The organism is Rhodococcus sp. SJ-2, from assembly GCF_053750035.1.
Map to the genome: position 1 here is coordinate 3942246 of NZ_CM132340.1, position 230686 is coordinate 4172931.

Below are 230686 nucleotides of genomic sequence, written 5' to 3' on the forward strand. Positions count from 1 at the left end.
GGTCCCGAACTTCGGCGGCGGCGACCTTCAGTAGCTGCTGTGACGGCGCCACCGCTGTCTTCATGAGCGTGTCGCCAGCGGTATGTCCGGTGCTTGGAGCAAGTCGTGTTCGGAGGAAGTCGACCATGTCGCCACGGTCGGTGGCAGTGAACAGACGACCGGTCATTCCTGTCGGGTAGTTCCGCAGGTCAGCCACGGCCGACGGGTCTGTGGCGTTGTGCAGGTACGCGATGCCAGCCAGTGCATCGGGCTGATCCGCGACTGCTCGGGCGAAATCACCCAGATAGTCGCAGTACCCCTTCACCTGAGCGACGGGATGGAGTTTCGGGCCGCCCGGCATTCCCGGCACCTCGACGAGTTCCGGGTTGTCCTCGAAACGCCGCGCGGCGGACCACTGCTTCAGTTCCACGACAACGTACGAGACAGCGCCGGTCGCAGGATGCATGCCAGCAAGTACGACGTCGGCACGCTGGGAGGTTAGCGGTAGGTGGTACTCGAGCAGCATCTCGACCTCGCCGAGGCCTGCATCGACAAGATCCTGTGCGAGGATCGGGAGGCTTCGGCTCCAGGATTTCTGCTCGGCCTCGCTCGGGCGTCGGCCGGTATGAAATATCATCTGCTCCAACAACTGCTCTGCCAGAGAATCTGGGCGTTCGAGATCGACAATCCGGCGAGCAGAAGTACGAAGCAGTGTCACAGTCAGGTCCCCAAGGCAGCACGAATCCAGTCGTGCGGGTGGGGGCATGTCCGTGGCTGCTCATCGCAGCGGAAGTCCGTCGGGCCGCAGCAGTGAGATTATCGGAAGGGGCTCACAGGGAGGGAACCGCCAGGCCGGTAGATCCTGACTAGGAATCACTCCATGGATGCATCCTCTGATGCGCAATCCTCGGGACGCTCCTGCGACGCAGGACCCAGTGGTGCGGTCTGCCCGAGCCACGCACATTTACGCACCGAATGTCGAGCCGATCAACCGGGTGGTGGAGCAAATCGGGAAAAACCGGCGCTGAGCGAATTGCCCGCAGATGTCGCAGAGAATGCCTACTGTGCCCTACGTGACCAGAGAAGGGGTGATGCGCCGATGTCGCTTACGTTCGGTCCGATCATGCACAGCGCCGGCATCGATCCGGCTGAGGCTCATGTCCTCCGCCACGCTTACGTGCGCGAGCACATCGACAGCGGTCTGCAGGGCATCCACGCGGATTCCACCGACACGGAGATCTTGAAGTACACGAGCCAGCAGTCCGCGAAACCTCGCGTGTTCCCGATCGTTCCGCCGCGGATCTGGCTCATCTTCATCAAGGAAGGCGGCGACAGGGCCAGGCTGTGGTCGGTGCTGGAGAACAACGGCGAGACGTCGAACGACGGAAAGCTGCGCACCTTCGACCTCGCTCCTTCCGGACAGCTTGCCGACCTCAGAAACCGATTGGTGATCGGGTGGAGGTCACCGCGTGCTTGGCGGATCAACGCCACAACGGCAGCCGCCTATCCGGTCGTGGAGATCGCCGACGCTGAGCCGATTCCGTTCCCCGGATTTGACCAGCTCGTCTTGGACTATGCCCGGCTTCAGGCCGTGATGCGCGAGCATCGCTATGCCTCGTGGCGCACCGCGCTGGCATCGGTGGCCGGCGTCTACCTGATCACCGACACCCGCGATGGACGCCAGTATGTGGGCAAGGCCGACGGCGCGGAGAGCATCCGTCAGCGCTGGAACGCCTACGCGACCAACGGCCACGGCGGCAACGTCGAACTTCGCAACGTCAGCCCAGCGAGCTTCAGATTCTCCTTGCTGCGCGTGTTCGACCCTGCGACTCCCACCCGCGAGATCGACGCAGCAGAGCGCCACTTCAAGATCGCCCTCGACACACGCAGGCACGGTCTGAACGGCAATTGATTTGCCCCGCGAGTGGGACGGGTGGGCGTGGAGTCGAGGGAGAACGATCCTGAACTGAGGGATCGCGTGCAACCCCTGCTCACCCTTCTCGAACCTACACTCGACCCGCAGGCTCCTGAAGGTGCTTGGACGGCTTCGACACCTGGTTCGGAGAATGGCGGGTGTGGGCGGCCGTCGACCGCGAACGACGACCCGCGTCACAGCTCTATACGTACTTGCAGCGCGCGATGCTTGAGCTCGAAGCCCAGCCGGAATCGCTTGAGCTGTCCTCGCGTCGGGACTGCTGCACCTCTCCAAAAATGTGGCGGGGGAGAAGGTGCACACGCACCTGATCACGCAGTTCACTCTCATCGAGCGCGACAGGCAGTCCGGCTACCTGCTGGTCCGGTTGGATCCCGAGGCCCGTCCGTCGCTCGAACACAGCCAGATCCTCACCGGGCTGAAGGTGTTCGACCACTCCAGCACCCGCGCTCTGCGCGAATCCCTCGTCACTCAGGTCGCTACGCCCGTCGGCCCCGCAGCCCGGGGGATTCCTCAAGGAATGGGCCGACCGCGCCCTCACCGTGCGCGTCGACGTCGTCGGCCACAAGGGCGAAGCATCGTCGCCGCACGCGTTCCTGACGCCGCCGCCGACTCTGGTGCTCCGTAAACGCGGCGCCTATGCCCTCGTCGAGTACTACAACCGAATGATCGACGCTGTCGCAGACGAGTCGAAGCCGGTGCCGCTCGGGCTGGCCCAGCTCGTCGACGCGATCGAACCGGCCGCCCGCGTCGCATGGCTCGACCACATCGGCACGCCGTCAGCTCTGATTACCGACGATCCGCTGTTCCCGCTGCCCGTGAACGGGGAGCAGCGCGACATCATCGACCGGCTCACCGGCGACAGCGGCGTCGTGGTCGAAGGCCCGCCGGGTACCGGCAAGACCCACACCATCGCCAACCTCGTGTCTGCCCTGCTTGCGCGTGGCCAGCGCGTCTTGGTCACGAGTGAGAAGGCGCAGGCGCTGCGTGTCCTCCGCGACAAGCTTCCGCCCGAACTACAGGACTTGTGCGTGTCGGTGACCGACGTGGCGCGCGGAGGGTCCGCGGAACTCACCCGCAGCGTCGACGAGATCGCCACCCGCAAAGCACAATTCAATGAACGGCGTGCAGCCGAGTGCATTGACGACCTCGTAGCGCAACGAAACGACGCGCTGAACCGCCGGGCGACGCTGATGGAACAGATCCGGCAAACCCGCGCGGAGGAGGCGGCTGTCCACCCCGAGGTCGTCACCGGTTATGAGGGGACGGCAGCGTCGATCGTCCGGCAGGTCCGTGCACAGGAAACCCGACACGAGTGGTTGCCCGCGCCGCTCCTCACCGCCACGCCCCCGCTGACCGTCGAGGAACTCGTCACCCTCCATTCGCTTCACCAGCGGTCGAGCGTCGAGCGCGCGCGGCGCCGACACCAGGTCTTCCCCGAACTGTCTCTTCCTTCCCAGCGGGAGGTGCAGTACGCGTGCAACGCGGTCGCGCAGGCACCTCCAGAGGCGTCGAGCAGCGAGACTCAGGGATTGCTGGCGATACTCGAGGGCGCGTCACTCGAGACGCTCGCCCGGGTCCGCGACCTCTGCGAACAACTGCAGGGCGCCCTGCACGACGCGGAACGACTCGACCCGCGATTCCAACGCGTGGCCGACGACGTTCTGTCGGGGCGATCCCACCACCTCTGGGGAAAGACCGCTGAATTCGCAAACCTCGTTCAAGCAGCGCAAGACGCAGATCGCGTCGTCGGTGTCAGTGTGGTGGAAACACCGGTGGCAGACCGGAGCGCGTTCGAGGCGTACGACGCACTGGCCCGCAAGCTGGATGCGGGGGATACCTGGCGCAGTGGCTTCTCCCGGTTCCGCAGGAGCGACGGGCAATCGGCGGTCGAGGCGCTCGGCGAGCCCGCAACCGTCGACGGTGTCGCGGCAACCACCGCCCACACGGCGCGCATCGTGGCCGAGCACCTCCGTGCCCTCGACGCGGTTCGGGTGGTGGGGATCGTCCTCCGCGATCTCGGCATCGACATCGCACTCGACGAATCGAGAAGCCGTGCCGTCGGCACCCTGGCGTTCATCAACCGCGACTGCGGCATCGTCGACAGTCTCATCGCTCGGGTGCGAGACGTCGAGTCGGCGTTACGCGAGGTCAACCCGGGTGCGCCGCGGATCGCGAACGTCGACCAAGCGCGCTCCGTGGCGAAATCGGCGCGGGTCATCGCCGCGACCGGCACTGCGGATGCAAGCAAGACCTGGCTCGAATCCGTCGGCATGTATGTGCGGGGCGAGATCGCCGGGGGAGCGTCGCCCGAAGGACGCGCGCTGGCACGGGCCTTCCACGACGCCGACTTCGCCGGCATCAACGCAGCGTTGGACGCGTGGGACCGTGCTGCAGGCGAACAGCGTGAAGAGTTGGACCTCGTCTCCCTGCACGCGCGATTGACCGACGCCGCACCGGCGCTCGCTCAGGCCATCGCAGAGGATCCGTCGAGAGCGGAATGGCCGGCCCGCCTCGCCCGTATCGAGAGCGCGTGGGCGTGGCGTCGTGCAGATGAGTGGGTGCGGCGCTACCACGAGCACCGCGACGACGGACAGTTCGCACGCGATCTCGACGCCGCCGAGAAGGACATCGCGCGGCTCACCACGCAGCTCGCTGCGGAGAAGGCGTGGAGCGCGTGTCTCGACCGCGCGACCGCCGAGCAGGTTCAGGCCCTCCATTCCTACCGCGACCATGTCGCGAGTATCGGCAAGGGCACCGGCAGGTATGCGGAGCGTTATCGTGCTGCGGCCCGCGAGGCCATGCAGGTCGCGCAGGGTGCGGTGCCGGCGTGGGTGATGCCGCTGCAGCAGGTGTTGGCTTCGATTCCGCCCGAGCAGAATTCGTTCGACGTCGTCATCATCGACGAAGCGAGCCAGGCCGACATCAGCAGCTTGTTCCTGTTGTGGCTCGCTCCGCGGGTGATCGTGGTGGGCGACGACAACCAGTGCGCGCCGAGTGCAGTGTCTCTCGGTGCACTCGAAGGAGTGTTCAGTCGCCTCGACTCGTACCTGCCCGACATCCCGAAGTATATGCGCGACAGTCTTACTCCGCGGTCGAGTCTGTTCTCGTTGCTGCGGTCGCGGTTCGGGAGCGTCATCCGGTTGCGGGAGCATTTCCGGTCGATGCCGGAGATCATCGAGTGGTCCAGTAACCAGTTCTATGCGGATGCGCCGCTGGTTCCGGTGCGGCAGTTCGGTTCCGACAGGTTGCCGCCGCTGCGCACCACCTTTGTCGAAGATGGTGCCGTCACCGGACAGAACTCCTCGCTGACGAATCACGTCGAGGCACGTGCCCTCGCCGACACTCTCGTCCAGTGTCTCGCCGACGAGGCGTATGCCGGGAAGACGTTCGGTGTGGTGGTTCTGCAGGGGCAGTCGCAGGTCGACGCGATCCAGAACGAACTACTCGACAGGGTGACTCCGGAGCAGTGGGAGGAGCGCAGGCTCCGCGTCGGCACGCCCCCGGATTTTCAGGGCGACGAGCGGCACGTGGTCTTCCTGTCGATGGTGGTCGCGCCCGAACAGAACATTGCGGCGATGACGAGGACCGAATACCAGCGACGGTTCAATGTTGCTGCGTCGCGGGCGCAGGACCAGTTGTGGTTGTTTCATTCGCGGACGGCCGACACGTTGCGCCCGACGGACCTGCGGCATTCTCTGCTCACATACATGCAGTCGACGTCCCAAGCGCCTGCCGCGCCGATGCCGGACGGTGTCACCCGCAACGAGCGGCACGAGGAGTTCGGCAGTCTCTTCGCGCAGGAGGTGTTCCTCGACATCGCTGCTCGCGGGTATCACGTGAACCCGCAGGTGGAGGTGAACGGTCACTTCATCGACCTGGTCGTCACCGGTGTGGCGGGGAAGCTGGCTGTCGCGTGCGATGGCGATCAGTGGTACTCGAGTTCTGATCAGCAGCGTGCCGATCTCGACCGCGAGCGTGAGCTGCAGAGATCCGGATGGAGGTTCTGGAGGGTTCGTGAATCGGAGTACTACTTCGATCCGCTTGCGGCGATGGCGGGGCTGTGGGGTGAGCTGGAGCGGCGTGGCATCACTCCCAGTGTTGCTGTGTCCGGTGGTGTTTCGGGGAACTACGTCGAATCTGCGATCGCCGAGCGCATATCGGTGTTCCAATTGCCGGTTGAGAAGTCCGGATCCACTGAAGCATCGGTGCCCTCGCACCTTGCGGATGCGATCGTGGATGCACTCGGAAACGAGTCGCATCCGGTGGTTGAGATCGCCGGCCGGTTGGGCATGGACTGGACGGTCGTGCTCCCTGCGCTGGAACGGCTCGTCGCAGCAGGGATCGTCGACGGGATCGCTGCGCCGGGGGAGCGGACGGAGTATCGCGTTGCGGGTGCTGTGGAGTCGTCCGTCGATGCTGCTCGATAACAGAGCCGCCGCTGGAGAGCTTGTAGTGGAGAGGCGCCATCTCACCTCCTGAGGAAGGTTCGGTGTCGTCTGCCATGAACGTTGCGCGGTCCGCCGGCGAGGGGTGTACTGGCAACGAGACGTATTGCAGTGAGACGAGTTGCCGTTGAGATCTGCTCCTGATCCGCGGTGGTTCGGACGGGTGTCAGGGCGAACCGATGGTCAGGTCGATTGTGCATCGTCGATAGCTGCGATGTATTCGGCGTAGCCGGCCGACGAGGCAGCAGCGTGCCGTTCGATCGTGGCCGGGTGATAGCCCAGGGTCTCGGCGATGATCGCCACGGGTGCGAGTCTGCTGAGTTGCTCGAGGGTACCGAGCCGGGCAGCACGCGCACTGAAGGTTCTTCTGAGTCGGTCTCGTGCAGTCGCGGAATCGAGGTGCCGACCGGGAGTGTAACCGCGAAATACCCAGTTGCTGTGGGGATGTGCGGCCGTCTGGTCGTGACGGGGATTGACGGTGAGATCACGCCACGGTTGGTCGAGCGGTGTGGGCAACGCAATCTCGAGGTCGGCGAGTCGAATGGTGACCTGCTCCTCGGTGATGGTGACATCGTCCCAGCGGAGCTGGACGATGTTCTCGATCTGTTGGGCGAAGACGAGGACCAGGATGGCCAGAGCACGATCGCGGGACGACAGTTCGTCGGTGTGGACCGCCACCTGTAGTGCATGATCCTGTTCGGCGGCGCTGAGACGTCGGCTGGTGCCGCGGCGATGCTTGGGCACGGTCAACTCCGGTGTGGCCAGTCGGCTCGCGATGGCCCAACCGAGAAAACGGTCGACGATCAGCCGGGTCGTGGAGCCGGTAGCGATCCAGTGATCGAGATGGCCTTGCCGCAGGTCGCCAAGTCCGAGGCCTTCGTTACTGAGCCAGTTGACGAAGTCGATCGCGACGGTCACGGTCTGCTTACTGCGCAAGAAGGCACCGTGTGAGACCGTCTCGCTCTGGTTCATGCGGCGCAGCACATGCCACCGGACATAACGGTCGATGATCTCGCGCATCGCCGGCTGGTGGACGCGGTTGAGAGCTTCGGTCGTCCACTGTCGGTATCGGATCCGGATCTCGTCACGCGGGGGCAGGACACCGTACTCGACGAGCAGTGCCCGAACGTAGTCACGTGTGCGTGAGGCAGGCAGCGCATCGAGGCTGCCGTGGGTGATCGTCGGTGCGGTCGACAGACCCTCGAGGAACGCGGTGACGTGGCGTTGCCGGATCCAGGTGATCCCACTGTTGGGTCGCGCCATGGCCTTCAACGCCACTGCGACCGGTGCCAGCTCCGCGACGATCGTTCCGGATTGCGGGTCGGTGAGCAGGTCATCGACCAGGCTGGCGAGTTCGCAGCGTTGGCAGCGGCCGCCGCGGTAGAGTTCGTCCTCGACGCCACAAACCCGGCAATCGAGGTTCAGAGCGATCCCGGAGCACCGGCGACACACCGGATGGCCGTCGAGAACCCCGGGGAGCACCCCGGTGTGGCCGCAGCCGCAGGTGCCGCGGGTGCGTTTGGCCTGCTGGTAGCAGTAGTTGCAGATCGGGCCGTCGGGCCAGTTCGCGGCGATCGGGTAATGCCCGCGACACCGGGTGCACGGGATCGGCCACGCGTCGGGGTCGCTGGGTTTGCGTGGTCTAACCATCGTCGTCCGGGGCGATCACGCGGATGCGCCGGGCGATCCGCGGCTCCGTTGTGACACCGAAGTTTTCGGGCCTCCGGGGTGCGTCGGCGGTCTTCGCGGCCCGCATTTCGACGAACGGTTCGAACAGATCGTTCGGTGTGCAGTCGAGAATGTCGCACAAGGCGGCGAAGGTGCGGGCCGGGATCCGTTCCGGGGTCGCGGTCACCAACCGGTGGACCTGTGCGTTGGATAGGTTGATACCCCGCGATTTGAGCAGGGGGATCAGCTCGGTGGTCTTCCACAAATTGCGTTGGGCCATGAGCTGACGCAGATTCCACCTGTAGCCGATTCGGCGCTGCTCACTCATGAGCCGGTCCCATCCTCTGTTCCGATGCCACGGAGTCGAGTGGCGATAATCCGCTGCACGGTCTTCTGCTTGAAGTCCGTGGACACCGAGGTATACAGCGCGGTGGTCGACGAATACCCGTGGCCGACCTGCTGCTGGACGAACAACGGGTCATAGCCGGCCTCGATCAGATGCGTGACGTAGGAATGGCGCAGCGCGTGCAAGGTGAGCTCGCCGGGCAGGCCGGCACGGTCGCGGGCGTGGCGGAACGCCCGATCGAAGTTGCGCACCCCCGACCCGTCGGCGCGTTCGGACGGCCACAGCAGCCTGGAGCGATCCGCGGTGGGGAACCGCTCCCGGCCCTGCGGCGACAACCAGAATTCGAGCAACGGCACCACCCACTCGAACTCGGGCACCGTCAGCACGGTGCGCCGACGCGGGCCGGAACCACTCGTACCCTTGGCCCACCGCACCTGCACGGCGCCGAACCTGCGGTAGTGCGCTACATGCGGGTTGGGACCGAAATCGACGTACTCGAGCATCGCCAACTCACGTCGTCGGAGCCCGTAGGCGTAGGCCACCTTGAACGCAATCGAGTCCCGCAGTGCTGGCAGCCACCGTTTCGATCGCTTGGCGAACTCATCGTCGACGAAGTCGTCCACCACATCGAAAAACCGCTGCAGCTCCGTTCGGGTGAGGCTGCGACGGCCGGGTGTGACCGCGTCGTCGGTCGCGTGACGGGGCGCATTCCATTCGAAGACAACCTGCGCCGGAATCTGACCGAATACCTTCTCGCAGAACGGTATCCATCCGTATCGAGGTTCGGTCACATAGCAACAGAACGTCCGGATCGACCCGGCGTTCGACCGCAATGTCGACAGCGCCAGTCGACGTTGTCCACTGCGCCGGTCGGCCATGAACTCGTCGAAGTGGTGGGGGGACCACGTCCAGGGATATTCGTTCGTATGCTGCTGGAAACGCCCGACCAGCCGACATGACGCCTCGATGTGCGCCACTGTCAACCCGCGGGCCAGCTGTTGCGCTCGCCAGCCGTCCAGCATCGCCTCGAAGGCACGATCCTCGGCGCGCAGCAAGCCGACGGTCTGATCACTCAAGAAGGCGGGAATTCTCCCCGGGACCACGTCCACACCCTGGGACCCTACGCGAGAATCTCTCATCAAATGAGAGAAACGGCCTCGGACCTGCACACCAACCACCCGGCCGCCATCCCGACACGTCAAGCACGCCTCAGCGGAACCCCGTCATCACTTGCAGGAACGGTTGTCATGGCATGGTGGGATGAGTAGTTGCATCTGTTTGAACTCGTCCTGGTTGGATGCCGATAAGCACTCTTATGTCAGGTGATGTCTGCATACTGCGTCGGGTATGTGAGTCGCTGTTACTGCCCCAGCGCGCCGACTTTATGCCGTCGACAGCCCGCCAAGTAGCTCCGAGTCCTGGCGCACCGCCGACTGGCGCCAGGCCTGAAGGGCAGCTATAACCATGGATCGCCGCCAACTGACCGGCACATAGAGTGAGTTGACTCGGGAAGGGAAAGCTGGAACCGGCACGATCAACGTTGGAACTTGTAACAACAGAGCGGGACCAGCCGATGATTGCGAACAAGGAGGATCGTTGACAGAGTTGGTTACCATCGGCAGTCCACAATTACCAGAACATGGCCAAGTCGTCGAGGTGCGCGGTTCGACGTGGGCGGTCGCCAACGTTCATGCGCAGGGCCTTCCGCGAAGCCCAGCAGACGACGCGACCGCCCAGCTCAATCACGTTGTGGATCTCCAATCGCTCGACGAAGACCGACTCGGCGAGCAACTGAGCGTGGTGTGGGAGCTGGAGGTCGGTCACACCGTCACGCCCGCGCAGGGGCTACCGGACCGCATCTACGCTGAGTCATTCGACGATCCGACCACCCTCGCGGGGTTTGTCGATGCCATGCGTTGGGGTGCGGTGACCTCCGCGGATCCGAACCGCTATCAGGCGCCGTTCTGGTCGGGGGTCAACGTCGAGGCGTACCAGCTTGAACCGCTGCGGCGCGCACTCGGCGCGCCCCGCACGAATCTCTTGCTTGCCGACGACGTGGGCTTGGGCAAGACGATTGAGGCTGGTCTGGTCATTCAGGAGCTGCTCCTGCGCCACCGGGCACGAACGGCGGTGATCGTGTGCCCACCGAGCCTGTCGTTGAAATGGCAGGACGAGATGCGTGACAAATTTGGCCTGGACTTCACGATCGTCAACAGCGATCTGATGGCTCAGGTCCGCCGTACTCACGGGTTGCACGCCAACCCGTTCCTGATGTTCCCGCGGGTGATCGTGAGCATGGCCTGGCTGCCCCAGGTCCGTGCGCAGCGCCTACTTCGTGATGTCTACGCACAGGCCGGCAACCCGAAGTCGGGCATACGTTTCGCTTTCGACCTCCTCGTGGTGGACGAAGCGCATCACGTTGCCCCGTCGGGCCCCCTAGCAATCGCAGGCGGCCGCGGGTATGCCGTGGACACCCAGCGGACCGTTGCGGTGCGTCAGCTGGCCGACAAATGTGAGCACCGACTTTTCCTCAGCGCCACCCCGCACAACGGGCACCCGGAGTCCTTCACAGCCTTGTTGGAAATGATCGACCCGCGGCGGTTCTCTCGCGGAGCGCTGCTGGATTCGAAAGCGCTCGCGGACGTCACCGTTCGTCGACTCAAGCGCGACCTGGTGGGTAAGGGCTTCAAGAACCGCAAGGTTCGCACCTTGCCCTTCACACCGTCCGCCTCCGAACAGGAGATGTTCGCCCTGCTCGACCAGATCGTCACCAAGAGTGCAAAGCTCAACGGAACCAGGCCCAGTGGTGACATCGTCACGATGCTGCTGAAGAAGCGGTTCCTGTCCAGCCCCTTCGCGTTCGGCATGACGTTGAGCAACTACCTCAGTTCCGACGCCGGTCGCGGTCTGTCCGACGACGCCTACGACGACGTCTTCGGCGAGGGCCAGTCCGACGAAGAAGAGGGCCTATGGGAGCAGGACGAGGCCGAACGGCTACGCGAGTCGAAGGGCTCCGATCCACTGTGCGCCGCCGAGCCCGGTCAACTGGAGCTCCTGGTGGACTGGGGTCTGGGTTATGAGAGCCGCGCCGACTCCCGCCTCGACGAGCTACTCACATTCCTTGATGCAGTGTGCCGCCCGGACGGCAAGTCCTGGACGAACGAGCGCGTTGTCATCTTCACCGAGTATGCCCACACCGTCGATTGGCTCACTCGGGTGTTGACGCAGCGCGGTTACGCTGACGTGCTCGCTGTTATCCAGGGCGCCACCGATCCTGAAGAGCGTGAGTACATCCGCTCCCAGTTCACCGAGGACCCCTCGAAGGAACCGGTGCGCGTGCTACTTGCGACGGATGCAGCGGGCGAGGGCATCGACCTCCAGACGCATTGCCACCGGCTGGTGAACTTCGACATCCCGTTCAACCCCTCCCGTCTGGAACAGCGGATCGGTCGCATCGACCGATATGGGCAGATCGAGGAGCCGCAGGTATTCCACTTCCTACCCGATACTGAATCGTCGACCTACGCCGCCGACGCGGGCTTTATGGCGCGCATCGCGAAGAAGGTGGCGAACGTCGAGCAGGACTTGGGCTCGGTCAACCAGGTAATCGGCGGGGAGATCCAGAACCACTTCACCCGCCGAGCGCCGGCGCGAGCGAAGGCCAAGGGTGTCGACCCGAACGTAGTCATCAACACCGCACTTGCCGGCGGCATGGAACTCAACGCTCGGTTGACCCAACTGGAGCAGGGCTACGACGCTTCGCGCACCGAGATGCACCTGGACCCGGCGAACCTGCGCCGCGTGGTCGACACCGCACTGCGGATCAACCACCAGTCGCCACTCGTTCCCAACCATGTCTTCGCCGAGGACACCGATGCCGAGGTGTTCGAGGTGCCCACGCTCTCACCGGGCTGGCACGGCACCTTGAGGGGACTCGACACCCGATTGAACCCAGGTGTGTTGCGTCCCATCACGTTCGACCCCGAGGCCGCCAAGGGGCGCAACGACCTGGTGTACGTCCACCTCGGTCACCCGATCGTGCAGAAGGCCCAACGTCTCCTCCGCCGGTCATTGTGGAGCGTCGACTCACCGTTGAACCGCGTCACCGCGGTGGTGGTCGACGATCTGCCCGAGTCGTTCGTCGCGGCGGTCACCCGCATGGTCCTCGTCGGTCGGGGCGGCCTGCGCCTGCATGAGGAGGTCTTCCTCGCGGGCGTGCGGTTGAAAGGGCGCCGCGCGATGGCCGAGGAGAAGGCCGAGGCGGCACTCGACAAGGCGCTCGACGGTGAAAACCTCATTCTCGCGGACGCACGGGTACGCGACCAGCTGTGCGACATCTGGAACGTCCCGGACGCGCCGCTGCGCGTGCGCCTGGAGGAATCGATGCGAGCCCGCGCCGGTCGTCGCCACGAACTCGTGATGGAGCAGCTTGCCAAGCGGCAGGAGACGGATGTGCAGCGCGCCAAAGAGATCTTCGCGGCCTTCCGCACCAATCTGCGCGACTCACTCAAGGTACTCAGGGCTGCCCAGGAAGAGTCGCAAATGATGCTCTTGCCCGATGACCAGCAGCGCCAACGCCGCCGCGACATCGAGGCGATGAGCCGCCGCCTCGAGGAACTGGACGACGAGGAGACGCGCGAGATCGCCGCGATCACCGATCGCTACGCCGGCGTCAAGCCCCACACCACCGCTGCCGCCGTGGTGTTCGCGTTGACCCGCTCCGACGCCGAAGGATGGGTGAACTGATGGCACGCCCGGCACGGCGCCGCACGCCGCCGACCAACGCCGCCGAGCTACATCGCGGATGGCTAGAACTAGTCGACATCGAGGGACCCTTCCTCGCCATCCCGCCGCTCAAGCGGGTCTGGCCGAACGGAATCCCAGACTTCAGAAAGACGCACCCGGATCGCTTCGACGTGCTCGTCGACGCCCGCAAGGACTTCGAGTCGGCCTGGGAGGCACTCGACCGCAACACCGACAGCGAGACCACGCTCGACGCCTACCGGGCCGCCCGCGACGTGTGGGTCAAGTCCGTCCTGCGTGATGTCGCCGGGTGGACCGAGTCCCTGTCGTGGGGTGAGGTTCCCGGCGTGCAGGCACAGTCACCGAACCGCGTTGTCACCGTTACCGCGCAGGCGGCGCTCCAGGGTGCGCAGGGCATCGGCGCTCTGGTACACGTGGTGGACCCGGTCGACTCCTTGCGGCAGACACCGAGCGATCTGTGGGCCGCGACCCCCGTGGACCGGCTCGAGGCGCTGCTGCGGGAGAACAAGGTAGAGATCGGTATCGTCACCGATGGACGCTGGTGGGCCCTGGTCTGCGCTCGTGAGGGCAGCATGGCCGCGTCGGGTATCGTCGATGCCCTCACCTGGATCGAGGAGCCGCGCACCCGTGACGCGTTCCTGACCCTGATCGGCCGGCAGCACATAATTGGTGGCGACCCTGCTGAACGCCTTCCGGTGCTGTTCGAAGAATCCGTGGCGGCGGCCGAGGAGATCACCGAGGCGCTCGGCGCGCAGGTACGCCGTGCGGTCGAGTTGCTCATCCAGTCGTTCTCGGAGTCCGCTGCCGACGCTCACCGGCGTGGCTTACCTGATCCGCTCCCGGCCCGCACCCACGACACGTACGAGGCCGCCGTCACCGTGATGATGCGCGTCGTGTTCCTGCTGTTCGCGGAGGAGCGCGGCCTGCTCCCGACTGGCGAGTTATTCGAGCAGGGTTACGGAATCTCCCGCGAGCTGGCCCGCCTCGTCACCCGCGAGAGTGAGGAGAGCGAAGAGGCGCTCGACGCCACTTCTCTGACGTGGCACCGCCTGCTCGCAACCAGCCAGGCCCTGTATAGCGGCGCGTCCTTCGAGGGCCTGCGCATGCCTGCATACGGCGGCTCGCTCTTCGATCCGACCAGGTTTTCGTTCCTGACTGCCACCAATGAACACGGGACCCTCGCAGTCACCGTGTCCGACCGCGTCATGCTCCACGTTCTGCGGTCGGTGCAACTCGCCATCCTCAAAAACGGCGAGGCCCGTCAAATCTCCTTCAGAGACATCGACGTCGAGCAAATCGGCTACATCTACGAGGGTCTCCTCGGATACACGTGCGTGACTGTCGACGAGCCCTACCTCGGCCTCCTCGGTAAAACTGGCGAGGAGCCAGAGATTCCGTTGTCGACGCTCGAGGACTTGGCTACCGCCAACCCTGAGGCGAAGAAACTGGCGGCCGTGATCCGTGTTTGGATCGAGGATGACCAGCCTTCAGCGACGCCGCCCTCCGCGTCCGCCATCGTCAAGGCGATCAACGCGGACGTCGACCCGAGCGTGGTCAGCTCTCTGACCCAGGCAGTCGGCGACGACAACGAACTGCGGGAGCGCGTCCGCCCCTGGCTGGGGATCGTCCGCCAGGATCTGCGGACGCACCCGTTCGTCGTGCTCGACGGTGGTCTGCTCGTGAAGGAGACGCCGTCGCGGAAGAATGCCGGGGCTCACTACACTCCCAAGTCGCTCGCCGAAGAGGTCGTTCTTCACGCGCTCCAGCCGCTGTGTTACTCGCCCGGGCCGCATCAGACAACGGCAGAGTCCGCCTGGAAACTCAAGTCCTCCGATGAACTCCTTGACCTCAAGGTAGCCGATATCGCCTGCGGCTCGGGCGCGTTCCTCGTTGCCGCCGCCCGTTATCTGGCCGACCGCCTCGTTGAGGCGTGGATCAGCGAGGACCCTTCGAACGAGCTTCGCAAGGATCTGTACCGGCGCGCGATCCGTCAGGTCGTCGCGAATTGTCTGTACGGTGCGGACATCAACGAGATGGCCGTGGAGATGTGCAAGCTCTCGTTGTGGCTGGTCTCGCTTGACCGTGACCTGCCGTTCTCCTTCGTGGATGACAAGGTCTTCGTGGGCAACTCACTGCTCGGTCTCACTAGCCTCGACCAGCTCCGTAAGTTGCATATCGATCCGTCTCGCGTCTCAAAGCAGCACGTGTTTGACATCTTCGACGTGGACATCGACGCTATCATCCGCAAGGCCGTTGACCTCCGCCAACGCCTCGCAACAGAGATCGCCGAAGACGATCCTGCCCGGACGAGCGCGGCCAAGCGGCGGCAGCTCGCACAATTGCACGACGTCACCGCGTCGCTGCGGCAGATCGCTGACGGTGTGATCGGCGCTGGTCTGCCCCTCGGCGGCAAGCCCGGCAAGGCGCTCGATGAGGCGTATGTGAATCTGCGAGAGGCGGTGAAGGAAGCTCACCCGGGGCCGAAGGGTAGGGCCGCCGACAGCACCTGGCTCGACAAGATCGTTAACCACGGGCTGACGCCCACTGCGAAGACTGACTATGAGCGCTGGCAGCCGCTGCACTGGGTGATCGAGACGCCGGACGTGGTTTTAGAGCGCGGTGGATTCGATGCCGTAATCGGCAATCCTCCGTTTCTCGGCGGATCGAAGATTTCAGGATCGTCCGGGACAGATATTCGCGAATGGCTGGTGCACCAAATCGCGCGAGGAATCAAAGGAAATGCAGATCTTGTTGGCTACTTTTTCTTGAGAGCTGCGCTGTTACTTGCGAATCGCGGAAATTTGGGACTAATCGCAACTAGTACGATTGCTCAAGGCGATACTCGTTCGGTGAGTCTTGATCAGATGGCGGAGCATGGATTTACAATTACAAATTCTATTCAGAGCCGGAGATGGCCGTCGGTAAGCGCAAATCTTGAGTATGCTGCGGTCTGGGGAACTCTGCGAGAGTTGAAAGTTGGCGCACTTCGCACCTGCGATGGCATTCCAGTCGATCGAATTTCTACTTTGCTTGAACCGGAAGGTCGGATTGTTGGCGCTCCGAATCCACTCGGCGAAAATTCGGGAATTGCTTTTGTGGGATGCTACGTTCACGGAGATGGGTTCGTAGTTGAACCAGGTGTGGCGCGAGAGTGGATCGAAGCTGATCCTAGTAATGCGCAGGTCGTGCTTCCCTATCTCGTCGGTGACGACGTTAACAATTCGCCCAATTTCTCCGCCTCCAGATGGGTCATCGACTTTACGGGGCTCTCCGAGTTGGAAGCGTCTCGCTACAAACTCCCCTACGATCACGCGCATGAGAGAGTGCGTCCATTCAGAATGAAGGCAACCGGGGCCCTTCGCGAGAAATGGTGGCTCTATAAGCGATCCGCTCCAGCCATGCGGTCGGCGATCGCTCTCCTGCCGCGTGCCCTTGTTGTGTCCCAGGTTGGCAAGCATATTATGCCCGCCCGAGTTGACACCAAACAAATTTTCGACCAGCGTCTCATTGTTTTCGCTTCGGGCGAGTTAGCCATGCTTGGCTTGCTCAGTTCGTCAATCCATTTCATCTGGGGAGTTAAGTATTCTTCAACACTAGGTACGAATATCACGTACACACCATCTGGTGCCTGGGCGACGTTGCCGCTCCCCGAATTTACCCGAGAGCTCCAAGATATTTCACGTGTTCTTGATGATGAGCGGTCTGCAATGATGTCTGAGCGAAATCTCGGCCTTACTAAGACGTACAACCTTGTTGATGACCGGACCTTAGAATTTGGAATCGACGAGAACATCGATAGGTTGCGAGCCATACATGTTGAAATCGACAAAGCTGTCATGGACGCCTACGGCTGGTCCGATATCCCACTGAACCATGGCTTCCATACTTATCGCCAGATGGAGCGCTGGACGGTGAACCCTGCTGCGCGGGTGGAGATTCTCGATCGCCTGCTGGAAGAGAACCACCGTCGTGCCAAGGCTGAGGCGGCCAGCGGCAACAAGACCAGCGCAAAGAGCCGCAGGTCCAAGCGCGTGTCAGAGGGGCAAGAGGGACTGTTCGCATGAGTGACGTGACAACCCGCCCTGGACCGGAAGCGTCCTACGAGCTAAATCATGAGCCTGACGGGACATCTTTCACAGTGCGGGAGAACCTCGTCGACATCCTGGAGCGCGAGCTACTCGGACCGATCCACGGCCCGGAGGAAGAGTTGCCATTCAGCCCTCGGTCGCAGTATCTCCTGGGGCACATTGCGCCGGTCAAGCTGAACGGTGCCTCGCTCAAAAACGATGATTCCGACGGCGCGGCCGAACGGGGTCATCTGGTCGAGGCGCGGATGGACGACGACGCCGCTCGTGAGCAGCGTGGAGTCCCTGCCCACTCAGCCGATGGGACCGAGGCCGACGCCGAGGACGACGATGTCGAGGACCGTACGCCCAAGCAGGGGTTGATGATCCCCGCATCGATGGGGTTGCGGTTCCAGGTGCCCGCTGAGCTGGAATCTTTCACCGTCACCGCGTCCTGGGGTACCTACGAGACAGTCGAAACCGACCAGATGACCAAGACAGGACGGCCGGTGCGTCATTACCAACGCACGCCAGTCCAGGAGCCGCGCACGATTCGGCTCGCCGACCTCAGGTCCGGCCAAACCGCCACAATCCCACTGCGCGAATCGATCTGTCTGCGCGTGGACCGCTACGACGACCCTGCATTCGGGCGTGTGCTGGTCGAGATCGCACTGTGCAACGACCGGGAGACTCCCATGCCGATCCCGGTGAGTATGTGGATGTTTCAGACCAAGCTGCGGATCGACGCGGGCGGAGCCGAAGTGTTCCTACCCGTTCGCGACGTTCTGGAACAAGACTGGCCGGAGCACGACGAGGAGGTTCGTCGGCTCAACCTCCAGTACCTCAACCGCCTGGAGTTCGCGATCGGTCGCACCTGCTCGGTCGACTGGATTGTCAAGAAGGACGCCCGGCGAGCGACCGAGGTATCCACCACGTGGCTGCCCGTCGCGGAGACACCGCAGACGCGAGCACGGTCGGTGAAGGACGCACTCCTGTCGATGGACGCGCTGTCGACTGTCACCCCAGACGAGCTGCGCGCGGGGCTCGACCCCCTGGTCACGGGTTATGGCACTTGGATCGACCAGCAGGAGGTAACCGCAAAAGAGCTGCCCCCGCACCTGCAGGACATAGCCGAGATGGTGTTGTGGGAAGCCCGGCAGGCGCACGGCCGGTTGGTGACGGGCCTGGAGCACGTGGCGACCGACCCTGAGGCGCTGCGGTGCTTCCAGTTCATGAACCGGGTAATGCGTGATCAACGGGTGGCCTCGCAGGTCGCGGCAGCGCGCGCGTCCGATGCCGCGATGACGATCGAGCAGGCGCAGGCGGACGTTGCGGCTAGAGGTGAGGGTGCGGCGTCGTGGCGACCGTTCCAGCTGGCGTTCATCTTGATGCAGCTGGGGGCGCTGACCGATCCGACCGAGCCACTACGCAGTGCCCAGCATTTGGCGCGGGTCGAACTACTGTTCTTCCCCACCGGTGGTGGCAAGACCGAGGCCTACCTCGGCCTGGCGGCGTACACGTTCGCGATCCGCCGCCGGCAAGGCATCGTCGACTCCGCTGATGGGCCCCTCGACGGTCGCGACGGCGTCGCAGTCTTGATGCGATACACACTTCGGCTCCTGACCGCTCAGCAGTTCCAGCGCGCGACCACGTTGATGTGCGCGGCAGAGGTCGCCCGTCGGGAAGATGAGACGACGTGGGGCGTCGAGCCGTTCCGAATCGGTCTGTGGGTCGGAACCGATGTGAGCCCCAAGCGGTTCGAGGAAGCCGACGAGCAGCTCACCAAGGCCAACGAGTACGGCTCGCATCGGCTCACGGTGCTGCAGATTCAGCGGTGCCCGTGGTGCGGCACGCCGATCACGGCCGCGCAGGTGAAGGCGGATGCCACCGTGCGGCGGGTGTTCGTGTACTGCGGGGACGAGCTGGCGCGGTGCCCATTCGCCAAGGGTGGCACGGTCTCCGAGGGCCTACCGGTGCTCACGGTAGACGAAGAGATCTATCGGCTGACCCCGGCGTTCGTTATCGCCACCGTCGACAAGTTCGCCCGGCTCGCCCGCGAGGGCGAAGCCGCAGCGCTGTTCGGATATGTCAGCCGCCGGTGCGGCCGGCACGGCTACGTGCATTCTGACTACGCCAAGTGCGACATCACCACCACGCACCCGGCCAGCAAGGGCGGGCACCCCGCCGCGACCGTGCGGCCGGTCGGGCGGCTCCGCCCACCGGATCTCATCATCCAGGACGAGCTGCACCTGATCACCGGTGCGTTGGGAACATCGGTCGGCCTGTTCGAGGTCGTGGTCGAGACCCTCTCGTCGTGGGAGGCCACCGACGGTAAACCGGTCAAGCCGCTGATCGTGGCGTCGACCGCGACCGTGCGCAACGCCCAGGAACAAGTGCGCGGGCTGTACGGCCGGCAGGTCGAGATCTTCCCACCGCAGGTGCTCGACGTGGCAGACACGTACTTCTCTCAAGAGGTCCCGATCGACCGAGACAACCCCGGACGCCGCTACGTCGGGGTGAGCGCCCAGGGGGTGCGCCTGTCGAGTGCCGAGATCCGCGTCGCCGAGGTCCTGCTGTCCTCGGGACAGTTGCTGTTCGACCGCGCAGGCACCGCAGCGGACCCGTACATGACCCTCGTCGGCTACTTCAACGCCACTCGCGAGCTGGCGGGCATGGCCAGATATACGGCCGATGACGTGCAGAACCGGGTCAAACGCCCCCGCAAGGACTCCGGGTTCCCGTCCCGGCTCGGGGCATCATTCGGGTTGCTCAACGTGGGCGAGCTGACCTCGCGTATCGCGTCGGCCGAGATCGGCCGCACCCTCGACCGGCTCGGCCTTGAGTTCGACCCGGGTTATGACACCACCGACGCCTTCCGGGCGCGACTCGCCGCGCAGGACGCGGGCAAAAAGATGCCGGCACGTACCGAGATGCCCTTCGACGTCGTGCTCGCGACTTCCATGCTCCAGGTCGGTGTCGACGTCCAAAGACTCGGTCTGATGCTCGTGGTCGGGCAGCCGAAGAACACCGCGGAATACATCCAGGCATCCTCTCGCGTCGGCCGTGACCCCTCGGATCGGCCCGGACTTGTCGTCTCGCTCGGCAACTGGGCCAGACCGCGCGACCTGGCGCACTTCGAACAGTTCAGGCACTATCACGAAACCTTTTACGCTCAGGTCGAGGCACTGTCGGTCACGCCCTACTCACCGACCTCGCTCGCCCGCGGGATCGACGGTCTGCTGGTGAGCGTCGCCCGCGTCGTCCAGGCCGCCCACGCGGACGGGCTCTCGCCCGAGCGTGATGCGTGGCGGATCAAGGACCAGCGTGCCGCCGTCGAGACAGTGGTAGAACGGCTCAAGGTGCGCATCACTGCTGCTGCTCAGAGTGATGACGCGACCAAGCGGGCCAGCGATCTCCTGGTCAACCGCATCGACCGGTGGGCCGAGCGAGCCAAGCGCGCGGCCGAGATGGGCAAGACTCTCGTGTACGAGCGCACCGGTGAGGGCGATAAGTACCTGCCGCTCATTATTAGCCCGGAGAACGCGAAGGCATCCGTGGGCGGATCCATGGAGGCGCCGTTCGTGATCGCGAACTCGATGCGTGAGGTGCAGCCGGAGATCAATGTGTTGGTTAGCCCGATTGCGGAGCGCCTGTTCGCGCGGGCACCCGAGGATGCACCGGCATGGTCTTTGCCGTCGGGGGAGGATGACTGATGACCGATATTGATTCTGCACAGGCGGAGTTTCCTGCCGAGATGCTCCACGATGCGTCGGACACGCTCGATCCGCTCGCCGATGCTGAGGAGGGGGTGGTCAAGAACCGCGCCAAGGTCGGTTCGGCGCGTCCCTCGTCGCTGCTCTACACCTACGGCCCCGGCGCGATCATGGACCTGCCCGGCTTCGCTGTCATGCCCGCGGGGCTCGACGACTGGGCGCCCATCTGGAAGCGGCGCGAGCATATTCCGAGCATCCTCGAACCGCGGCTGCTCAATGTGGTCCGGCTCCACCTCGGTCCTCAGGTGGATGCGCTGCGGCCGTACCCGTGGCAGCCGAAGCTGGGGGCAAGGTCGAAGGAGGGTGCCGATCTCGGTATTCCGGCTCGGGTGTTTCCGCAGTGGTTCCGCTGCACCGGGTGCGACTATCTCGGTCCGCTGCCGCGATTCAGCTATACCAATACCCACCCATTCCGGCCTGACCTCGCACAGTTCACGCACAAGGGTTGTCCGGGCCGCGGACGGCAGCGTCCCGGTACGGCCAGCCGCAAGCGTGAGAGTCCCGCGGTCCCAGCGCAGCACCTGTTGACATGTACGAACGGGCATTTGGATGAGTTCCCCTACACCCTGTGGGTGCATCGGGGTGGCAGATGCCCGAAGGCGGAATTGCCCGACCTGAAGATGCGCGACGCCAACGTCGGCAAGAGCGTCGGCTCGACCATCCTCTGCGCCACCTGCGGCGCCACCCGCGGCATGGCCGAGGCCCAGGGAGCTGTGGGGCGCGACAAGCTTCCCCAGAAGTGCCGCGGACGCCACCCGCACCTCGGCGCCTTCGACAGCGAATGCGGTGCGCGCCCCACGCTCATCATGATGGGCGCCTCCAATCTGTGGTTCGCGTCCACGCAGTCGATCATCGTCATGCCCCGCACCGACGCCGAGGAGAAGGAAGCTCTCGCCGCCCGATTCCGCGTTGAACTCGGCGTTGACCAGGTCAAGCAGTTCGGGAACCAGGTCGAGGTGATCCGCGCCTTGGCCACGGCCAAGAACATCGACATGTCCGGCGTCACCGACGACGACCTCATCACGGCCATCGCCGACGTGCTGGTACCCGCGGACTCCGAGGAAGTACGCCAGGAGAAGCTGGCGGCGTGGGATCCGGTCGAGCTGCTCGTGCCGGAATGGCGGTATCTGCAAAAGCCTGCGCTGTTCCCGCAGCAACAGAATTCCAGTGGCCTCATGGTCACTGAAATGCAGCGGGGTTCAGAGTTGCACCCCAACGTCAGTCGGGTCGTCGCGGTCAACCAGATGAAGAAGGTCAACGCTGTCCTCGGCTTCACCCGGCTCGACGAAATGGACCGGGTCAACGACCTGACGAGCCGCCTGGTCAAGCTCACTCGCAACGGCAAACCCTCCTGGGTTCCGGCCACCGAAGACCGTGGCGAGGGGGTGTTCCTTCAGCTCGACCTCGATGCGGTCGCCACATGGGAAAACACCATCCTCGGCACGAGCCTGTGGGAAGCCCACCGGGCCGCGCATCGGAACAACTTCCGGCGCCGATTCTCCGAGACCGCCAAACAGGTCGACCCTGACACGCGGCTGCCCGCCCCGCGCTATTGGCTGCTCCACACCTTCTCGCACATTCTCATCCGCGAGATGGCGATGTCGTGTGGCTACGGCGCGGCAAGTCTCAGCGAGCGGATCTACGGATGGACCTCGACCCTGCAGCGTGAGGCAGCGGCGGGATTGCTCATCTGTACGACCGCCTCCGACAGCGAAGGAACGCTTGGCGGCCTGGTCGCGCTCTCCGAGCCGGCGCGGCTTCAGGGTTTGGTCGTGTCAGCCTTACGCCGAGCCGCGCGCTGCTCGTCAGACCCGGTGTGCGCCATGCGAACACCAAGCGATCCCGAGGACTTCCTGCACGGCGCCGCATGTCACTGTTGCTCGTTCGCATCCGAGACCTCATGTGAGAAGGCCAACCGCTTCCTCGATCGACGTTTCCTGCTGGACCTCCCGACGGTCACGGGCGATTCCGTGCCCGGGTTCTTCGGGAATGTCGATGCCCTCTGACCCGTTTGGCGCGCTCGGTGAGTACCTCACCGCCAACGAAGCCGTGGGGCTCGCAGTGCTACTGGAGTCCGGTGAGCACACCGCGCACGCACTGCGATCCATCAACGCCGCACGACGTGAGCGTGTCGCAAGCCTGCTGTCAGGAGCCGGGCTCGGCCACGCGGAACCCGCACTATCCGCCGCGGTGCTGCGAGCGGTCGCGGGAGCCAAAGCGGTCCACCGCCAACTCGTCCCGGTGTGGACGATGCCCGGTAACGAAGCCACTGACGGGCACCTCACCGGCGAATTTCATCGTCTCGTAACCGGAGCGCGGCTCTCCGTGACGTGCGCGACGTACAACTTCACGAGGAACTCCAACATGTGGCACGCGCTTAGGCTCGCCTCCGAGCAACCAGGTGTCACCGTCTGCGTGTACGTCGACTCTGAAAAGGGCGATGCGGACAAAGTGAAAGCCCGACTGCCCCTGGCTACGGTCTATAGATCGTCGCAGCTCAGTGACGGACGTTCGATCGTAAGTCACGCCAAGTTCGTTGTCATAGACCACGAGATCGTCTTGCTGACCAGCGCAAACTTTTCTTATAACGCAGAAAACCGCAACGTCGAATTCGGGCTCCTCATACAAGACAACCGGCTCGCCGCCTCGATCGAATCCACAATGTCCAGCAAGCGTGGCTCGTTGTACATGCTCGTCGATAGCTGAGAAGTCGATCTACGGTTCTGGTCAGCTTCAAAACGATAACTCACCCGGCTCCCGAACCCACCCTTCCGCTTGGGCGCACCTCCAACGCCAGGACACGTGTATGGTTAGTTTCGCAGGAATAGTATTCGTAGCGCGACCACGGTCAATGTTTATCCATTCGTGGACGTATCTTAGTCGGATATTTGGGAATGGAGTATTTCTCTGAACTTGACTACAAACGCCGCTGCGCTGCGATACTGAGTCAGCAGATCAAGTGCTGATTTATCCAAAATGAAAGAGCCATAATCGCCGTGCACCAGTTGATTTCGTAGGAAGCCAACTTCCAGGAAGTCCCGAATCGATTGATTGAAAACCAAATCAGTCTTAAGTTCTTCCTTCATGACATCCTTGAAATTTTCCCCAAAAAGGCCGAAGAAGCTATTTGCGTTGATGCCGTCCCAATTGAAGTAGCTGTGATATTGGCGCTTTATTGCCTTGTTCCTAACGAAGCTGACAGCGACCTCTGTATTTCGGGTGACTTCACCGTAAAAGCTATCGAGAATTTCTTGAATTTTATGCTCTAGGTTGCTAGCGGCCGCAAGGAGCATGACCTTTGGAAAAGTACGTTCCAGGGTTGCAAGATGTGAGATCTCTCCCAAATCTCGTAAATACTCAACAACTTCGAGATGGTCCTTGTAGACAATCTCGACGAGATCTGTACCAAGGTCCGTCATGATATTTGCACCAGACTATACGCCGCATCGAATCTTCCTTTCACGTTGTCGGTATCTGTCGTCCGCTCCTGGGCGTGGCGTTGATAGTCGTGAGATTCTTTAACTGCAGAGACACCCTCTGTCGTCAGGGTAAATTTCGGATCTTGACCATGGAGTTTAGCAGCCGCGGCGAAGACGCTCTCGAATAGGTTCACGCTGAACTTTGATTGCCGCGTAAGCCAAACATGACGGTCTATATCGGCAGCTTGTTCAAGGAACCAATCAAGTAAACTGTGCAATTCTTGAATGTCAGACGAATTATATTTTCGGGTCTCCTGCGAAAACTTGTTCAAGAACTTCACCATGGACGGTGCATAGTCTCCAATGTTTTTTGCCATCGCAAAAGCGCGAAGCATGATTTCTATATCACGCATATGTAAGTCTGACTCTACACGACCTAGCAGAGCCCGCCACCTCGGATCCATGTTCCATTTAAAAAGTTCATCGTAGAACTTGGAATGAAATAGGCTTGACCTGATTTCTTGCGGAGTCAGCAAGACGCCGCCGGTGTTGAGCCTGTTGAACATTTCGTAAATGGACGAGGTATCGCTTGAAGGCCGGACCTGTTTAACGATCATGTTTCGGATAGTGCGTAGGTCAAACTGCATGCGGTAGTCACCGAGGGTTTTGTAGTTCATTCTATTGAACTTATTCTTGACCCCTGGTCGAACCTCGGGGAGTCGTAACGAGAACGCGTCGAAGTAGTCATCATCGTGCAGTATCTCATCAGGTATGTGCCCGTGTTCATCGAATATATTTCGTATTTCAGAGCGACGTTCACGACGTGGGAATTTTCCAAGGACGAAATAGTAAACCGTCATAAGCCGCTGTTGGCCATCTATTACCAGGAACCTATTGCGGTCTTCTTCGTACAAGAAGACCTGCGGAACAGGGAGCCCAATAATTAAAGACTCGATCAGACGAGATGCTCGCTTAATGTCCCATACGTAGTTTCTTTGGAATCCAGGTATCCGAACAGAACCGGATTCGATGAAGTTGAATATGGTAGAAATATTGAAATCATTTGGCGAAGTGGTTAAGTCATACTCTTCAACCTGGATGCTTTCCGGGTCCTCGATATCCCCACGCCACTCCGTGGAGTCCGACGCCCCGTCCATGTCATCGATGTTTTCGTCGCTATCGAGCATTTCGACTCCTTAAATGGGAATTGTCTCTCAAGACTACGCGGTTGGCCGGGCGCTCAAGGGGTTGGCCTGTCCCCCGGTAATTCGGTCCAGATGGTATTAGAATCCTGATTGCCCAGGTAGAGGCCAAGGAAGGACGGTAGAACCGAACCATGGGGAGGACGCAAACGGCACTCTGCGGAGGACATCATGCGCAGCCTGCGACGGGCAGATGAGCTCGCCGCAGCCGGCAAGAACGGCGAGGAGATCGCACGCCGAACTCGTGTCGCCGACCACGCCGTACAACTGGCGGCGTCAGTACGGCGGGATGAACACCGACACGGCGAAGGAACTCAAGGAGCTGCGCGAGCAGAACAACCGCCTCAAGCGATTGCTCGCCGAAGTCGAACTCGAGAAGGACGCAATGCGGGAGGTCGCGAAGGGCGCTCCTATAGATGTCAAGTGCTCAGAGCTCGGTAGTCCGCCCGTAGCGCGGTGAACACTTCGCGGGCGAGATAGCGCTTCTGGCATCTGATGATCTCAGGCATCGATTTACTCCCTGACGTGCGGCGTTCCGCGTAGCTGCGGGCACGGTCGCTGTACCGGAGGCGGACGACGACAGCGGTGTGCAGGGCCTGGTTGGCGCGACGATCACCACCGCGGTGCAGTCGATGCCGATTCGTCTTCCCCGATGATGCCGGGATGGGAGCGACGCCGCAAAGGTGAGCGAAGGACGACTCCGACCGTAGCCGCTGTGGGTTGTCGCCGACGGTGATGAGCAGTGCCGCCGCGGTGTCCGGGCCGAGCCCGAACACGCTCGCGGTTCGTGGGGCAACTTCCTTGACAAGTGCGGCCAGGTTCTTCTTGAGTTCTTTTGCTTCCCTGTGTAGTTCGTGTGTTCGTTTCGCGAGTAACCGCAGCGCGACGATCGTGGCGTTGACGGGATCGGTCATGGCGGCGGTGTCGGATTCGAGTGCGATGCACGCGTCGAGCGGTGCCGTGGTGCTGCGCCCGCGTAGCTGTGTGCGCAGTACTTTGGGAGCGGTGACGAGCATCGAGCGGATCGTGTTCATCGAGGCGGTTGCGGCCTTCACGGCGCCGGCTCGAGCGACCCGTAGCGCCCGGATCGCTTCGATGGGTCCGTCGCCGTGTTTGGGCTCGGAAAGTTGGTGGCGGGCCAGGACGGCGCGGGCCGCGGCTTCGGCGTCGATGGGGTCGCTCTTGCCTTCGCTTCTGCGGAGCTTGCGGTTGGGGCGGGGCACTTCCCGCTACCGCAATGTGGTGTTGTCGTAGGTGCCGAGCGATGCCGGCGCCGTAGGAGCTCGTGCCTTCGATGCCGCCGGTGATCGGGTCACCGTGATGATGGATCCATTCGACCAGGGCGTCATATCCTGCTGTGGTGGTGTTGAATTGATGGTGCGCGAGCAGGATTCCGGTGTCGGTGATGACCGCTGCGTGATGGGTGTCGGCGTGGGTGTCTATGCCGCAGTAGATGTGCTGTGGGGCTCGGACCGGCGTCACGTGATGGCCTTCCTCTGATGTGGGGACGTGAGGTTCGGATGGGCCAGTGACGGGCCGAGTGGGGCGGCAGGCTCTTATCAGGTCACGAACATCGCGTGCTCCCACGTTTCTGTTGTGGTGGCACGCTGGCAATCGGGTCGACGGGTCCTGCGAAAGGCACTTCGGTGGCCAGGAAAATTCCGGGTCAGGCCGTCTCGCCAGCGGGTTGTTCTCATTACCCACTGGAAAATGCTGAACCCAACATCCAAAACGGAACGCCATCGACATGCTCAAAGACCACCTGAAGATCTCGGAGCGATTGGCACGCAGGGTAGTTGAGCTCTCCCGATCGACGTACCGACGGCTCCCGCAGGCACAGACTCCCACCGACCCGGACGCCACACTGCGTGAGCAGTTGCGGACCTACGCACGTGAGCATCCCCGTTATGGGTTCCGCCGGGCATGGGCGCACCTACGGTTCGACGAGGCCATGGAGATCAACAAGAAGAAGGTGCATCGATTGTGGAAGGAAGAAGGACTGCAGGTCCGCACACATCCCCGTCGTAATCGCGCTGGTTTGTCGTCGACTTCGATCATCGAGGCCGATGCACCGAATATCGTGTGGACATTGGATTTCCAGTTCGACTCGACCGTCGATGGACAGGCCGTCAAGATCGCGTCGATGGTCGACGAACACACTCGCATGTCGCTGCTGAACATCGTCGACCGCTCCATCGATTCCGACCGGTTGATAGAGGAGCTCGGCAGGCGTTCGCTCTCTGGGGTGGGCCGCCGATGGTGCTGCGGATGGACAACGGACCGGAGTTCATCTCCGAGGCGCTCCGTGGGTTCTGCAAAGACCTGGTCGGTATCAGCTACATTCCGCCCGGCGCACCCTGGAACAATGGGTTCATTGAGTCGTTCAACAACCGATTGCGCGACGAGTGCCTGAACCGCAACTGCTTGACGTCGTTGATCGAGGCATGGGTGGTCATCGAAGATTTCAAAGACGACCACAATCATCGGCATCGGCATTCGTCGCTGGGGTAGCGGACGCCGGTCGAGTACGCTGCTGAATGCACCCAGACTCACCACCCGATCGGGTGCGAGATCGACTGACAGACGGTCGGGAAGACTGTAGGTTCTGGCTCTAACATCGCCTGGACCGACTATCGGGGACCTGCCACTTGGGGTCGGTCGAACCGTTACGCTGCGACAGTTGCGCGACAACTGCATCGGACAGCGCGCCCGTACTCGTCGTCGGGAAGCCACCCATACTCGTCGCACCTCCCGCACTTGTCCGGCACCATCCGCGGCACCGCCAACCCCTGCCAGAGCGGTACCCACGCCTGCGCGAACCTCATGGGATTGCCGGGGCGATGTACCGATTTTGCCGCCGCAACCAAGCTTGACACCCCATGCACCTCGATGAGCTCGTCGATCGCCGCAGCTGCTTCGGGTTTGAGATATGCGAACGTCGCGCTCAATCCTGCATGCCGACACGCTGCAGCCAGACCGGCGATGTCGGGACTGAGCGGGACGTTCAAAGCCCGTGACGGGCGGTTGGTTTCAGTCCTTGGTGAATCAGTACTGATAAGAGCGCCTGGCTCTCCGTCGTCCGCGTCGCCGCCGGTCGGTTTTTCAGGCCCCGGGATGATGGCAGGCTCTTCGTAGATGGTCTGGACGGTGCACCACTGGCCGAGCTCGTTCTGAAACTTCTCGCGCACGAGGTAGCCGAGTTCGGCGAGCTCGCGAAGCGCTGAGCGGATGGCGTCGCGGCCCTCCGTCGGCGACTGCGCGGCGATCGAGTCTGATCGGGTGCGCCAATCGTCTGGCTTCGACAGGAGCCAGATCAATACGCCGCGAGCGCGGAAGGAGAGGCGGTCGTCGTTGAGGACAGCGTTACTGAGGATGGTGAAGTTGCTGGCCAGGCGCGGTCCGCGACGCACCCCACCAGCCAAGGTATTCTTGGCCACGTTCGACTCCCAATTAGTCGGACATCCGGCCCGTCGGGAGCTGCAACTCCTGGCGGGCCTTCTTCACTTGTGACGCCGCTCGGATTGTCGGCGATCTTGGAATCTTGGCACCGTTCGTACAGTGAACGCAAGGGCTTAGGCGAAATCGCTAGGATGCAGGTGATTACGGGAGCCATTCGAGTATTCATGGTTGACAGTGGCAGCTCTCGCTGAACGCGGCTTGAGGACTAACTCGAGACGATGGTGTTCTGCCGCCTCCAGACGAGCCAGCGACCGTCCCGCTTCACGAAGACATACAGCGCGTTCATCTCCGGAGGATTACCGTCGTCGGCGTCCTGCTTCGTCGACCAGGCGTCCTTCCGAGCGACGATGACGTCGGGGGAGGGGGCGGCGACGTCGCTCAGTTCGTAATGGGCCGTCGACTCGTTCAAGTAGCCGACGGCGAGCGCGTCCTCCGACACCTTCTGGATTGCTGCGCGTCCGGCGAGAACCGCACCTCGTGCATTCACGACGACCGCATCGTCGGCGAGATGAGAGTTCATCAGTGATGCGTCGTTGGTGTTGAAGCCCTCCTGCACGTCGCGAACGATCGCTTGGATCTGCTCGAGGTCATGGGGGTCTGGAGTAGTTGTCATGTAGGCGACAGTAGAACCTCGAGTGAAGTCGAGGTCAAGGGTTGGGTGGGAATCCGTGGGTGCGCCGGATCTTCGTCTGCGCACCCCACGGCACCGTCAACACCAGCCAGCACGCGACGGCCGGGCCTCAACCCGCAACGAACGCTGGATCGCGAAGGCCGATGCCGCACTCTTGTGCCCTTGCCGAGTGGCTGTTCGGTGAGGTTCGAGGACTGCACCGCCCGCGGTCAGCTGAGATTTATTCAGGTCGGAATACGTGACGGACCTTCACTTTAACCCGGGGCGCTTCCTTCAGTACTCGCTGACAGGCCGTATTAATAATCTTGGAATGTGAACTGTCTTCTAACCTCGATCTTTCGTGCGGTTCGCGTGCCGGCCTAGCGGTTTCGGATTGGTCGTGGTGACCGTGGATCCGGTGTGCGTCCACGGGCGACTGCCCGACACGGTCGGGTGACGCCGGGGTCCACGGCCCCGAAGATCGTTCCTCTCGTCTCGATCGGGCAGATACGTGCAGGTCACACAGGCGCAGGAAGTGCTGCGAGTCGGTTCAGGCCCGCGACGAGCACATCGACGTCGGGAGCCGAGGCGGCCAGACGCAGCCGAACACGGCGGGCATGCCGGGCGCTCCGCCCGGCGATCGACAACAGTCGCAGCCGCAGCCGTTTCGGTTCCCACCGCCGGGCCTGGGTATCGGTCAGCGCGAGCATCTGCATCCACGCCACCAGCTCACACGCGAGCTGCACAAGCGCCAACCAGATCCGATTCTGATCGAAACCGTGCAGCGGAAGATTCTGTAAACCGGTAACTTTCGCCGTTCGGATCCGGTCCTCGCACCGAGCCCGACGCCGGTGCCGTAACTCCAGATCGGGCAGTTGACCACGGCGGGTGTTGGTGACGAACGCGGTCAACCGCAGGCCGTCGCGGTCGGTGAACCGCAACTGTGCCCCGGGGTGCGGGCGCTCCTTCCTGATGATCACCCGCATTCCTTTCGGCCAACTCGACAGATCCAGCAGGTCGGTGATCTCGGTGACCCACGCACCGTCGCGGACCTGCCCGTCGGCGTCGTAGGCCGGGGTCCACGCCTGCTCCGGGACCAGATCGATCGCCTCGGCATGGGCGTCGGTCAAGGAGAACCCGACCGAGTACGACAGGCGTCGCTTGGTCAGATACTCGATCAACGCGTGGGTGCCGCCGGCACCGTCGATCCGCACCAGCACCTTCTTCCCGACCCGATAACCCGGGTCGAACGGCAACTGCGCGAGTGCGTCCTGCACGACCGCGACGTGGTCGGCGGCGGTATTCGATCCCGAGTTGCCCGGGCGTAGCAGCATCGCGACGGGTTCACCGGTGCCGCCGGTGCCGTGGTCGACGAACGCGCACAGCGGATGGAATCCGAAGCCTCGCTTGAATGTCGGAGCAGCGGATTCCTTCTCCGAGTGCGCGGTGACCAGGGTGGCATCGACGTCGATCACCAACGGATGCTGCTCGTCGATGGCATGGTCCGGTGCCGACTCGCCGGCGGCAGTCCAGGCACGGGAGCGGGCGGTGGCGCGGACACGTCCGATCGCAGTCAGCGCGGTGTCGGCATCGGCGGCCAACACGCTGATCAGGCGGGAGACAGTTGGGTCGGATGCCACCGCGCCGAAGATCTCCGGGTGGGCTCGTAGTTGTGCGATGTCGGCGAGGCAGTCCCCGCCGATCGTCAGAGACACGGCGAGGTCGAGGAGAATCTTGCCGGGATCGTGTCGGGCCAGTGGTTTTCGATACGGTGCGAGCTCGGTCGTCAACGCCGAAGCGAGGCCGGTCTTCTCCGCGGTGCGCAGCAGCAGGACCGCGCCGGCATGCGACACGACACCGGTTCCGGTGGCTGATGCGGACACGGATGGGTAGGGGGACGTAGACTTGCTCACCTGAATGGTGCTCCTCGAACTGGTTGAAACTCGACCCTCAGCAAGTCGAATTATCCCAGTTCAGGGCACCATTCTTCGTTCTCGACACGGGTGTCCGCTCGATCAGCGCGAAAGCGCGAGGCTAATGTCTGGTGGGCGGTGAGTGGAGTGAATCACTGAACCCGCGTGAGACTGTCGACGATCGCATCGGCCAAGGATTCGATCTCGTCGTCAACTTCTTGGGCGGGCCCTGTCAGGTCTATGGATCGAAGTACCAACCTCTTACCGGAATTCTTCACCGTCACGGGCCGGTGGCCTGGCTCTCCGTGGCGTCGGCAGTAGACCAGTACTCCTTCGGGTAGGTCCATCGCGGTCGTATACGCCAAGAGCTGGTAATAGTCGCTACTGCGCCCCCGTGCATCGAGGGCGAGCTTGTATTTGATGTCACCGACGTAGCGTGCGCTACCGTCGAGATTGCGGAACACCAGGTCGGGCCGCATGGAGACCTGCCGATCGAGCCCGAGGTGCACGGTCGGCTCAGCGACGACCTCGAGGCGACCCTGCAGAGCCCGGCGGAGCCGTTCGGTGACGAACCGCTGGAAAAGATCGTTCATGTCGACCATGAACGAGGGTGCAGACGTCGCCCCGTGAGCATCAGTGAGCGTGAGGTTGGCGAGAATGAGACGGGCCAGCCCCAGCGCCGGAGCATAATGCCGATTCAGCCGTGTGAGGTGGATGGCATCGATCGACTCGGTGCTTACGGAAACGTCGGCAACAGATTCGAGGGCGACGAGTTGGCGCATAAGACGTTGTCGGTCGTCGGGCGCAACCCTCGGGACGCGAAGAGCTAATCGGATGGCTGCTCGGAGCGCTCTGTTCTCAACGACGTCTTCGGAGAACTCGTCATAGGTGCAGGCCAGAGGTGTGAGTACACCGGCTTGTCTGAACTGTCCGGCCACGTCCAGCCGTCCGCGGAGCGCGACTAATTGTTCGGCACGAGCCTCATACGAGCGTAGGACGCCTCGCCCAAGCGCGGTCTCCACCGTTCTGGCGAAGAATCCGATCACGGAAGAGATCAGGGATGTGGAACTGTCGTAATCGAAGTTCTCGGGAAGCCAAGAGTTCGCCGGTAGGCCAGGTTCGAGCAGCAAGAACAGGTTCTCGGGATTGATCTTCGGACGGATCAACAGCTCGATCCCCTCGACCGCGAGTGACCCCACGTACGAGGACGCCGTCACCAGCCACCGATCGTCGGTGACCGGCGAGACGGTGACGAACCCCGTCCGCTGCAAAGCAGCGGCTTGGTTTCGAGTCAGGTCGAGCTCGTACGTTTCGTACTCGAGCATGGTCGGCACAGCCGTTAGGACGCTGACTCGTCGTCGGCGTCCGCGGCCTCGATCGATTCGCCAGCCAGATCGCTGAAACGGCTCCACACTTGCCCGAACCGGAAGTAGTCGATCCTTGCACTGTCGCCGAAGAATTGATCTTCGATGAAGGGCTCGATGTCGTATTCCCAGATGCGGCGGAGAGATTCACGATCCAGTCCGGGTTTCATGAAATGGCTGGCTCCGAGTTGCAGGTGCGGGCCTCCGAGTGCATCGGTGAGCTCGTCGTTTACCTGGGCGACCAGCTCGCCGACCCAAGCAGGTTCCCCTTCGCGTGCTAGCCACCGATCCAACAGGTTCTTCATCGGGCCGTGGTTCGGGAAAAACGGGATGAAGTGGAACCGTCGGCGCAACGCGGCGTCTATCAGCGCGATGGAACGGTCGGCGGTGTTCATCGTGCCGATGAACCAGATGTTCTTCGGTAGCTCGAACGGATCGTCCGGTCGGTAGAGGGTCCGGATCGGGGTATCGCGGTATTCGAAGAGGAACAGCAACTCTCCGAGTACCTTCGGCAGGTTCGCCCGGTTGATCTCGTCGATGATCATCACGTGGCGACGCCCCGGTGCCTCACCGGCGCGAGCCGACAATTGTGCAAGTGGCCCTTTCTGCAGGCGATAGGTCATGGTACCGTCGGCATCGGTTTCCGGCCGGTACCCTTCGAAGAAGTCCTCGTAGGACGTCGATGGATGGAACTGCACGATGGGGCGCCGCTCCGCTCCGGGCGCCAGTGCCTCCGCCAACTTCCGAGCAAAGAAGGTCTTTCCCGTGCCAGGTGGTCCGTAGAAAATCACCTGTCGCTTCTGTTCGAGCAGTTCCGTGATGTCGTCGATAAAGGAGCGGTCGACTAGTAAATCGTCGGCAAGCTCGTCGAGGGGATCGGATACCTGGTTCTCTTCCGGTTCCGCATCTCGCTCGGCATACCAGTAGAGAAATGATCCCATTCCGAGTGGGTCGCCTGGGAAATGGTGATCCAGACGTCGACGAAGAGCATCGTTCGATGTGACCTGCGCCTTGCCGCGGGACCCGCCGGCCGGCGAGTCGATTTCGAGGAGTTTGAGCATCCGCAGCTTCCCCTTGGGGCCCGTGTACGGATACACGGTGATAAACCGGTCGGGATGGCAGATTGCCAGCATCTTCATCATCGCCGACTCCCCAAATCCCTTGACTCGGAGGGCGGGGTCCTCCAAGGCTTGGTCGATCCGAGTCTCAGGGGGATCCTCACCCCAACACAGGTAAGAAAATGTATCGAGAATCCGTTGGTACTCAGCCTCGTTCGCGTCGCGGACACTGGTATTGAGCGCCGACATCGGGCCGGTGCTGCCGTAACGGCCGGTGTTCCAGATCCGGCGCAGGTCGACCGTATCCGCGATGGGGAGGTTCTCTGGATCGAGGAGCTTCACGAAGTCGCGGCGATCGGCTTTGTCCTGATCATGTCTCGGGGTGGGGTACCCGGTTTCGGTTTTGAATTCTGCTACGAGCGCCCTTAGATCATCATCGTCATGGGCGGCGGGCTCTTCGCCGAGCAGTCCGGCGATGGAGCCGGACAACTCGGCAGCGGTGTTGAGCACTTCAGCCTTCAGATCCAGTGACGAGAACGATTCGCGACCGAACCACCGCCCGTAGATCACCTCTCCGGTGCCGCCACCGACGAAGCCGACGTCCTCGCCGGTACGTGACCTGCGGCCCGAGAGCACCCTGTACCCGGAGACCGGGTGTTCATCGAGGTATGCGATCGCTTTCTCAGTGGCACCGGTATCTGCGTCCGGGTACGGACGCAGTCCGATCGCCAGTCCGTGGCTGTTGAGCCACACCCGAACGGCCAGGCCGTAGGTGTGGGGGACCCGCCAGTCGACCCAGAGGTCGCCGCGTGGTCGGTCCCGGTTCCAGAACACGTTCGGCTTACGCTCCTTGAGCGTGCGGCCGGCGGCCTCGGACACTTCGTCGTTGAGGGCGGTGCCAATATGCTGTGCGACGGCGACCAGTGCCCGAGCGTTGGGCAGATACTTCTCAGCGTCTGCGTCAGGGTCCGGCGCTTGCTCCCGGTACGCAGCCCGGTCGCAAAGGATCTCGTCGATGACCACCGGCTGTTTGTCGGCCCACCAGGCGGCAACCCGCTCGAACCGGAGCGGGTCGCTGTCAATTTCCATTCCGAAACGATAGAGCTCGGTGTATCGGTCGCCTTCGTCATCGTATTCTGTTGCACCGGTGCAGTACTCGACGTATCTAACAGATTTGGGCCAGGCTACTGGCCACGCCCGGGGGTCTTCCAGCCCCCAGTAGTAGGAGGCCACGAATGGTGCGCGTTTGGGGCTGGGATGTGCTCCGACCCGGATTTCCTGAAGGTGGTTCGCCAGCAACCGGATCTTTCGGACAGCATCGTCAAGGTCCGTCGGTACCGCCAATGCGTCGAGCAGGACGGTGACGGCGGTGTCCGGATCGGGTGACCTCTTATTGATCTGGTTGATGATCATCTGCCCGCCGGTGCCGCTGAACCCCGAATCGAAGTTGCGTACCCAACGGTCAGTAGCGGACTGGAAAGTGGCTAGATCGCGGGTCCGCCGCAGTGTCTCCAGGAAGGGGTGTGCTTCGTGCGCATGAGGAGTGATATTCCGCTCGCGCCAGTTCTGTGCGTCGTCCTCGCTGCCGGTCTCGAACCGTTCTATGTGGGCTCGGTGCCAGCGCTGGCGGAAATCTCGTTCACGAACATCACTATCCTCGACACCGGGCACTTACGACCTCCTCGTCATTTCGGCCATCTTAACTTTGGAGTAGCACAGGCGTTTGAGGGCGGTGTCCAGGCCAAGGGAATATGGGCGGCGAACGTCGTCCCCTGGCGGCTCGCTACAGGGCCTGCGCGGACGATCTGGTCGGCGATGCCGGACGAAGCGTCGCCGGTGGAACAAATTCGATCCGTCGCGTTCCCGCTACATTTCCATTCATACGCGCGGGTTACAGCCGGTGTGTATGCCTGAGAATGTAGCGGGAGCAGCCGGGCAGCAGTCTCTTTCGTTGCGGCTTACGTTCGGCCGGTGCTATGTGTCAGCTGTGGGCTAGTGCGGGTTCGCGGATGTCGATCCCGCGTTCCTGCGCGTTGCCGAGTCGCTGTTCGGTGAGGTTCGAGTACACGTGAACATGGCTGCGTTCGCACCATGCGGTCAAATGCTCACCGATCGCGGGCACGTTCTCACTACCCACCAGGATGGCGAAGGACTCGACCGAGTCTCCGCACTGCACGTGCACGATGCGTTCGCGGCCGGTCGGCTCGATCAGGACGACCCTGCCGTCCACCCGCCAGATCTCCGACGAGTGCAGAGCACCTTCGCCCAGGTGGAACCGTTCGGGCCGCACACCCAGCGTGATGGCGTCGTCGCCACCGAGAAGAGGACCGAAGCGCGACACGCGGGTTTCGGGGTCGACGCGGAAGAGATTCATCGGGGGAGTTCCCACGAAACCTGCGACGAACAACGTCTGCGGCTGTCGGTACAGCTCATCGGGGGTGCCGAGCTGTTCGATGCGCCCCTTGTTGATGACGGCGATACGGGACGCCATTGCCATCGCGTCGGCTTGGTCGTGGGTGACGTTGATGCCAGTGGCGCCCACCGACTGCAGCAGTCCCGCGATCTCCACGCGGAGTGCTGCGTGGAGCTGAGCGTCGAGTCCGGAGAGCGGTTCGTCGAGCAGCACGATGTTGCTGCGCCGAGCGAGCGCCCTGGCCAGCGCGATGCGCTGACGCTGCCCACCCGACATCTGCCGAGGCTTGCGATCGAGGAGGTGCTCGACCTGCATCCGGGTTGCGATGTCGGTGGCGCGGGCGTCGGCGTCGGTGCGGCTGAGCTTCTTTCCGTGCCGTAGGCCCAAGGTGATGTTCTCGCGACTGCTCAGGTGCGGATAGAGAGCGTAGCTCTGGAAAACGATTGCCACATCGCGCTTCTCGGGCGGGATCCCGTTCTGCGACACACCTCCGAACCGGATCTCGCCTGTGTCGACAGCCTCGAGGCCCGCGATGATCCGCAAGAGGGTGGATTTGCCGGAACCGGACGGTCCGAGGATGGCGATGTTCTCACCGGACTCGACGTCGAAATCGATATCTGCGAGGGCCGTGACGTCGCCGAAGGTCTTGGTGACACCGGAGATCTGGACGGCGGTCACGATACGGCTCCTACGATTGCGTTGATGGACTCGACTGCGCTCTGCACGGTGCTTTCAGCGTCGGCGCCGGTCTGGAGCTGCTGGTTCATCACTTCGATGATGTCGTAGATCTCGGCGGTGTGCGCGCCCGGGAACCCACCCCACTGGGTGAGTTCGTTGTCGAAGGTCCACGCGAACGTCATCTGAGGGGTTGCCTGATCGGATGCCAGCAACTCGTCGCGAGCAGTGGTGTCCACGGGGATGTAGCTGCGCTGAGTGCCCGACGCCTGCAGCACGCTCTCCGGGGTCAGGATCTGCCCAATGAGCTCATTGGCGAATGCTGCGCGGCAGGGATCTTCCGAGAGGACCATGTAGCCGTTGCCGCCTGCGGGCAACGCGCGATCCTGGTTGCCGTCGACGGTCGGCAGTTTGATGGGCATCCAGTCGAACTTGTCGCCGACACCCTGGCTGATCGCCGCGATGTTGGAGGTGGTGACCATCGAGATGGGCAGGGTGCCCGAGGTGAAGATGTCCATGGCCTGGGTGGCGTCGGGAATGTCGGCCTCCCACCCGTTGCTGCCGAGGTCGGACGAGATGCGCAGTGCGTCGACACCGGCCACGTCACCGAATGCGGCGGCGCCGTCGGAATCGACGAGGGTTCCGCCGGAAGCCTGGATGAGTCCTTGCGCAAACCACTCGGGTAGGCCCGTAGGAGCGATGGAGACGGAGGGTGTCCCGGTGTGGGCGGTGACCTTCTCCGCGACGCGCAGAAGATCGTCGTAGGTCTTGATGTCTTCGGCGGTCCCCGCGTCGGCTTCGTTGAGCAGGTCCTGGTTGACGACCATGACCGGAGCCGAGATCTGCGCGGGCGCCACGTAGGTGACACCGTCGCGAGCGGTGCCGGCGCCGAAGAACTGCTTCTGGTAGGTGTCGGCCAGAACCGAGGAGTCGAAGGGGACGGGGTCGTAGGCGTCGACCCAGAACTGCATCTGTCCGAGTCCGGTCATGATGAGGTCGGGGCGGTTGCCCACGGCGATGTCGGCGACGATTTGCTGGGTGAGATCGTCGTAGGACGTCGACGGCGCAGCCTGGGCGTCGAATTTCAGTCCGGGGTAGCGCTTTTCCATTGCTTCGACTGCGGCTGCCATGGATTCGGTTGCCACCGAGTTGAAGGCGACGTCGATGACGGTTCCTTCGGCGGTGCACTGGTCGACGTCGACGGCAGCGGCCACCGACGCTCCGTCTGCAGGCTGATCTGTCGTGGTGGTGCCGGCGCCACCGCACGCGGCGAGACCGAAGGTGAGGGCTGTTGCGGTGGTGCCGACGAGGACACGTGTACGGGAACGCATGAGTCTGTTGCTCCTGTTGTGGGGTGTGGAGGTTGTTATCCGGTGATTTCGGTACCGCTCATGCCCCGCACGAAATGCTTCTGGGCGACGAGGAAGATGACGACGATCGGCACAGTGACGATCGCGGCACCGGCGGCAAGTGCGGGATAGTCGAATCCGGTGCTGGCGTCCTGGAAGATGGACAATGCCAGTGGGGGAGTCTGGATCTCGGGGCTGCGTGCCACGAGAAGGGGCCACATGTAGTCGTTCCAGTGAACGAAGATCGAGTACACGCTGAAGGCGGCGATACCGGGCATCGCGATGGGCGTGACGATGCTGATCATCGTGCGGATCGGCCCCAGTCCATCCATCTCGCATGCCTCGAACAGCGCCGCGGGGATGGATATCATCTGGTTGCGGATCATGAAGGTACCGAGCACCGATGTGGCGAACGGCAGGATCAGCGCGGCCAAGGTGTCGCCGAGCCCGACCTGGTTGAGGCCGATGAACAACGGGATCATCGTGACCTGCGCCGGTATGAGCAGGCAGAGCATGACGAACCCGAACACTTTGCCGGTCCACCGCGCGCGGTGGACTGTCAGCACGTACGCGGCAGGGATGCAGGTCAACAGCTGGAGGGCCAGGATTCCGAAGGTGACGAGCAACCCCACCACCATGGCGTTGCCCAGCGACGCATCGTTCCACGCGCGGGCGTAGCCGTCGAAGGTGATGCCGTCCGGCAGCAGGGAGAATCCGGTGCCGAATACCTGGTCGTGGTCTGCAACCGAGGTGCGAAGCATCCAATAGAAGGGGAACAGCGAGATCAGGAGTGCGACGGTGAGGAGTACCCACCTGCCGGTCTTTCGAGCAGTGTTCATCGGTCGGCCTTTCCGGAGAGCATGCGTCGCTGCCAGATGCCGACTGCGAGCAGCGCCACGACCATCAAGAAGGACAACGCCGACGCCGCGCCCAAATCGAAGTACTGGAAGCCCATCCGCCATGCCATGGTCAGGATCAGTTCGGACGAATGCTGTGGTCCGCCGTCCGTCATCACCCGAACCGTGTCGAATGCCTGCACGGATTGGAGGACGGCCATGACCACGGCGAACACCACGGACGGCTTCATGACGGGCAGCGTGATCTTCATCAACCGGGTCCACCCGTTGATGCCTTCCATGCGCGCGGCCTCGTGCATGGTGTCCGGGATGGTCGACAGGCCGGCAAAGAAGATCATCATGGTGAACGACGCGGTCCGCCAGATTCCGACGAGTGCGACGGTGAGCAGCGAGTAATCGGTGCTGCCGAGCCAGTTGATCGGTGCGATGCCGATCATGCCCAGCAGGGAATTCGCGACGCCGCTACGGAAGTCGAGCATGAACGTGAAGACCACAGCCATGGCGACCAGGTTTGCGGTCATGGGCAGGAAAAGCAGCGTGCGAACCAGTGCTCTTCCGCGAGTGAGGGAATCGGCGAGCAGCGCAAGCAACAAGCCGATCGCCAGGCTCGGGATGATCGTGCCCAGCGAGTACAGGACGGTATTGGTGATCGCCTGCCATACCCGAGAATCGCCGAAGATCTTCTGGTAGTTGGCGAATCCGACGAAGCCCCATTCACCGCCGGCCAGCGGAATGGAGAACCAGCTCCCGATGAACGTGAGAACCGCGGGGAGGAAGATGAACAGCGACGCCAGGATCGCCATCGGCGACACCATGACCACGGGAGCCCACCGCCGCCACGTTGACGGGCGGAACTGCGAGTCGGGCGCGCTCGAGGGCGACTGCTTCTCGTCGGCGCGGGAGGGAAGGGTGGCGGTCACAGCAGCGCCGCCCTGTCCAGCGCGAAGACCCCGCCGTCCACCCCGACTCCCACGACGACATCTCCTGAGTTCACCAGCGGCGCTGCCACCGGCACACCGACGGACACCGCAGTGACGAGCTCACCGTCGAGCGAGTACGTCCGGATCACACCGTCGACGCACGGCAGGACCACACGATCGTCGAGCACCAGCGGGGGCGCGACGACGGCGCCGCTCTGCTTCGAATACGGCTGCATCGGGAACGGGGCTTCCGGCTCGACCCGCACGTCCCAGAGCCGGCTCCCGTCGTTTCTGTCGAGCATCGTGATGCCGGAGCCGACGACAGTTACGAGGATTCCTCGATCGGTGACCACCGGTGAGGTGGCGCTGTAGTTGCCTGTGTGCTCGGCGGTCCACTTCAGTACCCCGGTCGACGCATCGACGGCGACGGTCGTCGAGTAGCAGGGGAACACCACCGAGTGGGTCTGCTCGTCGTATGCGGCGGCGCCCATGACCAGCAGACGTTTGGTCTCGCGGAAATCCGCGGACGAGTCCACAGCGGCCTTCGTCCACGCGTTCGCGCCGGTGTCGAGATTCAATCCGATGGGATGGTCGGGACTGGGCCAGAATCCCGCGATCACCAGATCGCCGACGATCAGCGGAGCCGTGTGGCTCACCAGGTTGTGGTGCGGGGCCAGATCGGTGCGACGCCAGAGCACCCGCCCGTCGGTGGTGTCGATGCGTCGCAAGTCGGCCTGGTCGCCGACGACGACACTGCCTGCAGCCGCCGACGGCGCACCCCAAGCAAAGCGGCGCAGCGGATCCGGTGACGGGCACGTCCACAACAACGTCCCGTCGGCCCGGTCGTATCCGGACACGTCGCCGGTGACCTCGACGGCCACGACGACGTCGCCGACCACGGCAGGCGCGACCTTCACCGACGACGCGGTGCGCGCAGTCCACAGGACTCGGCCCGTGTCGAGGTCGAGTGCTTCCACCGCGCCGCCGGGTGCGTCCTCGAACTGGGATCCGACGAAGACGCGGTCGCCGCTGATCGACACACCCTGCCGATGACCGGCGCCCGCGAGGAAGGTCCGCCACCGCGCACCCGCGGAATCCTCGTCGTGCGACACAGGCGCGATGGTGGATTTGCTCAGCACCGGTGCGAGCGCGAGGTTGTCGGACGAGTGGAGGGCGGCGGTGTCGAGGGTGAAACCCTCACCGTCCCACGTCACCTTCCGCAGCGACGGCGGGCTGTAGTCGAGACCGGCGAAGAATGTCGGTGCGGTGTTGACATGCAGGGTTCCGTCGACCTTCACCACACGCGAGGTGTGCCAGTGTCCGGAGAACGTCGCGATGGGTAGACGCGGAACGTTCGCCAGCAGCGACTCGTTCGGCTGGTCGTGGAACAGCAATGCCCACGGCACTTCCGGTGAGACGAGGGCGAGGTCGTTGCGGAGCCACTCCTCCTGCACCTCGTTGTCCAGACCCAGCTCGTGTGTGTGCCAATCCATCGCGACGACATGCAGACCGGGCACGTCGAAGCTGTACCAGCGGGGACCCATGAAGTGCTCGTAGGCAGTCGAATCCGCAGAATTCGTGAGGTAGTTGTTCGGCGACACGACGGAGGTGCTGTTGCCGTTCATGTGATCGTGATTGCCAGGGATCGCGTGAATCGGCACCGGGCTCGTGGCGAGCGCGCCGACGAGGGCTTCGTACTCGTCGGCGATGCCGTTGTCGACGAGGTCGCCGGTGAGGAAGATCGCCTGTGCGTCGGGGGCGGTCGTGGGAAGTGCGCTCAGCAACGACGTGAACTGTTCGGCACGGCCGCCCTCCGGGTACATGGCGTGCTTGTTGCGTTCGATGTCCGTGACCATTCCGCCGGGCACACTCAGGTGCGTATCGGTCAGGTGGACGAACTCGAAGGGGAGGGTCTGGGGCTGTTCGACGAGATCGAAATCGATCGGACCCGGCGCCACAGCGGCCCACCAGCGATTCGCCGAGAAGTTCTCGGTCCGCGAGACGAAGACGAATCGTCCCCGGTCGGGAAGTGTGTACGCGCCGTCGTCGTCGGTTCTCACGGTGTCGTGGCCGTTGGAGACGACGATGCCGGCAAGACCTGTTCGGTCGGGAGCGCGGACTGTTCCATACATGTTCGTTCAACCTTGCATTGAGGGGGGATGCGTCAGAAGCGGTGTTCGGCGAGAACGTCGGCAGTGGCCTGCAGATACTTCGCAGCGTCGGGAACTTGTCGCTTGAGTAGGACGTGGAGCGCGTCGAGGACCGCGAGATGCACCAATCTGCTGGTGACGGCCTCGACGCGGATCCGGGTTTCGGCGCTTCCCGCGATGATCGTGTGATCGCACAGCTCTGTCAGGGGAGAGCGGGTGAAGCTTGTCAGTGCCGCCACGGTGGCGCCCGCAGCCTTGGCGGCGCGTGCCGCGGCCAGCGTCTCGAACGTCGAGCCCGTGTGGCTGATCGCGAACAGTAGATCGTTCTCGTCGAGCATCCGCGCCTGGATGTGTTGTGCGTGGACGTCGGCGACGTAGATGGCGTGGAGCCCGAGTGTGCTGAGTCGGTAGGCGCAGTCCATCGCGAGCACCGCAGACGTTCCTACCGCGGCCAGCTGGATCCGTTGGGCACCCAGTAGCGCTAAGCCTCAATGCACCGATTGGCTGATGCTTTCGTCGTGACTTCCATTGCGCCGCTTGGAACCAGGTGTGGACATGGATGATCGTCGGACCACTCGTGTCGGGTTGTTCCACTGCATCTTTCGTGTGGTGAGCGGTCAGGTGAGCCGCTGTTAGCCGATGACCGGCTTGTTCTGTCCGAACACGGTGTCGAACAGGGTGTTCCACGCCTCTTCCCACGGTCATCGCTGCGGTAGGTGCATTGTCAACCGGCGAGCCGACGACGCGATCCGGGCGGGAACCGACACCATGGTCCGCCGGACGGTGCCGGTAGTCGCCTTGACCAGCTTCAGGTCGCGGGTGAGGGTAGCGGCGGCGAGGGTGAGATTGAAGGCCATCACCGCGCAGACCAGGCAGTGGGAAAATCAGCGAGTCCACCGAGGATCGGGTCGCCGCAGACGACGGTGGTGCACAATGTTGGGGCGGGCATGGCGTTCCTTGCAGGTGTGAGCGTCAGAACTTCCATATTCACGGGCGTGCCATGCCCGCACCCACATCGATGTTCGTCGGCGTGTCCCGCTGCGAAACTCGAGCTCATTCACATGCTGGATGACTTTGACGGAACCCTGGTCTTGAGACCGCCTTCCTGTCTCGTTGCGTTTCATGATGGCTTCTATTCGATTGCATCGAGGCTGTGAGGTTTCGGTGGTTTGTGTAACGTCTGCGGGTCTTGAACGAGTGTGGATATTGTGACGATGAGTGGTGTGTAGTGGTCTCGAGGCGACGAAAGGTGCACCGATGGGAAGTCAGTTCGACGAACTTGGGAATCTGTATGAGGGTATGGCTGAATGGCCATTTCGTCAGTTTCTGGAAGTACCCAATGTGCTTGGCATACTTGGTGATCTGTCCGGTCGGAAGGTGCTTGATTTCGGTTGCGGTAATGGGATGTACTCCCGCTGGATGAAGGAGCAAGGGGCAGAGCAAGTGATCGGATACGACGTATCGGACGGCATGCTCGAATATGCCCGAGCGTGGGAAGCGAAGTCCGGTCGCGGAATTACCTTCACGTCGGATCTGTCATCCGACCTGGATGGGCAGTTCGATATCGTCCTAGCGGTGTATGTGCTGCCTTACGCGACGACACGAGACGAACTGTTGAGGATGTGTGCGGAAATGGCCCGCCCACTGCGTTCCGGTGGACGCCTGGTCACGCTTCCGATACATCCGGACTATGTGCGGGATCCGTCGTACTACGAGCGCTACGGTTTCCGTCTTACGCCGCTCGGCGCGGATATCGACGGTGGACAAGTGCAGTTGGACCTTTTCGATCCGGCAGATCCGGATGAGGAAGATACTGTCACGGCATATGTATGGAGCCGCGAAAGTATTGATGCAGCAATGCATGCCGGAGGATTTTCTTTGTCTCAGTGGGTTGGGTACGGTCAGGTGCGCTCGCCTGAGTCGGACGTGTATGCCAAGCATCTCCACGATTATTGGACGCGGCCTCACGCGGCGATCCTCAACTGTCGGCGAGCGTAGTCGAACGACTCAACGATGTGATGTCGCGCTGGACGATCCACACCGCCGGCGAGATCGAGCACGGCCCGTTGATCGACCACGTCGCGTCGGACCTGGAGTGCGTTGCGGTGCGCACATGGCTAGGTAGCGACGAGGCCGGACGGCTGAGTGATCATTCAGGAGCGGTGTGCACCTTGCGTGCCGTCGGTGTGCCCTGAAGTTCAGGCGATGTCGCTAAGGCCTTCGACGACCGACTGTCCGTCAGGATCTGGCCTGCGCAGTTCGGGGTACGCCATCTGGACGAGTTGGGGGCAGTGATTACGCGTGTAGATGCAGAAGTGCTTTCGCATCACGTCGAGGACAAGCTGTGCTGCAGCGGTGGTTACCTCTACATAGGCCAACAACTGCTCGAGAGACGGTAGATCGGTTGCAACCAAGCTGATGAGATCGTCGCCGGCGTCGACGTACTCACGCGTGCACAGACGTACTCGCGGATGGCGACGTGTGAAACGTCGCTGTGCTCGGCGGTCGGGGAGGAGCTGCCGGCGTCGCACATTGATGAACCCGCGGACAGCGTCCGGTGAGGACTTTGCACCGTGCACGACGAACACTTCCATTCGCCCGACGCTGACGCAGAAATGGCGAGGGAACTGGCTGTGCCGGTAGGTGCCGGCGCTCACCGACCAGTACTGGAACTCGGTCGCGCGCGGAGCGGGTACGCAACGATCCAAGAAGTGCCGGAGCAGCGAGGTGATCTGTGGCTCGGATGGATGCTCACGGTACCGACGAGCAGCGGTCGAATAGCGCACCTCTTGCTCGGCGAGGTACTTGAGAGGAGTGTTGTCCAGTGAGTTGAAGCGGTGAGGATCGACGATCCATTTCTGCTGGTTTTCGCTGCTCAGCAGCTCCTCCAGCGCGTCGCGTCCTACAGTGATGTTCGCGTGAGTCACGTTGCGCACGTAGGCGGAGTGCTGTCCCAGCTCCCTGATCAGCTTCCGCTCGAACCCCTGGAGTTTCTGCTTGGACGCGGCCTTCGGTAGCAGTCGAACCGAGCTGATCTCGGTGCCCCACCTCACGGCATGTCCGCCCATCCGAGCGCGAAGATCCACAGACTCGCCGATGTAGAAGGAGTCATCCGTGAAATGCAGCAGGTACCAACCGCTCTGCCTGGGTCCGTGTGCAGGCAGTGAAGTCCGACGGACCTCAGCGAACTCTACCGGGGCCCGAAATCGATGACTGTCCGCCCAGGAGTGGACCTCACTGCTGCTCACCCGCGTTCGGACCTTTCGTAGGTGGGGAGACAAGACTCAAGCAAAGAATCCGGAGACTCCGTCGATCGTGAATTGGTCGCGCAGTTTGCATGCAGAGTTCTGGTTGGCGAACAACCCCGGGATGCGCAGCGCCTGGGGACGATCAACGGTGCTTGTCCACGTGACCGGCAGAATCCACTCTCGGTAGTCCTCGTCCGGATCCGGATCGGATACTTCGCGTCCGTACGGGCCGACGAGATCGAGGCTGCGAAACGCCACGGAATGTCCGTCGATAACCAGGCGGGCATGGTCCGCGGGCGTAGCAGGCGCAGTCACCGTGCCGATGCCGACGTAGCCGACCTTGGGGATGTAGGCGAAGACTTGACCTCCGACGGGAACCTTCTGCAGGCTGTCGGAGTACCATTTCCGACCACCGGCGGAGACGAAGCCGTAACGTCGGGCATCATCCCAACTTCGCGATCCGTTCGCTTCCCCGAAGCTGACGTACCAGTCTCTGCCGTTCCACACCGGTTGCTCGGATGCCGCGTCCGTTGTCATTCCTACTGATCCCTATCTCGCTCGAGCGCTCGCGGCCGTAGCTCCAGGAACTGGCCGCACCTTTGGGAACTTATCGACCAAAGTGGACGGATGTTACAAACCACACAGCCCACGCCCCGGGCTCGGACGGTCAGGTGTTCCCGCTACGTTCCCATTCATACGCGCGTGCAGTAGCCGGTGTGGATAGCTGAGAATGTAGCGGGAACTGCAGGGGCGGCGACGTCAATGAGACTGACCTACGCTTTCGCCTTCTGGGCGCGTGCCGAGCGGAAGCGTTCGCGCAGGGGAGTAGGTCTCAGGAGTTCGGTTGCACTCGGTTCGCTGATGAGCTTTCGGTCGTGCGGGTTTTCGTGAAGACGTTTCAACAAGGCGAAGAGTGTGTTCGGCTCCGAGACCAACGTGTGAGCCATGATCGCGACCGAGTAATCGGTGTCATGGTGAGTCCTGAAAGCTTGAGGTACAAGTGATGTGGTGGTTAGAGCGATAACCGGGTGAGGCGCGGATCCGACGCGTACGCCTAAGTCTCCCGGTGAGATTTGCGCGATTTCGTCCCAGCGGAGGAACAGATCGGATTCACGGATTGAAAACACAATTCTTCGCCGCGCGTACCGCCTGATGCCATTCGGGTAGATGTGCAGGACCGTAGTGAATCGGACCGAAGCCAATAGTAAGGCGCCGGCGCCGGTCACGGCGGCGCCAGTTGCGGAGATGATCGCGACTTCTTGTGTGGCACGCCCGAATGGCACGAGGCTTTCGCTGACGCCGGCCACCCACCCGATCGAAATAGTGAGGCCGTAGGCGGTGATACCCAGGAGGATTGCGGTCATCACCGGAATCAACGATCTGCTCGTGGGCACCGTCACACCTGGCCCGTGTTCACCATTGGTGTGGCGCGAGATTCGTCGGGGTAGCGCAATATGTCGGAAGCCGGATTCCCGCAAGAGGCCAATGCTGATGAGCAGTGCAGCCAGGCTTACTCCGGTGAATCCGAGGGCAGTGAGCGATTCACCGCTGCGTGCCCCGTTCCAGGCAGTGGCAGCGCTGAGTGCAGCGGAAAGCGCTACTGCCACCGATGCGGCGAGCTGGCTGGGGCGGAGGGCTTGCGGCCAAGGTTGAAAACTGGACGGAGAACTGGCATCTGCGGCGTGTTCGGCGGCCATCTTGCGGTTCGATTTGTACAAGTTCGATTCCTGGTGGGTGCTGAGGCGTCGGGGTGTGAGGGCGTTAGTTCCAAGCAGCTTGAGATCCTTTGGAAACGCCCCATGTGAAAAAGCCGCCAACGGCAGCACCTATGAGTAGCCCCGCCGCCGTTCCGACACCGGGGGCAACGGCAGTGCCGATGAGCCCGCCCAGCTTGGTCCCCGCGTAGGTTCCCGCCGCGAAACCTACGGCAGCACCGGCGCTTTCCGTGACCACTGCCTTGGTGGGGTCCATTCCACCCTCGATATCGTTGTTGATGGCCGGTACGGTCCCGAGGATCGCAGCGTACGGGCCGAGTCCTCTGGCGATACCGCGTCCGAGATCGTCACCCGTCGACAGAGCTGCGCTTTTCAAGCCTTCCTTGGTTGCGTCGGACATGAGCCCGATCGTGGACGCGGCAACCGTGGCGGGCACGTCCGGAACCCAGGAGAATTTTCCGTTCGCGGATTTGATGACCTTTCCTGGCGTCGCCGCTTCGGCGGCGTCCTCTAGCGCGACGATCGCAGCGTGGGTACGGGCTGTCGCGTCGTCGGCAGCTGCCGCCGCCTGCTGGAGAGAGTCGACGAGCGCGACGCTCAGTTCGGCAGCCTGGCGTTCGAGTTGGAGGGACGCGGTGTCGTAGGTTGCGCCGGGCGGTAGTAGAGCACGCAGAAGTGAGATCTGGTCCGCGGCGTCGACGATTCCGTTGTCGTGCACAGTGAACGATTGATGCTCAGCAGCCCGGACCAGTGTGAGAACGTGCATTTGTGCGCCTTCGACGACCCCTGCGGTTGTGCGATAGGCGTCGGCAATCTGCAGGAGTGCGCCGGCGATGGCGCTTCCGAGCGAGCGTTCCTGGACGACGCGGAGAGCGGCGGCGTTTGCGGCGTCGCCTTTCCATCGCTCCGCAAGGGCGTCTTGATCGTTGAGCAGTCCTTTCATGCGGTCATCGAGTCTGTCGACGAGGTCGTCGAGTTCGACGGCGGTCGCCCGCAATGCGTGGGGGTTCCATGCGGTGACGGACGTGACATTCGGGCTCACCCGAGCAGGCCCATGGTCGTCAGGATCGCGGCGAACGCGCGATGCGTGCGCGGCTCTACATGCAACGTCACTACTGTCCCCCCGACAGAATCCCCCGATATGTCTTGCCGAGACGATAACAGAGCGACTACGGGGCTCTGCTGTGACAGCGACTCAGGGATTACCCGAGACGATGGTGTTCTGCCGCCTCCAGATGAGCCAGCGACGTCGCTCAGTTCGTAATGGGCCGTCGACTCGTCCAGGTAGCCGGCGGCGAGCGCGTCTCCGGCATCTTCTGGATTGCTGCACGTCCGGAGCGGGCAGCACCTCGTGCATTCATGACGATCGCGTCGTCGGCGAGGTGAGCGTTCATCAGGGATGTGTCGATGGTGTTGGAGCATCCTGGACGTCGCGGACGATCGCCTGGATCTGCTTGAGGTTGTGGGGGTCTTTCGAACGGCTACGCCGTGCCGGGTACGCGGGAGCCGCACCTCGCAGCTCGTCCGTGCTCGTCGTCAGGCAACCACCCGTGGTCGTCGCACTGCCGCTGCACCCGATCGGCCGTCTGGGGAGTCTCGGCGCCGTCACTGTGCATGGTCTTCCGACCCTTCAGCCGGGGGGTTCCCTGTAAGTCCACGGTTCTCGTCAAATCGTTCCACGGTTGTACTGGCGCGATCGCGACTTCCGTCTCTACGGCGGGGCGCAACCGTCCAGGTTCATCGAGCAGCTGCTCGCGGAGATCGACCGGAATCCGACGGTGATCTTCGGGGTTGACGTACTTGCCGGTGGTGGAGTCTGTAGATCTGTAACACTCTGTGTATCAGCGTCGATACGGGACTCGAACGGTTCATCGAGACGAGGAGGACACGTACGTGATTCGCAAGTTGTTAGTGGTGGCCGCTGCAACCACAGCGATCGGATTCGCCGGCCCGGCGACCGCAATTGCCGCGCCGCTCGAAGGACCGTGGCCGATCGCCCCTTGTTCGGCCAACCCCTTCACGTTGGACTGCCTGGCTGGGGCGCTTTCTGATTTTCTGAGGGTAGGATCATCCGATTCCGGTTCGGCTGGTTCGATTTCGGCCGACTGACTTCGATTTCGTGAAGAAGGGCGCCCGACCTCGTGCTGAGGCGGGCGCCTTGGTCTCCGTATGGAACATGCCGTCCTCCGCGTCGCGACGCATCCGACCCGCCGCGTCCTCGGCGGAGGCGAGTCAGCGCTGTTTGCCGGCCTCGGCGGCCAGGTTCGCGACGTTGCGTGAATGACCCAGCAGGAAAGGGTATTTGAAGTCGACGAAATCGGCCATAGCCCGCAGCAGGTCGTCGAGGTTGGTCGGGGCTCAGGGTGCGGTCGCGATCCGGCGTTTGTGCGAGAGCGGCCGACCACGCGTCCTCGTCGAGAACGCCGTCGGTGATCTCCGTGCAGTTGTCGTCGAATGTCTGCACCACCATCGGGCACAACTGGGTGCCGCTGCGCGTGCGCGCCACCGCCACGGTGTGTTCGAGTCCGCCGGAGCGCAGGTGCACGTCGGCGACGTCGGCCAGGTGCACGGGTCGCATCTCCACGGGAATCTCGTTATCGCGCGCACCCGTCGGCAACCCTACGCAGTCCCATCGCTCGAACGTGAACGCCAGCATCTCGCCGACCCGGGGGTCCAGGCCGAGGAGGTCGGCAAGGATACCTGCGGACCCGCAGTGCAACCGGATGAGTTCTGTCATGTCAACGGAGTAGGTGTCGGCGCGGAAGACGATGTCGTCGCCGAACAGATCGGCCAGCTCGTGCGAATCCGTGTGGTACCCGATCCAGACGACCAGGTTCGAGTAGTAGACGACGGCACGCTGCTCGTCGTTCAGGCCCATCCTGTCCACGATGCGTGTCGCGATCAGCGCCGACCGCAGGATGTGGTCCATCGGCTGACCCAGACCGAGATCGATTGCCAGGGAAAACGCGGCCACCACTTCGGCTCGCCGCGGAAAGGCACCCGCGAGAACTGGCGGCGCCGTCGCGGGGATGATGTGCGGGCCCATCGCCGTCGCGATGGTCAGCAAGACGACGGGGCCGCTCGAGCCGAGCCAGATCATCACGATCATCATCACGGGCTGCCGTGTTGGTCCGATATCGACTGGCTGCAGGTTCCTACGGATCCAGCCGTGTGGTGCTCCGTCGATACTTGCGGGCTCTCGACGAGTAGCGTCTCGGGCCTGACTCGAGACGATGGTGTTCTGCCAGGCGTCGCTTGGCCTCGACGCTGCGCCACGCGCGAAGGTTCGATGGGTACGAAATTCTGCCTTCGAATCGTGAGAGTTGATTACTTCTCCCGCTGGTGGCCCACGCGACTCGGCGACTGGACTTGGAGGCCAACCCGTACGGTGCGGCGAGCTGGTGGCTGATTCCGGTGGACATTCTCAATGGCCGCAGCCCAGCAGGGTTTCGCTGAAACCCGAGTCAACTCGTGGGCAAATAGCACACAATAGATTCTGTAAACGAAACATCAAGGGGGAAAGGTAGTTCAAGGTCAAATACTCTCCCGCTCCGGTCTGGTTTGCGGGAACGTCGGCATTTGCGGGATGCGTGATGATCGAAGCAGTCTTGGGAGTTCATACGACGGACTACAAGAACAACGAGGCTCGATCCGGACCGCCCGTATGTATCGACGGCGACACGGGTGGTGTGGCGCTCGGAAGGCTGCTTGCAATTGCGACATTGACCCCCGCGCAGGCCGCATTGCTCGTCACCGATGTGGTCGATCAACTCGAACTCGCGAATGGCCGGGGCTGTCCCCCGATCCGATTCCGAGACGGCGACGTGATGGTGTCCGACGCCGGACAGCTCGTGATCCGGTCCACCGGCGATGCCGGGTCCTGGGACGAGGTGCGCGATGTGGCGGCGCGTCTGCTTCACCGGATCGTGACGAACTGCCGCAGTGAGGCACTTGCAGACCGTGTGGAGATAGCGCTCGCGGAATCGTCGGATCTCGTCGGTTTGGCGAGGCGGGTTCGTTACGCTGCCGCAACCGAATTCGACGACGTCGAGATCGGAAGGAAACGGTCACAGCTCGCCGCACTCGTCACGGCTGTGAAGGGGCGCGCTCAGACGGGGGACGCTGCGGCCGAACGGACGGATGTGCCGATCCCGGCGACCGGCCGGAACCGTCGGCACCCGTTCGCGAGGAAGGTATGGCATCGCAAGAGGAGGCGGCTGTCGAGGCGCCGGGGGATATTCGCGTTGCTCGCCGTCCTGATACTCGTCGGGATGGTGTGGGCGGCGCCTGCTGCGTGGTCGGAGCTGAACCGGTCCTGGCACACACTCCTCGACCCGGTGGAGTCGTCGATGGACGATCGGATCAGCCCGGTCTCGCCGCCGGCCGAGCCGGAAACCGGACCCGGGCCCGTCGATACCGCTCTTCCGGCCGCCGCCGGCCCGATCACTCAGGTGGCCGCGACCTTCGCGAACGGCCCGTGCGAGGCAGGACGGTCGTGCACCGTGCGGGTCGATGTGGGACTCGACCCCGCAACGAGCGTCGGCGCGGTGACCTGGAATCCGACCGTCTACGACCGATGTACGGGCGCGACGCTGCCCGGCGGGGAGGTCACGATTCCGGTGCCACCGGGCGCGCGGGAGGCATACGGCATCGGCAGCGTCGACCTGCCGCAGGGGTCGGCGCTTGCCGTCGCCGCGGTCACCACCGTCCCCGCCGCGACCGCGTCCGAACCGATGTACGTTCCCAGCGAGAACGCAACCTGCTCGCCCGGGAGCCCCAGTGACGGCGGGTAGGCGACCCTCCGATCCGTGGCTCGTCACGGCGGCCGTCGCGCTGGTCGTCCTCGGCATGCTCAACATGATCTCGACGGGCATGTCGTCGCTCGCCGTGCGTCACGCGGTACTCGCCGCCGTGGGGCTCGGCGCGATGTGGGTGGCCTCGCGCACGCGGATCGCTGCCCTGAGTCGTTTCGGGTGGGTGTCGTTCGCCGCTGCGGTGGTGCTGCTCGTGGCGGTGCCGTTGATCGGGATCGCGACGAAGGGCGCTCAGCGTTGGCTGAACCTCGGCGTGTTCACCCTCCAGCCCTCCGAGATCGCCAAGCTCGCGCTCGTTCTGGTGCCCGCTTCGATCCTGGCGGTCGGGTACACGTTCGGCAGGTTAGTCCAGGTCCTGGCTGTGTCGTCGGTGCCGATCGTGTTGGTTGCGGTGCAGCCCGACCTGTCGACCGCCGTGGTGCTCGTGGCCACCGTGCTGCTCATGCTGATTCTGGCGCGGGTGCCGCTGCGGACGCTGGGCCCACTGTTCGCGCTCGGGCTTGTCTCCCTGCCGCTGGCTGTGGTGTTCCTGCGTCCGTATCAGCTCGAGCGGATCCACGTGTTCCTGTCGAACGACGCCGACCCGCAGGGGTCGGGGTGGGCGGCGTGGCAGGCGGACATCGCGATCGGCAGCGCGGGATGGTGGGGGCTCGGACGGGAACCGGACTACGACCTGCGAGCCCAGTACCTGCCCGAATCGGAACACGACCTGGCCTTCGCGAGCCTGGTGTACGGGTGGGGCCTCGTTGCCGGCATGGCCGTCGTGGTCGCCGTAGTGATCATCGTGTGGCGTTCTGTGATCGCCGCCCGGCTCGCACGGACCCGGGAGGGGGCACTCGTCGCGGCCGGTGTCGGCGGGGTGTTCGGTCTGCATACGGCGGTCTCAGTTGCCCAAAGCCTGTCGCTGCTGCCGCACACCGGCATGCCGATTCCGGTGTTCAGCTACGGCGGCACCGCCTCGATCATCGGGTTCGTGTCCATCGGACTCGTGCTCGCGGTACGCCGTGACGGTGTGACGCGACCCCTGTGGGTGACCGAGCCCCACCGGAGGCGGCTGCCGCGTGCCGTGCCGGCGGGCGCGGTGACGTTGACGGCGTCGCTGGTTGCGATGTCGGTGTTCGCGTGGCAGTTGCAGACCGACCACGGCACGGAACTGCGGGCGACGAGCGACACGCAGATGCTGCGCTGCATCCGTCTGCCCGCCGAGCGCGGCCACATCGTCGATCGGGCCGGTGTTCCGGTCGCGGCCAATGCCGACGAGTACACCGTCGCGGTGGTCGCGCGGATGTTCGAAGAGGGAGACCCGGCGGTGCGTGACGAGCTCGCGGCTCTGCTCGGTATCACCCCGGCACAGCTGGGGGAGGAGCTCCGGGGCAGCGACGGAGAGCTGCAGGTCACGCTCGGACGGGTCGGACCCGAGCAGGCCCGGGCCATCGTGGACGCCCAACTGCCTTGGGTGCTCGTCTACCCGACGGGCCGCAGACACTACCCGCACGGGGAGGTGCTGGCGTCGGTCCTCGGGTACGTCGGGATCGCGGATTCGCAGGACATGCAGGTCTGGCCGAATCTCGCCCTCGGATCACGGGTGGGGAAGGCCGGGCTGGAGAGGCAGTACGACGCGCTATTGCGCGGCGTCGACGGCCGGCAGTGCATGTACGTCGATCCATCCGGGCGTCCCGTCGGCACCGGGGAGCGGGTGGATCCGATCCGGGGCCACGACCTGCGGCTTCACCTCGATCTCGGCATGCAACAAGCCGCGACCGATGCGCTCACCCAGGCCGTGCGCGGCAGCGGAGGAGACCTCGGCGCAGCAGTCGTGATGGACGCCCGCACGGGGGCCGTGCTGGCACTGGCCAGCGTGCCCGGCTACGACAACAACGTCTACGGGCCACCGGTCGATCCGGTCGCGCTCGCGGCACAGACGGACGGTGACGGACCGGGCCGCATGCTCAATCACGCCGTCCAGACGGCCGTACCTCCCGGCTCGACCTTCAAGATCGTGACCGCCTCGGCGAACGCGGCGTTCCAGGTGCTGTCGCCGGACGCAGCCCTCGCCGGCGGGGCAGCCTATACCTACGGAGGGCACACGTTCGCGAACTGGCAACCGATGGGACCGAACAGCCTGATCGGGGCGATCCAGTGGTCGGACAACGTGTACTTCTACCAGCTCGCCGACCTCCTCGGACCCGAGCGCATCGCGACCACCGCCACCGAACTCGGGGTGGGCTCACGCTCGGGAATCGATCTGCCCAGCGAATCCGAGGGTTTCCTCGGCACACCCGAGAACGTCGGGACTATCGGCGGAACCTGGTATCCGGGCTCGACGCTGTTGATGGGAATCGGTCAGGGGACCGTCACTGCCACCCCGCTGCAGGTGGCGCGCTGGACGTCGGGCATCGCCTCGGGCGCGACGGTGACCCCGCAGCTCGCGGCAGCATACGGACCCGCGGGCACTGTGCCTATCCCCACCGCTGAACCGCGTCGGTTGTCCTTCGCGGACGAACTCGAACCTGTGCGAGCGGGGATGCGGGCGTCGGCGTCGGCCGGTACTGCCGGCCAACTCGCGAGCCTGCCGGTGCCGGCCGCCGCCAAGACCGGCACGGCGGAGGATCCGTCGGCGCCCGGAAAAGGCCTCAATGCCTGGTTCTCGGCGGTGGTACCTGCCGACGCACCGGAGGTCGTGGTGACGGCGCTGGTGCGGGGTGGCGGATTCGGGTCGGCGACGGCCGGGCCGGTCGTCAAGGGGCTGCTCGAGCATTACCTCGCGCAGATCCGTACACCGAACCCCTGAGTGGTCAGGCGGCGTACGCGGCAATCACCTCTCGCTGCGCCATGCACGCGGTTGCGCCTTCGGCAACGCAGGTGAGTGGTCGCTCGGCCGTCTTCACCGGCAGGCCGAAAGCCTCTTCGAGCAGTTGCGGCACGCCGCGCAACATCGACCCTCCGCCGATCGCCAGAATGCCTTCGGACATGACGTCGCTGATTGCGCGCGGTGGCAGGTCGTCCAGGCAGGTCGACAGCGTCTGCACGATGCTCGTCGTGGTGGGCCGGATGGCGTCCATGACCTCTTCGGTCTCCAACGTGACGAGACGCGCTCGTCCGGTCGCGGCGTCGCGGCCCTCCACGACCAGCGACCGTTCGTCGGCGGTGTCGGGCGCGCCCAGCTTGGCGCGCTCGGCGGTGAGTTCGCCGACGACGATCTTGTGTTCCGCGCGCAGGTACCGGAGTATCGCGCTGGTCAGATCATCTCCGGCGATCCGACAACTGCGGTGGGAGAGGATGCCGCCGTAGCAGAGGGCGGTGACTTCCGAAGTGCCACCGCCGATGTCGACGACCAGGTGCGCTCGCGGTTCGAGCGGGTCGATCCCGCAGCCGAGGGCACCCGCAACCGGTCCGGGTATCAACCCGACCTTCCGGAGACCGGCCTCATGTCCGACCTCGAGCAGTGCCTGACGCTCGAGTGGCGTGGCGCTCACAGGAGCCGCGATGACGGCCGTCGGACGAATGCCGTAGCGGTGGCGCGGGGCGACCTGGGCGAGGACGGCCGTGACGAATGTCCGTGCAGTCTCCAGGTCGACGATCACCCCGTCGCATATCGGACGGACCGGCTCGATCCCGGGCGGCGTGCGGTCGAGGAGGTTGCTCGCGTCCCGCCCGATCGCGAGCGCTCGGCGTCGTTCCTTCGCCCGGACCATCATCAGCGACGGCTCGTTCAGGACAATGCCTTCGTCGGGGATTCCGACGACGGTGTTGGCTGTTCCGAGATCGATACCGAATCCACGCACGTCGGGCCTCCGGGGAAGATTCCAGCAGGGGTGTTTCAGATGATGTGTACAGAGGCGTTGGGGAATTGTGGTGTAACAAAGCTACCGCTGTCGATTGGCTTCAGAGCGATGTTTGCCGGAATGATATTCACGTTGCTCTCCGAGTGCTCGGAAGGTGACCGGGTCGTGACCTTCGCTCACGGCCCGGGGGACGGCGAATTGTCGTCTCAGGCATGAATTGTATTGCCCTGCAATGCGAACAAACAATGTTCGATCATATCGACGCGGCGCTTCGGCGTGGGTGTAATGATCCTCGCGTTCCGACCGACAGAACAATCAGCGCGAATGCGCTTCTCGCAGTTTCGATCTTGAAGTAGGACGGCGGCGCATCACGGCCGAGAGCATCACACCTTCAGAAGTCAAGGCCATCGCGGAACGACATCTGAAGTCGCTCGGCTTCGTCCTCACCCCCGGCTCGGGGCCGGGTCGCATGCTTATCCGGGCGCCCGGAGTCGTCGCGAAGGTGACTCTCCGCGCCGCTCCCGTCAGCCGGTCGGAGCTGGTGAAGTTCTACGGCGATCCAAGTTCGAGCCGGTCCGGCACGCGGATCTATTACGCCATCAACGGCTATGGTCCGACGGCCATCGACTATGCGAACGCTCACCGAATCCAGTTGGTCGATATCGATCCTGCCGGACGAGTCAATCTGCGCAACGACGTCGGGCTCCGAGCTTCCGGATCCACAGTGCCGGTTCAGCCACCGGCGTTCGAGAAGAGCGCCGATACGAAGACCGAATGGTCGTCGGACCCGGTCGGTAAGGCAACGGAGATCTGGAAGAGTCCACAGGCCGTGGAGACGCGGAAGCTTCTCCGGGCGGCGGGCAGGTCGTTGCGCTCCCGATTTTCCTCGACAGGGACAGGGGCCGCTGACGTCGTAGCCGAACGTAAATTGCCGTCAACGCCTGCGAACCGGCGCGCAAACCGAGGACTAGTGCTTGCCGGCGTTGCGATGGCCGCTGTCGTCGGTGGTGGTGTAGTGGTCTCGGCGCTCGGTTCGGATCATGAACCTGGGGTCGCGCCGGTGACCGTGGTCTCCACGACACCAGCACATACAGTGTCGAGGGCAACGAGTGAGAATCCGACAACTCGTGAGATTGTGCAACCTCCGTCGGAGACCAGTTCGTCGAGCGTCCCGACAACCACGGAGTAGACGCCACCGCCTCCCGTATACACCCCACCGCCTCCCGTATACACCCCACCGCCGCCAGAGACGACGTACGAACCGCCGCCGCCCGTGTACACCACTGAGTACACCCCGCCACCTGCACCTCAGGAGCGGCCGAGCGCCTACTACAAGAACTGTGAGGCGGCGCGCGCTGCCGGCGCGGCGCCGCTCAATCGAGAATCGCCGGGATATCGATCCGAATTGGATCGCGACGACGACGGCATCGCATGCGAGTGGAGCTGATGGCCGCTGCTGGGAACTGCGGTGTGACCGCTCTGGACGCGGTCGTCCGGTGATCTACTGGTCGGCATGACGGCAGACGCACTGTTGACAGGCCCTCGCGGCCGTAGGTTGTTCTTGGAATTTGCGCGGGAAGCCGACCGTGCCGCGCAGCAGAATTACGACCGGAGTTCTTTCAACTCCGCAGTCTTCTACGCCGCACATAACCTCGACCCCAACCCGGGAACCATCTTCGGGCCCGGCGCGGACGAACCGCTACCCGATGTCTCGCCGGAGGAGGTTGCCCACCGGCTCGCGACAGTGCGTCTGCCTGACGTGACCGCAGCTGCCTTGCGGTCGGCGCTCGGGATGGCGGTGGACCACGCCCGCTACTGGCAGGAACCCGACGGGGAGGACGTCCTCGCCGCTGCAGCTCCCATGCGACGAGAACTGCGACGCGTCGCCGACCACATTGTGCAGTCGCGTTACGTCGACTGGTGGCCGGACGAGGTCGCTCGCAACGACCAGTGGTCGGTGGGCTGGGCCGACACTGCTGAATCGACGCCGCAGGAGCCCCGCGAACAAGCGCCGCTTACCGAGCGCCTGGCGAAGTGCCGCGACCGCGTCGTCGAGCAGGAAGCGAAAGCGGAGCGTGATCGCCCGCGAGACCCGAAGGCGAACTTCTCGGGTGAGTGGTGGTCTTTTCCATGGGAGGCGCGGTGTTCGGCGCGGTCGCTCGACGATGGGCTGCCGGCAGGCATCCTGTTCGTCGAAGACAGCATGGGATGGAAGCAGGCTTTCGCTCGACGCATGCGAGTGTCCGCGGGCATAGAGGTGCTCGAAATCGACGGCGCCGATGCGTGGGCCGATCTGTGCCGTCGATACCCCTTGGAGGTGACGGCGCAGAAACGTCACGACTGGTATCGGACCACCGGGCGCGACGGACGTTGGGTGATGCCCGATTGGAGTCGCGTCGCCGAGGCGTACGGGGGAGTGCACCTCACGGTGAGAGGATATCTCGCCGCGGCGGGAACAGCGATCTGCGTCGACGACGACACCGCGAGCGTGATCGCCGGGTGGGCACCCGACGAGACCCACTGGCTCACCGATTCCGTTCGCCCCGACGACGACGTGGTCGAGTGGGTGCTCGCCGACGACCGCGAGCACTGGCGGCGAAAGACCACTCGTGCAGGGGATGCCGGACCGTAGTGGAGAACTGGCTCATGGGACGGGGTGACTTCCCCTCGGGGGCGGGACGCCACGGGCGTACCACCCGATTTCCGTTGGGTACTACCGCAACGTTCGGTGGGTACAAAGATCTCAATACTTCCGCTGAAGGGCCCATCTGCCGACGTCGGAGAGTCAGCGGTGCCCGAGCGCTGTGAGTTGTCTGCTTACTGCTGGTAACCCCGCGAAATGCGCAGAAACCCCCGTCACCAGGGGCGGAACAGCCGACCATGCCCTGTCGACGCGATCGTCGACAATGTGTACGAACGTGCCGAAATTGCCTCTCACCAGCACAAACCTGGCGTTCTGCCTGGGTGGACCCGGTCGCGTGTGTGATGTAGAACTAGCTCGTGGGTAAACGGTTGTGATACTTCGCAATAAAAACCGTTGGCGATAGACATACCGCCGCACCTCACACCCACAGCTCCCAGGAGGAGCCGGACAACCACCGATCCGGCTGGAGTTTCGAAAGGGCCGAGGAACATGCCGCTGCCGATGTCGCCGACCGACTCGATGTATCCGCATGGGGAACCGCGGCGCCTCGGCAAAGGGGCTCAAAGTCCTGTGATGCCCGAGTCTCGGATGGATTCCCGCACGAACGACTCCGAGCTGTCGGAGTCCCGATTCCGGTCGCACACGGCCATCGCGCTCGGTTCCGGGGTGCCTGCCGGCGCACCTGTGCTGGCGCTGACCGGCTCCCTTGCCTTGGGTGCGTTGGTCGCTGTGCTCGCCGTTGTCTGTGTCGGTGTCGCCGCCCTCGTCATCTGAGCGGCGCGCGCAAGGATACTCCTTCGCGGCGCCGTGAAGACCTGCCCGCACGCTTGCCGTGCTGGCCACCGGACTCGCCGGGACCGTAGCGCTGCAGGGGGCGCCACGGTCCCGGCGTCATTACCTGCGCCGCAGCCACTTTCGTATGAGGCGGGAGGCGAGGGCGTTCTCCGATATCGAGGTCTCCTGAGCTGTGCCTGACCGGCGGATATTCTGACCGCGTGGACACAGGCGATTACGAGGCCGCGGTGCGGCGGATTCTCACGACGGCCTCGAGCGAGGTTGCCGACCGGCTCATCGGGTTCCTCGCCGCGGCGCGCGCAGACGGTGCCGACATCGAGGGCATCACCATCGAGGTTTTTGTCGACCAGGACGGCGAGGGGCCGTTCGACGTCTGGGCCCGCTTCGACGGGCGTGATGCCTTCCTGCTCGATCGCCGCTTCGACGAGGAGCGTCGGCTCTTCGGTGTGGAATGGGGCGAGCTCGGGTGGGAGCCTGCGGTGCCGTCGCGGCCATTCGGTTGGACGCGCGACGATCTCGAGGCCGTGGTCGTGGAGGTCGTGACGCGGTGGATCGAACCGCTGATTCCCGCCGAATCGCCCGACGGGTTCTGGTCGGTCGGGTCTCCCGAGGGGGCCTGTGGGTGAACGTGCCGCGGTCAGAGGGCCTGCCCGCATGATGCAGCCTGAGTTCGTGATCTACGACGGGCTCCCTGTTGCCTCGGGAGGTGCGCACGCATTGCCTAGCGCGTCGTACCCCGTGGCGAATCTGTCCGGGCTCGAACTGAAGTCTGTCCCGGTCACCCCGGGGGCGAGCTCCGTGGCCGTCATGGGCGTACCGCTCAATTCAGGGATGCCCGACGGGTCAGACATGGATGCAATGCTCCAGGTATGGCAGAGCTCGAACCCACGGACTACGCCGCGACGCTCGAGGAACTCAAGCGCCGCATACACCAGGCGCGGTACCAGGCACAGCGGAAGGTCAATACCGAACTGATCCGCCTCTACTGGCAGATCGGCCACACGATCTTGGAACGCCAGCAGACCGAGCGTTGGGGAACCAAGGTGCTGTCCCGGCTCGCCGCGGACCTACGCGCAGAGTTCCCCACCATGAAGGGCTTCTCGCGAGCGAACCTGTTCTACATGCGGCGTTTTGCCGAGGCATGGCCCGACGAAGACGCAATTGTCCAACGACCCGTTGGACAATTGCCGTGGGGTCACATCGCCGAACTTCTCGACAAGCTCGACGACCAGGATCTGCGTGAGTGGTACGCCGCTCAGGACGCCGATCACGGGTGGTCGCGTTCCGTGCTCGCTCATCAGATCACCACGCGTCTCCACGGCCGGCAGGGTGCTGCACCTTCGAACTTCGGTGCCGCGCTCGAGCAGCGGGACTCCGAGCTGGCGCAGCAGCTCACCAAGGATCCGTTCACGCTGGAATTCCTTGCGATCGACAGCGATGCGAGCGAGCGGGAGCTCGAGGACCGTCTGGTTGTGCGGATCATCGACACGCTGCGCGATACGATCTGACGGCATCCGCCCAAGCTGCTCTCCCAGCAGAAGAAGCCCTTACCCGTGTCGCTCTCGAAGTCGCCTCCCGGCCTCGCCAATGAGGTTGCCAAGGGCAGGGTGCCGCACGCCGAGCCGATCAGGATCCCGTCTCCACTGACCGGTGCGGCCGAGCACCGACGGCGTCCCGGTACTGTGCACCTATGCCGGAAGCTCGCCCACACTGGTCCGATGACGTCGTGGACTTGTCTACGGGGCACATAGATTTCGCCGCGTTCGAATCGTTTCTGTTCGCCGACGGCGGGGGATACCCGCCGTCCTATCGAGACTTCATCCGGCGGTACGGCTGGGCGCGGACCTTCGGTCTCTGGCTGATCTATCCGCCGGTGTTTCCGGGCTACGCGGACGGACGTGGGCGCGCAGAGGTACTCACCGAGCGGTTTCGTGACAGTTACAGGGTCGGTCGCGTCGAGGAGTTCGACTGGATGATCGAACCGGACGGCGACTGGGCACTTATCGAGGCGCTGCATGTATTCGGATGGAGCGAGAACGGCGACGCACTGCTCTGGGACACGTCAGCTCGTCGCGCGGACGGCGAGTTCCCAGTGTGGGAATCGCGCGGGTTAAATTCGCTGCACCTGCTCGGGCCGACTCTTTCGGACGCGCTGTCGGCGATCCGGGATACGCGATTCGGCTCAGAGTCGCGAGCCGACATCGAACCACTGCCTCCGGTGCGTTTGTAAGCGAATCCCGCGGTCGCCGCGGCCTCTGCCAGGATGGGTCGTATGGGCGTCATCAACACGTACTTCACCGCACCGGACGACGAGACTGCGGCTGCCACTGTCGACGACGGGCCCGCCCTGTCGCACGCGCCCGTACTCGATGCGGTCGAGGCGACTGTTCAGGCAGGCACGTTGATGGCTCTGCTCTCCGGTGAACCCTCCGACCGGATCATTGGGGATCGGACCTGGGCCCGGCTGATCAGCGATCCGGATCATGAAGCGGCGTGGATTGTTTCGATGCCGGACGCTTTCACCATCGCGCTTGCGGCGGCGACCGATGAGCGCCTCGCGGAGGTTGTCGGACCGTGGTCGGAGACCGAGGAGTTCTGGGGCGCGGGGGATCCCGCTCAGTTGCTGCCGATGCTCCGCGACTGGCGCGCGCTCGCGCAGACTGCGCGTCAGCGGGGTGAGGGCATGTACTGCTGGATGGCCCTTTGACCACTACGCCGACTCGTGGGTCTGCAACGGGTCGTCGTGCGCATTGTCCCGGCCTTCCAGATGGAAGAGCCGTAGTCTCCGAAACCATGGCGTGGTTGGTGCTGTGCGTTCTTGGAGCTGTGGGTTTGACGGCGGGCATCGTCGTGCCGCGGCGAGCTCAGCTGGGGCCCGCTTCAGGGGTTCCCTGGTTCTGGGTGGCATTTCCCGCGACGTGCATTCTCGTCGCGGCCGCGATAGCCGTCTTCGCATGGCCTCAGGTGCTGACCGGCTCGGGGAGTTACTGGTGGGAACCTCCCACTGTGAATCGGCCGGGCTTGCAGTTCTTGTCGAGCGAGCAGTACCAGCGATTCGTGATGCTGAGCCGGTGGAGATGGGTCCTATCGGTGGCGTCACTCGCGGGAATCGGTTTGTGTGTATGGGCGTGGCGTCGGCGTCGTGTCTGACCGCACTATCTTCGGCGCAAGCCCGTTCGTTCACGGCCGGGACAGCCGATCTGTCGAGCGGTGTGTGTCGGTGGTCGCTTGTATGGTGCGGGCGTGCAACTCCGATACCGCTATCGCGTGTATCCGACGCCCGGCCAGCAGACCATGCTGGCCCGGTCGTTCGGATGCGCACGGGTGGTGTTCAACGATGCGTTGCGCGCCCGGCAGGACGCGCACGCGGCCGGGGTGAAGATCTCTGACACCGCTGTACAGAAACGGGTCATCACCGAAGCGAAGAAGACTCCGCAGCGGGTGTGGCTTTCCGAGGTGTCGTCGGTGGTGTTGGTCCAGGCCTGTCAGGACGCGGCGGGCCGATACTTCGCCTCGTTCGTAGTCGAGACCACCGACGAGCCACTGCCGGAACTCGACACCGAGATCGGCATCGACCTGGGACTCGACACGTTCGCGGTCGCCTCGGACGGCACGGTCATCGCTTCCCCGAAATTCTTCCGCCGCGCCGAACGACGCCTCCGCAAAGCGCAGCAGAACCTGTCCCGCACACAGAAAGGCGGCAACAACCGGGCCAAGGCCCGCATCAAGGTCGCCAAGGCACACGCGAAAGTCGCCGACACCCGCAAAGACTGGGTACACAAACACTCCACGACGCTGATCCGCGAGAACCAAGCGATCTACGTCGAGGACCTGTGTATCACCGGGCTGGCGCGGACCCGGCTGGCGAAATCGGTGCACGACGCCGGGTGGGGCATGTTCACCCGGATGCTCGAAGAGAAAGCCGCCCGGTACGGGCGCACCTTCCACAAGATCGACCGATGGTTCCCCTCGAGCCAGATGTGCTCGACGTGTGGACGGGTCGACGGGAAGAAACTGTTGTCGGTGCGGGAATGGACTTGCCCCTGTGGGGCTGTCCTCAACCGCGACCTCAACGCCGCCGTCAACATCCTCGCCGCCGGACGGGTGGAGAGGCAAAACGCCTGCGGAGAGACGGTAAGCCTCCCCGCCTAGAGGGGAGCACGACTCGATGAAACAGGAACCCACCGGAGCGGTACACCGTGCCGCAGGAGGAATTCTGGTCGTTCACGGCCGGGAGGACTTCAACCTGCCATCGTTGTCGGAGCTGGATAGGCTCCCAGAGAGCGTGCGAAACGGAGGCGCGATGTCCACGGACCGCTGGCCAGGTGTGCGGGTAGCGGCGACCTTGATCGTCGCGGTCGCGTTGACCGGAGGTTGTGCGAGCGACTCGTCACCACCGTACTCGCAGCAGGAACGAGCAGCCGACGGCAGCGTCTTCTACTACGAAGACGAGGGGACACCCGCCGGGTCCGGCTACACCTACGCTCAGACCCACGGTGTGTACACCTATCACGTCAAGCTCGACTGGGACCGCGAGGTCGACTTCGTGCACATGTTCGATTCACGGGTCGAAACCTGGATTCCCGATCGCTATTCCGATCAGTGGCTTCATCGCAACACCGTCAGCGGCCCCACCGAGTGGATCCTGGGTACGCCCGAACAGATGGCAGCACAGGGCATCGAGCCGCAATCTGCAGACTTCCGCGAGCTACGTGCTCGATGTGGCGACATGGCCGCAGAAACGGATCGGCGAGAGCAATGCACCGCGCCACCTGATTGGGTCCGTCCTTCGCGCTTGTTCCTCGCCTCTCTGCCCACTGATCCACACTCGCTGCACGAGCGTCTCGTCGCCGACAGCAGCTACGCCCCGAACCGGGCCAGTGACATCCTCGCGCAGGTGGCAGCCGTGTTGAGAACCGGTGTAGTGCCCGACGAGGTGCGCGCCAATCTGCTCGCTGCTCTACAGGTCGATCCCGGGATCACCGTCACCGATGGGGTGCCGAACTTCGATGGTGTTCCAGGTCGCGCGTACACCGCGACCGACGACTACGGGTATGTCAATGATCTGATAACCGATCCCGTTACCAGCGAACTTATCGGGGAGCGCGGCACCATCACGACGGGAATGCGACGACCCGACGGTGTGGTCAACATGCTCGCGCCGGGCACTCTGCTCAGTCACACGGCGACGAGCTACGGATGGGCTGAGCATCTCGGGGACGTGCCTGCGTGATCAGAACCGGACGTGAGAACCGTCTTGGATGATGCTCAGGTCCTCGACCGGGCGATGTCATCTCGGCGAGGATGGGGTCGTTGCTACCCAATGGTGAGTGACGAGGCGTGCACACATCATTCGGAATGTTGTGCGCAAGTCAGTCCAATGGCCCCACAGTGCAACGAGTTGCCGTCAGAGACAACGAAGGTGTCCTGAGTCGTACGGTTCGAGCACTTGGAACAGCTGAACAGTCGAACGCGCGCCCCGGAGCGTCTCGCTCATGCGTCGATACTGCCCCCACTCTGGCGGGCAGCAAGAACCCAACTGAGTTCGACGACGGTATCAGTCGAGTCGAGAGAACATGAGGTCAGCTCTTCGAAGCGAGCGAGCCGGTGACGCAGTGTGTTCTGGTGGATGACGAGTGCCTCGGCCGTCGCGCGCACGACTCGGTCGTGTTCGAGGTGGGCCTGCACGGTGTCGAGCAGGATCGCGCCGAAATCACCCTCTCCTGCAAGAGGTTCGACGTAGCGCTGTCGGAGCAACTGCGTGGCCAGCGGAGCTCCGGGGATGCCCAGTCGCCACGACATCGTGCTGGGGTCGTGCAGGCCCGGTATTCCACCGGGTACGAGCGTGAGGATCTGTTCTGCCACGGCGGCGGATGCACCGACCTCATGCAGTGGGGCAGAGGGTCCCACGGCAAGCACCCCGCGGTCCGCGATCTCGCGTGGCACGCGGGTGACCAAGGCGGCGGTGCGTCCGGATACCTCCGCCACCAGGGCTGCGCCGCCGGGTGTCGATCCGTACCTGCTCATGTCTGCGGTCCACCGCTCCCGGCTGCTCGATGTCGGGTGCCCGAAGACGACGTAGTGCTCGCGGCTGGGATCCATGCCGAGGGCGCGTACCCGGGGGAGCAGAGCAGGGTCGAGGGTTGATCCGGACAAGAGGGACCGGAGCACGTCGGCTTCTTCCACAGATCGACGGACCGCTTCCGAGACGGCGTGCGCCCGGTATTCCTTGACGGCGTCGGCGACGAACCAGTCGCCGACGTCCCACAGGAGCGTCGAGCCGCGCAGTGTCGACTCGGCCGTCAACGAGAGTTCCCGTGCGACTTCGATGAAGCGGTTGTGGATGGCGTTGAGGCTGAGTCGATATGCCCGGATGATGTCTTCGATGGTCATGCCCTGGCTGATCCGCCGACGGGTCGTGTGCCGTGCTTCGCCATCGGGGATATCGCGCGGTGCTCGCCCTTCTTCGAGAGTGAGCATGCCGCGCGCCACATTCAGCCGGGCCGAAGCGATGAGCTCGTTGCGGTCGATGCTCAGGTAGTCGGGGAGTTCGCGGTGGATGTCGTCGGCCGCTTTCTGCGCGATCTGTTCGGCTTCGGCGCGGAGCATCGCGGCGACCGACTCGAGTGTCACCGTCATCGTCGGGTCTCCTTATCTATCCACCGAGGGGCCCTGATTGGAGTTTTCTCCAATCACCTTACAGTCGGGTTGGCCTGTGGACCGTAGCAAAATGTCGGTTCACCACTGAATATGTAGAGCATGACGTGGATCACAAGCGCTGGATCGGCAGCGGCGGTAGTAGTCCGGGATGACGATGCGGGCACACCACTCGGTGGATTGCCGGGTACTTTCGATTCGTTGTGGGCGGCTGCGGTTCGCGGGCACGGCGCCGGAACGTTCCTCGTGTTCCAGGACGAGGACGGCACCGTCACACGCTGGACGTATACCGAGTTCGACGACGTCGTCGCGCGCACTGCGGCTGGTCTGCGTCGTCGTGGCGTCGTCGCCGGCGACGGCATTCACCTGTGCCTTCGTAACTGCCCGGCTTTCGTGGCGCTGTGGCTTGCAGCTGCGCGGGTGGGCGCATGGATCGTTCCGGCCGACCCGAGCGCCTCCGCTAGAGACCTGGACCAGCAGATCGGCCGGACGTCGCCGAAGCTGGGACTCCACTCGTCGGCACGCCGCGACGCCTACCTCGAAGGCGCCGCTGTTCACGGGCTGCCCACGGCGGAGTTGACCGAGACGGCCCGCGACGTCCTGGACTCGGCCGTGGGACTCGTCGACGACGAGGTCGCCACGGGGGAGTGGACTGCACCCGGACCTGCCGACCGACTCGCCATCATGTTCACCTCCGGCACGACATCCCAGCCCAAGGGAGTGGTGTTGACCCAGGCCAACTACTTCCGGGTGGCGACGGCAATGGCCGCCGCGGCCGACCTGCGGGCCGGTGACCGCTGGCTGGTGACTCTGCCGCTCTTCCACGGCAACGCCCAGTACTACTGCTTCGCGTCGGCGATCGCGGTCGGCGCCGGGGTCGGGTTGACTGCCACCTTCTCGGCGAGCGGATGGGTGCGCGACGCGATTGCGCTCGGCGCGACACACGCGAGCCTGTTCGCCGCTCCGATGCGCATGGTCCTGGCCCGTACCCCGGCCGACCAGCTGCCCGCACAACTGCGGCATGTGTGGTTCGCGCAGAGCCTCGGCGCCGAACACCATGAGGAATTCGGCCGACTCGCCGGATGCCTGCCCCGTCAGCTCTACGGCATGACGGAGACGGTGCCGGTAGTGACCTACGACCGCAGCATCCCGCCGGTGTCCGACCTGATCGGCACGCCGCTCGACGGACGAGTCGCCCAGTTGGTGACGCCCGGAACCCTCGATCCGGTTGCAGTCGGTGAGGTCGGGATGATCGCGGTCGCCGGGGTCCGAGGCGACACGCTCTTCGAGGAGTATCTCGACGACCCGGCAACGACGGAACGGACGTTCCGCACCGATGAGAACGGTACGGATTGGATGCTGACCGGCGACCTCGCCGTCGAGACCCCGAACGGCTGGCGTTTCGTCGGACGAGCCGACGACGTCATCAAGGTTGCCGGCGAGAACGTCTCCTTGACCGAGGTCGAGGCGACCGTGGCGCAGGCGCCCGGTGTCCTCGAAGCTGCGGTGCTGGCTCGCCCGGACGAGATCCGGGACCAGGTGCCGGTGGCCTACGTGGTCGCCCGCGACGCGCAGGATCCTCCGAGCGCCGATGAGCTTTCAGCGTGGGCTGCACTCAATCTCACCAGAGCTGCCCGTCCACACGAGTGGACCGTTGTACCCGAACTGCCGCGCACCAGCGTGGGCAAGATCCGCCGCTTCAAGCTGGCCGACACCGAAGGAGCTGTCACACGATGACAACCGCGACTCCCGTCTCAGCGACTCGACGGCGACGTGCCTTCGTCGGCGCCGTCTCCGGTCACCTCATCGAATGGTTCGACTACGGTGTCTACGGATTCCTTGCCGTGACCATGGGGCAACTGTTCTTCGCTTCGCAATCTCCGGCGGTCGCTCTGCTCAGCAGCTTCGCGGTATTCGCCTTGAGCTTCTTCATCCGGCCGCTGGGTGGGATCTTCTTCGGGCCGATGGCCGACCGGATCGGGCGGAAGCAGACACTCATGATCGTCATGGTCCTGATGTCGGGATCGACGTGCCTGATCGGTGTGCTGCCCACATACGCATCGATCGGTATCGCCGCACCGATCCTGTTGATCCTGTTGCGCTGCGTCCAGGGCTTCTCGGCAGGCGGTGAGATTGGCACCGTGACCAGCTTCGTCGCTGAGTACGCCGGTCCGGGACGTCGGGGTTTCTCGACGAGCTGGCTCATGGTGACCGCCGTGCTCGGCCTGATGCTGGGCAGCCTCGTCGCGAACGGTCTGACGGCACTGCTCGGCGAGGACGGCATGGCGGCGTGGGGATGGCGCATCCCGTTCCTCATCGCCGGCCCGCTGGGCCTGATCGCCGCCTACATCCGCCTCAAGCTGGAGGACAGCCCGGAGTTCATGGCACTGCAGGCCGCAGGGGAGCACGAGAAGGCTCCGCTGCGTGAATCGATGCGGTGGAAGCGTTCCCTCGCACTCGTGTTCTGCATCATCGTGTTGCACTCGTCGATCTTCTACCTGGTGCTCACGTTCGCCTCGACCTTCATGACCAACACTCTCGGCTTCAGCAACTCGACCCGATTCTGGTACGTCCTGCTGGCCTGTGCGCTGGCCGCGGCGGTCATGCCGATCGGTGGTGCGTTCACGGATCGCTACGGCCGCAAGCCGTTCCTGCTCGTGGTCGGTGTGCTCGGTACCGCGTCGATGTTCTGGTTCTTCCAGGCTGCACCCGGAGCGACACCCGAATCGTTCCTCCTTCCGCTGCTCGCCACCGCCGTGACGTTCGGTCTGTACGTGTCGTCGACCTACGCGACCATGACCGAGCTGATCCCCACGCGGATCCGGTCCACCGGCATCTCGATCGCCTACAACGTTCCCGTTGCGGTCTTCGGTGGGTGCGCCCCCTTCGTGGCCGCCTGGCTCATCACGAAGACCGACGACATCACCGCGCCGTGGTACTTCTTCGTCGCAACCGGACTGGTGTCGATCGTGGCGCTGCTCGTGCTGCAGCCCAGTGATTTTCGACGCGCTGAAGCCGCCTCGGTCCCCACCGGGCCGGCCTCTGCGGCGAGCGAATCGCAGTCGGTCTCCGCAGTGGAGGTGGCGTCATGATGTCGAGTCGGCTCGGAGCTCGTGAGCAGGAGGTCGTGCTGGCCGGATGGGCACACACGCCGTTCGGCAAACAGGACGCCACGCTCGAACAACTCATCACCACCGTTGCGAACGATGCGATCGCGAGCGCCGGAATCACCGCGGCCGACGTCGACGAGATCGTGCTGGGCACCTTCAATGCGGGCATGCAGCCCCTGGCCTTCGCCTCGTCGCTGGCGCTACAAGCCGACGACAGACTGTGGGGAAAGCCCGTGACGCGCGTCGAGAATGCGTGTGCGTCGGGTGCTGCGGCTGTCCGGACCGGAGTTCACTCGATTCTCGCCGGCGAGGCACGCACCGTGCTGGTCATCGGCGCGGAGAAGATGACCGACGCAGGCGCCGACGTGGTCGGGCGTGCGCTCGTGGGCGCCGACTACGACAGTGCCGGCCAGCCATCGAGCGTCGGCTTCGCGGGATTGTTCGCCGAAGTGGCGCGGGCTTATGGCACGCGGTACGGAGATCCCAGTGATGCGATGGCGCGCATCGCGGCGAAGAACCACGCAAACGGGCTCGCGAACCCGTGGGCGCATCTGCACCGCGACTTCTCGTACGATTTCTGCCGGACCGTGGGGCCCGACAACCCGATGGTCGCGGACCCGCTGCGTCGCACAGACTGTTCACCGGTGTCCGACGGGGCGGCTGCCGTGGTCGTCACCACCGCGGATCGAACGTCGTCGTCCGCCGATACTGCAGGGGTTCGGCTGGCGGGGATGGGACAGGCCAACGACTTTCACCCCGCGAGTAGACGCGACCCCTTGTCCATGCGCGGCTCACACGTCGCATGGCGGACCGCGTTGGAGAGGGCAGGTGTGGCTGCGTCGGACCTGTCCTTCGTAGAACTGCACGACTGCTTCACCATCGCCGAACTCGTCCTCTACGAGGTGCTCGGACTGTCCGAGCCCGGTAAGGGCGGGTGGCAGCTGGCGGAAGGAGCATTCGATCGAGACGGGGCTCTGCCCGTCAACGTGTCGGGTGGCCTGAAGTCCAAGGGTCACCCGGTGGGTGCGACGGGGGTGTCCCAGCTGGTCCTCAGTGCGATGCAACTGACCGGCACGGCAGGAGCCATGCAGCTCCCGGTGGCAGATGTTGCCGCAGTGCACAACATGGGTGGGCTTGCCGTCGCCAACTACGTCCACGTTCTCCGAGCGCGCGACTGACTGAGTTCATTCTGCTCACTCGCTCTACGCGGCGGGAGAGCGACGAGTGCGGCAATGACGGTTGGCCGGAGGTCGTGCGGTGTATGCGTGACATAAGCGTCGACCTGCATGTGTTCCCCCGCTCCGCTCCCGCTACGTTTCCATTCATCCGCGCGCGTCACAGTCGGTGTGTATGGCTGGAAGTTCAGCGGGAACAGCCGGGCAGCGACGTACTCGTCAAAGGACGGTACGTGATCGCTGCCCGGCAGCATCGAGAACAGTTCCGACGCGGCTGAGACTCTTTTCGTACCCCGGTCCGAGCGTGATCTTCTTGCCGGAAGCGGTGTCGAGTTCGACGCCGGAGACAGCGGAGACATAGCCGAATGTCTTCCACGCCGGCTACGAGACGCACGCGTTGCACGAAAATCCGGTGCCACAGTCACAGCGCAACTTGACATGCCTTGGTGCGCAGACCGCGTGTCGTGGTGGGCAGCTGCCATGTCCTCACGCCTCGGTCTGGCCGATGTCGCGTGGGCGACCACCGGCCGTCCCAGCAAAGCTGTTGATCGCTTCGATGAACTCGCTGGTGAAACTGCCGCCGCCATGACCGGCATCGTCGACGACTACGAGACGGCTGCCTTTCCATCGGCGCGACAGTTCCCACGCGGTGTCGAGGGGACCGGAGACGTCATATCGACCGTGGACGAGAGTCGCCGGTATCCCCTCGAGTCGGCCCATGCCGTCCAGAAGTTGGTTCTCGGCGAGGAAGTGGTCATTGCACCAATAGTGAGTGACCAGGCGCACAAACATCATTCGGAAGGTGGGGTCCTGGTAGCGAGGGGAGGGCGTCCACCCGGGAACGAGTGAAGTATGGGTGTCCTCCCACTGGCACCAGCGCAACGCGGCATTCTCACGAACATCGGCATCGGGGTGGGCGAGTAGTTGTGCGTAGGCAGCCGCGAGATTGCCGTCGCGATCGGCCTCCGGAACCGGCTCGACGAACCGTTCCCACTCACGAGGGAAAATGCGCCGCATATCGCGGGTGATCCACTCGACTTCCTTGCGGCTACCGGAGGTGATCGCGCCCAATGCCATCCCGATCACTCGCGCGGGGTGTGTCTGCGCGTATGCCAGTCCGAGGCAGACGCCCCACGATGCCCCGGCCACGACCCATCTCTCGATTCCGAGGTGTTCACGGAGTTTCTCGAGGTCGGCGACGAGGTGGGCGGTGGTGTTCGTGGAGAGATCCGTGTCGGGATCGTCGGCACGGGGCGTGCTGCGCCCGCAGCCACGTTGATCGAGCAGCACCGCGCGGAACACGTCCGGGTCGAAGAATCTACGCATGCCCAGAGTACAGCCGGATCCAGGGCCTCCGTGAAGATAGACGACGGGGACGCCCGACGGAACGCCGATGGTCTCCCAGTACAACGAGTTGCCATCAGAGACAACGAGGTGTCCCGAGTCGTACGGTTCGATCATCGGGAACAGCTCCACATCGGCGAGTCTGTCACGGTCCGGTGTATCCCGAGAACCGGATCGCGCAGCTACCTGTGTTCGGCAGCTTTTGCGGCGGCGAGGGTCTGCTCGAGGAGAACCGCGATCGTCATCGGACCCACCCCGCCGGGTACCGGCGTGATGAGCCGCGCCCGCTCGGCTGCGCCGGCGTAGTCGACGTCGCCGATGTTGCCCGGGTTGTAGCCCGCGTCGATGACCACGGCGCCGTCCTTGATCCAGTCGCCGCGGATCAGTTCAGGGTGGCCTACGGCGGCGACGACGATATCGGCACGCCGTACCTGATCAGCCAGGTCCCGGGTTCGGGAATGGCAATAGGTGACGGTCGCGTCCCGGGCGAGGAGCAGCATCCCGACGGGTTTTCCGAGGATCGGGCTGCGGCCGATCACCACTGCGTGCCTGCCGGCCAGCGGGACGTCGTAGGCGTCGAGTAGGCGAAGGATCCCGCCAGGGGTGCAGGAGTGGAAGCCATTCTCGTCGAAGGCCATTGCAGCGAAACTGTGCATGGTGACGCCGTCGACGTCCTTGTCAGGGGCGATCGCCTCGAACGCTGCGCGTTCGTCGATGTGGTCGGGAACCGGGTGCTGCAGCAGGATTCCGTCGACGGTCGGATCCGCGGATAGGGCAGTGATCTCTTCGATGAGGGTGGTTGTGGTGGTGTCGATCGGGAGTTCCACGTAGCGCGACTCGATGCCCACTGACCCACACCGGTTGCGCTTCATACGGACATAGGTGTGGGAGGCAGGATCGTCGCCGACAATCACAGTCGCCAGGCATGGGCGGCGGCCGTGCTGGTGGACGAACTGGGCCGTCTCGTGGGTAACGGTGTCGAGGAGTTCTGCCGCTACGGTGCGGCCATCGACGATCTGGGCTGTCACGATTGGTCCTCTCGATCGAAATCGAGAGACACCCAGGCGGTCGATGTCGGCTCTACGTGCACTCCCCGGTGGTTGCCCACCCTCGCCAGTCGTGCGGTCTCAGCATAACTACTGTGCGCTGAGCTGGGAGAGGTGACGTCGTCCGTGAGTTTCCTGTTGTGGCCTGACCTCTACTGTTGTCCTGATACATCGAATTTCAGTTGGGGATTAGTGCCATGTGGACGAAGGTAGAGAAAGCCTCACTGTCGACGACCGGCCCCGCCGCGACCGCTCCCGCACAGACGCATCGCGTCTGTTTCGACAACGATTCCCGTCATACGCGTGGCCTGTAGCCCTTGCGTATGACGGGAATCGTGGCGGAAGTCGTTGTGGATCAGTGGTCTTTCGCGGTCGCGAGGTCGACGTTCTTCGTCTCGGGGCCTACCAGTGCACCGATCAGGACGAGCAGCGCACCGCCGGCGAGGAGAACGGCTCCGGTGTCGTTGAACGCCATGAAGTTACCGAGTCCGGCCTGATAGAACGCGTAGAACGAGGGGAGTACCACGGCGAGGCTGTAGGCGAGCCCGTAACCCGAAGCGCGCACCGATGTCGGGAACCGCTCGTTGATGTAGGCGGGGAGCACCGCCCAGGGGCAGATCACGATCACGACGAGCAGGATGGTCGCGGTGACGACCCACACGATGTTGTCGGATCCGGTCCGTACCAGCGACAGGAACAATGCTGTGCCGACCACCGCCATGACGAGGGCCGATCCGATCAGGAACCGCCGCCGCCCGATTCGTTGGCTGAACACAGCGGCGCCGACGTCGACGGCCGCGAGGATCACGTACGCGACGACGAGTGTGAGGGTGACACTTCGGCTGGTCATTCCCACGCCCTGCGCTCCGAGGAGCGCCGGGAGTAGAGCCGCGACCGGCTGCAGCGACAACCAGAAGCCGTTCATCAGGATGAACACCTGGAGGAAGCGTTTGAAGTTGTCGCGCTCCAGCAGTTGGCGTAGCGGGGATCCCTTTTGCTCGGACTTGGTGAACACCTCGGATTCGCTGACCGAGCGGTGGAAGTAGTACACGGAACCGAACGACAGGAGAGCGCCGATGATGAACGGAACGCGCCAACCCCATTGGGCGTAGGCGGAATCGGGTCCGTTGGAGGGCAATGCCAGGAGCAACATCAGCGTGATGAGGGAGACCGCGGCGTACGCGAGGGGGAAGCCGGTGTTGATGATGCCGCTGTAGAGTCCGCGCTTGTGTGGGGGAGCGGCCTCCATCGCAAGTGGGTTCGCGCCGGTGTACTCGCCGCCGAGGAATACCCCGGCGAGAAGGCGTAGGAAGACGAACAGAACGACGCTGGCCATGCCGATCTGCTGGTAACCGGGCAGTAGGGCGATCAGGAAGGTCACCGTGCCCGCACCGGTCATCGCGATCATGGTCGTGCGTTTGCGTCCGACGGTGTCGGCGATCCATCCGAAGATGGCCGCACCCACGGGGCGGCCGATGAGGGTGGCGGCGAACATTGCGCCGCTGACGATCGCGATGTTGGCGGTTCCGAGATCTTGAGACACGAAGTAGGCCATGGCCGGAGCCAGGACGACGATCGGCAGATAGATGTCGAACAGGTCGACGAAGAAGCCCAGCCACGCTCCGATGAGGGCTTTGCGTGCTTTCTTCGGGTCGTGCTGGTCGGCCGGCGGTGTAGTCGGGTCCGGCGGGGCCGATTCAGGCTGGGCCGTGGCTACGGTGTGGTACTCGGGAGTTGGCATGTGCGGAACCCTCGTTGTCGTAGGCGGGGAAATTCTGCAGCGGAATGTTCAGGGTGGCAGGCTCGCGATCGTCGGTTGCGACGGTGTCGTCGAATGGTCCATGTCGTCGTGGGGACCGCGGTGCCGCGCCTGTACTCATCGTGTGACCTACCCCACTCAATGTCAAGAGAGTGACGTCGCTTTTTCTCTGCAATCCGCCGCTGACCTCGGTCGGGTGTATGAAAAGACCCCGCGACCGGTCCTGATCGCGGGGCCGCAGGCAGTGTGGCGGGTCAATCGACGGGCAGGGGAGTGGCGCGATCTGGAGCGGGGAACGCGGCGGCGTACCACGTGCGCGCGACAGTGCGAGCGGCGTCGTCGAGGTCCACCTCGTTGTCGCGCATCCGGTGCTCGGCGAACCATACGTACGCGGATTGTTCGACCATGCATGCCATCGACTCGGCCACGATCCGCGCGTCGACACCGTCGATCCGGGTGATGCCGTGTACGCGCTCGAGGGCGGATGTGAAGCGATCGATGTGCCGGTTGCGCATCTGCCACCAGAAATCGGAGAAACGCTTCTCGACGTGGGCGGCCTGGATGAACGCGCGCATGACGTCGCGGTTGTCGCTGTACAGCTGCAGGTAGCCGCGGTTCGATTCGACCAGTGCGGCATACGGATCGGTGCGGAAGTCGTGGTCGTGTGAGGTGCTTGCCTCGTAGAGCTGTTCGTGGAGGTCGGCGATGACCTGGGCGAAGAGGTCTTCCTTGTTCTTGAAGTAGCGGTACAGGCCGCCCATGGAGATCTCGGCGACGGTGGCGACGTCGCTCATTCGGGCGTTGACGTATCCGTCACGGGCGAAGACCGTCCGGCCGGCATTCAGCAGGTGATCGCGTGTGCGACGTCCCTTGATCGTGGTCGGCTCCGCTGACACAGGGTTTGTCCTTTGCTCCCGGGGTGGATCGTTGTTGCACGTCAGCGGGCATGTGACGTGCGTCTCGGCGATCATATTACCGAGTTCGCGAAACTGTAACGAAAAAAAGCGACGTCACCTTCTTGACTGGGTCGGTCGCAACGCGCACACTCGGGGTGTGACCAACGCAACTCCCATCGAAATGTGTGACAGCACGACGGGCGATCCTGCGCGCGTCGCCGAGTACCGTCGCCGGGGCTGGTGGACGGGCGAACGACTGACCGACAGATTTCGGCGTTTCGTCGAGGAGGACCCCAAGCGCCTCTCCGTCGTCGACGACAACGGAACGGCGCTCAGTAGATCCGAGTTATGGAGCCGGGCAACAGAAACCGCGGATCTTCTCGCTGCGCGAGGAGTCGGTGCCGGCGAAGTGGTCCTCGTCTACATGCCGAACTCCGTCGACTGGCAGGTTGTGTTCCTTGCGATCCTTCAGCTCGGAGCAATACCCGCGACGATCCCGGTCTCGACCGACAGCGAGACACTGACGAATGTCTACCACCGCATCGGTGCTCGCGCGATCGTCGCGGCCGATGCCTACCGCGGTCACCCGACGGGGGAGTGGGCGCTCCGCGCGGCCGCAACGTCCGGCAACGCCGGTGTGTTGGTGGTCTACGGCGCCGGCGGCACGGTGACGTACACCGAGATCGTGGGAGAGGCCGCGGGGCCTATCGTTCCCGCAGGTATCGACCACCTGATGTTCACGTCGAGCACCACGGGTATGCCCAAGGCGGTGATGCACACCTCCGATACTCTCGCCGCCGTCAACATCGACTTCGCCGAACGTTTCGGGATCGACGAAGACACCCCGATCTTCATGCCCTCCCCGATGGGTCACAGCGTCGGAGCGTGGCACGGTGCCCGATTCTCCCTGTTCACCGGTGCCCCGCTGGTCGTGCAGAATACGTGGGATCCGGTGCGAGCCTTGGAGCTCGTCGACGAACACCACTGTGTCTTCACCGCGGCGGCCACCCCTTTCCTCAAGGACCTCGTCGATGCTCCGTGGCCGGACGGCCGGACGAAGCTCGCATCGATGCGCAGCTTCTTGTGTGGTGGTGCGCCCGTGCCACCGAGCCTGCTCGAAGCGGCACAGGACCAGGCCCCCGACACCTTTGTCACCGTCCTGTGGGGGATGACCGAGGGAACCGGCACCACCTGCGTTCCCGACAGCACCGACGAGCAGTTGACCGGCACGGCAGGTAAGCCGGTACCGAATCTGGAACTCGATATTGTCGACACCGACTCCTCCGGGGTGGGCGAACTGGTGATGCGGGGAGCCGGCGCGTTCGTCGGCTATCTCGGCCAGGAGGACCTCTACCGGAGCCTGCTCATCGAAGGTGGCTGGTTCCGCACCGGCGACCTCGCCCGCATCGACGACGAGGGATATCTCCATCTCACCGGGCGGCTCAAAGACCTCATCATCCGCGGCGGAGTGAACATCTCGCCGCTGCCCATCGAGGATCTGATCGCCGCACACCCCGCTGTGCGTCGTGTCGCGGTCATCGGCCGCACCGACGACCGCCTCGGGGAACGGATCTGTGCGGTCATCGTGCCGGCCGGGGCTCCACCGACGCTCGACGAGCTGTCGGAATGGCTGAAAATCCAAGGGCTTTCGGCGAGGCAACTTCCCGAATCCCTGGAGGTGGTCGATGAGATGCCGGTCACCGCCGCAGGCAAGATCCGCAAGGTCGAACTACGACGACTCATCGAGGAGACCGCATGAGCACCGTGCAGATCGGCGACATCACAGTCGCCTACCGAGAATCCGGTAGCGGCGGTACCCCGGTGGTACTCGTCCACGGCCTCGCCGAGGACAAGACCAGTTGGGCGCCCACCCAATCCGACCTGACCGACCTCCATACATTCGCCTACGACCTCCGCGGACACGGCGACACCACGCTCGGCGACGCCGACGCAAGCCTGCCCCAGCTCGGCGGCGACCTGATCGGCTTCCTCGAGACGATTACCGGACCGGCCGTGGTCGTGGGATTCTCCCTCGGCGGCACCATCGCACTGTGGGCGGCAGCGGAGCGACCGGATCTCGTCACACACCTCGTCGTACTCGGCACCTCGTCGGTCGTCGGGCGCGGCGCCGCACAGTTCTACGCACACCGTATCGAGCAGGCCGCCGACACCTCGACCGCTGAGTTCCGGGCGGCGCTGCGCGACGACACCGCCGCTGCGATCACCACGGCACACGACCGCGTCGACGAGATCACCGCCGCACGACTCACCGCCATCGGCGACGGTGGCGGATATGCCAATGCTGCTCGCGCCATGGCAGCACTGAACGGCGCACCCCTGACCCCCCGCCTCGCGGATGTGAAGGCCCACGTGGACGTCGTCGGAGCCGACGGTGACACGTTCTGCCCGGCGAAGGCCGCGTCGATTGTTGTCGATGCGCTCGCCGACGTGACGTATCGGGAGGTCCCGAACGCCGGACACCTCATGAACGTCGACAATCCGGACGCCGTCTCGGCCGTCCTGCGCGATTCCATCATCGGAAGGAAATGACATGGACCGTTGGGGACTCTCGATGGGCGTAAGCCCGCGCGAACCGCTCACGAACGTCACCGAGCTCGCGAAGACCGCTGAGGCCAAGGGGTTCGAGGCGATGTGGTTCATCGATTTCCAGCTCGGCATGAAAGATGTGTACGCGGCCATGAACATCGCCGCACTCGCCACGGAGAACATGTACATCGGGTCCGCCGTCACGAACCTGCTCACCCGTCACCCCACGGTCACGGCCAACGCGACCGCGGCGCTCGACGAACTGAGCAACGGGCACGCCATGCTCGGTCTCGGGGCCGGATGGTCCGCCGTTTATGGCGCGGGCGGTGTCCCGTCGAAAGTCGGCGACCTCTCCGCCGGCATCGACGAGTTCCGCAGACTGTTCACCGGCGAGGAACAGGAGCTCTACGGAACCAAGGTGCGTCTCGCGACGGCAGAGCGCCAGATCCCGATCTACATGGCCGTCTCGCAGCCTCGTCTCCTGCAGTTGTCGGGCGAGAAATGCGACGGCGCGATCCTCATGGGCGGCGCCGACCCCGACTTCGTCAACTGGCAGCTCGAGTACATCTACAAGGGGCTCGAGAAATCGGGGCGCGACCGCTCCGATCTCCTGATCGACCTCGTCGTCACCATGAGCGCCGATGACGACGAAGAGAAGGCACTCTCCGACGTCCGCGCGTGGGCCACCAGCCAGGCGGCGACCTTCGACGTGTGGAAGAAGATGCCTCCGGCGTGGGAGCGGTTCCGTCCGGAGTTCGCTGCCGCCAACTCCGGGTACCATCTCGTCGATCATCTCTCGCGGCACGCGGACCACAAGCAGGTGGTCAGTGACGAATTCGTCAAATCCGTTGCACTCGCAGGCACCGTCGACCACTGCGTTGCGCGGCTGAAGGAACTGTGCGCTCTCGATCTGGATCGCATCACGTTCGCTCTGCTGTCCGGTGGGCGTCTCAAGCGCATGGACCAGATCGCCACCCAGATCATCCCGGCCGTCACGGCCTGACCCCGGAGACACACATGACAGATCCCAAGGTTGCCCTTGTCACCGCCGCGGCCGGTGCCGGTATCGGAAAGGCCATCGCCGAGCAACTCGCCACGGACGGATTCGACGTCGTCGTCACCGATGCGCACGAACGTCGCTGCAAGGAATTCGCCGATGCACTGTCGGAGCGGCATGGACGCTCCTTCCTCGCCGTACCGCTCGACGTCACCGACGAGAACGCCGTGGTGACGGCCATCGACACCGTCATCGAGCAGCGTGGACGGCTCGACGTGCTCGTCAACAATGCCGGCTGGTCGAAGATCGAGCCGGTCGCGGAAATGTCGCTGGAAACATGGCGGCGCTGCCTCGACGTCGACCTCACCGGCACCTTCCTGTGCATGCGGCACGCGCTGCCGCACATGATCCGGGCAGGTGGTGGCTCGATCGTCAACATCAGTTCGATTGCGGCGTACGAGACTTCGGTGGAACATGGTGCCGCGTACTCCGCTGCCAAGGCAGGCGTGCTCGCACTCACCCGTGTCGCGGCGGCCGAGAACGGTCGGCACGGCGTGCGGGTCAACGCGGTCACCCCCGGCCTGATCTACAACGATTTCCTGCGCAAGATCTACCCCGACGAGTTCTTCGACGGCTACGCAGAGAACCGGTCGCTCGTGGGTCGGGTGGGTCAGCCGGAGGACGTTGCGAACCTCGTCGGGTTCCTTGCCTCGGACAAGGCCGGTTACGTCACCGGCGAAGTGTACGGAGTGAGTGGAGGTGTGTTCCCCCATGGCTGACGACCCGACCACGCTGACCATCGCAGAACTGCAGAGCGCCTATCGGGACCGCACCCTGAGTCCGGTGGAGGTGACCCGCGCCTACCTGGACAGGATCAAGTGGGCTGACGGCGATCTTCATGCATTCGTGGCGGTCACTGCAGACCTCGCACTCGAACAGGCTACGGATGCGGAACGGCGCTACGCCGCAGGAGAATCTGTCGACGCGCTCGCTGGCGTGCCGGTGTCCGTCAAGGATGCCTTTCATCTTTCCGGGTTCCCGACCACGCTCGGATCTCTTGTCCACCGCGACCAGCTGTCCAAACACGACTCCGGGGTGGTGCGCCGATTGCGTTCTGCGGGAGCAGTGTTCACCGGGAAGACGAACACCGCCGAATTCGGCCAGTCTGCCACCAGCGAGAACCTCCTCGGGCCCGACACAGGGAACCCGTGGGACGTCACACGAACCCCGGGCGGATCCAGCGGTGGTGCAGCCGCTTCGGTGGCAGCTCGATTGTCTGCCGCGGCGGTCGGTTCCGACGGTGGCGGCTCCATCCGTATTCCCGCTGCCTTCTGCGGGGTCTATGGGATGAAACCATCATCCGGACTGTGCCCGGACGAGAAGGGATTCCGGGCGATGACCGATTTCGTCAGCGCCGGGCCCATGACCACCACTGTCGCAGACGCCCGCATCCTACTCGGGGTGCTGGCCGATCGCGAGTACTCCCGGTCACCGGTGCTGCCGTTGCGCGTCGCCTACTGCGGACATCCCGAAGGACGTCCCGTCGACCCCGGAGTCGACAAGAGCGTGCGGCAGGTTGCGCACCTGCTGGCCGATCTCGGCCATGAAGTCACCGAAGTCGATCTGCCGCTGAGCGGATGGAACGAGGTGTTCGGACCCCTCGTCCTCGAGGACGAGCACCGCGAACGCGGACACCTGCTCGACCACGCCGCCGATCGCCTCACCGGATACGAACGCTCGTCGCTCAAGGCAGCGCGAGCCCTCGATCCTGATCTCGTGCAGCGTGCCCACCGACTGCTGCCGGAGTACCGCCGCCGCATTGCCGCACTGTTCGGCGAGTACGACGTGCTCCTGACCCCTACCGTTGCAGTTCCTGCCTTCGAACTGGGAGACAGGCCGAAGTCGATCGATGGCGTCGACGTCGACCAACTGTGGGGTGCATTCCCGTTCGCGGTGCCGTTCAACGTGGCCGGTGTCGCGGCTGCGTCCCTTCCATGCGGGATGGCCGACGGGCTGCCCGTCGGGGCGCAACTCGTAGTCGCGAGCGGTGCCGAGCAACTCCTGCTCGACATCTCCGAAGATCTCGAAGCTGTGGTCGGGTTCGACCACCGTGAGGTGGCCGCACTGTGGTCGCGGGACCAACCGATCGCATCATGAGGGCACCGTTGCGAAACTACCGCAGCGGCAGCGTGGTGCATCTCGTCCTCGACGCCCCGCAGCGCCGCAACGCGTTGTCGAGGACGATGCTCGACGCACTGGAAGCCGCTCTGAGTTCCCTCGACGACGACGTGACGGGCGTCGTCCTGGCCGGTAGCGATGGAACATTCAGTGCGGGGGCAGATTTCGCAGATATTACCGGTACCGTGGCCGACGTCGACTACGACGATGCCGTCGCGCGGGTCGCCGCAGCTGTCACTACGGCTGCGGTGCCCGTCGTCGCAGCCCTCGAAGGACCGTGCATGGGCGCCGCTGCACATCTCGCACTGGTATGCGACATGCGAATCGGTGGCGAAGGTGCATACCTGCACGTCCCGTCAGTACGACTCGGATTGCTGTACAACCCGGTCGCGATCCGAGAGCTCTCCCGAGCCTATTCACGCGACACCGTGCGGCGCCTACTGCTGATAGGTGAACGGTTCGATACCGAATCGGCCTATCAGGCCGGGCTGCTGTCGCGCACGGTCCCCACCGGCGACGCTGTACGTGTCGCGACGGACATGCTGGCGACGTTGCCGCAGGAGCACCGGCAGGCCACCCGCGCCACGAAAGAACTCCTAGGAGAGCTCGACTCGGGACTGTTCGACGAGAACCGGTGGCAGCGCCGCCGCCGTGAGCTGCTCGGGTCGCCGGCACGCGCGGCAGCGGTCCGCGACGCCAGAGCACGCCACACTCCACATATGGGTGAGCAGAAAGGTGAAGAACGATGAGCACCCTTGCCGATCTTGCCGGCACTGATCTCGGAAAACACACCGTGATCTTCGACGACACCGCGAGCTTGCTCTATGCCCTGGCCGTCGGCGCGTCGGCCGGCGACCTCGACCTCGTCTACGAACGGGACCAGCGCACCCTGCCGACGTATGCGTGCGCGCTCGGGTTGTGGGCTGTCGAAGCTGCGGGCAGGCTCGGAGCGTACGACTCCGCCAGATCACTGCACGCTTCTCAGCGCCTCGTAGTGCACGAGCCGTTGCCGACGCGAGGCGAGGTAGTGATGGGCGGTCGGATCGCGAACGTGTACGACAAGGGCAAAGCATCGCTGGTGGAGATCGAGGTCACGGCGTCGAGTTTCTCCGCCACGTACAACATCTTCCTGCCCGGGACAGGCGGATGGGGAGGCGAGCGCGGCCCATCGGCCGCGAAGGCGGAACTGCCTGCGTTCAGCGCCACCGACTCATTCATGACCGGCCCCGACCTGGCTGCGCTGTATCGACTCACCGGAGATCGGCATCCCGTCCACATCGACCCGGCCGTCGCTCGCGCGAACGGTTTCGACCGTCCGATCCTGCACGGTCTGTGCACCGTGGGTATTGCAGCCCGGATCGTCGCGGGACAGGTGGGTGCCCACCCCGCCGACCTGACCGAACTCGACGTGCGTCTGGCAGCACCGGTACTCCCCGGTGACACGCTCGACGTGTCGTCGGTGACCGACGGGTCGGGGGTCCACTTCGAGGCTGCCGTCGGCGAGACGACGGTGTTGGCCGGAGGTCGTGCGGTGTTTGCGTGACATAGGTCGACGTCTGTCGATCCCACCAAGGTGTGCTCGCGAGATAGCCCTACATCGCGTCGAGTTCGCCCGCGCGACGATGCAGCGCGTGCCGGTCGAGCTTGCCGACGTGGTTACGCGGCAGATCCGTGACGAACGTCCAGCGATCGGGCACCTTGTAGGCCGCGAGCCGCTCGGCGGCGAAGGCCCGCAGGTCTGCTTCGGTGGGCGGTTTGGCGAGGCTGTGGTGCAGCTGCACGAACGCGTGCACGAGTGCTCCGAGTCGCGCGTCGGGTGTGCCGACTACTCCGCACAGCTCGACGGCGGGAGACGCCTCGAGCACGTCCTCCACTTCACCGGGGGCGATATTGGAGCCGCCCTTGATGATGATCTCTTTGATGCGGCCCTGGAAGTGCAGGTAGCCGTCGGCGTCGCGGCTGCCGAGGTCTCCGGTGCGCAGCCAGTCGCCGACGAAGGCAGCTGCCGTGTGTTCGGGGTCGTCCCAGTACCCGGTCATCACCGAGTCGCTGCGCACCCAGATCTCGCCGGTTTCGCCGGGCGCGGCATCCGGCACGTCCGAACCAGCGGTGTTATCAGCGACGATGCGGACCTCGACACCGGCGCGGGGGAGACCGAACGAGCCACGCTCGATCAGCCCGAACGGCGGGTTCATGCTCACGGCTTCGCACTCGGTAAGGCCGTACAGCTGGTTGAGCTGCAGATCGGTGACCTTCGCGAACTCGTCGTAGAGGTCATTCGACATTTGGTCGCCGCCGCACGCGACCTCGCGGAAGCACCCGAAGTCCACGTCTTTCGCGCGTGGGTCGACCACCGCGTCGAGCAGCTGCGCGGGCAGCAACACGGTGCGCGTGGGCCGGTGGGTGTTCACCGCGTCGAGGAACAACCCCGGATCGCTCTCGGCGAGGATCACCACGGTGCCCCCTGCAAGCAGGGTCGGAAAGGTCACTCCGATCGCGGCTCCGGCATGACAGATCGCCGTGGCTGCCAGCGAGATGTCGTCGGCGTCCAGCTGCTGTGTGGTAACCCGGCTCGCGGCGGTCGCGCTGATCGAGCGATGCGTGTGCGTGACGCCCTTCGGTTTGCCTGTGCTGCCCGAGGTGTAGAGGATCATCGCGGGATCGTCGTCGTAGACCTCGGGCCAGACCGAATCGGTTGCCGCAGCCACGACGTCGCTCCACCGGTTCGGTGCGTCGGGTGCTACGTCACCGCCGTAGACGTACATCCCGATGAGGCTTCCCACCTGCGCGGGAACGTCCTGCACTACCGGCAGCAGTGCTTGGTCGGCGATCAGCAACTTCGCCGTGCAGTGCGTGATGGCGAAGACGACCTCGTCGGTCTGGAACCGGTGGTTCAGCGGTACCGCGATCGCGCCGATGCGAAAGCATGCGAAGTACAGCTCGACGTACTCCCACCGGTTGCGCATGAAGATCGCCACCCGATCGCCGCGGCCGATCCCGAGCGACAGTAGTGCCTGGGCCGAACGTTCGATCGCATCGTGCAGCTCGCGATACGACAGCACGTCATCCTCGAATATGAGGGCGGGTTTGTCGGGTGTGGCGGCAAGCGCGTCCTGCATCAGGTGGCTGAGCAGCATCATGTCAATGTATCAGCGGGCGGCGCCTGGACGTGCCGAGTCATCGGGAGATGTTCGAGCACAGAACAATTCACGTTGGAATCAGAGCTCGCAGGTGATGTAACTGCTCGATTGGTCGGTGACGTGTAGGCGTGGCGATCGCCGAACCCAGTGCGGTCGTTGCCCCCAATGAGACCTTTCTCAGGCGTCGATGTCTCGAATCTTCTTGGCGGGCGCCCCCGCCGACGATGGTGCGCGCAGCGACATCTTTGGTGACGACAGCTCCGGCTGCAACGACGGCTCCGTCTCCGATCGTGACGCCGGGCGACGCGGTCATGAGTGGTCGACCTTCTCGGAGGTGCCGCCGCGGGAGGTGCGCTTTCTGGTGCGCTGCAACGACCACACCGCCGCACCGAGCACCGCGATAACTGCAGACACACCGAGAACGACGACGTTCGATACATTTCTTCCCACATCCGCCACGCCCGTCTCGAGCCGGTACTGGGCGGCGATGGGAAGCAGACCGCCCATCTCAGGGTCACGAGCAACGAGAACCAGCAGTCCGCCGAGGATGACGGACAATGCCCCGGCGACGATCGCGTGCCAGCTGTTGCTCCAACGTCCGATGGTGAGTTCACGTGGCGTGAGGAGAACGCGGAGCCTGCCCGACCATCGCTTCCAGACGAGCGCGAGCAGAAGCAACGGCAGTGCCATGCCTGCCGCGTAGATCGTAAGCAGAATGCCGCCGTAGACGGGGTTCGCTCCCACAGCGGCAATCATCAGGACCGAGCCGAGGATCGGGCCCGTGCACACCCCCGCCACCCCGTACCCGGTGCCCAGTAGGAAAACGGTCCAGGTGCGGCCCGCATCCCCGCTGTGGCTGCTGCGCGACAAACCCGGAATCGGGATGCCCGCCAGTTGAATGATCCCGAAGACGATCACCACACCGGCGACGATGGTCAGCAGCAGCCCTCGATTCTGATTGAAGAAGGCCCCCGCCGTCCCGGCGAACACGCCCAGCGGGACGAGTGTGGTGATCAGGCCGAGGTAGAACACGCCTGTCCGTCCGACCAGAGTCGCCGGATGCGAGAACGCGTAGGCGAAGAACGCGGGAAGGAGCATCACCGAGCACGGTGACAACAAGCTCAGCACGCCACCGAGAAACGCTCCCAGGTATCCGACATCCATCAGTTGTCTTCTCCGAGTTGCTCGTTGAGGATCTGTTCGAACACGTAGATGGGCTGCGCTCCCTGAAGTACCTCGTTGCCGACGATGAAAGTCGGCACCGCTGTCACTCCGAGCGATTGGGATTCGGCCCCTTCCCGTCTCACCGCGTCGGCCAGCGCGGGGGCGTCCAGCGATGCGGTGAACTCATCGATGTCCATGCCGTTCACCTTGCCCGCGACTCCGATCAGAGTGTCGCGACTGTAGTCCTTCGATCCGGCAAGTGTGTGTTCGAACATCCGGTGATAGAACTCCCAGAACAAGTCTTGTTCGGCTGCCGCACGTCCGGCTATCGCGGTGTTCTCGGAATGCTCGGTGAGGATGGGGGTGTCGCGCCATTCGAGACGGACGTGGCCGGGTTCGATGTATTTCTCGAACAGAGTCGGGAATGTCTCGACAGCGAAAGCGCTGCAGTACGGGCAGGTGAAGTCCGCGTACTCGATGATCACGATGGGCGCGTCGACGTCGCCGATGGCGAACGGGTCGTTGTCGTCGCGGCGGGTGAGGTCTGCGAGCTGCTGTGCTCCGTCGGCCGACCGGGAGTTCGTCGCGGAGTTGCTGTCGCTGTCGTTCCGTGCGCCGATTGCCGCGCCGATGGCGAGCAGGGCAACAACGATCGCGCCGATGGCAATGGCCGTCCACCGCCGTGAACGCATGGATGTGGTGTGTTCGGAGATCTTCCTGCTCCTGACGAATCGAGGACCTGGGCGAGTTCTACTATGCAAGATAGTCGACTACGTAAGGTAGTCGACTATCGGGCATAGTAGAAGCATGAGTCGCATCACGAACTGGACCGGCAGACAGCGCTCGTCTCTCGGTCTCGCTGCACGTGCGCTGGGCATGTGGGGTTCGAGGCAAGCGATCACCGCGGCAGTGGCTGCGGTGGTTGTCGGCATGCTCGTCGGGATTGCCACCGTCTTGATTCCGAACCCGGTGTTCACACGTGAGATCCCGCCGGTGCCATGGAATTACCCGGTGTGGGTTATCACCTCGATCCTGACCGGAATTCTCATCGCCACGTATATCCGCCCTTCCGTGGGTGCTGCCGGCGCGGACACGCCGGAGCGTGGGACAGGTACTGGCGGTTCGGATCGCACCGGTGCCCGCATCGGCGGAGCAGCCGGAGTGTTGGCCTGGTTCGCAGTCGGCTGCCCGGTCTGCAACAAGATCGCCCTTCTCGCCCTCGGGTACACAGGCGCCCTGACCTGGTTTGCGCCGCTCCAGCCGGTTCTGGCGGTTGCCGCGCTCGCGTTGTCCGCACTGGCGGTCATCTGGCGGTTGCAGGGACAAGTCTCATGTCCCCTCCCCGCCGGCCAGATGGTAGTGACGTCATGACTTCCCAAAAGCAGCCGGACCGATCGTCCGAGCCGGTGCGGCTGGGCGCGCTGGAACAGCAAGTGATGGACGTGCTGTGGGACCGGGGAACATCCACCATCCGGCAGGTGATCGTTCATCTGGGAGATCACCTGGCCTACACCACGATCGCCACCGTCATGACCAACCTCGAACGCAAGCGCCTCGTACTCCCGGAAAAACAGGGACGGTCGACGGTCTACACGCCCCGTCATACGCGAGAGGTGCATGCCGCACGGCTCATGGAGCAGGCGCTGTCCACCAGCAACGATCGCGCCGCGTCGATCGTGCATTTCATCGACGCGATCGATCCCGATGATGTGCAGCGGTTGCGCGACTACCTCGCACAGCGCGGAGACGACAGATGACCGTACTCATTCCAGTTCTCGTCGCAGGCGTCGTCATCGTGGCCGCCGTGGGCGGGCCGACTCTTGTGCGATCCGCTTCGCCGCTACTGATGCGCATACCGCGCACAGCGATACTCGTTCTGATCGGCAGCCTGCTGCTGTGGTTGCTGGCGCTGGTATCACTGAGCCTGATGGCGGCCTGGACCGTGACCGGCCCGAGCCTTCTTCCCGCGCCTTTCGCTGATGTATGCCAGCAGTGCCTCGACGCAGCCAACCCATTCGCTTCGAACACCGTGGACACCGCGATCCCGGTCCTACTGCTTCTCATCCTTCCGGTGCTCGGCCTGCTGACTCTCATCGGTGTGGGAGTGCCTCGGTGGGTGCGCCGCGCACGCTCCACACGGTCTGCCTCGCAAGGTATTTCCGGCCGGGCGCGCAGCACTTCTATCGACGGGCACCGCGTCCTGTTGCTCGACGACTCGCGGCCGATCGCATTCTCCCTGCCGAAACGGTCCGGCGGGATCGTCATTTCCGACGGTCTCTGCGCAGCCCTCGAGCCGGACGAGCTCGCGGCCGTTCTCTCACACGAGCAGGCGCATCTGCGTCAACACCACCACCTGGTCCTGACTCTCCTCGACACCGTGGCCTGGCCGTTGCGGCGGGTTCCTCTGGTGTCGGCGATCGTCGACGTCATCCCGCACTATCTGGAGATCGCGGCAGACAACGCCGCGCGCAGTCGCGCAGGCACACCCGCTCTCGCGAGCGCGCTGCTCAAACTCGGCGCTCCCGCCGGCCCTCCGCCGTCCGCGCCGGGAGGTGCACTGCTCGGTATGAAGTTGCGCGCTGCCGGCCCTGATCGAATCGGGCACATCGTGGCTCCGTCCGGGGTCGGATCTGCTGTACTCCCGGCCTCGGTATTGGGCATCCAACTGGCCGTCTTCGTGGTCGTCGCGGCGGCTATCCACGGGCCGTATCTCCGTGCCGTGGTCGCCGGCTGTGGTCTCGTCCCGTAAACGTTCAGCACTGTCTGCAACAAGCGGGCCGATCGTCCAGCGGGATCCGATGAGGCATTCGTTGCGGCTTCGCTCTCGCAGAGTGGAACTTTCGACCTGACGGAGGTCGCGGCCCGTAACGTCCCCGGCGTGTACATGCGGGCGCACGGTGATCCGACGAGGCCGGAGGTGCGGCAGGAAGTTGCCTCGGCGATCGGCCTGACTGCAAACGAAGACATGCCGTGGGTGACCCCGGGCAACTTCGATGTACGTCGCGTGGGCATGACCAAGTAGAAGTCATTCGAACGCAGCTACAGAACAGGAACACTATGCAGGTCGGACTGAACATCCTCGGAGCCGAGAACCTCTACGGCGGTGCCATCCGCCCGGTACTCGACTTGGCAGCGGGCGCGGACCGCGCCGGAATCGATGTGATATCCACCGGCGACCATCTCGGTTTCAACGCACGCGCTCACGCGGAGCGCAGGCAGACGCACAACTTCCCGTTCCCTCTGGAACACGATTGGTACGAGCCTCTTTCGCTTCTTTCGTCGGTGGCAGCGGTAACCGAGCGGGTACTGCTGAACGTATCGGTGCTGATCGCGACGGTGCGTCCACCGGTGCTGCTGGCAAAGCAGATCGCAACACTCGACGCAATCTCCGGGGGCCGTACCGCAATCGGCATGGGCGTCGGCTGGCAGGAAGCCGAGTACACGGCCACCAACATGCCGTTCGACGCCCGCTTCGGCCGGATGGAAGATACCGTTCGAGCATGCCGCGAGCTCTGGACGAAGGCGCCCGCATCCTTCCAGGGGCGCGACTTCGCTTTCGAGGACTTCCATTCGCTGCCCTTCCCCGCCCAGGTGCGTGTGCCGGTGATCTTCGGATTCGGCCCCAGCAAGCGCAACTTCGACCGGATCGCCCGGGTTGCCGACGGCTGGACCGTGAACCCTGCAGACATGCCGTCGTTCTCGGCCAGCGTGGCACTGCTCCGCGACACGTTCGAAGAGCACGGACGCGATCCGCTTTCGCCGATCGTGCAGGTGTCTGTCTCGCCGCAACGTCGGGATGACGGGACCGTCGACTACGACGCCACCGAAGAGAGGGCCCACGCATTGTGCGACGCCGGTGCCACCCTCGTGGTCGTCCGGCCGACGAGCTTCTGCAGAGAGGCCGACGAAGTATCGCAACTGATCGACTGGGCGGTAGGGCTCAAGACTGAGCGCGCCGACGTCGCAGGGAGCGTCGACAGGCCTGCGGTGGCGACGCACTGACGATGAGTCGCCTGGACTTCGTCCACCGGATTGTGGCTCCGGTCGAACTATCCACCGATGCTGTCGAGCTCGGCTACATCGAGCTCCGAAAGCTCGATGGAAGCGCCGGCCACGTTGTCCCGCAGGTGTTCCACGGACGAGGTCCCCGCTATCAACAGGATGTTCGGTGACCGCTGCAGCAGCCACGCGAGAGCGATACCCATCGGTGAAGCACCTCGACGCGATGCGACGGCCGAAAGGCGGTCGGACTGCAGTGGCGTGAACCCGCCGAGCGGGAAGTACGGCACATAGGCAATACCCTCCTCGGCCAACCGGTCGATGAGTTCGTCGTCGTGTCGATGAGCAAGGTTGTACATGTTCTGCACGCCGACAATCGGCCCGAGTGCCTGCGCCTCCCGGATTTGGGCCGACGTCGCGTTGCTGACGCCGAGGTGACGGATGAGTCCCTGGTCTCTGAGTTCCAGCAGTGTCGAGAACGCCTCCGTGATGGGTTCCTCGACCGGGCCGGAGAAGTCGCCCAGGCGCAGATTCACCAAGTCGAGGGCGGGCACTCCGAGGCCCTCGAGGTTGGCATCGATCTGCCTGCGCAACGCGTCCGGGGTGCGCGCCGGTGGCCAGCCGCCGTCGTCGTCTCGGAGCGCGCCGACCTTCGTTGCAATGAGAAGTGATTCCGGGTACGGATGCAACGCTTCGTGGATGAGGTCATTGGTGACTCTCGGACCGTAGGCGTCGGCGGTGTCGATGTGGGTGATGCCCAGCGAGACCGCCTCACGCAGAACGGCGAGCGCTCCCTCGCGGTCCGCCGGCGGACCCATCACACCCGGGCCGGCCAATTGCATTGCTCCGTAGCCGAACCGGGAGACTGCGTGGTCGCCCAGGTTCCAGGTACCGCCGAGAAGGGAAGAAGTGATACTCATGCGCATTCGCCTTTCGTGAAGTTCTCGTGTCCGGATCGGACTCGTGCAACTATGCTGAAGCCGCTACCCATTGGGAAGTAGTTACCTGAAGGTGCGTAACTACCGAGTGGACGGGAGTCCTGCGATGGTCACCATGACAGCGGCGCAGAAGCGCGAGCGCGCCAAACAGGACTACAACGCGTTCCTCGCGGTGTGCCCCAGTCAGCAACTACTGAGTCGTATTTCCGACAAGTGGGTGACGCTGGTGCTGTCGGCGCTCGGCAGTGGTCCGGACTGCGCGGGTGAGCCCGCCGCGATGCGCTACTCGGAACTCTCCCGGACACTGGCCGGGGTGAGCCCGAAGATGCTGTCGCAGACCTTGCGCAACCTCGAGCAGGACGGGCTGATCTCCCGCACGGCCGTCGCAACCGTGCCGGTGACGGTGTCGTACGAGTTGACGGCTCTCGGCCTGTCGCTTCACGAGACGGTACGGCAGTTGAAATTCTGGGCCGAAGACCACATGGGGGAGATCCTCGAGCATCGCGCCGCAGGCGAGGACGCCGCGAGTATGTAGGTGAACCCGGGTTGCTACCTCAGGATCCGAGTGAATGAAGGGAGGAGATCGCCTGGTGCATGTCGGCCAGGAAGCTACCGATCGTCTGCAATTGCTCGGGGCTGTACGTACCGATGGCGGTTGTTGCGTTCGCGATTACCGGGCCGAAGAACGATTGGCCCAGTTGCATGGCTTCGGGTGTGACGTGGAGGAGGACTTTTCTGCGGTCTCGATCATCTCGCTCGCGGCGCACATGCCCGGACCTTTCCATGCGGTCGATCAACGCGGTCACCGACGCCGAGTTGAGGTGAAGCTGTTCTCGCAACCACGTGGGCGTCGCCTCGAGGTTGTTACGTTCTGCGTCGAGAAGGCAGATCAGTGCCCGAAGATCGGTGGCGTGCAGTCCGTGCGTACGAGCGAATTCCGCCCCGAGCAGATGTAGATCGACAACCAATGCGCGTAGTCGATGCACGGTCTCCAGTGCGTCCTCGGCAGGCTTGCGCTCGGGGTTCATCGCAGTACCTCGTGATCGACAACGTTTCTCCGACAATCTACTATCTCGATTACCAAAGTATCTCGATGCATCGAGTTAATTTTGAGGAGTTCGGATGCAACCGCTGTCGACCGCCGATTTCGCCTCCACAACCCGAGGTGACGCCTTCTACCGCGCCTACGATCGTGTTCTCGGGAAGTGGCCGGTCGAGGTCACCAGCGTCGATCTCGTGTCGGAATACGGGACCACCCGGGTGAACACGTGCGGACCCCCCGACGCGCCACCGATCGTACTTCTGCCAGGAGCGGGGGCGACGTCCACCGTGTGGTTCGCGAACGTCGCCGCCCTGGCAGATCACTACCGGGTCTACGCGGTGGATCTGCTCGGTGATCCCGGACGAAGCGTCGCCGATGGCAAACCCGTTCGGTGTGTCGACGACCTGATGTCCTGGTTCGGTACTGTCACCGCGGCCGCGGGACTGAGCGACTTCGGTCTTGTCGGCCACTCGTACGGCGCGATGATCGCCCTCGCCTACGCACTACGCGAACCGGGGAGAGTGCGGCACCTGGCGTTGCTCGATCCCAATTCGTGCTTCGCCGGCATGCGGGCCCCTTACCTTGCCCACGCTGTACCGGTGTTGTTACGTCCCAGCGACAAACGCGAACGTGACTTCATCCGTTGGGAGACTCGAGGACACGACCTCGACGACGACTGGCTCGACCTCCTCGCCAAGGGAGCCGCGGACTTCCCGTCGTCGAAGACCGTTGTTCCCAAGCGGCCCAAGGTAAGAGCGCTCGAGGAACTGGCCGTAGAGACGACGGTGATCCTTGCGGCCGACAGCAGAGTCCACGACAGTCGGCGGTTGGCCACGCGGATCGGCGCGTTTCGACGGATGCGTTCGATCCTCATCGAGGGAGCGACCCATCACACCGTGCCGATGAGCCCCGCAGCACAGGTGAACGATGCACTGATCGAGGCGCTGTCTGTGCGGTAACCGTGGCGGATGCCCCTCACAGGCTGCAGCGGGAGTCTTCCGGCGGGGACTTCAGATCGACCAGGTAGTCGGCGACGATGGCATCGACACAGTCGTTGGTGCCGTCGAATGCAATGGTGTGCTGTTTTCCGTCGACGGTGAGAAGGCTCCCGCCCAGGGTGTCGGCGAGGCTCGCCCCCGCGTCGTACGGTGTGGCCGGGTCGCCGGTGATCGAAATGGTCAGCGTGTCGGCCAGCCCGTCGATGTCGGTGGCATACGGGTAGCTCAATGTGGGCTCTGCAGGCCAGGATTCACAGGGATCGCGCGCGCCGTCGGTGCCCAGCCCGGCGTCGGTGAACGGTGCGATCTCCTGGATCCGGCGCTTGAGCTCAATTTCCTGCTCCGGAGTGTTGCGTTGTTCGTCCATGCAGTTGATCGCGAAGTTCGCTTCGGAGTAGTTCGGGTACACACCGTCCTCACCGCGGCTTCCGAATGCGTCGGTGATGCGCACGAGTGTCTCGGGTTTTCCCGCGCGCAGTTCGCCGATTCCCTTGGTGATGGCCGGCCACGCCCGCGAGTCGTACAGCCCGGCAATCACAGCGCTGTAGGCGGCGTCGAAATCCATCCGGCGCCCTTCGGCGGTGATGATCGGATTCTCGATGAGGGGGCGTGTGATGCTGTGGAACACGTCGACGGCACGGCCCGGATCGGTGCCCAGCGGGCAGTCCGGAGCTTTGGCGCAGTCCGTTGCCATAGCGTCGAAAGACTGCTGGAACGCCGCGAATTGAGTGAGGCGGCGTTCGGCAGTTCCCAGGTGCGGATCGGCGGCACCGTCGAGGACCATCGCCCGCACGTTGGTGGGGTACATCTCGGCATACACCGCGCCGAGCCTCGTGCCGTAGCTGCGTCCGAGGTAGCTGAGCTTGTCGTCGCCGAGTGCGGCGCGCAGGATGTCCATGTCGCGTGCCGCGTCGCGGGTGCCCACAGCGGACAGCACTTCGTCGCCGCCGGATCGTTGCGAGCATTGTTCCACGAGCGCTCGGGTGTCGCTTTCGGTCCACGAACCGGAGCCGGTAAGCACGGTCGTCACGGCTTCGCCCGCGTCGATCTCGGCGTCGGTGAAGCAGTCGATGTCCGGTGTCGAGGCTCCGACGCCGCGCGGGTCGAACCCGATCAGGTCGAAGTTCGCGGTGAGCGGGCTCTCGCCCAGTGTGGTGGCGCCAACCGCGGCCATGCTCATGCCTGCCCCTCCAGGACCGCCGGGGTTGAGCACCAGCGACCCCATCGGTTCGCCTCGCGCAGGTGATTGGAGCAGGGCGATCTGCGCTGTGTCTCCGCCGGGATTGTAGTAGTCGAGCGGCACTTCGAGGCGCGCGCAGCGGAACTCGGGGTCGCTGGTGAAAGTGGCCTGGTCGGCGGCGGTCGTGGCGTAACCATCGCACGAGCCGAATGTCAGGTCCTGGTCGTAGAAGCGTTGCAACTCTGCCGATGGCTCCGGCTCGGGTTGCTGGGCCTGCGGTGTCGTTGACGCGGAACTACACGCGCCGAGAGCGATGAGGATCGACCCCGCAACGGCTGTCGCAGCGGTGTGTCGCGGCAGGGACAGCGCGCCACGATATCGAGGTCCGAACATGGGAAACCGAACTCCTCTCGGGAGGGTGTCGCATCAGTCGTGAGTGCTCTCGTCTGTGTGGAGGGCCAGTGCCACTGTGCGCAGGACGTCGAGCTGTGCAGGGTTGTAGAGCTCTGACATCACGGCCCCGACCTTGCGCGCAGTTGCTTGATCCTCTGCAGCTGCGATGTCGAAGGCGTCGGGATACTTCTCGGTCAGAGCTTCGACTTCCGGGAGCATTCGTCGGGCCAGGTCTGCTCGTGTTTGCTCGTCGGTGTCGGCTGGCAAGGCGTCGAATTCTGCGGACGTCGGTGTGGCGGGGCTACGCAACAGCTCGCCGTACGCATCGAGGGCGGACGGGCTGAGCACTCTTGTCAGGTAGGTCGCGAATGACCGGTCGGCGTCGGAAAGATCGTCGGCATTGGCTGCGAGGGCCAGTTCAGGTGGTAGATCAGGTCTTGCGGAGTGCCGCAGGATGAGCCTCAACTCCAACCGTGCCCGCTGGAGCCGATCGATGGTGGCTGCCAGTTCGGCATCCAATGCCTGCAACGACTGCTCGGGATGCGCGATGTCCTCACCCATGGCGGCAACCTGCGCGAGCGAGAAGCCGAGTGCGGTAAGGCGTTTGATCTGCAACAGGCGCACGAGATGTGCGACGCCGTACTGCTTGTAGCCGTTGGATGCCCGCGGGGGCTGATCGAGCAGGCCGATGTCGTGATAGTGACGTACCGACTTCACCGTCGTACCCGCGAGCTCGGAGAGTTCGCGAGTGCTCCAGCCCATGTCGTCTCCTGCGTCTCGGTGTCTGTTGTGAACAGTGTCAACCCTGCCCCAGGGGCATGGTCAAGAGCGTCGGTCTTGCAATTTCTGTTGCGGTCGCCGCGGTGTCACTGTGACGTGCCGCGTCGGCCACCGAGGTGCTCGGCGAAGTGACGTTCCACGGCGTGGTAGAGCCGGAGTCGGTTCTCGGGGTTCGCGAAGCCGTGTCCCTCATCCGCGGCCAGGAGGTACTCGACCGAGATACCGCGATCGCGCAGGGACTCGACGATGTTGTCGGATTCGGCTTGGACGACGCGGGCGTCGTTCGCGCCCTGAGCTACCAACAAAGGGGTGCAGATTTTTTCGATCATGTTGATGGGCGACCGTGCGGCCATGTCTGCGGCTTGGGTGGGGTCGTCGGGATTGCCGACGTAGCGGTACCAGTTGTTGGCGGCACGGGCCCGTGCAAATGGGGGCACCGAGCGCAGGAAGTTCGCGAGATCGGAGATTCCCACGTAATCGACGGCCGCGGCGAAATGGCCGGGAGTGACCGTGACACCGACGAGCGCTGCATAGCCGCCGTAGGAGCCGCCGAAGATGCCGAGGCGGTTCGGGTCGGCGTAACCCTGGGCGACGGCCCAGTCGGTGGCGTCGATGAGATCGTGGTGCATCGCTCCGGCGAATTCGCCGATGGCGCTCGTGACGTGTCGGCGCCCATAGCCTGTCGAACCCCGGAAGTTGACCTGCAGGACGGCGTAGCCCCGGTTGGCCAGTAGTTGCGCCTCCGGGCTGTATCCCCAGCTGTCGTGCGCCCACGGCCCGCCGTGGACCAACAAGACGGTCGGTAGATTCCGTGACTCCATCCCGACCGGAAGTGTCAGGAATGCGTGCAGAGGCAACCCATCTCGGGCGGGGAACTCGACAGCGTCCATCGGGGCCAGTGTGGCCGGGTCCAGGTGCGGAAAAGGCCGGAACAGCTCTCGGCTCTCCCCGCTGCTGTGGTCGTAGAGCCAGGTGACCGCCGGCTCCCGGTCGTGGACGAACGTTGCGACCCAGCGCTGCTCGGCTTCATCCGACGACAGCGTTCCCAATACGCCGTCGGAGAGTGAGTCCAGCCGGGCAAAGACCTCGGCATAGCGGGGATCGACGATCTCGATACGGGGTCTGTCCCCGACGAACCGGGCGGCGATCACCTCACCGGTGCGGCGGCTGGTGAACACTGTCGGCGGTAGTACGCCGGGGGCGTGCAATTCCATGGTGCACAGACTGTGCCCATCCACTGCGCAGACCACGGTCTCCTCACCGGTGTCGCGGTCGATGCGCACGAGCCGCAGGTCATCGGAGTCCTGGTAGCTGCCGATCACCAGTCCCGACCCGTCCGGTGTGACGATCTGCGGGTAGATGCCCAGCGGATACTCGCCTCCGCCGAGACGGCGTAGGAGACGCCGGTCGCCGGTGTTCGGATCCACGCTGGAGATCTCGAGGGTGCCGTCCTCGGTCTCGAACGTCTGGAAGGCTGCGGACCCGTTGCGGTCGAGCAGGACGGCACTGCCTGGGTCGGATTGTTCTTGGTGCAAGTCGACTTCGCCGGTAGCGACGTCGACACGGAAGGTGTCCACGAACATCGGCCGCTCGTTCATCCACACCAGCACACTGCCCGGTGAGGCTCGCATCGGTTCGACACCGAACACCCGCGAGCCGGGCGCCATCGGGGTCAGATCGACCGCCGGTGTATCCGGGGCGTCCAGGTCCACGCGGTACAGGTGCCAGTCCTCGTTACCGTCGGTGTCCTGCAGGTAGAGCAACCAACGGGAGTCTTCGGTCCAGTGGAACATCGAGATGCCGCGCCTGCTGTCGTGCGTGACGCAGACCGCGTCGTCGTGATTCTCGTGAATGCCGCGCACCCACACGTTGCGCCGCCCGTACTTCGGCGCCAAGTAGGCCAGCCTGGTTCCGTCGGGCGAAATGGAGGGGCTGGAGAAGTGTGGATCGGCGAAGAAGTCTTCGATTTCGATCAGTGCGGGCAGAGAACTGTTGGTCATTGCGATAGGCATTCGCACTCCAATCGGTGGGGTCACTCCTCACTACGAAACACCGTGCCCCTGCGGCATGGTCAACCCGCGGGGCAGGCAGTGTCCTGTTCTGGCAACATGCCCTCGACCAGAAAGTCGGTGATGATGCTCTGAGCGCAGGGATTGTTGCCGAGGGCGTAGACACCGTGTCCGCTTCCGTCGACGGTCAGCAGCCGTGACCGCTCGCCGAACTTGTCGTCGAGCAACTCACCTCCCCGCAGTGGCGTCACGGGGTCGCGCCGGTTCTGCGCGATCAGGACATTGGTCGGGCCGTCGTCGTCGATCGCCACGGGAGGCTCGGCCGGTGTGTCCTGCCAGAACGCGCACGGCATGATGTTCGCGGCGGCAGCACCGAAGAGCGGATACGTCTCGCGGTCGTCGTCCACTGCCCGCCGGTAGGTATCGGCATCGTCGGGCCATTCGACGTCGTTGCACGTCACCGCGAGGAATACCGACCAGCTGTTGTCTGCGGGCGACGGCCCACTGCCGGCCGCCGGCTCGTCTGCGGGTGCTGCATTGCCGGAGTTCAGGAGTATCTTCCAGGTTTGTGCTGCCGTCTCGTAGGAGGCCGGGTTGTACAGCGTCACGAAAGTCGCCAATCGAAACGCGCGACCGTTGATTCCGTCCATCGGAGTTCGGTCGAGACGTTCCGCGATCGTGAAGTAGGTGCTATGCACCTGCTGTGCTGTCTCACCCAGGCCGTACTGACCGTGCCGTTCGGCAAGCCATTTCGCGAAGTCCGGGAAGGTCTCCTCCATGCCGCGCGCGTATCTGCGCAATCCGTCGTGATCGAGATGGGTGTCGCCGATGTTGCTGTCGAGAACAACTCGATCCGAAGTGTCCGGGAACATCGAGGCATATGCGGCACCGAGTGCGGATCCGTAGGAGTATCCGAGGAAGCTTGCCTTCTCCTCGCCGAGTGCTTCCCGGATCCGATCCAGGTCGCGGGCCATGTTCGCCGTGGTGATGTGGGGTAGTCGCCCGTCGTCGTTGGCGTCGCATCGGCGGGCGACTTCCTCTGCGGTGGTGGCTTGTTCGGTGAACGCTGCCTCGTCGAAGGCGTAGGGCGGGACCGCACCGTAGTACTCCAGGTCGTCGGTGAATCCGCAACTCACGGGCGACGAGTGCCCGACACCGCGGGTGTCCATGCCGATCAGGTCGTAGGTATCCAGGACGCTCGGCGGTATACCCTGCGATACAAGGAAGTTGGGCTGATCCAGACCGGTCCCGCCTGGGCCGCCCGGGTTCAGCAGCAACACACCGTGTCGGGTGTCCGGGTTATCTGCAGACAGCCGAGAGATCGTAATATCGATCTGTGTTCCCTCTGGGTCGCCGTAGTCCAGTGGCACGGGCACGGTGGCGCACTGCAATTGGGGCGGACCGTCTTCGGGCTTCTCCACTCCGTCGGGGCACGGACTCCATTGCAGTTCGGTTTCCGGCGCGGCGTTCGTCTGTGCCGGTGTGTGTGCGCAGCCGGCGACGAGCAGACCCATCAGTGCAATTGCGATGGTCGGGGCGCGAGACTTCATGTTTTCCTTCCAGAACGCACAGGTCGAATCGTCTTCTCCACCCGGATGGCGGCAACCAGCACGCTGTACTATCTACGGGATGGTTCGACACTAGCACAGTGTGCTAGTGCGGCGTGCTAGTAGCGGAAGGGCGGAGGAGATGGAACGCAAGCAGAGCGGTCTCGACACGAAAGCCAGGATCATCATCGCGGCGTGCGAGATGATCGACGAGGATCCGGCGTCGACGCTGAGTGTGCGGGCGGTGGCGGCACGGGCCCGGGTGAGCATGGGGTCGCTGCGTCATCACTTTCCGACGCAGCGTGCGTTACGTGACGCAGTGCTGGAAACGATCTACGACGTGGTCACACCCGACAACGAGATCATCCACGACCGGTCGATACCGGCCCGCGACCGGTTGGTGCAGTGTCTGCGGCAGGTGCTCGCGGTGGAAGTCGGCGAACAGGCGAGGCAGGCCTGGATCAAACTCTTCGATGCATTCGTCGTCCCCGAACCTACCGACGACATCCGAACTGCATACCTGGCAATGACAAGTGAAGGCCAGCGCAGGGTGGAGCATTGGCTCACGCTTCTCGCCAAAGAAGGCGCACTGCCCGAAGGCGACATCGTTGCGCATTCAAGATTTCTCAACACCGTGCTCAACGGACTCTCGATCGAGCGAGCATTGCCCGCCGACCACTCCGTTGTCGAACGAGAAATCGAGATCCTCTACATCGCCGTCGACTCGATCCTCGGCACCTCCGCCTGATTTTCCGGGACTTTCCCGCATGTCCACCGGGCGGTGGTTCAAGAGTCGGCCTCAGCGGGTAGCCCCACCGCAACGACAGTCATGCGCGGTAGACCCGCGCGCGGGCGGCAGAGTGGATGGAGACCCCTGTGAGAATCGGATACAAGCTCTTCGCGGAGGCATACTCACCGAACGAACTGGTTCGCCAGGCGGTGCGCGCCGAGGAAGCGGGCTTCGATTTCGTCGAGATCAGCGACCACTACCATCCTTGGTTGCACGATCAGGGCCATTCGGCCTTCGCCTGGTCCGTACTCGCCGCAATCGCCGCGAAAACAACGAACCTCGTCCTCGCCACCGGCGTGACCTGCCCGTTCATTCGCTACCATCCGGCCATCATCGCGCAAGCCGCAGCTACGACGGCCCTGCTCTCCGACAACAGATTCGTGCTCGGTCTCGGCACCGGCGAGCGTCTCAACGAACACGTCGTGGGCCGCGGATGGCCTCCCGCCTCCACCCGCACAGAGATGCTCCGCGAGTCGATCGAGGTCATTCGATTGCTGTGGAGCGGTGGCTACCACAGCTACAACGGGCAGCACATCCAACTCGAAGACGCACGGGTGTTCGACCTGCCCGACGAGTTGCCGCCGATCGTGGTCGCGGGGTCGGGTGGCCCGGCTGTACGAATGGCAGCCGAACTGGGCGATGGGCTGTTCACCACCGACGCAGACCCCGATCTGATCGCCAAGTACGAAGAAGCAGGCGGCACCGGACCGCGTTACGCAGAGGTGTCGTTGTCGTGGGCGCCGACGGAAGCGGCGGCGCTGACGTCCGCGCACACACTCTTCCGCTTCTCGGCAACAGGATGGAAGGTCCAGGCAGAGCTACCGAATCCGGTCAACTTCGAGGCAGCCGCATCCGTCGTCCGTGAATCGGACATTGCCGAGAGCTTTGCGTACGGCCCCGACGCGGGACGTCACCTGGAGCAGATCCGCAAGTATGCGGATGCCGGGTTCGACCACTTGGCGCTCGTCAATGCCGGGCCGGACGTCGACGGATTCTTCCGCTTCTATGCGGAGGAGCTCAAATCGTCGCTGGATGCCGACATCACGTAGCGAAGCTGCGCCGTACCCGCTGAAAACTCGCCGTCGACGGTGGCGTGACCATGCATGCCGACGTCTACCTGTCCAGGGGCGGTGAGAAGTCCTGCGGTCGCCTCATTCGCGGTGTACATCACCGAATTCCATGCCGCGGGGACTGCCGACCGGATCGAACGAATCAGCTCGTCCCCGGTGTTCACCGACCGCCTCTGACCGATCACAGATCGGGTTGGTTCAACAGCGGTATGCGCGGTCGAACCAACCAAGTCTGCGTCTCGAGGGCTGGGGGGTCTACCAGCGGAGTTCTCCGTCTCCGTCCTGAAGCGTTCCCGTCCACCGCTGCGTCCAATGGTCGACGTCATATCGGTACTTGTGATGCCGGGTTTCAGCGCGCTGAACTGAGGGTCGGCTCGGCCTTGGTGTACTTGACCATGAGCATTGTCGCGGCCGACTTGTATGTGCAGGCGACATCCTTGTAACCGGGATAGAGGGTGGCAGGGCCGGAGGTGCGACATGATCTTCGCGTCGGCTTCGAGCGCCGCGAAGCGGTCAGGTTCCGGTGGAAGCGGTGGAGCGGTCTCGGGGGCACACGCCCCCATGACCGCGGCAAGTGTTGCGATGCCAGCGACCCAGATGAGCATCTGGGTCGAATTATTCACTGCGAGAGACGGTCCGGAGATGATCATGCTACTCGCTGTCGTCGACGACAGTAGGCCACCCGGGGTAGAACGGTTCGACGACGGGTGCTGTGGCGAGTTGTTCTGTTATAGGGGTGTCCCGGTTGTATCCCGGCATGCTTGTTCTGCAGATGCGCCACGGATCGTTCTCGCCAATCCGTTTGTCGGTGAAGCGTTCGACTTCCCAGCCGTCGAAGATGTTCCAGGTGGGATACGGCAGGCGATGCTCGTAATCGAGAGTGGGGCGACTTTCAATCGCCTCATCACTCTGCTGGATCCGCAGGGATGAGGAGAAGCGCGTTTCCATGCGTATCCAGCCGATGTCGGTCGGCATGGCAGTTCGCATGTAGACGTCGCAGACGTGGACTTCTGTGGCTGGTCGGCCTAAGTGGCTAGTGGATTCTATTTGAAGGATGTGGTGGTCGATTGTGCCGGTTCGTGGTGTCGGCGGTGATTCTTGGACATGATCGACGTGGTTGAAGCCAGGGTAGAGGGTGGCTGGGTCGGCGGTGCGGTCGTAGTTGTTTTCGCTTTCGATGTAGCCTCGGGCCACTTGGATCTCCGGTGAGTCAAGGTCGATGCCCTCGGGTGCCGTCCAGCGGTGCGACATGACTTGTGCGTCGGCTTCGAGCGCGGCAAACGGGTCAGGCTCAAGCGGAGGTAGCGGAGTCGCTGCCGGTGCGCACGCCGCGATGGCGGCGGTCAGCGTCGCGGGCGCGACGAGCCGGATTGCGATTCGCATCGCATGTTTCACCGTAGTGGCTGTATCGGGTGTGCTCCTGTCCTTACTCATTGTCGTCGGGGAGGGTGGGCCAGCCGGGGTAGAACGGTTCGACGATGGGAGCGGCGGGAAGCGTTTCCTCAAGCGGGGCATCGTAATCGAATCCAGGCGGTCGCGTCATACACACACGCCACGGGTCGTTCTCGCCCATCCGCTTGTCCGTGAACCGTTCGACTTTCCAGCCGTCGAACACGTTCCAGTCCGGATATGAAAGCCTGCGCTCGCTGCCAACCGGAGCAATGGTGTCTTCCGCCGTTCCGGATGGCTGGATACGAAGCGACGAGTAGGACAGTGATTCCAAGCGTGCCCACCCCGTGTCGGTGGGCATGGCAGTTTGCATGTAGACGTCGCAGACATGGACTTCGGTGGCAGGTAGTCCCAGGTGGGTGGTCGATTCAACTTGGAGTATGTGGTGGTCCATGGTGCCGGTTCGTGGTCTCGGGGGCGATTTTTGGGCGTCGGCGATGTCGTTGAATCCCGGGTAGAGGGTGGCGGGGTCGGCGGTGCGGTCGTAATTGCTCTCGCTCTCGATGTAGCCTCGGGCCACTTGTATCTCTGCAGAGTCGAGGTCGATGCCGTTTGGTGCGGTCCAGCGATGGGCCATGATCTTTGCGTCGGCATCGAGTGCGGCGAAGCGGTCAGGTTTCGGTGGAAGCGGTGGAGCGGTCTCGGGGGCACACGCCCCCATGACCGCGGCAAGTGTTGCGATGCCGGCGACCCGGATGAGGATCTGGGTCGAATTCTTCACTGCGAGAAACGGTACGGAGATGATCATGCTACTTGCTGTCCTCGACGACAGTAGGCCACCCGGGGTAGAACGGTTCGACGACGGGGGCGGCGGGAAGGTTCTCTTCTTGGGGTGTTTCCGGGGTATAACCCGGCATATTCTCATCACAATCGGTCCGCGGACCGCTCTCACCGATGCGGCCGTCGATGAATCGTTCAATTTCGAGGCCTTCGAAGACATTCCACGTCGGATATGGAAGTCGATGTCCGTAGTCGAGTATTGGAGTGGCGGTCGGGGTGTCGGTGGATAGTCGTACTCGAAGGGGTGTGTACCGCTTTGTCGCCACACGGATCCACCCGTGTCTTGTGGATATTGCGGTGTGCATGTAGTCGCTGCACACGAATATCTCGGTTACGGGTTCGCCCATGTGGATGGCGGGTTCGACCAGGAGTATGTGGTGGTAGATCGTCCCGTACTGTGGCGTCGCAACGCCTTCCGGCGGAGTTTGGACGTCCCAATATCCGGGATGGACAGCGGCCGGATCAGCGGTGTGTTCGTAGGTGCTTTCGCTTTCGATGTAGGAACGGACCGCTCGTAGTTCTCGTGAGTCAAGAGAAAAACTGTCGGGCGCAATCCAGCGATGCGACATCAACTTTGCATCCGCATCGAGTGCAGCGAAGGAGACAGGCTCAGGAGGCGGTGACGCTGGCAGCGGGTCTGAACCTGCGCATGCTCCTAAGGCGATGGCTAGCGTCGCGGTGACGATCAAGTTGATGAGCTTCCGAACGGATGGGGTCTTCATCGTGGAGTGCTCGTCTCCCTTGTCGTGGGTGCGAGTCCTCATCGGTGAGGTGTCGATCTCGCAGAGCTCTTCGGCGTGCAGATCGAACTGGCGTGAGACCGACCTGATTTGTGGCAGGTCGGCTTCGAGCGTATCGGTCATCCCCGTGATCCCCCATCGATCGGTCCCCTCGTCCGATCGGCTCACAGGTTAGCGCCTCGGCTGGTGTCCGCCAATTTGACGGTAGGTGGCGTTGGTTGTCGGCACCCTGCGCTAGGCCGATGCTGGTCTGCCAATCCGACGGCAGCACCGTGCGGGATGCGCAGAAAACTGTGTGGCGTCCGGCGGATCGATGAGCTCCGCCGAAATATTCGTTCACTATTGTTGGCAACAGCAGGTGCTGTATCGGACGACCGACCAGTTCGATCGCCCGAGCACGACGGTCCTGCGTCCGCTGCTGCCCGGTCCGGCAAAGCTGATTTCGTATCACATGGCGTACGACGCGCTCGGGTCCGAATGCGATCCGTCGTACACCCTCACCGGGAGCGACACCTACAGTCAGGCGGGCACGTTGGAACAGGCCGTGATCATGGGCTACCGGGCTACCGGGCTACCGGGCTTCCGGGCTTCCGGGCTTCCGGATTCACGGTCGTCGTCCCGGACTACGAGGGTCCCGACCTCGAGTGGGCCATCGGACGGCAGTCTGCGTATGCGGCACTCGACGGTGTGCGTGCCGCGGAGTCGGTGTGAACCGTCTTGGGACGGTCATATAGCCCATGTTCCTATTCCTCGTCGTCGGCGAGGGTCGGCCAGCCAGGGTAGAACGGTTCGACGACCGGCGAATCCAGGAGCTCTTCGTGTCGGGGCGTGTCCTGGTTGACGCCGGGGATGCCCCACATGCAGGTGTTCCAGGGGGCATCGTTGCCCTTCCACTCAGGAAGAATCGTTTCAACCTCCCAGCCGCTGAAGACATCCCAGGTAGGGTACGGAAGGTAGTGTTCATAGTCGAACAGCCCAGTGTCGTCACGTGGTGGTTCGGTGCGTCGGATCTGGAGTGCTCGGTACGCCAGCGATTTCGTACGCACCCACCCGGTATCGGAGGGCTTGGCAGTCCGCATGAAATCCTGACATACGTGCACAACGTCGACATTGTTGCCACGGTCATCGGTGGAGGGAGTGATGCTGAGGACGTGTATGTAGGTGGTCCCGGTGAGAGGTAGCGACTGTGAGGTCTCCTCGATCAACCTGGCGAAACCCGGATAGGTGACATCAAGATCAGCCGTACGAATGTAGTTCTCGCGGCTTTCGAAATAAGCACGTGCTACCCGCATCTCGGGAGAGCCAAGATCGATGTCGGGTGGGGCAATCCAGTGGTACGTCATGATCGTGGCATCGGCGTTCAGCTTCGCGAATTGGTCGGATTCAGCCGGATAGGGAGGGGAGGACTGAGGTGCGCATGCGAAGGTGACAACTGCGCAGATCGACACTGCAAATAGTCGGACAAATGCGTGGGGTTGGGTAAGTCTCATCGTGGAGACTCCAGGTATGTACTGTCTCTGACAGGGCGCGCAATGTAGCCGTATCCGTCGATGTAGTAACTGCGGAACTTGTTGTAATCGATGTCATATGTGTCGAGTGCTTGGTCGATTGCGTCTGTGGCATCGAGGAGTGACGCGCTGCTGGGCGGATAGCGCAGGCCGCCGTCAATCCCGATTATCCCCTCCGCCCGGAGATTTTCCAGGATCCTGGGATCTTGGGGCATCCCGTGCTGCGCGACCGCCTGCTCGAGCAGGTGGTAGGAATTCGCCGCGCCGTACTGACTGAAATCACCCGTGAACGGAGAGCGTTCAGTGGACTCGAAGGCCGGAACAAATGCACCGTGCATCGCAGAACTGTTGATATCCATCAGTAGCCCAACGGTTCCGCTGAGACGAGGGTCCAGTGCGACGAGATTCCGTACGATAGTGTAGTTCGTGTTGTAGGTATCGCTGCGACGTTGCTGTGCATACTCTTCGATACTCTCTCGGTCGTTGAACTTTTCGCCTGCCGCGTTGTAGATGCCAGTATCGACCAGTGCTTGTAGCCGGCCTGCGTATGCGGCAGGACTATTCGACGTACCTTCTATGAATTCACTGGCGAAGTGTCGCCCAAATGTTGTGGAGGCACTACCGAACGTGGTACTGGAATCCGAATCTGTGGCCATGAGCGTGAAAATCCTCTGAGCATGGCCGAACGAGTTGACGGGTTCGAGGCTATCGGCCCTCCAGACGCCAGTATCGTCGGCCCCGACCAACTCCGGGATATACCCGTGCAAGCCATCGGCGAATGCTCGCACCAAGTCGGGATTCACCTCACCGATGCTCGAGGTGTTCTCGCCGTGGACATCCATCAATCGGTCGAAGTTCTCTTCGTGCGAAAGATACTGCGACAGATGGAGTGCGGCGAGTTCCGCGCGGTCGACACGTGCGGTGTCGCCGGCCGCGTGGGCCTCGCCCATCTCGTGGGTCATCCAGTTGGTGAGGCGCCCTGCGGATTCGCCGTCGTCGTCCCAGTCGTGAGTGAACAGCGGTGTGAGAATGTCATCGCGTCGAATATCGCTGCGCCCGTCCCCATTCATGTCTCCGGCAAGCACGCGGGCACTGACGTCGTGGTTGCTGGTGGCGACGTCGAGCATCGATTCTCCGGCGTGGCCGACCGTGATCGGGATAGTGTCGTACGGCCCGGTGCCGGAACCTGTCGCATTGATCACGGATGCTTGTGACGCGGCAGATTCGACGAGTTTCGTGCCGAGTTCGGCGCCGGGAGTGCCGTTCCCCGTGCCGACGAACTCCCAGAATTCGCGACCGCGGATCACCGAGTCGATGTACGCGGCGTCACCCGGATTGGCGAGTGCATTGCGGTGTGCGGCGGCTGCGGCGCCAGGCTCGGACTCGAGCTCGTTGCGGATGTCAGGCGGCAGGGTGTCCATGAATGCGGACAGGGTGGGCGGAACCTGGTAGCCGTCGAGCTGGACCGCGCCCGGTCGGGTTTCGACGAGGTCGCGGACGTCCTGCGGTAGGCGATCCCACCCGCCGCGCTCGTCGTTGACGTCGCGTACGTGTTCGTTCGACAGCGCGAGAATCCCGCTTGCGAGACTGTCGCGGGCGTCGAGCGCTGACGCACTCCCGTCGGCGAGGAGTTGCTGCTGCAGCTCCATGACGCCGGCTGCTCCCGCTTCGCCGTACAGGTTCTCGAGGTAGTCGAACGCGCCTGCGGGAAGAGCGGTGACGACCTTCCCTGCCGAAAGCTCGTCGAGAGAGTGCGGATCGAGTCCGGCTGCGGCGAGGTTCGTTGTGAATCGTGCCAGGTCCTCTGACGTGACCGTGCCGTCGTTGAGCATGGCCCAGTCGTGGGTGGCTTCGTCGGGAGAGAAGGTCGCCGGTGGTGGGGTGACGTCGATGAGGTTCGAGACGATGCCGCCGATGCGGCGCGCAGGGTCGTCATCCAGCTCGCCGATCACACGCAATGCGTCCTGGATCATGCTCCAGTGAGCGGCAGCGTCGGGCTCTCCGTCGTAGACCCCGGTGAAGTCGGGCCCGGCAGCGACACCCCCGTCGCTGACCGTGAAGCCGGCTCGTTCAGCAGCGGCGATTCTGTCGAGAGCCACGCGGGCCGCATGTGCGAGATCCTCGTCGGCTCTGCGGGTGGCGGCAGCGATCTCCCGCAGTTCGTAGGCGATTGTGGTGTCGGACTTGCGTTCGCAGTCCAGGTGATCTGCCGCGGCATCGGCAGCGGTACCGGTCCATGCGGACCAGAGGTCGTTGGTGGATGTGTGGATCGAGTCGCGGGCGTCTTCGAGACGGGTGGCGACCGACTCTGTCGAGATCACCTGCTCGGAAAGCGCGGACCAATTCCATTGACGGACATCGGATACCGACGGAATCATGCGGAGACTGCCCTCGCGAGCTCGTCCCTGAAGTAATTCTCGGTTTGCGAGTAGTCCTCACACACGCGGTTCATGGTGTCGTGCAGCGCCCATGCACGATCGGCGAGAATCAACAGGGCACGTCGGGTGGTTGCCTCGGCGTTGCCGAGCGCGGCGGCGACGGACGAGACCTGCAGGAATCCGCTCGCCGATCGAGCCCTCATCGGTGAGGTGTCGATCTCGCAGAGCCCTTCGGCGTGCAGATCGAGCTGGCGTGAGACCGACCTGATTTGTGGCAGGTCGGCTTCGAGCGTATCGGTCATCCCCGTGATCCCCCATCGATCGGTCCCCTCGTCCGATCGGCCACAGACTAGCGTCTCGGGTGGTGTCCGCCAATTCCTCGGTTGGATCGTCTCGGTGTCGGCACCCTTCGCTAGGGTTCGCAACCGATCTTGAATGCGCAGCGAGGGGGAGCGGTGGACACGGAATATCGTCGGCAGGGCGACGTCATCGAGTTCTGGCGAGCGGTGGAGTTGTTCAGCCCTCAGCAGGTACCGAAGGTCGACAGGTTCGACGCTCTATCGCCAGTCGAGAAGGTGACGCACCGCGATCTCCTGCCGTGGGAACACGGCCACAGGTTGCGCCTACCGCCGGGCCGCGCCGGTTACGAGCGGCAGCACATCGTCTACTTCGGCGTGTATCGCGTCGACCAGGTGTGGTCCGCTGTCGACGAGATCCTCACACCGGGTGACGAGAATTATGATCCGCGCCCCTCGGGGGAGTGCGCGCTGGCCGCCGTCGTCGTCGACAGATACGGCTGTGCCGTTCCCGGATCCGAAGTGCTGTCCGGGCTGGCATGGGCAGCCGGACGTACCCGCGACCCAGGCCCGAGTTCGAGGTCCTGGCTGCACGGGCTGGGCGAAGCCCAGAAACTCCTGGCCGAACTTCTCGACGACGAACAGCACATCAACCCGCGTTGCGGATGCCGACTGCCGCTGGACGCCGAACGGCTCGCCGCGATTCGCCGACGCATCGCCGCGCTGGCGGGAGTGGAAGGCATGATCGACTGTGCCGAGATCCGTGTCCGTTCGGTGGAGATCAAACAGTCCGAGGGTGTCGACGGCACCGACTTTCTCAACAGTTTCATCGCCGCCGATCTGGAGATGGTGGCCGGTCGAGTCGCCGTCGGAGACGTCGGTTCCGGACTTGCGCACTACCTCACCGAGGATGCGGCTCTCGACACGGCGCGGCGCGTCGACGTCAGTGCCGCACCGGCGGCGTCGTTCCTGGCATGCCGACCCGAGGCAATTCCGCCCGGCCGGTGGCCCGGTAAACCCGAGCATCCTTTGGCGCTCGGGCAGCAATTCGCCGTAAACACGATCATGGACGAGCTGCGCAGCAGCGCGGGGATTTTCGCGGTGAACGGCCCGCCGGGGACGGGGAAGTCGACGCTGTTGCGTGATCTCGTCGCCGCGGTCGTCGTCGAACGCGCCGATCGTCTTGCGCATCTCGCGAGCCCGTCCGCTGCGTTCGCCGCGACGCCACACCGCTGGAAAGCCGGAGACTACACGCGGGTGGTGCAACGGTGGACCGACGCATTCCACGGCTTCGAGATCGTGGTGGCATCATCCAACAACGGCGCCGTCGAGAACATCAGCTTCGAGATGCCTGCGACAGACGCCATCGATTCCGACCGGTTCGCGAACGACTACTTCTCAGACATCGCAACGGCGCTGCTGAGCAACGCCGGCAAGGATTCGAAGGCCTGGGGATTGACGGCAGCGCGGCTCGGACGTAAGAGCTACCGCACCGGATTTACGAACACGCTGTGGTTCGACGACAAGGCCACCGGAAGGAAGCCTCCTCGACCAGGGCTTCAGTCGATTATCAAGGAGCTCGAATCGACCGGACCGACCAAATCGTGGCACAACGCCGTCACCGAGTATCGCAGCGCGCGAGACGCTGTCGCCGCGATGATCGATGAACGTCAGTGCGGCTACGAGCAGTATCGTGAACGAGCACACCGCGAGAGCGAACTGCGAGCAGTCCTCGACCAGGTGGCGGCCCATGAGGAAGCACTTCGGTCCGCGGAAGATATCGAGGTGGTGCAACGCGGTGCAGTCGAACGCCTTCGGCAGGGCCGGGCCTCCGTAGAAAACGAACTCGCCGCGCACAACGAGCAGCGTGTCGCGTGGTGGCGGATGGGCCGCAATGTTCGCGAGCAACGTCGGCGCTGGCAGTCTCACCGCATCGGCTTGACGGACGCGCTCGCGTTGTGGGATGCGAAATACACCGACGCGTTCGCGGCCCATCAGCGGACCCTCCAGAACCTGGTCGGTCTGCAGGGCACCCACGATCAACTTGTCCAGCGATCCGACGCTGTTCGGTGCCGTCGAGACGAGCTGGACCGTTCTCTCGACGAGTTGCGCCAGCGATGGGGCCGTGCGATGCCTGGGCCCGAGTGGACCGGCGATCCGGCCCGGGGACTGGCGGCGCCGTGGTCGGACGAGGCACTGAACGAGGCACGGTCGCGACTGTTCGTGGCCGCACTGGACCTGCACAAGGACTTCCTCGCGCAGGTGCCCAAGCAGATGCGCCAGAGCTTGCACGGGGCGATGGACGTCGTCGCCGGAAACGCGCCACCCAACCTGGATCCGGCTGCCGTCGCCGATGCGTGGCGTGCATTGTTCTTCGTCGTACCGCTCGTGTCGACGACGTTCGCTTCCTTCGACCGGGTGTTTCGCGGACTCGGACGTGAAGCCCTCGGCTGGTTGCTCATCGACGAAGCCGGGCAGGCGACACCGCAGAACCCCGTCGGTGCGATCTGGAGGACGCGGCGGACCGTCGTCGTGGGCGATCCGCTGCAACTCGAACCCGTGGTGACCCTGCCGTTCCGCGCGCAGCAGGCGGTGCGGGGTGCGTTCGGTGTGGACGAACGGTGGTTGCCCGGACGGTCGTCGACACAGTCGATCGCCGACCGACTCACTCGCTGGGGAACCACCCTGCCGGGCGACGACGAACCGATCTGGGTGGGGGCGCCGCTGCGGGTGCACCGGCGCTGCGCCGAGCCGATGTTCTCCGTCGTCAACACCATCGCATACGGCGGCACGATGATCCACGGTGGTAATCCCTCCCCGGGCGGTGAACTGCCGCCATCGCAGTGGTACGACGTGACCGGGACGTCGAACGGTCACTTCGTGCAAGCCGAATACGAGCGCCTCGTCGAACTCCTCGAGGATCTGATGCGCAGGAAACTTCCGATGAACGACGTGATCGTGCTCAGTCCGTTCAAGGACGTCGCGCGGCGTCTTGCGGGGCTGCGCTCCCAGTACGACGGGATCACCGCCGGAACCGTGCACACCGCACAGGGACGGGAGGCGAAGGTTGTCGTCCTCATGTTGGGAGGCGACCCGGCTCGTGAAGGCGCGAAACGGTGGGCGTCGTCGAAGCCGAACCTTGCAAACGTTGCCGTGAGCAGGGCGAAGCAGCGCCTCTATGTGATCGGGGATCGTGCGGCGTGGTCGCGGCACCCGCGATTCGATGTGCTTGCACGGGAATTGGGCGGCTCCCCAGCGCGTAGCCGGTGAACCCCCACCAGAACCGAACACACCGCGCGAAGGTGTGGGCCGCGATCCGGGTCCGACATGTCAGGACCAACCTCGCTTCCGCTGAACGGAAACCTGTATGTAATTGCTTCGCATGGTTCGAAAGGATCGCAGTTGTGACGTGAGTCATGACACGACTAGTGATTCGGAGTGATGAATGAACCCACGGTTGCCGGCGTCGGTCGAAGGGCCGCACTCGTCTCGTGACGCCGAGGCGGTGGTCGATCGATCACAACTGCGTAAGGTCACGTTGTCGAGCCTGCTGGGCACGACCATCGAGTACTACGACTTCTTGCTCTACAGCACGATGGCTGCCTTGGTGCTGGGCGATCTGTTCTTCCCCGCGTCGAACTCGGCGGTCTCGACCATCGCGGCCTTCGGAACCCTTGCTGCCGGCTATGTCGCGAGGCCGATCGGTGGTCTGATCTTCGGGCACTTCGGCGACAAACTGGGCCGCAAGTCGATGCTCGTCATCACGATGGTCATGATGGGTATCGCGAGCTTCGCAATCGGCGTGCTACCGACATACGAGCAGATCGGAGTGCTGGCGCCCATCCTCCTCGTGACGATGCGCGTGGTGCAGGGCGTCGCGGTGGGCGGCGAGTGGGGTGGTGCCGCGTTGATGGTCGCCGAGCACGCCGACCCCCGTCGCCGCGGATTCTGGACCGGGCTCATGCAGCTCGGCTCGCCTGTCGGCTTTCTGCTGTCCACACTGGCAGTGATGATAGCGACGCTGCTGCCCGAGGAGTCGTTCAACTCGTGGGGGTGGCGTCTTCCGTTCCTCGCGAGCGCACTGTTGCTCGTGATCGGCCTCTACATCCGGATGAGCGTGGTGGAGAGCCCTGTGTTCGAGGACGCCGCGGAGAAGGCGAAGGCAGCCACTGCGGCGAAACCTCCTGTGCTGCAACTCTTGCGCACTCCGCGGCCGCTGATCCTCGCCTGCGCGGTGGGAATCGGCCCGTTCGCACTGACTGCGCTGATCACCTCGCACATCATCTCGTATACGAAGACCATCGGGTACGACACGTCGACGGTCATGCGCGTCCTCGTTGTGATGTCGATGGTGTCGATCATCGCGATCCCGGGCTTCTCGACCTTGTCGGACCGGATCGGCAGGCGGGCTGTGAGTCTCACCGGCGCAGCCGCGGCGGTGCTGTATGCCTTCCCGCTGTACGCGCTGATCAACTCGGGCGACACCACGTTACTGGTGATCGGCCTGCTGCTCGGGCAGGTCATCCAGTCGGCGATGTATGCGCCGCTCGCTCCGCTACTGTCGGAACTCTTCGGCACAGGAGTCCGCTACACAGGGGTGTCGCTCGGCTACCAGCTCTCGAGCCTGATCGGTGCCGGCTTCACTCCACTGATCGCTGCGAGTCTGCTGGCGACTTCGGACGGGTCGAGCCTGCCGCTCAGCCTGTTGCTTGCGATCACGGCAGGCATCACGATCGTCGCTGCATGGGTGGCGTCGGAGACGAGTGGGAAGGATCTTACGACCGCCGAGCACGTCGGCTGAGCGTCAGGTGGGCACGGAGGTCACCGCGATGGCATGCTCGTGAAGACTGCCGAGAATCAAGGTGCCTTCGTGTTCGACGACTCCCGTCACCATTGCGTAGTCGTCGCCGTCCCGCTGCAGATCGTGGATGATCGTGCCGTCCGGGCCGACGCCGAGGACCCACGCGGTGCGGGCAGGAGAGGGCAAGAGCCGATCAGGTAGCGACCACATCGCTCGACGGAGGATTCCCGGCAACGGGAGCAGTGCGTCGAGTACCGGGTTTCGCGGCGATGCGAGTGTCACCCAGATGAGTCCGTCGCTGCCGAGCGCGATGTTGTCGGGAAAGCCAGGCAGGTTGTCGACCAGGGTTTCTCTGGTGCCGGACCGGGGCCCGCGCAACCAGTAGCGGTTGAGGCGATAGGCAGCGGTCTCCGCGACGATCAGCGCCGAGCGGTCGGGTGTGAACGCCACACCGTTGGCGAATTGCAGAGTGTCGAGCAAGGTCTCGACCGAGCCGTCGGGAGACCGGCGGAACAGCCGGCCGGTCCCGGAGTGCTCGACGAGGTCTGCCATCCACTGCTCCAGTGGCCAGCGACGCGAGGATGCGGTGAAGTAGATCGTTCCGTCGCTCGGGTCGGCCACCACATTGCTCGCGAAGCTCAGCGGTTCGTCGTCGATCGTGTCGACCAGCACTTCGACGGGCTGTCCCGGGCCCGGCCAGCGCAATAGTCCGCGCTCGGCGTCGCAAATGAGCAGTGCGCCGTCGGTCTCGGCGTGGAGCCCCAGTGGCCGGCCGCCGGTGTCAGCTGCCGCGGTGACATCTCCGGTGTCGATGTCGACTCGCAGTATCTCTCCGGTCTCGATTCCGGTGTAGGCGAACCCATCGGCACCCAGGACGACATCCTCGGGGCCCGCACCGGGCAGCGTGATTCGCCGAACTGGTGGCAGAGGCGGTGTGCTGGCGCCGTGCTTCGCTCGCTCCGGTGAGGAAGGCGGTGACCACCGACGCGGCCGCAGGCGCATGTCGGGCCGGTCCTGTGCATTCATGCGGGGTCGAGTTTCAGGGTGACCTCGACGCGACCGCGGTCGTCGCGGTGCGCAACAGCGTGTCCGGTACGTTCTTCCTCCAATTGGATTCGCATGGGGGCGCCATTTCCGAGGAAGTTGCGCCACCATGATTTCTCGTGGGGCATTGCGACGCGGATCGTCACGGTATCGCCCGAGATTCGGTAGCCGACCGGCAGCGTGTACGGCCGACCGGATCTACGGCCTGTATAGCTGATCGGCGCGATGACGCTGCGGATTCGAGGTCCGATGACAAGCAGCCCGGACGCTGCGACGACGATGGCATCGACGGGGCGCGCTAGCCTCGCGCTTTCGCGCTGATCGAGCGGACACCCGTGTCGAGAACGAAGAATGGTGCCCTGAACTGGGATAATTCGACTTGCTGAGGGTCGAGTTTCAACCAGTTCGAGGAGCACCATTCAGGTGAGCAAGTCTACGTCCCCCTACCCATCCGTGTCCGCATCAGCCACCGGAACCGGTGTCGTGTCGCATGCCGGCGCGGTCCTGCTGCTGCGCACCGCGGAGAAGACCGGCCTCGCTTCGGCGTTGACGACCGAGCTCGCACCGTATCGAAAACCACTGGCCCGACACGATCCCGGCAAGATTCTCCTCGACCTCGCCGTGTCTCTGACGATCGGCGGGGACTGCCTCGCCGACATCGCACAACTACGAGCCCACCCGGAGATCTTCGGCGCGGTGGCATCCGACCCAACTGTCTCCCGCCTGATCAGCGTGTTGGCCGCCGATGCCGACACCGCGCTGACTGCGATCGGACGTGTCCGCGCCACCGCCCGCTCCCGTGCCTGGACTGCCGCCGGCGAGTCGGCACCGGACCATGCCATCGACGAGCAGCATCCGTTGGTGATCGACGTCGATGCCACCCTGGTCACCGCGCACTCGGAGAAGGAATCCGCTGCTCCGACATTCAAGCGAGGCTTCGGATTCCATCCGCTGTGCGCGTTCGTCGACCACGGCACCGGCGGCACCGGTGAACCCGTCGCGATGCTGCTACGCCCGGGCAACTCGGGATCGAATACCGCCGCCGACCACGTCGCGGTCGTGCAGGACGCACTCGCGCAGTTGCCGTTCGACCCGGGTTATCGGGTCGGGAAGAAGGTGCTGGTGCGGATCGACGGTGCCGGCGGCACCCACGCGTTGATCGAGTATCTGACCAAGCGACGCCTGTCGTACTCGGTCGGGTTCTCCTTGACCGACGCCCATGCCGAGGCGATCGATCTGGTCCCGGAGCAGGCGTGGACCCCGGCCTACGACGCCGACGGGCAGGTCCGCGACGGTGCGTGGGTCACCGAGATCACCGACCTGCTGGATCTGTCGAGTTGGCCGAAAGGAATGCGGGTGATCATCAGGAAGGAGCGCCCGCACCCCGGGGCACAGTTGCGGTTCACCGACCGCGACGGCCTGCGGTTGACCGCGTTCGTCACCAACACCCGCCGTGGTCAACTGCCCGATCTGGAGTTACGGCACCGGCGTCGGGCTCGGTGCGAGGACCGGATCCGAACGGCGAAAGTTACCGGTTTACAGAATCTTCCGCTGCACGGTTTCGATCAGAATCGGATCTGGTTGGCGCTTGTGCAGCTCGCGTGTGAGCTGGTGGCGTGGATGCAGATGCTCGCGCTGACCGATACCCAGGCCCGGCGGTGGGAACCGAAACGGCTGCGGCTGCGACTGTTGTCGATCGCCGGGCGGAGCGCCCGGCATGCCCGCCGTGTTCGGCTGCGTCTGGCCGCCTCGGCTCCCGACGTCGATGTGCTCGTCGCGGGCCTGAACCGACTCGCAGCACTTCCTGCGCCTGTGTGACCTGCACGTATCTGCCCGATCGAGACGAGAGGAACGATCTTCGGGGCCGTGGACCCCGGCGTCACCCGACCGTGTCGGGCAGTCGCCCGTGGACGCACACCGGATCCACGGTCACCACGACCAATCCGAAACCGCTAGGCCGGCACGCGAACCGCACGAAAGATCGAGGCTAGGCGCAGAATCGAGCTACCGAGTGTCATTTTTCCTCCGTGTTCACAGTACGGCGCGATTATGCGCCGTCGAGCCGGTCAAATCTGGCTCGGCCTTCTCTTCACGCGGGTTATATGCTCACTCCGGATCGGACCCGGAGATGTTGCAGGAGTGTGTATGAAAGTCGTCCTACCGCTCGCCTCCAGGGACGGCGCACTCGCCGACGTCGCCGACATGGCGATCCAAGCCGAGGAGAGCGGATTCGACGCCGTGTCGTTCAGCGAACTCACCTCTGATCCGATCCTCCACTTGACGATTGCCGCTGGGGTGACCACCCGCGTCGACCTGCTGACCAACATCGTGGTGGCGTTCGCGCGGTCGCCGATGACGCTTGCGGTGCAGGGACGGGCCCTGCAGGACTACAGCGGCGGACGGCTTTCGCTCGGCCTCGGCAGCCAGATCAAACCACACATCGAAAAGCGCTTCTCGATGCCGTGGAGTTCGCCGGCACCGCGGATGGCCGAGTTCGTCTCGGCGATGCGGGCGATCTGGGAGTCATGGGCCACCGGCTCAAAGCTGGATTTCCGCGGCGACTTCTACACGCACACCCTCATGACTCCCATGTTCAGGCCGCCGAGTGAGCAGCCCGCACCCGAGGTACTCCTTGCCGCCGTTGGTGCCAGGATGACCGAGACTGCAGGCCGCGTTGCCGACGGTATCCTGTTGCACCCCTTCACTACCGAGCGATACATGCGGGAAGTGACGTTGCCTGCCCTTGCTCGCGGGCGGCGGGCGCCGGGCGCGCCGGAGCGCGACCCCGAAATCATCGCATCCGGATTCATCGCCACCGGACACACGGAGGAAGAACTCGCTGCCTCGAAGGCCGCGGTACGGCGACAGATCTCCTTCTACGGCTCGACTCCCGCCTATCGGCCTGTTCTTGACCTGCACGGACTGAGCGATCTCGGCGATGAACTCAACCGGCTCTCCAAGACCGCCGACGACGGCAAGTGGGACACCATGGCGGGCTTGATCGACGACGGGATTCTCGGCCTGTTCGCTGTAGAGGGCGCTCCCGCCGAGGCAGCGCGAGCGCTGGTCGATCGCTCCGGTGACGTCGCGACCCGCTACACGATCAACAGTGTCGGTGTGCCCACTCCGCAACTGCAGCGCGAAGTTGCGGCACTTCTACAGGATGCTGCGAAACGCTAGGAGTTCAACGAACGTAGACCCAATGCCCACCCGAGCACTGTTGCTTTCTCATGTCGGGGGTGTGCGTTATCAATCCCTCTTCGTCGGGATGGCACGGACCTGCCACGGCTCCGCCGCCGCCCATCGTTCCCGGAGGATTGGGGGGATTGTTGACGGCATCGAACTCGTCGGCGCACTGCTGTGACCACGGCGTCCAGGTCCCGTCGTCGTACACCGTCGCCCCGCGATTATGGACATTCTTGTCGGTTCCACACCACGAGATCTGCGGGTTCTGCGGATCTGCGTTCGGGTCCGGGGGCGGTGCATCCGAGTAGGGATTGGGGCAGATATCGCCGACGCAGTCGTACGGATTGGGGTCGAGGCTTCTTCTCGGGCCTTCGCTGGCATCCGCTTGCCCGGCGACCGGTTCCCCACTGGCAACGTCCGGGTCGTTCGCCTGCTCGGAAGCGGGTGGTTCACTGACAACCTCCCCGGCGGCAGGTACGGCAACACCGCTGTGGGGTTCCGTTGACGGCGCGGCGGTCGCGGACGGCAATGTGGCTGTTTGTGACGTGGACGCGGTACCGGTCGAGGCATCCACCGTGACGGTAGTCGTCGCAGTCGAAGCCTCTGCCTCGCCGTTCGATGCGCTACCACCCCCGCAGCCTGCAATCACAAGCCCCAGAGCGACCAAGCATACTGCTGCAGATCTTCTCATGTCCCCTCCACATCAAGACTGCTCCGAATCCGGCACGTGGAAATCCCACGTTCGTGACCAGGATCGTGGGCCTCCGAACCGGTGTTACAGGCCGTGAGTCATGGAAACAATTCGTGGACAAAATCTTCGGGTTGTAACGTCCTGCCCGGCGTCAATCCTCGGTGGGACGCCGGATGCTGGACGAGCGATATCGCACCGAGAACATGCCGATCAGTCCGGCAGCGACAATGGCCTGGCCCAGCATCAGCGCTGACGGCAGGACGATCAGTTCCCAGCCGGTCGACGCGAAGCCCAGCGCCCACACGATGATTGCGGCGGCCAGCGCGATCGTTGCCATCTGACCGACCCCCATGAGGGTCATCGCCCATCCGCGCAGGCGACGCTGAACGATGCAGACGGCACCGGCAATGGCTCCGGCGAACGAGATGGGTAGCCCGAGCAGGGTCGGAAGAACCACCATGGCCTCGATGCCGCCCCCGACTTCGACCACCCCCGCGAACACCAACTGCGGGACGACGAACAACCAGATCGGTACTGTGCACAGAACCGAGATGATCGACACGGTGCGGAGCATCTGCATCAGGTGAACGTATCCGAAGCCTGCCGGTGGTGGCGGGACCCCTCGATTCGCTTCGGTTCGTCGAAGGTCCATTGTGTGAACGGCCTGTCGGCGTCCCACTCGATCCTCACGCCGGGGGTGTGTGCTGCGGAGCCGGTTTCGTCGTGCGCGCGGTTGTGAGGCCGTCGCCGGACAGCGGACCGAGATCGACGTCTCGACCGGCGAGGAGTAGAAGGAGGGTCAGCATCGGGCCTCGGATCTCAGGCCCGGTGCCTGTCGACCAGGCGACGTCGGTCGCGCAGAGATGCGATGCGCTGAATCGGTTCTTCTGGAACACCTTCGACTTCCATCCTGTGCCGTAGGACGCGATGTGTGTCGCGGCGTCTGCGGCCACCTCCGGTGAGGCGCTCAGCGTGCGGCCGAGTGGGATCGCGATGTCCTGTCCGTGGACGAGAATATCGACGAGAGGTTCGCGAGGGGAGAGTCCGAGGTTGTGCTTCCGTGAGCCGATCATTGCTCGAATTTCTTCGATGAGCCGCTCGGTCGGCACAGCTGCCTTCTGTATGGCGGAGTGATGGATCAGCGAGTTCGTGCCTCCGGGGTGCCGGAGTGCGAGTGGGAGCATGGCGATCGCCTCGCGTGCGCGGATCTGTTGCAGAGTCAGATGTGCTGCCACGTCACGTACCGTCCATCCGTGACATAGCGAAGGATGCTGCCACTCAGCATCATCGAGAGTCTCGAGTAGATCTGCTGTACGTCCGCGATGGTCGTCGATGGCTGCCCAGACTTCGTCGATGTTCATGATCGGTTCCGATCGAATTGATTCGAAGTTAGGACTAATATTAGTCTCAACTTCGAATCGATGACAAGGGGTGTCATGGCGGACGACCCGCATATCGCCGTACTGATGTTCACCGCGCACCGCAATGCGGAGAGCCGTGTCTTCGGTGCGCTTCGCGGAGCCGGCTTCGAGATCACTCTCGCTCAGGCCCGTATCGTTGCCCGGATCGGACCCGACGGGACGAGGCTGTCCGGACTCGCCGAGCAAGCTCTGGTCTCCAAGCAGACCACCACGCATCTTGTGGACCAGCTCGAACGAGCCGGATACGTCGAACGAGTAGTCGACCCAACCGATGCCCGCGCTCGCCTCGTCCGCATCTCGCCGCGCGGCGAGGAACTGATTGCCGTTGCCCGCGCCGAGGAAGCCGAAATCGACAAGGACTGGACGGAGCACCTCGGAGCCCGGCGCATGCACGACCTACGCGAGACACTCACGCTGTTGCGCGGCATCACCGATCCGTCGGCATGATCCGAGTTCTTCCCGATGGCCGCTCCGGTAGGAGCGAAGTGAAGCTATACATTCCATGCACGTTGTAGGTAGTCTCCCGAACGGCCGTCCAGGTTCGGGAAGGGACAACTCGATGAAGCTCCTCAGATGCGCTGGTGCCGTCGCGGTGGCAACGACGATGACGTTGTCGGGGACACTCGCTCACGCCGACCCGGCGCCCCCGGTCGCCGAGCCGTACACCCTGCAGGAGCTTGTCGGTCCGTACCCGTCCGACTTTCCCGCGCGCGGCACCTTCATCCCGGTACTGGACGGATTCACCGGGATCCGCGACACCCGACCTGACCTGATGCAACGCAACCTCGACCGGACTGTGGAGATCAACAACGGTGCCTCGGCCATCGCGCAGCAGCGGGCACTGTTCGACAGCAACCACGAACGACTGGTGTCGTTGTCGGACGGTTTCGGCGAGGGGCTCGGCGCGGCGTTCCGTACCGCGCTCCACGAGGGGCGGCTACCCAAGACGCAAGCGCTCCTCGGAGGTGAGCTCGGGCGCGCCATCGGTATCGCGAACCTCTCCCTCGTGGAGAAACAGCACTGGAGCAATCCGCGGCCGTTCGAGGTGGCGCCCGACCGGATCCACTACTACTTCGGTGACGGAGTCAGCGGCGCCGCCGATCCGTACGCCGAGGTCGGTGGGACGAGTTCGTACCCGTCGGGCCATACATCGAGTTCGTATCTGACCGGCATCCTGTTGGCGGACATGCTTCCGGAATTGGCACCGCAGATCCTCACCAGAGCATCGGAGGTGGGCAACAGCCGGATCGTGCTCGGTGTGCACTACCCCCTCGACGTCATGGGCGGGCGCATCATGGGCCACGCTGCGGCTGCGGACCGGTTGAGTGATCCGGCATTCGAACGCGTGGTGGATGAAGCCGCGGCCGAGCTGCGAGCAACGCTCGAGTGGTCGGTGGGGGAGCCGCTCGACGGATACATCTCGTCCGACACGCCGTATCGCCCGATCGATACCGCGCTCGCCGAGTACAACGAGCGGATGACGTACGGATTCGATCGGATCGATCCATCGATGACGAACGACATTCCGGCCGAAGCCGCAGTACTGCTGCGTGGTGTCGCCCCCGACCTCACCGACGAAGAGCGACTCGACATCCTGCGGCGCACCGCGATCCCCGCAGGCTATCCGCTGGATCAGGCGGGGCCGAACGGCGGGTGGTTGCGTATCGATCTCGCCGCAGCGTACGAAGCCGTCTAGCGCGGAGCAGTTTTCCCATTCGGATACGCGGGCTTGTCGACCGATTCTTCGATTGTTGCGACAACCGAGGCAGGATCGGCAAGTATGTAGGGCAGGACAGCGCTCCACCTGGGACCCAGGTCGCGGGTCGTGTCCGAGACAGGCGCCGATCATGCCCCGAGCCCGCTCGTTCTTCTGCGCAGCACGCAATAGTGCTGTCGCCGTGTTCACCGCCGCTGTCCTGTTTTCCACCGCAGTGGCGACCGGTGCGGGTACCGCGACCGCGCAGCCCTCGGCCCCGATGGTGGTTCCGTTGCCGTCGGCCGACCCGTTCTACACGTACGACGGATCGTTGGACGGCGTGGCACCGGGCACGGTGCTCGACACCCGGACGATGCCGTACGGGTTCCATGATCAGGCCACGCCGATCACGAGTACACAGGTGCTGTACCGCACCACCGACCAGTTCGACCGACCGACCACGACGGTCGCGACGGTCCTACGACCCTTGGGGCCCGGACCGGCACGAATGATTTCGTACCACATGGCATACGACGCGCTCGGTTCCGAGTGCGATCCCTCGTACACCCTCACCGGGAACGGCACCTACAGTCAGGCAGGCACGTTCGAACAGGGCGTGATCACCGGCTACCTCGCGTCCGGGTACACCGTCGTCGTGCCTGACTACGAGGGCCCGGACCTCGAGTGGACCATCGGACGTCAGTCCGCGTACGCGGCACTCGACGGAGTGCGTGCTGCGGAATCGGTACTGGGGCTTCCCGCATCGACACCGGTGGGATTGGCCGGCTACTCCGGCGGCTCGGTGCCCACCCAGTGGGGTGCCGAGGTTGCACCGACGTATGCGCCCGAACTGAACATCGTCGGCGCGGCGGCGGGTGGCCTTCCGGTGAACCTGGCCCACAACCTGCCCTACGTCAGTGGCAGCGCGAGCTGGGCCGGGGTCATCCCCGCACTGATCGTCGCGTATCAGCGCACCTACGGTCTCGACACCGCGGCATTTCTCAACCCGTACGGGCAGCAGATCGTCGACACGGTCAGTTCACAGTGCATCAACGCATTCGCATCGAAATACCCGGGATTGACCGACACCGAGATGCTCCGGGCTCCCTACACTTCGCTGCTCGACGTCCCCGGTGTGGTCCGTGCCATCAACGACAACATCATGGGCACGGCAGGTACCCCGCGGGTGCCGATGCTGCTGGCGGTCGGGGATGTCGACGGCACCGGGGATTCCGTGATGATCACCGCCGATGTCGAAGGGTTGGCGCACCAGTACTGCGAACGCGGTGTTGCCGTCACCTACGCGCGGTACGACCGGCTCTCGCACAGTGAGGCATTCATGCCGTTCCAAGCGCAGACGGCCCAATTTTTCACCGACCGCTTCGCAGGCGCACTACCGGCCGGGAACTGCGGCATGGTGGGGCCCGGAAACGACCTCGCCCCCACTCCGGTTCCGTGACCGTCAGATCCCCGCACACCTCGGCCTTACCCACCACTCGACTGGGAAGCACGCAGTGCCATGTCATTGCGCAGCTCACGGCGTCCGCCGAGCCGGCACTCGAGTGTGGGTGCATATGCTGCCCTGGCATCATGCGAAGGTGACGCAAATTCGGCTTCTCGCGACGGACCTCGACGGCACCCTGCTGCGGTCGGACCGCACGATCTCTTCCCGCACCGCGAAATCCATGGAAGACGCGCGACGGTCGGGAGTCGAGGTGGTGTGGGCGACGGCTCGCGCTCGGCATTCGGTGCACGACCTGGCGCAGTCGTGCGGATTCCGCGGCAAGGCGATCTGCGCGAACGGCGCTGTGGTTCTCGACCTGGCCGATGGAACCCCGGTGATCACCGCGACGACGCCGATTACGGTGGCGTCGGCCGCAGCGGCGATGGACCGGGTGAGGACGCTGTTGCCCGGAGTCGTATTCGCGAACGTCGGCCCTACCCGCTTCGTTGCCGAGCGGGCGTACGCGGCGTTGTGTGACTTCGCCGACCACCACCGGCATCCGCACGAGATGGCGCTGTCGGAAGTGCTGCCCGACATCGACGAGCCGATGGTGAAAATCGTCGCCCGACATCCGGAGGTTCCCAGTGCCGAGCTGTACCGGGCGGCAGTGGCGGCTGGGATCGACGGCGTCGAGCTGACACACTCCGGCGCGCCGTACATCGAGATGGCGGCGTCCGGTGTGTCAAAAGCGAGTGCGCTCGCCGAGCTCTGCGCGGTCGACGGGATCACTGCGGAGGAGGTTGCTGTCGCTGGCGACGCCATCAACGACATCCCGATGCTGATGTGGGCGGGGACGGCACTCTGTCCGTCCAACGCGCTGCCGGAAGTCCTCGCACTGGCCGACCACGTCCTGCCGAGCAATGACGAAGACTGTGTCGCCGGCTACCTGGAGGAGCTCGTCGGTGCCACACTGGTTCCCGCTGCATTACAGGATGATCGGTGAGTTCCTCAGCGAGCCGTAGCCGTCGACCCGCGCTACGCTGCGGCGCGAAGATGCAGAGCGTGCCGGCGAGGCTTGAGACCCTTCTCGACACGTCGAGTCGAGGACAACAGGGCCTCCAGATTTCAGGTTCTACATCGGATGAACTCGAACCGGTGCTGACGAGGATATCCGCGGATGACGTCCTCACCGGGGCTTAGCATTGAACTACCGGTCGTCTCGGGACCGGCAGTTCTCCCGCCGAGAGGATGTCCGCCATGAAAGTTCTGGTGATCTTCGAATCGATGTACGGGAACACCCGTCACGTCGCGGAAGCGATTGCGCAGGGGATCGGAGAAGCTGCTGCGGTGACCACTGTCGCCGCAGCAGACGCGAAGGACGAAGATCTCACCGCGTACGACCTGGTAGTGGTCGGCGGCCCTACCCACGTGCACGGGATGAGTAGGCCCACCACCCGCCACGGTGCAGTGGAAGCGGCCGAGAAACCGGACAATTCGCTCACCCTTGAATCCGACGCGGAGAGCGACGGCGTGCGCGAATGGCTCGCTTCCCTCGGACAGGCCACCGGGAAGGCCGCCGCGTTCGATACGAGACTCGACGCCAACCCGTTGTTGACCGGCCGAGCATCGAGGTCGATCGGTAAGAAACTGCGTAAGGCCGGTTTCACTCTCGTCACAGAGCCGGAGAGTTTCCTTGTCGACAAGCGGACGATCCTCGCACCTGGCGAAACGGAACGTGCGAGTCGGTGGGGGCGCGCACTGATCGGCACGGATAGCAGGTGACGGTCCTGCACGAGCCGGAACCGCCACGAGGACGGCAGTGCCTGTAGTGGAATCGGATGGAACGCAGCCGAATCAGAAGGAGATTCCCGACATGCGCCCCACCGGTCTCACCGCAAACCTGAACGTCCCGAGTATCGAAGAAGCCCGTAGCTTCTACGCCGACTATCTCGGGCTTACCGTCGAGGAGATGAATCTGGGATGGGTCGCTCGGTTCAGTACTCCGGACGGGCGTGCAAGTGTGCAGCTCGTCAGCGGGGACGAAACAGCACCGGTGGACTCGGCATTGTCCGTGCATGTCGGCGACGACGTGGAGGTTGCCTACGAGGAGGCGAAACGGCGTGGGCTCGAGATAGTCCATCCGCTGACGACCGAGCCGTGGGGTGTGCGGCGATTCTTCGTCCGCGCGCCGGACGGCACCGTGGTCAACATCGTGAGTCATTCGGACGACGAACAGTAGCTCTCGGCAGCATCGATCCACCGCGGCGCGAAATCCCCGTTCGGATCTCGTATGTCATCGGGCTGCGGAGCATCGAGGTGCCTCCCTCCGGGGCGACAGCGTGTATGTCATTGACCCAGAACGGTATTTCGGCGAAACTGACCCGCCATGGGGATCGTAGGGGTGGGTATCGATGGTGTGAGCACACTACGTCAACGTCTCGGTCGTTGGATTCAGGCCAAGACCATCGCAGGGCTCGAGCCCGGACCGTACGACATCGAAGTCCGTAAGAATCTCCGTGTTCCGATGGACGACGGTGTCGTTCTTCTCGCCGACCTCATCACCCCACTCGGCGATACCGATCCGCGCCTGCCCACCGTGGTGATTCGCGGACCCTACGGGCGCAGCGGCGGGGTGGCGGGTTCGGCGCGGGCTCTTGCCCGCGAGGGTTTCAGGGTCTTGTTCCAGAGTTGCCGAGGCACGTGGGGGTCCGGGGGAGAGTTCATCCCGCAGATCGACGAACAGCGCGACGGCATGGCCACGCATCGCTGGGTTCGCGCCCAGCCATGGCACACCGGTCCGATCGCGACCTACGGCGCAAGCTACATGGGATTCACCCAGTGGGCGGTGGCGGCAGAACTCGAACACACCGACCCCGACAACGCCCCGGACGCGCTCTGCCTGCTCGTCACCATGCCCGACTTCGGTGCCATCACCTGGGACAACGGCGCTTTCTCCATGCGCAATGCGCTGGGCTGGACGCAGATGATGGACCGCATGAACCACCGGGAGCTGCTGCCCCTGCTGCTGGGGCTACGCGGCCCGGATTCCAAACTGCGGAAGGCGTTCGATGTGCTGCCGCTGACTGCCGGCGACGTCGCAGCGAACGGACGGCAGGTGGGCTGGTACCAGGACTGGGTCGCCCGCGAGGACCTCGCCGACCAGTACTGGACGCAGCAGTCACATACCGCTTCCGTTCCCGAGGTCGCCGCGCCGATCTTCATGGTCACCGGCTGGTACGACATCTTCCTGCCCTGGCAACTCCGCAACTACGCCCAGCTCGTCGAGGCCGGAAGGCCGCCGCGCCTGACCGTGGGGCCGTGGGCTCACCAGTCCCGCGGGATGGCCGCGCCGACGATCACGGGGACGGTCGAGTTCCTGAAGGAGCAGTTCGCCGACGCGACCACCACACGCGTCGCACCGGTTCGTGCGTTCCGCACCGGCGCCGACGAATGGCACGATCTGGCCACGTGGCCACCCCGGGACGTCTCCACCGAATCGCTGTTCCTCCAGCCCAGCGGCGGGCTCGGATCCGACGCACCCGCTGGTGGCAACACCACCTATGTCTACGACCCCTCCGATCCCACTCCTGCCCTCGGCGGCCCGAGTCTGGATCCGAAATCGGATCCGGTGGACAACACCGAACACGAACGCCGGGCCGATGTCGTGGTGTTCCGCGGAGGCGTCCTCGCCGAACCGCTGACCGTCGCCGGGGAACCTGTCGCCCGTATCCGATTCCGCTCCTCGCAGCCCAGCGCCGACCTGTTCGTCCGCATCTGCGATGTGCATCCGGACGGTCGTGCGATGACGGTCTGCGACGGTATCCGCCGGATCGGCTCCGTCGGAACGAAAGACACCGATCCCGAACCGGATTCGGAAGGATTCCGCATCGTCGAGGTCCGCCTGTGGCCGACCTTCCATGAGTTCGCCGCCGGCCACCGCATCGGGATCCAGATCAGCTCCGGCGCGCACCCCCGCTACGCCCGCAACCCCGGGACGGGTGAACCCGCCGCGACCGCGACCGCGCTGCACCGGGCAGAACAGGAGATCTCCCACGAATCGGCCACGCCGTCGTATATCGATCTCCCGATGTGGTCGCGCTGAGCGCACAGTCTTCGTTCGTGCGGGGTGGGCCGCACCGATCGGCAGTGATCGCATGCTGTCGAGTCAACGGTGTGTGGATTCCCGGACAACGGGGAACCCTCCTCCTGTCTGTCCTGCGACGCGACGAGCACGGAGGTGCCATGCCAGCGGAAAGCTCCCACCTTGACCCTCACGCAGCAGAACCGGAGCACACCGCGGACGGGCACATCGTCGAGACCCGTTCCGAGGATTTCGCGCACGCGCGCAGTCTTCCCGTCGACCCGGATTGGTTCAAGACCGCGGTGTTCTACGAGGTGCTCGTCCGCGCGTTCAACGACTCGAATCACGACGGCACCGGTGACCTGCGGGGGCTGGCGGAAAAGCTCGACTACATCGAATGGCTCGGTGCCGACTGCATCTGGTTGCCTCCGTTCTACGACTCGCCGTTGCGCGACGGCGGCTACGACATCCGCGATTTCCGAGCGATCCTGCCCGAATTCGGTACCGTCGAGGACTTCGTGACGTTTCTCGACGAGGCACACAAGCGAGGTATCCGTGTGGTCACCGACCTCGTGATGAACCACACGTCCGACACCCATGCATGGTTTCAGGACTCGCGCGCAGAGCCGGACGGCCCCTACGGTGATTTCTACGTGTGGTCGGACTCCGATGCCGGATACCAGGATGCGCGCATCATCTTCGTCGACACGGAGACATCGAACTGGACGTGGGACCCGGTCCGCAAGCAGTACTTCTGGCACCGCTTTTTCTCACATCAACCGGATCTGAACTACGACAACCCTGATGTGCAGGACGCGATGCTCGACGTCCTGCGGTTCTGGCTCGATCTCGGCATCGACGGATTCCGCCTCGACGCGGTGCCATATTTGTTCGAGCGCGAGGGCACCAACTGCGAGAACCTGCCCGAGACGCACGCCTTCCTCAAGAAATGCCGGGCGGTGATGGACGCCGAGTATCCGGGCCGGGTCATGCTGGCGGAGGCGAATCAGTGGCCGACCGACGTGGTCGAGTATTTCGGTGAGTCCGAGATCGGCGACGAATGCCACATGGCTTTCCATTTCCCGCTGATGCCGCGGATCTTCATGGCTGTGCGACGACAGAGTCGGTTCCCCATCTCGGAGATCCTTGCCCAGACGCCGCCGATACCGCGGACCGCTCAGTGGGGAATCTTTCTGCGCAACCACGACGAACTGACCCTCGAGATGGTGACCGACGAGGAACGCGACTATATGTATGCCGAGTACGTCACCGATCCACGCATGCGGGCGAACATCGGGATCCGTCGACGTCTCGCTCCGCTGCTCGAGAACGACCGTAACCAACTGGAATTGTTCACGGCGCTGCTGCTGAGCCTGCCCGGATCCCCGGTGCTGTACTACGGTGACGAAATCGGCATGGGCGACAACATCTGGCTCGGCGATCGCGACTCGGTACGCACCCCCATGCAGTGGACGCCCGACCGCAACGCGGGTTTCTCCCGCGCCGACCCAGCACGGCTGTATCTGCCGACGATCATGGACCAGACCTACGGGTACCAGGCGGTCAATGTCGAGTCGCAACTCAATTCGACGAACTCTCTTCTGCACTGGACACGGCGGATGATCCAGGTGCGAAGACAACATCCTGCGTTCGGCAAGGCCGCGTTCACCGAACTCGGTAGCGCCAATCCCGCGGTGCTGTCCTACCTGCGGGAAATGGAGCAAGGACCGGGCCGCAACTACAGCGACGTGATCCTCTGCGTGAACAACCTGTCGCGGTATCCGCAGGCCGTGGTCCTGGATCTGTCGAGGTTTGCCGGGTGGATCCCGGTGGAGCTCACGGGCTCTGTGCCTTTCCCGGCGATCACGGAGGATGGATATATGCTCACTCTGCCCGGGCACGGGTTCTTCTGGTTCGCATTGCAGCCGGATCCCGCGAGTGAAGGTCCCGGAGTGCATCCGGTGAGCAGCGAGGCCGAAGCGGCGGTGCAGCCATGATCGAGCAGAACGACCGGTTGTATCCGAATTCGGACCTCGAAGCCGGCTTGGCGGAGTGGCTACCGCATCAGCGCTGGTTTGCCGCGAAGGGGCACGCGATCACCGGTGTGAGAGTCGTACTGCGGCAGCCGCTGATCGAGGAGGCTGGGTTCGGCGCGGACCATCTGCTCGTGGCAATCACGTTCGACGCTGCGTCGGAGCATGTCTACCAGGTGCCGCTCGGTTATCGATCTCATCTGCCGGACGAGCTGACGCCGTGGACGATCGCAGCACCGGACGACTCGACGGGCCGCGCTGTGTTCGTCTACGACGGGCTACGTGACCAGGAGATCATCGGTTTGTACGCGCAGAGCCTGGCGCGTGGTGGAAATCGCGGCTCCATCGAACTGCACACCGTGCCCGGCGCGGAGATCACACCGGAGATGCGGGGGCGAGCCCTGAGCGTGGAACAGTCGAATACGTCGGTGGTACTCGGGGAACGGTTGCTGCTCAAGATGTTCCGCCGCGTCACGCTGGGGATCAACCCCGATGTCGAACTCCACCTCGCGTTGGCCGCGGGGCAGTGCCGGTCGGTGGCGCCGATCCGCGCATGGATCGAGGCGGATATCGACGGTGTGCGTACCACTCTCGCGATGGTTCAGGACTTTGCGGCGAACTCCGCCGACGGTTGGTCGATGGCACTCGGAAGCGTCCGCGACCTGCTCCTCGAAGGTGATTTGCGCGCCGACGAGGTCGGCACCGACTTCGCAGGTGAGGCGCACCGGATCGGTGTCGCGGTCGCTGAGGTCCACGCTCATCTCGCAGAGGGTCTCGGCGTCTCGGAGCGCCCGGCATCGGATCTGGCTGCGGGTATGGTGCGTCGGCTCGATGCCGCAGCCGCTGAAGTGGACGAACTCGCGGTTTTCGTGCCCGGCGCGCGGGCGCTGTTCGAGGAGGTGGCGGCACTGGATCCGATTTCGGTGCAACGCATCCACGGCGACCTGCACCTGGGTCAGGTGCTGCGGACACCCGAGCGGTGGCTGCTCATCGACTTCGAGGGAGAGCCGGCGAAGCCGCTGGCCGAACGGAGGAAGCCGGACACGGTGCTGCGTGATGTGGCCGGAATGTTGCGGTCGTTCGACTACGCGGCGCATCATTCGGTGCGCGAAAGTGAAACCGAGGGCGTCGCGTCCCAGCGGGAGTTCCGGGCAGGGGAGTGGGCGCAACGCAATTCAGCCGCGTTCTGCGACGGCTACGCCGCTACCGCCGGATCCGATCCGCGAGAGGCCGGTGTCCTGCTCCGCGCATACGAGGTGGACAAAGCGGTCTACGAGGTGGTGTACGAGGCGCGGAACCGGCCGACGTGGTTGAGGCTGCCGCTCAATGCCATTCGACGACTGACTCAGCTGTGACCGCGGTGCCCTTCCCCGCCCGGCCCGCATCGTGATCCACTTCATCCAGTAGATTGCGCACCGTTCTATTGCGCACAATATAACGGTGCGCTACTTTTATTCACGTGTCCGATCACTTCGCGCTTGACCAGCAGGTGTGCTTCGCGCTCTACCGGGCGTCGCGCGCCACCACAGCCGTGTACCGGCCGCACCTCGAGCGGCTGGGCGTCACGTACCCGCAATACCTCGTGCTCCTTGCACTCTGGGAACGCGACGTACGAGGCGTACACGACCTGTGCAACGCGCTCGACCTCGACACCGGCACTCTCTCGCCGCTGCTCAAACGCCTCGAAGCCGCGGGCCTCGTCGAACGCAGGCGACAACGCGACGACGAGCGCAGAGTCGTCGTGCACCTCACCGATGCCGGACGCGCATTGCGTGAGGACGCAGAGGACATTCCCGGTTGCGTCGCCCGCGCAAGCGGGCTCGAGGTCGACGAGCTGGTCGCGTTTCGGGACACGCTCCACCGACTGACCGCCGCGTTGCAGGACGCAACCGGCGGAACCTCCGAGAAAGGGTAGACCCGAAATGAACATCATCTACACCGCAGAAGCCCTGGCCACCGGCGCAGGACGCAACGGTCACGCACGCACCGGTGACGGAAAGCTCGACCTCGACCTCTCGATCCCCACCGAAATGGGCGGCGATGGCGTGGGTACCAACCCCGAGCAGCTGTTCGCAGCGGGATACGCGGCATGCTTCCACTCAGCCCTGCAGATGGTCGCGCGCCAGGAAGGCGCCGACGCAACCGACTCGGCAGTCGGCGCGCGCGTCGGCATCGGCCCCACCGATGCGGGCGGTTTCGCGCTCGCCGTGACCCTCGAGGTCACACTGCCGAACCTCACGCACGACAAGGCACTCGAACTCACCGAGAAGGCCCACCAGGTCTGCCCGTACTCCAACGCGACACGTGGCAACATCGACGTCGTACTCGACGTGACCGAAGACTGATCCCGGCGCCGGCCGTCGTGGCGGACGTGCGTGACGGTGATGTTTCCCCGCCTCGTTGCCGGGGCACCCGGTGGGCATGTCCGTCCTCATCGCAACCGAAAACACTCGAGGCACTGCGTGGCAGGCCGCGTCGGTCATCGCCGAGTCGCTGACCCAACGGGGATTCGAGGTGACGCTGGGTACCCTGTCCGACCTCGAACGGGCCACAGAGTTCGAGGCCGTCGTCATCGGGAGCGAAGTGGAAGGTGGTGAATGGTCTGCCGGTGCGCGGGACGCGTGCAGACGTCATGCCCCCGATCTGACACAACGGCTCGTCTGGCTGTTCTCCGGGGGATCGGGTGAAGGCGAACCGGGCAAACCCGCAGACGTCTCCGAACTTGCGGAGGCGGTAGCCGCGCGCGACTACATGTCGTTCCCGCAATTCGATACCGAGAGGGTTCTGTCGTGGGCTGCCTTCATCGCCGATGAACTCGACGGTCACAGCTGACGGGCAACACGCTCGCGCCGGGCCAGTGCCTCTACCACCACCGGGGAGGCGAGCTCCACCGCGAGTAACAGATCGTGGAACCGGTGCGGCCGGCCCAGCGTGGAGCGGGTCGCGAGCCGGCCGACACCCCCGAGAGCCATGAGTCCAGCGAGGATCCGCATCCGGTCGAGGTTCGGTTCGGGGGTGGCCGCGGCATCGAGCCACCCCAAGCCGTAACCCGCGAAGACAGGGCCCATGAAACGCACGTGTGAGTCCACCGTCGCATCCCCGGTCATGCCGGGCTCCCCGGATACTCCGCCGACGAGCTGGAGTCCTCCGATCGCTATGCAGGCCCAGCCGGTCACGCGTCCCAGAATCTTCAGGCCTGACATGCACCCATAGTGGCAGATGTAGCCCGGCAACAGGCCGAATCGTCGCACAACCGGCGTGAGAACTGCGTCGGCCACTATGTTCGCGGAGGTGTGTGCACAGCTGAAGCGGAGTCTTTGGAGGGCCGACTGTGATCACCGAATGGGGTGAAAGCCTCGATGCGGATAGTGTCCTGCCCGAGTATCCGCGTCCCCAGCTCGTCCGCGACTCGTATGTGAATGTCAACGGCCGCTGGGACTACGTCATCACCGCTGCCTCGGTGACCGAGCGACCACGCGAATGGGGCGGGGAGATTGTGGTGCCGTTCTCGCCGGAAGCACCGTTGTCGGGAGTGAATCGGACACTGCGGCCCGATGAAGCACTCTGGTACCGCCGAACCGTCACGCTGCCCGTCGGTTTCGTGCGGGATCGTGTACTGCTCCATTTCGGGGCGGTCGACCAGGACTGCGAGGTGTGGGTCGACGGCACACTCGTCGGCGGGCATCGAGGCGGGTACCTGCCGTTCGTCCTCGACATCACCGATGCGTTGCGCGGTGAGTGTCACGAACTCGTCGTCAGAGTCCGAGACGTCACCGACAGCTCCTGGCGCAGCCGGGGAAAGCAGAAGCTCGAGCACGGAGGGATTTGGTACACACCGCAATCCGGGATCTGGCAAACCGTCTGGCTCGAATCGGTACCGCAGCGCTGGATCACGGCGCTCGATCTCGTGCCGGATCCGGTCTCCGGTGAAGTCGAGGTCCGTATGGCGGCAGGCGGTGACGGCGGCGACACTGCCGAGGTCACCATCCGAGCAGACGGCAACGACGTCGTGTCCGGCAGCGTGAGGGTGGGCGTGCCGACGCAGTTGCGGCTCGGCGACGACGTGCGGCTCTGGTCGCCGGACGACCCGTTCCTGTACGACGTGGAGGTCACACTCGGCTCCGACCGAGTCTCCAGCTATGTCGGGATGCGTTCGTTCGGTGTCGGACCCGACGCGACCGGGAGAACCCGGCTGCTGCTCAACGGCAAACCGTATCTGCACGCAGGCCTCCTCGACCAGGGATACTGGCCCGACGGCCTCTACACGGCACCCTCGGACGCAGCGCTCATCCACGACATCGCCACGGCCAAGGACCTCGGCTTCACAATGTTGCGTAAGCACATCAAGATCGAGCCGCTGCGCTGGTACCACCACTGCGACCGGTTGGGCGTCCTGGTCTGGCAGGACATGGTCAACGGTGGCCGCAGTTACTGGCAGGCCGTGGTCACCGCGCCGGTCGCACTTCCGGTGACGTTGGACGACTCCCACTACACCTGGTTCGGACGGCAGGACGCCGAAGGGCGTGCCGAATTCCTCGAGGAGCTCGACGCGACTGTCGCGCTGCTGCGTTCGACTCCGAGCATTGCCGCGTGGGTGCCGTTCAACGAAGCCTGGGGCCAATTCGACGCCGTCACCGCAACGTCGCGGATCAAGGACCTCGACCCCACCCGGCCGGTCGACCACGCCAGTGGCTGGCACGATCAAGGCGGCGGCGACATGGTCGGTCGCCACGTGTATTTCCGGCCGTACCGGCTGTCGCGAGCGGACGCTGCAGATGAACGCGCTGCAGTGTTGTCGGAGTACGGAGGGTACTCCTATCGGGTTCCGGGGCACGTGTGGAGCAACAAGGAGTTCGGCTACCGCAAGTTCACCGACCGGTGGAGGTACGAGCGTGCGTTCTTGCGCCTGCAGCACACCCAGCTCGGCCCGGCGGTCGAGAACGGGCTGGCAGCTTTCGTCTACACCCAGCTCGCCGACGTCGAAGAAGAGACGAACGGTCTGATGACCTACGACCGTCGGGTACTGAAGGTCGACCCCGCCGCGGTTCGTGCATCGAACATGCGGCTGCGCGGCAGGCACGACCACGCCGCCGGGGGAGCACCGTCACCTCTGGCCGTGCCGGAACGGGAAATCACCGAACCCGTCAGCTTGACCCGGTCCGACGGGCGCCTGAACCCCGGCGCGGTGGGGTGGACGCGCACACAGTTGATCACGACCGACGGCATCGGTCACGGCGGCAGGAAGGGGCGCAACAAGCGGTGGGAACACTGGGCGGTGACCACGCCGACCCATGTGATCACGCTGGTGGTGTCCGACATCGGTTACGCTGCCGTGCATGGTATTTGGATTCTGAGTCTCCAGAGCGGAGACGTGATCTCGTATGACGCCATCGGTTTACCCCGCACCGCGACACTGCCGCGCAATCTCGGTGACGGACCGGTCCGGTCCCGCACCGGGAAGCTGCAGATCGACATCGACGAGGTCGACGGCGGGACTCGGCTGCGGGCGCGCGGCGCGCGGGTGGAGATCGATGTCCTCGCGCACCGGCCCGAGGGGCACGAGTGCCTCGGCGTGGTCGTCCCCTGGACCGACCGGCGCTTCCACTACACCGTCAAGGACGTTGCCAGGCCTGCGACCGGGACGATCCGCATCGACGGTGTTGTCTCGGAGGTGCCCGCTGGGCAGTCGTGGGCGACGCTCGATCACGGCCGCGGCCGCTGGCCGTACGCGGTGCATTGGAACTGGGGTGCCGGCTCGGGCCGCATCGACGGCAAGGTGATCGGAATCCAGGCCGGCGGGAAGTGGACGGACGGAACAGGATCGGTGGAGAACGCGCTGGTCGTCGACGGGCATCTGTCGAAGATCAGTGAAGAACTGGTGTGGACATATGATCCGGGTGACTGGATGTCGCAGTGGAGGGTCACCGGTGACACCGTAGACCTCACTTTCACGCCGTTGCATCTGAAGAGATCCGTCACCGCCCTGTTGGTGTTCGCGTCCCGCACCCATCAGTGTTTCGGTCACTGGTCCGGCGCGGTTGCGGACGACACCGGAGCTCGGGTGCGAATCGACGGCATCGTGGGCTGGGCCGAGGATGTGCGCAACCGCTGGTGAACTCCTCGTGAGCGGGAATGGCTGGGATCCTCGCGGATACGCGTCACAGCCCGGTGCCGAGCATCGCGATCACTCCGCGCGCGGTCGCGCGCATCGACCACGTGAATGTCTCACGAGGTGTGAGGTGTGCAAGCTTCCGTGCTCCGGAGTTGATCGTGTCGAACCCGTCGGCCCTCGAGGGGCGCACGTCATCTCTGTCGGCGCGGTGTGAGACCGGGTTGATCTCCGCGAGTGCCACCGCGTGTTCGGCAACGACGGACAATGCGATGCTTGCGTCCGCCGGATCCCAGCCGTAGCGGTCTGCGAACTGCCTCTGATTGCGGTCGATCGCGCCCAAGGCGCCTTCGGAGCGCGGTGTGAGCGCGGTGAGATATCTGCCGATCCCCGGGTTTGCGACCACGAAATCGCGCAGAGCCAATGCAAGGTCGACGAGCGCATCCTCCGGATCGTCGGCAGTCGGCATCGGTAGCGGGGCGCGCGCGACGATTCCATCGGCGACGATGCGGTGCAGTCCGTCGAGGTCGCCGACATGGCGATACACGGACATTTCGCTCACTCCCAGATCTGTGGCAATCGCTCGGATGCTCAACTTGGGCAGCGTGATACGCATCCCGGCATCGACGAGACGTTCGGGAGTGACGAGCCGAGGTCGTCCAGGTGAGGACATGCCGAGCATTCTCCCATGGAGCAGTTGTTAGGTTAGACTCACTCACATTATCTGACGGATCCATACGACGAAGAACGAGGTTGCTATGCCGGACGAGGCGCCGTTCACGGCCGACCGGATCGCCGATCTGATGGAAGTGCTGCGCACACCGGAACACCGAGCCGGGCTAGAGGAGGCGACGTTCACTGTCGTCTCCGTCGGCGATCGCGCGGCCGGACTGCTCCGAGTGAGCGGCACGATCTCCGGAACGCATTCACTTCGGGAATGGGCTGGACCCAACATTGCCGTTCGACTGTCGGTTCCGGAGCAGTCGGTGGAGTTCGCGGGGATCGACGGAGCGCCCGAGACCACCGCCCGGGTCTACACCGTCGCGGGCGTGGACATCGAGAGCAGGACGGTCGCGCTCGACATCGTCCGTCACCGTGAACCGTCGCCGGCGATGAGGTGGCTCGGCCGGGTGCGCACGGGAGATGTCGTACCGATCGCCGGTCCGCGCCCACACCGGGTTCCGGGGCCGGGGTTGCCGCGCATCCTGCTGGCAGACTCTTCGGCACTACCCGCGGCGATCCGGATCCTCACTCGCCTTCCGATCGAGGCTCCGACAGTGCTTGTCGCTGCCGCCCCCGACGACGAGATCGATCTCGCCGAGGGGGAACTCGGGGATCGGAGGGATTACGTCACCGTGCAGCGCGCTGAACCTGGCATCGATCGGCCTCTCGCAACCGCGTTCGCCGGGATGAAAGTGCCGGCCGGGGCGTCGGTATGGGCGGCGGGGGAGCGCGAGGGTGTGCGAGAGATCCGTCGCCGCTGTCGTGACGACCTCGTGCTGCCTGCCGGCAGCATCCGGGTCTTCGGCTACTGGAAGCGCGGAACATCGAACACGAGAATCGATGTCGCTCGGCTCGAAGCGGCGCGGGCGTCGATGGAGGCAGGGCGCGGCGTCTTTGCGACCGACGACCTCGACATCGAGATCTGACATCTGGCAACTCCGGGGTGTGTGCACCCCGGAGTGTCGCGTGTCAGTTGTGCGAGGCAATGCTCGGTGCGATCTGTCCCTCGATCAATTCGCTGATCGTGTAGTCGATCGACAGTGGCGAGGCATTGCGCAGCGCTGTGAGGGATGCGGCCTCGACGTCGATGTACCGGCCGTCGGCGACGGCCGGAATCGACGTGAAGACCGGATCCGACAATGCCTGCTGTGACCCGCCCACTGCGAAGAAACTCAACAGCAGGATGTCGCTGTCGAGTTGGTGCGCATTCTCGGGAGAGAGCGTCGCCGATCCGGAACCGTCGCCGGTATCGGGTAGGGCGCTGATGGTGTCGGTGAGTGTCATTCCGAACTCGCCGAGGATGACGCTGCTGAAATCGTCGGGATCGTTGACTGCCTTGTAGCCGACGGGTGTGGCGATGCCGAGTGTGTAGGTCACGCCGACGAGTTCGGGGTTGCGTGCGACGGCATCGTCGATGTGGGTCTGGACGTCGTCGATGAGGGTTTCGGTGGCGTCCTCGCGGCCGAGTGCGCGACCGACCTGGCGAGCTTGGTCCTGCCACGGGATCGTCAGGTACGTGGCGCTTTCCGGGCCGACCACGGGTGCGATCTCGCTCAATCGGCCGTGGTAGGTCTCGAGGTCTGCGAATGTCGTCGCAACGATGAGGTCGGGCTGCAACGCCGCGATGGATTCGAGGTCGAGATCGACCACATCGAAGCCGGCTCGGGTGGTATCGACCTGCGTCGGTTCACCTTCGATCAGATCGGTCTGCCACGGTACCTGCCCGTCGGGGGAGAGCGGGAACGATGCGGTGCCGACGGGTTGCACGCCGAGAGCGAGTACGGTGTCTGCCTCCTGCCAGCCGAGAGCGACGACGCGCTGCGGATCGGCGGGCACCTCGACGTCACCGAATCGGTCGGTGACGGTTCGGGTTTCTTCGTTCATCGGAGTCTCGCTACTGGTACATGCGGCAGTGAGTGCGGTCAGTAGTGCGAGTGCAAGAAGTGCGGGTGCTGTGTGTGCGACACGGCGTGGGTGCACGGTGTGCTCCTGTCGGGAAAGATGGTCCGATGATTAGGTTAGACTAACTCACATAATTGCATCCGGCGGAGCCGAGTGACGGAGGGGATCCGGGAGTGGACATCGATTGCGGTGGCGAGGTCGGTGACAACCTCGGCGAGACGTGGGCCGACTCCCAGCCCCTGGCAGGTGCGTGTGCCTGCACGGCGCGACCACGAGCGCGGGCGGAGGTTATTCGTGGTCGGGCACCAGGACGGCGGCGCCGCGGACTCGGTCGTCGGCGAGATCCGTCAATGCTCGCTCCGCTTCCGGCAGCCGGTAGCGCACCGTGCTCACCCGAATCCGATGCTCGCCGGCGAAACGCAGGAAGGTGTGCGCGTCGTCGCGTGTATTGGCTGTCACCGACCGGATCTCCCGCTCGCAGAACAAGTGCCGCTGGTAATTCAGCCGAGGAACGTCGGTCATATGGATGCCGGCCAGGGAGAGGATTCCACCGCGGTCGAGTGCTTCGAGTGCGGTGGGGACCAGATCTCCTACCGGTGCGAACACGATGGCGGCGTCGAGTGGGACGGGAGGCCTGTCGGCCGAACCCTGCACGGACTCTGCGCCGAGTTCCTCGGCGAGCGCGCGGGCATCGGCGCTCCTGGTCATGACATGAACCGACACGCCTCGATGCATCGCCACCTGCGCCGCAATATGGGCGCTACCACCGAAACCGTAGATGCCCAGGCGCCCGCCCTCCGGAACGGCCGCGCGCTCCAATGCACGGAACCCGATGATTCCTGCGCACAACAAGGGCGCGAGTTCGACATCGTCGTAGCCCTCCGGGAGTGGAAGTGCGAACTTTGCAGGGACCGTGACGTATTCGGCGTATCCGCCGTCGTCGTCCCATCCGGTGTATCGCGAATAGGGACAGAGGTTCTCGCGCCCGCGCAGGCAATACCGGCATTGTCCGCAGGTGTACCGGAGCCAGGCGACACCGACTCGGTCGCCCGGTGAAAAGCCGCTGACCGCCTCGCCGGTCCGGTGCACGGTACCTACCACCTCGTGCCCGGGCACCACGTGACGCCGGTGGACGGGCAGGTCGCCTTCCGAGACGTGCAGGTCGGTCCTGCAGACTCCACAGGCCTGAATTTCGATGAGCAACTCGTCCGGACCCACGGTGGGAATCGGGCCGGATTCGAAGACCAGTGGGTGCTCGTGGATCGGTCGCGGATCTGCTACCCGCCACGCCATCATCGTCTCGTTCGAGTTCACGACGACTCCCGGTTTGCTGGTGCCTGCCCAACTGTAGGCCGGACACCTCCCGTTCGAGGCCACCTCGGTGGGATCTCGTCCGCCGGGCGAATACCGACCCGCCAAAGATCACGCGGGGTCGAGCTGGAGGACGACCTCGACCCGACCACGGTCGTCGCGGCGGGCGACTGCATGGCCTGTCCGCTTCTCGTCGAACTGGATGCTGATGGGAGCGCCGTCGCCGAGGAAGTTGCGCCACCATGACTTCTGGTCGGGCATCGCGACACCGATCTTCACGGTGTCGCCCGAGATCCGGTAGCTGACCGGCAAAGTGATCAGCCTGCCGGATCTGCGACCGACGTATGTGATCGGTGCGATGTAGCCACGGATGCGGCTGCCGATGATCGGAAGGTCCGCGGCCGCCATGATGACGGAGTTGAAGGGTCCGGCGAAGCGCAGGATCGAACTGCTGATTGTCATGTCTGCCTCCCACCGACACGGTACGGAATCTCCCGAGTCAGGACGCCTCGAATCGCGCTTCGACGTCGGCGCTGAGCGTGATGCGGTCGGGTTCGAGGACGAATCCGGCGCCGCCCTCCTCGGACGCCGACGCGATGTCGGAACGCATCGCCCGCATCATGGGTGCACCTCCTGCGCCTGGGCTCGGGCCCGGCTGAAGACCCAGCATTCCTGGATCGGCGATGGCGAGAGCACGGAAATCGCTGTAGCCCAAGCTTGTCGTGTAGCCCTTGGCTTTGGCGAGGGCATCGCGGACTGCGAGGTCGCGGACCTTCGCCATCCGCTTCTCGCGGGCCTTGCGGGTGATCCACCAATTCAGGTCGGCGACCGCGACGGCCTCGACCTCGGAGGCGGCGTCGACGAACGCGCCGACCGCGTCGAACTCATGGAACGTCACGGTGAGTGACGCCGACGATGTATATCGCCAAGGGCGGGTCTTGCCGTCCTTGCTGTACGGGCGGTGCCGGCTGTGGCGTACCTGATCGAACGTCCATCGTTCGACAGGGCTGTCGTTGCGTTCGCGCAGCTCGGTGACGAGGTCGGTCAGGGTGGCGATCGCGGAGGTGACCGGGTCGGCGGCGTGCTCGCGCGTCGTGCCGTCGGCGTGCACCCGGAGCACGACCGTGCACCGGTTCGGGGCGAACTCGCGTTCGGCATGGCCGGTGACAGTGATGATGACGGGTCGATCGCTCATGGACGCGAGTGTGCCAGTCCGAAGAGGGCCGGTGGGGGAACGGCGGGCCCCGGACTACTCGAGCGGATCGATCGGACTGTCGGTGATCAGTGCGGTCAGGATCATCGGGGCGTCGCCGTCGCATTGATTGAGCGAGACCGCGACCCAACGGGAATTCGATTCGGTGACCGGACCCCAGACCGCCAGATCACCGAGGCAATCCTTGGCGACGAGGGTGCGGAAGGGTTCGGTGGCGGGCGGCTGCCACAGTGCCGGCCCCATCGTCACGGTGCGGTGAGGGCCCCAGCTGCGGGTCAACTCCGCAACCAACGCCGTGAGATGACCTTCCGCTGCCTCCTCCGCGACGTTCCATTCCGGTTCGTATACGCCGACGAAGTCGTTGCTCTCCCAGAGCGGGAACAGCAGGAAACCGGCACCCCGGGTGATCGTCCATTCGCCGGTGACCGGTTCTCCCTCATCGGCGGTGGGCCCGGAGGTGGGGAGTGAAACAGCGAGGGCGGCTGCGATGTCCGACACGGCGCGATCCGCATCGAATTCCTCACCCGATCGGGCCGTCATCGTGTGTGCCTGTTCATTCGAGCGTCTCTCATGTCGGCGAGGGTGCCAGTAAGGTCCGACAACTGCGACGTGCTCACGTGTTGCCGCATCGGCGAGATCGCGACTCTCGGGCTCGACGCCGACCCGTAATCAGGATTCCCCCGGGGGAGTAGGGATCAACGTGGTTCCGAAGGTGATTCGGACGGCGTTGTCCTTCTCGGTCCGGTAGGAGGCGAGTACTTCGCTGAATTTCGCCTGGATTTCGGCGAGGTCGTCGGTGTCGACGTAGAGCGGTGTCGCGCCGAATCCGAGGTAGTTCCTGAGGGTTCGATCGCCGCTGTCGATGAATTTGTCGAACTCTTTGCCGAGCATGCCGAGGAACGAGACGAAGGCGTTGCGTAGTTCGGCGTCGCTCACGGCGTCGAGATCGTCTTGACCCACGTGCGCCATGCGCTCGCCGAGCGCGAGCGTGCGTTCGATGGTTCCGCGGACGCGTCGTTCGTCCACGACGGTGACGACCTGTGCGTCGATCAACGCGGACACGTGGCGGTAGAGCGTGGCCTGGGTGACGTCGGGTAGTTCCTTGCGGAGCTCTGCGGTGGTCAGACTCCGACCGCCGAGCTGTTGGATGATCCGCAGCCGTACCGGGTGCAGCACGACGTCGGCTATCGACGGTTCGCCGTCCATCTGGCCCTTTCCTCCATTGTTCTCACTCTGATAATGTTCTCATTATCGAGTCCAGGTTACCGCTGACAGAAGGGCCGCCGCCATGGCCGACCTATCGCATTCCGAATCTTCCCTGCACCTCGCCTTCACCGGCTGGGAAGCACTCTTCGTCCGTCGCACCCACCTGTCGATCCCGAGGTCGTCGATGATCCGTGTGGAGGTGCTGCCAGGGTGGACCTCCGAAGTCCTCGGCATCCGGAACGGTCTTGCAATCTCCGGATTCCTCAAGGTCGGCACCTTCACGCATCCCCGCGGCACCAAACGGCTCGTCGTCATGAAGCGAGGTGAGCCATTGCTGCGCATCGTGCTTCGCGGCCGCGTAGCCGGCGACGAGTTCGACGAACTGCTCATCAGCAGCCCTCACTCCGTCGAACTCGCTCGCGGTCTTCACGGAGCTTCGGCGTCATGACCGGCATTGCAGTCGAGCACCTGACCAAAAGATTCGGCATGGTCGATGCTGTTGTCGACGCGAGCTTCACCGCCGAGCCCGGGCGAGTGACCGGATTCCTCGGTCCCAACGGAGCGGGCAAATCCACCACCCTGCGGATGCTCCTCGGCCTGATCCGGCCCGATGCGGGCACCGCACGGTTCGGCGGAATCCCGTACGTGGACCTCCCGTTTCCTACCGGCACGGTCGGTGCTGTGCTCGACATCGCGTCTGCGCACCCCGCGACCACCGCCCGTGCCCACCTGCGCACCTATTGCGCGCTCGGCGGCCACCCGGTGCGGCGAGTCGGCGAGGTGATCGACTCGGTCGAACTCGACCGGTTCGCCGACCGCCGCGTCGGCGCTTACTCGACGGGAATGCGACAGCGGCTCGCTCTGGCCACCGCACTTCTGGGCGAGCCCGAGGTGCTGGTCCTCGATGAACCGTCCAACGGTCTCGATCCCTCGGGAATCGTATGGTTGCGCACATTCCTTCGTGAGTTCGCAGCAAGCGGTGGCACCGTGCTGATCTCGAGCCACGCGCTGTCCGAACTGCAGAACACCATCGACGATGTAGTGCTCATCGACCGCGGGCACATCGCGTGGACGGGCGAACTCTCCGAACTCGTGGCCACGGGGAACACGCTCGAAGAGGCTTTCCTTTCCCTCACCGACAGGGCGGGTGTGAAATGACGAGCGCGGTCCGCGGTGAGTTCGTCCGGCTGTTCTCCACGCGCTTACCGTTGTGGGCGTGTGTCGCGGCCGTTCTGTCCGGTGCCGGACTCACCGGTGTGCTCGGACTGGTAGGGCCGGAGAACGCGTCGCCCCCGATGCCCGGTCTCGATGCGCCGGAGGGGGTGGCGATCGCGGTGGGCTTCACCGGTCTGTTGCTGTTCGTGCCCGCACTGTTCGGAACGATTGCGGTCACAGGGGAGTACCGTCACAAGACCATCGGCACCACTTTCCTGGCGGTTCCGCGGCGAGGCGCGGTACTCGCTGCAAAACTGCTCGTCTACAGCATCTTCGGCCTCGCATTCGGGTTCTTGATGTCGTCGTCGGCGGCGCTTGCTCTGTTGGTGGTCACGGCCTCGAGGGGCATCGACCTCGGCACCACGACGGGAGATCTTGCGGCGGTCCTCGCTCGCGTTGTAGTGGCCGCAGCGATCTACACATTGCTGGGCGTGGGGATCGGCGCGCTCGTGCGCAGCCAACTCGTCGCGACCGGGATCGTGCTCGGGTACTTCTACTTCCTCGAGCCGGTGCTCATGATCCTGCCGGGCCTGAACACTCTCTATCCGTTCATGCCGGGAGGGGCGACATCGGCGTTGACGAACTTCACGTTCCTGAGCGACACCATGGCGGGGGAGATGTCGTCGGGGGCGGCGACCTTGCTCACTCCCGCGCTCGGTGCGCTCGTGCTGCTGATGTATGCGGCAGTGGCATCGGCGGCGGCTGTCGTGGCTCCGCTGCGGCGTGATCTGACGTGACAAACCACCTCGGACCTGCTCGACGGCGCCGCGACGGCCTGCGGGGCCGCACGTGGCTCAGGTCACGGACGTGTAGTTCGAACAATGGATACCGTTAGTCTTGCGAACGGTACAACGTACATGCAGTCGGTTACATCGGCCGACCTTGCGCGGTCGCTTGCCGCGACGAGCTCGACGGTTTGCGTGTGCAGGCCGGTGATCGAAGGACCTTGTGAACAATGGGAAAGACCTCGAACTCTGCGATGCCGAAGATTGCAGCAGCTGTTGTTGTGATCGCCATCGTCGTTGTCGGGATCTTCCTGCTCTCGCAGCAGGGCGAGGGCGACGGCGACTCGGCTACGACTTCGTCCTCGGCTCCTGTCGCGGGTCTGGAAGGTCTGAAAAGTGTGCCGCAGAATGCGACTTCGTGCCCCAGCGCGTTCGACAGCCCTGAGGTGACCAGCGCCGCGGTCGCAGACCCGGTCATGTCCTGTGAATTCGCCGAGGAAGTGCGTCGCTCCTATCTGGATCAGCCTCTGCGATACGGGCTGGTGACAGTAGAGGCGCGCGAGCCTGCCACCGGGCAGAACCAGACCATGAAGTGCTCGGGAAGCCCTGTGGTCACCTGTGTCGGCGGTGACGACGTCGTCGTCTACCTGAACTGATCTGATCCGGGGTGTAGCGAGCACGGTGAGGATTATCGCGATGATGCGGGTCGATCCCACCTGATTGCACATGTCGATCGCCGGATCATGCGATGGTGGCAGGGCGAGATGATCTCCTCGAGGATGTGCAGGTGACTGCCGTGCCCATCGACAACGATGTGTACAACCGTGAAGGTGCAGCGTGGTGGAACGAGGACAATCCCCTCAACATGCTGCACGGGAGCCTGACATCGGGTCGCTTCGCGTATTTCCTCGAGGTGCTCGAGAAGAAGATTGGTTGCGAATACACAGGACTGCGTGCCCTCGACGTCGGGTCGGGTGGTGGGTTTCTTGCCGAAGAGTTCGCGAGGATCGGATTCAGCGTTGTCGGTGTCGACCCGTCGGGGGTTTCCCTGCTTACAGCGGGCAGACACGCGGCCGAGGGGAATCTCGAGATCGACTATCTGCGCGGTAGGGGCGAGATGCTGCCGGTTCGCGATTCCTGGGTCGACGTCGTGTATTGCTGCGATGTGCTCGAGCATGTCACCGATCTGGACGCGGTGATCGGCGAGGTTTTCCGGGTGCTCGAACCGGGAGGATTGTTCTTGTTCGACACCATCAACCGGACCTGGACCAGCCGACTCGTCGCTATCAAGATCATGCAGGAGTGGCGATGGTCCCGGCTGTTCGACACTCCGATCCACGATTGGGCGATGTGTGTGCGGCCGGAGGAGCTCGCGGAGGTCATGACCAGGCACGGACTCCGCGTCGGAGAGATCGTGGGTCTCGGACCACGGTCGAAGAATCCGTTGCGGGTACTGGACATGGTGCGGGGCGCGCGTGGCAGTCTCCCGTGGGGAGAGGTGAGCAGGCGGCTGGACTTCGGACGAACGAGATTCACCGGTATCTCCTACATGGGCTACGCGGTCAAGGAGTGACACGAGCCCCGAGCCCGAACAATGCTCTACTGGATAGGTACCGAGAGCTGAGGAGGACCCGATGAGTGAACCGAAACCGCACACCGTCTCTCCGGAATGGCTGTATGAGCAGCTCGCCGACGAAGACCTGGTCATCGTCGATGCGACCACTCACCTCACGATGCCACCGGACGGGTCGGTGCATATCGAGCCCGGTCTCGCCACGTACCTCGAGGCCCACATCCCGGGTGCGGTGTATGCAGATCTGTTCACCGACTTCTCCGATCACCATGCCGCCCAGCCGTTCACCGCCGCGCCGTCCGAACGCTTCGCAACGGCAGCCGGCGCAGTCGGAATTGGGGACGGCCGCAGGGTGGTGGTGTACGACCAGTCGAGTGGGATCTGGGCTGCCCGTCTCTGGTGGCAGCTGCGGCTGGAGGGGTTCGACGATGCTGCCGTCCTCGACGGTGGGCTGCCCGCCTGGACGGCGTCGGGCTACCCGGTGTCGGACGAGCAGGTCATCCCGCACGCCGCCACTTTCACGTCGCACCGCCGTCCCGAACTGCTGCGTTCCACCGACGAAGTGCGCGGTGCGCTCGACGATCCGCACACCCTGATCATCAACGCTCTCGACCCGGCGACCTATCGAGGTGAGAGCCCGTCGTACCCCCGCCGCGGGCACATTCCGGGCAGCATCAACATTCCGTTCGGTGACCTCGTCGATCCGTCGACCGGGCGTCTGAAGCCGACGGCCGAATTGCGGGCGGTGTTCGAGAAGGCAGGTGCGCTCGATCCGGACGTGCACCCGGTGACATATTGCGGTGGTGGTATCGCCGCGTCGGGTCTTGCACATGCGCTCGCGGTGGCTGGGCGTTCCGACGTTGCGGTGTATGACGGATCGCTCAATGCGTGGACCGCGGATGAGTCGCTGCCATTGGTGGAGGGGCCGGATCCTCGCTGACGCAGATCGGTTCGCGCGCGCTCGGCAGTCTCATCCTGGCAGCAGACGAACAGCACTCGGGGGAGACCGGCAGGCGCGCGCGAACAGCCCTCAGGGGTAGTTCGGGTTGTTGAATTCCGGAATCTCGATGCTGATCGTCTTCAGTTCGGACATGTAGAGCAGCACGAACTGGCGGAGCAGTTCGTCGAAGGTCCAGTACGCTTCCGGCGCCAACGGCAGGGGAAGCAACCCCTCGCGCACCGCGATGAATGGGCCCCATGCCACATTGAGGAGGTTGTCCCACAGCAACTCTCGGGGGATGTTCAGCCAGTTGGCGATTTCGTCGCCGAGTGTGAAGCGCGTCAGGGCGCCCAGGATCGGCCGGCTGAGGAGCGTGAGATCGAGTCCGGCGCCGAGATCGAGGAGCATGTCGGCGAGTTTGAGGCCTTCGGAGGTGGGTGCCAGGACCGGGTCGAGCGACGCTCGAGCTTGGGATTCGGCGTCGTCCCATGTCGCGGGGATGTACTGGTCCTCGATGCCGAGCATGTGGGCGCTGATCTGCCAGGAGTGGAGGAACCCCTCGGACTCATCGCCCGGAATCGGCACTTTCCACTGCTTCAGCACGCGCATGACGGTTGTGGGCAGGCTGTGCCAGGTGACCATCATGTCGTGCTGGCTGATCGGAATGTCTTCGGGTGCGGCCCCCTCCCAGTGCGGCGACTGTGGCAGCAGGTGGCGTACCGCAGCGTGCACGAGCCTGGTTTTCACGGCGGTGACGATCATCTCGCCGTCGTCGAGGTACGCGTTACGGGAGCCGATGTCGTAACCCAGCTTCGCGGTCTTCGAGATACGGCGCTTCATGTTGGCGCCGCCCTTCGAGTAATACACGGCGAGAGCCTCTTTGGGGATCACCGTGCTCATCATGCCGCTCGCGAAGCCGTACAGGACGCCGAGATAGAGGCCGCGTTTCTCGTTGAAACGCACCGCGGTCTCGAGCTTGCCGCGGTCTGCCCACTCCGGCAGTTGACGCGCCCGCTCCATGAAATCCTTCAGGTCGGCGGGAAGTCCGTCGGGCAGGGGCTGCCCGTTCTTCGTCCATGTGCGGAGGAGTTGATTGACCCTGGGTACGTCGCCTCGGTCGAGAAGCGATGCGACCAGCGGGTCGGCTTCGGTGTCCCAGACGGTTCGCGGATCTGCGCCGCTACCGGTGCCCGGGATCGAGCCCGCCGGCGACCACCGCCAGGGTTGTGCGTTGGCAGGCGTCGCGAGCGCGATTGCGCTGAGAGCGCTCAGAGCTCCGCCGGCCTGCAGAATCTTTCGCCTACTGAGATCGGTCATGCCATCTACCCCCGATGAGATGCAGAGAGAAACAGGGTTACAAAATCCGTTACCGCGTATCATTTTGTAGCACGGTGTGACGACGTACGTGTGCAGTTTTGCCGAAATTGCCGCACGGAACGACGTGTAACCTCGGATTCCCAGGAGGTGAGCGTGGATTCTCAACCACACGCCCGAGCAGCGGCTTCGGAATCTCTGCTCGAGCGAGCCTTGCTCGAAGCTGTCGAGAACGCCGATGAGGCCGACACCGTGCGCACGCGCCTGCTGGACGCGGCCCACGAACAGTTCTGCCGTTCCGGGATCCAGCGCTCGTCGATGGAGGAGGTCGCCAGACGGGCGAACCTGTCACGGGTTACGCTCTACCGAAGATTCGAGTCGAAGGATGCGCTCGTCGAACAGGTGCTGCTGCGCGAATTTCGTCGATATTTCGATCGGTTCCTCCTCGATATCAGATCCGCACGCACCGTCGCCGATCGCATCGTCCTCGGATTCGTGAGCTCGCTGACGGCCATCCGTACCAACTCGTTGATCGGTGGTCTTCTCGACGCCGAACCGACACTCCTCGCAGGATCGCTCGTCGATGACGGTCGGATGCTCGCGATCGCACGGCAGTTCGTCGCGGGGCAGCTTCGCCGCGAACAACGGGCAGGCACCATTTCGCGCGAGATGAACGTCGATCTCACAGCGGAGATGATGGTGCGGATCGCAGCATCGTTCCTCATGGCCCCGACCGATCTGGTCGACCTCGACGATCAGGATCAGCTGTCGGAGATCGCCCGAGAATTCATCGTGCCGATGGTGGTGTCCTCGTAGGTCACTCCGCGATATGCAGGACGTTCGCGAGATGTGCGACGAGCGTCGTCATGCTTGCTCCGGGCCCGCGAAATCCCACGTAGCCGTCGGGTCGTATCACGACGATCTCCGGGTGCGCACCGAACCCGTACATCCGTGCTGCGTTGCCCCGCTCGTCGCGGAGCACCCGTCCGTCGGCGGCCTGCGCGAGGTCCGGTGTGAGAACGTACCCGCGCACCAGGCCTCCGAATCTACCCGCGATGTCTTCGGCGAGGTCGGCCGACTCCTTCACGGCGGGCCCGGTGGGGGCCCACAACAGCACAGTGTGTCCCGGGTGGCGCAGCAGGTCGTGCAGTCGCAGTGGTGCGGCCACCGCATCCTGACACAGCTCGCGAGCGTCGGGCGCCCGGTTGCCAGGAGCGAGGCAGCCGCCAGGTGCCGCGCCACCGACGATCGTGCTGTTCCGGTAGTTCAGCAACAGTTGGGCTTCCCGCAGAATGATTGTCTCCACGTCGGTCTCGCCGCTTCCGATACCCTCGCGTGCGTGTCGCACGGTCCGGCCCACTACGTCCTCGCCGATCGGTCGGCGTTCGGCGTCGTAGCTCGCGAGCAGACCGTCGGCAGCATTTCCGGTCACGGCGAGCGCGAGTTTCCAGCCGAGGTTGTACGCGTCCTGAATTCCCGTGTTCATACCCTGTGCGCCCGTGGGTGGATGGATATGCGCGGCGTCGCCCGCAAGGAACACGCGCCCGGCGCCGTAACTACCTACGATCCGGTGGCTTATCCGAAACACCGACGACCACCGCATGTTTCGCGCGCGTGTGGGCTCCGGGGCCAAGCGGTCCAGCACGGCCTGGATGTGGGCGAGAGTCGGCGGGTTCTTTCCCTCGAGGCCATGGGCGACCGCGCCGTCCCCTCTGGTGGTGGCCAGATCGGGTGCGACCAGCGACGATACGCGGTACCGCTGGTCGCCCGGTAGCGGGATGCACACCATCAGATCGGACGTGGAACCATTCTCCTGCGTCATTGCACGTACGGCATATCCGGAGGGCAACGACCAATCCAATTCGACATCGGCGAGCATGTACTCCTCGGGAAACGCGTCGCCCTCGAACGAGGATCCCAATCCCTTGCGCGTCGCGCTGTGGGCCCCATCGCAGCCGACGAGATAGCGTGCCGACACGTGCTCGGTGCCGTCCGTGCTCCGCAGGGCGGCGACGACCCCTCGTGACGACTGCTCGAAACCGGTGAGTTCGACGCCGTACCGCACCTTCGTGCCGTGTTCTGCCAGCGCCCTTCGGAGTACCTCTTCGGTCGCATACTGCGGCATGCACGTGAAGTGATACGGCACATCGTCGGGTAGTTCGAGGTCGACTCGCATTGCCTCGTCGCCGTTGACGAACACGATCTGCCCGTGCATCGGAGTCGATAGATCGAGCGCGGGTCGGGCCACTCCCATCGCGTCCCACAATTCGAGAGTCCGAGGCTGGATCCCCACGGCTTTGGCGTAGTGCGTGGGTGCCTTCAATTTGTCGATGACGACGACGGAGACACCCCGGCGGCGTAGTTCGATTGCGGCTGTCAACCCGACAGGGCCGGCGCCGACGACCAGGACGGAAGTTTCACTGACCTCGGACACGATCGAGCCTTTCGGTCGAAGGGGTTCGGGCAATTGTCTCCCGCACGGCCAGTGTTCGGGTCGGAATCGGTCGTGCCGACCGAGGACGACATAATCGATCCCGAGAGCTGGAAGCGAGGAGGAGTCGTGGAGACGAGGGCACTGCCGGTCTACGCAGCAGGAGAGATCGAGGTGCCGTTCGTGATCGCCGGTATGGACGAACTGATCGGAAGCGACACCCGTTTCGAGCCGCACTCGCATCCCACCCATGAGCTGTTGTGGAACGAGCGTGGCGCATCGAGCGCGACGATCGGCTCTCAGACCTGGACCATCACCCCGACGATCGGACTGTGGATCCCGGCGGGTCTGCTGCACTGGGGCATCATGCCGACGGGGACGTGGTATCGCACTGCGCATTTCGGCATCGACCATGCGCCGTCACTGTCCGATGGCCCGGTGGCCGTCGAGATGACCCCGTTGCTGCGCCTGCTACTCGACCGCCTCGCCGACGATTCGCTCCAGCCTGCATCGCGGTCATTGACGGAGAATATGGTGATCGACGTGCTCGTCCCCGCTGAGCATGAGCTGCTGGTCCGGGTGCCTGTCTCACAGTTGTTGCGACCCATCGTCGAAGCGATCGGCGAGGACCCCAGTGACCCGCGGACCTTGTCGGATTGGGCGACGGAACTCGGGGTCAGCCGCCGCACTGTCACTCGGGCGTTCCGCGCGGAGACGGGGCTCAGCTTCGGGCGTTGGGTGGCGGCAGTGCGAGCGCAGCACGCGGTGATGCTCCTCGGACACGGCGTCGAGCTGGGCGAAGTCGCAGAGCAACTCGGGTATCGCTCGGCGAGCGCATTCGGTGCGGCGTTCAGGCGGGTCACGGGGGCGACACCGGCATCGTTCCGCGCAGGCTGAACGGCGACGAGCCGTGACCCGATCGCGATAACCGGTGGCCCGATCGCGCGATTGCGTCTCGGGACGGCAAAGATTAGATTTAGGCAAACCTCGCCTAATATCCGATCTGTCCGGATGTGGGCACCCCCTGCACGAAAGCGAGTTCGTCCCCATGCGTTCACAGCGCTTCCTGGCAGTGGCCGCGGCCGCGGTCGCTGTCACACTCGGCTTGTCGGCCTGTAGCTCCGACTCGGAGACCACCGAGAGCAACACCGGCACCGCCTCCGGCGAATACCCGATCACCATCGAGCATGCCCTCGGCACCACCACACTCGAGCAGAAGCCGGAGCGCGTAGCCACCGTGCAGTGGGCCAACCACGAAGTGCCCCTCGCACTCGGTGTCGTGCCCGTCGGTATGGCCGCCGCGAACTTCGGCGACGACGACGGCAACGGCATGCTCCCGTGGGTCGAGGAGAAGCTCGAGGAGCTCGGCGGCGAGACCCCCGTACTGTTCGACGAGACGGACGGCATCGATTTCGAAGCCGTGTCCGATACCGACCCCGACGTCATCCTCGCCGGCTACTCCGGACTGACGCAGGAGGACTACGACACCCTCAGCGAGATCGCTCCTGTCATCGCGTATCCCGAAGCCCCCTGGGCGACTGCATGGCGCGACATGATCGCGATCAACAGCGAGGGTATGGGCATGGCCCAAGAAGGCCAGGAGCTCATCGCGAGTCTCGAGAGCGAGATCGCCGACGAAGCCGCCTCTCACCCGGAACTCGAAGGCAAAGCGGCGATGTTCCTCACCCACGTCGACACCGCCGACCTGAGCCAGGTCAGCTTCTACACCGCCAATGACACGCGTGCCGCGTTCTTCGAAGACCTCGGACTTGCCACCCCGAAGAGCGTCGCCGATGCCTCCACCGGCGACGAGTTCTCGCAGAAGGTCAGCGCCGAGCAGGTCGACGTGTTCGATGACGTCCAGATCATCGTCACCTACGGCGACCAATCACTCGTCGACTCGCTGAAGGCAGACCCACTGCTGTCGCAGATGCCCGCGGTCGCCAACGACTCGATCGTCTTCCTCGACGGATCCGGCCCGCTCGGCACCGCCGCGAACCCGACTCCGCTCGCCATCTCGTGGGTGCTCTCGGACTACGTGGACATGCTCGCCGAAGCAGCAAGCAAGACCAACGCGGAGTGACCTCCGTACAACAAGCCCCGACGCCGAGCGCCGCACTTCCGCGGCGCTCGGCTCTCGGCAACTCCGCGTGGCTCCTCGTTCTGCTCGGGGCACTCGCGCTCCTGGTCGTTGCGTCGGTCACCATCGGGTCGCGTGATGTGGAGTGGGCCGACATCATCGCCGCGCTCGGTGGGTCGACCGACAACATCGGGCAAGGCGCCATCGCGAAGAGAATCCCGCGGACGCTACTCGCACTTCTCGTCGGGGCGGCGTTGGGACTCGCAGGTGCGGTGATGCAGGGCGTGACCCGAAACCCGTTGGCCGACCCCGGCATCCTCGGCGTCAACATGGGAGCGTCGCTCGCGGTGGTCGTAGGCATGGCGTGGTTCGGGCTGTGGACGCAGACCGCCATGCTGTGGGTCGCGATCTTCGGTGCAGGCGTGACCGCGGTGTTCGTCTACATGATCGGTTCGCTCGGCCGCGGCGGAGCGACACCGCTCAAACTCGCACTCGCCGGAGCCGCTACTGCGGCCGCCCTTTCGTCGTTCATCACCGCGATAATCCTTCCGCGCAACGACATCGCGGGGAACGTGCGCTCGTGGCAGATCGGCGGTGTGGGGGGTGCGACGTTCGACGTGATCGGGCAAGCGATGCCATTCTTGATCGCAGGATTCGTGATCTGCCTGCTGTCGGCGCGCAGCCTGAACTCCCTGGCCTTGGGTGACGAGATGGCCGCGGGCCTCGGCGAGCGTGTCGCGCTCGCACGTGGGCTCGCCTCGCTCGGAGCGGTGCTGCTGTGCGGCGCCGCGACCGCGATCGCCGGACCCATCGCCTTTGTCGGTCTCGTCGTGCCGCACCTGTGCCGGCTCCTGATCGGCGTCGACAACCGTTGGCTGTTGCCCTTCTCCGCACTGGTGGGTGCCGCGCTGCTCACGGGCGCCGACGTCGTCGGCCGTATCGTCGCGCGACCCAGCGAGATCGACGTCGGCATCATCACTGCGCTCATCGGCGCACCGTTCTTCGTGTACATCGTCCGCCGGCAGAAACTCCGAGAACTGTGACAGCCACACTCACCACCATCCAGTCGGACGTCGACGAGGTCGCCGCAAGCCGAGTGCGTCGCGGGCGACGTCGACGCATCGTGATCGGAATCCTCGGCGCGCTCGTCCTCTCCGCATTCGCGGCGAGCCTGATGTTCGGGAAGACGTTCTATCCGCCGTCCGACATCGTCCGCGTGATCCTCGGCGAGAACGTCTCCGGCGCGACGTTCACCGTCGGCCGACTCCGCCTGCCGCGCACTGTGCTCGCCGTCGTCGCGGGAGTGTGCTTCGGTCTGGGCGGCATCACCTTTCAGACGATGCTGCGCAATCCGCTCGCGAGTCCCGACATCATCGGGATCAGTGCAGGGGCGAGCGCCGCCGCCGCGTTCGGGATCATCGTGCTCGGTCTCGGCAGCACTCAGGTGTCGATCTTCGCGATCGTCGCGGGGCTCGGTGTGGCGCTGTTGATCTACGCGCTGTCGTATCGAGGCGGTGTCGCGGGGACGCGGCTGATCCTCATCGGAATCGGCATCGCAGCCATGCTCGACAGCGTCACCTCGTATCTGCTGAGCACCGCGGCCGCATGGGATCTGCAGGAGACGATGCGCTGGTTGACCGGGAGCCTCAACGGGGCAACGTGGGGCGCGACCGTGCCCGTGATCGTCGCACTCGCGATTCTCGGTCCGGTGCTGTTGGCGCAGACCCGCAACCTGTCGATGATCCAGCTCGGCGACGATGCCGCGCAGGCACTCGGTGTGCGCGTGGAGCGCACTCGCATAGTGGCGATCGTCGCCGCCGTCGGACTCATCGCGTTCGCCACCGCGGCAGCCGGGCCCATAGCGTTCGTCGCATTCCTCGCCGGCCCGATCGCCGCGCGCATCGTGGGGCAGGGCACGTCGCTGTTCGTCCCGGCGGCGCTCGTCGGTGCGTTGCTGGTCCTCGTCGCCGACTTCGTCGGCCAGTACGCGTTCGGCACCCGCTACCCGGTGGGTGTCGTGACCGGTGCCCTCGGAGCTCCGTATCTCGTCTACCTGATCATTCGTTCCAACCGCGCGGGAGGCTCGCTGTGACCGCATCGCACACTCTGACGGTCGAGAACCTCGAACTCGGCTACGGCAACCGGACGGTCGTCGAGAACCTCGATCTCGACGTACCCTCCGGGATGATCACGTGCATCGTCGGCGCGAATGCGTGCGGCAAGTCGACGCTGTTGCGTTCGATGTCGCGGTTGTTGGCACCGCGCGGCGGACATGTCCTGCTCGACGGCAAGGATGTACACAGGCTCCCCGCGAAGAAACTCGCTCGCACCCTGGGCCTGTTGCCGCAGTCGCCGATCGCTCCGGAGGGGATCGTCGTCGCGGACCTCGTCGGCCGCGGCAGGCACCCGCATCAGCGGGTCCTGTCGAGGTGGAGCCGCGAGGACGACGCCGCCGTCGCCGATGCGCTTGCCGCCACGAACACCACCGAACTTGCCGAACGCGCCGTCGACGAACTGTCCGGTGGCCAGCGTCAACGGGTGTGGATCGCGATGGCCCTCGCGCAGCAGACCGACGTGTTGCTGCTCGACGAACCCACTACCTTCCTCGACGTGAGCCATCAGGTGGAGGTACTGGACCTGCTCACCGACCTCAATCGCGACCGCGGCACGACGATCGTCATGGTGTTGCACGATCTGAACCTCGCTGCTCGGTACGCCGACTACCTCGTCGCGATCGCAGACGGTCGGCTGTATGCGGCGGGTGATCCGTCGGACGTGCTCACCAGCGACACGGTCGCGGCGGTGTTCGGGCTCGACAGTCGCGTGATCGACGATCCTGTCTCCGGGAAACCGCTGGTGCTGCCGGTCGGGCGGCATCACGTGAGTATCTGAAAGTGGGGATCCGAGCCCGGATCCCCACTTCTGGTGTCAGCTGTACGCGTTCTTGATCGCGTCGAGTGCTGTGGTGCAGGGGACGTCGGCTTCGCGCAACGCGTCGACGACGTCTGCCTGATCTGCCAGAAGGCTGCTTGCAGCGACCGCCCAAGTCACTTTGCCGGGCTCGAACTTGCGGGTGGGAACCCACCCTCGCTGCGGAGCCAGCTCGCGCAAGGTGCTCCAGTGGGCGACCTCGGTCGCGTCCGGACGTCCGATGAACAGCAACTGCTGGTGTGCCACGATGAACCCCTTTGTTCTACATGCCTCGTCAGGGGTGTCGTTCCCTGTGTTCTTTTCGTTACATTGCGCTCGGATGAAAAGTGTGCCCGGCCCAGGACTGGGAAAACGTCCTACCCGGGCCGATCCGGCCTCCGAGCGTGCCTGGCCCCGGTGCGTCGGCTCGCGCAACCACGAGCTGTATCGGCACGATCACCGAAGCGCTGCTTTCAACTCCTCGACGACGACGGTGACAGGTTCGGTACCGTCGGCCGTCGGAATGTCGCTGTTGACTGCCACGGCGAGGACCGTCCGGGTCTCGGGGAGATATCCCACATAGGTGTTGTATCCGGGCAGTTCCCCGGTGTGTCCCACCCAGCCTTCCTCGATTCCGAGGCCGAGCCCGTAGGCTCGTTCGGGAGTGGCAGGAGGCAGGTTGTACTGAAACGAATCCAGCCGCAACCGTTGGGTTTCCGGGGTCAGGATGCCTTGCCGGTGCCGAGAGCGCGTCCCCATATCTCGAGGTCGTCGATTGTGGATGTGACGGCGCCGGCCGACCAGCCCCACGATGGGTTCCAGTCGGTGGCATCGGCGGTCTGCCCTTCCGCTTGCCCCTGCTCGGTGATGCCCTGCAGACGAGGGGGCGGGAGCGACGCGTCGGTGGGCAGAGTTGTCTGCGTCATGCCGACGGGGTCGAAGAGGTCCTCGCGGAAGTAGTCCTCTAGGGGTCGGCCACTGACCTGCTCGATCACCAGGCCGAGAGCGATCGTGTTCGAATTCGAGTACTTGAATTGCTCGCCCGGCGCGAAGTTGGGTGGGTCGCCCCGCACAAGGTCGAGTAGCTGATCGGGTGTCCACGGCGCCGTCGGGTCGGCGAACACCTGCTGTTGGAACTCATCGTCGAAGGTGTAGCTGGGGATGCCGCTGGTCATGGACGCGAGCTGATCCAGTGTGGCGACGTCGCCGTTCGGCAGTCCGGAATCGGCGAATGCTCGGTCGAGAACGCTCTGGAGTCCGTCCCCGAACCCGGAGTCGGCGGTCGTGGTGGATTCGTCGGTGGAGGGGGCCGTGCCGTCATTGCTGCCGCACGCCCGCCGTGGCGAGTGCGAGGAACACCGTGGTCAGCGCAACGGGGAGTCGGCGCATGAGGGTGCCTCCGGAGCGAGAGTGGGTGTGCCCTCAGTATCTGCTACCCGATACGAAACCTCGGGGGAACGCCGAATCCTATTCCTCGGTACCCAGTTTCATTCGCGACCGCACGCGCCGCACTACGGCCCAGAGGACAGCGACCGCAACAACGGCGATCACGATGTACTGCAACGTTTCCGCGTAGGGTTCGACCCGGTACCAGTTCTCGCCCAGCTGATACCCGGCGATCACGAAGATGCTGTTCCAGATGAGGCTGCCCGCGGTGGTGAACGCAGTGAACTGCCAGATCGGCATGCGTGTCACACCGGCCGGGATGGAAATGAGGCTGCGGAAGATGGGAACCATCCGGCCGAAGAACACGGCTTTGCGGCCGTGCCTCCGGAACCATTCGGTGGTCCGATCCAGATCGTCGACGTCGACGAGGGGGAGACGGTCCACTGCGCGGCGGATCCGTGCCTCGCCGACCCAGCGTCCGAGGCAATAGAGCCCCAGTGCTCCCACGATCGAGCCGAGTGTGGTCCAGAAGAGAGCACCGAACAGGGTGAAGCTGCCGAGGCTCGCCGCGAAGCCCGCGAGCGGGAGGATCACCTCGCTGGGTAGCGGAGGGAAGAAGTTCTCGAGCGCAATGGCGATGCCCGCGCCGATCCCGCCGAGCCGATCCATGAGATCGAGCGCCCATCCGGCGAGTCCGTCTGTGGGGGCCGTTCCGGCATCTTCGATACTCACCTCACCCAGGGTAAGGCGGAGGTGGGAGTCCCACGGGCCACAGGAGACACAGAAGGCGCGGAGTGCGGTGCAAATGTCCGAATCAGGGCGTTGGACCCTTGGCTGCAGGTCACAGTTTCGCGTAAATCTGGTGACAATTCACATCCAGCGCCGGAGCGCTGATGGATAACTTCACGGTCGGGCTGCAGGGGGCCCGCCAACAGCAGGCTCGCGAAAGCGAGCGGAGGTAAACGTGCAAGTTCGACTGCCGATGTTGCCGACCGACTCGATGTTCCTCCTCGGAGAGTCACGCGAACACCCCATGCACGTGGGTGGACTGATACTTTTCACCCCACCGGACGGTGGCGACGCACCCGATATGCGTGCCGCATTCGACAGGGCACTCGGCGAACCCGACGCCGACCCACTGTGGCGGAAACGTCCCGTGCGATCCTTCGCGACGCTCGGACAGTGGGCGTGGGAGGAAGACGAAGACTTCGATCTGGCCTATCACGTGCGCTACGACGCCCTGCCCACGCCCGGGGGCCACGACGAACTGTGGACTCTGGTGTCGAGACTGCACGGCACCCTCCTCAACCGCGACCGGCCACTGTGGGAGATGCACCTGATCGAAGGCCTCGCGGACGGTCGATTCGCGGTCTACACCAAGATCCACCACGCGCTGGCCGATGGCGTCGGCGCAATGAAACTGCTGCGTCGCGCGATGAGCGCCGACTCCGACCGCATCGACATGCCCGCACCGTGGGCTCCCGTGGACGCCCTGGTGCCCGCTCGATCCGAGGAGACGCTGCAGCCGCCGGCCGACTCGGTGATCGGGGCGGCACGGGCCGTGGCTTCCCAAGCACTCGGCCTCGTGCCTGCCTTGAGCGGGACGGTGGACCGGGCGGTGCGCGGCCGGGGCGGATCCTTGTCTCTCAGAGCTCCCAACACCGTCGTCAATGTCCCGATCAGTGGTGCGCGCCGCTGTGCAGGACGGACGTGGCCTCTGAAAAGATTGCGTGCGGTCGCGACGGCAGCAGGGGCCACCGTCAACGACGTCGTGCTCGCGATGTCCTCCGGTGCATTGCGCTCGTTCCTGCTCGACCAGAACGCCTTGCCCGACAGACCGCTCGTGGCGATGGTTCCGGTGAGCCTGCGACCGGACAAGCAGTGTTCCGGGAATCAGGTAGGCGTGCTCATGTGCAACCTTGCCACCGGCACCGCGGACCCTGTCGAGCGACTCGTGACGATCCGCGAATCCACGACCCAGGGCAAGGACGCGATGAGGGGCATGCCGTCGGTGTCGCGGCTGGCTACCAGCGCGCTCGGTGTTGCACCGCTTGCAGTGGGCATGATCACGGGGAACCGCGCGCTGCTGCGACCACCGTTCAACATCATCATCTCGAATGTTTCAGGCCCTGCCCATCCGCTGTACTGGAACGGTGCGCGCGTCGACGCGGTATATCCGCTGTCGGTACCCGTCGACGGGCAAGCCCTGAACATCACATGTACGAGTACCGACGACGACATCGCGTTCGGTCTGACCTCCTGTAGCCGCACCGTGCCGAAACTCGAACGGCTGCTCGATCTCCTCGGCGCCGAACTCGACTCCCTCGAGCGCGCTTTCGAATAGCTCCCGTCGACGCTGGCAGACTGGGCCCAGTGAACGCGGGGACAAGAACCAGAACCAGAGGACCACTGCAGCCGCCGGAGCTCGCAGCTGCGGCAGTGTTCGGAGCACTCACGGCGGTGTTGTCGGTGGTCGCAGGGTTGATCCCGGTCGGGATCGCGCAGGTTCTGGTGGCGCTACCCGTCGCGTTTCTCGCCATCACGGGCCGCGTTCGCACCGTCTTCGCCGCCACCACCGCAGCGGGTGTCGTAGCACTGATCGCAGGCGGACCGTTCGCGGTCGCGGCGGTGGTGCTGCTCGCGGCGATCGGCACCCTCGTGGGGTTTGCGCAACGCCGCTGGGGACGATCGGCGGTATTCGTCATCTTCGCGTGCTCGGTACCGATGGGTCTGACGGTGGCGGCGGCGGTCGTCGGCCTCCTGGTTGTGTTCGAACAGACCCGCGTCCTGCTGCTCGAGGCACTGGTCAACACCATGCGCGGGATGCTTGCCGCGTTCGAGGCCGCTGGGGCGGATACCGAGCTCAGCCGCATAGTGAACGAGACCATCGATTTCCTCGTGACCTACTGGTGGCTGTGGATCGGCAGTGCTGTCGTCCTCGGCGTGGTCGGGACGGCACTGCTGGCGTTCGGGATGTTCGCGTCCGTCGCACAGCGCAGTACCTGGCCGCGGCAACAGGCGGGATGGCCGCAACGGACAACCGAGCGTGAGCCCGGCCCGCTCCCCGTGAAGCTGAACTCGGTCTCGTACCGCTACCCCGGCACAACCGTCGATGCGTTGAGCAACGTGGACCTGACGATCGCCGAAGGCGAGTTCGTAGCAGTCGTCGGCGCCAACGGCTCCGGGAAATCGACACTCGCTCGCATTCTGGCAGGTCTCGACCCCACCTCGGGTTTCGTCGATCGTCCCGGCCCGGTGGGACTCGGCAGTCCGGGCGGAACAGTGCTGGTCTTCCAACATCCGGAAGCTCAGGTGCTCGGCCGTACGGTCGGTGAGGATCTGCGCTGGGGAACGAGCAGCGACATCGACATCGACTCGCTGCTCGGCCGCGTCGGACTCGAAGGCATGGGAAACCGCGCCACCGAAGACCTCTCCGGCGGGCAACAGCAGCGCCTGGCGTTGGCCGCCGCACTCGCGCGTACTCCGAAACTGCTCATCGCCGACGAGATCACCGCGATGGTGGACTCCGACAGCCGCACCGCACTGGTCGGTCTGCTCGCCGAGATCGCTGCCGGTGGCACCACAGTCGTGCTCATCACCCACCTGGACGACGAAACTGCACGCGCCGACCGCGTCGTACATCTGGATCGGGGGCATACAGTCGCGCCGCCGGCGCCCGAACAGCGGCGCGAGGCGATCATGGCCGCACCGCCGGTGCAGTGGCTCCCGGTGCTCGAACTTCGCGAGGTCACCCACACGTATGCGGCGCGCACCCCATGGGCACACACCGCGTTGCACAATGTGTCGCTGACCGTCGGCCGCGGGGAGGGGGTGCTGGTGGTCGGAGCCAACGGGTCCGGCAAGACCACCCTCGCGTGGACCATCGCGGGTCTGCTGCGACCCACGAGTGGCACCTGCACCGTGCATGACACTCCCACCGCACGGGTGCGCGGCGAGGTCGGCCTCGTGTTCCAACAGGCGCGGCTACAGCTGCAGCGCCCCACGGTTGCTCGCGAAATATCCGAAGTCGCGGGCCTCCACCGCACCGACCACCAGTATGTCGCCGCGGTCCTGAAGCGGGTGGGGTTGAGCGCCGGTCTCGCAGTTCGCCCGATCGATCAGCTCAGCGGTGGTGAGATGCGACGAGTCGCGATCGCCGCCCAACTGTCGCGTGCTCCGCGTGTGCTCGTGCTCGACGAGCCCCTTGCCGGTCTCGATGCCGCGGGACGCCGCGAACTGATTTCGATCCTCGTGCATCTGAGAACCGTCGAACACGTCACGATCATCGTCATCTCCCACGACCTGCACGGCATGGAAGAGGTGTGCTCGCGCACCGTGGTCCTCGAGGACGGCACCGTCCTCGACGACGGAACGAAGGCGGCCGCGTGATGAAGAAGCAGCGTCAGCGCCGTCCCCTCATCCTGCTGCGGCCGGTTCCGCGTGAGACACCCCTGCACCGCGTGTGGGCGGGCACGAAAGTGACTGCGGCCGCGGTGCTGTCGGTGGTGGTGAGTTTCCAGCCGTCGTGGGCGGGGCTCGGCGTCATCGTCGGTGTGCTCCTCGCGGGTCTGCTCGTCGCGCGCATTCCGCGCGGTGTGGTGCCGACCATCCCGTGGTGGGTGTTCGCTTGCCTGGTCTTCTTCGGCGTCATCAATGCGGTGGGTGGTGGTATCGACGCGTACATCCGCGGGACGCTGCTCGGTGTCGCGCTGTTGGTTCTTGCGTCGCTGGTGGGGTGGACGACGCGGTTGTCCGACCTCGTCGATGCCCTTCCCGTGCTGCTGGCACCACTGAGGATGTTTCGTGTCCCCGTCGACGAATGGGTGACCACGTGCGCATTGGCGCTGCGCGTACTGCCGACGATCCGCGGGGAACTGCGCATGCTGTTCGCGGCGCGAAGGCTTCGTGGCCGAGCGGGGATCCCGTCACCGCGCGGGTCGTGGAATGAGGTCATCGATGCGGTCGGTGCGGTGGCGTCGGTGTCGATGCGGCAGGTGCGAGACCTCGGGGACGCTCTGTCGGTGCGCGGACCGCGCCCTGTTGCGCGGACCTGGCCCCGACTCGGGACGGGTGATCTGGTGGTGGCGCTCGTCGTGGTCGCCGCGTGTATTGCAGTGCGGATTCTGGGGTGATCTGTTATGGACAGCGCGCGCGGAGTATGTCGGCACCGGGCCCGGTGAGGTCGTCGCAGTAGGTGCTGCGACCGGCGAGTGCCATCGTCAACGACAGTGTCGGTCCGCTGACTTCGAGCCCTGAACCCGCGGTGAAATCGCTGTCTGTAGCGGTGAGACGCAGTCCCTCGGCCGCGGTTCTGCTGTTCACCGCGAAGTCTTTTCGCGCATAGAAGCGTGCAACTTCTGTGGTTACCGCGATTGCCGGTGTGCGGGAGATGCCGAGCGGGCGACGAATGTCCTGTGCATGCACCACCACCTCACCCAGCCATGCCGCGGTCGGGCCGAGCGGAGCCGTGGTACTGGTGAGCACGCGTCGAAAGTTCGCGAGCGTGTCATCGGGTGTGGTGCCGAGGTGCTCTGCGAGTCGTCGTGCGTTGTGGAGGTCGGTATCGAAGCGGGCGCCCAGGACACTTCCGAACCACCGCACAGGTCCCACACTTGCGACCGCGGTGAGATGCGCGACGACCTGCTCGACCGTCCACTGTCCGCACAGCGACCGACATGCCCACTGGGCAGAATCGAGTTCCGCAAGGTCTTCCGCAAGCACCGTCCGTTCGGCGTGCACAAGACTCCAGAGTTGATCGTGGTCGGTCACGGTGGTGACAATATCGGGTTCGGGCCTCCGACTCCGACGGTAGCGTGTGCGATGTGCATTGGGTGCTGCACGTCGACCTCGACGAGTTCCTTGCCGCCGTCGAAGTTCTCCGTCACCCCGACCTTGCCGGAAAACCGGTGGTGGTCGGGGGTCGCGGCGACCCCACCGAACGTGGCGTGGTGTCGACCGCGTCGTACGCGGCCCGCAGGTTCGGGGTGCGGTCGGGAATGCCGCTGCGTGTCGCGGTCCGCAAGATACCCGACGCGGTGTTCCTGCCTGTCGACGCAGATGCCTACAACGAAATGTCGCAACGGGTGATGGATGCTCTGCGCGAGCTGGGCATCACAGTCGAGGTCCTGGGGTGGGACGAAGCATTCCTCGGAGTGGAGAGCGACGATCCCGAAACGTTCGCGACGGTGGTGCGACGGTCGGTGCTCGACGCGACCGGTCTGCACTGCTCGGTGGGGATCGGCGACAACAAGCTGCGCGCGAAGATCGCCACCGGATTCGGTAAACCTCGGGGCCAATTCACCTTGACCCGCGTCAATTGGTTCGCGGTGATGGGAGATCTGGGCACGAGCGCGTTGTGGGGGATCGGTTCGAAGACCGCGAAGAAGTTGGATGCCTTAGGAATTCACACTGTTCGCGAATTGGCAACCGCTTCTGTCGACGAGATGGCGTCGCGATTCGGTCCGAAGACCGGGCCGTGGCTCGTGGGGCTCGGTAGGGGAGTGGGCAGCGCAGAGGTGTCGGGCGAACCGTGGATTGCGCGATCACACAGTCGGGAAACGACGTTCCAACACAACCTCACGGACTGGGACGAGGTTGCCGAGCATGTACGCCGATTGAGCGAGCGGGTTGCCGAGGACATCGCCGCAGAACAGCGACCGGGGATCCGGGTCGAGGTGAAGGTGCGGTACGCGCCGTTCACCACCCACACCACCAGCCGCGCGCTGCCCGAATCGACAGTAGATCCTTCGGCGATCGCGGCGGCAGCAGTATCGCTGCTCGACCGGTTCGATCACGAACGGCAGGTGCGGCTGGTGGGGGTGCGGGTGGAGATGGGCAACTCTCAGTAGAGTTCGTCGAGCTTCCCGAGGTCCACGCCTTTCGTCTCGCGACTGGTGGCCACCGCGAGGACGGTGATCCCCATCGTGATCATGAGGTAGATGATTACGGCTGTGGCACTGAAGCGGTCGACAAGCCACACCGCGATGAACGGCGCGGGGGCGCCGGCGATGATCGACGACCCCTGGAACACGAGCGATGAGCCTGCGAAGCGGTATTTCGTGGGGAAAAGCTCGGTGATCCACGCGGCTTCGGGACCCGCCAACATGCCGTGGAGCAGCGCACCGACGCACACACCCACACCCAACGCCAGCATGCTCTCGGTGTGCACGAGCGAGAAGAAGATCGGTGCCCAGACGACCAGCGAAATAGCGGGGACGAGCATAGCGACCTTGCGTCCGACGCGGTCCGACCACCGGCCGCCGCCGATCATCCCGACGAATTGGCAGACCGACGCGAACGCGACGGTGGTGACGATCGCGCCGCGCGTGTAATCGAAGTAGGTGGTCGCGTAGGCGATGACGAAGATCGTGTAGACGTAGAACGCGATGTTCTCACCGAGCCGCATCCCGAGCCCGTGCAGGATGGGACGGGGCTTGCGCAGCGCCTCGATGATGCTGGAGCGCTCCTGGGAAGTGTCGGCACCGGTCTGGCTCTTCTCCTGCGCCGCTTGGTAGACGGGGGACTCCTCGACACCGCGACGGATCAGGAATCCGATTACGAGCAGGGGCACGGCCAGCAGGAACGCGACCCGCCAGCCCCATGTGTCGAACGCACCGCCGGGGAAGGCCACCGCGAGGATGCCCACTGTGACGGTCGCCAGGACGGTACCGGCCGGCGCGCCGGCCTGGGGCCAAGCGGCCCAGAATCCTCGCCGCTTTGGCTCACCGTATTCGCTGACGAGGATGACTGCAGCGCCGAACTCGCCGCCCAGTGCGAATCCTTGGATCATGCGCAGGACTACGAGCGCAACGGTCGCCCAGATACCGATCTGACCGTAGGTCGGAAGCAGGCCGATCGCGGCTGTTGCCGCCCCGAGCATCAGGAAGGTCGCTACGAGAACAGGTTTGCGCCCGAATTTGTCGCCGAGGTGACCGAAGACGATGCCGCCGAGCGGGCGGGCCACGAATCCGAGACCTTGTGTCGCGAGAGCCATCAGGAGGGAGGCGACGGCGTTACCGCTGGGGAAGAACAGGGGTCCGAGAACGGTCGCGGCGAGGATGCCGTAGATCGCGAAGTCGTACCATTCGAGTACTGCACCGGCCATGCTGCCGGCCAGGACCCGTTTGAACGGGGTGCCGGTGGTCGGTGCGCTTGCGTCCGGTGGAACGGACGGCATGTTCGCATTCTCGACGGTGGTCATGCGGTTGCCTTTCGGAAGGGTAGCTCAGAGCTGGAGGGTCAGCGTGCTGCCGCAGGCGCGGGAGCAGCAGGTCATCATGGTTTTTCCGGCGAGGCGCTCGGTCTTGGTGAGAACCAGGTCGCGGTGGTCGACATCTCCGTCGAGGACGGGTACCTCACACGCGCCGCAGATGCCTTCTTCGCAGTCGCTCTGCGCGTCGATGTTCGCGGCCCGAAGTGCGTGGAGCACCGTCTGGTCGGCGGCGACCGGGACGGTGATTCCGGAGTCCTTCAGCACAACCTCGAATGCATGCTCCTTCGACGGGTCGAGTGCTTCGAGGGTCGAGGAGAAGTGCTCGACATGCAGGGTGTCGTCCGGCCAATGTGCGGTCGCGTCGGCCAGCGCCGTGAGGAGGCGTTCGGGTCCGCACGAGTACACCTGTGTGCCGTCCTCTGCGGTCGCAAAGAGTTCGGCGAGATCCATCCGGGTGCCCTCGTGGCTCGGATAGATCCGGACACGGTCGCCGTGGTCGCGTGCGAGGCGGTCGAGGAACGCCATGGAGGTGCGCGAGCGCCCAGCGTAGTGGATCTCGTAGTCACCTCCGGAGGCCTTGACCTCGTCGGCCATCGCGATCACGGGGGTGATTCCGATGCCGCCGGCGACGAACACGTATCGCCGGGCATCAGGATCGAGTTTGAAATGGTTACGCGGCCCCCGCATACGCAGTGTGGTCCCGATGGCAAGTTGGGTGTGCACCCAACGGGATCCTCCGCGACTGTCGGAATCGTGGAGCACCGCGATCTGCAGAGCGGTGCGGTCGTCACGGTCGCCACACAGTGAGTACTGCCGCGACACCGCGCCGCAGTCGATGTCGATGTGCGACCCGGCCGACCATTTGGGCAATGGTCGCCCCGAGGTGTCGCGCAGCGTCACCAGCAGGATGTCGTCGGCGAGGTGTTCGAGTTCCGAGACGGTCATCGTGCGGGCGATGGTGTTCTTCGAGGGTTCCCCGATCTTGACCGGCTGTCGGAGAGACAGCAGTTCCGGGTCGGCGCGTTCCGGGTTGCGGGCCGGATCCCATTGGACCAGAACGTGGTCCGGTCCGCGGAACGAGGTGTTGGGCAGATACGTGAATTCTTGGTCGGGAACCAGTTCCATGTGGGGTAGGCGACGGGTCAGTTCCTCCAGAAAGATCTGGATCTCCATGCGCGCAAGGTTCTTGCCCATGCACTGGTGGCTGCCGTAGCCGAAGGTGAGGTGGTCGCTGGCGTTGTCGCGACGGATATCGAAGTCGTCTGCCTGGTCGAAGTGGCGTTCGTCGTGGTTGGCCGAAGAGTTGACGATCAGTAGTTTTGCACCCTCGGGGATGTCGACGCCGCCGATCGTGGTGTCCGCAGTGACGAGGCGTCGCCACGCGGCGACGGAGCCGGAGTGGCGAAGGCACTCCTCGACCGCGTTGGGGATCAGGCTGGGATCGGCGCAGATCTCCTCCCACACGTCGCGGTGCTCGAGCAGCAGCCGCAAGGCGTTGGCAGAGGCGTTGGCGGTGGTCTCGTGTGCGGCGACGATGCCGGCCATCATCATCGAGTGCAGGTAGGAGTCGGTGACGACATCCGGCTGTTCCTGTTGTACGCGGAGGCCGAAGGGCATCCAGCCGTGCCCACTCGGGTCCTTTCGCATCTTGTCGAGGACGGTGCCGGCGAACTGCCAGAATTTCCCGACGGCCTCGGCCACGGCAACCTGTTGTTCGGGTGCCGGCCGTCCCCAGGTGTTGACGGTATGGGCGATCGAGTACTCGCGCAGCGTATCCATGTCTTCTTCGGGAACACCGAGGAAGTGCAGTGCCACGGTGAGCGGGACCTCCCAGAGCATCTCGTCGACGAGGTCGACGCGCCCGGCATCGACGAAGCGGTCGACGTATTCGCGAGCCAATCGGCGCACCATCGGTTCGTGGTGGGCGAGCGCGGCAGGGGTGAACGGTTCCATCAAGGCGCGTCGTCGCGGCATGTGCGCCGGTTCGTCTTCGTTGACCAGCGTCCGGGACATCGCGTAGTCGTACTGTGCAAGAACAGAATTGGCCTCGTCTGAGGTGGGAGTGATTTTTTCGAGTGCGATCGCGGGTGAGAACAGTTCGTTGTCGCGGAAGACGGCTTTCACGTCTTCGTAGCGTGTGACCACCCAGTAGTCGAGTTCTGGGCTGTAGAAGACGGGTTCCTCGTCCCGTGACCAGCGGAGTGACGCTGCAGGGTCGCTCTGGTAGGGGCCGGTGAATGGATCGAATGCGGCCGCGCGGGGCGAGACCGGGCAACCGCCGGGAGATGTGACGGCGCTGTGGTCGATGGGGCATCGGCCGTCGGTCGACGCTCGTCTGGCTTCGAGGACGGTTCCGCTCGACGGACTGGTCATGGGCTTCTCCAGGCGGTGAACTCTGCGTTACTAATAGTGGACATATCTGTTCGATGAACGAACATTTGCAGAGTAAGGGCCGTCACATCGTGTCGTCAAGGCGGGGTCGGTGCTTACGTGGACATGGGCACGACGAAAAAGGGGACGCTCCGGTGAGCGTCCCCTCGATGGCCGGTCGTGTTCCGGTCAGACGTCGAGCAAGGCAGTGATCCGGGCGGCAATCTTCACAACTGCGGCCGCGGCGATGTCGGTGTCGAGACCTTCGATCGCGACGACGCCGACGCTCGACTCGAATCCCAGTCCGTCGTGGTCCAACGGCGTACCCACACCGGCTGCGACCCCCACGGCGCCGTGCTCGAGCTCGCCGGCAGTGATGCTGAATCCGTCCCGGCGTGCCTGGCGCACCTGATCGGTGTCGGACTCGGAGGCGGGCCGCCCCGCGAGGATCGCGATACCCGCCGCTCCCCGCGATACGGGATGCCTCGTGCCCAGCCGGTAGCCCACACGCAGGATGCCCGAATCGGGCTCGGCCACCGCGATCACCACGCACTCGTCACCCTCCAGCATGGAAAGGAACGCGGTGGCGGACGTCTGTTGCGCCAGCTCGCGCAGCAGAGGCTGGGCGACCTCGCGCAGGCGGGGGTGGAAACGCAAACCGAGTATCGCCGTCCCCGCTGACAGCCTGATCCGTCCATCCTCGGTTCGAGCGACGAGCGAATGTGCCTCGAGTGTCGCGACGATTCGATAGCTGATGGCACGCGCGACATCGAGTTCCGCAGCGAGTTCAGCGATCGAGATTCCACCCGGCCGTTGAGAGACGATCTCCAAGGCGCGAAGGCCGCGGTCCAGGGTTTGCAGGGTGCTCACTGTTCTCCTCAGAACTCGGTGTGGACAACCGAGCCTATCGATCCCCAGCGACCCGACGGCGGGGTGTCATCGACCCGCGGCGCCGTAGAACCGATCGACACGTACCCGCAGTACCAATCGGTGTTCGTCGACCATCGCGGCGCGGAACTCGTCCCAATCGGGATGCTCGCCCTGAACCTTGCGGTAGAGCGCGACGAGTTGTTCGGCCGCCTCGTCGTGGGGAGTGCGTGCGATATCGGACAACTCGGCGTTGCCCTCGGCGACGGCGTACGCCCAACCATCGGCAGAGTCCTTGAACAGGCTCACGCGCGAGTCGCGGCGCATGTTCCTCGTTTTCGCGCGAGAGTCGGTGATCGAGATGGAGAACGTGTGTGTTCGGTGATCGTAATGGTAGAGAATGTTCGAGATCTGAGGTCTGCCTGAACGTTTGAGGGTGACGAGCGCGGCGACTCCGGTGTCGCCGAACAGTGCTTCGAGCGTGGACGCATCGGCTGCCATGGCGTCAGGATACGTGGGCCGAATGTGGCCGTCATGCAGTCGAAGTGAACGAATGTGACATTCGGCCGCAGTAACAGGTCTACCCTCGGATGAGGGTCGGGGCCCCATTGTCGTGACATCGAGGCAGCCATGGCTGACAACACCACAAGCAATCGCGCTCCATCGGCGGGGGAAGGTGCGGGTTCATCGATCGTCGACAAAGTGCTCGACGGTCCGCTGACAGGCCTCGCCCCCTGGATCTTCCTCGCCATCTTCGAAGGGCCCGGCAGCACCGGCTGGGTGTCTGCGGTGGCGCTCGCCATCTCGGTGTTCTTCGTCGTGGCCGATCGGATCCGGGGAAAGAATCTCAAGCTTCTCGGCGCCGTCGACGTGCTCTTCTTTGCCGGCCTGTTCGTCCTGCATTTCTTCCTGAGTACCGACGGTCAGGTATGGCTCGAGAAATGGATCGGTGAGATCGCGAACATCACCCTGGTGATCATTGCGGTGGGGTCGATGCTGATCCGGGTGCCTTTCACCCTCCAGTACGCGCGCGACATGGTCGAACGCGAGTACTGGGATTCCCCACTGTTCATCAGGACCAACTACATCATCACTGCAGCATGGGCCGTAGCATTCGCGGTTGCGGCGGCCGCCGGCTGGTACGGCGACGCCGTTCTCGACGACAGCAACAACATCTGGACCGGCTGGGTGCTGCAGACCGGGGCGATGATATGCGCCATCAAGTTCACCTCCTGGTACCCGGATCACGTCAGTGCGAAGGCGATCGGCGAGCATGAGAGCGCCGAAACAGAATCGACCGGGGAAACCCCCTGACGACCGGGTCAGAGCCCGTACTGCTGCGCGAAGACCGCCGGTGTCATGCCGACGACCTTCGCGAAGTCGCGTACGAAATGCGGTTGATCTGCATACCCGAGCAGCGCGGCCATTTCGGCCAGGGGGATAGCCTGCTCACGCAATCGTCCCGCCGCTTCCTGGAGACGGCGACGCTGGATCAACCATTTCGGTGTCAGCCCGATCCTGCGGTGTACCAGCCGCTGCAGCGCCCGCTCCGACAGGCCGAACTCGCTTCGGACCTGCTCGACGCGAAGAACGTCGGAATTGTCCTCGACGTATGCGACCACCTGGTTGATCAAACGCCCCTCGTCGTCGATCGACGAATATGGCCGGAGCATGTCGTCGAACAGGTCCATTGCGGCGCGATGCGATTCGGGAGCACGGGGCGAAGTCGCCATCGCGCTACGAACCTCGTCGGTCAGGCGGACGCCGTCGTCGCCGAAGATGTCGTGCAGATCGACGAACCGGTCGGTGAAAGCCGCGACCGGTGTGCGTGTCAGTAACTGGCCTGCTGCCGGGGTGAACATCACCCCGACCGCCCACCCATTGCCTCTGAGCGTGGTACGGGACAGTCCCGACGTGATGCCGTAGAAGCGCGCATAGTCCTGTGCGATCACTGCAAGGCACACGGGGTACTGCAGAACCCGCTGGACGGACTCTTCACCGCCGGGCACCGACCACACCGGAATCCAGTACCGACGCATCAACGCAGTGAGCTCGGGTGCGGCCGAATACCGGAAGACCCTGCTGGATGTGTCGGCCGGGTCGTTCAGGTGGGCGCGTTCGATCGGCTGTCGATCCTGATCGTCGCCCGTGTCGGGTTTCATCAATACCGCATCCTTTGCGCGGGAATATTGTCACGTCATGAGTACAGCGTCCATGAATACAACAGCACTCCGACACGACGAGGCGAACGCGCCGCTCACCGCACTCATCGGCGCCGTCGCGCCCGGTTCGTGGGACCGGCTATCGCCCTGCGACGGCTGGACCACGCGCGACGTGGTCGCCCATATCGTCGACACTCAGCGGGAATTCCTCACCGGTCGCGGTCTCGATGTCGGTGAGCGTCCCGAACTCGACGATCCCGCGGCGGGATGGCGTGAGCACACCGCTCGCGTCGCGGCGCTGCTGACCGACGACGAGCTTGTCTCCGCCCCGTACGAGGGATACTTCGGCCCCACGACATTGGGTGCGACGTTCGAGCAGTTCTACATCTGGGATCTGCTCGTTCATCGTTGGGACATTGCGCAGGGCGCCGGAATCCCGGTGTCTTTCACCGATGCCGAACTCGACCGGATCGAGGCCGGGGCGAACAGCTTCGGCGACTCCCTCTACATGGACGGTGTCTGCAAGCCCGGTGCGGAAGCCGGTTCCGACGATCGACAGGAGCGGGTACTGGCGCGTTTGGGACGCCGAGCAAAGTGATGACGCATATCGTCGGTGTATGACCGAAACGATCGTCGTTGCCGACGAGGTGCGCGCGGCCGTCGCGGAGGGCAGGCCCGTGGTGGCGCTCGAATCGACGATTTTCACACACGGTCTGTCGCGGCCGCGGAACCTCGAGGTTGCGTTCGAGGCCGAACGATCATTGCGAGACGCAGGCGTGACTCCGGCGACCGTCGGAGTGGTTGCAGGTGTCCCCACCGTTGGTCTCTCCCGCGACCAGATCGAACTGATCGAGGCCGTGGATGCGGGGACCGTGAAGACCGGGATCCGCGACCTGCCCACGGCTGCGGTGAAGAGGCTGCACGGTGGAACGACCGTGGCCTCGACCGCGTGGCTCGCGCACCGTGCCGGGATAGCAGTGTTCGCGACAGGGGGTCTCGGTGGTGTCCACCGCGGTGCGGCGACGACGTTCGACGAGAGCGCAGATCTCGTCGCGCTGTCGTCGATTCCGATTTTGATCGTCAGTGCGGGGGTGAAATCCATCCTGGACGTGCCTGCCACACTCGAACGACTCGAAACGCTCGGCGTGATCGTGCTGGGGTACCGCACCACCCGCTTCCCGGGCTACTACGTGCGCGACAGCGGGTGTTCGATCGAGGCTGCGGAGTCATCGGACGCTGCTGCCGCTGTAGCCCGGGCCCGCGACGATCTCGGGTTGCGGTCGGCTGTGCTCATCGCCAATCCGGTCGCTGCCGACAAGCAGGTGGACCCGGCCCTGCATGACCGGGTGCTCGCCGAGGCGGAGCGGGAGGCGGCGGCGGCAGGTGTTCAGGGCAAGGATCTGACGCCGTTTCTGCTCGACCACATGCACCGCGGCACAGGCGGTGCCACGCTCGATACGAACATTGCGGTGTACTTGGGGAACGTACAGGTGGCGGCGGAGATCGCGACAGCGCTTGTGAGCACATCCTGACGGAAGGGGCCGTTCGTGCGTACTTCCTGTCGACGGAAAATTCATCTTGAATCGAACATGTGTTCCTCTTCGTCTTGTCAGTCGAATATTTGTTCTATAGAATTCGAGCATGGGTGGGGACCTCTGGAAACTCAACGACACACAACTGATGGCCGAGACGCTCGCCATCTCCGCCGACATCCATGCCCTGCAAGTGCAGCGGGTGGACCTGATCATCGCGATGGTCGAACGCGACACCGTGAAAGAACACGGCTACCGCAGCCCCGCCCACTGGCTCGCCGCAGCCACACACCTCGAAATCGGCGAATGCCAGCGCATCGCGTCACTCGCGCAACTCCTGCGACTCGAACCCGAAGTCCGCGCCGCCTACTCGGCAGGCTTGCTGGACGCCGAGAAAGCCCGGCAGATCGCCTACTTCTGCCAGCACTACCCCACAACCATGAACCCCTGCGACTTCACCAAAGCCCGCACCATCCTGCTCGACCACGCCAGCCAGAACATCGCCACCAAAGCCACCGTGCGGGCACTGATCCACCGACTCGAACACCTCTTCGGCACCGGCGACGGCCCACCACCGGGCGAAGACACCGACCGCAACGCACTGTTCGTCTCCACCACCCTCCGCGGACGCATCGTGATCAAAGCCGACCTCGACGCGGTCACCGGCGCACGCCTGCGGCACCTGCTCTCACCCCTGGGAGCACCCCGCCCCGAGACGAACGGCATCACAGATGACCGGCCCGCGTCGAAACGCCACGCCGATGCCTTCGCACAGTTGCTGCACCTGGTCGAGACCACCGGAGTCGTTCCCGTCGAAGGCGGTGTGACACCCCACCTGTCGATCACCGCGTCGATCCACGACCTCACCACCACTGCTGCGGTGACAGAACTGTTCACCCGCAGCTCCGAACACGGCTACGCCACCGAACCCTGGGCCGGACCACTCTCCCTCGACACCGCCCGGATGCTCGCCTGCGACTGTCAGGTCACCCGCATCCTGCTCGACGACCACGGAGTACCGCTCGCGCACGGACGGACGTATCGGTCCGCGACCGCGGCGCAGCGACGCGCCCTCGCGGTCCGCGACGGCGGATGCGCCTTTCCGGGGTGCACCACACCCCCGGCATGGGCCGATGCCCATCACATCGATCATTGGGTCGATGGTGGTAGCACCGATCTGGATAATCTGGTGCTGTTGTGCGGGCATCATCACCGGTTGATGCATCACACCGGCTGGGACGTCGAGGTCACCGAAGAACGCCGGCCGCAGTTCATTCCGCCGGCGAGTGTGGATCTGTTCCGCACACCGATACCGGGGAACAGACCGGATCTGGTCGCGTAGTTCGGCAACAGAACACAAAGACAGCTCCCGTCACCAGGGCACCCGTGTGCCCTGGCAGCGGTCGCGGCTGCTATCGATCCCTCCACAGGCCGGCGTCAGAGTATGTGGCCGAGATCCCCGAGAGTATGCAGAGTGCGGTTGTGGAAGACATCGTCCTGCTCGAGCACCGTGATGCTGCCGGAATCGGCACGATAGGCCACGTGCGCGCACGCGCTGATCGGAAGTCGCTGCCAGGCGGCAACGACCCAACTGAGCGAGCCGCCATGAGTGACGATGATGCGATGTTCCGCGTTGTCGGACGTGATTCGATCCATGGCCCGGTAGACACGAGTGACACATTCGAGTTTCGATTCCGCGCCCTCGATTCCTTCGTCGTGATCCAAGCGTTCCCCGACGAGAGGCGGCGGGACGAAATGGGTGGCGAACCACTCCTGCGGGCGCCCACCCGCAACGCCGTAGGACTTCTCCCTCAGGTCCGGAAGGAGGACGGGTTCGACGCCGAAGGTTTCGGCGATGGGGTGTGCGGTTTCGGTGGCTCGGACGAGGTCCGACGTGTACAGAGCCGGGCACGCACCGGTGGGAATGAGATCCCGCAGTCGTGCCGCGATCGCGTGCGCGTGGATCACGCCGCGCGGGGTGAGCGCGGAGTCGTACCAGCCGCCGACGAGGCCCTCGACGTGATGAGTCGCTTCAGGATGTGTGACAACGTAGATGCGCGCACCCATCAGACGGACCGGTTCGCGAGGAACGATGCCGCACTCGGAGGCAGTGGCTCACCTGTTCTCCGGTAGAGCTCCGCAGGCCTCCCCGCGCCTTCGCGACTGAATTCGCCGGTTGCGTCGACACCGTGCGACAGGTGGCGTCGAAAGGTGTCCTTCGGGAATCTGCGACCGTAGATCACCTCGTAGAGGCGGCGCAGTTCGAGGATGGTGAACTCGTCGCCGATCAATCCCGACGGATCGACCGCCGTCGCATACCGGCGACGCAGATCGTCGACGGCGAGGCCGACGACCTCGGAGTGGTCGAACGCGAGTCCGCTCGCGTCATCGACAGGTACCAGCTGAGCTCCGGTGGGGAAGCGCTCGAACGGCACGGCTGCGCTGTGCGCCATCGACAGTACCCAGCCGCGGTCGTCGCGCGCGGGGTCGTCGAGCATCGCCATCTGGTGGAACTCCACGCTCCCGAGTCTCGCCTTGTCGTGGAGCGCGCGATGTGCGGCGTCGGCGAGACGCTCACCGGGATGCAGGAATGTCCCAGGTAGTGCGCGTCCTCGTGGATGGTCGACCACCAGCACCTTCAGGGTTTCGTCGACGACGGTCAGCACGGCCACGTCGACTGCGACCGAGGGGCGCGGATAGTCGGTGAGGGGCTTGCTCGGTGTCCCCGGATTCGTACTCACGTAGACATTGAATCAAAGATGCGCTAACTTCATTAGCGCAATATTGAGCAAAGGGGAGACTGTGGAACTGGACGCGCAGCAGAAGGATCGTGTCGCGGGAGTGCTCGTGGCCACTGCCGCGGGCGATGCGCTCGGTGCCGGATACGAATTCACCTATCCGCGACCGGATGCGCCGATCGACATGATCGGCGGAGGGCTGGGCCCGTTCGCGCCGGGGGAGTGGACCGACGACACGTCGATGACCCTCGCGATCGCCGAGATCTCCGCCTCGGGCCTGCCGATCGGACACGGAGACGGCCTCGATGCGGTAGCTGCGCAGTTCGTGCGCTGGTACGACACCCGCCCGAAAGACATCGGCAACCAGACCGCCGCTGTGCTCTCTGCCCGACCTGCGTCGGCGGTCGCCATGCGGCAGCGCGCTCGCGGCATTCCGGGACGGAAGGCCGGGAACGGATCACTCATGCGTACCGCACCCGTCGGTATCGCCTACCTGCACGACGCCGACGCGTGCGTCGCAGCAGCCGCCGAGATCAGCGCCCTGACCCACGACGATCCGCAGGCCATCGAGGCGTGCCGGTTGTGGTCGTACGCAATCCGCCATGCTGTGCTGCACGGAAACTTCGACGGCGCCCGCCTGTACCTCGACGGTGCGCCCGCTGACGTTGCCGAGTACTGGGGAGCGCTCCTCGATGAATCCGAGAAGGCAGACACCGCAGCCGTATTCGACAAGAACGGTTGGGTGGTGCACGCGCTGCAGGTCGCGTGGTGGGCTATTACGCACACGGATGCATCCGGACCGCATCATCTCGTGAACGCGCTCGAGGCTGCCGTGAGGGCAGGTGGCGACACCGATACCACCGCAGCGATCGCCGGTGGTTTGGTCGGTGCCAGGTGGGGTGCGACGGCCGTGCCGGACCGGTGGAAGCAGATGTTGCACGGCTGGCCCGGATATCGTGTCGACGGACTCGCCGAGTTGGCGTTGAAATCGCCGATCACACTCGATCGGTAGAGGACCCGGATCACGTTAGCCTTGGTGGACATGGGCAGCCGTGTGACGTCCGCCGACGGTACAAAGATCGCGTACACACGCGAGGGCACCGGCCCACCTGTGGTTCTCGTGGGTGGCGCGCTCGACGACGGATCAGAGAACGCGGTGCTCACACCGGCATTGGCGAGCGACTTCACCGTGTTCAACTACGCACGGCGTGGGCGCGCGGCAAGCGGAGATGCTCAGCCCTACCGGGTCTCGCGCGAACTCGACGATCTGTCGGCGATCCTGGACGCGGCCGGGGGTGCAGCGCACCTGTTCGGCGCTTCGACCGGTGGGGCCCTGGTCCTCGAGGCGGCTGCAGCAGGGCTTCCGGTGACGCGACTCGTGGTTTACGACCTGCCCTACAGTGTGGCCCCCGCCGCCGTGGAACGGTGGCGGGCCTACCGCGCCGAACTCGACCGCGCTCTCGCACGAGGTCGATCCGACGATGCTGTCGCCGCATTCATGCGGTTGGGAGGGGCAGGCGACGACGACATCCGAAGTGCGCGGGCCGCGCCGTTCTGGCAGGAGCTGTTGTCACTCGCGCCGACGCTTGCCTACGACGCGGAAATCCTCGGCAATGGCCGCCCGCCTTCGGACCGCCTAGCGGGCATCGGGCAGGAGACGATGGTGCTCACCCGGTCCTCCTCCGACCCTTACATGCCTGCGTTACCGGTCGAGTTCTTCGCGGCTGCGGCAGAGGAGGTCGCCAGCGCGCTTCCGCATGCCGCTCGGTGCACGATCGACGCACCAGGTCATGCGGTCGATGTCGAGGCGGTTACTCCTTGCGTACGAGCGTTCCTCGCCGGCTGAGGACGTCGATTCAGGACGGCGCCTGGTCGTCCGGTTCGACCTTCTCGGTGTTCTCGCGGTCGGTGGGATTCCCCGGGACTCCCTCGTCGTCTCGTTCCTTCTTGACGTTTTCTTCCATGTCGTCGAGGAGCTGAGACAGGTTGTCGCCGGTCAGGTCGTTGTCGTGTGCACGTCGATCGGGGTCGGGCATGGTTTTCCTTTCGTCGTGCGGATCTTCTGTTCCGGCGGTACCCGAGTCGCCAGGCAGGGAAACCTGCCTCACGAACGAGTCGGCGCGTTCCCATCGAGGTACTGCGCCGCGAGAGGTGCTGGCATCGGCTCATGGCGCAGATATCCGCGGGCGAAGTCGGCGGTGCCCTGGGTGATCGCGCGCAGGTCGATCGGATAACGCCCGAGTTCGAGTTCGGGAACCTCCGCGCGTAGCAACGCCACCCCAGCATCGGGAGACTCGGTCCCCAGCACCCGGCCGCGACGTGCAGAGAGATCGCCCAGCACTGCCCCGAGATACTCCTCGGGGACGGTCACCCGTACCGCGGCCACAGGCTCGAGCAAGCAGGTATCACTGTGGGAGGCAGCATCGCGAAGCGCCAGGCCGGCAGCTGCCTGGAACGCGGCGTCGGACGAATCCACCGAATGGGCCTTGCCGTCGACGAGCGTGATCCGTACATCCACCATCGGATTCCCCGTCGCGACGCCCTTGGCGGTCTGTGCCCGAACACCCTTTTCCACCGACGGGATGAACTGCCGTGGAACAGCCCCTCCGACGACGCGTTCCTCGAACACGACCCCGCTGCCCACGGGGAGGGGTTCGATCTCGAGGTCGCATACCGCGTACTGGCCGTGTCCCCCCGACTGCTTCACCAGACGACCGTGCCCCGAGGCCGGGGCCGCGAACGTTTCACGAAGCGCGACACGATGCTCGACGAGATCGACCTGCACACCGTGCCTGTTGCGCAGCCGGTCGACGACCAGTTCGGCGTGTGCCTCGCCGGTGCACCACAACACCACCTGATTGGTGTCGGGATTCTGCTCCACCCGCACGGCGGGATCCTCGGCCGTCAACCGTGACAGAGCCTGGGACAGCTTGTCGTCGTCGGTGCGTGAATGCGCCTCGATCGCCAGGGGCAGCAGTGGCTCGGGAATTGGCCACATCGCCAGATCGACGGGGTGATCAGGATCGTGGAGGGTGTCACCGGGGCGTGCGGTCGCGAGCTTGCCCACACATGCGAGATCACCTGCGATGGCCTCGCCGACGGGTCGCTGTTGCTTGCCGAACGGGTTCGTCAGCGCGGGGATCCGTTCCACCGAGTGGCCGCTCCCGGTGAGCGCCGCCGACGTGTCCGGCCGCAACGTTCCTGCGTAGACGCGTACCAAGCTGATTCGTCCTACATACGAATCTCCGGTTACCCGCACGACCTGGGCCGCGAGGGGCGCGTCCGGATCGCATGGGGGAGCGCCGCGCAGCCGGTGGGTGGGGTCGGGGAATCCTGTGACGATCAGTTCGAGCAGTTCGACCGCGCCCACGCCGCTCTCGGTCGCCGGAACGGCGGGGTGCATTGCGCATGCGAGGATTTCGCGGGTGAGACCGTCCTGCAGGGACTCCGGGTCTAGTTCTTCGCCGGAAACGAACCGCTCCATGAGTGTGTCGTCTTGACCGGAGATCGCCTCCACCAGGCTCTCGCGTGCGGAGTTCGAGACCGGACACGGACCGGGCTCACCATAGCTGCGGCCGGTCAGCAGGCCCATCGACCCGACCGGACGGTCCCCGTCGAATACCGGATAGAACAACGCGCGCACGGTATCGGGGCCGAGTCCGAACGCGTCATGGCACTGTTCGAGCAGTTCGTCGTAGCTGTGCCGCGCGATATCGAGTTTGGTCACGACTATTGCGCGTGGAATCGCCTCTTCGTCGCACTCGCGCCACAACGCGCGAGTGGCAGGGGTGATGGCGTCGGTAGCCGAGACGACGAAGACCGCTGCGTCGGCCGCATGGAGCCCGGCGCGGAGTTCGGCGTCGAAGTCGGGATGCCCGGGTGTGTCGATCAAATTGATCTTGATTCCCCTCCATTCGAGGGGTAGTACCGCCAGCTGTACCGAGCGTCGGTGCTGCTGTTCGATCTCTTCGTAATCGGAGACCGTGGTGCCATCGACCACGCGACCGGCACGACCGGTCGCTCCCGAAGCGAAGGCCAGTGATTCCGCGAGCGTGGTCTTTCCCGTGGCGCTGCACCCGACCAGCGCGACGTTGCGTATGGCGTCCGGCGTTTCCGCAACGGGCGCCTGCCGAGTACGTGATGCGGTGCGATCGGACATCGACCTGCTCCTCGTGTCGCTTCCGCCCAGTTTAGGCAGCCGCACCCGCTCCGCGGAGGTCTTTGGAACGTCCAAGATCTTGACTTCCTCCTCCGCGTGAACCCGGAGGATTCCTACGCAGCCTCACCAGAGGGTGCGGTCTGTTCGGCGGGTTCCTGATTCACCGGGTCCGCGCATGCAAGCACACGTCTTACGCTCCCTCCACAGGCGTTTACCCTCTCCACCAGCCCGGCGGCGAGCATCACATTCACAGCGGCGTTGTAGTCCCGATCCAGCACCAACCCACACGACGGGCACACCCACACCCGCACATCCAACGGCTTCTTCCCGTCCCGCACCCCGCAACATGCGCACACCTGCGACGTCGGTTCCCACTGACCGATCGTGTGCACCAGCCTGCCATGCTCGGCGGCCTTCTCCTTGATCAACCGGGTCAACGTCGACCAGCCGGCATCATGCACCGACTTCGCCACCCTCGTGCGCGCCAAACCCGCCACCGACAACCCCTCGAGCGCGACCGCTTGGTTCTCGCGAATCAACCTCAATGCCAGCTTGTGATGGTGGTCCAGACGGGTCTCGCGCACCTTCCGGCGAGCCTTCGCCTGGTTCTTCGACCCACGCTCGGTGCGCGAGTACGCCCGTTGGGCGCGAGCCAGGCGCCGCTGCGTCGTCCGCAGCCAGCGGGGGTTGTCGACCTTCTCACGGGTCCCGTCGTCGTAGACGATCACCGCAAGGTCAGTGAGACCGACGTCGATCCCTGCACATCGGGCCGGCGCCGGCTGCGGGACAACCACAACGGGCACGGGCTCGTCGACCACGAAGGACACATAATGCCGCCCGTCGGCCTCGCGGATCACCGTCACACTCGACGGGTCCGCCGGCAGCGGTCGTGACGACTCGTACCGGATCCGCCCGATCTTCGGCAGGCGCACCAGCCCGGTACTCCCGCCCGGCTCGAGAACCGAGAATCCGGCGTTGCGGGTGAAACGAGCGGACTGGCGATGTGTCCGCTTCTTGAACCGCGGCGCACCGACCTTGCGGCCCTTACGCTTCCCGGTACGAGAATCGAAGAAACTGGCATACGCGCGATGCAGAGCCGCCAGCGACTGCTGCAACGGCACCGAGGACACCTCGGCCAGCCACGCCCGCTCAGGAGTTGTTTTCGCGGCGGTCAACGCCGCCGACAACTCGTGCCCGGGATCGGGCGGCCCGCCCTGCGGGCGGATTCTCTCGCAGCGAGGGCATCGTTGAATACCACCCGGCAGCACCCGAACAGTCGCGACAACGCATGGTGTTGTTCCCCTGTGGGGTAGGCGCGGTAGCGGTATCGCTTGAGCACACCCCAGACGATGGAATTTGGTGTCATGGGCGAGGAAGATCTTATCAGGGTTGGTAGACAAGCGATTTGCGACTGCCATGCACATTTGGTGTTCGTCACAAAGTATCGGCGCGGTGTGTTCACCGGCCCGATCTTGGCGGACTGCGCGGAAGTGATGCGGAAAGTGTGTGCGGACTTCGGATGTGAACTGCGGGAGTCAACGGCGAGGATGACCACGTGCATCTGCTCGTCGACTTCCCTGCCACCGTGCAGCTGTCGAAGCTGGTGAATTCGCTCAAAGGGGTGTCATCGCGGCACTTGCGGCGTGATCACGCGGAGCATCTTTCCCGGTATCTGTGGGGCGGGCATTTATGGTCCCGCTCCTACTACTGTGGGACTGCGGGCGGCGCGCCGTTGGCGGCGATTGCCGAGTACGTGAAGTCCCAACGCCGGCCTGCGTGATAGTGATTCACCTCCACCGTGAACGATGGAGCACTCTCACCGAGATCGGTAGAACGCCGTAACCGTCGGGGGTGCGTGAGCATCCATGTCGTCTTCGCTACGTCTGTGTCGTAGTCGAGGTCGAGGTCGAGGTCGTAGTCGAGTGGAGAGACTCGACGCGCGAATAGTCGAACAATGTGCCCTGGATCATGAGTCGGATGGCGTGATGAGTGGCTTGGTATTGCTCGGGGGTGGCCGTCGCTGCGTGGTCGTGCAGGCCGCGGAGCACTGTGAAGATCGCATCGGTGGCCCCGGCGGTGTCGGTGTTGAGTGCGCCCTCCCGCGCGGCCTGCTCGATGATTCCCGCGATCACGTTGCGTAACGACGTGAAGATCAATTCGCTGTCCTCACCCAAGTGGAGATGTTCGGCGCTCTCCACTCTGAGTGCCCGATCGAACGCCACTGAGTAGGGGTTTTCGTCGAGGAGTGTGGCTCCCTCGTCGAGTACTGCCACGAGCTTGTTCAGAACCCCGTCGGCCCGATCGGCCGCGGCGGACAAGCGCGGCACGGACACCTGTGCGATCTCCAGGAAGGCGGCTTTCACCAGTTCGGCCTTGTTGGGGAAGTAGTGGTAGAGGCTGCCACTCGTGATGTCCGCATAGCGCGCGATCTCGCGAATGGTCGCCCGTGAGTACCCGACCTCTCCGACGCAACGCATCGCGGCGTCGAGGATTCGTCGCCGTGTTTGCTCGCTCTTGGTGCCGACCGGCCTACCCAACTGCGATGACGCGGACGACACGGACACCTCCGGAATGCGCGGACTTTGCGTCAAGCATGGCATGTCCGAGGTCGAACCAGTGTGCGGTGCGCGGCGGAGATATCTGTGTCGTCGGGCATTGACAAGCGCGTTTGTGAGCTGCATCATATGGAATCAATCACGTGATTGATTCTGCTCGAACAGCCCCGCGAGCAGCGTGAGCGACGCTCAGCTGCGCCGGTACGGCTGTCCCGCCCTGCTTCATCTCTGCTTCAACATCTGTGTCGCAACGCATCGTTCGTCGAATGAGAAGGAGTGTGCAGTCATGACGTCCACACAGCCCGTGACGTCGAATCGCCCGGGAGACTGGGTCGATACCGCGCCTGGGATCGCCGATCTCGAACCCGGTCGATTCAACATGGAGATTTCCACGGATCGCTATGTATCCCATGATGTTCAGCAACGTGAGCGAGAATCGATCTGGATGAAGGTCTGGCAGGTGGTCGGTCGTGAGGCGGACTTGCCTGAGGTGGGGGACTGGAAGGTTTACCAGCTATTCGACCAGTCGTACATCGTCGTCCGAGGCAAGGACGACGTGATCCGAGGCTTCGTCAATGCCTGCAGGCATCGGGGGAATCCCCTGTGTACCGGAAGTGGGAACTCCAAGCGTGGTTTCCTGTGCCAATACCACCTGTGGTCCTACGATCTCGAGGGCACGCTCAAGGGGATCCTGGCGGAGAAGACGCTCGATCCGATAGACAAGAAAGAGAATTCGCTGATCCAGGTGTCGGTGGACACCGCTGCAGGATTCATCTTTCTCAACCCCGACCCGAACGCCGAGCCCCTCGCCGACTATCTCGGCACCGAAGTGCTCGAGATGCTCGCGCCGTACCATCTCGACCGGATGGTCACCGTCCTGGACGTGCGGGAGAAGATCGACTGCAACTGGAAAGTCGTCGTCGACGCCTTCTCCGAGGGTTACCACATCTCGGGAATTCATCCGCAGTTGTTGCGCGTCATGACGATCGAGTCGGAAAAGAGCCGGTACCGGCTCCTCGAACGTCACGCGGTGTCGTGCTCGCCGTTCGAGGTCGCCCACGTCAACGAGTACGGTCCCGAGGAGCAGGTCCAGGGGATTCGTGAACTGCCCGAGACGTTTCCTTCGCTGATGCGGGTACTTCCGCGCTTCGAGGAGATCGTGAACAGCTACCGGGTCGACGGCCAACCGTTGTCTTTCCCCGAGGGCGTAACCGCAAGAACGATCCTGCAGCTGGCCACCCGCGAGGTACTGACCGACTCCGGTCTCGATGTCGAGGACCTCACCGACGCGCAGATGAGCGACAACCACGGGTGGGTCCTGTTCCCGAACTTCTTCATGACTGTTCGCGCGGGAGAGGCCACTGTCATTCTCGCGCAGCCGGATCCGGACGGAGATCCGAACCGGTGTGTCTGGCAGATCATCAGCTTCATGTATCTGCCCGAAGACATGAGGAGCGCACTTCGGGCGACGCCCATCGAGGTGAAAGAACCCGGTGAGTTCAAGTATTTCGACGCACTCCATCAGGATTACGAGCAGATGCCACGCCAACAGCGCGGCTTGCGGAACGAGGCGCTCGATCACTTGATGCTGGTGTCGGAAGAAGTGGTGGTGGCGCACTTCCACTCGGTGATCGACCGCTACCTCGCTGCAGCCGCCGAGGCCTGAGTGGCCCTGTCTGTCGATGCCCCACCACACCGTCCCGAGGAGCAATCACATGGAACTGCGCGAAATCGCCGACGTCGCTGACGACTACACCGGACGAGCACGCACTGTGCTCGCATACAGCCTGCTCATGAAGTCTCTCGTGGATCTCGCCAAAGAGCCGGGCTTCTCGAAGGAAAGCTGGGCGCCCCTCGCCGAGCTCGTCGCCACGGACGGGTTCGTGCGGGTCGGGAACTTCAAGGAGGTGATGAACTGGTCCGAATACGTCGAGTTTCTCACCGGCTGGGCCGGCTCGTCGCAGTGGGCAGGATCCTTCAGACGCATCACCGAAACACCGGACGTCGTCTTCCTCGAGCTCGAGGAACGTAGCAGCGTGGGTGATTTCTCCAGCGTGGTCAATTCAGTATCGATTTACGAATTCGACGACGCCGGGAAGATCTCCCATATCGACGTCTACCTCCAGATGGCGCTTTCCGAGAGCGCCATGCTCGGCAGCTACGAAGACGTTCAGATCTCCGAATAACGTTCTATTTCAATCGGAAAACACTCACTCGAAAGGCTGTAGATGTCTCCAGAAGAGCGTATGAACCAGCACCGGCGACTGGCCGAGAGCTACCGGAACGCATACCTGCGCGAGGGCGTGAAGGACGGCGAAGAGTACACCGACGAACACGGCGAGAGTGCGTGGAAATTCGCAGAGGACGCGATCTACACCTCGCCGTACTTCACGGGTGACGAGGTCATCCTGATCAGCGAAGCGCTCGCTGATACCGGCCGGGCTGCGACGATGGAGGCCAAAGCCTATTCCCTCGTCTTCCCCGATTGGAAACCCACGAGCTTCAAGTACTGGCCTGCCGACAACGGAGTCGTCTGGAAGACCCGGTGGCAGGGAACGACTGCCGACGGAACGTCGATGGGCTTCTTCTCCTACAGCTTCCTCGAAACGAACGACAACGCCGAGATCACACGCTGGGAAACCCACGTCAACGACGAGTACAGCCCGTTTCTCGAAGTGGCAATCGGTGTGAGGGGCCCGTTCCATGGGAACGCCGAGTACCTCGAGGCGCTCGAACGCTGTCTCGACAAAGCTGGCGTGACCGTCTGATTCGAACTCCCTGCCCGGGGCGGTGCAGCGCCGCCGTCCCGGGCCTGCCTCACCCTGTGTGAAAGGAATGCTCCGACATGGAGTCTGTAGCAATCACCCCGTTGTTCGGTACGGAATTCCGGGGAGTGGACACTCTCGACGACGACATCGTCGCGGCCCGCATCGGCGAGGCCCTGAAGTGGCGGGGTGTCGTACTCATCCGCGGACTGCATCTCGACGATGACGCACAGATCGCCTTCAGCCGGCGACTCGGCGATCTGGTGGAACCGGTGCGAAACGAGAAGATCATGACGGTCTCGCTCGACCCGGACAAGACTGCGGCGGCACAGTACCTCAAGGGGACCTTCAGCTGGCACATCGACGACACCACGAACAAGGTCCCGGCGAAAGCCACCACGCTGACGGCGCGGCAGGTTGCCGAAGTCGGAGGCAGAACCGAGTTTGCCAGTACGTACGCAGCGTACGAGAACATGTCCGAGCACGAGAAGAAGAGATACGAGGGGCTGCGGGTCGTCCACAGTTTCGAGGCCGCACAGCGCACCGTGTATCCGGAGCCCACCGACGAGCAGGTCGCGTTGTGGCGGATGCTGCCTCAGAACGAATCGTCGCTGATCTGGGACCGTCGTGACGGGCGACGTTCGCTGGTGGTGGGTGCGACCGCGGATCATGTCATCGGGATGGATCCGGAGCGAAGTCGCAGGCTGCTCGACGAGGTACTGGCGTGGAGCACGCAGGAACAATTCTCCTACCTGCATGAATGGGAGGTCGGAGATTTCGTCCTGTGGGACAACACCGGGATCCTGCATCGTGCGGAATCGTACGATCCCACATCCGGGCGCTTGATGCAGCGGACGACCATCGTGGGGGATGAGCCATGGACGTGAGGACTGCTGTGGTCACCGGCGGCGGATCGGGGATCGGGAAGGCTGTCGCCGCCCGGTTGCGCAAGGACGGGCATCAGGTGGCCGTGTTCGATATCGCGCCGTCGGGAGGGGAACTCGAATACCTTGTCGATGTGACCGACCGTGGTCAGATCGACACGGCGCTGGCCGAGGTCCGTGAGCGACTGGGGCCTGTGACGATTCTGGTCAACGGTGCCGGAGTCGAGGTCTACAAGCGGTTCGTCAATCTCACCTGGGAGACGTGGTCGCGGGCAATCGACGTCAACCTGCACAGTGTCTTCCACTGCACGCAGTCGGTATTGCCGGACATGATCGATGCCGGCTGGGGGCGCATCGTCAACATCTCTTCGTCGAGTACCCACTCGGGGCAGCCGTTCATGTCGTCCTATGTTGCGGCGAAGTCGGGAGTCAACGGGCTCACGAAGTCACTTGCACTCGAGTACGGCCCACGAGGAATCACCGTCAATGCCGTACCGCCGGGATTCGTGAACACTCCGATGTTGCGACGCGCAGAGGGGAAAGGCTTGCTCGGTGGCACCATCGAGGAACACATCGAGCGAACCCCGGTGCGGAGGGCGGGCCGCCCCGAGGACATCGCGGCTGCCTGTTCGTTCCTGATCTCCGAGGAGGCCGGTTACATCACCGGGCAGATTCTCGGCGTCAATGGCGGGCGCAACACCTGATCGGCGCTCGGGGGTGCCACCGAAAACATACCGGGAGGGAAAGTTTATCCACGGCGAAATAACGTATTTCAAGAATGAGAATTGCGTTATTGACATACGAGTATGTGAGTTGCACCATATGTGAGTCGATCGCAGACCGGATGCGCTCGACGTGGTCGGGGGGACTACGGGGCAGAGGGGTCGAAACGGCAGCATTTCTGAGCAACGCGCGGCGGGTGGCATCGATTCGTTCTGTCGATGGGGCACTCTCCCTGAGATTTTCCGGGCGTGGGGATAGCCCGAATCATCGACACGGCCGGCGACGGCCCGGATGAAGGACTCGAACTTGAAATTACACAAGGTGGTCGTGGCGTTCGCGGCTCTCGCTGTACTCGCGACCGGATGTGGTGGCAGGGAAGGCGCAGAGGAGATCGACTCGGGCTCAGGCCAGTCGGACTCGGCAGCCACAGCGAACTTCGGCGACCTGACCGAGATATGCGGCCCGGGCGATGCGTCCGCAGCCTCGTCCCAAGGCGTGACAGCCGATTCGATCGAGGTCGGAGTGTTCTCCGACATCGGATTCACCAAGAACTCCGAATTCGTCGACACCGCAAAGGTGTTCACCTCGTGGTGCAACGAGGCCGGTGGAATCAACGGTCGTGAGCTGGTCGCCAATACGCGCGACTCGAAACTCATGGAGCCACGCCAGCGGATGATCGAAGCGTGTCGTGACGACTTCGCCCTGGTCGGGGGAGGCGCAGCGTTGGACGGACTCGGCGTCGAGACGCGACTCGAGTGCCTGCTGCCGAGTTTTCCCGCCCAGTCCGTGCAGGAGAAGTCTGCCGGCGCCGACCTCGAGGTCGCGGCATCACCTTCGAAGATTCCCGGTTACGACAACTACGCCGGTATTCGTACCTGGCTGATGGACGAGGCATACCCGGAATCCAAGGGCGCCATCGGCATGCTGAACGGCGACGCTGCGGTCTCCAAACTGATCGGTGACATCAACCGGGAGACACTCGTCGATCTCGGTGCCACCATCGTCTACGACGAACTGTTCCCGCTCTCGGGCGTGACCGACTGGACGCCGTACGCTCAGGCAATCAAGTCCAGCGGTGTCCGCGGCCTCGTCTTCCTCGGCGCGTTCGACTCGCTCTCCAAGCTCGAAGAGTCCCTCACCAACATGGACTACAAGCTCGACTGGATCGACGCCAACAACAACGCGTACAACGACCAGTTCATCCAGTTGTTGGGCAGATCTGCCGACTACCAGAACAACGTCGTCGACCTCAGCGGTGTCGCCCCACTCGAGAGCGATGAACCTGCGGTCGAAGAACTGAAGGCGCTGTTCGACGAATATGCGCCCGGAAGCCAGATCACACTTCCCGCGATGCGCGCGTGGTCGTCGTGGCTGCTCTTCGCGAAAGCGGCCACGGCCTGTGGCGACGACCTGACACGAAAGTGCCTCTACGAGAACGCCCGTGAAGAAACCGCGTGGACCGGCGGAGGACTTCATGTCGCCAACGATCTGGCGGAACCGCTCCCACCGCAGCCTTGCTTCAACGTCGAGCGTGCGACGTCCGATGGATGGGAGCCTGCAGATTTCGGACCCGACAACGGTCTCTATCGATGCGACATCCCGGCGCGTGAGCTCTCCGACGGGACATCGACTCCGCCGTTGTCCCTCGCCGATGTCGGCAAGAGCATGAACGACCTCGAATGATGGACCAGTTCATCGCTTTCGGGATAGTCGGACTGTCGACGGCCGCGATCTACGCGATCATCAGCAGCGGATTGGTGGTCACCTACGCCACCACCGGTGTCTTCAACTTCGCGCACGGCGCGACCGGAATGATGGCGGCGTTCGCCTACTGGCAGCTCAGCGTCGGCTGGGATTGGCCCGTATGGCTTGCGCTGCTCGTCATTCTGGTGGTGCTGGCCCCGTTGTTCGGGATACTCGTCGAACTGCTGATGCGGCCGGTCCAGGGACTCGGTGACGCCGAGAAACTCGTGATGACGATTGCGCTGCTGAGCGGACTCATCGCGCTTGCCCGGTGGATCTGGGACCCGATGGAACCGCGGTCACTGCCGAGCTTCTTCGCCGACCGGGCACCGTTCCACATCGGTTCGGCTACGGTCAGCTGGCATCAGGCAATCACGATGGTGATTGCCATAGCGGTGGCGCTCGCCCTCCGCGTTCTGTTGTTCAACACCCGCACCGGCGTCGAGATGCGGGCCACCGTCGACGACCGTGCACTCGTCGGTCTGACCGGAGCGAATCCGGTGCGGGCCAACAGGGTCGCCTGGGTGGTAGGCACCATGCTCGCCGCTCTCGGTGGGGTACTGATCGCCTCGATGGTGTCGCTGGACGCAATGCAACTGTCGCTGTTGATCGTCAGTGCATATGCGGCCGCGATCTTCGGCAGATTGACGAGCCTGCCCATGACGTTCGTCGGCGCGATCGTCGTCGGATGTATGGAGGCCTATCTTGCCGGCTACCTGCCGCAGAACGAGTATCTGCCGGGTCTTCGACTCGCAGCGCCCGCGATCCTGCTGTTGATCGCACTGCTCATCTTCCCGCACCGGAAACTGCGCGGGCGCGAACGCAATCTCACCCAGGTTCCGGTTCCCTCCGTGCGGGGCACGATCGTCTTCGCTGTGGTCATCGTCGTCTTCGGTCTTATGCTTGCCACGGTGCTCGGTGAAGGAGACCTGATCACCTACGGTCAGATCTTCGCGTTCGGTGTGATCGCCGTATCGATGGTGCCCCTCATCGGCTATGCCGGGCAGATCTCGCTTGCCCAACTGGGAATTGCGGGAATCGGGGCCGTCGTGTGCGCCAACTTCGGCGCCGAAGGTCAATGGTGGGCGATACCCTTGGCGATGCTGGTTGCCGCCGTGATCGGTGCACTCGTGGCGCTGCCCGCGCTTCGGCTGTCCGGTGTGTATCTGGCGCTGGGGACCGGCGCAATCGCCGTGGTACTCGACCGGTGGATCTTCCCGATGGCGTCACTCGAGATCTTCGGCAGAGACTTCGCCTTCTTCAATATGGGATCCGCGAACCTGGTCGGACCCAGCCTGTTCGGATTCCATCTCGACAGCACAGCAGAGCTGACGGTGTTCGCGGCAGTATGCCTGGCACTGGTGACCGCCTTCGTTGCAGCTGTTCGACGGGGAAAACTGGGGCGCCGACTGATTGCGTTGCGCGACAGCGAAACCGCGTACGCGACCTTCGGTGGAAGCCTGCTTCTGATGAAGACATCGGTGTTCGCGATCTCGGCTGCGATCGCGGGTCTCGGCGGGGCGCTGTACGGGATGCAACTGCAAGCGGTGGCACCCGAACAGTTCAACTTCGTGGCGGGTCTCGGCATCTTCCTGATCGCGGTGGTGGGTGGTCTCGGTGTCGTCGGCAACGGCCTGTTCACCGGCGCGATGATTGCCGGACCGATGAACGCACTGGTCGCACTGATACCCGCGACACAGAATTTCGTTCAGACCCTCCCGGCACTGGCCGGACTCGCATACGGATCCGGCTCGGTCGACGACGGTGTCGTGCCCTCCCTGCGGGAACGATTCGACAGTGCATTGCGCAACCCGCTCGCGATGGGTTTGCTCGCGGTGGTCGTCGTTGCGCTGTGGATGCTGCGGCTCGCAGACCTGATCAACGGGTACGTGCTCGTCCTCGGCATCGCGATCGGAGCAGCGGCCGCGTTCGGGTGGGGTGCGAGTCGAGTCCCCCGGACGGGTTCGGAGCGGGAGATACCCGTCGAGTGGTGGGGACTGCAACGCCCGTGGGACGAGAACGACGAGGAGGTGCTCGATCGTGCCATCGCAACTCGAGGTTGAGAACGTCACGGTGGCATTCGGGGGACGCAGAGCTCTCGACGGTGTGGGCCTGCGGGCCGAGCCCGGGCATGTCACCGGACTGATAGGCCCCAACGGAGCGGGAAAAAGCACGCTGTTCGATGTGATTTCAGGGCTGCGCAAGCCTGTGAACGGCAGTGTTGCTCTCGGCGGCCGCGAGATCACCAGGCTCGGGCCTGCCCGTCGCGCACGGCTGGGGATGTCCCGGACCTTCCAACGACTCGAACTGTTCGGGCGGCTCAGTGTCCGAGACAACCTCCTCGTTGCAGCCGAGATGGGTCCCGACCGGAAGATGGCGTCCACGGTCGTCGACGGACTACTCGACCGTCTCGATCTGCGCAGTATCGCCGGTACGACCGCGGATGCGCTGTCCACCGGCATGGGACGTCTCGTCGAGGTGGGACGGGCCCTGGCAGCGAAGCCCAGCGTTCTTCTCCTCGACGAACCAGCCGCCGGCCAGGACCGGGAAGAAACCGAACGCTTCTCTGCACTGCTGCGCACGGTCGCCGACGACGGCGTAGCGGTGCTCCTGGTCGAACACGATATGGAACTGGTGATGGAGGTGTGCGACACCGTCCACGTGCTCGACCTCGGAAAGATCATCAGCGTCGGCACACCCGACGAGGTTCGTAGCGACGAACGAGTCATCACCGCGTACCTGGGAGCGACATGAACCCCATTCTCGAACTGCGCGACGTCTCCGCCGCCTACGGGAAGATCACTGTGCTGCGCAGCGTGAACGTGAACGTGATGCCAGGGCAGATCGTGGCGCTGCTCGGCCCCAACGGTGCGGGCAAGACCACGACCCTGCGCGTGGCGTGTGGCGCCCATCCCGTCAGTTCGGGCCAGTTGCTGCTCGGTGGCCGGGACATGACAGGTGTCTCGCCGCGCGAACTCGCCCGGATCGGCGTTTGCCTGATTCCCGAGGGGCGCGGAGTCTTTCCCAACCTCACCGTCCGCGAGAACCTCGTGATGATGACGTTCACGGGCCGCTCGATCGAGGAGATCGAGGAGGTTGCCTACACGCGATTCCCGATCCTCGGGAAGCGCGTATCCCAGACGGCGGGAACGATGTCCGGCGGCGAACAGCAGATGCTCGCGCTGGCACGCGGGCTGGCCACCGATCCGGCAGTACTCATGCTCGATGAACTGTCGATGGGGCTGGCGCCGCGGATCGTGGCCGAACTGTACGAGCACGTCGCCGAGGCCGCGCGGCAGGGGGTCGCGGTCTTGGTGGTCGAACAGTTCGCCACGGCGGTGCTGCATACCGCCGACCACGCCGCGGTGCTCGTCCGTGGCGAAATTCAGATCGAAGGTCCACCGGACGAACTCGGCGACGAGCTCGCGTCCCTCTACCTAGGAAGTGCATCATGACCGCCACGGAAACACGTGCCGACAAGTTCGCACGCGAGCTGACCGAACTGAAGATCCCCGATCCCGCTGCCGGCCGGTCCGGGCTGTGGTTGAAACTCGGTGTCGCGCTGATGATTCTCGGTCCGGTACTGACGATCGTGGCATACCTCATGTCGCACAACACCTCCGACGCGCTCGTTCAGCGCGACGCCATCATCATCGCGTTGCTCGGTATCGGCGTCGGCGTCGTGGGATCCGCGGTCTTCCTGAGGTATTCGATCACAGGATTCCTGAGGTTCTGGCTGGCTCGCCAGTCGTACGAATTCGCCCGGCTCAGTGAGCGACTTCCTGCGGACCCCGCCGCACCGTGACTCACCTGCACCATCCACGTGGACGAGGGTCCACTCTTCGAAAGGAACACCTAGTGCGCACACTTTCCATCCGCCGGGCATTGGCGGTTGCCGGAATCGCCGCTGTTGCCTTCGCCGGAGTTGCCGCGTGCAGCAGCGATGATTCGTCGGATGGCACCGACGACACCACGGTTGCCACCGCGACGACCGAGGCCGAGGAGACCACCGACGCCGAGGAGACCACGGGAGCCGCTGGGGCAGCTGCCGACGCGGAGACGACCCAGGCCGTCACCGATGCCTGGGTCGCATTCTTCGACGGAACGACACCGCCGGAGACACGCGCGGGCCTCGTCGAGAACGGTGACGAGTTCCTCCCCGCGCTGCAGGGGATGGCAGCAGATCCGCAGGCCACCGCGACCACCGCAACGGTCGAAGGTGTCGCGAGCGCGGGGGACGACGCCGCGACGGTCTCCTGGACTCTGTTGATGAACGGCGCACCTGTCCTACCCGACCAGTCCGGTGAGGCGCTTCTCGAAGACGGTCAGTGGAAGGTGTCCGCCGTGACGTTCTGCACGCTGCTCGCCATCCAGGGCGACGGCAGCGCAGTGCCCGGCTGCTGATCTGCCGAGGCGAAATGGCCGAATGTCACCTTCGTGCACTTCGAGTGGATGAAGGTGACATTCGGCCATGATGCGTGTCAGTAGACGTCGCGTACGTATCGCTTCTCGCGCTTGAGTGCAGTGATGTACTCGGCAGCCTGTTCTGCACTCATGCTGCCGTGTTCGGCAACGACCTCGTGGAGTGCGACGTCGACATCCTTCGCCATCCGCGATGCGTCACCGCAGATGTAGAAGTGGCCGCCCTCCTCGAGCCACGTGAACAGTTCGGCGCCGTGCTCCTTCATCCGGGTCTGGACGTAGATCTTCCGGGCCTGATCGCGGGAGAATGCCAGGTCGAGGCGGGTGAGCAGCCCGGACGCGACGAAATCCGCGAGTTCGTCCTCGTAGATGTAGTCGCAGCTGCGCCTTTGGTCACCGAACAGCAGCCAGTTCTTCCCTGTCGCACCGCGGGCACGGCGTTCCTGCAGGAATCCGCGGAACGGGGCGATGCCGGTACCAGGCCCGACCATGATCATCGGTGCGGTGTCGTCGGACGGAACACGGAACGACTTGTTCTTCGTCACGAAGATCCCGACCGGTTTCTCGCCGGCGCGGTCGGACAGGAACGTCGAGCACACGCCGCGACGTTCACGCTCGTCGGTGCCGTATCGCACGGCAGCGACCGTCAGGTGTACCGATCCGTCGGCGCTGTGGGGACTCGACGAGATCGAATAGGCGCGGTGCTGCAGCGGTTTGAGGACCGAGAGAAGCTCTTCCGATGAGAAAGCAGGAGCGGGTTTCAGTGACAGAACATCGAGAATATCTCGGCCCCAGAGCCATTCGTCGAGCGCCGCCTTGTCGCCGTGGCGAAGCACGTAGGTGAGTTCCTCGTTGCCCGTGCGTTCTTCGACCGCTTCGAGGAGATCGACGTTCGGCGCTGTGATCTCGTACCGGTACATCAGAAGATGCTCGAGGCTCTCGTCGTGACCTTCGGGGATCGTCGCACCATCGAGCCCGAGCGCGTCGACCAACGATTGCACGAGTCCGGCGTCGTTGACCGGAACCACATTCAGTGCGTCGCCTGCCTCGTACTCGATCCCGGAGTCGGCAAGTGCGAACTCGAAGTGCCGGATCTCTTTCGCGGAGCCTTCACCCGTGAGCAAACGGTTGACGGTGAGTGTGGCCGGAAAAGGATTCTTCCGCGTCCACTGTGCCTTCGCTCGTGCCGGTGCGGGCTCTGCCGAAGCAGTGGCGCCCCCGTCACCGTTGATGCCTTCGACGGCCGCGACGAGGGGCAGAGTCTCGGCGATCCAGACTGCGGCAACGTCCTCGAACTCGACGTCGCAGTCGACTCGCGGCACGATGCGCGTGGCTCCGAGTTGCTCCAGCCGCATGTCGATCAGCTTGCCTGCCTGGCAGAACCCGTCGTACCCGGTGTCGCCCAGAGCGAATACCGCGAAGTCCATACCGTCGAGTCGCGGCGCGGATTCGGCCGACAGCGAATCCCAGAACAGTTCGGCGTTGTCGGGCATCTCGCCTTCGCCGTAGGTGGACGTGACGATCAGGACTCGGCGAAGCTCCGCGAACGCGACGATGTCGACGTCGTCGAGAGCAGAGACGACGGGCACGAACCCGTGCGTGCGGGCCGTGGCAGCGGCATCGTCGGCAACGGATTCGGCATTGCCGGTCTGTGACCCGTACAGCACGTGCAGGGCGGGGGCCGAGCCGGTGATCCCGGCGTCGTCGGCGGGACCACCGGAGAACAGTCGGGTCTGCATGCCCGCGAGGAAGCCGGCCAGCCACGAGCGCTGGTCGGTGGTGAAGGGTGCGTCCGCGGGAATGAATGGCGCGGTCATGCGGGAACTCCGAGGGTCGGGGCGACGAGACCGGGCACCGCGTGGCGGGCGAACAGTTCCTCGTAGCCGGGCAGATCACCGGCGATGTTCAGATTCTTGCGGCTCTGCCACAGGATCCACCCGTAGGTGCCCGGCGCATCGACCGACCGGACGTTGCGCAGTGCGAGCGCCTGCTTGTAGTCGGCGAGACGCTTGTCGGCGACGAGTGCGGCCAGCTGTAGATCGGTATGGCCCGAGATTGCCTCCAGCGCATAGCGTTCGAGCTTGCTGATGAGGAAGAAGTCCTCGGTGAGCAGCAAGTTTCGTGCAGCTTTCCGGACCGCGGGGTCGTCGGCTCCGGCTGCGCCCGGCACCTTCTGCAGTGCCATCGCCTGCGCGGCGGCAAGCACCGTGTAGTTGTTGAGCAGCGCGTACATCGCTTCGGTATCGGTGCCATCCGGTGTCACACCACCCACGACGGGATCTCCGGAGCGGTAGCTCTGTTTGAACTTGCGCACTTGGTGCGCGACGAGTGCTGCCGCGACCTCGCCCGCGAGTTCCTTGCGGGTCGAGGCGGAGAGGATCTCGTCGAAGTCCTGGTACTGCAGTAGCGCCCGGGGCATACCGTATGCAAAGTGCTGCTGCTCGACCTGCCAGTTGTCGATCAGGAACCTGGCCTTCTCGGACCCGGTGGCCTCGACGTGCATGTGCAGAAGCCGCAGCACGGTCGTATTGTGGATCGCGGCCTGTGGGTCGTCGCCGGTGATCGCGCCGAGCACGATCGAATCGGCGCTGGCCTTGCCATCGAGCAGGCCTTCAGGGTCGTACTGGTAGACGAACCCGCCCGACATGCCATTGCCGACGCCCTTGCCGAACCCGCCGATGTTGAGCACAGCACCGTTGGTCATGTACTCACAGGCGAAGTCGCCGACACCTTCGACGACGGCGGTCGCCCCGGAGTTGCGGACAGCGAAGCGGTCACCGGCCTCGCCTTGGACGAACAAGCGACCGCCGGTGGCTCCGAACAGCGCGAAATTGCCGATCAGTACATTGCCCCCGCGGTCGTTCGTGCCGCCTCCGGGCGAGGAGATCGCGATCTGCCCACCGCACTGGCCCTTGCCGACACCATCGTTGGCAGTGCCGGTGTGGCGGAGCACCATGCCGTCGTTGCAGAACGCCCCGAACGACAGGCCCGCAGAGCCGGTGGTGGTGATCGTGACGGTGCCGTCGCGCAGCCATCGGCGTCCACGCTCGTCGGTGAGCGCAGACGGCACGTCGCCGAACTGTTCGTGGTTGAGCAGACGCTCGATGTCGATCGCGAGTTGCGCGCCGACGCTCTTGTTGTTGTTGGTCAGGCGAACGCCGTTGCCGAGCGCCACCGTGAGCGCGTTGTGTTCGAGCGCACCGCTGACGGCGGCGATCCACTCGTCGTCGAGCGAGTAGTCCTTCTCCAGGTACACCGGGTTGTCGATGTGGACCTCGGGCACCACTGCGAGCATGGCGCGCAGGTCCAGTTCACCGACGCTCGACGGGTGATCGAGCAGGTGCAGCAGATCGGAGCGGCCGCGCGCGTCGCGGAGCGACGGCAGACCCAAACGCGCGAGCAACTCTCGGGTCTCGTGCGCGATGTTGAGCAGGTACTGCGCCATCGCCCGAGGATCGCCGTTGAACATCTCGGGATTGGTGGTCAGGCCCGCGGGACATTTGACGTTGCAGTTCTTCGCCATGACGCACCCGAGCATCATCAGCGCGGTGGTGCCGAACTCGAAGCTGTCGGCTCCGAGCAACGCGGAGGTCAGGACGTCGGAGGCGGTCTGGTGGGCGCCGGAGCACCGCAGGATCACCTTGTCGCGCAATCCGTTCGCGCACAGTGCCTGGTGTACCTCGGCGACACCGATCTCGGCGGATCGGCCGGCATACTTGAGTGAGGTCACCGAGGCCGCACCCGTGCCACCGGTGTTACCGGCTACGTTGATGACGTCGGCGCCGGCCTTGGCGACACCGACGGCAATGGTGCCGATGCCTTCGGAGGACACGAGCTTGACGATCACCCGGACGCGGGCCGCTTTGGCATCGTGGATGAGCTGAGCGAGGTCTTCGATCGAGTAGGTGTCGTGGTGCGGGGGAGGCGAGACCAGCTCGACGCCCGGGGTCGCGCCGCGCGCCGCGGCGATCTCGACAGTCACCTTCTTCGCGGGAAGCTGACCGCCCTCGCCCGGCTTGGCGCCCTGCGCGATCTTGATCTCGATCTCTTCGAGCATCGGATCGGCCAGGTACCCGGCCCATACTCCGAAACGGCCCGAGGCGAACTGCTTGATCCGCGAGCCGCGGATGGTCCCGTAGCGGGAAATATGTTCGCCGCCCTCACCACAGTTCGACATGCCGCCGACCATGTTGGTGCCGTGTGCGACTGCTTCGTGAGCGTTCGAGTTGAGAGCGCCATGGCTCATTGCGCCGGACGCGAGGGTGCGGGTGATCTCGTGGGCCGGCTGGATCCGGTCGAGCCGCAGGCTCTGCGGCGCCTGCCGGATCTGCCCGAGGTAGTCGGCGGCCTGCCCGAGTGCCTGCACGGTGAGTGTGTCTCCGTAGCAGCGGTATTCGATGATCGTGTCGCCGAACCGTGCGACGAGCGACTGCGCGAGAGCTTCGGGGCGGGTGTGGTCGTCGGAGAGCGGTCCGGTCAGGCGCAGCACGAACTCGTTGTCGCCGACGCGGGACGCGGAAAGCCCGCGCACGAGCATCGAGTTGTTGCCGTACCGCGCGAAGCGACCCATCTCGCGCTGGAAGTCGTCGGCGCCGGTGATATAGGTGATGTCGGCGGGGAGTGTGAGCACGTCGCGCAATGCGGCGGGGCGGTGCATGCGTTCGTCGGCGATCGTGCGTGCGAAGGCGCGGTAACCGGGGGTGATGTCGAATGCGTCGATCTCGGCGGGAGTGAGCGCGCGGAACCCGCCGTAGCGGTAGGCGTCGTCGTCGAGGCCGTGTGCGTCGGACAGACGGTGCAGCGGTAGCAGGCGCAGTGCATCGGTCAGATCGGCTTCACCTGCCTGCTCGACCGGCAAGGTGACCGCTTCCTCGGTCATGTCGACGAATCCGCGCACCGCGGTGGTGCCGAACGAGTGACCGGCGCCGTCGGCGCGCTCTTTGAACAGTCCGAGGAGTGGCACGTCGGTCTCGCCCTGCACACCGAGGGCGTGCCGGTGCCAGTCGGCGGCGGCTTGTGCGATGGTGTCGAATCCCACGCCGCCGACCGGGGTCCTGACGTTCGGGAACCACCGGCTCAGCACCTCGTCGTCGGTGTCGAGGTAGCTCGGCTCGAAGAACTCGCCGCCGATGTACGACTCGACGGTGCACAGCCCCATGCGACCCATCGTCTTCATGAGCGACTTCTCTGCGGCTTTGCGGAACTTCAGGAACGCTGCGTCGGCATCGTCGCTGAACTTCTCTTCGGCACGCATCTGCACTGTCAGCGGGTAGACGGAAGCGGCACCGAAGCCGAGGGTCGCGGCGATATGGTGCGACGAGAACAGCTGACCGGACTCGACGATCACGGATACCCGAAGACGCACACCGTCGTCGATGAGTCGCTGGTTCACGGCCGCGATCGTGAGGATCATCGGCAGCGGCGTACGGTCGGCCGACACGTGACGGTCGGTCAGGACCGCGATACCGCCTGTAATGCGCGCGAACTCGGTGATACGGTCGGCGACACCGTCGATGGCGGCGGCGAGCGCTTCCGAGTTCGCTTCGGTGTCGTCGAACACCGGGGAGTACAGCATCTCGAAGCGCTGCACCGGTGTCTCGGACTGCTCGCGGATCCGGAGCATGTCGAGGTGAGTGAGGATCGGGGTGGGCACCACGATCTGGGCTGCCGACGGCGCGCCGCTACCGGGGCGTGCGCCGAGTGCGACCCGCAGCGTCATCCCGTCGGCTTCGCGGATGGAATCGAGCGACGGGTTGGTGACCTGGGCGAATCGCTGGGAGAAGTATTTGGCGACACCACCCTCCTGGTCGGACAGGGCATTGATCGCGTTGCCGTAGCCCATCGCCGAGATCCGTTCCTGACCCGCCGCGAGCATGGGGTCGAGCATGAACCGGAACGATTCCTGGTTGAGTGAGTAGGACACGTAGCGCTGGTGGCGTTCGAGGTTGCCGTTGTAGCGCAGCGGTGAACCGGCCTTCTCGGCCGGGACCTCCGGCAGTGCATCGAGGTTGCGGCGGGCTTCGTCGACCAGTGCCGCATAATCCCGCTGGGAAGAAAGGATTTCGAGTGCCTCGTCGGTTCCGTACGACCGGCCGGTGCGGTGGTCGAAGTACAGCATGCCGCCGGCTTCGATACGACCGCGACGAGTGACCGTTTCGGGTTCGAAGTCGAACTGCCCTGCTTCGGAGGTGACTGCGAGGTAGTCGTCGGTTTCGACGGTCCGTAAGGGGCGCAGGCCGAGCCGATCGAGTCGCGCGCCCACGACGGTCCCGTTGCCGAAGATGAGTGCGGCGGGCCCGTCGTTCTTCTCCTCGTATAGCGAGAAGAACTCGAGCATTGCGCGGACCTGCGGCGACACGGTCGTATCGTTCTCCCACGCGGGCGGCACCATCTGCACGACAGCGGTGACGAGATCCAGGTCGCCGGATGCGATGCGTGCCGCAAGCGTCTGGTCGAAGCGGCAGCTGTCTGATTGCCCGGGCGGGCGGATGATGTCGCGTCCGGCGGCTCGCGCCTGGGCACCTTCGAACAGGCGGTTCTTCCGGTCGGTGTTGAGTTCACCGTTGTGGGCCATCAGCCGGAACGGCTGCGCCATCGTCGGATGCGGGTCGGTATTTGTCGAGAAGCGGGTATGGAAGAACAGGGTGTGCACCGCATGTCGTGGGTCGACGAGGTCGCGGAAGTAGGGGATGACTTCGTGAGAGTTCAAGCGTCCCTTGAGTACCTGTGTTCGCGCGCTCAGCGACAGCGGATAGAGGCCTGCCGATTCGGGATCGATGTAGGCGCGCGATTCGATTGCAAGCAGGACCTCGTGCAGCATCGAATCGAATTCTTCTGCCGACGAGCAGCTCTCGGGTCGGCGGAAGATCCACTGCTGGATCGGCAGCTGGTGTGCTGCGGCCGCCGGACGAAGCACCGAGTGGTCTACCGGAACATCACGGATGGTGAGGACATCGATGCCGGCGGCGGTGAGTGCGCCGGTGATCAAGGCCTCCGCGTCGCGGGCGGATCCGCCGACGGGCATGAAGAAATTGCCGACACCGAATTCATTCGCGCGCAAGGGATGTCCGGTGACAGCCGAGAAGAGATCGACGGACAGATCGACGTTGACGCCTGCGCCGTCGCCGACACCCTCGGCCGACATGCCGCCGCGGTGGGGAACCACGCACAGCGCTTCGTGGGCGCGGACGAGAATCTCGTGGGTCTGGACACCGTCCTTGCGGGTGATGAATCCAACTCCACAGCTGCTCTTGTCGAGCGCGCGGTCGTATAATCCGGTGTCGGCGTCATGCGTCAACGGGCCAGCCTCCTCGGCGATTCGAAGTCGACCGACGGCGGCGGCGGAGGGCGCGTGTGTATACGCACGGAAAGCGCCAAGGGTAGACCGGTGCCTGCGACGGTGACCAAAGATCAGGAAACAGACGTCTTTGTCCGAATGCGCCGAGCGTTGCGACGGTGGAGCGCGCGAGCAGCGTTGTCGAGTGTAGCGCACAGGTTACGGCCGTGGGTCCGCGTCGTGCGTCACAGGCAGGGTGGCATCCACGTGAGTGCCGCAGGTCACAGAGGTCGGATACGCTGCGATCGTCGTCCGATCCGTACGTGCAGGTATCGAAGAAGAGCAGGGGTGTTGCAGATGAGTGGAGTTCTCGACCGGACCAAGATCTACATCGGTGGGCAATGGGTCGAATCCGACGGCGCCGGACACATCGAGGTCGTCGATCCCACCACCGAAGAGGTCATCGCGAAGGTTGCGGAAGGAGTGGCCTCCGACGTCGACCGTGCGGTGGCAGCTGCCCGCGGGGCATTCCCGGCATGGTCGTCGTTGAGCGGGACTGCGCGCGCGGCCTACCTGGAGAAGATCTCGTCCCTCGCCAACGAGCGTGTCGATGCACTGACCGCGACCGTGTCTCAGGATATGGGGATGCCGCTGAGTCTGGCGAAGCCGGTGCAGATCGGCATGCCGCTCAAGAACATCGCCGCATATGCCGCATTGGCAGGCACCTACGATTTCGACGACCAGGAGATCGGCAACGCCCTCGTGGTGCGTGAACCGATCGGGGTCGTCGGTGCGATCACCCCATGGAACTACCCGCTACATCAGGTGGTCCTCAAGGTATTCGCGGCGCTGGCAGCCGGATGCACTGTGGTCCTCAAGCCCACCGAAGTGGCGCCGCTGATCACCTACGCGCTTGCGGACATCGTCGACGAAGCGGGCTTGCCCCCGGGCGTATTCAACGTCGTCAGCGGCTACGGCCCTGTCGTGGGAGAGGCCATCGCCGCGCATCCCGACGTCGACATGGTGTCGTTCACCGGGTCGACGCGCGCGGGTAAGCGGGTCGCGGTGGTTGCCGCCGAGACCGTGAAGAAGGTGGCGCTCGAACTCGGCGGTAAATCGGCGAACCTCATTCTCGACGATGCCGACCTCGCCGCCGCTGTCACCGAGGGCGTAGGCAAGTGCTTCCTCAACTCCGGACAGACCTGCACGGCGCTCACTCGGATGCTCGTGCCCGCTGATCGACTGCCCGAGGCTGCCGCGATCGCCGCCGAGGTGGCGAAGGCCTACACCGTCGGGATCCCGTCCGAGCCCGATTCGAAGCTCGGACCGCTCGTGAGCGGTACGCAACAGAAACGGGTGCTGTCCTACATCGACAAGGGTGTGGCAGAGGGCGCCGAACTGACCCTCGACGGGCGCGAGCACGGCTTCTCCACGGGCTACTTCGTCGGTCCCACGGTCTTCAGCAATGTCACCGAGGACATGACCATCGCCAAGGAAGAAATCTTCGGACCGGTGTTGTCGATCATGGGTTACAAGGACGACGACGACGCTGTGCGCATCGCCAACAACAGTGAGTACGGACTGTCGGGTGGTGTGTGGTCGGGAGACCCTGCGCGTGCCGAGTCCGTTGCACGCCGCATCCGCACAGGCCAGGTCTACATCAACGGCGGCGCGTTCAACACCGACGCTCCGTTCGGCGGGTACAAGCAGTCGGGCATCGGCCGTGAGGCCGGCGTCTTCGGGCTGGAGGAGTTCCTGGAGATCAAGACCATCCTGCGCTGATCGGCACCGCGTGCCGTGCACCGCGACACGCCGATTCCGACGGTGTGTGACGTTCGACACGTTTCGGACGATAGTCGAAGTGGGCGACGAATCGCAGCTCGAAACATGTGATCGATCGCGGCGCACAGTACAACGGCACAGGAAGAAGCGCGGCTATGTATTGGTCGGCGAATGCAGGTGACGGAGTCGGCGGGTTCGGCCACGGCGGCGTTCCGGACGGGAACTCGCCGCCCAGTCGTCGTGGTGCCGAACCGCCACTGCGCAGTGTCCTCGAGGCCCGGCTTCCGGATCTTGCGCCTTGCGCACGACTCCTGGCAGGCAGTCATGACGTGGACACCGCACTGCTCGATCGGGCGGTCGCTCGTGCCGCGGCGACATGGCGTGAGCCTGTGGGGCCCGAATTGTGCGCCTACGTCCTGTACTGGTTCGGGTATCTGCTGCAGGCGAAGCGGCCTCACTGCGGTCCGCCTCATCCGGATCTCGGTGTCGACGACACGGTGCTGTTCGGAGCGCTGTCCCCGCTCGAGCAGGTCACGATAGTGCTGAGCGCATATGACGGACTTCCCCCCGCGCGTGTTGCGGCGCTGGCCGGCCGGGCGCTCGCCGAGTTCGAACTGGACGAGTCTCGGGCGGTCGTCGGATAGTCGTGGTCGGCCGATGGGACGCGCATCTACGCACGAGGCCCCCGCACCATCGGTGCGGGGGCCTCGCTCGGGAGAGTGTGGTCAGGACCGGCGCGTACGTCCCAGGCGAAGCAGGGTCATGGCGAGGGTCTTGCCGTCGTTGCCGAGTTCGGCGAACCGGTCGAGCACGCTCATCTCGTTGGACTGTGCTTCGCGGGTCTCGCCCGATTCTTTCGCTGCGGCGCCGATCTGCTGGGACAATTCGGAGCGCCGCTTGACCGCCTCGAGGATATGGGCGTCGAGGTCGCGGATCTGGTCGAAAAGGCTCCCCAGGTCCGTATCGTTGGCCGACGATGCTGCTTCGGCGCGCTCGATGCCAGGCGAATCAAGCTGGATGGTCATGCAGATTCCTCCGGTCTCGTCTGAATCGTCACAGATTGTGTCGTGTTCGTCGGCGAGGGTGTTACTCATCTGTACATGAAAATTCTCCGGCTCTGCAGCCACGACCGAATCAACCCCCCTCAAAGGCACTGTGAACAGGATAAATACGCCATCTGACCGGTGAGTATGGTAATCGTCACACTGGCGTGTGCAAAGACTTTGTGCTGAGCACCTGACGGGGTACTCGTCGGTGGGGTCGGGTGCGGTAGCGTCGGGCCGCGACCGGCATTCACCGGAGGCGTCGGGGCCTCCGGTGCTCCGGAAGGGAGTACCTATGCAACGGCCGATTCTTCGGAACGGGCAGGGCTCGGGGGAACGTCAGGAGTACGCGAACGGCCTGGTGCGTCCGGGTGAGTGGGGGCGGCCGCGGTGGAATGTCCGGGCCGCGATCTCGATCGTGGTGGCAGCCGTGGTCAGTGTCCTCGCCTTCGTCGGTGGACTGTCGTCCGCGGGCTCCGGCTTCGGGCCCGAGTCCAGATTCTTCCTGATCCTTTCCGCGCTGATGCTGCTCACTGCGGCCTTCGGATGTGTGCTCTGGTGGCCGAGGCGCGGTGCCCCGGGGGTGCGGACTCTACGCCGGGGTGGTCTCGGCGCGGGGACCGAAGTGCGCTCACGGATGTCGGTCTTCGTTGCTCTCGTTTCGATGGTGGGCTGCGCGGCAGCGCTCGCCGTGGGGGCCGCCGTCGAGGTGTTCCTGTTCAACAACGGCATCCCTTGGGTGAGTCTGGTCCTGGCGTTGCTGGGCGTGCCGTGCGTGGCCTTCGTGATCGAGGTGGCGCTCGGTCGCCTGGCGGTGGGGGCGCTCGTGCTCAGCGCCGACGGCATTCGTCAGCGCGGATGGTCGTTCGAGTCGTATCTGCCGTGGATGTCGGTGGCCGGCGTACAGGCACTGGATTTCGGATACCCGGAAACGTGGGTCGAGGGAACGACGACCGCGGCGTGGGCACGTCGCCGCACCAGTGCGCTGTTCCGGCTGGACAGGTTCCCGGAGACGCCGCGCATAGAGATCGACTCGCGGCGCTACGCGGTCGACGCGGTGCTGCTTCACAGGATGCTCGAGTTCTACACGTGTCACCCTGCCGCGCGGAGCGAACTCGGTACCCCGCGGGCGGTCGAGAGGTTCCGGCGAGCCGACCTTCGCGTCCCTGACCGGCCCGGCGAATGAAAGTGGGATTCTCTGGAATCGAGAGCGACACTTCCATATAGTCGGGGTTGAGAGTAGATTGCGTAATGGAGTCTGCGGCACCGAGTGCCGTAGCCTGCGTTCGGGGTGTGCAGCACGGCAGCCCAACACGAGAGTGTTCGACCAGATTGGATTTCAGATATGACCACTCCGGACCCGATCGTCATCGTCGACGGCGCACGTACCCCAGTGGGAAGCTTCGGCGGCGCGTTCAAAGATGTCCCCGCCCACGAACTCGGCGCGGTTGCCGTCCGAGCAGCGCTCGAGCGTTCCGGTGTGGCAGGCAGCGACATCGACGAAGTGGTCATGGGCTGCATCGGGCAGGTCGGTGGCGACGCATACAACGCGCGCCGAGTCGCCCTCGCGGCGGACCTGCCGATCTCGACCCCCGCATTCACCGTCAACCGCCTGTGCGGTTCCGGACTGCAGGCCATCTGGTCGGCTGCACAGCAGATGCACTGGGGCGGCGCCGACATCACCGTCGCAGGTGGCGACGAGAACATGTCGCGGATGCCGTTCTACGATTTCGGCGCCCGCAGCGGTTACAAGCTCGGCAACCGCGAGCTCGTCGACGGCACCACCGGTATGCTCACCGACCCGTTCAGCGGCAAGCACATGGGTGTCACGGCCGAGAACGTAGCCCGCGAATACAACGTCACCCGCGAGCAACAGGACGAGTTCGCCCTCGAATCGCAGCGACGCGCAGACAGTGCCGCGGCCAAGGCCGCCTTCGCCGAAGAGGTCACCCCTGTCGAGGTCGGTGGACGCAAGCCGGTCACCGTGACCACCGACGAGCATCCCAAGCCGGAGACCACCCTCGAAGGGCTCGGTAAGTTGCGGTCGGCGTTCATCAAGGACGGCACGGTGACCGCAGGCAACGCGTCGGGCATCAACGACGGTGCCGCCGCCGTGGTGCTGGCAAAACAGTCGGTAGCGCAGGAACGTGGCCTCACAGGCTCCGTGGTGATCGATTCGGTCGCCGTCGCAGCGATGGATCCGTCCCTGATGGGCTACGCCCCCACACACGCGCTTGCGAAGCTGTTCGAGCAGACCGGCACGACTCCGTCCGACATCGACACGATCGAACTGAACGAGGCCTTCGCCTCGCAGGCGATCGCCGTGATCCGCGATGCGAAGCTCGACCCCGCCAAGACCAATCCGTACGGCGGAGCAATCGCGCTCGGCCACCCGGTCGGCGCCACCGGCGCAATCCTGACCGTCCGTGCCGCCAAGGACCTGGTCCGCCGCGACCTCGAACTGGGCATCGTCACGATGTGCATCGGCGGTGGCCAGGCCCTCGCCGCATTGCTGCGTCGGGTCGGCTGACAAACCCGTAGAGCGGATAGACCCTGAGGCCGGGGTCGGGGCCGGTCGCCCCGGCCCCGACCCCGGTCTCAGATGCTTCGTTCGTGTCCGTCCCAGTAGGGCTCGCGTAGCGCCCGTTTGAGGATCTTCCCCGTGGGATTGCGGGGGAGGTGACCGGCGATGTCTATGCTGCTCGGGCACTTGAACTTTGCGAGTTCTGTGCGTGCGTACTCGATCAGTTCGTCCTCGCCGACCGACCCGTCGGGGGTGAGGACCACCACGGCCTTGACCGCTTCACCCCACTTCTCGTCGGGCACTCCGATCACCGCGACCTCCGCGACTGCCGGATGCTCGATCAGTACGCGCTCGACCTCCGGGCAATAGACGTTCTCGCCGCCTGTGATGATCATGTCCTTGAGCCTGTCCTCGATGAACACGAACCCGCCTTCGTCGACGCGGCCCATGTCGCCGCTGCGCAGCCAACCGCCCTCGACGATCGCCTCGGCGGTCGCGTCCGGCCGACCCAGATACCCCGGTGTCGTCTGCGCCGACCTCCACCACAACTCGCCGACGCCACCCACTGGAAGGTCGGCCTCTCCGACCGGATCGACGATACGCATCTCGATGCCCGGTATCGGGGTTCCCGCCGACGCCATCCGCCGCTCCTGCGAGGGGTCGCGGTGGACTTCCGGCATCAGTGCGGTGATGACCCCGGCGAGTTCGGTCATCCCGTACACCTGCACGAATTCGGAATCAGGCCATGCGGCCAGAGCCGCGCGCAACAAAGGCAGCGGCATCGGAGCTGCGCCGTAGGTGATGCGCTTCAGTCGAGACAGTGCGGCGATTGCCTGTTCACCTGCCGCGAGGACGCCAGAGATCACGGGAGGCACGAGAAATGCGACATTCGCGCCTGCCGCAATCCCGCCGAACAGCGACTGTGCGTCCGCTTCGCGGGTGAAGATGCACCGTCGGCCGTCGTGGATTCCGATGATCGCGTAGCAGGTACCTCCGACGTGGAACAGTGGCATCGCCACGAGCAGGCAGTCCTGGTCGTGGAAAGGGAGTATCGACAGCATGGCCTCCGCGTGCGCGGTGAGGTTGTGGTGGGTCAGCTGAACTCCCTTCGGGCGTCCGGTGGTTCCGGAGCTGTACAGCAGGAGCGCCGTCGTATCGGGCTCGACGTCCGGCAGGGGCCGTACCGGGTCGCCGGATCCGAGAAACGACTCGAACTCGTCACCGTCGCCACCGACGACGATCACGTGCGTCACCGTACCGAGCCGGTCTCGGATCGACGCGATCATCTCGGCGAACTCTGCTCCGACGAACAGAATCTTCGCGTTCGAGTCGCGGAGGATGTAAGTCAGCTCGTCTCTGGCCAAGCGGAAATTGGGGATCGCGTTGGCCGCGCCCAGCGCCGACGCCGCGTAGGTCACCTCGACGCAGGCGAGGTTGTTCTTGTCGACGAACGCGACGGTGTCGCCTGCGCCGATCCCGGCCGCGGCGAGTGCCCCCGCAAGATGCCGTATCCGGTCGTACCACTCGCGCCAACTGTGCGCCCGGCCCAGATACTGGACCGCGGGAGAGTCGGGGATGGTCTGGGCCCAATGTTCCAGGCGGCCGACGAGCGTGGACGAGTGCGACGCGGGCATGCGGACTCCTCTGTGTGGTGTGTGTCACAGAGGATAGCGGCCGCGGTCTACCGAGGAGGGGACAGATCGATGGGCAGATTCGGTGCCGGGCTGTCGAGCAGACGCGGATAGTCACTGGCGAGCGAACGCGGTGCGAGCAGATCCGGACCTGTGTATCCGGCGATCTCGGAACGCGCCCACCAGCGGAACGCGGTGAGGTTCTCCAGCGCGAGTTCGTCTGCAGTCAGAGTGGGGCTCGGGACGAACGGGGCGGTGCGGATCAGGAAGTAGTCGTTGATGACGCCGTCGAAACCGGGAACGTGATCGGGCGAGATGATCGTCGAATGCCATACGTGTGATGGTTCGGTGGAGAGCTTGAATCCGACCTCCTCCACGAGTTCGCGCGCCAAGGCCTCGAGCGGGGTCTCCCCGGTCTCGATGCCACCCCCGGGGGCGATCCACACGGTGTGCCCGTCGGGCGTGCGCGCACGGCACAGCAGAAGTCGATCGTCCGGGTCGACGAGAAGTGCGCGGACCGAGTGGCGGAGGCGGCGGAAACTCACGTCGCGAGCCTAGTCAGTCGCCCCCGCGCACGTGTCTGCTGCGCCCGTCCCAGTGCACACGGGTCGTGACGGCAGAACTGTCGCCGAGGCGACGGACTTCGTAGATGTCGAGTGCCGGTACCTGCGGCACACATCCCCACAACGCATGCCCGGTCATGACGAAATCGATGTCCTGGCGCACCAGCAGGCCCATGAGCTCACCGATCGTCGGCTCGTCGATCTTGGCGAACGCGTCGTCGAGCAGCACCATCCGCAGCGCGAGGTCGGTGTCGGGCAGTCCCGAGAGATAGCCGTCTGCGGCGGCGAACAATGCAACGTACGACACGAATCGAGTTTCGCCCTGGGAGATCTTCGCCCGCTTCGAAATACGCCGCTCTTGATCGGGCTCCGGGCCGATGATGGTGACGTCGATGGTGTGCCACGCCCGGTAGTCCAGTGCTCGCGACAGATGCGCCGCGTATCCGGCCGACGGGTCGGTGCCGTGCGAGACCTCTACGCGGTGACGAAGCAACTCGATCAGATCGTCACTGTCCTCGATCGACCGGGCGCTGCCGGTGAGGAGTTCGGTGATCCGCGCCGCGTCGGCGTCTTCACGGACCGGATGCCACCCGATGCGGACACCGATGCCGTGGCTGGTCCTGCTGTCGGCGAGGCTCTCGTTCATTGCCGCAATCAGATTCTCGGCCTGCGTGATCCGCCTGCGGAGCTCATCGGCAACGCCTCCGAGCACGAAGCCGGTGAACACATCGTGTTCACGCTGGGACAGCGCGGCCCTACCCTCTTCGACTCGGGCGGTGAGGTGGGCGAGTACCCCCGTCGGGGTGGTGTCGGGACCCGTGCCGGACAGGCGCACCACATGGGCGCCCGATTCCACGGTGTGCTCGATGTCGATTTCTTCGGAGATCTCCCGATCGAATCGCTGCAGCGCAGCGAGGATCCGGTTCTCGCCCGTGTCCGTGGCGCGTGGCAGTGCTGTCAGCAAGGCATCGGCAGCCTCACGGACATGGTGCGCGTCGAGATGCGCGATCGGACCACCTACGACATCGGCTGCTGCGGAGAGGGCGGGGATGGCGAGCTGAGCCCCGAGTGTGCCCGCAGCCACCTCCAGTTCCTCGCGGTGACGGGTGAGTCGCTCCCGCGCTGCCGAGGCCTGTTGCATCGCCGCTGCCACAGCCTTGCCCAGCTGCTCGCGGTGAGCAAGGGTGCGGCGGCACTTCTCGTCGGTCCGGGCTCGCTCCGTCTCCGAACTTCGCAATTCCTCCGCGAGGTCGGCGACCGCGATGTCGACCGCCTGAGTCTGCGCGGCGATCACCGCTGCCCGCTCGTGCCACTCGTGCCATCGGGATTCGGCCTCGTGCTCGGCTCGCGCGCGCAGTTCTGCCGACTCGGTGACTGCGCGTGCGGAACCGCCGAATCTTGCGTAGTCGGCCAGGACGTCGCCGATGCCGCGGGCCAGGGTTGTGCACGCGGTGTCCGCCTCGGCACAGGCCACGACGACTGCGTCGAGGTCGGCGACACCGATCGGCAACGCGAAATGGGCGCAGGCGCTCCGGTGGGATTCGAGATCGGCCGCCCACCGGGAGCGCAGTGCACCCGCCCGATCCCGGGCCCGGGCGGCGGCCTCCGTACGGCGGAGTGCGTGCTCGGCGTGTGCGCGAGACCGTGCGTATGCCCGGTGCAGAGCATGCGCGGTGGGTGCAGAGGAAAGATGAGCATCGAGTTCGTCGCGTGGTCTCGGCGCGACACGGTTGTCGACCGACTGTCTCTGCTCGACGAGGTCCAATCGGACCAGTTCACCGTCGATCTCGTCGAGCCGGGTCCGGCGCGCGGCCTCGTTTCTGCTCCGGGCGGCCTCACCGATGAATCCGGGAGCCTCCGCGGTGTGCCGTCCGCGCAGTACGCCGTTGTGCCAGCGGCCGTCGCGTGAGACGGATGCGAACGCCGAGGCATCCTCGAACCCGATCGCGGAGAGAACCGAGGCGACCGCCTCAACCGGCGCCTCGGAAGTCGGGTCGGGCTGCAGGACTGTCGATAGCGGCCGGAGCGGAGGTTCGCCGCGTGGCGAGACGAGGATCTGCCCTGACGACGCACGTAGCCGACCTTCACCGTCCACGGTGGCAGTCAGTAACCCTGCCGCCAGCAGTCCGGATTCGATACCCGCCCGATCATCATCGCCGAGGGTATCGACGAAGTCGACGGCCCTCCAGAGCGGAACTCCGCTCTGGAGACTCCGCCACGGTGCCATCGCAGGGCCCTCGGAGCCGGGGTCGAGACGCTGTCGTTCCTCCAGCAGAGCCGACCGCAACACGCTCTCGGTTGCGGTGTGGGACTCGGCTGTGCTGCCGGACTCGGCCGTGCCTGTCCCGGTGGTGATACCGAGGTCGCCGGGTGTTGCGGTTCGGGTGAGTGCCACGAGTTCGGTGAGGACCGCGTCGGTAGCCGCCGGGTCGGGGTCGTCGCCGGAGAGTGATTCGACGGCGTCCACGAGGCGCTGCATCAACGCCGCACCGTGCTGGTCGAGGTGCGGCAGCAGCGTAGTGGTGCGCTCGGACGTGAACCATGCACGCCATCGGTGCTCGAGGTCGAGAGCGGCGTCGTCCAGCGCACGAGCAGCGGCATCGCGTTCGAGGATCTCGCGTTCGGCATCGTGTGCGGCGCGCTCGGCCTCGGCTTCGGCGTCGCGCACCCCACGTTCGGCGAGTTCGAGGCGACGGGCCTCGACCAGTCGTCTCGATGCTTGATCGCGCCTGCGCCGCGCGGCTGCCGCCGCGTGATCGGCGGCGACGCGGGCATCTTCGCAGCCCTCCGGAAGAAGCCGCACCTGCGCGACCGTGGGTCTGACGATGGTCTCTGCGACGGCTTCGCGCCGCGTGCGGACAGGTTCGGAATGGTCTTGGAGTCGTCGGATGTCGAGGCGGATCCGCTCCGGGAGGGTGTCTGCCGTTACGGCCGCGGTGGTGAGGCGGAGCTTCGCGGCCGCGAGCATCTCGGACGCCCCGGCGACCGTGACGTCCAGATCGGCCAGATGCGTATCTGCGCGCGCGGCTTCCAGGGACTCGCGGTTTCTGGCCTGCTCAGCGTGATGCATGGCCAGGTCGGCGGCGCGGCCGAGTGCGTCGACGGCGAGCGTCCGCTGAGCCAGATCATCGGCGTGGCGGAACAGCGCATGGGATTCGAGGCCTCGGATGGCGCGATCGAGTTCGGCGAGCTGGTCACGTCGTTCGCTCAGGCGAGTGTCGGCTGCGGCGACCTGAGCGTCGAGGTCCGCGACCTCGGCTTCGGCCTCGTCGAGTTCGGCACGCGTCCGGGCGACCCGGTCGGCGGTTTGTGCGGCGACACCCGCACTTGCCCGCAGCAGGTCGGCTGCGTAACGACGATAGACGGCGTGGAACTGGCGGACTCGGGTGAGCGAGGATTCCAGCCGAGTCTGGGCTGCACGACTCTCGCCGAGCAGATCGAGACGATCACCCGCCGAGGCGAGCATGTTCTCGTTGAGCGGGGGGAGCGCGTCGGACAGGATCTGAGGCAGACGGCCTTCGTCGATTCGGTTGCCGACATCGGGTGACCGCAGGGTGTGCAGTAGCTGCAGCAGGCCCGTGTACCGATCGCGCCCGGAGTCACCGTCCAGACCGAACACCAGCGTGCGGACGGTGTCGCGGTGTTCCTCGGGGCTGCGCGTGATCCGGTCCGGACCGATGCGGGCAGCGAGGTCGTCGCGCGAGAGCGGCACCCGATGCTCGTCGACCAGCGGGAGATCGGTGCCCACCCGGGTATCGGAGGTGAAGAAGTGCACCTCGCTCCGATGCGCGGTCGCGCTGTAGCGCACGTATGCGCCGATCGTGAGAACACCGTCAGGACGCGACAATTCGAGCCACAGATAGCCGATGCGGTTGTTCTGGCCGCCCGCTCCGATCCGCATCAGTTCGTCGAGATCGACCTTGCCCGCGCCGGTGGCATCCATGCGTTTGCGGTCGGCGTCGAGCAGGAACGGCAGCAACATCTCGAGGGCACGTGATTTTCCGGAACCGTTGGTGCCGCGCAGGATCATGCGCCCGTCGCTGAGGGTGAACTCGGTATCGAGGTAGTGCCAGACGTTGACGATGCCCGCGCGGGAGAGTTTCCACCGGTGCGGGTGCGGTGAGGCGGTGGCGGCATCGAGTACGGGCGCGTCGGACGAATGGGTCATGGTCGGGGGCTTTCGGCGATGGTCGGGCGATACCGGGCAGCGGGGGCAGCGAGGAGAATTCCGTCGTCGAGGGCACGCGCGAGACCGAGTCGCACCAGCAACGCCGTGACATCGCGGCGCAGTGCGGTGACATCGCGGACGTACTCGCCGCGCCAGCTCCGGGCGTGGGTGGCTACGAGGCCGGTCAAGGTGTTGTCCAGGGTGGTCGTGTCGATGTGCACCGCGCTGCCGGGTGCGGGATCGACTACGTCGGACAATTCCGAAATCAATAGAAGCGCAGCCTGATTCACGGTCCCCGGACCGGGGAAGGGAAGGTCGGTGAGGTTGCCGTCCGGGTCGTAGGCGAGCGCGCCTTCCGTGCGTACCTCGAGGACCAGACCGAAATCCTCGTCCAGACGACGTGCGATCTCGGCTCGTTCGCGGATCAACACGTCGAGAGTTTCAGGATCGAGATCGTCGCGCGCTGTGAACGGGTCTTCGACGAGTCTGCGATACAGACGGCACCGCGGTGTCTCGGGTCGTGCGGTGATCGCTGCCGACGGACCGGGAAGGTCGTGTAAGGCGAAGGCGGTGAGGTGCCGCAGCAGTGACCGGCAGACGGTGAGGACCACCTCGTCCTCGTTTCGGGCGTCGCCGAGATCGGCTTCCCCGACAACACCCCATTCCATCAACGCCTGCAGCGCGGCCACCAGATGTCGCCGCTCCGACAACCCGTCGGCGATCTCGATGTTCTGCGCGGCGGCGTCGGCTCGGACCTGCCCGACCAGTACCGCCATGGGAATGTGGTCGCCTTGACCAGGTGCGAGCAGTGCGGCGGCGGTCAATGCGAGATAGGTGTATCCGACCGCGCCGAACTCCCCGCCGGTCGCGCGAGGGAGCGGTCGCAGGGGCGCCGCGGGATCGAGCGGTGTCTTCACCAGCCGTGCGAACTCCGTCTCCACGATCAGCGTGTAGCCCAGTTGATCGGCGAACATGGCGCGCAGTGCTGTTGCATGGCGGCGGACCAGATCGAAGATGTCGGGGTCGTGGACGGCCGTGAGGATCGGCCGCTGCAGCAAGGCGCGGGCGCCGTCGCGCCGGCCTGCAGCATCCTGTACTGCGGTACCGGTGTTCACCACGCCCCGATCGTGTGACCGGAATCGGCGGGCGCCAGCAGTGGCGACGAGGTGCGAAGGATCAACCCGTGCACGGTGAGATCGCCGTCCGGGCAGTGCGCTGTGGTGTCGCGACCGGGTTCGGCGGTCAGGGTGAGGCCGAGGTCGTGGTCGTCGATGCGGTACACGCCGTCGAGTTCCTGGTGTCGTGCGAGAAGTGCCGCGAGCCGGTCGAGGAGTACGTCGCGCGCGGTCGTGGAGATCCGCTCGCCGTGCAGGTCGCCCGATGCGCGTAGTTCGGCGACGGCGTCGGCGAGTTCGCCCGATTCCTGTTCGGCCAGCGCTGCGATGAGGGTTCGATCGGCGGCCGGGTCGGGAATCCGGGCGTTTCGGCCACGCGGCGAGCGGTCGCCACGTTCGCGCAGCGACACCGGCACCGACACCGGATCGGCGCTCCACCAAGATGTTCCGGCTCCGATCCGCGGGTCCGGTTCTTCCGGGCCCAGCAGCAGGTGCCGGCTCGGATAGGCTCCGAATGTGGCGGCATGGAGCCGGTGGGCCTGCTCGTCCGAGGACTCCGAGAACCACGAGGCCAGGCGTAGAAGATCGGCTCGGTGGGAGAACCCGGGAGCGTCGGAGGTGCGGGTCCGGGTATGAGTGAGCAGCCGGTTCAGTGCCGTGGTCGCGGCGTCGCGCAGCTCACGCGGGCCTGCTTCCTCGTCGTACCAGGACACGAGCTGTTCCCATTCGTCTCGCGTGCGCCCGGGGGAACGGGAGACGGTGCCGCTGGGGAGCCCCGGATCGGGGAGCGCCGCGAGCAGGTCGTCGATGTGTGGGAGCAGGCGCTGCACCGCCGCGCAGACCTGGGTCGCGTAGCGGCTCAGATCGGAGGTGATGACGTCGATGTAGTCGAGTAGCAGGAGCTTGAGCTCGGTGTAGTCGTCGTCGGAGAGATCCGGTCGACCCGAGATCTCCGCCAGGTAGTTGTAGAAGTCGGCAACGCTGTCGGTGAATGCTCTGTGGTGAACGAACACTCCGGTGACGTGTCCCGCGAGGGTGTTCGGATCGATGGCGAATCCGGTGTGGGTCGCTGCGTCGATGTGCGTGAGTGCGTCGCAGATGCGCGCGAGGGATTCTCGGGTGACTTCGCGGGCGCCTTCGTGGGACGACAGCAGCGCGGTGGCCTCGCGGTGTATGCGGCCGCCGAGCACTGTCGGACGATATCGGGCGGTGGCGCGGACGTAGTCGCCGATCGATCCGCCGCGGGTGTCACGGCCTCCTTCACCGAGGTTGCCCCACGCGACGAGTTGCCGGCACCGGACATCCACGACGTCCCGGTCGATGCGATGTCCACCCGCGGTGAGGGCGGCGGCGATGTCGGCGGCAGTCGCGTCGGCGAATAGAACGTCTGTGAAGTAGGTCATGATCGCGACGTAGTCGTCGGATTCGTCGGCGACCAGGTAACGGAACAACCCGCGGGACCCCCCATTGCCCATCGGTCGTCCCTCCTTCGCGCCTCCCCGGTACGCATATGCTAGTCCTTCGCTTTCGTCGGGCGCCGGGGTGATGTGGGGATCGCGCATACGATGGGGCCATGAGCGGTACCGACGGGTTTGCGGCCGACCTGGTCGTGCAGTTGCAGGCCTCGCGCGACCTGATCCTGTGGAAGCTCGACGGCCTGTCCGAGTACGACGCGAGGCGCCCGATGACACCGACCGGCACCAACCTTCTCGGGCTCGTCAAGCACCTGGCCACCTGCGAATTCGGCTACTTCGGTGAGGTATTCGGCCGACCGGCCCCGGTCGAGTTGCGCTGGGTGGCCCCGGACGGTGCTGCCGGCCCTGACGCAGACATGTGGGCGACTGCCGATGAGTCGCGCGAGTACCTGGTGGCACTGTATCGCCGTTCGTGGCAACACGCCTCGGAGACATTCTCTATGACCGAACTCGGTGACGTGACGCAGGTGGACTTGTGGGGTCAGGGCCGCGTGACGCTGCACCGCATCCTCGTGCACATGAACAGTGAAACTGCCCGCCACGCCGGGCACGCCGACATCGTGCGGGAAATGATCGACGGCTCGGCCGGATGGCGGCGAGACTTCGACAATCTGCAGTACCACGAGGAGGCGCAGGTGCGTGCTCACCATGCCCGGGTGCAGGCTGCTGCCGAGCGATTCTGCTGATCGAACGCGGTGGATTGCCCTGGTTTGAGGCGTGGAGCACACCGGGCTTATAGTTGCCGTATGCAACAGAAACGGAGGTCCGATTCACCGAATCGAACCTCGGTAGCCGAGGTCTACGACGAATTCGTTCACCTCGTGCGCTTTCTGACTGCAGAGGGGCGGGCCGACGGCGGTTCCCTCTCGCTTGCGCAGCATTCGCTGCTCGGGTTCATCGCCCGCAATCCGGGTTGCCGCGCCACCGAGATCTCGGAGGTTTTCGGCGTCAATCGGTCGACCGTCTCGAGGCAAGTACGCCACTGCATCGACGAGGGTTGGCTCTCGGCGGACTCCGGACCGACAAGGCTGGGACACCCGCTCAGCCTGACGGATCAGGGGCACTCCGTGCTCGCCGTCACAGTGAATCGCCGATACGGCGAAGTCACCGCAGGACTGACGGGATGGGGCCAGGATGAGATCGACACGTTCGTCCACCTGCTGCGCCGATTCCGCTCCGGTGTGGATCCGTCCGCGCCTTCGACCGACCAGAACGATGGAGATTTCAGTGCGTGAGTACTCGACCCCCGCCCAGTTCACCGTTGCAGACGGCGATTCCGTCGTCCACACCGTATTCACCCAGGCGGAGGAGTTTCCGCACCGCGTGATGTATTCGCGCCCGCTGGGTGACGAATGGGTCGCAGTCACCGCATCGCAGTTCGCGGAGCAGGTCGCCGGTGTCGCGAAGGGATTGATCGCCGAAGGCGTCAAGGCCGGAGACCGTGTCGCGTTGCTCTCGGCCACACGATACGAATGGTCATTGTTCGACTACGCGATCTGGGCGGCAGGCGCGGTGTCGGTGCCGATCTACGACTCGTCGTCAACCGAACAGATCCGCTGGATCCTCGAGGACTCCGGGTCCTGTCTCGCTGTCGTCGAGACCGCCGCCCACGAAGCGCTCTTCGTCGGTATGCCCGACACCCTCCGCGGGATCCACCGGATCGAGGGCGGGGCAGTGGACGCGCTCATCGCTGCGGGCGCCGGAATCGGCGACGCCGAACTCACCGCTCGCCGCGAGGGCATCCGCGTCGACGACCTCGCTTCCCTCGTCTACACCTCCGGCACCACAGGCCGGCCCAAGGGTTGCATCCTCACCCACCGGAACTTCCTCTCGGAGGTTCGCGGAATTCTGACAGCGCCGATCGGTCAGATGGCCGCCAAGCCGGGTAACCGGATTCTCACGTTCCTGCCCCTCGCGCACGTACTGGCGCGTGCAGTGTCGCTTGCAGCATTCGAAGGTGGTGCAGCACAGTCTCACTGGTCTGATTTCGGAACCGTATCGAGCCAGTTCTCCCGTTACTCGCCACACATGATTCTCGGCGTGCCTCGCGTGTTCGAGAAAGTACGCGACGCCGCAGCAGCGAAGGCGGCAGCAGGTGGAAAGCTCAATGCGGCGATATTCCAGTTCGCTGAGGAAACCGCAGTCGCCTACAGCGAGTCGCTCGACCATGGTGGGCCGAGCCTGTTCCTGAAAGCCAAGCGGGTCATGGCCGACAGGCTTGTCTTCAGCAAGCTGCGCGAGGCCATGGGCGGTCAGTGCCAGATGGCCATTTCCGGTGGCGGAGCGCTCGGCACCACACTCGGGCATTTCTTCCGCGGTGTCGGCGTACCGATCTTCGAGGGTTACGGACTGACCGAATCGACAGCGGCGCACACCGTCAACATGCCCGGATCGCAGAAGATCGGCACAGTGGGTCAGCCCTTGGGCGGCAACAGTGTTCGTATCGCTGAGGACGGCGAGATCGAACTTCGCGGAGGGGTCGTATTCAACGGCTATTGGCGCAATGAGAAGGCTACCGAGGACGCGTTCGACGAGGGCTGGTTCCGCACCGGCGATCTCGGTTCACTCGACGCGGACGGCTACACCACGATCACCGGGCGCAAGAAGGACCTCATCATCACCGCCGGTGGCAAGAACGTCTCTCCAGGGCCGCTCGAAGACCGGATGCGATCGCACACGCTGGTCTCGCAGGCCGTTGTTCTCGGCGACGGGCGGACGTTCATCTCGGCATTGCTGACGGTCGACCCCGAGGTATTCGACAACTGGAAGAGGGAGAACGGCAAGCCGGCGGACTCCACCGTCGCAGACCTGCGAAACGATCCATCGTTGCGGGACGCGATGCAGACAATCGTCGACGACGCCAACCGCACTGTCTCGCATGCCGAGGCCATCAAGAAGTTCGTGATTCTCGATCGCGACCTCACCGAGGAGACCGGTGAGCTGACCCCGACATTGAAGATCAAGCGCAATGTGGTCGCCGAGAAGTTCGCCGCCGACATCGAGAGCATCTACGTGAAGCGGTGAAGCTCATCCGGGTTCGGCCGGGGACAACGCCTCCGCGAGTCGCGCGAAACGCTCGTGACCGGTGAGATCGTCGATGAGGACGGCCTCGCCGTCGACGTCTGCGAGAGGCACACGCCAGTTCGGATACTCATCTACGGTGCCCGGCTGATTCTGGCTCCGGGGTTCACCGACCACGTCGGCCAGCGACAACGCCAGCATGGCCGACGGGCTCGCCGCGACGAGCCGATGCAACGCCTCGACCTGCTGCTCGAGGTTCTCGCCCTCTGCAGGGTCGAGCAGCCCGCGGTCGCGGGCGAGACCGAGCACCGCATCGCGTTCGGCTGCCGCGGCAGCGAGTTCGGTCTCCAGATCGCCTTTCAGCAACCCGAGCTTCGATCGGATCGAAATATGTTCCCCGGCAATATAGCCGGACGTCGGCGGTAGGTCGTGTGTGGTGACCGACGTCAGGCACAACCGGCGGTAGTTCTCAGGTGCGCGCGGGGTGTCGCCGTCCTTCTCGAACCACAGGATCGACGTACCCGCGACCCCACGCTCGGCGAGATACTCCTGGACCCATCCCTCGAACACTCCGAGATCCTCACCGATGACGACCGCGTCGGCACGGTGCGCCTCGAGTACCAGGATGCCGATCATCGCCTCGTGGTCGTACCGCACGTACGCGCCTTCGCTCGGCGACGACCCTTCCGGCACCCACCATGTGCGGAACAGACCGAGGATGTGGTCGATGCGCACACCACCGGCATGACGCAGCACCGACCGGAGCATCTCGCGGTACGGGCCGTAGCCGAGCTCTTCGAGGCGATCGGGACGCCACGGCGGCTGGTTCCAGTTCTGTCCGTTCAGGTTGAAGTCGTCGGGTGGGGCGCCCACTGTGACCCCAGCGGCCAGCGCATCGCCCAGTGTCCACGCGTCGGCGCCCTCGCGTTTCACCCCCACCGCCAGGTCGTGTACGACACCGATGCCCATGCCCGCGGCTCGTGCCGCGATCTGCGCGGCGGCGAGCTGCTCGTCGCACAACCACTGCAACCAGCGGTGGAAATCGATGCGCTCGGCCAGTACGACGCGTTGGCGTTTCACCCAGGGGTCGTCCGGAGCCGTGGCCCGCTCGTCCCAGTGGCGCGGCCCGGCCTTCTCTGCGAGTGCGCACCACAATGCGAAGTCGTCGAGTGCCCGGCCACCTTCAGCGCAGAATGCCGCGTAACGAGCCTGGCGGGCAGGACCCCGGGGCACACTGTGGATCCGCTCGAGCACCTCGAGCTTGGCGCGGAACACCGGATTCCGCTTCAGCCGTTCGCCTTTCCGGTTCGCTTTCGCGCAGTCCCGTGCGTTCTCGTCGAGCAGTCTGCGCTGTTTGCGCGGAAGATAGGCGGCCTCGGGAATGTCCTCGACGCGCAGGTAGAGCGGGTCCACGAACCGCCGCGAGGACGGAAGGTACGGAGACGGCTCGTGTGGAGGCCGCGGCTCGGCGGCGTGGACGGGATTGATCAACACGAAGTCGCCGCCATGGCCCGCGGTCACTGCTGTGAGATCGGCAAGATCGGCGAAGTCGCCTATACCCCAAGACCGGCTCGACCGGACCGAATACAGTTGTGCGGCCAAACCCCACTGTCGGGAGCGCAGCACGCGGTCTGCCGTGGACAGTCGCGCCGGCGTCACCACGAGCGTCGCGGTCGCTTCGATGTCGTTGCTGCGCGCATGGATCGTGTGCCAGCCCAGTGGTAGCGCAGGCACCGTGAAGGTGGCCCGTCCGACGAGCCGTCCGTCGACCATCCTCGGTTCGACCCACACGTCGAGCTGCTCGGCGTCGACCTCGGAGCCGTCCTCGGCCACTACCCACACCGAGACCGGATCGCCGTGCGGCACGTGTACGGCAAAAGGACGCCTATCGCCTTCGGCGACAACCAGCGACAGCGGCAGCATCTGCCGCCACGGCGCGTTCGCGACATCCGCGAGGGATTTGTCGATCTCGGCGTCCGAACCGGCGGGGACGTCGAGTGCTGCCAGGATCGAGCGCAGCGTCCGATCGGGGACATGATGTTCGAGGGTGTCCCATCCACGGTAGGTGCAGGACACCCCGTGGTACCCGGCGAGTTCGCGAAGCTTGTCTGACGACGTCACGCTCTGGAATCATGCCAGGAAACGCCCGTGGTGGCACTACCACGAACGAGAGAGCGCATGACAATCATCGACGTCGTCGAGGGTGATATCACCACGATCGCGGTCGACGCCATCGTCGACGCCGCCGACGTGCTGCGATGGGCCGTGGCGGGACGCTAGTCGCCGAATCCGTCGAAGAGTGTCGGCTCGTCCGGATTGTCGAACAGCGGCGGCTGGTCGGTGCTCGGCTTCGCCGGCGGGCGCCGGTGGTTCGGGATCTCCGTGGGCAGGTCGAGGTAGCTCAGTGCTGCGGCAAGAGACCAGCTCGTCAGCTTCCACTCGAGCGCCTTTGCGTCGGCAGCGGCGACACCGTCGTCATCGCCCACAAAGGCACGGTTGAGGGATTCGCTGGTCCAGCCCACGTGCTGCTCGGTGCTGAGTTCGAGGAACTGCTGCAGCCGGGAAGCCTCCCGGTCTCCGATCGCCGCGACCGTCTCGACCGGAATATCGGAGCGCCCACGGAGGTGATGATCACGAAGTTCGAGCAGTGCCGCCGGAAGATCGTCTTCGAGGCGAGGTTCCCACAGGTCGTCCTCGAACAGATCGCGCTCGTCGGAGGCTTCGAAATCCGGGGCCTCGAAATAATGATCGTGACCGTGGCCGCGCATCGGAAGGCCGCCGATATGCGCGGCGAAGTCGTGGTCGACGCCCTCGAGGAAGCCGGACATGCGATCGAGAGCGGATTCCAGGTGTTCCGGCACGAAGGGCGACGCAGGCAGGTGGTTGACGACGGCGACGCGATCGTCGATGAGCACGAACTTCAGTTGCGGCCACTGCCGATTGAGATCGGAGACCACCTCCATCGCACGTGTGCGACCACTGATCGAATGCACGATCGGCGCAAGCAGATCCACCGTTGCTGCGCCCGCACCGACCCCGACGAACACGAGGACGTCGGCGATACGCAGCACGAGATCGCCGTCTTCATCCCACGTGGGGGTGTCGCCGACCCGGTCGCCCACGGTGTCCTCGATGAGTTCTCGCAGGTGCTCTTCCCCGAGGGGATGGACAGCGCCTCGCACCGGCACCTTGGGAGAGGCCTCGGCCACCGGTGCCGGAGTTTCGAACTCGTGGCTGCTGGCGGTCCCGAAGGATTCCGCACGCAGGAAAAGCGGATGCGGAACGCCCCATACCTCGCGCAACGCGCGCACCGCGACCTCGGCGAGCCGATCGGCCCACGACGAGGGGAGGTCCATCCAGAACGCGGGCGAGCCGCCGTCCTCCGGTGCGTCGGGATCGCGCGACGGTGTCTGCCATCCCAAATCCAGCAGCAACGCCTCGTCGTGCGGCGACAGGTGGCGATCCTCGGTCAGATGGAGATTCGACGGTACTTCGCAGCGCACCTGCTGATCACCCCACGCGTAGAACTGCACGCACGGCCCGGCCGGTCCTCCGGCTTCCTCTGCCAGTGGCTCCAGCACGAGTCCGCCTCCATCGCGCATGGCGGCGACGTGGTCGGCGAGGTCCCCCCGGAACTCGCGCCAGGCCCGGTCGACGTCGCGGTCGAATCCGCTTTCCGGTTCGCCCATGAACCTGCCCCCTTCCCTTCCCGACTTTGACCCGTGTGTCGTGAACACTAGTCGGACCCACCGACACCGTGCCCGTCGGTGAGCGCGCCGGGCGGGGTGCCGGGCGCATACTGACACCTGTGCCGAACAGCGCGCAGCCATCCGATGCAGCCGGAACCGACAGATCAGCGCAACTGCGCGCACTCACGTGGCGGGCGTTGCTTCGCACCGTGACGACGCTCGTGGTGGTGGGTACCGCCTACTTCACGCTTCCGTTCTCGGGACTCGACGACCTCCCCACACTGTTCCTGCTCGTATTCGGATCAGTAGTGGTGTGCGCTGTCTGCGGCTGGCAGGTGTGGTCGGTCCTGCGGTCGCCGCATCCGATGGTCCAGGCCATGGAGGGGATCGCCGCGACCGTCACCGTCTACATCGTCGGCTTCGCGTCGCTGTACGTGGTGATCTCGCAGGTCGAGCCGGAAGGATTCACTGAGGTCCTCACCCGGATGGGCGCCCTGTACTTCAGCCTCACGGTGTTCGCGACCGTGGGATTCGGGGACATCGCCGCGGTCACCGACGGAACGAGGGCGGTGGTCTCGGCGCAGATCGTGGGCAATCTGGTCTTTCTTGCCCTGGTGGTGCGGTTGTTCATGTTCACGGCGAAGCACCGGCGCCGGCAGGCAGGTCAGGAGCCTCTCGACGACGAGGATCCGTGAACCGAGAGACGGTGAATGCCGAACGTCCCCACAACCGGAGTCGGTGTGGGGACGTTCGGCACTACCGGCCTGTGGTCGTCACGGGATGGTGAGCACCTGGCCTGGCTGGATCAGGTCCGGATCGGACACACCGCTCGCATCGGCGATGCGCTGGTACTGGTTGCCGTCGCCGTAGAAGCGCTCGGCGATCGCCCAGAGAGTGTCGCCGGAGGCGACAGTGTGGGTACGAGGTGCCGGGGCAGCGGCGGGAGCGGGCTCGGCCGGTGCGGCAGCCACGTGGGCCGGCTCGGCAACGGGCCCTGCGGCCTTCGGAGCAACACTGTTGCTCGCCCACACCGGCTTGTCTCCCGCGTACAGCACGACATTGCGGTCGTCCTGCACCGTCAGGCGCACACCTGAATTACCGCTCGTCTCCGACGCCCAGACGGGGGAGTTGTCATCCTTGTACAGGACGAAGTTGCCGTCCTCTTGTACGTTCGCGCGCACCGCGCCCGAGCCGTCGGTTCCCGCCGCCCACACGGCCTTGCCGCCCTCGGACAGGACCAGGTTGCCGTCCCGCTGGAGCACGAGAGTGTATTTGCCGTTGTCGGACTTCAGTTCCTGGCCCACAGCGAGGCTTTGGCCGGAATTGAGAGAGCTCACACTGACCCTTTCGATCGATACATTGCGATTCGGGCAACCGGCTCGAACCGGACGCCGTGACGCACAGTACCGCCCACCCGACTCCTACCTGTGGACGCCGCAGCGGGTCCCGCTGTTCGCCGAATCACACCGTGTCGAGTGAGCGCACGAACCTTCCGATCTCGGCGACCGCACGGCTGCCCTCGGGAACCAGCGACGCGGCAGCCTGGAACACGTGCACCTGCTTCTCCCACACCTGCAGTTCCGTCGGGACACCGGCCGAGGCGAGACGGTACGCCATCGTCTCGGCGTCGACGAACGTCATCTCCTCGGATCCGGTCTGCAGCAGGGCAGGCGGCATGCCGGTCAGGTCGAGATCCACGGGCGAAGGCACGGGCTCGTAGCGGTCATCGATCCGTTCGGCCCTCTCGATCAAGGTGGACAATGCAGGCACCGCTCGCCGCGGGAACAGCGCACACTTCCGGGCATTCGGATGGTCGAGCTTGCGATAGGGATCGAGGTCGGTCAGCGGCGAGATCGCGACGGTGCCCGCGGCGCGCCCCAGCCCCAGCCGCAGTGCTTCGTGGGCCACGGAGAAGCTGAGAAATCCGCCCGCGGAATCGCCTGCGATGACGATGCGATCGGTCGAGTAGCCATGGGCGATCAGCCAACGCAGTCCGGAGAGGCCGTCGTCGACCGCATGTCGGATCGGGTGACGCGGGAGCATCCGGTAGGCCACCGACAGCACCGGGGCGCCTGCTGCCGCCGAGATGCGCGACACCAGCTGGCGGTGGGTGGTCAGACCGCAGCACAGAAACGCTCCGCCGTGCAGGTACAGGATTGCGCTGCGGCCGCCTGCGCCGGGGGCGCGGACGAACTCGGCGGGGCAGGTTTCCAACGCCATGCGGTGGTACTCGGTCCCCGGTACCGGGAGAAGTGGGAACGCTGCGCGGTCGACCAGACCCGTCGGCCACGGAAGAGACGGGGTGAGCGCCCACGCGTCGAGGAACGGGCGCACCGTGTGGCGCAAGGAGATGCTCAGGGCACGCGAGGCGATGCTGACGCCGCCGTGCTCCTCGATCTGCGGGGTGGTACGTGCAGGAGCAGGCGCGACGAGTGGGACGGACAATGCGCTGCTCATCTGATCGCCTCCTCGCCACTGGTAGCAACACCGGACCGGTGTTCGGACTACGGATCATTCAAGCTACGCCCGACATGTGGTGCCGGTGGGCCTCGTAATCCGATAGATACGACGTGGCACGCCCGGTGCAGGTGGGGCGGCATCCTGTTACCGATTCGATATTGCGGGTTCTCCGAATAGCGCCAGCGCTCAAAGCATGTCGGACCTTGCGTGCAGGACCGACACGAGTTCACGTTCGACTGCCACGAATTCAGGGTCGGTCAGCAACTCCAACGACCGTGGTCGCGGTAGCCCGACCCGGACTTCGTGCAGGATCCGTGCAGGTCGCGGCGACAGGACCAGTACCCGGTCGGACAGCAGGACGGCCTCACGTACGTCGTGCGTGATCATCAGGACGGTCCAGCGGTCGCGCAGCCACACCGCCTGCAGCCACAACTGCATGTCGGTGCGGGTGAGGGAGTCGAGAGCGCCGAACGGTTCGTCGAGCAGCAGAATCTCGCGTTGCTGGATCACGGTTCGCGCCAATGCTGCACGCTGACGCATCCCGCCGGACAGTTGCGACGGACGAGCCTCCTCGAACCCGGCGAGTCCGAACGTGGGGAACAGTGCGCGCGCCCGCGCGCGTGCCTCCCGACGTGGTACGCCCTGCACTTCGAGGGCGAGCGCGCAGTTGTCGAGGACTGTGCGCCAGGGGAACAGGAGATCCTTCTGGGGCATCAGCGCAGCGCGTCCCGGGGACGCCGGAGCGCCGCCGACCGTGACGATCCCTTCGTCGGGCGTGTCGAGTCCCGCGATCAGGCCGAACAGCGTGGACTTCCCTGACCCGCTCGGACCGATGACCGAGACGAATTCCCCTGGGGACACGTCGAACCCGATGCCGTCGAGCACGTGGTTGCCGTCGAACGACCGGTGGACGCCGGAAAGGGTGACGGCACTCATGCGTGGCTCCCGGTTGTTCGATTCTCTGTGCCGAGGGCCCACGGTGCGATCAGGCGCTGTGCCACATACGTGAGCAGGTACAACACCAATGACACTGTCGCGGTGACCAGTACCGCAGCGAGCACCAGATCGGTACGGAACGAATTCTTCTGGATGGCCATGTAGATGCCGAGCCCCGATGTGGCGCCGACGTACTCCGCGAACACCGCACCCACCACGGCGTAGGTGATGCCGATGCGCAGCGAGGTGAAGAACCGAGGCAGCGCCGAGGGAAGACGCACATACCGGAACTCCTGCCACCGAGTGGCTCCCATGCTGCGCAGAAGTGCCCCGGCCTCGCGGTCCGTCGCGGCAAATCCCTCGATCAAGCCGATCGCCATCGGAAAGAATGTGGCCAGGGCGATCACCAGAATCTTCGGCAGGAGACCGAAGCCGAACCAGATGATCATGAGCGGGGCGATCGCGATGATCGGCAGTGTCTGCGAGGCGACGAACAGCGGCACGAATGCTCGCCGTAGGAACGGCGAGAAATCGACCGCGATCGCCAGTATCCACGCCACGGTCAACGACACCACGAAACCGACGATCGTGACCTGCAGTGTCGCAGCGGCGTGCTCGGCAATAGCGGTGCGATGTGCCCACCCCTGCTGCAGCACGCGCGCGGGAGACGGCAGCACCTGCGGGCGGATTCCGCTGATCATCACGTACAGCTGCCACGTCGCGACGAGCACCACCGCGACGACCATTGCAGGAAGTACACGATCGATGCGGTGTCGGAGCGTCCCGGCCGGGTCCGTCGTGACCCGGATATCGGTCCCTGCGGGCTCAGGGCGTTTGGTAGTCATCGGTGAGGTAGGTCGACCAGTCGGGTTCGGCGGTCAAGGGCGCGCCGTCGGGGCCGGTGAGAAGGCCCTGTTCATAGAGGAACCGGGAGTACCCGGTCCACCTGCTCGTGTCGAGAGTCCCGACGCGTCCCTGGTCGTCGCGCATGAAGTCGGCTGAGAGCATCCGCTGACTCTCGAAGACGAGTTCTTCGTTCGAGAACACACCCGGGTTGGCGTCGAGCAGCGCACGCGCGCCTCGATCGGGATCGTCGGCAGCGATCTCGTAGCCACGCTGCAGTGCCTGCACGAACGCGCGACCACGATCGGGGTTCTCGGCGAGCCAGTCCTCGTTGCCGTTGACGACGATCGCGTACTGATCGGGGAATCCGTAGTCGGTGTAGTCGAAATAGCGCATCGGCAATCCACGATGCTCCGCTTCGAGTCCCTCCCACGCCAGATACGAGACGGTGAAGTCCGCGGTGCCCGAATAGACGGCCTCGTACGCCGACGTTCCGAGAACGACCTCGTCGAACTCGCCTCGCCCGCCATCGTTGCGGATGACCTGCGCCAATGTCTCCGAGACACCTGGATCGGCGAAACCTGCGTAGATTCGGCCGTCGAGGTCTGCCGGCCGTGTGAGATCGCCGCGGTCGGACTTGACCGCAATACCTGTCGCCCAATGTTGTAACGGGGCGAGGACCGAAACGGTATGCGCTCCTGCGGCGCGTGCGAACGTCGCCATTCCTTGCGTCGAGATCCCGAATTCCGCATTGCCCGCGTCGACGAGAGTGTCGGGTGACGCATCGTTGTAAGGAAGGATCTCGACGTCGAGCCCGGCGTCGTCGAACAATCCTTCCTGCAACGCTACGTACAGACCGGTGTGGTTGGTGTTGGGAGTCCAGTCGAGTGCGAACCGGATCGTGTCGTCGGAACCGCCGCTGGCGCACGCAGTGGCAGTGCACAGGGTCCAGACAGCGATGGTGAGGGCGGTGATCCGGTGCCGGAGCGTCACGACGCAGGCCACGGATGCGTGTTCAGGGCGGTGTCCCAGAACATGAGCTCGTAGCGGGTCGCGAAGATGAAGGCATCGATCATCGCGTCTCGTTCGGTCTCGGTCGCCGCGGCTCCGGCGGCATCGACCAGTGCACGTGCACCCGCGACCGAATCCTGGAAGTCCTGGTCGTCGTAGGCAGCCACCCATTGTGCGTAGGGATGGGCCGGATCGGCGGCGAGCACGTCGGCCGCGCGAGACGCCAGATCGCGGCACACTTCGGCGTAGATCCAGAAGCACGGCAGCACTGCGGCGGCACCCACCGGGTACGGCTCGGTCGCCACCGTGGCAGTCAGGTACGAGACGTAGCCGAGGCAAGCGGGGGAGTGGGCGACAGGAGCGTCGTTGGCGGGGAGTACCCCACCGTGGAGAAGGCGCTGGTGCAGCGAGGACTCTTCGGTGGCCGCCGTCGCGGAGCTCGTCGCCCAGAATGCGCCGGTGACCGGGTCGGGCGCCTTGGACGCAAGCAGCGCGAGGGCTTTGGCGTATCCGGCCAGGTAGAGCCCATCCTGCTCGATGTAGAAGCGGAACGATTCGAGTGGCAGTGTGCCGTCGCCCAGGCGGCGCAGGAACTCGAGGTCGTCGATGGAGTCGCGCAGAACCTTCGTGCGGTCCCACAGGACATCGGTGAAACGGTCGGTCGGTGAATCGTGCGCAGGCACAGTCATCCCGAATCATCCCTTCGTCAGCATTACCTGATCAGGTTCGACGGGTGTGATCTCAGCCCCGCTGTCGCGAAGCACCCCGTGTCGGTCGGAGGCGACGATAGCACCCCGGGCGGGCCGTGGGCGCGGCTGCTGATGGGTACGTTGGGATGCGAGAAGCTCACCGGGAGGTCATGTGGACGCCGAGACGCTCGTTGTCGGATGCAAGTACGGTGACGCCCGCGGGTATCGCGACGGCGCGGTGTACTCGTGGAAAGGGATCCCGTTCGCGGCCCCGACCGGCGGCTACATGAGATTCCGCTCGCCGGAGAGCCCCCGGCCGTGGTCGGGCGTGCTCGACTGCGAGCGGTATGGTCCGATCGCTCCACAGAGCCCGAACAGCCCGATCGGAATCTCGTCCGAGATGTCGATCGGGGAGGACTGCCTCTCTCTCAACATCTGGGCGCCCGAACCGGACGGCGAGAAGCGCCCGGTGATGGTGTGGATCCACGGTGGTGCGTATGTCATCGGCTACTCGGGTCAGAAGATCTACGACGGACGTGCGCTCTGTGAAGCGGGGAACGTCGTGGTGGTCACCCTCAACTATCGCCTGGGTGCCCTCGGATTCCTCGATCTGTCGTCGTTCTCGTCCGCCGGCGACACATATGAGTCGAATCTAGGTCTGCGAGATCAAATTTCGGCGCTCGAATGGGTCCGCGACTGCATCGCGGACTTCGGAGGCGACCCGGATAATGTCACCCTGTTCGGCGAATCGTCCGGTGGGGGCTCCGTCACGACGCTGATGACGGTGCCTCGTGCGGAGGGGCTGTTTCATCGGGCGATCGCGCAGTCGCCGCCGGCGACGTCGGTATACGGTCGTGAGCGTGCCGCGGTGGTCGCCGAGCGGTTCCTCGGGATCCTCGAGGTGTCTCCGGCTCGGGTGGGGCGTCTCCGGCAGATGCCTTTCGAGCAGCTCGTCGAGGCGGCCGAAACGGTGGTCGGGGAGATCCCCACGAAAGTTCCGGGCACATTGGCCATGACGCCGGTGGTCGATCGCGACCTCGTGCCCAAGTACCCGGTCGCGGCATTCCAGAAAGGCCTGTCGCACCGGGTGCCGCTCATCATCGGTTCGAACAAGGACGAGCCGTCGATTTTCCGTTTCATGAAGTCGCCGTTGATGCCGGTCGACGATTCGTCCGTGCGCGCCATGCTGGAGGCGCTTGCGAAGGACCGCCCCGATCTCGAGCCCGAACGGCTCGCCGAAATCGCCGCAGCGTATCCCGATCTGTCGAAGCCGAGCGGGGCGATGGCCTTGTCGCGCGACGCCGGGTTCCGGATGCCGGTGTTGTGGGTGGCGGAAGCGCACTCCGAGCATTCCCAGACGTGGGTGTACCGCTTCGACCACGCGACGCCGATGCTCAAGGCGGCGCGGATCGGCGCCGGGCATGCAACCGAATTACCCTACGTATTCGGTAATTTCGGCACGCTCGGTCGAGATCCGAGTTTCTGGCTCGGTGGGCGTAGGAGTGCGATCGAGGTGTCGGGCAGGATTCAGCGGCGATGGTTGGCGTTCGCGAAGCACGCGGTTCCTGCCGCGCTGGACGCGTCGAAGCACTGGCCGCAGTACGAGCCGCGCGAGCGGGCCACCCTACTCATCGATGCACGGGACACAGTGGTCGCGGATCCGGAGGGCGCAATGCGTGAGGTGTGGGGCGCGCAGGTGATGGGTTTCTCCTGAACCGGGTCGGGGGCGCAGTCTTGACGTCGTTGAACGCGTGTGCAACCCTTGGAACATGCGTTCAACCGAGGGCGTTTCCGACCTCACCACACGCGCTCGCATCCGCGACGCGGCGATCTGTTGCGTTGCTCGAGATGGGGTGAACGTCTCACTTCGGGCCATTGCCTCGGAATGCGGCGTGAGCGCCTCGCTCATCGTGCACCACTTCGGTTCCCGAGCCGGTCTGCGCGAGCACTGCGACGCGTACGTCCTGGGCAGCATCCGAGAGCTCAAGTCCTCGGTCCTCGAGCCGGGCAGCGGCGTCGCGGCAATGCTCGCTCAGCTCGAGAACATCGGGAGCTACGCCCCGCTCATCGGCTACCTGATCCGGAGTCTCCAGGCCCGCGGCCCCGCCTCTGAAGAGTTCCTCGATCATCTGGTGGCCACCACCGAGGATTACCTCGCGAAAGGCACCGAGTCCGGCGTCGTGAGTCGCAGTCGCAACCCTGAGGCACGGGCGCGGGCTCTGGTCGAATTGAGTACCGGCGCGCTCCTGCTGCATGTCCCCGGGCCGAACGAGCCCCTCGACCTCGACACGCTGCCCGCTTGGCTCAGTTCCTACACCGACCGTCTCCTGCTCCCGTTGCTCGAGCTCTACACCGAACCGCTCCTTACCGACTCGAGCATGCTCACCGCGTATCTGGCCGCTCGCGAGGCGGCTCTCTCGTAACCGATCACGGAGGTTGCATCATGGATACACCGGCCATCGAAACCGTCGACCTCGTCAAGACGTTCGGCACCACCCGTGCCCTCGACGGCTTCTCGATCGAAGTCGGAACTGCAACAGTGGCAGGGTTTCTCGGCCCCAATGGTGCCGGAAAGTCAACGGCGATCCGCGTGCTCCTCGGCATGCTGCGTGCCGACTCCGGTTCGGCACGTGTCCTCGGGCTCGATCCGTGGACCGATGCGGTCGAGATCCACCGTCGCATCGCGTATGTTCCGGGTGACACCAATTTGTGGCCTGCGCTCACCGGCGGCGAGATCATCGATCTGCTGACTCGTATCCGTGGCAGTGACAGTCCTTCCCGCCGAGCCGAACTTCTCGAGCGATTCGAACTCGACCCCACCAAGAAGGCTCGCACCTATTCGAAAGGTAACCGGCAGAAGGTCGCACTCGTCGCAGCGTTGGCGTCGGACGTCGAACTGTACCTGTTCGACGAGCCCACGTCCGGACTCGACCCACTGATGGAGGCCGTGTTCACCGACGAGGTGCGCGCATTGCGTGACGCCGGACGAACGGTGCTGCTGTCGAGTCACATTCTCGCCGAGGTCGAGAAACTCTGCGACACCGTGACGATCATCCGCTCCGGAAAAGACGTGGAGACAGGGACTCTCGCGCAGTTGCGGCACCTGACCCGATCCGCGGTGCGAGCCACCGTGCCGACGCTCCCGGGTGGGTTCGCATCGCTCACCGGCGTGCACGACCTGACCTACGACGACGGTCATCTCGCCTTCGACGTCGACAATGCTGCGGTCACCCCCGTACTGCGCGCACTCGCAGAACTCGACATCGCGAATCTGACGATCACCCCGCCGTCACTCGAGGAACTCTTCCTGCGTCATTACGGCGATACCCCCACAGATGCGCCCGAGGAAGAGGAGGTGACGACCCGATGACCGCCGTACTCGCTTCCGGTGCCGACATCGATGCCCGAAGTGCGCACCGATTCAGTGGAATCGGCGACCTGCTCCGGCTCTACCTCCGGCTGGATCGTGTACGCATCGCGGTGTGGACGCTCGCACTCGCATTCACCGTGTATGTGACCGTCGAAAGTCTCATCGCGGCGTATCCGGACGAGGCGGCCAGGCAGGCCCGCGCGGCGCTGCTCGAAAATCCCGCCGCGGTGCTGATGACCGGTCCGGCGTACGGTGCCGACAACTACACTCTGGGCGCGATGACCGCCAACGAACTGAGCTTGACGCTCATCGTTGCCGTCGCAATCATGAACATTCTGCTCGTGGTGCGGCACACGCGTGCCGAAGAGGAAGCCGGGCGACTCGAACTGCTCCGTGCGCTCCCGGTGGGCCCGTTCGCACCCCCCGCAGCGGCTCTGCTCGCCGTCGCTGTCGCAGACTCGATCGTCGGTGCCGGTGTCACTCTCGCGCTGCTTGCGGGAGGCCTCCCTGTCGCGGGATCGTTGCTGTTCGGTGTGGCCACCGCTGTCACGGGCCTGCTGTTCGGCGCGGTGGCTGCTGTGACGGCGCAGTTCAGTGAGCATTCGCGGACAGCGTCGGGCACTGCGCTCGCGGTCCTCGCGGTCGCCTTCCTCGTACGCGGCTTCGGCGACATTCTCGAACCCACAGGGTCATGGCTGTCATGGTTGTCGCCGATCGCGTGGGCGCAGCAGACCCGCCTCTACGTCGACGAGCGGTGGTGGCCGCTGCTGCTGTCGATGGTGACGATCGGTGCGCTGCTGGTACTCGCTGTTGCGCTCTCGCGGCGCCGGGACATCGGCGCCGGGCTGCGTGCTCCGAAGCCGGGTCCGGCCGAAGCCTCAGCGTCGCTGCTCACTCCGCCCGGACCGGCGTGGCGGCTGCTGCGCGGGACGTTCGTGGCGTGGACGGCAGCCCTTGCACTCCTCGGACTGGCGATGGGCACCCTCGCAGATTCGATCCAGAACATGGTCGACAGCGTCCCCGACATCGGCGAATTCCTCGGTGGCGACACACAATCGCTCACCGCCTCGTTCGGTGCGACGATGCTGCTGTTCCTCGTCGTGGGGATCGCGGCGTTCGCTGTCTCAGCGGTCATGCGTATCCACGCAGACGAGGATGCCGGCCGGATCGGACTGGTGATCGTCACCGGGACACCGCGTACGCGATCGTTCCTGTGGATCGTCGCGGTCATCGTGGCGCAGGTGGTCGTCGCATCGGTCGTCACGGGCGCTGCCACGGGTCTGGGTATGTCCATCGCGACCGGTGAGGCCGACTGGATCATCCGGATGTGTGGTGCTGCACTGGCGTACGCGCCCGCGGTGTTGTTCGTCTTCGCGGTGTCGCTAGCGCTGGTCGGCCTCGTCCCGAGACTGGCAAACCTGGCCTGGGTCCTCGTCATCTATGCGGTGTTCGTAGCGTGGTTCGGTGAACTGCTGAATCTGTCGCAGTGGCTGCGCGACCTCTCGCCGTTCTCGCATATACCGCTCGTACCCTACGAAAGTGCGAGTGTTGCACCGATGCTCATGCTCGGCGCAGCTGCGGTGGTGTTGGTCGCGGCGGCAGTCGTGGGCTTCCGCCGCCGCGATATTACGGTGTGACGAAGGTGGCGTCAGTTCCGGTACTCGGGATGCTCGGAGACGAACTTCTCGACGTACGAGCAGGATGTGCCGATCTTCAAACCTTGCTGGCGGGTCGTGTCGAGGGCGTATTGCACGACCTGTCCGGCGAGCCCGCGGCCACGGAAGTCCGCTTCGGTGACCGTGTGATCGAAGTCGCGTAGTCCGCCGGCCTCGCTGTAGTCGGCGTAGGCTGCGAGATCGTCACCGATGAACAGTGCGAACCGCGACTGTTCGGGCAGGTGTTCGATGCGGATGGCGGTCTCAGTGTTGTTCGACATGCTCACGACTTTACATCCGGGTCGGGTCGTCGGTCTCGAACACCAGCGCGTCGTCGTCGCGCAGCGCCACGAATGGGATGGACTCGCGGCGAAGATATTCCAGAGTGCGGCCCACGCCGTCGTCGCCCAGCACCGAATCTCCCGCATGGGGGACAATCGAGTGATCGATCCAGCCGAGCCCGTCCCACAGCACCGGCCCTGCCCCGATCTCGATGACCTCTGCGGGATCGTCCGAGAACTCGAGCCCCCTCAGCGTGGGAGTCGCGATGCACGCCCCGGCGCTGTAGCCCGCGTACGCGAGGGCGCCGGATCCGACCAGGTCGGTGAGTACCGCGTCGCCGCCACTGCGGGCGAGCTGGGCGCGCAGTACAAAGGTGTTACCTCCGCGCACCCACACCGAAGAGAAGGCGGCCAGCCGCGCCCGGAGCCCACCCGGATCCGCAAGATGATCGCGGAGATCGACCTCCTCCGGCTCGTATCCGAGGCCCCGCAGAGGACCGAACTCGCTGGTCACGCTTGACCCTCGCGCGCGAGCGTGCCATGCGTCACCGGCATTGGCGATGACGGCGATGGGTCCGGGCCCGCGCGTCACCTCCAGTAGACGCGCAGGATCGGACCCGAACCGGTAGGAGGACAGGAACAGGCGCATCGGTCAGATCGTGAACGCGAGATTCTCGACGATACGGCGTCCCACCTCGGTGTCTCCGCCGAGAACCACCTCACCGAGTTTGTCGACGCCGCTGACACGCCCACCTGCGAGCCGCACGAACAACGCAGATTCCATCGTGATCGTGCTCGTCGCGGGTCCCGACAACGACGTAACGGCATTCGCACGTCCTGCCACCTCCAGATGGATCGTGCGGGCGAGGGGCCCCGTGAGCTCGATCGTGATCCGCGAACCTTCGGGAGCTTTGCCACGTTTGCCCACGACGAACGGCACCGCACCGAAGATCTCGGCGGACCCGAGTTGCGCTCGGGCACCGCCTTCGCTTCCGACGGTACCCAGCGCGTCGTGAATGTCCAGTTCGTGGAGCCAGCAGTCGAAAACCCTGATGCGCATGAACCGGCCATAGGTTGCCGGACCGACCGGAGTGTCGGCCGGGGCGTCGAAGTCGTTCTGGGTCATCGCATTCAGACTCTCGCGTCGCTGCGCGACGATGTCGCGGTAGCGGGCGAGTACCTCTGGTCCCGGGACACGGCGAAGATGCTCGACCCACAGCTCGTTGAACGCCGCGATTTCGTTGCGGACATGGGCCAGTGTGTGCACGTCGATGTCGACATGAGGTGCTGCGACCCCGGCGAGCAGAGATTC

General features: G+C 64.5%; 199 protein-coding genes, 8 pseudogenes and 2 riboswitches (2 of these 209 only partly in view). Of the genes and pseudogenes, 109 read left to right on the forward strand and 98 right to left on the reverse strand.

What is annotated here, in order from left to right:
* Positions 1-697: the 5' end (the start) of a DNA/RNA helicase domain-containing protein gene (locus ACSYG9_RS18520; protein WP_454839450.1), read on the reverse strand. It extends 1175 nt beyond the left edge of the window; 697 of the gene's 1872 nt are visible here — the first part of the coding sequence; it begins with the start codon at positions 695-697; the stop codon falls past the left edge of the window.
* A gap of 162 nt (positions 698-859) precedes the next feature.
* Here ACSYG9_RS18520 and ACSYG9_RS18525 point away from each other — a divergent pair, with 162 nt between their 5' ends.
* Together ACSYG9_RS18525 and ACSYG9_RS18530 are read left to right on the forward strand one after the other, a co-directional pair.
* On the forward strand, positions 860-1891 hold the full coding sequence (locus ACSYG9_RS18525; RefSeq protein WP_454839452.1) for a GIY-YIG nuclease family protein: 1032 nt from the start codon (positions 860-862) through the stop codon (positions 1889-1891).
* A 90-nt stretch (positions 1892-1981) separates the two neighbouring features.
* Positions 1982-6342: pseudogene (locus ACSYG9_RS18530) on the forward strand (AAA domain-containing protein); the annotation flags it as partial.
* A 201-nt stretch (positions 6343-6543) separates the two neighbouring features.
* Here ACSYG9_RS18530 and ACSYG9_RS18535 read toward each other — a convergent pair.
* Genes ACSYG9_RS18535 through ACSYG9_RS18545 form a run of 3 tightly spaced genes read right to left on the reverse strand, consistent with a single transcriptional unit; the run spans position 6544 to position 9513 of the window.
* A complete protein-coding gene (locus ACSYG9_RS18535; RefSeq protein ID WP_454839453.1) occupies positions 6544-8010 on the reverse strand; it encodes a Fis family transcriptional regulator in 1467 nt (488 codons plus the stop codon).
* Positions 8003-8356, reverse strand: coding sequence for a helix-turn-helix domain-containing protein (locus ACSYG9_RS18540; RefSeq protein WP_054806697.1), 354 nt, complete (start codon positions 8354-8356; stop codon positions 8003-8005). The genes ACSYG9_RS18535 and ACSYG9_RS18540 overlap by 8 nt, the downstream gene beginning before the upstream one ends.
* Positions 8353-9513: a tyrosine-type recombinase/integrase gene (locus tag ACSYG9_RS18545; RefSeq protein ID WP_440126680.1), complete on the reverse strand. Its 1161-nt coding sequence runs from the start codon at positions 9511-9513 to the stop codon at positions 8353-8355. The genes ACSYG9_RS18540 and ACSYG9_RS18545 overlap by 4 nt, the downstream gene beginning before the upstream one ends.
* A 457-nt stretch (positions 9514-9970) precedes the next feature.
* Between ACSYG9_RS18545 and drmD the strand changes: the two genes are divergently transcribed.
* Genes drmD through drmC form a run of 5 tightly spaced genes read left to right on the forward strand, consistent with a single transcriptional unit; the run spans position 9971 to position 23681 of the window.
* Positions 9971-13120 carry a DISARM system SNF2-like helicase DrmD gene (gene drmD / locus ACSYG9_RS18550; protein WP_454839455.1) on the forward strand — a complete coding sequence of 1050 codons (3150 nt, stop codon included), beginning with the start codon at positions 9971-9973 and terminating at the stop codon, positions 13118-13120.
* Positions 13120-17202, forward strand: coding sequence for an Eco57I restriction-modification methylase domain-containing protein (locus tag ACSYG9_RS18555; protein WP_454839456.1), 4083 nt, complete (start codon positions 13120-13122; stop codon positions 17200-17202). The genes drmD and ACSYG9_RS18555 overlap by 1 nt, the downstream gene beginning before the upstream one ends.
* Positions 17199-20915 (forward strand): DISARM system helicase DrmA, encoded by a 3717-nt coding sequence (gene drmA / locus ACSYG9_RS18560; RefSeq protein WP_454839458.1) that lies wholly within the window; start codon positions 17199-17201, stop codon positions 20913-20915. Before ACSYG9_RS18555 ends, drmA begins: the two co-directional genes overlap by 4 nt.
* Positions 20915-22981 (forward strand): DrmB family protein, encoded by a 2067-nt coding sequence (gene drmB / locus ACSYG9_RS18565; protein WP_454839460.1) that lies wholly within the window; start codon positions 20915-20917, stop codon positions 22979-22981. Before drmA ends, drmB begins: the two co-directional genes overlap by 1 nt.
* The gene (drmC, locus tag ACSYG9_RS18570) at positions 22971-23681 is read left to right on the forward strand and encodes a DISARM system phospholipase D-like protein DrmC (RefSeq protein ID WP_454839461.1); all 711 of its coding nucleotides are present in this window, start codon (positions 22971-22973) and stop codon (positions 23679-23681) included. Before drmB ends, drmC begins: the two co-directional genes overlap by 11 nt.
* 170 nt (positions 23682-23851) lie before the next feature.
* Here drmC and ACSYG9_RS18575 read toward each other — a convergent pair whose 3' ends face one another.
* Together ACSYG9_RS18575 and ACSYG9_RS18580 are read right to left on the reverse strand one after the other, a co-directional pair.
* Positions 23852-24394 (reverse strand): HEPN domain-containing protein, encoded by a 543-nt coding sequence (locus tag ACSYG9_RS18575; RefSeq protein ID WP_454839463.1) that lies wholly within the window; start codon positions 24392-24394, stop codon positions 23852-23854.
* Positions 24391-25581 (reverse strand): DUF262 domain-containing protein, encoded by a 1191-nt coding sequence (locus tag ACSYG9_RS18580; protein WP_454839464.1) that lies wholly within the window; start codon positions 25579-25581, stop codon positions 24391-24393. Before ACSYG9_RS18580 ends, ACSYG9_RS18575 begins: the two co-directional genes overlap by 4 nt.
* 259 nt (positions 25582-25840) lie before the next feature.
* Between ACSYG9_RS18580 and ACSYG9_RS18585 the strand changes: the two genes are divergently transcribed.
* Positions 25841-26056: a transposase gene (locus ACSYG9_RS18585; protein WP_454839465.1), complete on the forward strand. Its 216-nt coding sequence runs from the start codon at positions 25841-25843 to the stop codon at positions 26054-26056.
* Here ACSYG9_RS18585 and ACSYG9_RS18590 read toward each other — a convergent pair.
* The gene (locus ACSYG9_RS18590; RefSeq protein ID WP_454842997.1) at positions 26016-26630 is read right to left on the reverse strand and encodes a transposase; all 615 of its coding nucleotides are present in this window, start codon (positions 26628-26630) and stop codon (positions 26016-26018) included. The genes ACSYG9_RS18585 and ACSYG9_RS18590 overlap by 41 nt on opposite strands.
* Before the next feature lie 33 nt (positions 26631-26663).
* Positions 26664-27003: pseudogene (locus tag ACSYG9_RS18595) on the reverse strand (IS110 family transposase); the annotation flags it as partial.
* On the opposite strand from ACSYG9_RS18595, the gene ACSYG9_RS18600 reads away from it, so the two are divergent.
* The 3 genes and pseudogenes from ACSYG9_RS18600 to ACSYG9_RS18610 all read left to right on the forward strand — a co-directional run bounded on the left by ACSYG9_RS18600 (position 26917) and on the right by ACSYG9_RS18610 (position 28107).
* A complete protein-coding gene (locus ACSYG9_RS18600) occupies positions 26917-27096 on the forward strand; it encodes a hypothetical protein (protein WP_454843055.1) in 180 nt (59 codons plus the stop codon). The pseudogene ACSYG9_RS18595 and the gene ACSYG9_RS18600 overlap by 87 nt on opposite strands.
* A gap of 247 nt (positions 27097-27343) precedes the next feature.
* Positions 27344-27562: pseudogene (locus tag ACSYG9_RS18605) on the forward strand (IS3 family transposase); the annotation flags it as partial.
* 302 nt (positions 27563-27864) lie between these two features.
* Positions 27865-28107: an integrase core domain-containing protein gene (locus ACSYG9_RS18610; protein WP_454839467.1), complete on the forward strand. Its 243-nt coding sequence runs from the start codon at positions 27865-27867 to the stop codon at positions 28105-28107.
* A gap of 155 nt (positions 28108-28262) precedes the next feature.
* On the opposite strand, the gene ACSYG9_RS18615 is transcribed toward ACSYG9_RS18610, so the two are convergent.
* From ACSYG9_RS18615 to ACSYG9_RS18670, 12 genes and pseudogenes are all read right to left on the reverse strand, one after another.
* Entirely contained in the window at positions 28263-29033 is a 771-nt protein-coding gene (locus tag ACSYG9_RS18615; protein WP_454839468.1) for a replication protein, read from the reverse strand.
* 227 nt (positions 29034-29260) lie between these two features.
* Entirely contained in the window at positions 29261-29668 is a 408-nt protein-coding gene (locus ACSYG9_RS18620) for a YybH family protein (protein ID WP_454839469.1), read from the reverse strand.
* Positions 29669-30183: 515 nt separating this feature from the next.
* Complete coding sequence (locus ACSYG9_RS18625; RefSeq protein WP_454839470.1) at positions 30184-31578, reverse strand: IS1380 family transposase; 1395 nt, start codon at positions 31576-31578, stop codon at positions 30184-30186.
* Positions 31579-31730: 152 nt separating this feature from the next.
* Complete coding sequence (locus ACSYG9_RS18630; protein WP_454839472.1) at positions 31731-32903, reverse strand: McrC family protein; 1173 nt, start codon at positions 32901-32903, stop codon at positions 31731-31733.
* A 14-nt stretch (positions 32904-32917) separates the two neighbouring features.
* Complete coding sequence (locus tag ACSYG9_RS18635) at positions 32918-35671, reverse strand: McrB family protein (RefSeq protein ID WP_454839473.1); 2754 nt, start codon at positions 35669-35671, stop codon at positions 32918-32920.
* A gap of 310 nt (positions 35672-35981) precedes the next feature.
* Positions 35982-37091: an ABC transporter ATP-binding protein gene (locus ACSYG9_RS18640; RefSeq protein WP_454839474.1), complete on the reverse strand. Its 1110-nt coding sequence runs from the start codon at positions 37089-37091 to the stop codon at positions 35982-35984.
* Entirely contained in the window at positions 37088-38419 is a 1332-nt protein-coding gene (locus ACSYG9_RS18645) for an ABC transporter substrate-binding protein (RefSeq protein ID WP_454839475.1), read from the reverse strand. The genes ACSYG9_RS18640 and ACSYG9_RS18645 overlap by 4 nt, the downstream gene beginning before the upstream one ends.
* A gap of 35 nt (positions 38420-38454) precedes the next feature.
* Positions 38455-39276 carry a carbohydrate ABC transporter permease gene (locus ACSYG9_RS18650; protein WP_454839477.1) on the reverse strand — a complete coding sequence of 274 codons (822 nt, stop codon included), beginning with the start codon at positions 39274-39276 and terminating at the stop codon, positions 38455-38457.
* On the reverse strand, positions 39273-40214 hold the full coding sequence (locus ACSYG9_RS18655; protein ID WP_454839478.1) for a carbohydrate ABC transporter permease: 942 nt from the start codon (positions 40212-40214) through the stop codon (positions 39273-39275). The genes ACSYG9_RS18650 and ACSYG9_RS18655 overlap by 4 nt, the downstream gene beginning before the upstream one ends.
* Entirely contained in the window at positions 40211-42346 is a 2136-nt protein-coding gene (locus tag ACSYG9_RS18660; RefSeq protein ID WP_454839480.1) for an outer membrane protein assembly factor BamB family protein, read from the reverse strand. The genes ACSYG9_RS18655 and ACSYG9_RS18660 overlap by 4 nt, the downstream gene beginning before the upstream one ends.
* Positions 42347-42378: 32 nt before the next feature.
* Positions 42379-42786, reverse strand: a complete 408-nt coding sequence (locus ACSYG9_RS18665; protein ID WP_454842998.1) for an SIS domain-containing protein — start codon at positions 42784-42786, stop codon at positions 42379-42381.
* Positions 42787-42996: 210 nt separating this feature from the next.
* A pseudogene (locus ACSYG9_RS18670) lies at positions 42997-43236 on the reverse strand (IS1380 family transposase); the annotation flags it as partial.
* Between the two features lie 385 nt (positions 43237-43621).
* Between ACSYG9_RS18670 and ACSYG9_RS18675 the strand changes: the two are divergent.
* A complete protein-coding gene (locus ACSYG9_RS18675; RefSeq protein WP_454839481.1) occupies positions 43622-44362 on the forward strand; it encodes a class I SAM-dependent methyltransferase in 741 nt (246 codons plus the stop codon).
* A gap of 20 nt (positions 44363-44382) precedes the next feature.
* Positions 44383-44559 (forward strand): hypothetical protein, encoded by a 177-nt coding sequence (locus tag ACSYG9_RS18680; RefSeq protein ID WP_454839482.1) that lies wholly within the window; start codon positions 44383-44385, stop codon positions 44557-44559.
* A gap of 3 nt (positions 44560-44562) precedes the next feature.
* On the opposite strand, the gene ACSYG9_RS18685 is transcribed toward ACSYG9_RS18680, so the two are convergent.
* The 5 genes and pseudogenes from ACSYG9_RS18685 to ACSYG9_RS18705 all read right to left on the reverse strand — a co-directional run.
* Entirely contained in the window at positions 44563-45417 is an 855-nt protein-coding gene (locus ACSYG9_RS18685; protein WP_454839484.1) for a hypothetical protein, read from the reverse strand.
* A gap of 231 nt (positions 45418-45648) precedes the next feature.
* Positions 45649-46149 (reverse strand): hypothetical protein, encoded by a 501-nt coding sequence (locus ACSYG9_RS18690; RefSeq protein ID WP_454839485.1) that lies wholly within the window; start codon positions 46147-46149, stop codon positions 45649-45651.
* Positions 46150-46385: 236 nt separating this feature from the next.
* Positions 46386-47330 (reverse strand): hypothetical protein, encoded by a 945-nt coding sequence (locus ACSYG9_RS18695; RefSeq protein WP_454839486.1) that lies wholly within the window; start codon positions 47328-47330, stop codon positions 46386-46388.
* A 43-nt stretch (positions 47331-47373) separates the two neighbouring features.
* Complete coding sequence (locus ACSYG9_RS18700; RefSeq protein ID WP_454839488.1) at positions 47374-48369, reverse strand: hypothetical protein; 996 nt, start codon at positions 48367-48369, stop codon at positions 47374-47376.
* A gap of 1199 nt (positions 48370-49568) precedes the next feature.
* Positions 49569-50373, reverse strand: a pseudogene (locus tag ACSYG9_RS18705) (HD domain-containing phosphohydrolase); the annotation flags it as partial.
* A 547-nt stretch (positions 50374-50920) separates the two neighbouring features.
* Here ACSYG9_RS18705 and ACSYG9_RS18710 point away from each other — a divergent pair.
* Together ACSYG9_RS18710 and ACSYG9_RS18715 are read left to right on the forward strand one after the other, a co-directional pair.
* On the forward strand, positions 50921-52120 hold the full coding sequence (locus ACSYG9_RS18710) for a hypothetical protein (RefSeq protein WP_454839489.1): 1200 nt from the start codon (positions 50921-50923) through the stop codon (positions 52118-52120).
* Positions 52107-54932, forward strand: coding sequence for an FtsW/RodA/SpoVE family cell cycle protein (locus tag ACSYG9_RS18715; protein ID WP_454839490.1), 2826 nt, complete (start codon positions 52107-52109; stop codon positions 54930-54932). The genes ACSYG9_RS18710 and ACSYG9_RS18715 overlap by 14 nt, the downstream gene beginning before the upstream one ends.
* Before the next feature lie 4 nt (positions 54933-54936).
* Here ACSYG9_RS18715 and mreB read toward each other — a convergent pair whose 3' ends face one another.
* A complete protein-coding gene (gene mreB / locus ACSYG9_RS18720) occupies positions 54937-55926 on the reverse strand; it encodes a rod shape-determining protein MreB (RefSeq protein ID WP_454839492.1) in 990 nt (329 codons plus the stop codon).
* 1273 nt (positions 55927-57199) lie between these two features.
* On the opposite strand from mreB, the gene ACSYG9_RS18725 reads away from it, so the two are divergent.
* The 10 genes from ACSYG9_RS18725 (at position 57200) to ACSYG9_RS18770 (ending at position 64598) form a co-directional block, all read left to right on the forward strand.
* Positions 57200-57373 carry an excalibur calcium-binding domain-containing protein gene (locus ACSYG9_RS18725; RefSeq protein WP_454839493.1) on the forward strand — a complete coding sequence of 58 codons (174 nt, stop codon included), beginning with the start codon at positions 57200-57202 and terminating at the stop codon, positions 57371-57373.
* Between the two features lie 66 nt (positions 57374-57439).
* Complete coding sequence (locus ACSYG9_RS18730) at positions 57440-58558, forward strand: hypothetical protein (RefSeq protein ID WP_454839495.1); 1119 nt, start codon at positions 57440-57442, stop codon at positions 58556-58558.
* A gap of 585 nt (positions 58559-59143) precedes the next feature.
* On the forward strand, positions 59144-59344 hold the full coding sequence (locus ACSYG9_RS18735; protein ID WP_454839497.1) for a hypothetical protein: 201 nt from the start codon (positions 59144-59146) through the stop codon (positions 59342-59344).
* A gap of 221 nt (positions 59345-59565) precedes the next feature.
* Entirely contained in the window at positions 59566-59991 is a 426-nt protein-coding gene (locus ACSYG9_RS18740) for a DUF6389 family protein (RefSeq protein ID WP_454839498.1), read from the forward strand.
* Positions 59992-60234: 243 nt separating this feature from the next.
* Positions 60235-60873, forward strand: a complete 639-nt coding sequence (locus ACSYG9_RS18745; protein ID WP_454839500.1) for a DUF1016 N-terminal domain-containing protein — start codon at positions 60235-60237, stop codon at positions 60871-60873.
* Between the two features lie 218 nt (positions 60874-61091).
* Positions 61092-61595 (forward strand): hypothetical protein, encoded by a 504-nt coding sequence (locus tag ACSYG9_RS18750; RefSeq protein WP_454839501.1) that lies wholly within the window; start codon positions 61092-61094, stop codon positions 61593-61595.
* A gap of 42 nt (positions 61596-61637) precedes the next feature.
* A complete protein-coding gene (locus ACSYG9_RS18755) occupies positions 61638-62072 on the forward strand; it encodes a hypothetical protein (protein WP_454839502.1) in 435 nt (144 codons plus the stop codon).
* An 86-nt stretch (positions 62073-62158) separates the two neighbouring features.
* Positions 62159-62515: an amino acid permease gene (locus tag ACSYG9_RS18760; RefSeq protein ID WP_454839503.1), complete on the forward strand. Its 357-nt coding sequence runs from the start codon at positions 62159-62161 to the stop codon at positions 62513-62515.
* Positions 62516-62608: 93 nt separating this feature from the next.
* Entirely contained in the window at positions 62609-63517 is a 909-nt protein-coding gene (locus ACSYG9_RS18765; RefSeq protein ID WP_454839504.1) for an RNA-guided endonuclease InsQ/TnpB family protein, read from the forward strand.
* A 151-nt stretch (positions 63518-63668) separates the two neighbouring features.
* Positions 63669-64598: a hypothetical protein gene (locus ACSYG9_RS18770; protein WP_454839505.1), complete on the forward strand. Its 930-nt coding sequence runs from the start codon at positions 63669-63671 to the stop codon at positions 64596-64598.
* Positions 64599-64858: 260 nt separating this feature from the next.
* Here the strand turns inward: ACSYG9_RS18770 and ACSYG9_RS18775 are convergent, their stop codons facing one another.
* Positions 64859-66004, reverse strand: a complete 1146-nt coding sequence (locus ACSYG9_RS18775) for a PucR family transcriptional regulator (protein WP_454839507.1) — start codon at positions 66002-66004, stop codon at positions 64859-64861.
* Between the two features lie 120 nt (positions 66005-66124).
* On the opposite strand from ACSYG9_RS18775, the gene ACSYG9_RS18780 reads away from it, so the two are divergent.
* The 3 genes from ACSYG9_RS18780 to ACSYG9_RS18790 are packed head-to-tail and all read left to right on the forward strand — an operon-like array spanning position 66125 to position 70310.
* Positions 66125-67759 (forward strand): class I adenylate-forming enzyme family protein, encoded by a 1635-nt coding sequence (locus ACSYG9_RS18780; protein ID WP_454839508.1) that lies wholly within the window; start codon positions 66125-66127, stop codon positions 67757-67759.
* Positions 67756-69114: an MFS transporter gene (locus tag ACSYG9_RS18785; protein ID WP_454839509.1), complete on the forward strand. Its 1359-nt coding sequence runs from the start codon at positions 67756-67758 to the stop codon at positions 69112-69114. The genes ACSYG9_RS18780 and ACSYG9_RS18785 overlap by 4 nt, the downstream gene beginning before the upstream one ends.
* On the forward strand, positions 69111-70310 hold the full coding sequence (locus tag ACSYG9_RS18790) for a thiolase domain-containing protein (RefSeq protein WP_454839510.1): 1200 nt from the start codon (positions 69111-69113) through the stop codon (positions 70308-70310). Before ACSYG9_RS18785 ends, ACSYG9_RS18790 begins: the two co-directional genes overlap by 4 nt.
* A 483-nt stretch (positions 70311-70793) precedes the next feature.
* Here the strand turns inward: ACSYG9_RS18790 and pip are convergent, their stop codons facing one another.
* From pip to ACSYG9_RS18810, 4 genes are all read right to left on the reverse strand, one after another.
* Complete coding sequence (gene pip / locus ACSYG9_RS18795; RefSeq protein ID WP_454842999.1) at positions 70794-71768, reverse strand: prolyl aminopeptidase; 975 nt, start codon at positions 71766-71768, stop codon at positions 70794-70796.
* Positions 71769-71833: 65 nt separating this feature from the next.
* Positions 71834-72679, reverse strand: a complete 846-nt coding sequence (locus tag ACSYG9_RS18800) for a bifunctional 5,10-methylenetetrahydrofolate dehydrogenase/5,10-methenyltetrahydrofolate cyclohydrolase (RefSeq protein ID WP_454839511.1) — start codon at positions 72677-72679, stop codon at positions 71834-71836.
* Between the two features lie 23 nt (positions 72680-72702).
* A riboswitch (ZMP/ZTP riboswitch) is annotated at positions 72703-72782 on the reverse strand.
* A gap of 270 nt (positions 72783-73052) precedes the next feature.
* Positions 73053-74438, reverse strand: a complete 1386-nt coding sequence (locus ACSYG9_RS18805) for an MFS transporter (protein WP_454839512.1) — start codon at positions 74436-74438, stop codon at positions 73053-73055.
* Between the two features lie 272 nt (positions 74439-74710).
* On the reverse strand, positions 74711-75352 hold the full coding sequence (locus ACSYG9_RS18810; protein ID WP_454839514.1) for a TetR/AcrR family transcriptional regulator: 642 nt from the start codon (positions 75350-75352) through the stop codon (positions 74711-74713).
* Positions 75353-75509: 157 nt separating this feature from the next.
* Between ACSYG9_RS18810 and ACSYG9_RS18815 the strand changes: the two genes are divergently transcribed.
* From ACSYG9_RS18815 to ACSYG9_RS18845, 7 genes are read left to right on the forward strand one after another with little or no spacing between them, the layout of a single operon-like run.
* The gene (locus tag ACSYG9_RS18815; protein ID WP_454839516.1) at positions 75510-77111 is read left to right on the forward strand and encodes an AMP-binding protein; all 1602 of its coding nucleotides are present in this window, start codon (positions 75510-75512) and stop codon (positions 77109-77111) included.
* A complete protein-coding gene (locus ACSYG9_RS18820) occupies positions 77108-77902 on the forward strand; it encodes an alpha/beta fold hydrolase (RefSeq protein ID WP_454839518.1) in 795 nt (264 codons plus the stop codon). The genes ACSYG9_RS18815 and ACSYG9_RS18820 overlap by 4 nt, the downstream gene beginning before the upstream one ends.
* 1 nt (position 77903) lies before the next feature.
* A complete protein-coding gene (locus tag ACSYG9_RS18825; RefSeq protein ID WP_454839520.1) occupies positions 77904-78902 on the forward strand; it encodes an LLM class flavin-dependent oxidoreductase in 999 nt (332 codons plus the stop codon).
* A gap of 14 nt (positions 78903-78916) precedes the next feature.
* Entirely contained in the window at positions 78917-79675 is a 759-nt protein-coding gene (locus tag ACSYG9_RS18830) for an SDR family NAD(P)-dependent oxidoreductase (protein ID WP_454839521.1), read from the forward strand.
* Positions 79668-81053, forward strand: coding sequence for an amidase (locus tag ACSYG9_RS18835; protein WP_454839522.1), 1386 nt, complete (start codon positions 79668-79670; stop codon positions 81051-81053). Before ACSYG9_RS18830 ends, ACSYG9_RS18835 begins: the two co-directional genes overlap by 8 nt.
* Positions 81050-81823: an enoyl-CoA hydratase/isomerase family protein gene (locus tag ACSYG9_RS18840; protein WP_454839523.1), complete on the forward strand. Its 774-nt coding sequence runs from the start codon at positions 81050-81052 to the stop codon at positions 81821-81823. The genes ACSYG9_RS18835 and ACSYG9_RS18840 overlap by 4 nt, the downstream gene beginning before the upstream one ends.
* On the forward strand, positions 81820-82617 hold the full coding sequence (locus ACSYG9_RS18845) for a MaoC/PaaZ C-terminal domain-containing protein (protein ID WP_454839525.1): 798 nt from the start codon (positions 81820-81822) through the stop codon (positions 82615-82617). Before ACSYG9_RS18840 ends, ACSYG9_RS18845 begins: the two co-directional genes overlap by 4 nt.
* 49 nt (positions 82618-82666) lie before the next feature.
* Here ACSYG9_RS18845 and ACSYG9_RS18850 read toward each other — a convergent pair whose 3' ends face one another.
* The 4 genes and pseudogenes from ACSYG9_RS18850 to ACSYG9_RS18865 form a co-directional block, all read right to left on the reverse strand.
* The gene (locus ACSYG9_RS18850) at positions 82667-84214 is read right to left on the reverse strand and encodes a class I adenylate-forming enzyme family protein (protein WP_454839526.1); all 1548 of its coding nucleotides are present in this window, start codon (positions 84212-84214) and stop codon (positions 82667-82669) included.
* Between the two features lie 214 nt (positions 84215-84428).
* Positions 84429-84527: pseudogene (locus ACSYG9_RS18855) on the reverse strand (acyltransferase); the annotation flags it as partial.
* Positions 84524-85378, reverse strand: coding sequence for a cytochrome c biogenesis CcdA family protein (locus ACSYG9_RS18860; protein ID WP_454839527.1), 855 nt, complete (start codon positions 85376-85378; stop codon positions 84524-84526). The pseudogene ACSYG9_RS18855 and the gene ACSYG9_RS18860, both read right to left, overlap by 4 nt.
* Complete coding sequence (locus ACSYG9_RS18865; RefSeq protein ID WP_454839529.1) at positions 85378-86070, reverse strand: DsbA family protein; 693 nt, start codon at positions 86068-86070, stop codon at positions 85378-85380. The genes ACSYG9_RS18860 and ACSYG9_RS18865 overlap by 1 nt, the downstream gene beginning before the upstream one ends.
* A gap of 115 nt (positions 86071-86185) precedes the next feature.
* Between ACSYG9_RS18865 and ACSYG9_RS18870 the strand changes: the two genes are divergently transcribed.
* From ACSYG9_RS18870 to ACSYG9_RS18890, 5 genes are all read left to right on the forward strand, one after another.
* The gene (locus ACSYG9_RS18870) at positions 86186-86749 is read left to right on the forward strand and encodes a hypothetical protein (RefSeq protein WP_454839530.1); all 564 of its coding nucleotides are present in this window, start codon (positions 86186-86188) and stop codon (positions 86747-86749) included.
* Entirely contained in the window at positions 86746-87135 is a 390-nt protein-coding gene (locus ACSYG9_RS18875; protein ID WP_440123956.1) for a BlaI/MecI/CopY family transcriptional regulator, read from the forward strand. Before ACSYG9_RS18870 ends, ACSYG9_RS18875 begins: the two co-directional genes overlap by 4 nt.
* Positions 87132-88127 (forward strand): M56 family metallopeptidase, encoded by a 996-nt coding sequence (locus ACSYG9_RS18880; RefSeq protein ID WP_454839531.1) that lies wholly within the window; start codon positions 87132-87134, stop codon positions 88125-88127. Before ACSYG9_RS18875 ends, ACSYG9_RS18880 begins: the two co-directional genes overlap by 4 nt.
* 129 nt (positions 88128-88256) lie before the next feature.
* Positions 88257-88400 carry a hypothetical protein gene (locus tag ACSYG9_RS18885; RefSeq protein ID WP_440123958.1) on the forward strand — a complete coding sequence of 48 codons (144 nt, stop codon included), beginning with the start codon at positions 88257-88259 and terminating at the stop codon, positions 88398-88400.
* 35 nt (positions 88401-88435) lie between these two features.
* On the forward strand, positions 88436-89380 hold the full coding sequence (locus ACSYG9_RS18890; protein WP_440123959.1) for a TIGR03619 family F420-dependent LLM class oxidoreductase: 945 nt from the start codon (positions 88436-88438) through the stop codon (positions 89378-89380).
* Between the two features lie 47 nt (positions 89381-89427).
* Here the strand turns inward: ACSYG9_RS18890 and ACSYG9_RS18895 are convergent, their stop codons facing one another.
* Entirely contained in the window at positions 89428-90303 is an 876-nt protein-coding gene (locus ACSYG9_RS18895; RefSeq protein WP_454839533.1) for an oxidoreductase, read from the reverse strand.
* A gap of 118 nt (positions 90304-90421) precedes the next feature.
* Here ACSYG9_RS18895 and ACSYG9_RS18900 point away from each other — a divergent pair, with 118 nt between their 5' ends.
* Positions 90422-90850, forward strand: coding sequence for a winged helix-turn-helix transcriptional regulator (locus ACSYG9_RS18900; RefSeq protein ID WP_454839534.1), 429 nt, complete (start codon positions 90422-90424; stop codon positions 90848-90850).
* Positions 90851-90869: 19 nt separating this feature from the next.
* Here ACSYG9_RS18900 and ACSYG9_RS18905 read toward each other — a convergent pair whose 3' ends face one another.
* Entirely contained in the window at positions 90870-91343 is a 474-nt protein-coding gene (locus ACSYG9_RS18905; protein ID WP_454839535.1) for a MarR family winged helix-turn-helix transcriptional regulator, read from the reverse strand.
* Between the two features lie 94 nt (positions 91344-91437).
* Between ACSYG9_RS18905 and ACSYG9_RS18910 the strand changes: the two genes are divergently transcribed.
* Positions 91438-92316, forward strand: a complete 879-nt coding sequence (locus ACSYG9_RS18910; RefSeq protein ID WP_440123963.1) for an alpha/beta fold hydrolase — start codon at positions 91438-91440, stop codon at positions 92314-92316.
* A 16-nt stretch (positions 92317-92332) separates the two neighbouring features.
* On the opposite strand, the gene ACSYG9_RS18915 is transcribed toward ACSYG9_RS18910, so the two are convergent.
* From ACSYG9_RS18915 to ACSYG9_RS18930, 4 genes are all read right to left on the reverse strand, one after another.
* Positions 92333-93928, reverse strand: coding sequence for an alpha/beta fold hydrolase (locus tag ACSYG9_RS18915; RefSeq protein WP_454839538.1), 1596 nt, complete (start codon positions 93926-93928; stop codon positions 92333-92335).
* Between the two features lie 33 nt (positions 93929-93961).
* Positions 93962-94690 carry a MerR family transcriptional regulator gene (locus ACSYG9_RS18920; protein ID WP_454839539.1) on the reverse strand — a complete coding sequence of 243 codons (729 nt, stop codon included), beginning with the start codon at positions 94688-94690 and terminating at the stop codon, positions 93962-93964.
* A 104-nt stretch (positions 94691-94794) separates the two neighbouring features.
* A complete protein-coding gene (locus ACSYG9_RS18925) occupies positions 94795-96720 on the reverse strand; it encodes a S9 family peptidase (RefSeq protein ID WP_454839540.1) in 1926 nt (641 codons plus the stop codon).
* Positions 96721-96779: 59 nt separating this feature from the next.
* The gene (locus ACSYG9_RS18930; protein ID WP_454839542.1) at positions 96780-98267 is read right to left on the reverse strand and encodes an alpha/beta hydrolase; all 1488 of its coding nucleotides are present in this window, start codon (positions 98265-98267) and stop codon (positions 96780-96782) included.
* A 139-nt stretch (positions 98268-98406) separates the two neighbouring features.
* Between ACSYG9_RS18930 and ACSYG9_RS18935 the strand changes: the two genes are divergently transcribed.
* Together ACSYG9_RS18935 and ACSYG9_RS18940 are read left to right on the forward strand one after the other, a co-directional pair.
* A complete protein-coding gene (locus ACSYG9_RS18935; RefSeq protein ID WP_454839543.1) occupies positions 98407-99012 on the forward strand; it encodes a TetR family transcriptional regulator in 606 nt (201 codons plus the stop codon).
* A 128-nt stretch (positions 99013-99140) separates the two neighbouring features.
* Entirely contained in the window at positions 99141-100103 is a 963-nt protein-coding gene (locus ACSYG9_RS18940) for a TIGR03557 family F420-dependent LLM class oxidoreductase (RefSeq protein ID WP_440123969.1), read from the forward strand.
* A gap of 672 nt (positions 100104-100775) precedes the next feature.
* On the opposite strand, the gene ACSYG9_RS18945 is transcribed toward ACSYG9_RS18940, so the two are convergent.
* From ACSYG9_RS18945 to ACSYG9_RS18955, 3 genes are read right to left on the reverse strand one after another with little or no spacing between them, the layout of a single operon-like run.
* A complete protein-coding gene (locus tag ACSYG9_RS18945) occupies positions 100776-101519 on the reverse strand; it encodes a hypothetical protein (RefSeq protein WP_454839544.1) in 744 nt (247 codons plus the stop codon).
* 31 nt (positions 101520-101550) lie between these two features.
* Complete coding sequence (locus ACSYG9_RS18950; RefSeq protein WP_454839545.1) at positions 101551-102321, reverse strand: hypothetical protein; 771 nt, start codon at positions 102319-102321, stop codon at positions 101551-101553.
* Between the two features lies 1 nt (position 102322).
* The gene (locus ACSYG9_RS18955; protein WP_454839546.1) at positions 102323-103216 is read right to left on the reverse strand and encodes a hypothetical protein; all 894 of its coding nucleotides are present in this window, start codon (positions 103214-103216) and stop codon (positions 102323-102325) included.
* A gap of 232 nt (positions 103217-103448) precedes the next feature.
* Between ACSYG9_RS18955 and ACSYG9_RS18960 the strand changes: the two are divergent.
* Positions 103449-103798 (forward strand): annotated as a pseudogene (locus ACSYG9_RS18960) (lipase family protein); the annotation flags it as partial.
* A 38-nt stretch (positions 103799-103836) separates the two neighbouring features.
* On the opposite strand, the gene ACSYG9_RS18965 reads toward ACSYG9_RS18960, so the two are convergent.
* The 3 genes from ACSYG9_RS18965 to ACSYG9_RS18975 form a co-directional block, all read right to left on the reverse strand.
* Entirely contained in the window at positions 103837-104436 is a 600-nt protein-coding gene (locus ACSYG9_RS18965; protein WP_454839547.1) for a hypothetical protein, read from the reverse strand.
* Between the two features lie 143 nt (positions 104437-104579).
* Complete coding sequence (locus ACSYG9_RS18970) at positions 104580-106979, reverse strand: TPR repeat region-containing protein (protein WP_454839548.1); 2400 nt, start codon at positions 106977-106979, stop codon at positions 104580-104582.
* Complete coding sequence (locus ACSYG9_RS18975; RefSeq protein WP_454839549.1) at positions 106976-107281, reverse strand: hypothetical protein; 306 nt, start codon at positions 107279-107281, stop codon at positions 106976-106978. Before ACSYG9_RS18975 ends, ACSYG9_RS18970 begins: the two co-directional genes overlap by 4 nt.
* 153 nt (positions 107282-107434) lie before the next feature.
* Between ACSYG9_RS18975 and ACSYG9_RS18980 the strand changes: the two genes are divergently transcribed.
* Both ACSYG9_RS18980 and ACSYG9_RS18985 read left to right on the forward strand, forming a co-directional pair.
* The gene (locus ACSYG9_RS18980) at positions 107435-110545 is read left to right on the forward strand and encodes a DEAD/DEAH box helicase (RefSeq protein ID WP_454839551.1); all 3111 of its coding nucleotides are present in this window, start codon (positions 107435-107437) and stop codon (positions 110543-110545) included.
* 175 nt (positions 110546-110720) lie between these two features.
* Positions 110721-112076, forward strand: a complete 1356-nt coding sequence (locus ACSYG9_RS18985) for an MFS transporter (protein WP_454839553.1) — start codon at positions 110721-110723, stop codon at positions 112074-112076.
* Positions 112077-112079: 3 nt separating this feature from the next.
* On the opposite strand, the gene ACSYG9_RS18990 is transcribed toward ACSYG9_RS18985, so the two are convergent.
* Complete coding sequence (locus ACSYG9_RS18990; RefSeq protein WP_454839554.1) at positions 112080-113102, reverse strand: SMP-30/gluconolactonase/LRE family protein; 1023 nt, start codon at positions 113100-113102, stop codon at positions 112080-112082.
* Positions 113099-113266, reverse strand: coding sequence for a hypothetical protein (locus tag ACSYG9_RS18995; RefSeq protein ID WP_454839555.1), 168 nt, complete (start codon positions 113264-113266; stop codon positions 113099-113101). The genes ACSYG9_RS18990 and ACSYG9_RS18995 overlap by 4 nt, the downstream gene beginning before the upstream one ends.
* Before the next feature lie 277 nt (positions 113267-113543).
* Between ACSYG9_RS18995 and ACSYG9_RS19000 the strand changes: the two genes are divergently transcribed.
* Complete coding sequence (locus ACSYG9_RS19000) at positions 113544-114938, forward strand: IS1380 family transposase (protein ID WP_454839470.1); 1395 nt, start codon at positions 113544-113546, stop codon at positions 114936-114938.
* Between the two features lie 327 nt (positions 114939-115265).
* Positions 115266-116300: a TIGR03617 family F420-dependent LLM class oxidoreductase gene (locus ACSYG9_RS19005; RefSeq protein WP_454839556.1), complete on the forward strand. Its 1035-nt coding sequence runs from the start codon at positions 115266-115268 to the stop codon at positions 116298-116300.
* A gap of 4 nt (positions 116301-116304) precedes the next feature.
* Here ACSYG9_RS19005 and ACSYG9_RS19010 read toward each other — a convergent pair whose 3' ends face one another.
* From ACSYG9_RS19010 to ACSYG9_RS19020, 3 genes are all read right to left on the reverse strand, one after another.
* Positions 116305-116880, reverse strand: a complete 576-nt coding sequence (locus ACSYG9_RS19010) for a hypothetical protein (RefSeq protein ID WP_454839558.1) — start codon at positions 116878-116880, stop codon at positions 116305-116307.
* Between the two features lie 268 nt (positions 116881-117148).
* A complete protein-coding gene (locus ACSYG9_RS19015; RefSeq protein ID WP_454839560.1) occupies positions 117149-117577 on the reverse strand; it encodes a hypothetical protein in 429 nt (142 codons plus the stop codon).
* A 106-nt stretch (positions 117578-117683) separates the two neighbouring features.
* Positions 117684-118358, reverse strand: a complete 675-nt coding sequence (locus tag ACSYG9_RS19020) for a maleylpyruvate isomerase family mycothiol-dependent enzyme (protein ID WP_454839561.1) — start codon at positions 118356-118358, stop codon at positions 117684-117686.
* 75 nt (positions 118359-118433) lie between these two features.
* Between ACSYG9_RS19020 and ACSYG9_RS19025 the strand changes: the two genes are divergently transcribed.
* The 12 genes from ACSYG9_RS19025 to ACSYG9_RS19080 all read left to right on the forward strand — a co-directional run bounded on the left by ACSYG9_RS19025 (position 118434) and on the right by ACSYG9_RS19080 (position 130504).
* Positions 118434-118865, forward strand: coding sequence for a MarR family winged helix-turn-helix transcriptional regulator (locus ACSYG9_RS19025; RefSeq protein WP_454839563.1), 432 nt, complete (start codon positions 118434-118436; stop codon positions 118863-118865).
* Between the two features lie 112 nt (positions 118866-118977).
* Positions 118978-120114, forward strand: a complete 1137-nt coding sequence (locus ACSYG9_RS19030; RefSeq protein ID WP_454839564.1) for an acid phosphatase — start codon at positions 118978-118980, stop codon at positions 120112-120114.
* A gap of 151 nt (positions 120115-120265) precedes the next feature.
* Positions 120266-121573, forward strand: a complete 1308-nt coding sequence (locus ACSYG9_RS19035; RefSeq protein WP_454839565.1) for a lipase family protein — start codon at positions 120266-120268, stop codon at positions 121571-121573.
* 139 nt (positions 121574-121712) lie between these two features.
* The gene (locus ACSYG9_RS19040; RefSeq protein ID WP_440123985.1) at positions 121713-122561 is read left to right on the forward strand and encodes a Cof-type HAD-IIB family hydrolase; all 849 of its coding nucleotides are present in this window, start codon (positions 121713-121715) and stop codon (positions 122559-122561) included.
* 254 nt (positions 122562-122815) lie between these two features.
* Positions 122816-123340 carry a flavodoxin family protein gene (locus ACSYG9_RS19045; protein ID WP_440123986.1) on the forward strand — a complete coding sequence of 175 codons (525 nt, stop codon included), beginning with the start codon at positions 122816-122818 and terminating at the stop codon, positions 123338-123340.
* 91 nt (positions 123341-123431) lie between these two features.
* Entirely contained in the window at positions 123432-123797 is a 366-nt protein-coding gene (locus tag ACSYG9_RS19050) for a VOC family protein (protein ID WP_454839567.1), read from the forward strand.
* 147 nt (positions 123798-123944) lie between these two features.
* A complete protein-coding gene (locus ACSYG9_RS19055) occupies positions 123945-125660 on the forward strand; it encodes a CocE/NonD family hydrolase (RefSeq protein WP_454839568.1) in 1716 nt (571 codons plus the stop codon).
* A 140-nt stretch (positions 125661-125800) separates the two neighbouring features.
* Positions 125801-127636, forward strand: coding sequence for a maltose alpha-D-glucosyltransferase (gene treS, locus ACSYG9_RS19060; RefSeq protein ID WP_440123989.1), 1836 nt, complete (start codon positions 125801-125803; stop codon positions 127634-127636).
* Complete coding sequence (locus ACSYG9_RS19065; protein ID WP_440123990.1) at positions 127633-129027, forward strand: maltokinase N-terminal cap-like domain-containing protein; 1395 nt, start codon at positions 127633-127635, stop codon at positions 129025-129027. Before treS ends, ACSYG9_RS19065 begins: the two co-directional genes overlap by 4 nt.
* A gap of 104 nt (positions 129028-129131) precedes the next feature.
* Positions 129132-129587, forward strand: coding sequence for a transcriptional regulator, SarA/Rot family (locus ACSYG9_RS19070; RefSeq protein ID WP_440123991.1), 456 nt, complete (start codon positions 129132-129134; stop codon positions 129585-129587).
* A gap of 7 nt (positions 129588-129594) precedes the next feature.
* Complete coding sequence (locus ACSYG9_RS19075) at positions 129595-130017, forward strand: organic hydroperoxide resistance protein (protein WP_440123992.1); 423 nt, start codon at positions 129595-129597, stop codon at positions 130015-130017.
* A 76-nt stretch (positions 130018-130093) separates the two neighbouring features.
* Positions 130094-130504: a flavodoxin domain-containing protein gene (locus ACSYG9_RS19080; protein WP_440123993.1), complete on the forward strand. Its 411-nt coding sequence runs from the start codon at positions 130094-130096 to the stop codon at positions 130502-130504.
* Here the strand turns inward: ACSYG9_RS19080 and ACSYG9_RS19085 are convergent.
* Complete coding sequence (locus tag ACSYG9_RS19085) at positions 130495-130875, reverse strand: DUF4345 domain-containing protein (protein ID WP_440123994.1); 381 nt, start codon at positions 130873-130875, stop codon at positions 130495-130497. The two genes, ACSYG9_RS19080 and ACSYG9_RS19085, sit on opposite strands and share 10 nt — an antisense overlap.
* Before the next feature lie 128 nt (positions 130876-131003).
* On the opposite strand from ACSYG9_RS19085, the gene ACSYG9_RS19090 reads away from it, so the two are divergent.
* Positions 131004-133787 (forward strand): DUF2804 family protein, encoded by a 2784-nt coding sequence (locus ACSYG9_RS19090; RefSeq protein WP_454839570.1) that lies wholly within the window; start codon positions 131004-131006, stop codon positions 133785-133787.
* Between the two features lie 43 nt (positions 133788-133830).
* On the opposite strand, the gene ACSYG9_RS19095 is transcribed toward ACSYG9_RS19090, so the two are convergent.
* On the reverse strand, positions 133831-134454 hold the full coding sequence (locus ACSYG9_RS19095; RefSeq protein ID WP_440123996.1) for a TetR/AcrR family transcriptional regulator: 624 nt from the start codon (positions 134452-134454) through the stop codon (positions 133831-133833).
* Between the two features lie 85 nt (positions 134455-134539).
* Here ACSYG9_RS19095 and ACSYG9_RS19100 point away from each other — a divergent pair, with 85 nt between their 5' ends.
* The gene (locus tag ACSYG9_RS19100; protein WP_454839571.1) at positions 134540-135430 is read left to right on the forward strand and encodes a siderophore-interacting protein; all 891 of its coding nucleotides are present in this window, start codon (positions 134540-134542) and stop codon (positions 135428-135430) included.
* A gap of 43 nt (positions 135431-135473) precedes the next feature.
* Here ACSYG9_RS19100 and ACSYG9_RS19105 read toward each other — a convergent pair whose 3' ends face one another.
* The 6 genes from ACSYG9_RS19105 to ACSYG9_RS19130 all read right to left on the reverse strand — a co-directional run bounded on the left by ACSYG9_RS19105 (position 135474) and on the right by ACSYG9_RS19130 (position 140136).
* The gene (locus ACSYG9_RS19105) at positions 135474-136388 is read right to left on the reverse strand and encodes an iron-siderophore ABC transporter substrate-binding protein (protein WP_454839573.1); all 915 of its coding nucleotides are present in this window, start codon (positions 136386-136388) and stop codon (positions 135474-135476) included.
* A 306-nt stretch (positions 136389-136694) separates the two neighbouring features.
* Positions 136695-137702, reverse strand: coding sequence for a zinc-binding alcohol dehydrogenase family protein (locus ACSYG9_RS19110; RefSeq protein ID WP_454843000.1), 1008 nt, complete (start codon positions 137700-137702; stop codon positions 136695-136697).
* Positions 137703-137828: 126 nt separating this feature from the next.
* Positions 137829-138179 carry a hypothetical protein gene (locus ACSYG9_RS19115; RefSeq protein ID WP_454839574.1) on the reverse strand — a complete coding sequence of 117 codons (351 nt, stop codon included), beginning with the start codon at positions 138177-138179 and terminating at the stop codon, positions 137829-137831.
* A 37-nt stretch (positions 138180-138216) separates the two neighbouring features.
* On the reverse strand, positions 138217-138912 hold the full coding sequence (locus ACSYG9_RS19120; protein ID WP_440124000.1) for an SIMPL domain-containing protein: 696 nt from the start codon (positions 138910-138912) through the stop codon (positions 138217-138219).
* 54 nt (positions 138913-138966) lie between these two features.
* Positions 138967-139470 (reverse strand): hypothetical protein, encoded by a 504-nt coding sequence (locus ACSYG9_RS19125; protein ID WP_440124001.1) that lies wholly within the window; start codon positions 139468-139470, stop codon positions 138967-138969.
* Between the two features lie 129 nt (positions 139471-139599).
* Positions 139600-140136 carry a helix-turn-helix domain-containing protein gene (locus ACSYG9_RS19130; RefSeq protein ID WP_440124002.1) on the reverse strand — a complete coding sequence of 179 codons (537 nt, stop codon included), beginning with the start codon at positions 140134-140136 and terminating at the stop codon, positions 139600-139602.
* Positions 140137-140218: 82 nt separating this feature from the next.
* Here ACSYG9_RS19130 and ACSYG9_RS19135 point away from each other — a divergent pair, with 82 nt between their 5' ends.
* The 6 genes from ACSYG9_RS19135 (at position 140219) to ACSYG9_RS19160 (ending at position 144589) form a co-directional block, all read left to right on the forward strand.
* Positions 140219-140584: a hypothetical protein gene (locus ACSYG9_RS19135; protein WP_454839575.1), complete on the forward strand. Its 366-nt coding sequence runs from the start codon at positions 140219-140221 to the stop codon at positions 140582-140584.
* Positions 140581-141294: an ABC transporter ATP-binding protein gene (locus ACSYG9_RS19140; RefSeq protein ID WP_454839576.1), complete on the forward strand. Its 714-nt coding sequence runs from the start codon at positions 140581-140583 to the stop codon at positions 141292-141294. Before ACSYG9_RS19135 ends, ACSYG9_RS19140 begins: the two co-directional genes overlap by 4 nt.
* Positions 141291-142088 (forward strand): hypothetical protein, encoded by a 798-nt coding sequence (locus ACSYG9_RS19145; RefSeq protein WP_454839577.1) that lies wholly within the window; start codon positions 141291-141293, stop codon positions 142086-142088. The genes ACSYG9_RS19140 and ACSYG9_RS19145 overlap by 4 nt, the downstream gene beginning before the upstream one ends.
* A gap of 218 nt (positions 142089-142306) precedes the next feature.
* Positions 142307-142732 (forward strand): serine/threonine protein kinase, encoded by a 426-nt coding sequence (locus ACSYG9_RS19150; RefSeq protein ID WP_440124006.1) that lies wholly within the window; start codon positions 142307-142309, stop codon positions 142730-142732.
* Between the two features lie 131 nt (positions 142733-142863).
* Positions 142864-143649 carry a bifunctional 2-polyprenyl-6-hydroxyphenol methylase/3-demethylubiquinol 3-O-methyltransferase UbiG gene (gene ubiG / locus ACSYG9_RS19155; RefSeq protein WP_454839579.1) on the forward strand — a complete coding sequence of 262 codons (786 nt, stop codon included), beginning with the start codon at positions 142864-142866 and terminating at the stop codon, positions 143647-143649.
* 61 nt (positions 143650-143710) lie between these two features.
* Positions 143711-144589, forward strand: coding sequence for a sulfurtransferase (locus ACSYG9_RS19160; RefSeq protein ID WP_454839581.1), 879 nt, complete (start codon positions 143711-143713; stop codon positions 144587-144589).
* A 90-nt stretch (positions 144590-144679) separates the two neighbouring features.
* Here ACSYG9_RS19160 and ACSYG9_RS19165 read toward each other — a convergent pair whose 3' ends face one another.
* Positions 144680-145906 (reverse strand): oxygenase MpaB family protein, encoded by a 1227-nt coding sequence (locus ACSYG9_RS19165; protein ID WP_440124009.1) that lies wholly within the window; start codon positions 145904-145906, stop codon positions 144680-144682.
* A 153-nt stretch (positions 145907-146059) separates the two neighbouring features.
* Between ACSYG9_RS19165 and ACSYG9_RS19170 the strand changes: the two genes are divergently transcribed.
* Entirely contained in the window at positions 146060-146719 is a 660-nt protein-coding gene (locus ACSYG9_RS19170) for a TetR/AcrR family transcriptional regulator (RefSeq protein ID WP_454839583.1), read from the forward strand.
* Position 146720: 1 nt separating this feature from the next.
* Here the strand turns inward: ACSYG9_RS19170 and ACSYG9_RS19175 are convergent, their stop codons facing one another.
* On the reverse strand, positions 146721-148337 hold the full coding sequence (locus ACSYG9_RS19175; protein ID WP_454839585.1) for an FAD-dependent monooxygenase: 1617 nt from the start codon (positions 148335-148337) through the stop codon (positions 146721-146723).
* Positions 148338-148463: 126 nt separating this feature from the next.
* On the opposite strand from ACSYG9_RS19175, the gene ACSYG9_RS19180 reads away from it, so the two are divergent.
* The 5 genes from ACSYG9_RS19180 to ACSYG9_RS19200 all read left to right on the forward strand — a co-directional run bounded on the left by ACSYG9_RS19180 (position 148464) and on the right by ACSYG9_RS19200 (position 153306).
* On the forward strand, positions 148464-149231 hold the full coding sequence (locus ACSYG9_RS19180; protein WP_454839586.1) for an AraC family transcriptional regulator: 768 nt from the start codon (positions 148464-148466) through the stop codon (positions 149229-149231).
* A 151-nt stretch (positions 149232-149382) separates the two neighbouring features.
* Positions 149383-150417 (forward strand): ABC transporter substrate-binding protein, encoded by a 1035-nt coding sequence (locus ACSYG9_RS19185; RefSeq protein WP_440124013.1) that lies wholly within the window; start codon positions 149383-149385, stop codon positions 150415-150417.
* Positions 150414-151457 carry an iron chelate uptake ABC transporter family permease subunit gene (locus ACSYG9_RS19190; RefSeq protein WP_440124014.1) on the forward strand — a complete coding sequence of 348 codons (1044 nt, stop codon included), beginning with the start codon at positions 150414-150416 and terminating at the stop codon, positions 151455-151457. Before ACSYG9_RS19185 ends, ACSYG9_RS19190 begins: the two co-directional genes overlap by 4 nt.
* Positions 151454-152506 carry a FecCD family ABC transporter permease gene (locus ACSYG9_RS19195; RefSeq protein WP_454839589.1) on the forward strand — a complete coding sequence of 351 codons (1053 nt, stop codon included), beginning with the start codon at positions 151454-151456 and terminating at the stop codon, positions 152504-152506. Before ACSYG9_RS19190 ends, ACSYG9_RS19195 begins: the two co-directional genes overlap by 4 nt.
* The gene (locus ACSYG9_RS19200) at positions 152503-153306 is read left to right on the forward strand and encodes an ATP-binding cassette domain-containing protein (RefSeq protein WP_440124016.1); all 804 of its coding nucleotides are present in this window, start codon (positions 152503-152505) and stop codon (positions 153304-153306) included. Before ACSYG9_RS19195 ends, ACSYG9_RS19200 begins: the two co-directional genes overlap by 4 nt.
* Positions 153307-153342: 36 nt before the next feature.
* Here the strand turns inward: ACSYG9_RS19200 and ACSYG9_RS19205 are convergent, their stop codons facing one another.
* The 4 genes from ACSYG9_RS19205 to ACSYG9_RS19220 all read right to left on the reverse strand — a co-directional run bounded on the left by ACSYG9_RS19205 (position 153343) and on the right by ACSYG9_RS19220 (position 155379).
* Positions 153343-153591, reverse strand: coding sequence for a hypothetical protein (locus ACSYG9_RS19205; RefSeq protein WP_440124017.1), 249 nt, complete (start codon positions 153589-153591; stop codon positions 153343-153345).
* Between the two features lie 189 nt (positions 153592-153780).
* Positions 153781-154083: a serine hydrolase gene (locus ACSYG9_RS19210; RefSeq protein ID WP_440124018.1), complete on the reverse strand. Its 303-nt coding sequence runs from the start codon at positions 154081-154083 to the stop codon at positions 153781-153783.
* Entirely contained in the window at positions 154047-154499 is a 453-nt protein-coding gene (locus ACSYG9_RS19215) for a serine hydrolase (protein ID WP_440124019.1), read from the reverse strand. Before ACSYG9_RS19215 ends, ACSYG9_RS19210 begins: the two co-directional genes overlap by 37 nt.
* A 292-nt stretch (positions 154500-154791) precedes the next feature.
* On the reverse strand, positions 154792-155379 hold the full coding sequence (locus ACSYG9_RS19220) for a VTT domain-containing protein (protein WP_440127716.1): 588 nt from the start codon (positions 155377-155379) through the stop codon (positions 154792-154794).
* Between the two features lie 313 nt (positions 155380-155692).
* Between ACSYG9_RS19220 and ACSYG9_RS19225 the strand changes: the two genes are divergently transcribed.
* The 3 genes from ACSYG9_RS19225 to ACSYG9_RS19235 are packed head-to-tail and all read left to right on the forward strand — an operon-like array spanning position 155693 to position 159842.
* Positions 155693-157054 carry a wax ester/triacylglycerol synthase family O-acyltransferase gene (locus ACSYG9_RS19225; protein ID WP_440127717.1) on the forward strand — a complete coding sequence of 454 codons (1362 nt, stop codon included), beginning with the start codon at positions 155693-155695 and terminating at the stop codon, positions 157052-157054.
* A gap of 29 nt (positions 157055-157083) precedes the next feature.
* Positions 157084-159099 carry a DUF2232 domain-containing protein gene (locus ACSYG9_RS19230; RefSeq protein ID WP_440124020.1) on the forward strand — a complete coding sequence of 672 codons (2016 nt, stop codon included), beginning with the start codon at positions 157084-157086 and terminating at the stop codon, positions 159097-159099.
* Positions 159099-159842, forward strand: a complete 744-nt coding sequence (locus tag ACSYG9_RS19235) for an energy-coupling factor transporter transmembrane component T family protein (protein ID WP_454843001.1) — start codon at positions 159099-159101, stop codon at positions 159840-159842. Before ACSYG9_RS19230 ends, ACSYG9_RS19235 begins: the two co-directional genes overlap by 1 nt.
* 4 nt (positions 159843-159846) lie before the next feature.
* Here the strand turns inward: ACSYG9_RS19235 and ACSYG9_RS19240 are convergent, their stop codons facing one another.
* Complete coding sequence (locus ACSYG9_RS19240; RefSeq protein WP_454839592.1) at positions 159847-160479, reverse strand: maleylpyruvate isomerase family mycothiol-dependent enzyme; 633 nt, start codon at positions 160477-160479, stop codon at positions 159847-159849.
* Between the two features lie 53 nt (positions 160480-160532).
* Between ACSYG9_RS19240 and ACSYG9_RS19245 the strand changes: the two genes are divergently transcribed.
* Positions 160533-161558 carry a DNA polymerase IV gene (locus ACSYG9_RS19245; RefSeq protein ID WP_440124022.1) on the forward strand — a complete coding sequence of 342 codons (1026 nt, stop codon included), beginning with the start codon at positions 160533-160535 and terminating at the stop codon, positions 161556-161558.
* Here ACSYG9_RS19245 and ACSYG9_RS19250 read toward each other — a convergent pair.
* The 4 genes from ACSYG9_RS19250 to ACSYG9_RS19265 form a co-directional block, all read right to left on the reverse strand.
* Positions 161552-162886: an MFS transporter gene (locus tag ACSYG9_RS19250; protein WP_440127719.1), complete on the reverse strand. Its 1335-nt coding sequence runs from the start codon at positions 162884-162886 to the stop codon at positions 161552-161554. The two genes, ACSYG9_RS19245 and ACSYG9_RS19250, sit on opposite strands and share 7 nt — an antisense overlap.
* 48 nt (positions 162887-162934) lie before the next feature.
* On the reverse strand, positions 162935-165295 hold the full coding sequence (locus tag ACSYG9_RS19255) for a cytochrome P450/oxidoreductase (protein WP_440124023.1): 2361 nt from the start codon (positions 165293-165295) through the stop codon (positions 162935-162937).
* Positions 165296-165481: 186 nt separating this feature from the next.
* Entirely contained in the window at positions 165482-166162 is a 681-nt protein-coding gene (locus ACSYG9_RS19260) for an IclR family transcriptional regulator domain-containing protein (protein WP_440124024.1), read from the reverse strand.
* Positions 166163-166228: 66 nt separating this feature from the next.
* The gene (locus tag ACSYG9_RS19265; RefSeq protein WP_440124025.1) at positions 166229-166660 is read right to left on the reverse strand and encodes a TIGR03618 family F420-dependent PPOX class oxidoreductase; all 432 of its coding nucleotides are present in this window, start codon (positions 166658-166660) and stop codon (positions 166229-166231) included.
* Positions 166661-166789: 129 nt separating this feature from the next.
* On the opposite strand from ACSYG9_RS19265, the gene ACSYG9_RS19270 reads away from it, so the two are divergent.
* Positions 166790-167473, forward strand: a complete 684-nt coding sequence (locus ACSYG9_RS19270) for a hypothetical protein (RefSeq protein WP_440124026.1) — start codon at positions 166790-166792, stop codon at positions 167471-167473.
* Between the two features lie 8 nt (positions 167474-167481).
* Here ACSYG9_RS19270 and ACSYG9_RS19275 read toward each other — a convergent pair whose 3' ends face one another.
* Positions 167482-168321 carry a helix-turn-helix domain-containing protein gene (locus tag ACSYG9_RS19275; protein WP_440124027.1) on the reverse strand — a complete coding sequence of 280 codons (840 nt, stop codon included), beginning with the start codon at positions 168319-168321 and terminating at the stop codon, positions 167482-167484.
* Between the two features lie 37 nt (positions 168322-168358).
* On the opposite strand from ACSYG9_RS19275, the gene ACSYG9_RS19280 reads away from it, so the two are divergent.
* The 3 genes from ACSYG9_RS19280 (at position 168359) to ACSYG9_RS19290 (ending at position 171195) form a co-directional block, all read left to right on the forward strand.
* Entirely contained in the window at positions 168359-168919 is a 561-nt protein-coding gene (locus ACSYG9_RS19280) for a maleylpyruvate isomerase family mycothiol-dependent enzyme (protein ID WP_440124028.1), read from the forward strand.
* Between the two features lie 19 nt (positions 168920-168938).
* Positions 168939-169853: a pseudouridine-5'-phosphate glycosidase gene (locus tag ACSYG9_RS19285; protein WP_440124029.1), complete on the forward strand. Its 915-nt coding sequence runs from the start codon at positions 168939-168941 to the stop codon at positions 169851-169853.
* 109 nt (positions 169854-169962) lie between these two features.
* Entirely contained in the window at positions 169963-171195 is a 1233-nt protein-coding gene (locus tag ACSYG9_RS19290) for a DUF222 domain-containing protein (protein WP_454839595.1), read from the forward strand.
* A 95-nt stretch (positions 171196-171290) separates the two neighbouring features.
* On the opposite strand, the gene ACSYG9_RS19295 is transcribed toward ACSYG9_RS19290, so the two are convergent.
* Complete coding sequence (locus ACSYG9_RS19295; protein WP_454839597.1) at positions 171291-171920, reverse strand: histidine phosphatase family protein; 630 nt, start codon at positions 171918-171920, stop codon at positions 171291-171293.
* Complete coding sequence (locus ACSYG9_RS19300) at positions 171920-172594, reverse strand: NrtR DNA-binding winged helix domain-containing protein (RefSeq protein ID WP_440124033.1); 675 nt, start codon at positions 172592-172594, stop codon at positions 171920-171922. Before ACSYG9_RS19300 ends, ACSYG9_RS19295 begins: the two co-directional genes overlap by 1 nt.
* A 61-nt stretch (positions 172595-172655) precedes the next feature.
* On the opposite strand from ACSYG9_RS19300, the gene ACSYG9_RS19305 reads away from it, so the two are divergent.
* Together ACSYG9_RS19305 and ACSYG9_RS19310 are read left to right on the forward strand one after the other, a co-directional pair.
* Positions 172656-173603 (forward strand): ADP-ribosylglycohydrolase family protein, encoded by a 948-nt coding sequence (locus tag ACSYG9_RS19305; RefSeq protein ID WP_440124034.1) that lies wholly within the window; start codon positions 172656-172658, stop codon positions 173601-173603.
* 30 nt (positions 173604-173633) lie between these two features.
* Positions 173634-174437, forward strand: a complete 804-nt coding sequence (locus ACSYG9_RS19310) for an alpha/beta fold hydrolase (RefSeq protein WP_454839599.1) — start codon at positions 173634-173636, stop codon at positions 174435-174437.
* A 10-nt stretch (positions 174438-174447) separates the two neighbouring features.
* On the opposite strand, the gene ACSYG9_RS19315 is transcribed toward ACSYG9_RS19310, so the two are convergent.
* The 4 genes from ACSYG9_RS19315 to ACSYG9_RS19330 form a co-directional block, all read right to left on the reverse strand.
* On the reverse strand, positions 174448-174627 hold the full coding sequence (locus ACSYG9_RS19315; RefSeq protein WP_440124036.1) for a hypothetical protein: 180 nt from the start codon (positions 174625-174627) through the stop codon (positions 174448-174450).
* Between the two features lie 68 nt (positions 174628-174695).
* Positions 174696-176750, reverse strand: coding sequence for an elongation factor G-like protein EF-G2 (locus tag ACSYG9_RS19320; protein WP_454839601.1), 2055 nt, complete (start codon positions 176748-176750; stop codon positions 174696-174698).
* A gap of 113 nt (positions 176751-176863) precedes the next feature.
* The gene (locus ACSYG9_RS19325; protein WP_454843002.1) at positions 176864-177880 is read right to left on the reverse strand and encodes an RNA-guided endonuclease InsQ/TnpB family protein; all 1017 of its coding nucleotides are present in this window, start codon (positions 177878-177880) and stop codon (positions 176864-176866) included.
* Between the two features lie 41 nt (positions 177881-177921).
* Complete coding sequence (locus tag ACSYG9_RS19330; RefSeq protein ID WP_440124038.1) at positions 177922-178116, reverse strand: helix-turn-helix domain-containing protein; 195 nt, start codon at positions 178114-178116, stop codon at positions 177922-177924.
* On the opposite strand from ACSYG9_RS19330, the pseudogene tnpA reads away from it, so the two are divergent.
* A pseudogene (tnpA, locus tag ACSYG9_RS19335) lies at positions 178115-178530 on the forward strand (IS200/IS605 family transposase). The gene ACSYG9_RS19330 and the pseudogene tnpA overlap by 2 nt on opposite strands.
* Before the next feature lie 97 nt (positions 178531-178627).
* On the opposite strand, the gene ACSYG9_RS19340 reads toward tnpA, so the two are convergent.
* The gene (locus ACSYG9_RS19340) at positions 178628-179308 is read right to left on the reverse strand and encodes a TetR/AcrR family transcriptional regulator (RefSeq protein ID WP_454839603.1); all 681 of its coding nucleotides are present in this window, start codon (positions 179306-179308) and stop codon (positions 178628-178630) included.
* Between the two features lie 283 nt (positions 179309-179591).
* Between ACSYG9_RS19340 and ACSYG9_RS19345 the strand changes: the two genes are divergently transcribed.
* The 11 genes from ACSYG9_RS19345 to ACSYG9_RS19395 all read left to right on the forward strand — a co-directional run bounded on the left by ACSYG9_RS19345 (position 179592) and on the right by ACSYG9_RS19395 (position 189824).
* The gene (locus ACSYG9_RS19345; RefSeq protein ID WP_440124040.1) at positions 179592-180971 is read left to right on the forward strand and encodes an SRPBCC family protein; all 1380 of its coding nucleotides are present in this window, start codon (positions 179592-179594) and stop codon (positions 180969-180971) included.
* A gap of 49 nt (positions 180972-181020) precedes the next feature.
* On the forward strand, positions 181021-181491 hold the full coding sequence (locus tag ACSYG9_RS19350; protein WP_440124041.1) for a hypothetical protein: 471 nt from the start codon (positions 181021-181023) through the stop codon (positions 181489-181491).
* Between the two features lie 42 nt (positions 181492-181533).
* A complete protein-coding gene (locus tag ACSYG9_RS19355; RefSeq protein ID WP_454839605.1) occupies positions 181534-182073 on the forward strand; it encodes a hypothetical protein in 540 nt (179 codons plus the stop codon).
* Positions 182074-182150: 77 nt separating this feature from the next.
* Positions 182151-182957 carry a TauD/TfdA dioxygenase family protein gene (locus ACSYG9_RS19360; protein WP_454839607.1) on the forward strand — a complete coding sequence of 269 codons (807 nt, stop codon included), beginning with the start codon at positions 182151-182153 and terminating at the stop codon, positions 182955-182957.
* Positions 182954-183658 carry an SDR family NAD(P)-dependent oxidoreductase gene (locus ACSYG9_RS19365; protein WP_454843003.1) on the forward strand — a complete coding sequence of 235 codons (705 nt, stop codon included), beginning with the start codon at positions 182954-182956 and terminating at the stop codon, positions 183656-183658. The genes ACSYG9_RS19360 and ACSYG9_RS19365 overlap by 4 nt, the downstream gene beginning before the upstream one ends.
* 310 nt (positions 183659-183968) lie before the next feature.
* Positions 183969-185360, forward strand: a complete 1392-nt coding sequence (locus tag ACSYG9_RS19370) for an ABC transporter substrate-binding protein (protein ID WP_454839609.1) — start codon at positions 183969-183971, stop codon at positions 185358-185360.
* On the forward strand, positions 185357-187483 hold the full coding sequence (locus ACSYG9_RS19375; RefSeq protein ID WP_454839611.1) for a branched-chain amino acid ABC transporter permease: 2127 nt from the start codon (positions 185357-185359) through the stop codon (positions 187481-187483). The genes ACSYG9_RS19370 and ACSYG9_RS19375 overlap by 4 nt, the downstream gene beginning before the upstream one ends.
* Complete coding sequence (locus ACSYG9_RS19380; RefSeq protein WP_454839613.1) at positions 187461-188174, forward strand: ABC transporter ATP-binding protein; 714 nt, start codon at positions 187461-187463, stop codon at positions 188172-188174. The genes ACSYG9_RS19375 and ACSYG9_RS19380 overlap by 23 nt, the downstream gene beginning before the upstream one ends.
* Positions 188171-188875 carry an ATP-binding cassette domain-containing protein gene (locus tag ACSYG9_RS19385; protein ID WP_440124046.1) on the forward strand — a complete coding sequence of 235 codons (705 nt, stop codon included), beginning with the start codon at positions 188171-188173 and terminating at the stop codon, positions 188873-188875. The genes ACSYG9_RS19380 and ACSYG9_RS19385 overlap by 4 nt, the downstream gene beginning before the upstream one ends.
* Complete coding sequence (locus tag ACSYG9_RS19390; protein ID WP_440124047.1) at positions 188872-189225, forward strand: hypothetical protein; 354 nt, start codon at positions 188872-188874, stop codon at positions 189223-189225. The genes ACSYG9_RS19385 and ACSYG9_RS19390 overlap by 4 nt, the downstream gene beginning before the upstream one ends.
* Positions 189226-189278: 53 nt before the next feature.
* A complete protein-coding gene (locus ACSYG9_RS19395; protein ID WP_440124048.1) occupies positions 189279-189824 on the forward strand; it encodes a hypothetical protein in 546 nt (181 codons plus the stop codon).
* A 77-nt stretch (positions 189825-189901) separates the two neighbouring features.
* On the opposite strand, the gene ACSYG9_RS19400 is transcribed toward ACSYG9_RS19395, so the two are convergent.
* The gene (locus tag ACSYG9_RS19400; protein WP_454839615.1) at positions 189902-191659 is read right to left on the reverse strand and encodes a sulfite reductase subunit alpha; all 1758 of its coding nucleotides are present in this window, start codon (positions 191657-191659) and stop codon (positions 189902-189904) included.
* The gene (locus ACSYG9_RS19405) at positions 191656-197139 is read right to left on the reverse strand and encodes a glutamate synthase-related protein (protein ID WP_454839617.1); all 5484 of its coding nucleotides are present in this window, start codon (positions 197137-197139) and stop codon (positions 191656-191658) included. The genes ACSYG9_RS19400 and ACSYG9_RS19405 overlap by 4 nt, the downstream gene beginning before the upstream one ends.
* 336 nt (positions 197140-197475) lie before the next feature.
* Between ACSYG9_RS19405 and ACSYG9_RS19410 the strand changes: the two genes are divergently transcribed.
* Both ACSYG9_RS19410 and ACSYG9_RS19415 read left to right on the forward strand, forming a co-directional pair.
* The gene (locus ACSYG9_RS19410) at positions 197476-198900 is read left to right on the forward strand and encodes an aldehyde dehydrogenase family protein (protein ID WP_440124051.1); all 1425 of its coding nucleotides are present in this window, start codon (positions 197476-197478) and stop codon (positions 198898-198900) included.
* Positions 198901-199055: 155 nt separating this feature from the next.
* A complete protein-coding gene (locus ACSYG9_RS19415) occupies positions 199056-199544 on the forward strand; it encodes a hypothetical protein (protein ID WP_454839619.1) in 489 nt (162 codons plus the stop codon).
* Between the two features lie 81 nt (positions 199545-199625).
* Here the strand turns inward: ACSYG9_RS19415 and ACSYG9_RS19420 are convergent, their stop codons facing one another.
* On the reverse strand, positions 199626-199925 hold the full coding sequence (locus ACSYG9_RS19420; RefSeq protein WP_169689805.1) for a chorismate mutase: 300 nt from the start codon (positions 199923-199925) through the stop codon (positions 199626-199628).
* Between the two features lie 313 nt (positions 199926-200238).
* Here ACSYG9_RS19420 and ACSYG9_RS19425 point away from each other — a divergent pair, with 313 nt between their 5' ends.
* Together ACSYG9_RS19425 and ACSYG9_RS19430 are read left to right on the forward strand one after the other, a co-directional pair.
* Positions 200239-201129 (forward strand): hypothetical protein, encoded by an 891-nt coding sequence (locus ACSYG9_RS19425; RefSeq protein ID WP_440124054.1) that lies wholly within the window; start codon positions 200239-200241, stop codon positions 201127-201129.
* A gap of 159 nt (positions 201130-201288) precedes the next feature.
* A complete protein-coding gene (locus ACSYG9_RS19430; protein WP_454839620.1) occupies positions 201289-202473 on the forward strand; it encodes a thiolase family protein in 1185 nt (394 codons plus the stop codon).
* A 68-nt stretch (positions 202474-202541) separates the two neighbouring features.
* Here ACSYG9_RS19430 and ACSYG9_RS19435 read toward each other — a convergent pair whose 3' ends face one another.
* From ACSYG9_RS19435 to ACSYG9_RS19455, 5 genes are read right to left on the reverse strand one after another with little or no spacing between them, the layout of a single operon-like run.
* Positions 202542-204101: a long-chain-fatty-acid--CoA ligase gene (locus ACSYG9_RS19435; RefSeq protein WP_454839622.1), complete on the reverse strand. Its 1560-nt coding sequence runs from the start codon at positions 204099-204101 to the stop codon at positions 202542-202544.
* A 47-nt stretch (positions 204102-204148) separates the two neighbouring features.
* Positions 204149-204643 carry an NUDIX domain-containing protein gene (locus ACSYG9_RS19440; RefSeq protein ID WP_454839623.1) on the reverse strand — a complete coding sequence of 165 codons (495 nt, stop codon included), beginning with the start codon at positions 204641-204643 and terminating at the stop codon, positions 204149-204151.
* Between the two features lie 13 nt (positions 204644-204656).
* The gene (locus tag ACSYG9_RS19445; RefSeq protein ID WP_454839625.1) at positions 204657-208829 is read right to left on the reverse strand and encodes a TIGR02680 family protein; all 4173 of its coding nucleotides are present in this window, start codon (positions 208827-208829) and stop codon (positions 204657-204659) included.
* Entirely contained in the window at positions 208826-209947 is a 1122-nt protein-coding gene (locus ACSYG9_RS19450) for a TIGR02678 family protein (RefSeq protein ID WP_454839626.1), read from the reverse strand. The genes ACSYG9_RS19445 and ACSYG9_RS19450 overlap by 4 nt, the downstream gene beginning before the upstream one ends.
* A complete protein-coding gene (locus ACSYG9_RS19455) occupies positions 209941-211419 on the reverse strand; it encodes a DUF2397 domain-containing protein (RefSeq protein ID WP_454839627.1) in 1479 nt (492 codons plus the stop codon). Before ACSYG9_RS19455 ends, ACSYG9_RS19450 begins: the two co-directional genes overlap by 7 nt.
* Before the next feature lie 98 nt (positions 211420-211517).
* On the opposite strand from ACSYG9_RS19455, the gene ACSYG9_RS19460 reads away from it, so the two are divergent.
* Genes ACSYG9_RS19460 through ACSYG9_RS19470 form a run of 3 tightly spaced genes read left to right on the forward strand, consistent with a single transcriptional unit; the run spans position 211518 to position 214443 of the window.
* Positions 211518-212105 (forward strand): DinB family protein, encoded by a 588-nt coding sequence (locus tag ACSYG9_RS19460; RefSeq protein ID WP_440124061.1) that lies wholly within the window; start codon positions 211518-211520, stop codon positions 212103-212105.
* A 60-nt stretch (positions 212106-212165) separates the two neighbouring features.
* The gene (locus ACSYG9_RS19465) at positions 212166-212654 is read left to right on the forward strand and encodes a MarR family transcriptional regulator (RefSeq protein WP_440124062.1); all 489 of its coding nucleotides are present in this window, start codon (positions 212166-212168) and stop codon (positions 212652-212654) included.
* Positions 212647-214443, forward strand: a complete 1797-nt coding sequence (locus ACSYG9_RS19470) for an AMP-binding protein (RefSeq protein ID WP_440124063.1) — start codon at positions 212647-212649, stop codon at positions 214441-214443. Before ACSYG9_RS19465 ends, ACSYG9_RS19470 begins: the two co-directional genes overlap by 8 nt.
* A gap of 3 nt (positions 214444-214446) precedes the next feature.
* Here ACSYG9_RS19470 and malQ read toward each other — a convergent pair whose 3' ends face one another.
* Together malQ and ACSYG9_RS19480 are read right to left on the reverse strand one after the other, a co-directional pair.
* On the reverse strand, positions 214447-216561 hold the full coding sequence (gene malQ, locus ACSYG9_RS19475; RefSeq protein WP_440124064.1) for a 4-alpha-glucanotransferase: 2115 nt from the start codon (positions 216559-216561) through the stop codon (positions 214447-214449).
* Between the two features lie 155 nt (positions 216562-216716).
* Positions 216717-218129 (reverse strand): T3SS (YopN, CesT) and YbjN peptide-binding chaperone 1, encoded by a 1413-nt coding sequence (locus ACSYG9_RS19480; protein WP_454839628.1) that lies wholly within the window; start codon positions 218127-218129, stop codon positions 216717-216719.
* A gap of 119 nt (positions 218130-218248) precedes the next feature.
* Between ACSYG9_RS19480 and ACSYG9_RS19485 the strand changes: the two genes are divergently transcribed.
* Positions 218249-218824 carry an ion channel gene (locus ACSYG9_RS19485; protein WP_440124066.1) on the forward strand — a complete coding sequence of 192 codons (576 nt, stop codon included), beginning with the start codon at positions 218249-218251 and terminating at the stop codon, positions 218822-218824.
* 78 nt (positions 218825-218902) lie between these two features.
* Here the strand turns inward: ACSYG9_RS19485 and ACSYG9_RS19490 are convergent, their stop codons facing one another.
* The 6 genes from ACSYG9_RS19490 to ACSYG9_RS19515 form a co-directional block, all read right to left on the reverse strand.
* Positions 218903-219466 carry a LysM peptidoglycan-binding domain-containing protein gene (locus tag ACSYG9_RS19490; protein ID WP_454839630.1) on the reverse strand — a complete coding sequence of 188 codons (564 nt, stop codon included), beginning with the start codon at positions 219464-219466 and terminating at the stop codon, positions 218903-218905.
* A gap of 124 nt (positions 219467-219590) precedes the next feature.
* The gene (locus tag ACSYG9_RS19495) at positions 219591-220586 is read right to left on the reverse strand and encodes an alpha/beta hydrolase fold domain-containing protein (protein ID WP_440124068.1); all 996 of its coding nucleotides are present in this window, start codon (positions 220584-220586) and stop codon (positions 219591-219593) included.
* Between the two features lie 189 nt (positions 220587-220775).
* Positions 220776-221525 (reverse strand): ABC transporter ATP-binding protein, encoded by a 750-nt coding sequence (locus tag ACSYG9_RS19500; RefSeq protein ID WP_454839632.1) that lies wholly within the window; start codon positions 221523-221525, stop codon positions 220776-220778.
* A complete protein-coding gene (locus ACSYG9_RS19505) occupies positions 221522-222271 on the reverse strand; it encodes an ABC transporter permease (RefSeq protein ID WP_454843004.1) in 750 nt (249 codons plus the stop codon). Before ACSYG9_RS19505 ends, ACSYG9_RS19500 begins: the two co-directional genes overlap by 4 nt.
* 79 nt (positions 222272-222350) lie before the next feature.
* Positions 222351-223328 (reverse strand): ABC transporter substrate-binding protein, encoded by a 978-nt coding sequence (locus ACSYG9_RS19510; protein WP_454843005.1) that lies wholly within the window; start codon positions 223326-223328, stop codon positions 222351-222353.
* Positions 223329-223357: 29 nt separating this feature from the next.
* Complete coding sequence (locus ACSYG9_RS19515) at positions 223358-224068, reverse strand: TenA family protein (protein WP_440124070.1); 711 nt, start codon at positions 224066-224068, stop codon at positions 223358-223360.
* Positions 224061-224157, reverse strand: a riboswitch (TPP riboswitch). (Overlaps the previous gene by 8 nt.)
* Before the next feature lie 83 nt (positions 224158-224240).
* Here ACSYG9_RS19515 and ACSYG9_RS19520 point away from each other — a divergent pair.
* From ACSYG9_RS19520 to ACSYG9_RS19535, 4 genes are read left to right on the forward strand one after another with little or no spacing between them, the layout of a single operon-like run.
* Positions 224241-225782 (forward strand): carboxylesterase/lipase family protein, encoded by a 1542-nt coding sequence (locus ACSYG9_RS19520; protein WP_454839634.1) that lies wholly within the window; start codon positions 224241-224243, stop codon positions 225780-225782.
* 55 nt (positions 225783-225837) lie between these two features.
* Complete coding sequence (locus ACSYG9_RS19525) at positions 225838-226491, forward strand: TetR family transcriptional regulator (protein ID WP_440124072.1); 654 nt, start codon at positions 225838-225840, stop codon at positions 226489-226491.
* A gap of 20 nt (positions 226492-226511) precedes the next feature.
* Positions 226512-227438, forward strand: coding sequence for an ATP-binding cassette domain-containing protein (locus ACSYG9_RS19530; RefSeq protein WP_440124073.1), 927 nt, complete (start codon positions 226512-226514; stop codon positions 227436-227438).
* Positions 227435-229075 (forward strand): ABC transporter permease, encoded by a 1641-nt coding sequence (locus ACSYG9_RS19535; RefSeq protein ID WP_440124074.1) that lies wholly within the window; start codon positions 227435-227437, stop codon positions 229073-229075. The genes ACSYG9_RS19530 and ACSYG9_RS19535 overlap by 4 nt, the downstream gene beginning before the upstream one ends.
* Before the next feature lie 11 nt (positions 229076-229086).
* Here the strand turns inward: ACSYG9_RS19535 and ACSYG9_RS19540 are convergent, their stop codons facing one another.
* The 3 genes in view from ACSYG9_RS19540 to ACSYG9_RS19550 are tightly spaced (at most 10 nt apart) and all read right to left on the reverse strand, a layout consistent with a single transcriptional unit that may run on beyond the window.
* Complete coding sequence (locus ACSYG9_RS19540; RefSeq protein ID WP_440124075.1) at positions 229087-229374, reverse strand: N-acetyltransferase; 288 nt, start codon at positions 229372-229374, stop codon at positions 229087-229089.
* A 10-nt stretch (positions 229375-229384) separates the two neighbouring features.
* A complete protein-coding gene (locus tag ACSYG9_RS19545; RefSeq protein WP_440124076.1) occupies positions 229385-230023 on the reverse strand; it encodes a Type 1 glutamine amidotransferase-like domain-containing protein in 639 nt (212 codons plus the stop codon).
* Between the two features lie 3 nt (positions 230024-230026).
* Positions 230027-230686, reverse strand: the 3' portion of a protein-coding gene (locus ACSYG9_RS19550; RefSeq protein WP_440127725.1) for a maleylpyruvate isomerase family mycothiol-dependent enzyme. Its footprint extends 144 nt past the window's final position; the window shows 660 of its 804 coding nt (coding positions 145-804); its start codon lies beyond the right edge, outside the window — the gene reads right to left on this strand; it ends in the stop codon at positions 230027-230029.

What these genes read in the sequence shown, in the direction of transcription:
- ACSYG9_RS18840 (WP_454839523.1), top strand. Translation starts at nt 81,050, where the DNA reads ATGAGGGCACCGTTGCGAAACTACCGCAGCGGCAGCGTGGTGCATCTC.
- ACSYG9_RS18600 (WP_454843055.1), top strand. Translation starts at nt 26,917, where the DNA reads ATGATGGATCCATTCGACCAGGGCGTCATATCCTGCTGTGGTGGTGTT.
- ACSYG9_RS18730 (WP_454839495.1), top strand. Translation starts at nt 57,440, where the DNA reads ATGACGGCAGACGCACTGTTGACAGGCCCTCGCGGCCGTAGGTTGTTC.
- ACSYG9_RS19285 (WP_440124029.1), top strand. Translation starts at nt 168,939, where the DNA reads ATGACCGAAACGATCGTCGTTGCCGACGAGGTGCGCGCGGCCGTCGCG.
- ACSYG9_RS18930 (WP_454839542.1), bottom strand. Translation starts at nt 98,267, where the DNA reads ATGAAGTCTCGCGCCCCGACCATCGCAATTGCACTGATGGGTCTGCTC.
- ACSYG9_RS19430 (WP_454839620.1), top strand. Translation starts at nt 201,289, where the DNA reads ATGACCACTCCGGACCCGATCGTCATCGTCGACGGCGCACGTACCCCA.
- ACSYG9_RS19255 (WP_440124023.1), bottom strand. Translation starts at nt 165,295, where the DNA reads ATGACCAGTCCGTCGAGCGGAACCGTCCTCGAAGCCAGACGAGCGTCG.
- ACSYG9_RS18540 (WP_054806697.1), bottom strand. Translation starts at nt 8,356, where the DNA reads ATGAGTGAGCAGCGCCGAATCGGCTACAGGTGGAATCTGCGTCAGCTC.
- ACSYG9_RS19115 (WP_454839574.1), bottom strand. Translation starts at nt 138,179, where the DNA reads ATGACAATCAGCAGTTCGATCCTGCGCTTCGCCGGACCCTTCAACTCC.
- ACSYG9_RS19385 (WP_440124046.1), top strand. Translation starts at nt 188,171, where the DNA reads ATGAACCCCATTCTCGAACTGCGCGACGTCTCCGCCGCCTACGGGAAG.
- ACSYG9_RS19055 (WP_454839568.1), top strand. Translation starts at nt 123,945, where the DNA reads ATGGGGATCGTAGGGGTGGGTATCGATGGTGTGAGCACACTACGTCAA.
- ACSYG9_RS19400 (WP_454839615.1), bottom strand. Translation starts at nt 191,659, where the DNA reads ATGACCGCGCCATTCATTCCCGCGGACGCACCCTTCACCACCGACCAG.
- ACSYG9_RS19540 (WP_440124075.1), bottom strand. Translation starts at nt 229,374, where the DNA reads ATGTCGAACAACACTGAGACCGCCATCCGCATCGAACACCTGCCCGAA.
- ACSYG9_RS19185 (WP_440124013.1), top strand. Translation starts at nt 149,383, where the DNA reads ATGCGTTCACAGCGCTTCCTGGCAGTGGCCGCGGCCGCGGTCGCTGTC.
- ACSYG9_RS18845 (WP_454839525.1), top strand. Translation starts at nt 81,820, where the DNA reads ATGAGCACCCTTGCCGATCTTGCCGGCACTGATCTCGGAAAACACACC.
- ACSYG9_RS18920 (WP_454839539.1), bottom strand. Translation starts at nt 94,690, where the DNA reads ATGGGCTGGAGCACTCGCGAACTCTCCGAGCTCGCGGGTACGACGGTG.
- ACSYG9_RS18545 (WP_440126680.1), bottom strand. Translation starts at nt 9,513, where the DNA reads ATGAGAGATTCTCGCGTAGGGTCCCAGGGTGTGGACGTGGTCCCGGGG.
- ACSYG9_RS18735 (WP_454839497.1), top strand. Translation starts at nt 59,144, where the DNA reads ATGCCCGAGTCTCGGATGGATTCCCGCACGAACGACTCCGAGCTGTCG.
- ACSYG9_RS18590 (WP_454842997.1), bottom strand. Translation starts at nt 26,630, where the DNA reads ATGAACACGATCCGCTCGATGCTCGTCACCGCTCCCAAAGTACTGCGC.
- ACSYG9_RS18875 (WP_440123956.1), top strand. Translation starts at nt 86,746, where the DNA reads ATGACTTCCCAAAAGCAGCCGGACCGATCGTCCGAGCCGGTGCGGCTG.
- ACSYG9_RS19310 (WP_454839599.1), top strand. Translation starts at nt 173,634, where the DNA reads ATGGGCAGCCGTGTGACGTCCGCCGACGGTACAAAGATCGCGTACACA.
- ACSYG9_RS19225 (WP_440127717.1), top strand. Translation starts at nt 155,693, where the DNA reads ATGTTGCCGACCGACTCGATGTTCCTCCTCGGAGAGTCACGCGAACAC.
- ACSYG9_RS18680 (WP_454839482.1), top strand. Translation starts at nt 44,383, where the DNA reads ATGTCGCGCTGGACGATCCACACCGCCGGCGAGATCGAGCACGGCCCG.
- ACSYG9_RS19145 (WP_454839577.1), top strand. Translation starts at nt 141,291, where the DNA reads ATGACGAGCGCGGTCCGCGGTGAGTTCGTCCGGCTGTTCTCCACGCGC.
- ACSYG9_RS19345 (WP_440124040.1), top strand. Translation starts at nt 179,592, where the DNA reads ATGACGTCCACACAGCCCGTGACGTCGAATCGCCCGGGAGACTGGGTC.
- ACSYG9_RS19110 (WP_454843000.1), bottom strand. Translation starts at nt 137,702, where the DNA reads ATGATGGCGTGGCGGGTAGCAGATCCGCGACCGATCCACGAGCACCCA.
- ACSYG9_RS18915 (WP_454839538.1), bottom strand. Translation starts at nt 93,928, where the DNA reads ATGTTCGGACCTCGATATCGTGGCGCGCTGTCCCTGCCGCGACACACC.
- ACSYG9_RS19210 (WP_440124018.1), bottom strand. Translation starts at nt 154,083, where the DNA reads ATGGGGACGCGCTCTCGGCACCGGCAAGGCATCCTGACCCCGGAAACC.
- ACSYG9_RS19495 (WP_440124068.1), bottom strand. Translation starts at nt 220,586, where the DNA reads ATGAGCAGCGCATTGTCCGTCCCACTCGTCGCGCCTGCTCCTGCACGT.
- ACSYG9_RS18820 (WP_454839518.1), top strand. Translation starts at nt 77,108, where the DNA reads ATGAGCACCGTGCAGATCGGCGACATCACAGTCGCCTACCGAGAATCC.
- ACSYG9_RS19075 (WP_440123992.1), top strand. Translation starts at nt 129,595, where the DNA reads ATGAACATCATCTACACCGCAGAAGCCCTGGCCACCGGCGCAGGACGC.
- ACSYG9_RS19455 (WP_454839627.1), bottom strand. Translation starts at nt 211,419, where the DNA reads ATGGGCAATGGGGGGTCCCGCGGGTTGTTCCGTTACCTGGTCGCCGAC.
- ACSYG9_RS18665 (WP_454842998.1), bottom strand. Translation starts at nt 42,786, where the DNA reads ATGGACTGCGCCTACCGACTCAGCACACTCGGGCTCCACGCCATCTAC.
- ACSYG9_RS19410 (WP_440124051.1), top strand. Translation starts at nt 197,476, where the DNA reads ATGAGTGGAGTTCTCGACCGGACCAAGATCTACATCGGTGGGCAATGG.
- ACSYG9_RS19460 (WP_440124061.1), top strand. Translation starts at nt 211,518, where the DNA reads ATGAGCGGTACCGACGGGTTTGCGGCCGACCTGGTCGTGCAGTTGCAG.
- ACSYG9_RS18860 (WP_454839527.1), bottom strand. Translation starts at nt 85,378, where the DNA reads ATGGATGTCGGATACCTGGGAGCGTTTCTCGGTGGCGTGCTGAGCTTG.
- ACSYG9_RS18925 (WP_454839540.1), bottom strand. Translation starts at nt 96,720, where the DNA reads ATGCCTATCGCAATGACCAACAGTTCTCTGCCCGCACTGATCGAAATC.
- ACSYG9_RS19545 (WP_440124076.1), bottom strand. Translation starts at nt 230,023, where the DNA reads ATGCGCCTGTTCCTGTCCTCCTACCGGTTCGGGTCCGATCCTGCGCGT.
- ACSYG9_RS19030 (WP_454839564.1), top strand. Translation starts at nt 118,978, where the DNA reads ATGAAGCTCCTCAGATGCGCTGGTGCCGTCGCGGTGGCAACGACGATG.
- ACSYG9_RS18575 (WP_454839463.1), bottom strand. Translation starts at nt 24,394, where the DNA reads ATGACGGACCTTGGTACAGATCTCGTCGAGATTGTCTACAAGGACCAT.
- ACSYG9_RS18690 (WP_454839485.1), bottom strand. Translation starts at nt 46,149, where the DNA reads ATGACAACGGACGCGGCATCCGAGCAACCGGTGTGGAACGGCAGAGAC.
- ACSYG9_RS19280 (WP_440124028.1), top strand. Translation starts at nt 168,359, where the DNA reads ATGAGTACAGCGTCCATGAATACAACAGCACTCCGACACGACGAGGCG.
- ACSYG9_RS19290 (WP_454839595.1), top strand. Translation starts at nt 169,963, where the DNA reads ATGGGTGGGGACCTCTGGAAACTCAACGACACACAACTGATGGCCGAG.
- ACSYG9_RS19535 (WP_440124074.1), top strand. Translation starts at nt 227,435, where the DNA reads ATGACCGCCGTACTCGCTTCCGGTGCCGACATCGATGCCCGAAGTGCG.
- ACSYG9_RS18555 (WP_454839456.1), top strand. Translation starts at nt 13,120, where the DNA reads ATGGCACGCCCGGCACGGCGCCGCACGCCGCCGACCAACGCCGCCGAG.
- ACSYG9_RS18775 (WP_454839507.1), bottom strand. Translation starts at nt 66,004, where the DNA reads ATGACGGTGACACTCGAGTCGGTCGCCGCGATGCTCCGCGCCGAAGCC.
- ACSYG9_RS19355 (WP_454839605.1), top strand. Translation starts at nt 181,534, where the DNA reads ATGTCTCCAGAAGAGCGTATGAACCAGCACCGGCGACTGGCCGAGAGC.
- ACSYG9_RS19120 (WP_440124000.1), bottom strand. Translation starts at nt 138,912, where the DNA reads ATGAGCGATCGACCCGTCATCATCACTGTCACCGGCCATGCCGAACGC.
- ACSYG9_RS18675 (WP_454839481.1), top strand. Translation starts at nt 43,622, where the DNA reads ATGGGAAGTCAGTTCGACGAACTTGGGAATCTGTATGAGGGTATGGCT.
- ACSYG9_RS18630 (WP_454839472.1), bottom strand. Translation starts at nt 32,903, where the DNA reads ATGCTCGAGTACGAAACGTACGAGCTCGACCTGACTCGAAACCAAGCC.
- ACSYG9_RS19435 (WP_454839622.1), bottom strand. Translation starts at nt 204,101, where the DNA reads ATGCCCGCGTCGCACTCGTCCACGCTCGTCGGCCGCCTGGAACATTGG.
- ACSYG9_RS19250 (WP_440127719.1), bottom strand. Translation starts at nt 162,886, where the DNA reads ATGCCGTCCGTTCCACCGGACGCAAGCGCACCGACCACCGGCACCCCG.
- ACSYG9_RS19035 (WP_454839565.1), top strand. Translation starts at nt 120,266, where the DNA reads ATGCCCCGAGCCCGCTCGTTCTTCTGCGCAGCACGCAATAGTGCTGTC.
- ACSYG9_RS18970 (WP_454839548.1), bottom strand. Translation starts at nt 106,979, where the DNA reads ATGATTCCGTCGGTATCCGATGTCCGTCAATGGAATTGGTCCGCGCTT.
- ACSYG9_RS19220 (WP_440127716.1), bottom strand. Translation starts at nt 155,379, where the DNA reads ATGGATCGGCTCGGCGGGATCGGCGCGGGCATCGCCATTGCGCTCGAG.
- ACSYG9_RS18850 (WP_454839526.1), bottom strand. Translation starts at nt 84,214, where the DNA reads ATGATGCTGCTCAGCCACCTGATGCAGGACGCGCTTGCCGCCACACCC.
- ACSYG9_RS18770 (WP_454839505.1), top strand. Translation starts at nt 63,669, where the DNA reads ATGTCCACGGACCGCTGGCCAGGTGTGCGGGTAGCGGCGACCTTGATC.
- ACSYG9_RS19265 (WP_440124025.1), bottom strand. Translation starts at nt 166,660, where the DNA reads ATGGCAGCCGATGCGTCCACGCTCGAAGCACTGTTCGGCGACACCGGA.
- ACSYG9_RS18760 (WP_454839503.1), top strand. Translation starts at nt 62,159, where the DNA reads ATGGCGTGGTTGGTGCTGTGCGTTCTTGGAGCTGTGGGTTTGACGGCG.
- ACSYG9_RS19100 (WP_454839571.1), top strand. Translation starts at nt 134,540, where the DNA reads ATGCCGGACGAGGCGCCGTTCACGGCCGACCGGATCGCCGATCTGATG.
- ACSYG9_RS19505 (WP_454843004.1), bottom strand. Translation starts at nt 222,271, where the DNA reads ATGGTCGTCGCGGTGGTGCTCGTCGCGACGTGGCAGCTGTACGTGATG.
- ACSYG9_RS19025 (WP_454839563.1), top strand. Translation starts at nt 118,434, where the DNA reads ATGGCGGACGACCCGCATATCGCCGTACTGATGTTCACCGCGCACCGC.
- ACSYG9_RS18900 (WP_454839534.1), top strand. Translation starts at nt 90,422, where the DNA reads ATGGTCACCATGACAGCGGCGCAGAAGCGCGAGCGCGCCAAACAGGAC.
- ACSYG9_RS19080 (WP_440123993.1), top strand. Translation starts at nt 130,094, where the DNA reads ATGTCCGTCCTCATCGCAACCGAAAACACTCGAGGCACTGCGTGGCAG.
- ACSYG9_RS19150 (WP_440124006.1), top strand. Translation starts at nt 142,307, where the DNA reads ATGGGAAAGACCTCGAACTCTGCGATGCCGAAGATTGCAGCAGCTGTT.
- ACSYG9_RS18965 (WP_454839547.1), bottom strand. Translation starts at nt 104,436, where the DNA reads ATGACGTACCACTGGATTGCCCCACCCGACATCGATCTTGGCTCTCCC.
- ACSYG9_RS18525 (WP_454839452.1), top strand. Translation starts at nt 860, where the DNA reads ATGGATGCATCCTCTGATGCGCAATCCTCGGGACGCTCCTGCGACGCA.
- ACSYG9_RS18880 (WP_454839531.1), top strand. Translation starts at nt 87,132, where the DNA reads ATGACCGTACTCATTCCAGTTCTCGTCGCAGGCGTCGTCATCGTGGCC.
- ACSYG9_RS19390 (WP_440124047.1), top strand. Translation starts at nt 188,872, where the DNA reads ATGACCGCCACGGAAACACGTGCCGACAAGTTCGCACGCGAGCTGACC.
- ACSYG9_RS18910 (WP_440123963.1), top strand. Translation starts at nt 91,438, where the DNA reads ATGCAACCGCTGTCGACCGCCGATTTCGCCTCCACAACCCGAGGTGAC.
- ACSYG9_RS18755 (WP_454839502.1), top strand. Translation starts at nt 61,638, where the DNA reads ATGGGCGTCATCAACACGTACTTCACCGCACCGGACGACGAGACTGCG.
- ACSYG9_RS18985 (WP_454839553.1), top strand. Translation starts at nt 110,721, where the DNA reads ATGAACCCACGGTTGCCGGCGTCGGTCGAAGGGCCGCACTCGTCTCGT.
- ACSYG9_RS18535 (WP_454839453.1), bottom strand. Translation starts at nt 8,010, where the DNA reads ATGGTTAGACCACGCAAACCCAGCGACCCCGACGCGTGGCCGATCCCG.
- ACSYG9_RS18745 (WP_454839500.1), top strand. Translation starts at nt 60,235, where the DNA reads ATGGCAGAGCTCGAACCCACGGACTACGCCGCGACGCTCGAGGAACTC.
- ACSYG9_RS18975 (WP_454839549.1), bottom strand. Translation starts at nt 107,281, where the DNA reads ATGACCGATACGCTCGAAGCCGACCTGCCACAAATCAGGTCGGTCTCA.
- ACSYG9_RS18955 (WP_454839546.1), bottom strand. Translation starts at nt 103,216, where the DNA reads ATGACCGATACGCTCGAAGCCGACCTGCCACAAATCAGGTCGGTCTCA.
- ACSYG9_RS19020 (WP_454839561.1), bottom strand. Translation starts at nt 118,358, where the DNA reads ATGAACATCGACGAAGTCTGGGCAGCCATCGACGACCATCGCGGACGT.
- ACSYG9_RS18650 (WP_454839477.1), bottom strand. Translation starts at nt 39,276, where the DNA reads ATGAACACTGCTCGAAAGACCGGCAGGTGGGTACTCCTCACCGTCGCA.
- drmC (WP_454839461.1), top strand. Translation starts at nt 22,971, where the DNA reads ATGCCCTCTGACCCGTTTGGCGCGCTCGGTGAGTACCTCACCGCCAAC.
- ACSYG9_RS19005 (WP_454839556.1), top strand. Translation starts at nt 115,266, where the DNA reads ATGAAAGTCGTCCTACCGCTCGCCTCCAGGGACGGCGCACTCGCCGAC.
- ACSYG9_RS19370 (WP_454839609.1), top strand. Translation starts at nt 183,969, where the DNA reads ATGAAGGACTCGAACTTGAAATTACACAAGGTGGTCGTGGCGTTCGCG.
- treS (WP_440123989.1), top strand. Translation starts at nt 125,801, where the DNA reads ATGCCAGCGGAAAGCTCCCACCTTGACCCTCACGCAGCAGAACCGGAG.
- ACSYG9_RS19160 (WP_454839581.1), top strand. Translation starts at nt 143,711, where the DNA reads ATGAGTGAACCGAAACCGCACACCGTCTCTCCGGAATGGCTGTATGAG.
- ACSYG9_RS19140 (WP_454839576.1), top strand. Translation starts at nt 140,581, where the DNA reads ATGACCGGCATTGCAGTCGAGCACCTGACCAAAAGATTCGGCATGGTC.
- ACSYG9_RS19050 (WP_454839567.1), top strand. Translation starts at nt 123,432, where the DNA reads ATGCGCCCCACCGGTCTCACCGCAAACCTGAACGTCCCGAGTATCGAA.
- ACSYG9_RS19015 (WP_454839560.1), bottom strand. Translation starts at nt 117,577, where the DNA reads ATGCAGATGCTCCGCACCGTGTCGATCATCTCGGTTCTGTGCACAGTA.
- ACSYG9_RS19295 (WP_454839597.1), bottom strand. Translation starts at nt 171,920, where the DNA reads ATGGGTGCGCGCATCTACGTTGTCACACATCCTGAAGCGACTCATCAC.
- ACSYG9_RS19275 (WP_440124027.1), bottom strand. Translation starts at nt 168,321, where the DNA reads ATGAAACCCGACACGGGCGACGATCAGGATCGACAGCCGATCGAACGC.
- ACSYG9_RS18830 (WP_454839521.1), top strand. Translation starts at nt 78,917, where the DNA reads ATGACAGATCCCAAGGTTGCCCTTGTCACCGCCGCGGCCGGTGCCGGT.
- ACSYG9_RS19330 (WP_440124038.1), bottom strand. Translation starts at nt 178,116, where the DNA reads ATGACACCAAATTCCATCGTCTGGGGTGTGCTCAAGCGATACCGCTAC.
- ACSYG9_RS18785 (WP_454839509.1), top strand. Translation starts at nt 67,756, where the DNA reads ATGACAACCGCGACTCCCGTCTCAGCGACTCGACGGCGACGTGCCTTC.
- drmB (WP_454839460.1), top strand. Translation starts at nt 20,915, where the DNA reads ATGACCGATATTGATTCTGCACAGGCGGAGTTTCCTGCCGAGATGCTC.
- ACSYG9_RS19360 (WP_454839607.1), top strand. Translation starts at nt 182,151, where the DNA reads ATGGAGTCTGTAGCAATCACCCCGTTGTTCGGTACGGAATTCCGGGGA.
- ACSYG9_RS19500 (WP_454839632.1), bottom strand. Translation starts at nt 221,525, where the DNA reads ATGAGTGCCGTCACCCTTTCCGGCGTCCACCGGTCGTTCGACGGCAAC.
- ACSYG9_RS19375 (WP_454839611.1), top strand. Translation starts at nt 185,357, where the DNA reads ATGATGGACCAGTTCATCGCTTTCGGGATAGTCGGACTGTCGACGGCC.
- ACSYG9_RS19525 (WP_440124072.1), top strand. Translation starts at nt 225,838, where the DNA reads ATGCGTTCAACCGAGGGCGTTTCCGACCTCACCACACGCGCTCGCATC.
- ACSYG9_RS18865 (WP_454839529.1), bottom strand. Translation starts at nt 86,070, where the DNA reads ATGCGTTCACGGCGGTGGACGGCCATTGCCATCGGCGCGATCGTTGTT.
- ACSYG9_RS19065 (WP_440123990.1), top strand. Translation starts at nt 127,633, where the DNA reads ATGATCGAGCAGAACGACCGGTTGTATCCGAATTCGGACCTCGAAGCC.
- ACSYG9_RS18895 (WP_454839533.1), bottom strand. Translation starts at nt 90,303, where the DNA reads ATGCGCATGAGTATCACTTCTTCCCTTCTCGGCGGTACCTGGAACCTG.
- ACSYG9_RS18890 (WP_440123959.1), top strand. Translation starts at nt 88,436, where the DNA reads ATGCAGGTCGGACTGAACATCCTCGGAGCCGAGAACCTCTACGGCGGT.
- ACSYG9_RS18870 (WP_454839530.1), top strand. Translation starts at nt 86,186, where the DNA reads ATGAGTCGCATCACGAACTGGACCGGCAGACAGCGCTCGTCTCTCGGT.
- ACSYG9_RS19085 (WP_440123994.1), bottom strand. Translation starts at nt 130,875, where the DNA reads ATGTCAGGCCTGAAGATTCTGGGACGCGTGACCGGCTGGGCCTGCATA.
- ACSYG9_RS18710 (WP_454839489.1), top strand. Translation starts at nt 50,921, where the DNA reads ATGATCGAAGCAGTCTTGGGAGTTCATACGACGGACTACAAGAACAAC.
- ACSYG9_RS19515 (WP_440124070.1), bottom strand. Translation starts at nt 224,068, where the DNA reads ATGACTGTGCCTGCGCACGATTCACCGACCGACCGTTTCACCGATGTC.
- ACSYG9_RS19235 (WP_454843001.1), top strand. Translation starts at nt 159,099, where the DNA reads ATGAAGAAGCAGCGTCAGCGCCGTCCCCTCATCCTGCTGCGGCCGGTT.
- ACSYG9_RS18660 (WP_454839480.1), bottom strand. Translation starts at nt 42,346, where the DNA reads ATGTATGGAACAGTCCGCGCTCCCGACCGAACAGGTCTTGCCGGCATC.
- ACSYG9_RS18790 (WP_454839510.1), top strand. Translation starts at nt 69,111, where the DNA reads ATGATGTCGAGTCGGCTCGGAGCTCGTGAGCAGGAGGTCGTGCTGGCC.
- ACSYG9_RS18645 (WP_454839475.1), bottom strand. Translation starts at nt 38,419, where the DNA reads ATGCGTTCCCGTACACGTGTCCTCGTCGGCACCACCGCAACAGCCCTC.
- ACSYG9_RS19530 (WP_440124073.1), top strand. Translation starts at nt 226,512, where the DNA reads ATGGATACACCGGCCATCGAAACCGTCGACCTCGTCAAGACGTTCGGC.
- ACSYG9_RS18990 (WP_454839554.1), bottom strand. Translation starts at nt 113,102, where the DNA reads ATGAATGCACAGGACCGGCCCGACATGCGCCTGCGGCCGCGTCGGTGG.
- ACSYG9_RS19135 (WP_454839575.1), top strand. Translation starts at nt 140,219, where the DNA reads ATGGCCGACCTATCGCATTCCGAATCTTCCCTGCACCTCGCCTTCACC.
- ACSYG9_RS19315 (WP_440124036.1), bottom strand. Translation starts at nt 174,627, where the DNA reads ATGCCCGACCCCGATCGACGTGCACACGACAACGACCTGACCGGCGAC.
- ACSYG9_RS19350 (WP_440124041.1), top strand. Translation starts at nt 181,021, where the DNA reads ATGGAACTGCGCGAAATCGCCGACGTCGCTGACGACTACACCGGACGA.
- ACSYG9_RS19130 (WP_440124002.1), bottom strand. Translation starts at nt 140,136, where the DNA reads ATGGACGGCGAACCGTCGATAGCCGACGTCGTGCTGCACCCGGTACGG.
- ACSYG9_RS18905 (WP_454839535.1), bottom strand. Translation starts at nt 91,343, where the DNA reads ATGAACCCCGAGCGCAAGCCTGCCGAGGACGCACTGGAGACCGTGCAT.
- ACSYG9_RS19165 (WP_440124009.1), bottom strand. Translation starts at nt 145,906, where the DNA reads ATGACCGATCTCAGTAGGCGAAAGATTCTGCAGGCCGGCGGAGCTCTG.
- ACSYG9_RS19125 (WP_440124001.1), bottom strand. Translation starts at nt 139,470, where the DNA reads ATGACGGCCCGATCGGGTGAGGAATTCGATGCGGATCGCGCCGTGTCG.
- ACSYG9_RS18825 (WP_454839520.1), top strand. Translation starts at nt 77,904, where the DNA reads ATGGACCGTTGGGGACTCTCGATGGGCGTAAGCCCGCGCGAACCGCTC.
- ACSYG9_RS18620 (WP_454839469.1), bottom strand. Translation starts at nt 29,668, where the DNA reads ATGACAACTACTCCAGACCCCCATGACCTCGAGCAGATCCAAGCGATC.
- ACSYG9_RS19445 (WP_454839625.1), bottom strand. Translation starts at nt 208,829, where the DNA reads ATGACCCATTCGTCCGACGCGCCCGTACTCGATGCCGCCACCGCCTCA.
- ACSYG9_RS19105 (WP_454839573.1), bottom strand. Translation starts at nt 136,388, where the DNA reads ATGAACGAAGAAACCCGAACCGTCACCGACCGATTCGGTGACGTCGAG.
- ACSYG9_RS18950 (WP_454839545.1), bottom strand. Translation starts at nt 102,321, where the DNA reads ATGATCATCTCCGTACCGTTTCTCGCAGTGAAGAATTCGACCCAGATC.
- ACSYG9_RS19480 (WP_454839628.1), bottom strand. Translation starts at nt 218,129, where the DNA reads ATGGGCGAACCGGAAAGCGGATTCGACCGCGACGTCGACCGGGCCTGG.
- ACSYG9_RS18610 (WP_454839467.1), top strand. Translation starts at nt 27,865, where the DNA reads ATGGACAACGGACCGGAGTTCATCTCCGAGGCGCTCCGTGGGTTCTGC.
- ACSYG9_RS19045 (WP_440123986.1), top strand. Translation starts at nt 122,816, where the DNA reads ATGAAAGTTCTGGTGATCTTCGAATCGATGTACGGGAACACCCGTCAC.
- ACSYG9_RS19095 (WP_440123996.1), bottom strand. Translation starts at nt 134,454, where the DNA reads ATGTCCTCACCTGGACGACCTCGGCTCGTCACTCCCGAACGTCTCGTC.
- drmA (WP_454839458.1), top strand. Translation starts at nt 17,199, where the DNA reads ATGAGTGACGTGACAACCCGCCCTGGACCGGAAGCGTCCTACGAGCTA.
- ACSYG9_RS19425 (WP_440124054.1), top strand. Translation starts at nt 200,239, where the DNA reads ATGCAACGGCCGATTCTTCGGAACGGGCAGGGCTCGGGGGAACGTCAG.
- pip (WP_454842999.1), bottom strand. Translation starts at nt 71,768, where the DNA reads ATGATCGAACCGTACGACTCGGGACACCTCGTTGTCTCTGATGGCAAC.
- ACSYG9_RS18805 (WP_454839512.1), bottom strand. Translation starts at nt 74,438, where the DNA reads ATGCCAACTCCCGAGTACCACACCGTAGCCACGGCCCAGCCTGAATCG.
- ACSYG9_RS19320 (WP_454839601.1), bottom strand. Translation starts at nt 176,750, where the DNA reads ATGTCCGATCGCACCGCATCACGTACTCGGCAGGCGCCCGTTGCGGAA.
- ACSYG9_RS19215 (WP_440124019.1), bottom strand. Translation starts at nt 154,499, where the DNA reads ATGACCAGCGGCATCCCCAGCTACACCTTCGACGATGAGTTCCAACAG.
- ACSYG9_RS19270 (WP_440124026.1), top strand. Translation starts at nt 166,790, where the DNA reads ATGGCTGACAACACCACAAGCAATCGCGCTCCATCGGCGGGGGAAGGT.
- ACSYG9_RS18580 (WP_454839464.1), bottom strand. Translation starts at nt 25,581, where the DNA reads ATGCTCGATAGCGACGAAAACATCGATGACATGGACGGGGCGTCGGAC.
- ACSYG9_RS18835 (WP_454839522.1), top strand. Translation starts at nt 79,668, where the DNA reads ATGGCTGACGACCCGACCACGCTGACCATCGCAGAACTGCAGAGCGCC.
- ACSYG9_RS18935 (WP_454839543.1), top strand. Translation starts at nt 98,407, where the DNA reads ATGGAACGCAAGCAGAGCGGTCTCGACACGAAAGCCAGGATCATCATC.
- ACSYG9_RS19415 (WP_454839619.1), top strand. Translation starts at nt 199,056, where the DNA reads ATGTATTGGTCGGCGAATGCAGGTGACGGAGTCGGCGGGTTCGGCCAC.
- ACSYG9_RS19465 (WP_440124062.1), top strand. Translation starts at nt 212,166, where the DNA reads ATGCAACAGAAACGGAGGTCCGATTCACCGAATCGAACCTCGGTAGCC.
- ACSYG9_RS18780 (WP_454839508.1), top strand. Translation starts at nt 66,125, where the DNA reads ATGACGTGGATCACAAGCGCTGGATCGGCAGCGGCGGTAGTAGTCCGG.
- ACSYG9_RS19420 (WP_169689805.1), bottom strand. Translation starts at nt 199,925, where the DNA reads ATGACCATCCAGCTTGATTCGCCTGGCATCGAGCGCGCCGAAGCAGCA.